Annotated in this window: 228 protein-coding genes and 13 pseudogenes (1 of these 241 cut by a window edge); 124 read left to right on the top strand and 117 right to left on the bottom strand. The window is 64.0% G+C overall.

Features of this window, described 5'->3' with window-relative positions:
* From WBP07_RS19995 to WBP07_RS19985, 3 genes are all read left to right on the top strand, one after another.
* Positions 1-46, top strand: the 3' end of a protein-coding gene (locus WBP07_RS19995) for a type III restriction-modification system endonuclease (protein WP_395395864.1). Its footprint begins 3,056 nt before the window's first position; 46 of the gene's 3,102 nt are visible here — the last part of the coding sequence; the start codon falls outside the window, past its left edge; it ends in the stop codon at positions 44-46.
* A gap of 314 nt (positions 47-360) precedes the next feature.
* Complete coding sequence (locus tag WBP07_RS19990; RefSeq protein ID WP_011950600.1) at positions 361-576, top strand: cold-shock protein; 216 nt, start codon at positions 361-363, stop codon at positions 574-576.
* A 59-nt stretch (positions 577-635) separates the two neighbouring features.
* On the top strand, positions 636-857 hold the full coding sequence (locus WBP07_RS19985; protein WP_395395863.1) for a hypothetical protein: 222 nt from the start codon (positions 636-638) through the stop codon (positions 855-857).
* 133 nt (positions 858-990) lie between these two features.
* Here WBP07_RS19985 and WBP07_RS19980 read toward each other — a convergent pair whose 3' ends face one another.
* The 3 genes from WBP07_RS19980 to WBP07_RS19970 form a co-directional block, all read right to left on the bottom strand.
* A complete protein-coding gene (locus tag WBP07_RS19980) occupies positions 991-1,191 on the bottom strand; it encodes a hypothetical protein (RefSeq protein ID WP_395395862.1) in 201 nt (66 codons plus the stop codon).
* A 510-nt stretch (positions 1,192-1,701) separates the two neighbouring features.
* Positions 1,702-2,589 (bottom strand): hypothetical protein, encoded by an 888-nt coding sequence (locus WBP07_RS19975; protein WP_395395861.1) that lies wholly within the window; start codon positions 2,587-2,589, stop codon positions 1,702-1,704.
* A gap of 100 nt (positions 2,590-2,689) precedes the next feature.
* On the bottom strand, positions 2,690-3,250 hold the full coding sequence (locus WBP07_RS19970; RefSeq protein WP_395395860.1) for a PRC-barrel domain-containing protein: 561 nt from the start codon (positions 3,248-3,250) through the stop codon (positions 2,690-2,692).
* A gap of 157 nt (positions 3,251-3,407) precedes the next feature.
* On the opposite strand from WBP07_RS19970, the gene WBP07_RS19965 reads away from it, so the two are divergent.
* Entirely contained in the window at positions 3,408-3,971 is a 564-nt protein-coding gene (locus WBP07_RS19965; RefSeq protein WP_395395859.1) for an SRPBCC family protein, read from the top strand.
* Positions 3,972-3,976: 5 nt separating this feature from the next.
* Positions 3,977-5,176 carry a zinc-dependent alcohol dehydrogenase gene (locus tag WBP07_RS19960; RefSeq protein ID WP_395395858.1) on the top strand — a complete coding sequence of 400 codons (1,200 nt, stop codon included), beginning with the start codon at positions 3,977-3,979 and terminating at the stop codon, positions 5,174-5,176.
* A 19-nt stretch (positions 5,177-5,195) separates the two neighbouring features.
* Here the strand turns inward: WBP07_RS19960 and WBP07_RS19955 are convergent, their stop codons facing one another.
* Both WBP07_RS19955 and WBP07_RS19950 read right to left on the bottom strand, forming a co-directional pair.
* Positions 5,196-5,552, bottom strand: coding sequence for a response regulator (locus WBP07_RS19955; RefSeq protein ID WP_048938206.1), 357 nt, complete (start codon positions 5,550-5,552; stop codon positions 5,196-5,198).
* 156 nt (positions 5,553-5,708) lie between these two features.
* Positions 5,709-6,131 (bottom strand): DUF3597 family protein, encoded by a 423-nt coding sequence (locus WBP07_RS19950; RefSeq protein ID WP_048938207.1) that lies wholly within the window; start codon positions 6,129-6,131, stop codon positions 5,709-5,711.
* Positions 6,132-6,269: 138 nt separating this feature from the next.
* Between WBP07_RS19950 and WBP07_RS19945 the strand changes: the two genes are divergently transcribed.
* Positions 6,270-6,824 carry a DUF4142 domain-containing protein gene (locus WBP07_RS19945; protein WP_048938208.1) on the top strand — a complete coding sequence of 185 codons (555 nt, stop codon included), beginning with the start codon at positions 6,270-6,272 and terminating at the stop codon, positions 6,822-6,824.
* Positions 6,825-6,916: 92 nt separating this feature from the next.
* On the opposite strand, the gene WBP07_RS19940 is transcribed toward WBP07_RS19945, so the two are convergent.
* Positions 6,917-7,333: a low affinity iron permease family protein gene (locus tag WBP07_RS19940; RefSeq protein WP_008832008.1), complete on the bottom strand. Its 417-nt coding sequence runs from the start codon at positions 7,331-7,333 to the stop codon at positions 6,917-6,919.
* Positions 7,334-7,538: 205 nt separating this feature from the next.
* Between WBP07_RS19940 and WBP07_RS19935 the strand changes: the two genes are divergently transcribed.
* Positions 7,539-7,724 (top strand): YdcH family protein, encoded by a 186-nt coding sequence (locus tag WBP07_RS19935; RefSeq protein ID WP_011950610.1) that lies wholly within the window; start codon positions 7,539-7,541, stop codon positions 7,722-7,724.
* 325 nt (positions 7,725-8,049) lie between these two features.
* On the opposite strand, the gene WBP07_RS19930 is transcribed toward WBP07_RS19935, so the two are convergent.
* Positions 8,050-8,316: a hypothetical protein gene (locus WBP07_RS19930; protein ID WP_395395857.1), complete on the bottom strand. Its 267-nt coding sequence runs from the start codon at positions 8,314-8,316 to the stop codon at positions 8,050-8,052.
* A gap of 23 nt (positions 8,317-8,339) precedes the next feature.
* Between WBP07_RS19930 and htpG the strand changes: the two genes are divergently transcribed.
* The 4 genes and pseudogenes from htpG to WBP07_RS19910 form a co-directional block, all read left to right on the top strand.
* Entirely contained in the window at positions 8,340-10,232 is a 1,893-nt protein-coding gene (htpG, locus tag WBP07_RS19925) for a molecular chaperone HtpG (RefSeq protein WP_395395856.1), read from the top strand.
* A gap of 290 nt (positions 10,233-10,522) precedes the next feature.
* Positions 10,523-10,678, top strand: coding sequence for a hypothetical protein (locus WBP07_RS19920; protein ID WP_395395855.1), 156 nt, complete (start codon positions 10,523-10,525; stop codon positions 10,676-10,678).
* Between the two features lie 167 nt (positions 10,679-10,845).
* Positions 10,846-11,052 carry a DUF167 domain-containing protein gene (locus WBP07_RS19915; RefSeq protein ID WP_395395854.1) on the top strand — a complete coding sequence of 69 codons (207 nt, stop codon included), beginning with the start codon at positions 10,846-10,848 and terminating at the stop codon, positions 11,050-11,052.
* A gap of 141 nt (positions 11,053-11,193) precedes the next feature.
* A pseudogene (locus WBP07_RS19910) lies at positions 11,194-11,457 on the top strand (hypothetical protein); the annotation flags it as partial.
* Here WBP07_RS19910 and WBP07_RS19905 read toward each other — a convergent pair.
* From WBP07_RS19905 to WBP07_RS19865, 9 genes are read right to left on the bottom strand one after another with little or no spacing between them, the layout of a single operon-like run.
* A complete protein-coding gene (locus WBP07_RS19905) occupies positions 11,449-11,553 on the bottom strand; it encodes a DUF2474 family protein (protein WP_080572849.1) in 105 nt (34 codons plus the stop codon). The pseudogene WBP07_RS19910 and the gene WBP07_RS19905 overlap by 9 nt on opposite strands.
* Positions 11,553-12,551: a cytochrome d ubiquinol oxidase subunit II gene (gene cydB, locus WBP07_RS19900; RefSeq protein ID WP_395395853.1), complete on the bottom strand. Its 999-nt coding sequence runs from the start codon at positions 12,549-12,551 to the stop codon at positions 11,553-11,555. The genes WBP07_RS19905 and cydB overlap by 1 nt, the downstream gene beginning before the upstream one ends.
* Positions 12,548-13,942 carry a cytochrome ubiquinol oxidase subunit I gene (locus WBP07_RS19895; protein ID WP_395395852.1) on the bottom strand — a complete coding sequence of 465 codons (1,395 nt, stop codon included), beginning with the start codon at positions 13,940-13,942 and terminating at the stop codon, positions 12,548-12,550. The genes cydB and WBP07_RS19895 overlap by 4 nt, the downstream gene beginning before the upstream one ends.
* A 12-nt stretch (positions 13,943-13,954) precedes the next feature.
* The gene (locus tag WBP07_RS19890; protein ID WP_395395851.1) at positions 13,955-14,740 is read right to left on the bottom strand and encodes a sulfite exporter TauE/SafE family protein; all 786 of its coding nucleotides are present in this window, start codon (positions 14,738-14,740) and stop codon (positions 13,955-13,957) included.
* Between the two features lie 3 nt (positions 14,741-14,743).
* Positions 14,744-16,327 carry a TIGR01244 family sulfur transferase gene (locus tag WBP07_RS19885; RefSeq protein WP_395395850.1) on the bottom strand — a complete coding sequence of 528 codons (1,584 nt, stop codon included), beginning with the start codon at positions 16,325-16,327 and terminating at the stop codon, positions 14,744-14,746.
* 37 nt (positions 16,328-16,364) lie between these two features.
* Positions 16,365-16,775: a DUF6691 family protein gene (locus WBP07_RS19880; protein WP_010338385.1), complete on the bottom strand. Its 411-nt coding sequence runs from the start codon at positions 16,773-16,775 to the stop codon at positions 16,365-16,367.
* On the bottom strand, positions 16,772-16,978 hold the full coding sequence (locus tag WBP07_RS19875; RefSeq protein ID WP_010338386.1) for a DUF2892 domain-containing protein: 207 nt from the start codon (positions 16,976-16,978) through the stop codon (positions 16,772-16,774). Before WBP07_RS19875 ends, WBP07_RS19880 begins: the two co-directional genes overlap by 4 nt.
* 16 nt (positions 16,979-16,994) lie before the next feature.
* Positions 16,995-17,444: a YeeE/YedE family protein gene (locus WBP07_RS19870; protein ID WP_048937951.1), complete on the bottom strand. Its 450-nt coding sequence runs from the start codon at positions 17,442-17,444 to the stop codon at positions 16,995-16,997.
* Positions 17,441-18,358, bottom strand: a complete 918-nt coding sequence (locus WBP07_RS19865) for an MBL fold metallo-hydrolase (protein ID WP_048937952.1) — start codon at positions 18,356-18,358, stop codon at positions 17,441-17,443. The genes WBP07_RS19870 and WBP07_RS19865 overlap by 4 nt, the downstream gene beginning before the upstream one ends.
* 87 nt (positions 18,359-18,445) lie before the next feature.
* Between WBP07_RS19865 and WBP07_RS19860 the strand changes: the two genes are divergently transcribed.
* Together WBP07_RS19860 and WBP07_RS19855 are read left to right on the top strand one after the other, a co-directional pair.
* The gene (locus tag WBP07_RS19860) at positions 18,446-19,069 is read left to right on the top strand and encodes a peroxiredoxin (protein ID WP_048937953.1); all 624 of its coding nucleotides are present in this window, start codon (positions 18,446-18,448) and stop codon (positions 19,067-19,069) included.
* Positions 19,066-19,458, top strand: coding sequence for a metalloregulator ArsR/SmtB family transcription factor (locus WBP07_RS19855; RefSeq protein ID WP_010338391.1), 393 nt, complete (start codon positions 19,066-19,068; stop codon positions 19,456-19,458). Before WBP07_RS19860 ends, WBP07_RS19855 begins: the two co-directional genes overlap by 4 nt.
* Before the next feature lie 120 nt (positions 19,459-19,578).
* Here the strand turns inward: WBP07_RS19855 and WBP07_RS19850 are convergent, their stop codons facing one another.
* A complete protein-coding gene (locus WBP07_RS19850; protein ID WP_048937954.1) occupies positions 19,579-20,271 on the bottom strand; it encodes a VIT family protein in 693 nt (230 codons plus the stop codon).
* A 205-nt stretch (positions 20,272-20,476) separates the two neighbouring features.
* Between WBP07_RS19850 and WBP07_RS19845 the strand changes: the two genes are divergently transcribed.
* From WBP07_RS19845 to WBP07_RS19815, 7 genes are all read left to right on the top strand, one after another.
* Complete coding sequence (locus tag WBP07_RS19845) at positions 20,477-21,157, top strand: response regulator transcription factor (RefSeq protein WP_048937955.1); 681 nt, start codon at positions 20,477-20,479, stop codon at positions 21,155-21,157.
* Positions 21,151-22,164, top strand: coding sequence for a sensor histidine kinase KdpD (locus WBP07_RS19840; protein ID WP_161731675.1), 1,014 nt, complete (start codon positions 21,151-21,153; stop codon positions 22,162-22,164). The genes WBP07_RS19845 and WBP07_RS19840 overlap by 7 nt, the downstream gene beginning before the upstream one ends.
* A gap of 48 nt (positions 22,165-22,212) precedes the next feature.
* Positions 22,213-23,322, top strand: coding sequence for an efflux RND transporter periplasmic adaptor subunit (locus tag WBP07_RS19835; protein ID WP_048937956.1), 1,110 nt, complete (start codon positions 22,213-22,215; stop codon positions 23,320-23,322).
* Positions 23,323-23,331: 9 nt separating this feature from the next.
* A complete protein-coding gene (locus tag WBP07_RS19830; RefSeq protein WP_048937957.1) occupies positions 23,332-26,421 on the top strand; it encodes an efflux RND transporter permease subunit in 3,090 nt (1,029 codons plus the stop codon).
* Positions 26,414-26,713: a DUF3240 family protein gene (locus WBP07_RS19825; protein WP_010338397.1), complete on the top strand. Its 300-nt coding sequence runs from the start codon at positions 26,414-26,416 to the stop codon at positions 26,711-26,713. The genes WBP07_RS19830 and WBP07_RS19825 overlap by 8 nt, the downstream gene beginning before the upstream one ends.
* On the top strand, positions 26,710-27,975 hold the full coding sequence (locus tag WBP07_RS19820) for a TolC family protein (RefSeq protein ID WP_048937958.1): 1,266 nt from the start codon (positions 26,710-26,712) through the stop codon (positions 27,973-27,975). Before WBP07_RS19825 ends, WBP07_RS19820 begins: the two co-directional genes overlap by 4 nt.
* A 65-nt stretch (positions 27,976-28,040) precedes the next feature.
* Positions 28,041-28,706: a cytochrome b/b6 domain-containing protein gene (locus tag WBP07_RS19815; RefSeq protein WP_395395849.1), complete on the top strand. Its 666-nt coding sequence runs from the start codon at positions 28,041-28,043 to the stop codon at positions 28,704-28,706.
* A gap of 70 nt (positions 28,707-28,776) precedes the next feature.
* On the opposite strand, the gene arsH (WBP07_RS19810) is transcribed toward WBP07_RS19815, so the two are convergent.
* Genes arsH (WBP07_RS19810) through WBP07_RS19790 form a run of 5 tightly spaced genes read right to left on the bottom strand, consistent with a single transcriptional unit; the run spans position 28,777 to position 31,775 of the window.
* Positions 28,777-29,517, bottom strand: coding sequence for an arsenical resistance protein ArsH (gene arsH / locus WBP07_RS19810; protein ID WP_395395848.1), 741 nt, complete (start codon positions 29,515-29,517; stop codon positions 28,777-28,779).
* Complete coding sequence (locus tag WBP07_RS19805) at positions 29,514-29,948, bottom strand: GNAT family N-acetyltransferase (protein ID WP_048937961.1); 435 nt, start codon at positions 29,946-29,948, stop codon at positions 29,514-29,516. The genes arsH (WBP07_RS19810) and WBP07_RS19805 overlap by 4 nt, the downstream gene beginning before the upstream one ends.
* Complete coding sequence (gene arsB / locus WBP07_RS19800; protein ID WP_048937962.1) at positions 29,945-31,006, bottom strand: ACR3 family arsenite efflux transporter; 1,062 nt, start codon at positions 31,004-31,006, stop codon at positions 29,945-29,947. Before arsB (WBP07_RS19800) ends, WBP07_RS19805 begins: the two co-directional genes overlap by 4 nt.
* A complete protein-coding gene (gene arsC, locus WBP07_RS19795) occupies positions 31,003-31,434 on the bottom strand; it encodes an arsenate reductase (glutaredoxin) (protein ID WP_066701701.1) in 432 nt (143 codons plus the stop codon). Before arsC (WBP07_RS19795) ends, arsB (WBP07_RS19800) begins: the two co-directional genes overlap by 4 nt.
* Positions 31,435-31,442: 8 nt before the next feature.
* On the bottom strand, positions 31,443-31,775 hold the full coding sequence (locus WBP07_RS19790; protein WP_048937964.1) for a helix-turn-helix transcriptional regulator: 333 nt from the start codon (positions 31,773-31,775) through the stop codon (positions 31,443-31,445).
* Between the two features lie 253 nt (positions 31,776-32,028).
* Here WBP07_RS19790 and WBP07_RS19785 point away from each other — a divergent pair.
* From WBP07_RS19785 to WBP07_RS19775, 3 genes and pseudogenes are all read left to right on the top strand, one after another.
* Positions 32,029-32,536: pseudogene (locus WBP07_RS19785) on the top strand (recombinase family protein).
* A gap of 4 nt (positions 32,537-32,540) precedes the next feature.
* Positions 32,541-32,795, top strand: a pseudogene (locus tag WBP07_RS19780) (DUF4158 domain-containing protein); the annotation flags it as partial.
* Between the two features lie 29 nt (positions 32,796-32,824).
* Complete coding sequence (locus WBP07_RS19775; protein WP_233423686.1) at positions 32,825-33,361, top strand: sensor histidine kinase KdpD; 537 nt, start codon at positions 32,825-32,827, stop codon at positions 33,359-33,361.
* Positions 33,362-33,376: 15 nt separating this feature from the next.
* On the opposite strand, the gene WBP07_RS19770 is transcribed toward WBP07_RS19775, so the two are convergent.
* Positions 33,377-33,880 (bottom strand): DUF983 domain-containing protein, encoded by a 504-nt coding sequence (locus tag WBP07_RS19770; RefSeq protein ID WP_232037468.1) that lies wholly within the window; start codon positions 33,878-33,880, stop codon positions 33,377-33,379.
* Between the two features lie 137 nt (positions 33,881-34,017).
* The gene (locus WBP07_RS19765; RefSeq protein WP_066701775.1) at positions 34,018-34,302 is read right to left on the bottom strand and encodes a hypothetical protein; all 285 of its coding nucleotides are present in this window, start codon (positions 34,300-34,302) and stop codon (positions 34,018-34,020) included.
* Between the two features lie 220 nt (positions 34,303-34,522).
* On the opposite strand from WBP07_RS19765, the gene WBP07_RS19760 reads away from it, so the two are divergent.
* On the top strand, positions 34,523-34,792 hold the full coding sequence (locus WBP07_RS19760; protein WP_066701706.1) for a hypothetical protein: 270 nt from the start codon (positions 34,523-34,525) through the stop codon (positions 34,790-34,792).
* A 48-nt stretch (positions 34,793-34,840) separates the two neighbouring features.
* Here WBP07_RS19760 and WBP07_RS19755 read toward each other — a convergent pair whose 3' ends face one another.
* On the bottom strand, positions 34,841-36,136 hold the full coding sequence (locus tag WBP07_RS19755; protein ID WP_066701708.1) for a hypothetical protein: 1,296 nt from the start codon (positions 36,134-36,136) through the stop codon (positions 34,841-34,843).
* A 110-nt stretch (positions 36,137-36,246) separates the two neighbouring features.
* On the opposite strand from WBP07_RS19755, the gene WBP07_RS19750 reads away from it, so the two are divergent.
* A complete protein-coding gene (locus tag WBP07_RS19750) occupies positions 36,247-37,242 on the top strand; it encodes a lytic transglycosylase domain-containing protein (protein ID WP_395395847.1) in 996 nt (331 codons plus the stop codon).
* A 54-nt stretch (positions 37,243-37,296) separates the two neighbouring features.
* Here the strand turns inward: WBP07_RS19750 and WBP07_RS19745 are convergent, their stop codons facing one another.
* On the bottom strand, positions 37,297-37,845 hold the full coding sequence (locus tag WBP07_RS19745) for a hypothetical protein (RefSeq protein ID WP_395395846.1): 549 nt from the start codon (positions 37,843-37,845) through the stop codon (positions 37,297-37,299).
* Between the two features lie 95 nt (positions 37,846-37,940).
* Complete coding sequence (locus tag WBP07_RS19740) at positions 37,941-38,453, bottom strand: hypothetical protein (RefSeq protein ID WP_395395845.1); 513 nt, start codon at positions 38,451-38,453, stop codon at positions 37,941-37,943.
* A 361-nt stretch (positions 38,454-38,814) separates the two neighbouring features.
* Here WBP07_RS19740 and WBP07_RS19735 point away from each other — a divergent pair, with 361 nt between their 5' ends.
* The 20 genes from WBP07_RS19735 (at position 38,815) to WBP07_RS19640 (ending at position 58,466) form a co-directional block, all read left to right on the top strand.
* A complete protein-coding gene (locus tag WBP07_RS19735) occupies positions 38,815-39,135 on the top strand; it encodes a TrbC/VirB2 family protein (RefSeq protein ID WP_008832026.1) in 321 nt (106 codons plus the stop codon).
* Positions 39,136-39,191: 56 nt separating this feature from the next.
* Positions 39,192-39,482 (top strand): type IV conjugative transfer system protein TraL, encoded by a 291-nt coding sequence (gene traL / locus WBP07_RS19730; RefSeq protein ID WP_008832027.1) that lies wholly within the window; start codon positions 39,192-39,194, stop codon positions 39,480-39,482.
* Between the two features lies 1 nt (position 39,483).
* A complete protein-coding gene (locus tag WBP07_RS19725) occupies positions 39,484-40,050 on the top strand; it encodes a type IV conjugative transfer system protein TraE (protein WP_395395844.1) in 567 nt (188 codons plus the stop codon).
* Positions 40,047-40,850 (top strand): type-F conjugative transfer system secretin TraK, encoded by an 804-nt coding sequence (locus WBP07_RS19720; protein WP_395395843.1) that lies wholly within the window; start codon positions 40,047-40,049, stop codon positions 40,848-40,850. Before WBP07_RS19725 ends, WBP07_RS19720 begins: the two co-directional genes overlap by 4 nt.
* A 4-nt stretch (positions 40,851-40,854) precedes the next feature.
* Positions 40,855-42,186: a TraB/VirB10 family protein gene (locus WBP07_RS19715; RefSeq protein ID WP_228223101.1), complete on the top strand. Its 1,332-nt coding sequence runs from the start codon at positions 40,855-40,857 to the stop codon at positions 42,184-42,186.
* On the top strand, positions 42,173-43,060 hold the full coding sequence (locus WBP07_RS19710; protein WP_395395842.1) for a DsbC family protein: 888 nt from the start codon (positions 42,173-42,175) through the stop codon (positions 43,058-43,060). Before WBP07_RS19715 ends, WBP07_RS19710 begins: the two co-directional genes overlap by 14 nt.
* Positions 43,036-44,049, top strand: coding sequence for a TraV family lipoprotein (locus tag WBP07_RS19705; RefSeq protein ID WP_395395841.1), 1,014 nt, complete (start codon positions 43,036-43,038; stop codon positions 44,047-44,049). Before WBP07_RS19710 ends, WBP07_RS19705 begins: the two co-directional genes overlap by 25 nt.
* A 1-nt stretch (position 44,050) precedes the next feature.
* Positions 44,051-46,645 (top strand): type IV secretion system protein TraC, encoded by a 2,595-nt coding sequence (traC, locus tag WBP07_RS19700; RefSeq protein WP_395395840.1) that lies wholly within the window; start codon positions 44,051-44,053, stop codon positions 46,643-46,645.
* 5 nt (positions 46,646-46,650) lie between these two features.
* Positions 46,651-47,025, top strand: a complete 375-nt coding sequence (locus WBP07_RS19695; RefSeq protein ID WP_313325866.1) for a hypothetical protein — start codon at positions 46,651-46,653, stop codon at positions 47,023-47,025.
* Positions 47,018-47,665 carry a TrbI F-type domain-containing protein gene (locus WBP07_RS19690; RefSeq protein ID WP_313325865.1) on the top strand — a complete coding sequence of 216 codons (648 nt, stop codon included), beginning with the start codon at positions 47,018-47,020 and terminating at the stop codon, positions 47,663-47,665. The genes WBP07_RS19695 and WBP07_RS19690 overlap by 8 nt, the downstream gene beginning before the upstream one ends.
* On the top strand, positions 47,646-48,209 hold the full coding sequence (locus tag WBP07_RS19685; RefSeq protein WP_313325864.1) for a S26 family signal peptidase: 564 nt from the start codon (positions 47,646-47,648) through the stop codon (positions 48,207-48,209). Before WBP07_RS19690 ends, WBP07_RS19685 begins: the two co-directional genes overlap by 20 nt.
* Complete coding sequence (traW, locus tag WBP07_RS19680; protein WP_313325863.1) at positions 48,206-48,859, top strand: type-F conjugative transfer system protein TraW; 654 nt, start codon at positions 48,206-48,208, stop codon at positions 48,857-48,859. Before WBP07_RS19685 ends, traW begins: the two co-directional genes overlap by 4 nt.
* Entirely contained in the window at positions 48,859-49,131 is a 273-nt protein-coding gene (locus WBP07_RS19675) for a hypothetical protein (RefSeq protein ID WP_313325862.1), read from the top strand. Before traW ends, WBP07_RS19675 begins: the two co-directional genes overlap by 1 nt.
* Positions 49,131-50,150 carry a conjugal transfer pilus assembly protein TraU gene (gene traU / locus WBP07_RS19670; RefSeq protein WP_376784540.1) on the top strand — a complete coding sequence of 340 codons (1,020 nt, stop codon included), beginning with the start codon at positions 49,131-49,133 and terminating at the stop codon, positions 50,148-50,150. The genes WBP07_RS19675 and traU overlap by 1 nt, the downstream gene beginning before the upstream one ends.
* A gap of 10 nt (positions 50,151-50,160) precedes the next feature.
* Positions 50,161-50,904 (top strand): type-F conjugative transfer system pilin assembly protein TrbC, encoded by a 744-nt coding sequence (trbC, locus tag WBP07_RS19665; protein ID WP_395395839.1) that lies wholly within the window; start codon positions 50,161-50,163, stop codon positions 50,902-50,904.
* A complete protein-coding gene (locus WBP07_RS19660) occupies positions 50,904-52,766 on the top strand; it encodes a conjugal transfer protein TraN (RefSeq protein WP_313325859.1) in 1,863 nt (620 codons plus the stop codon). Before trbC ends, WBP07_RS19660 begins: the two co-directional genes overlap by 1 nt.
* A gap of 37 nt (positions 52,767-52,803) precedes the next feature.
* Positions 52,804-53,139, top strand: a complete 336-nt coding sequence (locus WBP07_RS19655; protein WP_261937524.1) for a hypothetical protein — start codon at positions 52,804-52,806, stop codon at positions 53,137-53,139.
* A 215-nt stretch (positions 53,140-53,354) separates the two neighbouring features.
* On the top strand, positions 53,355-54,170 hold the full coding sequence (locus WBP07_RS19650; protein WP_261937545.1) for a conjugal transfer protein TraF: 816 nt from the start codon (positions 53,355-53,357) through the stop codon (positions 54,168-54,170).
* Positions 54,170-55,633 carry a conjugal transfer protein TraH gene (locus WBP07_RS19645; RefSeq protein ID WP_261937523.1) on the top strand — a complete coding sequence of 488 codons (1,464 nt, stop codon included), beginning with the start codon at positions 54,170-54,172 and terminating at the stop codon, positions 55,631-55,633. Before WBP07_RS19650 ends, WBP07_RS19645 begins: the two co-directional genes overlap by 1 nt.
* A 16-nt stretch (positions 55,634-55,649) precedes the next feature.
* Positions 55,650-58,466: a conjugal transfer protein TraG N-terminal domain-containing protein gene (locus tag WBP07_RS19640; protein ID WP_261937522.1), complete on the top strand. Its 2,817-nt coding sequence runs from the start codon at positions 55,650-55,652 to the stop codon at positions 58,464-58,466.
* Between the two features lie 8 nt (positions 58,467-58,474).
* Here WBP07_RS19640 and WBP07_RS19635 read toward each other — a convergent pair whose 3' ends face one another.
* Positions 58,475-58,675, bottom strand: a complete 201-nt coding sequence (locus WBP07_RS19635; protein ID WP_095687402.1) for a hypothetical protein — start codon at positions 58,673-58,675, stop codon at positions 58,475-58,477.
* Between the two features lie 73 nt (positions 58,676-58,748).
* Here WBP07_RS19635 and WBP07_RS19630 point away from each other — a divergent pair, with 73 nt between their 5' ends.
* From WBP07_RS19630 to WBP07_RS19620, 3 genes are all read left to right on the top strand, one after another.
* A complete protein-coding gene (locus tag WBP07_RS19630) occupies positions 58,749-59,066 on the top strand; it encodes a hypothetical protein (protein WP_244917346.1) in 318 nt (105 codons plus the stop codon).
* Between the two features lie 196 nt (positions 59,067-59,262).
* The gene (locus WBP07_RS19625) at positions 59,263-59,964 is read left to right on the top strand and encodes a Bax inhibitor-1/YccA family protein (protein WP_174703677.1); all 702 of its coding nucleotides are present in this window, start codon (positions 59,263-59,265) and stop codon (positions 59,962-59,964) included.
* 11 nt (positions 59,965-59,975) lie between these two features.
* Positions 59,976-60,599, top strand: coding sequence for an HdeD family acid-resistance protein (locus tag WBP07_RS19620; protein ID WP_095687404.1), 624 nt, complete (start codon positions 59,976-59,978; stop codon positions 60,597-60,599).
* Positions 60,600-60,672: 73 nt separating this feature from the next.
* On the opposite strand, the pseudogene acpP reads toward WBP07_RS19620, so the two are convergent.
* From acpP to WBP07_RS19605, 3 genes and pseudogenes are all read right to left on the bottom strand, one after another.
* Positions 60,673-60,908, bottom strand: a pseudogene (gene acpP / locus WBP07_RS19615) (acyl carrier protein).
* A gap of 286 nt (positions 60,909-61,194) precedes the next feature.
* The gene (locus WBP07_RS19610) at positions 61,195-62,463 is read right to left on the bottom strand and encodes an HD-GYP domain-containing protein (protein ID WP_244917347.1); all 1,269 of its coding nucleotides are present in this window, start codon (positions 62,461-62,463) and stop codon (positions 61,195-61,197) included.
* A gap of 159 nt (positions 62,464-62,622) precedes the next feature.
* Positions 62,623-63,042, bottom strand: a complete 420-nt coding sequence (locus WBP07_RS19605; protein WP_095687406.1) for a thioesterase family protein — start codon at positions 63,040-63,042, stop codon at positions 62,623-62,625.
* A gap of 191 nt (positions 63,043-63,233) precedes the next feature.
* Between WBP07_RS19605 and WBP07_RS19600 the strand changes: the two genes are divergently transcribed.
* The 5 genes from WBP07_RS19600 (at position 63,234) to WBP07_RS19580 (ending at position 66,449) form a co-directional block, all read left to right on the top strand.
* Positions 63,234-63,557 carry a helix-turn-helix transcriptional regulator gene (locus WBP07_RS19600; protein WP_095687407.1) on the top strand — a complete coding sequence of 108 codons (324 nt, stop codon included), beginning with the start codon at positions 63,234-63,236 and terminating at the stop codon, positions 63,555-63,557.
* 14 nt (positions 63,558-63,571) lie between these two features.
* Complete coding sequence (locus WBP07_RS19595) at positions 63,572-63,880, top strand: alkylphosphonate utilization protein (protein WP_095687496.1); 309 nt, start codon at positions 63,572-63,574, stop codon at positions 63,878-63,880.
* Positions 63,881-63,909: 29 nt separating this feature from the next.
* Positions 63,910-65,547 carry a Na+/H+ antiporter gene (locus tag WBP07_RS19590; RefSeq protein ID WP_095687408.1) on the top strand — a complete coding sequence of 546 codons (1,638 nt, stop codon included), beginning with the start codon at positions 63,910-63,912 and terminating at the stop codon, positions 65,545-65,547.
* Between the two features lie 52 nt (positions 65,548-65,599).
* Positions 65,600-65,935: a hypothetical protein gene (locus WBP07_RS19585; RefSeq protein WP_095687497.1), complete on the top strand. Its 336-nt coding sequence runs from the start codon at positions 65,600-65,602 to the stop codon at positions 65,933-65,935.
* Positions 65,936-66,080: 145 nt separating this feature from the next.
* Entirely contained in the window at positions 66,081-66,449 is a 369-nt protein-coding gene (locus tag WBP07_RS19580) for a response regulator (RefSeq protein ID WP_380823180.1), read from the top strand.
* A gap of 39 nt (positions 66,450-66,488) precedes the next feature.
* On the opposite strand, the gene WBP07_RS19575 is transcribed toward WBP07_RS19580, so the two are convergent.
* Entirely contained in the window at positions 66,489-67,994 is a 1,506-nt protein-coding gene (locus WBP07_RS19575; RefSeq protein ID WP_095687410.1) for an AarF/ABC1/UbiB kinase family protein, read from the bottom strand.
* A 152-nt stretch (positions 67,995-68,146) separates the two neighbouring features.
* On the opposite strand from WBP07_RS19575, the gene WBP07_RS19570 reads away from it, so the two are divergent.
* The 3 genes from WBP07_RS19570 to WBP07_RS19560 all read left to right on the top strand — a co-directional run bounded on the left by WBP07_RS19570 (position 68,147) and on the right by WBP07_RS19560 (position 69,860).
* Positions 68,147-68,926 (top strand): transglutaminase family protein, encoded by a 780-nt coding sequence (locus WBP07_RS19570; RefSeq protein WP_095687411.1) that lies wholly within the window; start codon positions 68,147-68,149, stop codon positions 68,924-68,926.
* Positions 68,927-69,126: 200 nt separating this feature from the next.
* On the top strand, positions 69,127-69,372 hold the full coding sequence (locus WBP07_RS19565) for a hypothetical protein (protein WP_095687412.1): 246 nt from the start codon (positions 69,127-69,129) through the stop codon (positions 69,370-69,372).
* Between the two features lie 248 nt (positions 69,373-69,620).
* Positions 69,621-69,860 carry a hypothetical protein gene (locus WBP07_RS19560; protein WP_395395838.1) on the top strand — a complete coding sequence of 80 codons (240 nt, stop codon included), beginning with the start codon at positions 69,621-69,623 and terminating at the stop codon, positions 69,858-69,860.
* Positions 69,861-69,882: 22 nt separating this feature from the next.
* On the opposite strand, the gene WBP07_RS19555 is transcribed toward WBP07_RS19560, so the two are convergent.
* The 6 genes from WBP07_RS19555 to WBP07_RS19530 all read right to left on the bottom strand — a co-directional run bounded on the left by WBP07_RS19555 (position 69,883) and on the right by WBP07_RS19530 (position 72,395).
* On the bottom strand, positions 69,883-70,842 hold the full coding sequence (locus WBP07_RS19555) for an NAD(P)/FAD-dependent oxidoreductase (RefSeq protein ID WP_261937521.1): 960 nt from the start codon (positions 70,840-70,842) through the stop codon (positions 69,883-69,885).
* Entirely contained in the window at positions 70,823-71,092 is a 270-nt protein-coding gene (locus WBP07_RS19550; RefSeq protein WP_095687414.1) for a DUF1971 domain-containing protein, read from the bottom strand. Before WBP07_RS19550 ends, WBP07_RS19555 begins: the two co-directional genes overlap by 20 nt.
* Before the next feature lie 129 nt (positions 71,093-71,221).
* A complete protein-coding gene (locus WBP07_RS19545) occupies positions 71,222-71,452 on the bottom strand; it encodes a hypothetical protein (RefSeq protein WP_095687415.1) in 231 nt (76 codons plus the stop codon).
* A gap of 45 nt (positions 71,453-71,497) precedes the next feature.
* On the bottom strand, positions 71,498-71,896 hold the full coding sequence (locus tag WBP07_RS19540; protein WP_095687416.1) for a hypothetical protein: 399 nt from the start codon (positions 71,894-71,896) through the stop codon (positions 71,498-71,500).
* Positions 71,893-72,162 carry an usg protein gene (locus WBP07_RS19535; RefSeq protein WP_095687417.1) on the bottom strand — a complete coding sequence of 90 codons (270 nt, stop codon included), beginning with the start codon at positions 72,160-72,162 and terminating at the stop codon, positions 71,893-71,895. The genes WBP07_RS19540 and WBP07_RS19535 overlap by 4 nt, the downstream gene beginning before the upstream one ends.
* Complete coding sequence (locus WBP07_RS19530) at positions 72,159-72,395, bottom strand: hypothetical protein (protein ID WP_095687418.1); 237 nt, start codon at positions 72,393-72,395, stop codon at positions 72,159-72,161. The genes WBP07_RS19535 and WBP07_RS19530 overlap by 4 nt, the downstream gene beginning before the upstream one ends.
* Before the next feature lie 271 nt (positions 72,396-72,666).
* Here WBP07_RS19530 and groES point away from each other — a divergent pair, with 271 nt between their 5' ends.
* From groES to WBP07_RS19485, 9 genes and pseudogenes are all read left to right on the top strand, one after another.
* Positions 72,667-72,981 (top strand): co-chaperone GroES, encoded by a 315-nt coding sequence (gene groES, locus WBP07_RS19525; protein ID WP_008829924.1) that lies wholly within the window; start codon positions 72,667-72,669, stop codon positions 72,979-72,981.
* Positions 72,982-73,036: 55 nt separating this feature from the next.
* Entirely contained in the window at positions 73,037-74,656 is a 1,620-nt protein-coding gene (groL, locus tag WBP07_RS19520; protein ID WP_048938217.1) for a chaperonin GroEL, read from the top strand.
* Between the two features lie 136 nt (positions 74,657-74,792).
* Positions 74,793-75,869 (top strand): mannose-1-phosphate guanylyltransferase/mannose-6-phosphate isomerase, encoded by a 1,077-nt coding sequence (locus tag WBP07_RS19515; RefSeq protein WP_261937520.1) that lies wholly within the window; start codon positions 74,793-74,795, stop codon positions 75,867-75,869.
* 34 nt (positions 75,870-75,903) lie between these two features.
* Complete coding sequence (locus tag WBP07_RS19510; protein ID WP_048938219.1) at positions 75,904-76,740, top strand: class I mannose-6-phosphate isomerase; 837 nt, start codon at positions 75,904-75,906, stop codon at positions 76,738-76,740.
* A complete protein-coding gene (locus tag WBP07_RS19505) occupies positions 76,737-79,043 on the top strand; it encodes a glycosyltransferase family 4 protein (RefSeq protein ID WP_048938220.1) in 2,307 nt (768 codons plus the stop codon). The genes WBP07_RS19510 and WBP07_RS19505 overlap by 4 nt, the downstream gene beginning before the upstream one ends.
* A complete protein-coding gene (locus WBP07_RS19500; RefSeq protein WP_048938221.1) occupies positions 79,034-80,383 on the top strand; it encodes a glycoside hydrolase family 130 protein in 1,350 nt (449 codons plus the stop codon). The genes WBP07_RS19505 and WBP07_RS19500 overlap by 10 nt, the downstream gene beginning before the upstream one ends.
* Positions 80,364-81,920, top strand: a complete 1,557-nt coding sequence (locus tag WBP07_RS19495) for a phosphomannomutase (RefSeq protein WP_080993618.1) — start codon at positions 80,364-80,366, stop codon at positions 81,918-81,920. The genes WBP07_RS19500 and WBP07_RS19495 overlap by 20 nt, the downstream gene beginning before the upstream one ends.
* A gap of 221 nt (positions 81,921-82,141) precedes the next feature.
* The gene (locus tag WBP07_RS19490) at positions 82,142-85,285 is read left to right on the top strand and encodes a response regulator (protein WP_395395927.1); all 3,144 of its coding nucleotides are present in this window, start codon (positions 82,142-82,144) and stop codon (positions 85,283-85,285) included.
* Positions 85,286-85,351: 66 nt separating this feature from the next.
* Positions 85,352-85,507, top strand: a pseudogene (locus WBP07_RS19485) (GGDEF domain-containing protein); the annotation flags it as partial.
* Positions 85,508-85,617: 110 nt separating this feature from the next.
* Here WBP07_RS19485 and WBP07_RS19480 read toward each other — a convergent pair.
* From WBP07_RS19480 to WBP07_RS19465, 4 genes are all read right to left on the bottom strand, one after another.
* Positions 85,618-86,379 carry a trypsin-like peptidase domain-containing protein gene (locus WBP07_RS19480; protein WP_235682171.1) on the bottom strand — a complete coding sequence of 254 codons (762 nt, stop codon included), beginning with the start codon at positions 86,377-86,379 and terminating at the stop codon, positions 85,618-85,620.
* Positions 86,380-86,417: 38 nt separating this feature from the next.
* On the bottom strand, positions 86,418-86,972 hold the full coding sequence (locus WBP07_RS19475; RefSeq protein ID WP_083952596.1) for an NADH dehydrogenase ubiquinone Fe-S protein 4: 555 nt from the start codon (positions 86,970-86,972) through the stop codon (positions 86,418-86,420).
* A 50-nt stretch (positions 86,973-87,022) separates the two neighbouring features.
* Positions 87,023-87,535, bottom strand: coding sequence for an Hsp20/alpha crystallin family protein (locus tag WBP07_RS19470; RefSeq protein ID WP_066702638.1), 513 nt, complete (start codon positions 87,533-87,535; stop codon positions 87,023-87,025).
* Positions 87,536-87,631: 96 nt separating this feature from the next.
* Positions 87,632-88,108 (bottom strand): Hsp20 family protein, encoded by a 477-nt coding sequence (locus tag WBP07_RS19465; protein WP_008829907.1) that lies wholly within the window; start codon positions 88,106-88,108, stop codon positions 87,632-87,634.
* A gap of 334 nt (positions 88,109-88,442) precedes the next feature.
* Between WBP07_RS19465 and WBP07_RS19460 the strand changes: the two genes are divergently transcribed.
* The 3 genes from WBP07_RS19460 (at position 88,443) to WBP07_RS19450 (ending at position 91,908) form a co-directional block, all read left to right on the top strand.
* On the top strand, positions 88,443-89,594 hold the full coding sequence (locus WBP07_RS19460; protein ID WP_232037455.1) for a diguanylate cyclase: 1,152 nt from the start codon (positions 88,443-88,445) through the stop codon (positions 89,592-89,594).
* A 180-nt stretch (positions 89,595-89,774) separates the two neighbouring features.
* Positions 89,775-91,694, top strand: coding sequence for a TonB-dependent receptor (locus tag WBP07_RS19455; RefSeq protein WP_232037456.1), 1,920 nt, complete (start codon positions 89,775-89,777; stop codon positions 91,692-91,694).
* 88 nt (positions 91,695-91,782) lie between these two features.
* Positions 91,783-91,908: a hypothetical protein gene (locus tag WBP07_RS19450; protein ID WP_267886522.1), complete on the top strand. Its 126-nt coding sequence runs from the start codon at positions 91,783-91,785 to the stop codon at positions 91,906-91,908.
* A 70-nt stretch (positions 91,909-91,978) separates the two neighbouring features.
* Here the strand turns inward: WBP07_RS19450 and rpoH are convergent, their stop codons facing one another.
* The 4 genes from rpoH to WBP07_RS19430 form a co-directional block, all read right to left on the bottom strand.
* The gene (rpoH, locus tag WBP07_RS19445; RefSeq protein ID WP_066702595.1) at positions 91,979-92,917 is read right to left on the bottom strand and encodes an RNA polymerase sigma factor RpoH; all 939 of its coding nucleotides are present in this window, start codon (positions 92,915-92,917) and stop codon (positions 91,979-91,981) included.
* A 350-nt stretch (positions 92,918-93,267) separates the two neighbouring features.
* Positions 93,268-94,104: a GIY-YIG nuclease family protein gene (locus WBP07_RS19440; protein ID WP_066702598.1), complete on the bottom strand. Its 837-nt coding sequence runs from the start codon at positions 94,102-94,104 to the stop codon at positions 93,268-93,270.
* Positions 94,105-95,106 carry a site-specific integrase gene (locus tag WBP07_RS19435; protein ID WP_066702604.1) on the bottom strand — a complete coding sequence of 334 codons (1,002 nt, stop codon included), beginning with the start codon at positions 95,104-95,106 and terminating at the stop codon, positions 94,105-94,107.
* A gap of 111 nt (positions 95,107-95,217) precedes the next feature.
* Positions 95,218-96,237, bottom strand: coding sequence for a 2-hydroxyacid dehydrogenase (locus tag WBP07_RS19430; RefSeq protein ID WP_066702607.1), 1,020 nt, complete (start codon positions 96,235-96,237; stop codon positions 95,218-95,220).
* Between the two features lie 177 nt (positions 96,238-96,414).
* Here WBP07_RS19430 and WBP07_RS19425 point away from each other — a divergent pair, with 177 nt between their 5' ends.
* The 3 genes and pseudogenes from WBP07_RS19425 to WBP07_RS19415 all read left to right on the top strand — a co-directional run.
* Positions 96,415-98,856, top strand: coding sequence for an EAL domain-containing protein (locus tag WBP07_RS19425; protein ID WP_169863556.1), 2,442 nt, complete (start codon positions 96,415-96,417; stop codon positions 98,854-98,856).
* A 371-nt stretch (positions 98,857-99,227) separates the two neighbouring features.
* Positions 99,228-100,937, top strand: coding sequence for a cation:proton antiporter (locus tag WBP07_RS19420; RefSeq protein ID WP_066702614.1), 1,710 nt, complete (start codon positions 99,228-99,230; stop codon positions 100,935-100,937).
* A gap of 122 nt (positions 100,938-101,059) precedes the next feature.
* Positions 101,060-101,329 (top strand): annotated as a pseudogene (locus tag WBP07_RS19415) (HU family DNA-binding protein); the annotation flags it as partial.
* A gap of 144 nt (positions 101,330-101,473) precedes the next feature.
* On the opposite strand, the gene WBP07_RS19410 reads toward WBP07_RS19415, so the two are convergent.
* From WBP07_RS19410 to WBP07_RS19395, 4 genes are all read right to left on the bottom strand, one after another.
* Positions 101,474-102,736 carry a type II toxin-antitoxin system HipA family toxin gene (locus WBP07_RS19410; protein WP_011950483.1) on the bottom strand — a complete coding sequence of 421 codons (1,263 nt, stop codon included), beginning with the start codon at positions 102,734-102,736 and terminating at the stop codon, positions 101,474-101,476.
* Positions 102,737-102,739: 3 nt separating this feature from the next.
* Positions 102,740-103,105, bottom strand: coding sequence for a helix-turn-helix domain-containing protein (locus tag WBP07_RS19405; RefSeq protein WP_011950484.1), 366 nt, complete (start codon positions 103,103-103,105; stop codon positions 102,740-102,742).
* A 67-nt stretch (positions 103,106-103,172) separates the two neighbouring features.
* Positions 103,173-103,718, bottom strand: a complete 546-nt coding sequence (locus tag WBP07_RS19400; RefSeq protein WP_008829885.1) for a hypothetical protein — start codon at positions 103,716-103,718, stop codon at positions 103,173-103,175.
* Positions 103,719-103,825: 107 nt separating this feature from the next.
* Complete coding sequence (locus WBP07_RS19395) at positions 103,826-105,289, bottom strand: sensor histidine kinase (RefSeq protein ID WP_395395837.1); 1,464 nt, start codon at positions 105,287-105,289, stop codon at positions 103,826-103,828.
* A 486-nt stretch (positions 105,290-105,775) separates the two neighbouring features.
* On the opposite strand from WBP07_RS19395, the gene WBP07_RS19390 reads away from it, so the two are divergent.
* The gene (locus WBP07_RS19390) at positions 105,776-106,702 is read left to right on the top strand and encodes a hypothetical protein (RefSeq protein WP_011950486.1); all 927 of its coding nucleotides are present in this window, start codon (positions 105,776-105,778) and stop codon (positions 106,700-106,702) included.
* Here WBP07_RS19390 and WBP07_RS19385 read toward each other — a convergent pair.
* The 6 genes from WBP07_RS19385 to WBP07_RS19360 are packed head-to-tail and all read right to left on the bottom strand — an operon-like array spanning position 106,699 to position 113,515.
* Positions 106,699-107,100: a DUF805 domain-containing protein gene (locus WBP07_RS19385; RefSeq protein WP_011950487.1), complete on the bottom strand. Its 402-nt coding sequence runs from the start codon at positions 107,098-107,100 to the stop codon at positions 106,699-106,701. The two genes, WBP07_RS19390 and WBP07_RS19385, sit on opposite strands and share 4 nt — an antisense overlap.
* A 13-nt stretch (positions 107,101-107,113) precedes the next feature.
* Positions 107,114-107,686 carry a hypothetical protein gene (locus WBP07_RS19380; protein ID WP_011950488.1) on the bottom strand — a complete coding sequence of 191 codons (573 nt, stop codon included), beginning with the start codon at positions 107,684-107,686 and terminating at the stop codon, positions 107,114-107,116.
* Between the two features lie 5 nt (positions 107,687-107,691).
* Entirely contained in the window at positions 107,692-107,895 is a 204-nt protein-coding gene (locus tag WBP07_RS19375) for a hypothetical protein (protein WP_041380143.1), read from the bottom strand.
* Positions 107,896-107,909: 14 nt separating this feature from the next.
* The gene (mobF, locus tag WBP07_RS19370) at positions 107,910-110,942 is read right to left on the bottom strand and encodes a MobF family relaxase (RefSeq protein ID WP_395395922.1); all 3,033 of its coding nucleotides are present in this window, start codon (positions 110,940-110,942) and stop codon (positions 107,910-107,912) included.
* Position 110,943: 1 nt separating this feature from the next.
* Positions 110,944-113,235, bottom strand: coding sequence for a type IV secretion system DNA-binding domain-containing protein (locus WBP07_RS19365; protein WP_395395921.1), 2,292 nt, complete (start codon positions 113,233-113,235; stop codon positions 110,944-110,946).
* Positions 113,225-113,515: a hypothetical protein gene (locus WBP07_RS19360; RefSeq protein ID WP_008829877.1), complete on the bottom strand. Its 291-nt coding sequence runs from the start codon at positions 113,513-113,515 to the stop codon at positions 113,225-113,227. The genes WBP07_RS19365 and WBP07_RS19360 overlap by 11 nt, the downstream gene beginning before the upstream one ends.
* An 804-nt stretch (positions 113,516-114,319) precedes the next feature.
* Between WBP07_RS19360 and WBP07_RS19355 the strand changes: the two genes are divergently transcribed.
* Complete coding sequence (locus tag WBP07_RS19355) at positions 114,320-114,538, top strand: hypothetical protein (protein ID WP_008829876.1); 219 nt, start codon at positions 114,320-114,322, stop codon at positions 114,536-114,538.
* Between the two features lie 114 nt (positions 114,539-114,652).
* Here WBP07_RS19355 and WBP07_RS19350 read toward each other — a convergent pair whose 3' ends face one another.
* The 4 genes from WBP07_RS19350 to WBP07_RS19335 all read right to left on the bottom strand — a co-directional run bounded on the left by WBP07_RS19350 (position 114,653) and on the right by WBP07_RS19335 (position 117,239).
* Positions 114,653-114,877, bottom strand: coding sequence for a hypothetical protein (locus tag WBP07_RS19350; RefSeq protein WP_011950492.1), 225 nt, complete (start codon positions 114,875-114,877; stop codon positions 114,653-114,655).
* A 543-nt stretch (positions 114,878-115,420) separates the two neighbouring features.
* Complete coding sequence (locus WBP07_RS19345; protein WP_048938241.1) at positions 115,421-115,657, bottom strand: hypothetical protein; 237 nt, start codon at positions 115,655-115,657, stop codon at positions 115,421-115,423.
* Complete coding sequence (locus tag WBP07_RS19340) at positions 115,654-116,061, bottom strand: hypothetical protein (protein WP_395395920.1); 408 nt, start codon at positions 116,059-116,061, stop codon at positions 115,654-115,656. Before WBP07_RS19340 ends, WBP07_RS19345 begins: the two co-directional genes overlap by 4 nt.
* A gap of 203 nt (positions 116,062-116,264) precedes the next feature.
* Positions 116,265-117,239: a DUF2493 domain-containing protein gene (locus WBP07_RS19335; protein ID WP_008829872.1), complete on the bottom strand. Its 975-nt coding sequence runs from the start codon at positions 117,237-117,239 to the stop codon at positions 116,265-116,267.
* A 523-nt stretch (positions 117,240-117,762) separates the two neighbouring features.
* On the opposite strand from WBP07_RS19335, the gene WBP07_RS19330 reads away from it, so the two are divergent.
* The gene (locus WBP07_RS19330; RefSeq protein ID WP_232037457.1) at positions 117,763-117,996 is read left to right on the top strand and encodes a hypothetical protein; all 234 of its coding nucleotides are present in this window, start codon (positions 117,763-117,765) and stop codon (positions 117,994-117,996) included.
* Positions 117,997-118,017: 21 nt separating this feature from the next.
* On the opposite strand, the gene WBP07_RS19325 is transcribed toward WBP07_RS19330, so the two are convergent.
* The 3 genes from WBP07_RS19325 to WBP07_RS19315 all read right to left on the bottom strand — a co-directional run bounded on the left by WBP07_RS19325 (position 118,018) and on the right by WBP07_RS19315 (position 120,733).
* Entirely contained in the window at positions 118,018-118,890 is an 873-nt protein-coding gene (locus WBP07_RS19325; protein WP_048938244.1) for an NYN domain-containing protein, read from the bottom strand.
* Between the two features lie 92 nt (positions 118,891-118,982).
* Positions 118,983-119,309, bottom strand: coding sequence for a single-stranded DNA-binding protein (locus tag WBP07_RS19320; protein ID WP_008829869.1), 327 nt, complete (start codon positions 119,307-119,309; stop codon positions 118,983-118,985).
* A 494-nt stretch (positions 119,310-119,803) separates the two neighbouring features.
* The gene (locus WBP07_RS19315; RefSeq protein WP_395395919.1) at positions 119,804-120,733 is read right to left on the bottom strand and encodes a hypothetical protein; all 930 of its coding nucleotides are present in this window, start codon (positions 120,731-120,733) and stop codon (positions 119,804-119,806) included.
* 102 nt (positions 120,734-120,835) lie between these two features.
* On the opposite strand from WBP07_RS19315, the gene WBP07_RS19310 reads away from it, so the two are divergent.
* Positions 120,836-122,143: an SLC13 family permease gene (locus tag WBP07_RS19310; protein WP_048938247.1), complete on the top strand. Its 1,308-nt coding sequence runs from the start codon at positions 120,836-120,838 to the stop codon at positions 122,141-122,143.
* Between the two features lie 128 nt (positions 122,144-122,271).
* Here the strand turns inward: WBP07_RS19310 and WBP07_RS19305 are convergent, their stop codons facing one another.
* Together WBP07_RS19305 and WBP07_RS19300 are read right to left on the bottom strand one after the other, a co-directional pair.
* A complete protein-coding gene (locus tag WBP07_RS19305; protein WP_048938248.1) occupies positions 122,272-122,796 on the bottom strand; it encodes a DUF736 domain-containing protein in 525 nt (174 codons plus the stop codon).
* Between the two features lie 141 nt (positions 122,797-122,937).
* Positions 122,938-123,633 carry a hypothetical protein gene (locus tag WBP07_RS19300; RefSeq protein ID WP_048938249.1) on the bottom strand — a complete coding sequence of 232 codons (696 nt, stop codon included), beginning with the start codon at positions 123,631-123,633 and terminating at the stop codon, positions 122,938-122,940.
* A gap of 95 nt (positions 123,634-123,728) precedes the next feature.
* On the opposite strand from WBP07_RS19300, the gene WBP07_RS19295 reads away from it, so the two are divergent.
* Positions 123,729-124,247 (top strand): hypothetical protein, encoded by a 519-nt coding sequence (locus WBP07_RS19295; protein ID WP_395395918.1) that lies wholly within the window; start codon positions 123,729-123,731, stop codon positions 124,245-124,247.
* Here WBP07_RS19295 and WBP07_RS19290 read toward each other — a convergent pair.
* The 6 genes from WBP07_RS19290 to WBP07_RS19265 form a co-directional block, all read right to left on the bottom strand.
* A complete protein-coding gene (locus tag WBP07_RS19290; protein ID WP_395395917.1) occupies positions 124,244-124,561 on the bottom strand; it encodes a hypothetical protein in 318 nt (105 codons plus the stop codon). The genes WBP07_RS19295 and WBP07_RS19290 overlap by 4 nt on opposite strands.
* Positions 124,558-125,061 carry a hypothetical protein gene (locus WBP07_RS19285; protein ID WP_048938252.1) on the bottom strand — a complete coding sequence of 168 codons (504 nt, stop codon included), beginning with the start codon at positions 125,059-125,061 and terminating at the stop codon, positions 124,558-124,560. The genes WBP07_RS19290 and WBP07_RS19285 overlap by 4 nt, the downstream gene beginning before the upstream one ends.
* A 41-nt stretch (positions 125,062-125,102) precedes the next feature.
* Entirely contained in the window at positions 125,103-125,609 is a 507-nt protein-coding gene (locus WBP07_RS19280; protein ID WP_048938253.1) for a hypothetical protein, read from the bottom strand.
* A gap of 61 nt (positions 125,610-125,670) precedes the next feature.
* Complete coding sequence (locus WBP07_RS19275) at positions 125,671-126,105, bottom strand: antirestriction protein (RefSeq protein WP_048938254.1); 435 nt, start codon at positions 126,103-126,105, stop codon at positions 125,671-125,673.
* A gap of 163 nt (positions 126,106-126,268) precedes the next feature.
* Positions 126,269-126,727 (bottom strand): DUF736 domain-containing protein, encoded by a 459-nt coding sequence (locus tag WBP07_RS19270; RefSeq protein ID WP_048938255.1) that lies wholly within the window; start codon positions 126,725-126,727, stop codon positions 126,269-126,271.
* 179 nt (positions 126,728-126,906) lie between these two features.
* Positions 126,907-127,374, bottom strand: coding sequence for a hypothetical protein (locus WBP07_RS19265; protein WP_395395916.1), 468 nt, complete (start codon positions 127,372-127,374; stop codon positions 126,907-126,909).
* Between WBP07_RS19265 and WBP07_RS19260 the strand changes: the two genes are divergently transcribed.
* The 3 genes from WBP07_RS19260 (at position 127,373) to WBP07_RS19250 (ending at position 130,807) form a co-directional block, all read left to right on the top strand.
* On the top strand, positions 127,373-127,864 hold the full coding sequence (locus WBP07_RS19260; RefSeq protein ID WP_048938256.1) for a Dps family protein: 492 nt from the start codon (positions 127,373-127,375) through the stop codon (positions 127,862-127,864). The two genes, WBP07_RS19265 and WBP07_RS19260, sit on opposite strands and share 2 nt — an antisense overlap.
* A 173-nt stretch (positions 127,865-128,037) precedes the next feature.
* Positions 128,038-130,245 carry a catalase gene (locus WBP07_RS19255; RefSeq protein ID WP_048938257.1) on the top strand — a complete coding sequence of 736 codons (2,208 nt, stop codon included), beginning with the start codon at positions 128,038-128,040 and terminating at the stop codon, positions 130,243-130,245.
* Positions 130,235-130,807, top strand: coding sequence for an ankyrin repeat domain-containing protein (locus tag WBP07_RS19250; RefSeq protein WP_048938258.1), 573 nt, complete (start codon positions 130,235-130,237; stop codon positions 130,805-130,807). Before WBP07_RS19255 ends, WBP07_RS19250 begins: the two co-directional genes overlap by 11 nt.
* Positions 130,808-131,350: 543 nt before the next feature.
* On the opposite strand, the gene WBP07_RS19245 is transcribed toward WBP07_RS19250, so the two are convergent.
* The 6 genes and pseudogenes from WBP07_RS19245 to WBP07_RS19220 all read right to left on the bottom strand — a co-directional run bounded on the left by WBP07_RS19245 (position 131,351) and on the right by WBP07_RS19220 (position 137,569).
* Positions 131,351-131,545, bottom strand: a complete 195-nt coding sequence (locus WBP07_RS19245; RefSeq protein WP_036529763.1) for a hypothetical protein — start codon at positions 131,543-131,545, stop codon at positions 131,351-131,353.
* 109 nt (positions 131,546-131,654) lie between these two features.
* Positions 131,655-132,260: pseudogene (locus WBP07_RS19240) on the bottom strand (hypothetical protein); the annotation flags it as partial.
* Between the two features lie 103 nt (positions 132,261-132,363).
* Positions 132,364-132,822 carry a hypothetical protein gene (locus WBP07_RS19235; RefSeq protein WP_139139368.1) on the bottom strand — a complete coding sequence of 153 codons (459 nt, stop codon included), beginning with the start codon at positions 132,820-132,822 and terminating at the stop codon, positions 132,364-132,366.
* Positions 132,812-134,611 carry an integrase gene (locus WBP07_RS19230; protein WP_070157523.1) on the bottom strand — a complete coding sequence of 600 codons (1,800 nt, stop codon included), beginning with the start codon at positions 134,609-134,611 and terminating at the stop codon, positions 132,812-132,814. The genes WBP07_RS19235 and WBP07_RS19230 overlap by 11 nt, the downstream gene beginning before the upstream one ends.
* A 5-nt stretch (positions 134,612-134,616) precedes the next feature.
* Positions 134,617-136,434: a site-specific integrase gene (locus tag WBP07_RS19225; RefSeq protein ID WP_070157524.1), complete on the bottom strand. Its 1,818-nt coding sequence runs from the start codon at positions 136,432-136,434 to the stop codon at positions 134,617-134,619.
* Entirely contained in the window at positions 136,427-137,569 is a 1,143-nt protein-coding gene (locus tag WBP07_RS19220) for a tyrosine-type recombinase/integrase (RefSeq protein WP_070157525.1), read from the bottom strand. The genes WBP07_RS19225 and WBP07_RS19220 overlap by 8 nt, the downstream gene beginning before the upstream one ends.
* A 140-nt stretch (positions 137,570-137,709) precedes the next feature.
* Between WBP07_RS19220 and WBP07_RS19215 the strand changes: the two genes are divergently transcribed.
* Genes WBP07_RS19215 through arsH (WBP07_RS19195) form a run of 5 tightly spaced genes read left to right on the top strand, consistent with a single transcriptional unit; the run spans position 137,710 to position 140,708 of the window.
* Positions 137,710-138,042 (top strand): ArsR/SmtB family transcription factor, encoded by a 333-nt coding sequence (locus WBP07_RS19215; RefSeq protein ID WP_395395915.1) that lies wholly within the window; start codon positions 137,710-137,712, stop codon positions 138,040-138,042.
* A gap of 8 nt (positions 138,043-138,050) precedes the next feature.
* Complete coding sequence (arsC, locus tag WBP07_RS19210; RefSeq protein WP_395395914.1) at positions 138,051-138,482, top strand: arsenate reductase (glutaredoxin); 432 nt, start codon at positions 138,051-138,053, stop codon at positions 138,480-138,482.
* Entirely contained in the window at positions 138,479-139,540 is a 1,062-nt protein-coding gene (gene arsB / locus WBP07_RS19205; RefSeq protein WP_030090581.1) for an ACR3 family arsenite efflux transporter, read from the top strand. The genes arsC (WBP07_RS19210) and arsB (WBP07_RS19205) overlap by 4 nt, the downstream gene beginning before the upstream one ends.
* Positions 139,537-139,971 carry a GNAT family N-acetyltransferase gene (locus WBP07_RS19200; protein ID WP_030090580.1) on the top strand — a complete coding sequence of 145 codons (435 nt, stop codon included), beginning with the start codon at positions 139,537-139,539 and terminating at the stop codon, positions 139,969-139,971. The genes arsB (WBP07_RS19205) and WBP07_RS19200 overlap by 4 nt, the downstream gene beginning before the upstream one ends.
* Positions 139,968-140,708, top strand: coding sequence for an arsenical resistance protein ArsH (arsH, locus tag WBP07_RS19195; RefSeq protein ID WP_030090579.1), 741 nt, complete (start codon positions 139,968-139,970; stop codon positions 140,706-140,708). Before WBP07_RS19200 ends, arsH (WBP07_RS19195) begins: the two co-directional genes overlap by 4 nt.
* 68 nt (positions 140,709-140,776) lie before the next feature.
* On the opposite strand, the pseudogene WBP07_RS19190 reads toward arsH (WBP07_RS19195), so the two are convergent.
* Positions 140,777-141,160: pseudogene (locus tag WBP07_RS19190) on the bottom strand (helix-turn-helix domain-containing protein); the annotation flags it as partial.
* Positions 141,161-141,241: 81 nt separating this feature from the next.
* Between WBP07_RS19190 and WBP07_RS19185 the strand changes: the two are divergent.
* The 4 genes from WBP07_RS19185 to WBP07_RS19170 are packed head-to-tail and all read left to right on the top strand — an operon-like array spanning position 141,242 to position 147,483.
* Positions 141,242-141,874 carry a cation transporter gene (locus WBP07_RS19185; protein ID WP_030090577.1) on the top strand — a complete coding sequence of 211 codons (633 nt, stop codon included), beginning with the start codon at positions 141,242-141,244 and terminating at the stop codon, positions 141,872-141,874.
* Between the two features lie 10 nt (positions 141,875-141,884).
* Positions 141,885-143,141, top strand: a complete 1,257-nt coding sequence (locus tag WBP07_RS19180; protein ID WP_051743735.1) for a TolC family protein — start codon at positions 141,885-141,887, stop codon at positions 143,139-143,141.
* A 4-nt stretch (positions 143,142-143,145) separates the two neighbouring features.
* A complete protein-coding gene (locus tag WBP07_RS19175; protein ID WP_395395913.1) occupies positions 143,146-144,300 on the top strand; it encodes an efflux RND transporter periplasmic adaptor subunit in 1,155 nt (384 codons plus the stop codon).
* Positions 144,301-144,303: 3 nt separating this feature from the next.
* Positions 144,304-147,483 (top strand): efflux RND transporter permease subunit, encoded by a 3,180-nt coding sequence (locus tag WBP07_RS19170; RefSeq protein WP_395395912.1) that lies wholly within the window; start codon positions 144,304-144,306, stop codon positions 147,481-147,483.
* A gap of 161 nt (positions 147,484-147,644) precedes the next feature.
* On the opposite strand, the pseudogene WBP07_RS19165 reads toward WBP07_RS19170, so the two are convergent.
* Positions 147,645-148,013: pseudogene (locus WBP07_RS19165) on the bottom strand (hypothetical protein); the annotation flags it as partial.
* A 104-nt stretch (positions 148,014-148,117) separates the two neighbouring features.
* Between WBP07_RS19165 and WBP07_RS19160 the strand changes: the two are divergent.
* Positions 148,118-148,297, top strand: coding sequence for a hypothetical protein (locus WBP07_RS19160; RefSeq protein ID WP_066704209.1), 180 nt, complete (start codon positions 148,118-148,120; stop codon positions 148,295-148,297).
* Positions 148,298-148,300: 3 nt separating this feature from the next.
* On the opposite strand, the gene WBP07_RS19155 is transcribed toward WBP07_RS19160, so the two are convergent.
* Positions 148,301-148,945 (bottom strand): hypothetical protein, encoded by a 645-nt coding sequence (locus WBP07_RS19155; protein ID WP_048939593.1) that lies wholly within the window; start codon positions 148,943-148,945, stop codon positions 148,301-148,303.
* A gap of 176 nt (positions 148,946-149,121) precedes the next feature.
* Between WBP07_RS19155 and WBP07_RS19150 the strand changes: the two genes are divergently transcribed.
* A complete protein-coding gene (locus tag WBP07_RS19150) occupies positions 149,122-149,835 on the top strand; it encodes a hypothetical protein (protein WP_395395911.1) in 714 nt (237 codons plus the stop codon).
* Positions 149,836-149,907: 72 nt separating this feature from the next.
* Positions 149,908-150,396, top strand: a complete 489-nt coding sequence (locus WBP07_RS19145) for a hypothetical protein (RefSeq protein WP_048939591.1) — start codon at positions 149,908-149,910, stop codon at positions 150,394-150,396.
* A gap of 45 nt (positions 150,397-150,441) precedes the next feature.
* Here the strand turns inward: WBP07_RS19145 and WBP07_RS19140 are convergent, their stop codons facing one another.
* From WBP07_RS19140 to WBP07_RS19110, 7 genes are all read right to left on the bottom strand, one after another.
* Positions 150,442-151,470 carry a hypothetical protein gene (locus WBP07_RS19140; RefSeq protein ID WP_048939590.1) on the bottom strand — a complete coding sequence of 343 codons (1,029 nt, stop codon included), beginning with the start codon at positions 151,468-151,470 and terminating at the stop codon, positions 150,442-150,444.
* Positions 151,471-151,586: 116 nt separating this feature from the next.
* On the bottom strand, positions 151,587-152,102 hold the full coding sequence (locus WBP07_RS19135; RefSeq protein WP_048939589.1) for a thermonuclease family protein: 516 nt from the start codon (positions 152,100-152,102) through the stop codon (positions 151,587-151,589).
* On the bottom strand, positions 152,099-152,299 hold the full coding sequence (locus WBP07_RS19130) for a hypothetical protein (protein WP_041380157.1): 201 nt from the start codon (positions 152,297-152,299) through the stop codon (positions 152,099-152,101). The genes WBP07_RS19135 and WBP07_RS19130 overlap by 4 nt, the downstream gene beginning before the upstream one ends.
* 44 nt (positions 152,300-152,343) lie before the next feature.
* Complete coding sequence (locus WBP07_RS19125; protein WP_048939588.1) at positions 152,344-152,955, bottom strand: DUF6927 domain-containing protein; 612 nt, start codon at positions 152,953-152,955, stop codon at positions 152,344-152,346.
* A 26-nt stretch (positions 152,956-152,981) separates the two neighbouring features.
* Positions 152,982-153,299, bottom strand: coding sequence for a hypothetical protein (locus WBP07_RS19120; RefSeq protein WP_048939587.1), 318 nt, complete (start codon positions 153,297-153,299; stop codon positions 152,982-152,984).
* 10 nt (positions 153,300-153,309) lie between these two features.
* Positions 153,310-154,245, bottom strand: a complete 936-nt coding sequence (locus WBP07_RS19115) for an ArdC family protein (protein WP_048939586.1) — start codon at positions 154,243-154,245, stop codon at positions 153,310-153,312.
* Positions 154,246-154,323: 78 nt separating this feature from the next.
* Positions 154,324-156,486, bottom strand: coding sequence for a ParB/RepB/Spo0J family partition protein (locus WBP07_RS19110; protein WP_107917700.1), 2,163 nt, complete (start codon positions 156,484-156,486; stop codon positions 154,324-154,326).
* 479 nt (positions 156,487-156,965) lie between these two features.
* Between WBP07_RS19110 and WBP07_RS19105 the strand changes: the two genes are divergently transcribed.
* From WBP07_RS19105 to WBP07_RS19095, 3 genes are all read left to right on the top strand, one after another.
* The gene (locus WBP07_RS19105; protein ID WP_395395910.1) at positions 156,966-157,172 is read left to right on the top strand and encodes a hypothetical protein; all 207 of its coding nucleotides are present in this window, start codon (positions 156,966-156,968) and stop codon (positions 157,170-157,172) included.
* A gap of 139 nt (positions 157,173-157,311) precedes the next feature.
* Positions 157,312-159,105 carry a UvrD-helicase domain-containing protein gene (locus WBP07_RS19100; protein ID WP_395395909.1) on the top strand — a complete coding sequence of 598 codons (1,794 nt, stop codon included), beginning with the start codon at positions 157,312-157,314 and terminating at the stop codon, positions 159,103-159,105.
* 74 nt (positions 159,106-159,179) lie between these two features.
* Positions 159,180-159,398, top strand: a complete 219-nt coding sequence (locus WBP07_RS19095) for a hypothetical protein (protein WP_395395908.1) — start codon at positions 159,180-159,182, stop codon at positions 159,396-159,398.
* Here WBP07_RS19095 and WBP07_RS19090 read toward each other — a convergent pair.
* Positions 159,373-163,611 carry a strawberry notch-like NTP hydrolase domain-containing protein gene (locus WBP07_RS19090; RefSeq protein ID WP_395395926.1) on the bottom strand — a complete coding sequence of 1,413 codons (4,239 nt, stop codon included), beginning with the start codon at positions 163,609-163,611 and terminating at the stop codon, positions 159,373-159,375. The genes WBP07_RS19095 and WBP07_RS19090 overlap by 26 nt on opposite strands.
* Positions 163,612-163,916: 305 nt before the next feature.
* Between WBP07_RS19090 and WBP07_RS19085 the strand changes: the two genes are divergently transcribed.
* Positions 163,917-164,396 carry a MucR family transcriptional regulator gene (locus tag WBP07_RS19085; protein WP_395395907.1) on the top strand — a complete coding sequence of 160 codons (480 nt, stop codon included), beginning with the start codon at positions 163,917-163,919 and terminating at the stop codon, positions 164,394-164,396.
* A gap of 72 nt (positions 164,397-164,468) precedes the next feature.
* Here WBP07_RS19085 and WBP07_RS19080 read toward each other — a convergent pair whose 3' ends face one another.
* The 8 genes from WBP07_RS19080 to WBP07_RS19045 form a co-directional block, all read right to left on the bottom strand.
* Positions 164,469-164,762 (bottom strand): hypothetical protein, encoded by a 294-nt coding sequence (locus tag WBP07_RS19080; protein ID WP_395395906.1) that lies wholly within the window; start codon positions 164,760-164,762, stop codon positions 164,469-164,471.
* A gap of 104 nt (positions 164,763-164,866) precedes the next feature.
* Positions 164,867-165,700 (bottom strand): glycosyltransferase family 2 protein, encoded by an 834-nt coding sequence (locus tag WBP07_RS19075; protein WP_395395905.1) that lies wholly within the window; start codon positions 165,698-165,700, stop codon positions 164,867-164,869.
* Positions 165,700-166,281 carry a class I SAM-dependent DNA methyltransferase gene (locus WBP07_RS19070; RefSeq protein ID WP_395395925.1) on the bottom strand — a complete coding sequence of 194 codons (582 nt, stop codon included), beginning with the start codon at positions 166,279-166,281 and terminating at the stop codon, positions 165,700-165,702. The genes WBP07_RS19075 and WBP07_RS19070 overlap by 1 nt, the downstream gene beginning before the upstream one ends.
* The gene (locus tag WBP07_RS19065) at positions 166,278-166,946 is read right to left on the bottom strand and encodes a PIG-L deacetylase family protein (RefSeq protein WP_095687470.1); all 669 of its coding nucleotides are present in this window, start codon (positions 166,944-166,946) and stop codon (positions 166,278-166,280) included. Before WBP07_RS19065 ends, WBP07_RS19070 begins: the two co-directional genes overlap by 4 nt.
* The gene (locus tag WBP07_RS19060) at positions 166,940-168,049 is read right to left on the bottom strand and encodes an acyl-CoA dehydrogenase family protein (RefSeq protein ID WP_036529389.1); all 1,110 of its coding nucleotides are present in this window, start codon (positions 168,047-168,049) and stop codon (positions 166,940-166,942) included. Before WBP07_RS19060 ends, WBP07_RS19065 begins: the two co-directional genes overlap by 7 nt.
* Positions 168,046-169,095, bottom strand: a complete 1,050-nt coding sequence (locus WBP07_RS19055) for a glycosyltransferase (protein WP_380823538.1) — start codon at positions 169,093-169,095, stop codon at positions 168,046-168,048. The genes WBP07_RS19060 and WBP07_RS19055 overlap by 4 nt, the downstream gene beginning before the upstream one ends.
* Entirely contained in the window at positions 169,092-170,012 is a 921-nt protein-coding gene (locus tag WBP07_RS19050) for a glycosyltransferase (RefSeq protein ID WP_395395904.1), read from the bottom strand. Before WBP07_RS19050 ends, WBP07_RS19055 begins: the two co-directional genes overlap by 4 nt.
* On the bottom strand, positions 170,009-171,109 hold the full coding sequence (locus WBP07_RS19045) for a glycosyltransferase family 4 protein (RefSeq protein WP_244917350.1): 1,101 nt from the start codon (positions 171,107-171,109) through the stop codon (positions 170,009-170,011). Before WBP07_RS19045 ends, WBP07_RS19050 begins: the two co-directional genes overlap by 4 nt.
* A gap of 398 nt (positions 171,110-171,507) precedes the next feature.
* Between WBP07_RS19045 and WBP07_RS19040 the strand changes: the two genes are divergently transcribed.
* Complete coding sequence (locus WBP07_RS19040; protein WP_036529417.1) at positions 171,508-171,690, top strand: hypothetical protein; 183 nt, start codon at positions 171,508-171,510, stop codon at positions 171,688-171,690.
* Between the two features lie 155 nt (positions 171,691-171,845).
* Here WBP07_RS19040 and WBP07_RS19035 read toward each other — a convergent pair whose 3' ends face one another.
* The 6 genes from WBP07_RS19035 to WBP07_RS19010 all read right to left on the bottom strand — a co-directional run bounded on the left by WBP07_RS19035 (position 171,846) and on the right by WBP07_RS19010 (position 178,215).
* Positions 171,846-172,709 (bottom strand): toprim domain-containing protein, encoded by an 864-nt coding sequence (locus tag WBP07_RS19035; protein ID WP_395395903.1) that lies wholly within the window; start codon positions 172,707-172,709, stop codon positions 171,846-171,848.
* A gap of 83 nt (positions 172,710-172,792) precedes the next feature.
* Positions 172,793-173,692 (bottom strand): fused MFS/spermidine synthase, encoded by a 900-nt coding sequence (locus tag WBP07_RS19030; protein WP_395395902.1) that lies wholly within the window; start codon positions 173,690-173,692, stop codon positions 172,793-172,795.
* Positions 173,689-174,354: a YoaK family protein gene (locus tag WBP07_RS19025; RefSeq protein ID WP_048938898.1), complete on the bottom strand. Its 666-nt coding sequence runs from the start codon at positions 174,352-174,354 to the stop codon at positions 173,689-173,691. Before WBP07_RS19025 ends, WBP07_RS19030 begins: the two co-directional genes overlap by 4 nt.
* 470 nt (positions 174,355-174,824) lie before the next feature.
* On the bottom strand, positions 174,825-176,330 hold the full coding sequence (locus WBP07_RS19020; protein ID WP_395395924.1) for a Do family serine endopeptidase: 1,506 nt from the start codon (positions 176,328-176,330) through the stop codon (positions 174,825-174,827).
* Positions 176,331-176,509: 179 nt separating this feature from the next.
* Positions 176,510-177,079: a hypothetical protein gene (locus tag WBP07_RS19015; RefSeq protein WP_048938897.1), complete on the bottom strand. Its 570-nt coding sequence runs from the start codon at positions 177,077-177,079 to the stop codon at positions 176,510-176,512.
* A 131-nt stretch (positions 177,080-177,210) separates the two neighbouring features.
* Positions 177,211-178,215, bottom strand: coding sequence for an amidohydrolase family protein (locus WBP07_RS19010; RefSeq protein WP_395395901.1), 1,005 nt, complete (start codon positions 178,213-178,215; stop codon positions 177,211-177,213).
* A gap of 1,009 nt (positions 178,216-179,224) precedes the next feature.
* Between WBP07_RS19010 and WBP07_RS19005 the strand changes: the two genes are divergently transcribed.
* The gene (locus tag WBP07_RS19005; RefSeq protein ID WP_048938895.1) at positions 179,225-180,340 is read left to right on the top strand and encodes a replication initiation protein; all 1,116 of its coding nucleotides are present in this window, start codon (positions 179,225-179,227) and stop codon (positions 180,338-180,340) included.
* 38 nt (positions 180,341-180,378) lie between these two features.
* Here the strand turns inward: WBP07_RS19005 and WBP07_RS19000 are convergent, their stop codons facing one another.
* The 3 genes from WBP07_RS19000 to WBP07_RS18990 form a co-directional block, all read right to left on the bottom strand.
* Positions 180,379-180,756: a hypothetical protein gene (locus WBP07_RS19000; protein WP_395395900.1), complete on the bottom strand. Its 378-nt coding sequence runs from the start codon at positions 180,754-180,756 to the stop codon at positions 180,379-180,381.
* Positions 180,749-181,483: a ParA family protein gene (locus WBP07_RS18995; RefSeq protein ID WP_232037482.1), complete on the bottom strand. Its 735-nt coding sequence runs from the start codon at positions 181,481-181,483 to the stop codon at positions 180,749-180,751. The genes WBP07_RS19000 and WBP07_RS18995 overlap by 8 nt, the downstream gene beginning before the upstream one ends.
* 384 nt (positions 181,484-181,867) lie before the next feature.
* Complete coding sequence (locus WBP07_RS18990) at positions 181,868-182,866, bottom strand: hypothetical protein (protein WP_048938893.1); 999 nt, start codon at positions 182,864-182,866, stop codon at positions 181,868-181,870.
* A 324-nt stretch (positions 182,867-183,190) separates the two neighbouring features.
* Here WBP07_RS18990 and WBP07_RS18985 point away from each other — a divergent pair, with 324 nt between their 5' ends.
* On the top strand, positions 183,191-184,081 hold the full coding sequence (locus tag WBP07_RS18985) for a recombinase family protein (RefSeq protein WP_395395899.1): 891 nt from the start codon (positions 183,191-183,193) through the stop codon (positions 184,079-184,081).
* 720 nt (positions 184,082-184,801) lie between these two features.
* Here WBP07_RS18985 and WBP07_RS18980 read toward each other — a convergent pair.
* Complete coding sequence (locus tag WBP07_RS18980) at positions 184,802-184,978, bottom strand: DUF3606 domain-containing protein (RefSeq protein WP_081435216.1); 177 nt, start codon at positions 184,976-184,978, stop codon at positions 184,802-184,804.
* Between the two features lie 49 nt (positions 184,979-185,027).
* On the opposite strand from WBP07_RS18980, the gene ligD reads away from it, so the two are divergent.
* The 4 genes and pseudogenes from ligD (at position 185,028) to WBP07_RS18960 (ending at position 189,520) form a co-directional block, all read left to right on the top strand.
* Positions 185,028-187,004 (top strand): DNA ligase D, encoded by a 1,977-nt coding sequence (gene ligD, locus WBP07_RS18975; protein WP_395395898.1) that lies wholly within the window; start codon positions 185,028-185,030, stop codon positions 187,002-187,004.
* On the top strand, positions 187,001-187,810 hold the full coding sequence (gene xth, locus WBP07_RS18970; protein ID WP_395395897.1) for an exodeoxyribonuclease III: 810 nt from the start codon (positions 187,001-187,003) through the stop codon (positions 187,808-187,810). The genes ligD and xth overlap by 4 nt, the downstream gene beginning before the upstream one ends.
* Positions 187,807-188,301, top strand: a pseudogene (locus WBP07_RS18965) (cupin). The gene xth and the pseudogene WBP07_RS18965 overlap by 4 nt, the downstream one beginning before the upstream one ends.
* Before the next feature lie 103 nt (positions 188,302-188,404).
* Positions 188,405-189,520 (top strand): annotated as a pseudogene (locus WBP07_RS18960) (DNA topoisomerase IB).
* Positions 189,521-189,896: 376 nt separating this feature from the next.
* Here the strand turns inward: WBP07_RS18960 and WBP07_RS18955 are convergent.
* Complete coding sequence (locus WBP07_RS18955) at positions 189,897-190,748, bottom strand: SDR family oxidoreductase (protein ID WP_395395896.1); 852 nt, start codon at positions 190,746-190,748, stop codon at positions 189,897-189,899.
* Between WBP07_RS18955 and WBP07_RS18950 the strand changes: the two genes are divergently transcribed.
* Complete coding sequence (locus WBP07_RS18950) at positions 190,747-191,817, top strand: alpha/beta hydrolase (protein WP_395395895.1); 1,071 nt, start codon at positions 190,747-190,749, stop codon at positions 191,815-191,817. The genes WBP07_RS18955 and WBP07_RS18950 overlap by 2 nt on opposite strands.
* A 110-nt stretch (positions 191,818-191,927) precedes the next feature.
* Here the strand turns inward: WBP07_RS18950 and fixJ are convergent, their stop codons facing one another.
* Together fixJ and WBP07_RS18940 are read right to left on the bottom strand one after the other, a co-directional pair.
* Complete coding sequence (gene fixJ / locus WBP07_RS18945; RefSeq protein ID WP_395395894.1) at positions 191,928-192,539, bottom strand: response regulator FixJ; 612 nt, start codon at positions 192,537-192,539, stop codon at positions 191,928-191,930.
* Positions 192,529-194,031: a sensor histidine kinase gene (locus WBP07_RS18940; protein WP_395395893.1), complete on the bottom strand. Its 1,503-nt coding sequence runs from the start codon at positions 194,029-194,031 to the stop codon at positions 192,529-192,531. Before WBP07_RS18940 ends, fixJ begins: the two co-directional genes overlap by 11 nt.
* A gap of 125 nt (positions 194,032-194,156) precedes the next feature.
* Here WBP07_RS18940 and WBP07_RS18935 point away from each other — a divergent pair, with 125 nt between their 5' ends.
* The 6 genes from WBP07_RS18935 to WBP07_RS18910 all read left to right on the top strand — a co-directional run bounded on the left by WBP07_RS18935 (position 194,157) and on the right by WBP07_RS18910 (position 198,627).
* Entirely contained in the window at positions 194,157-194,846 is a 690-nt protein-coding gene (locus WBP07_RS18935; RefSeq protein WP_395395892.1) for an alternative oxidase, read from the top strand.
* A gap of 29 nt (positions 194,847-194,875) precedes the next feature.
* Entirely contained in the window at positions 194,876-195,235 is a 360-nt protein-coding gene (locus WBP07_RS18930; protein WP_011950557.1) for a histidine kinase, read from the top strand.
* 1 nt (position 195,236) lies between these two features.
* Complete coding sequence (locus WBP07_RS18925; protein ID WP_395395891.1) at positions 195,237-195,620, top strand: group III truncated hemoglobin; 384 nt, start codon at positions 195,237-195,239, stop codon at positions 195,618-195,620.
* A 147-nt stretch (positions 195,621-195,767) separates the two neighbouring features.
* A complete protein-coding gene (locus WBP07_RS18920; RefSeq protein ID WP_395395890.1) occupies positions 195,768-195,911 on the top strand; it encodes a DUF1971 domain-containing protein in 144 nt (47 codons plus the stop codon).
* Between the two features lie 59 nt (positions 195,912-195,970).
* The gene (locus tag WBP07_RS18915; RefSeq protein WP_395395889.1) at positions 195,971-196,420 is read left to right on the top strand and encodes a globin domain-containing protein; all 450 of its coding nucleotides are present in this window, start codon (positions 195,971-195,973) and stop codon (positions 196,418-196,420) included.
* Positions 196,421-196,494: 74 nt separating this feature from the next.
* The gene (locus tag WBP07_RS18910) at positions 196,495-198,627 is read left to right on the top strand and encodes a putative bifunctional diguanylate cyclase/phosphodiesterase (RefSeq protein ID WP_395395888.1); all 2,133 of its coding nucleotides are present in this window, start codon (positions 196,495-196,497) and stop codon (positions 198,625-198,627) included.
* A 54-nt stretch (positions 198,628-198,681) separates the two neighbouring features.
* Here the strand turns inward: WBP07_RS18910 and WBP07_RS18905 are convergent, their stop codons facing one another.
* The 3 genes from WBP07_RS18905 to WBP07_RS18895 are packed head-to-tail and all read right to left on the bottom strand — an operon-like array spanning position 198,682 to position 200,271.
* Positions 198,682-199,062 carry a nuclear transport factor 2 family protein gene (locus WBP07_RS18905; protein WP_395395887.1) on the bottom strand — a complete coding sequence of 127 codons (381 nt, stop codon included), beginning with the start codon at positions 199,060-199,062 and terminating at the stop codon, positions 198,682-198,684.
* Positions 199,063-199,101: 39 nt separating this feature from the next.
* Complete coding sequence (locus WBP07_RS18900) at positions 199,102-199,803, bottom strand: DUF937 domain-containing protein (protein WP_395395886.1); 702 nt, start codon at positions 199,801-199,803, stop codon at positions 199,102-199,104.
* Between the two features lie 3 nt (positions 199,804-199,806).
* Complete coding sequence (locus tag WBP07_RS18895) at positions 199,807-200,271, bottom strand: hypothetical protein (RefSeq protein ID WP_395395885.1); 465 nt, start codon at positions 200,269-200,271, stop codon at positions 199,807-199,809.
* A 212-nt stretch (positions 200,272-200,483) separates the two neighbouring features.
* Between WBP07_RS18895 and WBP07_RS18890 the strand changes: the two genes are divergently transcribed.
* The 7 genes and pseudogenes from WBP07_RS18890 to WBP07_RS18860 form a co-directional block, all read left to right on the top strand.
* The gene (locus WBP07_RS18890) at positions 200,484-200,918 is read left to right on the top strand and encodes a transcriptional regulator (protein WP_395395884.1); all 435 of its coding nucleotides are present in this window, start codon (positions 200,484-200,486) and stop codon (positions 200,916-200,918) included.
* Positions 200,915-201,622 (top strand): hypothetical protein, encoded by a 708-nt coding sequence (locus WBP07_RS18885; RefSeq protein WP_395395883.1) that lies wholly within the window; start codon positions 200,915-200,917, stop codon positions 201,620-201,622. Before WBP07_RS18890 ends, WBP07_RS18885 begins: the two co-directional genes overlap by 4 nt.
* A 42-nt stretch (positions 201,623-201,664) precedes the next feature.
* Complete coding sequence (locus tag WBP07_RS18880) at positions 201,665-201,823, top strand: CrcB family protein (protein ID WP_395395923.1); 159 nt, start codon at positions 201,665-201,667, stop codon at positions 201,821-201,823.
* 185 nt (positions 201,824-202,008) lie between these two features.
* Positions 202,009-202,902 (top strand): DnaJ C-terminal domain-containing protein, encoded by an 894-nt coding sequence (locus WBP07_RS18875; protein WP_395395882.1) that lies wholly within the window; start codon positions 202,009-202,011, stop codon positions 202,900-202,902.
* Positions 202,899-203,237: a chaperone modulator CbpM gene (locus WBP07_RS18870; RefSeq protein ID WP_395395881.1), complete on the top strand. Its 339-nt coding sequence runs from the start codon at positions 202,899-202,901 to the stop codon at positions 203,235-203,237. Before WBP07_RS18875 ends, WBP07_RS18870 begins: the two co-directional genes overlap by 4 nt.
* 265 nt (positions 203,238-203,502) lie before the next feature.
* Complete coding sequence (locus WBP07_RS18865) at positions 203,503-203,814, top strand: hypothetical protein (protein ID WP_395395880.1); 312 nt, start codon at positions 203,503-203,505, stop codon at positions 203,812-203,814.
* 124 nt (positions 203,815-203,938) lie between these two features.
* Positions 203,939-204,733 (top strand): annotated as a pseudogene (locus WBP07_RS18860) (acetyl-CoA C-acyltransferase); the annotation flags it as partial.
* Between the two features lie 73 nt (positions 204,734-204,806).
* On the opposite strand, the gene WBP07_RS18855 reads toward WBP07_RS18860, so the two are convergent.
* The 3 genes from WBP07_RS18855 to WBP07_RS18845 all read right to left on the bottom strand — a co-directional run bounded on the left by WBP07_RS18855 (position 204,807) and on the right by WBP07_RS18845 (position 206,648).
* On the bottom strand, positions 204,807-204,962 hold the full coding sequence (locus WBP07_RS18855) for a hypothetical protein (protein ID WP_395395879.1): 156 nt from the start codon (positions 204,960-204,962) through the stop codon (positions 204,807-204,809).
* A 257-nt stretch (positions 204,963-205,219) separates the two neighbouring features.
* Complete coding sequence (locus WBP07_RS18850) at positions 205,220-205,975, bottom strand: RES family NAD+ phosphorylase (protein WP_395395878.1); 756 nt, start codon at positions 205,973-205,975, stop codon at positions 205,220-205,222.
* A complete protein-coding gene (locus WBP07_RS18845; RefSeq protein ID WP_395395877.1) occupies positions 205,968-206,648 on the bottom strand; it encodes a hypothetical protein in 681 nt (226 codons plus the stop codon). The genes WBP07_RS18850 and WBP07_RS18845 overlap by 8 nt, the downstream gene beginning before the upstream one ends.
* A 227-nt stretch (positions 206,649-206,875) precedes the next feature.
* On the opposite strand from WBP07_RS18845, the gene ctrA reads away from it, so the two are divergent.
* Positions 206,876-207,577 carry a response regulator transcription factor CtrA gene (gene ctrA / locus WBP07_RS18840; protein ID WP_395395876.1) on the top strand — a complete coding sequence of 234 codons (702 nt, stop codon included), beginning with the start codon at positions 206,876-206,878 and terminating at the stop codon, positions 207,575-207,577.
* Between the two features lie 137 nt (positions 207,578-207,714).
* On the opposite strand, the gene WBP07_RS18835 is transcribed toward ctrA, so the two are convergent.
* Entirely contained in the window at positions 207,715-208,716 is a 1,002-nt protein-coding gene (locus WBP07_RS18835) for a rod shape-determining protein (protein WP_395395875.1), read from the bottom strand.
* A gap of 253 nt (positions 208,717-208,969) precedes the next feature.
* Here WBP07_RS18835 and WBP07_RS18830 point away from each other — a divergent pair, with 253 nt between their 5' ends.
* Genes WBP07_RS18830 through WBP07_RS18820 form a run of 3 tightly spaced genes read left to right on the top strand, consistent with a single transcriptional unit; the run spans position 208,970 to position 211,629 of the window.
* Positions 208,970-209,263 carry a hypothetical protein gene (locus tag WBP07_RS18830; protein ID WP_395395874.1) on the top strand — a complete coding sequence of 98 codons (294 nt, stop codon included), beginning with the start codon at positions 208,970-208,972 and terminating at the stop codon, positions 209,261-209,263.
* A 9-nt stretch (positions 209,264-209,272) separates the two neighbouring features.
* Positions 209,273-210,718 (top strand): nucleotidyltransferase, encoded by a 1,446-nt coding sequence (locus tag WBP07_RS18825; RefSeq protein ID WP_395395873.1) that lies wholly within the window; start codon positions 209,273-209,275, stop codon positions 210,716-210,718.
* Positions 210,715-211,629 carry an S-4TM family putative pore-forming effector gene (locus WBP07_RS18820; protein WP_395395872.1) on the top strand — a complete coding sequence of 305 codons (915 nt, stop codon included), beginning with the start codon at positions 210,715-210,717 and terminating at the stop codon, positions 211,627-211,629. The genes WBP07_RS18825 and WBP07_RS18820 overlap by 4 nt, the downstream gene beginning before the upstream one ends.
* A gap of 96 nt (positions 211,630-211,725) precedes the next feature.
* Here WBP07_RS18820 and WBP07_RS18815 read toward each other — a convergent pair whose 3' ends face one another.
* The gene (locus tag WBP07_RS18815; RefSeq protein ID WP_395395871.1) at positions 211,726-212,709 is read right to left on the bottom strand and encodes a helix-turn-helix transcriptional regulator; all 984 of its coding nucleotides are present in this window, start codon (positions 212,707-212,709) and stop codon (positions 211,726-211,728) included.
* 103 nt (positions 212,710-212,812) lie between these two features.
* Between WBP07_RS18815 and WBP07_RS18810 the strand changes: the two genes are divergently transcribed.
* The 4 genes and pseudogenes from WBP07_RS18810 to WBP07_RS18795 all read left to right on the top strand — a co-directional run.
* Positions 212,813-216,130 (top strand): TM0106 family RecB-like putative nuclease, encoded by a 3,318-nt coding sequence (locus tag WBP07_RS18810; protein WP_395395870.1) that lies wholly within the window; start codon positions 212,813-212,815, stop codon positions 216,128-216,130.
* Complete coding sequence (locus tag WBP07_RS18805; protein ID WP_395395869.1) at positions 216,127-217,380, top strand: exonuclease SbcCD subunit D; 1,254 nt, start codon at positions 216,127-216,129, stop codon at positions 217,378-217,380. The genes WBP07_RS18810 and WBP07_RS18805 overlap by 4 nt, the downstream gene beginning before the upstream one ends.
* Positions 217,367-220,852: an AAA family ATPase gene (locus WBP07_RS18800; RefSeq protein WP_395395868.1), complete on the top strand. Its 3,486-nt coding sequence runs from the start codon at positions 217,367-217,369 to the stop codon at positions 220,850-220,852. The genes WBP07_RS18805 and WBP07_RS18800 overlap by 14 nt, the downstream gene beginning before the upstream one ends.
* 93 nt (positions 220,853-220,945) lie before the next feature.
* Positions 220,946-221,251: pseudogene (locus tag WBP07_RS18795) on the top strand (hypothetical protein); the annotation flags it as partial.

The following is a 221,251-nucleotide window of genomic DNA, read 5'->3' as shown; positions in this document are numbered from 1 at the left end:
GGTGGCTGACAGTTATCATAAGCTCCTGGAGATCGTTACGACCTAATCCTGCTTTTTGGGCCTGGGGACGAGTGGACGCGGCGAGGCCCGCAGAAACTCCCAACCCCCTTCTGAACCCGGTCTGCCGATCGCGAGGGCGACTTTGCGGCCGGCCTTCGCATCTCATCGATCTGCGCCCGCCTGTGCGCCGTCGGGAATGGCGGGCTTGTTTTTGCGTGATTAGGCCCCATATCTTGCCTGCTACAGTCGCAAATAGACGGTCTTTCGGTGCTTTGCGGCTCTGCTCTTCCTTCTTTCCCTGCCCCTCGCAGCACGAGGGTTCCCGATCTCCGGGAGCCCGATCCTAGAAGGATATCTCACATGAGCACCATCACCGGCACCGTCAAATTCTTCAACGCCGACAAGGGTTATGGCTTCATCGCCCCCGAAACCGGCGGACAGGATGCGTTCGTACACATCTCGGCTGTCGAGCGCGCGGGCTTTAACACGCTCAACCAGAACCAGCGGCTCAGCTATGAACTGGAAACCGACCGCCGCGGCAAGACCAGCGCGGTCAACCTGCAAACGCAAGACTGAGCTACAAGGAGGGCGGCATGAAATGCCGCCCTTTGGTTTTGTATTCGAAAGGATTGTTCATGGCGAATGACGCCGAGCATTATCGCGGGCTGGCGGCCCGCGCCCAGGCGGAAGCTGACGCGGCGACCCTCAGCAATGCCCGCGACCGCGCACTGAGGTCCGTCGCGGCCTTCGAGACCATGGCGCTTCAGCACGAACATACCGCCAAGCGTCGAGCGGAGCGCGAGACCTCCACTGCGGCGGACCGGTTGGTCGCATTCGGCCCCCCTGTGTTGCAATAGCGGGCAGACTGCCCGTGCGCGCCGTTATGGAAGCGCATCCGCCCTCTCTTTTTCGTTAGCGTGCAACGGACCTCGGCACGTCGGATACTCGTCCCGGCGGCAGTGCCGATGCGCTGCGCGCAGCCCGGCGCGCTTAGCTGTCGAGCGGCATGGCGGCGATAAGCGCCGCGCTTCTGGGATCGATGTCCTCAAGCCCGCCTTTGGCGAGCGCGGTATCGATGGCATGCTGAAGCCTGGCGATCACCATATCGTCGTCGATCTCGTCGAGGAAAGTCAGCGCCATGCGCATCAGGCCAACTGCCACCGCCGGGCCCCGTGTGTCACTCGCATTCATCGCCTGACCTTCCTGTCAAACTGTCGAAGCGAAAGCGTAAGGAGCGATCTCCCGAACTCCCGCGCACTAGACGCGGGAGCCGCCGGAGCTGCTAACATGCGAACACACATGCGCCGCCACCTTTAACCCTGAAGTCTGGACATGCGCAGCGGCACCCCGGGAACCGATGGTTCCGAGTTGCTCGCGTTCGCGGGATTAGCAGTCCTGGCGCCGCCCTTTTCGCAGCGCGTTGGCGGTCTACCAAAGCTGGCCGATAAGGCCAAGCCATGATGCCTGCCGGCGCCCTCGTGAACGATATCGCTATGTCATCTTTGGGCGTCTGGCGAACAAACGCGTCTGGGCAGAAAGGGAGCCTCCAGGAATGCTCCGCCTTTAGCTCATTGGTAACGGTGGTCCTCTGTGTATCGGGAAGACAGAGCGGGGGGCTCAAGCGGCTCGCGGCGCCGGCCAGCGCTGCGGGCCGCACTCACCGGCTCTCCTGTTCGTGTGATCCAGAAAGAGCCTTCCGCGTCATTCGCCGTTCGCCGCGCCATTTTTGCCGATTTCCCGCTCAAGCCAGGCGACGAAGCGCCCATCCTCGAAATTCGCCGGCGTCAGGGCGAAGGCACCGTCCTCGGCCATCGCAGCCCCCATCTCCCCATCCTCCGCGCTACCCGCGTCGCTCGGAAGCACGATCCGCAGCTGGCCAATTGTCGTCTCCTCGCGCCGCAGGCCAATTTGCCATTCACGAGCGAAACCATCCTCGCCAAGGTCGCGCATGATCGTGCAATCCACACCGTGACAGTCGAGTTTGTCGCGGAGCGCGATGAGCGCCTCGAGCGCGTCCCGCTCGAAGGCCGATCCCACCGGCATGAAGCAGCGCGCGTTCTTGATGGCCTGCGCATAACCGCGCCGCGCCACCGCCTTGCCTGTCGGATCGACGGTACAGACGAGCAGCACGAGATGTGGACTTGGGAGGTCCAAATCACCCTCAATGCCGAGTTCCACGACCAGCGGCGAGGCATGGCCGAAAAGGATGGCGCGCGGCGTGACCGCCTGGGCGAGTAGCAGAAGAAAGCCCTGCCGCGCCTGCTGCAGGATGAGCGTGCGGGCTAGTGCGCCGTTCCAGTAGGGGCCGCTGCGGGTCCAGAGGAGTTCGCTCAGGCGGTGGCCACTGGTGAGAACCACCTGGCCGGCAGCCTCCACGAGCGCATCAAGCTCGTCCGTGAGGCCAAGTTCGCTTCTGTGGGCGGGCCCCGGCAACACGTTGCGGCCGGCGCGCGCCATCAGCGACCACAGGCCGCGCCCAAGGTCCGAGGCGATTTGCTCAGGCTTCTCACCGGGCAGCGGCGGAAGCGCGTTGTCCAGGGATATGGAAAGAAATTCGGGCGCGGAGGTCCGCGCAAAGCCGTCCTGCATGATCGTCGCCCCCTCCTGCAAGTCTGCCGTCTCTCTCCTCGTTCAGCAAGGCATGGTGACTACCGAGAGTCGAACCACGAGGCTCTGACCACTCGACCGACTAGCTGCGCGCCGGCGTCGTGCCCGCCGCCTGGGGCGCCGCGGGCCAGTCGCCATCGGCGAGCTCAGGCAGCGCCTCGAACCATGTCCTATCATGATGCAGGGTGAAGCCCTTGCAGCCAAAGTCGAGATCGCTGCGTGCGACTGCGCGCAGCGTCTCGCCGATGCCGCCCACGCCGCCTGAGCGTATGACCACGTAGCTCACGGTGCCGTCCGCGCAGGTCACTAAGGCCTCGACCACGGTGCCGACCACAACGCCGTCTGCTGCCGTGACGGGGAGGCCCGTGATCCCGGTGGCCGTAAAGAGCGTGGGCAGCGCCGAGCGTCGGCTCGCTTCGCTGGCGGATTGGCCGCCATCTTCATAGGCGCGCTGCCGGCCGAGCCAGCGCCAGATGCCAATCAGGTTGACCAGCGTCAGGAAGCCGTTGGTCGCCAGCAGATTTGTCTGCCCGGTCGAGAACCCGACAAGTGACCAACAGATCGAGCCTAGCGTGAAGACGACGAAGCCCCAGCCAGTGACGCGAGCACCAAGATTGGCGGCTGTCATCATGGCGGCGATCATCGTCGCGATCGGGGCGATCCATCCGGCGGCGTCTTCCAGCTTGCACTCCTATCGCTTGGCCAGACGTCCGATCGGTCGTTTGGGAGGTCCGTGATCCTGGCATCGATCGGAACCCCCGCTCCGCGGTGACGTTCCCGAACGAAGGAGATCCGCATCCATGACAGATTCTGAAACGCGCAGCCGCACCGCCGGACAGGATGACGCCCCCGTCACCGCGTCGAAAACCGCCGATCCCGATCGCAAGCTGCTGGCCGAGGCGGTCACGATCAACCGACCGGCGCGCGAGCTCTATGATTTCTGGCGCGATCCCACGAACCTGGTTTCATTCATGGACAATATCGTCTCGATCGAGCCGATCGACCGCGATCGGTCGCGCTGGACCGTGAAGGCACCGGCGGGCCGCGAAGTGTCCTGGGAGTCGGTCATCACCAAGGACGTGCCGGGCGAGGAAATAACCTGGCAGTCTGTCGAGGGCGCCGACGTCGCCAATAGCGGCCGGATCGAGTTTAGAGATGCCGGGCGGCGCGGCACCGTCGTGCGCGCCGTGATCGCCTATGATCCGCCGGGCGGCGTGATCGGCGAATTGGTCGCCAAGCTCTTCCAGCGCGAGCCAAGGATCCAGACGCGGCGCGACCTGCGCCGGTTCAAGCAGCTTATGGAAACCGGCGAAATCGCTACCAACGCGCGTAATCCGCGCATCCTCGCAGAAGAAGGAAAGTAAGCGCGATGAAAGCGATCACCTGGCACGGCAAGCACGACGTGCGCTGCGATACCGTCGACGATCCCGCGATCGTCAATCCGCGCGATGCGATCATCCGCGTGACCTCCACCGCGATCTGCGGGTCGGACCTGCATCTTTACGACGGCTATATCCCCACGATGCAGAAGGGTGACATTCTCGGCCACGAGTTCATGGGCGAAGTGGTCGAGGCCGGGCCCAAGAGCAGCCTCAAGACCGGACAGCGCGTCGTCGTGCCGTTCACCATCTCGTGCGGCAGCTGCTACCACTGTTCGAAGACGCAATATTCGGCGTGCGAGAATGCGAACCCGGCCGACAACCAGGATATCGGGCGCGAGGGCTATGGCCATCCGATGCCCGGCCTGTTCGGCTACAGCCACATGACCGGGGGCTATGCCGGCGGGCAGGCAGAATATGTCCGCGTGCCCTTCTCTGATGTGGGCCCGCTCGTCATTCCCGACGAGAGCATCCCGGACGACAAGGTGCTGTTCCTCTCGGACATTCTCCCTACGGGCTGGATGGCAGCGGAGAATGCCGAGATCGAGCCGGGCGACACGGTCGCTGTCTGGGGTTGCGGTCCGGTCGGCCTCTTCGCGGTGCAGTCGGCTTTCCTGATGGGCGCAGAGCGGGTCATCGCGATCGATCATTTCCCCCGCCGCCTCGAACTTGCGCGCAAATTCGGTGCCGAGACCGTCAATTTCGAGGAGAGCAAGGTCTACGAGGCGCTGATGGAGATGACGGGCGGGATCGGCCCCGACGCGGCGATCGATTGCGTGGGTCTTGAGGCGCACGGCGCCTTTGCCGACAATATCATCGACCAGATCAAGGCTTCCACCTTCCTGGGGACTGATCGCATCCACGCCATCCGGCAGGTGATCCTGGCGACCCGCAAGGGCGGGCGTGTCTCAATGCCCGCCGTCTATGGCGGCTTCGTCGACAAGTTCCCCTTGGGCGCGCTGATGGAGAAGGGCCTGACCCTCAAGACCGGCCAGACGCATGTGCAGCGCTATCTGCAGCCGCTCTATGCCGCGATCGCGGAGGACAAGATCGATTCAACCTTCCTTATCAGCCACCGCATGCCGCTCGAGGACGGGCCACTCGGCTATCAGAAATTCCACGACGAGCAGGACAGCTACACGAAGATCGTTCTGAAGCCAGGGCAGGCGGCGGGCGCGACGGCGGCCTGACGCCGCACATACGCGTTTGTCAGACGCCCGCGAGCGCGTCGATGGAAGCCTGTACGTTTTCGTAAGTATAGGGCTTGGTCAGGGTCGGGGCACCGGCATGGCGCTCGGACGGCGCCTGGAAATTGCCACCTGTTGCGAGGACGAACGGGATGCCGCGATCCTGAAGCGTATCGGCGAGCGGCCAGGAGGTTTCCTTGCCCAGGTTGAGGTCGAGGATGGCGAGGTCAAAGCTCTGCGTTTCGATCTCGGCGAGCGCATCTGCGACGCTTCCTACGGCCGCGCCGATGCGATGGCCCATCATGTCGATGAAATCCTCGAGCATCATGGCGATAAGCGGTTCGTCCTCAACGACAAGAATGTTGCGTGTGTTTGTCATGGGTTCGGCAATATGCCTCCCTCGCAGGCGCGCAAAGCTTTATCCGGGACCTAGCCGGCCTGCCCGGCCTGCACGCCTCGCAGGCATCGTCCATGATCGGGATCGCCGTTGCGGCAATGCGGCTGCTCCGTTGGAACAGCCGTATCGCACGGCCGCCTAATTGCGCATGTCGTCGGGAACGATGCCGCCATTTTCGGCAAGCTTGTCCATGACGGCCCGGTGAAGCGCGATATTCTGTTCGGCTGAACCGGGTTCGCCGGCATTCACCCCGAGTTCCTCGGCCAGCTCCTTTCGGGCGGTGAGACTGGAATCGAGATCGAGGAGCTTCAGGAGATCGACGATCGAGCTTTTGTAGTTACCGCCATGATCGTCCTTCATTGCGGCCATAGCCTCCAGGACGGGCCCGACGTCGACCGATGTTTGCGCCGGTGCAGCGGCCGTGGCGGCCGGAGCGGGGGTCGTGGGGGCGGGGGCGGGGCTTGGCGCGGCAGGTGCGGCGGAGGGTGCAGGACTGGCGGGCGCGGCCTTGGCCGCGTTCGGGTGGAAGATCTTGCTCAGTATGTTGCCGAAGATGCTCATCGTCTCGTCTCCTTGGGTCTCATGCCGCGCTGCGGGCGGGCAGGGGTGAAACGTCCCGCGTTCGAAAAGGTCCGCCGCTGGAACGATGAAGCCTGGTCCGCGTTGAGCAGGCGTCCTGCTCGAAGGGGGGAGTTATTGATGAAACCGCTTCTTTTGGTGTCTCTTTCGGCCGCCGCGCTTTGCCTTTCCGCTTGCGGCAAGAAGGCCGAGCCTGTCGAGAACACCGCGGCGACCTCCGCGGCCGAACCTGCCGCGCCGGCACCTGCGGTCCTGAGCCCGGGACAGGCATTTGCAAACACGGCGGCAGCAAGCGACGCTTTCGAGATCGAGACGTCGAAACTCGCGGCGAGCAAGGCGCAGTCCGCAAAGATCAAGTCCTTCGCCGAGGAGATGATCAAGGCCCACACGGACTCGACTGCGAAGCTCAAAACGGCGGCCGCGGCCGCGACTCCAGCGATCACGCCTGATGCGGCGTTGACCCCGGCTCAGCAGCAGGAGCTCGCCGATCTGCAAACCAAGTCGGGCGCCGAATTTGATCGTGCCTATGCGCGCCTCCAGGCCGATGGCCACCAGAAGACATTGGATGCGCTCAAGGCCTACGCGGCAAGCGGCGACGTTGCATCCCTCAAGACCTTTGCCTCCGAGCTCGTGCCGATCGTCACTGCGCACCTCAATATGGCCAAGGGCCTCTAACGCGAGTCAGCTTCACCAACCGGGGAGTCTAGCGGACGCCCTGACCTAAGCATCATGAAGCGCCAGCGCTCCGAACGGGCGCTGCGCGCTCGTCAGTAGCGTTTGAGCAGAGTTTCCACGGTGCGGGTGACGGTCCGATCCTTGTCGTCGTCTGCTTCATTGCGGATATCGTTTTCCAGGGCTTCCCGAATTTTGGCGATCTGGGCGTCGGTCAGATGCTCGATGCCCACGAACTCGACGCGCGCCTTGTCGAGCGCGCGGATGATTTCGTCGAGCTTGGCCTGCATCGCGGCGCCATCGCGGTTCTGGCTGTTCTGGATGAGGAAAACAGCGAGAAAGGTCAGGACGGTCGTCGCGGTGTTTACGATGAGCTGCCAGGTGTCGGAATAATTCAGGAATGGTCCGCTGACGGCCCAGAGGATGATGAAAAGGGTCGAGAGAATGAAAGCCAGCGGCTGGCCCATGATCGTGGCGGAACGTGTGGCGATGGCGGTGAAGAAACGATCCATGGGAAGTTTTCCAAATCTTTGCTGAGACGATGGCACTGCATTTTGACGCCTAGGCGGCGTGTTGCTGTACGATTGCTGGCCAGACCAAGCCATGCTGATGTCGGCCAGACGTCTCTGGAATCACTGGAAAAGGGATAAGCGCGCACTTATTCTCACGCTGTGCGCGAGCATGCGCACATAGTCACAACCTGGCATGGAGAAGACGATGTCCGACCATTATCTGAACCATCTGCGCGAGGAGCACGCCCGTCTTGAGGCAGAGATCGAGCAGGAACTGCGGCGGCCTGTACCCGACCAGCTTCTGGTCGCCCGTCTCAAGAAGCTCAAGCTCGCCGCTAAGGATCGACTGACGGCCATGGATCGCGGTCGCGACCAGAGCTCGGCGGCCTGACGACAGGACGGCGGAGCCGAGAACGTCGGTTCCGCCATTCCGTTGAAGGGGGCATGACAAGTACATCAGTTAGTGCGTTGGGAATGGACTCGCGGGTGCTACTAATGTCCCGTCGATCGCGTTAGACGTGGACCATGTATGTGCGTTGTCTTCTGGGTCGGCATAAGCCGTCGTCCGCTTCCATAGCGCGCGACAAGCAGGGCCAGTACAAAGCGTTCTGCGAGCGATGCGATTTGCCGATTGAAATGGACCACAAAGGTGGCTGGCGCGTGCCGCCCCCCATTTACGACCGGCCCTCAGGGAAGGATAGCGTCGCGGCTGACGATTAGCTGTGGGCTGTGGGCAGGACTACTGCGCCCAGCGGCAGGTCCGCCTTGGCAGCTCCAAGCAGTACCCATCCCAGTGAATCGGCAACGCCGAGCGCCAGGGCCAACCATTGCAGGAACAAGCAACGCGCCGCCTGCCGGCCCCCCGCGACGGATTTGAGGCTCATCATCCCGCCGAACTGGTGCGTCACTTGGGTCCTGCCCGCCATCACGCCGGTTCCCCGGGTTGAAAAACCGGGCCGTGCCAACCAGATTTCGCCCGCCATTCCAAGGAGAGCGAAATATAGCGATGAGCACGATTACCGACGCTTCCCCCGACACGCGGTCCTTTGAAGCCGATGTCGCCAAGCTGCTGCACCTCATGGTGCACTCCGTCTATTCGGACAAGGATGTCTTCCTTCGCGAACTGGTGTCCAATGCCGCCGACGCCTGCGAAAAGCTGCGCTACGAAGCGATAGCGGCGCCGGCACTGCTGGGAGACGACCCTCAGCCGCGGATCACGATCACGCTCGATCCTGATGCGCGCCAGTTGACCATCGAGGACAATGGCATTGGCATGACCCAGGCCGAAATGGCCGAGGCGCTCGGCACGATCGCCCGTTCGGGCACCAAAGCCTTCATGGAACAGATCGCCGCCAAAAAGGATGGCGAGGGCGGCCAGCTCATCGGCCAGTTCGGCGTCGGCTTCTATTCCGCCTTCATGGTTGCGGACAAGGTCGATGTGCTATCGCGCCGTGCTGGTGAGGATGGTGCTGGCCTGTGGACGTCGGATGGTTTGGGCACCTACTCGATCGGGGATGCTGATCCGGCCGAGGCTCCGGCGCGCGGAACGCGCGTCATTCTTCATCTCAAGGAAGATGCGGCCGACTATACCCGGCGCTTCAGCGTGGAGCCCAAGATCAAGGCGCAGTCGGGCCATGTCCCGGTGCCGATCGTCCTCAAGGACAAGCCCGATGCGGAGCCGGCGCAGATTGCCGATGGCGCGGCGCTTTGGACGCGGCCCAAGTCCGAGATCAGCGAGGAAGACTATACCGACTTCTATAGGACCAACGCCGGACAGTTCGACACCCCCGCACTGACGCTGCACTACCGCGCCGAGGGTGTGCACGAATATAATGTGCTCGCTTTTGTGCCTGAGATGCGACCCTTCGACCTGTTCGACCCCGATCGGGCGGGGCGGATGAAGCTCTATGTCCGCCGGGTGTTTATCACGGGCGAGGCGCAGATCCTGCCCCGCTACCTGCGCTTTGTGCGCGGACTGGTGGACTCGCAGGACTTGCCGCTCAACGTCTCGCGCGAGATGATCCAGGAGAGCCCGGTTCTGGCCGCCATCCAGAAGGGTGTGTCCAACCGCGTGCTGAGCGAATTGGAAAAGCTCTCGAACAGCGATGGCGACAAGTATCTCAAGATCTGGGAGAATTTCGGGTCCGTCTTGAAGGAGGGTATCTACGAGGATTACGCCCGGCGCGAGACGCTGCTGGGGCTCGCCCGCTTCAAGACCAGCACGTCGAACAATGAATGGCGTTCGCTCAAGGACTATGCTGCCGATCTGAAAGAGAACCAGACCGCGATCTATTATGCAGTGGGTTCCGACATCGAGCGGCTCGCCTCCTCGCCGCAGCTCGAGGGCTTCCGCGCGCGCGGCATCGAAGTGCTCCTGCTGACCGATCAAATCGACGGTTTCTGGGTGACCGGAGCGCCGGATTTCGAAGGCAAGCCGTTCAAGTCGGTGACGCAGGGGATGTCGGATCTGGGGCTCATCCCCCTTGCCGATGGCGAACAACCGCCGGCGGAAACATCGGACGAGGTCGCCGGCTTCATCGACTTCGTCAAGGCGACGCTGGGCGATGTGGTATCCGATGTCCGCGCGTCGGAACGGCTGACCGACAGCCCTGTATGCCTGGTAGCGCCCGAACATGGCATGGACCGGCAGATGGAGCGGCTGCTGGCGGGCGCGGGGCAGCTTGCGCAGGTGAGCAAGCCGGTCCTCGAGATCAATCCCCGGCACGCCCTCGTCACCAGGCTCAGCGCGGTAGGTGCAGAGCAGGCCGACTTGCGCGAGGATGCAGCGCATCTACTGTTCGACGAGGCCCGCATCGCCGACGGCGAACTGCCGCTCGATCCGCGCGCCTTTTCTGAAAGGCTTGGCCGGGTTCTTCTGCGCGGCAGCGGCCCGATCTGAAGGCCCTGTTTGAGCGTGTCGCAGGCGGCCGCAACCGCCGAGACGAAATGGCCAAGGCGCGCTGCCGAGGCCAAGATGTACGGCCCGGGTCCGCTTCGTAGCGGGTCCGGGGCCGTACCGCTTTTCTTCGGCGCGCGCCGCCGCTGATGTATAGAACATCAAATCTCTATATTCACAGCCTCTATCGATAGATGGTACTTACATGAGCGAGGCGCCATGCCGCTGCGGGTCGTAAGCTTGTCTCCCGCCGGGAGCGGGCCCTACGGAATCCAAAAGGGCCGGCACGCATTATGATCATCGCAGCCATCGTCATCATTTCCCTCGTCCTGATGGTGCTGTTCTTCGCCGTGACCGTGGCCGGCGGCCGCGCCCATGATCGGCAGAACAGGGAAGCGGCGCGTCGGGCTGATCAGCAGCCCAGTGCGGCCGAGGACCGCCGGTCATGATTTGTCGCTCTCTGGCTGTCTCGCGCAGTGCGCCGGCGCGCTTAAGCGGGGCTGGCGTGACGCGGGGGCGGGCAGCCCGCAATGTCCTGGATCAAGCTGCCTTTGGGCCCATCCCCAAAAGCGAAACGGCTTTGCGCGGCCATGGCGCGGGTCGGCTTTCCATTCGCGTGACGCCCAATGCCTCCGCCGATGCCATCATCGTGCCGACCGGAGACGGCATCTTGCAGGTCCGGACGACAGCGACGCCTGAAGGTGGCAAGGCGAACGAGGCCGTGCTCAAGCTTTTGGCAGCAGCGCTCGGTCAACCGGTTTCTGCACTGGAACTGCTGCGCGGATCGGGGGTGTCACATAAAACGGGCACAGATATACGTTAAGGCTCGGAGGGGTCGAAAAACACCTGTTTGTCGTACACCACGTTGATTGACGTGGTCTGGGACATTCCCGACGTTCGCCTGTGACATGTTAAACGGCAGCCCTGATTACAAGCCGACGTTCCCGCACCTCCCGACGAACGGTCTCGGCAGTATGCTCGGCTTGTCGATGAATGGGTGACAGGAGTTGGCCTGATGCGGAGCGAATACGGCACCCGCTCACTCCGCCGAACGAAGGCATCGATCACATACAGGGCGCCCGGCAATCTACGGGTTGTCCAGATCCTGCTCGGCCATAGCAAGATCGAGAATATGGTTAGCTATCTCGGGATCGACGTGGAAGACGCCCGAAAATACCGAAATTTGAGTGTTGGCCCCTCACCTATGGCGAGGGGCCATTTAGCGTAGCCACCAGCGGAGCATTCCGCCCACAAGCGCCAACGCGAAAACGCTAGCAGCCCAAATGCCGAAAAACCATCCAAGGCGACTCAGCCAGAGCGGCATCAATGATACCCCTCAATGCCAACCTTGCCCCGGAAAACCCAATAGGACCAAGCCGTATATGCCAGGATCACGGGCACCATGATCGAGGCTCCAACCAGCATGAACAACTGACTGCGGACGGGCGCTGCAGCTTCCCAGATCGTCACCCGCGCCGGAACGACATCGGGCCAGATCGAGACACCAAGGCCGACCAAGCATAGCCCAAACAGGGCCAACGCCCAGAAGAAAGGCTGCGCATCGCGCTTCAATCGGAGGCTACGATAAAACAGGAATGTTACGACGAGCGTGGCGAGCGGCACCTGCGCTGTCGCGACCACGCCCGGGAAACTCAGCCAGCGCTGAAAGTATTGCGTTTCGAGCCGCAGCGTTGCGAGGCTGATCACGCCGATCATGATGAGCAGGCCGATGCCAAGCCGCCCGGCATAGGTCACCGTCTGCCGTTGCAACCCGCCTTCAGTCTTCCAGTTGAGCCAACAAGCCCCGAGCAGGGCATAGCCGACTAGCAGCCCGACGCCGGTCAGGAGGCTGAAGGGCGACAGCCACTCCCACCAGCCCCCGGCATAGCTGCGCCCGTCGACCGTGATGCCCTGCAGCAGCGCCCCGAGCGCAACGCCCTGCGCGAAGGTGGCGATTACCGAGCCTGTCGTGAACGCCCTGTCCCAGAAGGCGCGATGCGCCGGATCGCGCCAGCGGAACTCGAATGCCACGCCGCGAAACACGAGCCCCAGCAGCATGGCGATCATAGGCGCGTAAAGCGCGGGAAGGATGATGGCATAGGCCAACGGAAATGCGGCAAACAGGCCGCCTACGCCCATCACCAGCCAGGTTTCGTTGCCGTCCCAGACAGGCGCGATGCTATTCATCGCCGTGTCGCGGTCCTGCCCGACCTTGAAGAAGGGGAACAGGATACCGATGCCGAGGTCAAAGCCGTCCATCACGACATAGGCGATAATGGCGAAGCCGATGATACAGGCCCAGATGACGCTGAGATCGATCATGACGATGCTCCCTCGATTATGGCCGGCGCGGGCGTGATGCCCGCGCTGCGAATAGGCGCATCGCCTAACGGCGTTTCATGCGCCTCAGGTGGCTTCTTCATCAGATGAAGCAGATACAAAATGCCCATGCCGAAAACGGTGAAATAGACGACCACAAATGCCAGCAAAGAGGTAGCGACCGCAGGAGCATCCAGCGGTGAAGCGCTTTGGGCGGTCCTCAACAGACCATAGATTGTGAAGGGTTGCCGTCCGACTTCCGTCACGATCCAGCCGGACAGCACTGCGATCAGTCCCGACGGCCCCATCAGCACAGCAAAGCGATGCAGTAGAGGCCAGTCGTAGAGCGCCTTGCGCCAGCGCGCGATGAGGCTCAGCATTCCGATCCCGAGCATCGCGAAACCGATCCCGACCATTACGCGAAAGGCCCAGAAGACGATACCGACGGGCGGACGATCAGCTGGTGGCACGGTGTCGAGCCCCCTCAAGGGCGCATCGAGTTTGTGCTTGAGAATCAGCGATGACGCCTTCGGTATCTCGACGGCATAATCCACCCGCTGCTTCGCGCTGTCGGGAATACCGAACAGGATCAAAGGCGCACCGTGCGGGTGGCTCTGAAAATGGCCTTCCATCGCCATCACCTTCACCGGCTGGTGCTTGAGAGTATTGAGCCCGTGCATGTCGCCGGCGAAGATCTGGATCGGAGCGACGAGCGCCGCCATCCACATCGCCATAGAGAACATCTTGCGTGCGCCGGGATTGGTGCGGTCCTTTAGGAGATGCCATCCTCCGACGGCACCCACGATGAAAGCTGTCGTCAAATAGGCGGCAAGGACCGTGTGAAAGAGCCGATAGGGGAAGCTGGGATTGAAGATGATTGTCAGCCAGCTCGGTCCCGGCAGGAACTGGCCGTTTGCGCCGATCTCATACCCCACCGGCGTCTGCATCCAGCTGTTGACCGCCAGGATCCAGAATGCGGAGATGAAGGTGCCAAGCGCGACTGCAAGCGTCGCGACAAAGTGCAGCTTGCGCCCGACTTTGTTGATCCCGAACAGCATGACGCCAAGGAACCCGGCCTCGAGGAAGAAGGCGGTTAGCACCTCATAGGCCATCAGCGGGCCGATGACCGGACCTGCCTTGTCGGAGAATACCGACCAGTTGGTGCCGAACTGATAGGACATGACGATGCCCGAGACGACGCCCATCGCGAACACGACGGCGAAGATCTTCAACCAGTAGCGGAACAGGTTGGCATAAACACCCTTGCCGGTCTTCAGCCACAGGGCTTCGAGCACCGCCAGATAGCTCGCCAGCCCGATAGAAAAGGCCGGGAAGAGGAAGTGAAAGCTCACTGTAAACGCGAATTGCGCCCTTGCAAGAATGATGGCGTCCATGAATATCCCCGTTCAGCTGGCTAGTTCGGACCAGCTCTTGAATAGCATGTAGATGGCGACGACGAGCACGAAGACTGCGAATAGGCTGTTCAACCGACCCTTTTCAGCTGCCAGCACTTGCGACGCTTGCGTACCGATCACGCTACCGACAACCCCGCCGACCATGAACACGCCGGCCAGGCCCCACAGGACATAGCCCGAGAGCGCGTAGTTGAGCGCTGTCGTCAGGCCGAAGGCCGCGACCGCGACAAGCGACGTGCCGATCGCGCGTAGTATGGGCATGTGGGTCGAAGCGATCAGGCCCGGCACGATAAGGAAACCGCCACCGATCCCGAAGAAGCCGGAAAAGGCGCCAGTACCGAGACCGTAGCTGACGACCTTGCCGACATTCTCCCGATTGCACTGTGCGCCTTCGACCCCTTGGTCACCGCGTCCGCGGAACATCAGGACCGCCACCACGATCATTAGAATCGCAAACAAGAAGAGCAGCTTGTGCCCATCTATGCTCTTGCCGAGCGTCGAGCCGCCGAGCGCGCCGACGACGCCGGCGGCCGCATAGATGCCGCCGCATCGCCAGTTCACGGTGCGGGCGTGGGCATGGCTCCAGAGCCCGGCAAGTGCGTTAGCCGCGACGGCGAGCGCGCTGGTGCCGATGGCCTCATGTGGATTGCGTATCCCCACAAGATACAGAAGCAGGGGCACGGCAAGGATCGAGCCACCACCACCCACCAGTCCAAGCACAAACCCGACAAGTGCACCTGACAGGCCGCCCAGAGCATATTGCATTGGTTCCAGCATGGCTCAGTGCGCCGTCTTGATCGCGTGTGGCGTGACCATCCATTCTCGGCCCTTGAGCATGCCATGCCAGTAAATCGGCGGCAGGATCGTATCCTTCAGGAGCCAGGACAGGCGCGACGGCCTCGTTCCGTCGATCAGCCAGTTGGGAAAGCTGGGCAGCAATTTGCCGCCATAGCCGAACTCGGCGAGCACGATCTTGCCGGCCTCGACCGTTAGCGGACAGGAGCCATAGCCGTCATAGTCAGCGGTCGGCGGCTTGCCCTCGAGCGCGGCAAGTACATTGACCGCGACAACCGGCGCCTGCTTGCGCGCCGCAGCGGCGGTCTTGGCATTCGAGGCGGAGCAGGCGTCGCCCAATGCAAATACATTGGGATAGCGCACATGTTGAAGCGTCGCCTCGTTGACTTCGATGAAACCGGAGGCTGCTGCGAGGGAACTGGTGCGCACGAAATCCGGCGCGACCTGTGGCGGCACGACGTGAATCATGTCGAAGCGCTCTTCGACGCGTCGGGTGCCGTCGCTACCCTTGCGCTCGAAAGTCGCCACTTTTGCGGCGCCATCGATCGCGACGAGCTTCGATTCGAAATTGAGGTGCGCGCCATAGCGCTCGACATATTCCATCAGCGCCGGGACATAGGCGGCAACGCCGAACAGCACCGCGCCGGCGGTGTGGAACTGGACGTCGATGTCTTTCAGGACGTCTGCCTTCTCCCAGCGATGACAGGAAAGGTACATCGCTTTTTGCGGCGCGCCGGCACACTTGATAGGCATTGCGGGCTGGGTGAACAGCGCCCGTCCGCCCTTAAATTGCTTCACCAGTCTGTTGGTGTAGGGCGCAAGATCATAGCCATAGTTGGACGTCACGCCGTTCTTGCCGATCGTATCGGCCAAGCCCGGAATAGCGTTCCAATCCAATTTGATACCCGGACAGGCAACGAGAACACGGTAGCGGACTTCGCCGCCATCACTGAGGGTCACCTTGTTTTCGTCGGGGGCAAAATCCGAGGCTGCTGCGCGGATCCAGTTCACTCGGCTCGGCATGACCTGCGCTTCGGTGCGCCGTGTGAACTCTTTCTCGAAGACACCGGCGCCGACCATAGTCCAACCGGGCTGATAATAATGTTCCTCGGATGGCTCGATAACTGCAATATCGAGCTTCGGATTGCGCTTTAGAAGGCTTGCTGCCGTCGCAATCCCCGCTGCACCGCCGCCGACAATCACGACATCGTGAATATGGACTACAGGGGCCGATTGGCTCCGAGAGGAGGCGAGGTCATACAACTTCGTCGACCTCGCGCCGGAGCGGCAAAAGGCGAGAATCGGCCTAGGAAGGCGCGCTAGCGCACTTGCCATGGCCTCGACATTCGCATCGGTAATCGCCCCCGAGACTGCGGGCGCATGCGCGAACTCTAAGCCCAGTCGTTCGGCAGCTTCACGAAGCTCCGTAGCGGCAATCTGACCCTTCTCCTCGTTATCAGGTCGATTGCAGATGATCGCCTTGTAACCTTGGGCGGCGATTGCCGGAAGGTCGGCGAGATCAATCTGCGGGGAGATTGCAAAGTCCCGATTGAGCGGCTTGATGTCCATGGCTTCTCCTCGATCCCGCTCTGAAGCGGGCCTCTTTTCATTTTGTAATGATGCGGTGCGCGGTCATGCCGGCGAGCATGGCGGCGACGAAAATTCCGGCTTCAATTGGTGCGATGGCAAGGTCGGCAAGTGCGGGGCCGGGACATAGTCCCCCGATCGCCCAACCGATCCCGAATAATGACGCTCCGCCAAGCAACTTGGCATCCAGCAAGCTTGTACCGGGCAAGTCGAACGCCTCGCAGACGATCGGTCGCGGCATCCGCTTCTGGACCAACCAGGCGATCGCCATCGGCACCATCGCACCGACCATCACGAAGGCAAGCGTGGGATCCCAGGCCCCGAACAGATCGAGGAAGGCGCGCACCCGCGCGGGGTCAGCCATGCCGGATATGGTGAGCCCAGCTCCGAACAAGGTGCCCGCTAGCAACGAGATGGCAGGGACCTTCACTTCCCAGTGCCGCAGGTTGAAAGGCCGAGCGGGCGGTAGAGCGGACAGAAGCTGACCGCGCTTGTCAGAAGGAATATAACTGCGACGATCGCCAAGCCGACACCGAGGTCCCCGCTGATCGTTCCGGTCCACCAGAGATAACCGATCGCCAAGGCTGCGATGGTGCGCAGCATCCGATCGACCGTTCCCATATTCCTCTTCATGTCCGGTGTCCTCCGACTATCCGTTGATGAAACCGAAAGCGCGCATCAGCCCAACGGTGGCGAAGCCGCTGACCATGAAGGTCAGCGTTGCGACCATCGACCGGCGCGAAAGTCGGGAGAGACCGCAGACCCCGTGACCGCTCGTGCAACCTGAACCAAGGCGCGTGCCGAAACCTACGAGCAGTCCGGCAATGACCAGTTGCAGGACTGATCCTGTAAAAAGCGGTCTGATACTGCTGGAAGACAGTATGACGAGGAGCGCACCAAGCGGCAGTCCGGCGATGAACGCGAGCGCTATGGCGCGCGGTGCGCCCGTATCGGAAATTCCCGACGCGCGGGCCAACATACCGCTTACACCAGCGATGCGACCAAGTCCGAGCAGCATGATCGCTGCCGCAAGCCCGATCAGCAGGCCGCCAACCAACCCCGCGACGGGGGTGGCATTGGGGAAGCCGGGCAGCATCATACTGCGTTGACCGGAATCTTGAGGTACGTGACGCCATTGTCCTCGGCAGGCGGGAAATGACCGGCGCGCATGTTCACCTGGACAGAAGGCAGAATGAGGCGCGGCATCGCGAGCGTCTTGTCGCGGGCCTCGCGCATCGCGACAAATTCGTCTTCGCTTACCCCGTCATGGATATGGACGTTGGCTTGGCGCTCGGCCTCTACGGTCGTTTCCCAGACATAGTCCTTGCGCCCTTCCGGAAGATAATCGTGGCACATGAACAGCCGCGTTTCCGGCGGGAGCGACAGAAGCCGCATCGCAGATTGATAGAGGGTTCGGGCATCGCCACCGGGAAAATCAGCACGTGCCGTGCCGTAGTCGGGCATGAACATGGTATCGCCGACAAAGACGGCGTCGCCGATCACATAGGCGATACAGGCCGGCGTGTGCCCCGGCACATGCAGCACGGTTACATCAAGATTGCCGATCCGGAAGTGATCACCGTCTTTCCACAAATGATCGAAGTCGGAACCGTTGCGCTCGAAATCGGTGTCCGCATTGAAAAGCTTACCAAATGTCTGCTGCACCGTGATGATTTGCTCGCCAATGGCGATTTGCCCGCCCAACTTCTCCTTCAGATATGGCGCAGCTGACAGGTGATCCGCGTGAGCGTGCGTCTCCAGGTGCCAGTCGATAGCAAGCCCCTTCTCCTCGACAAAAGCGACGAGCGCGTTTGCCGAGGAGAAGGAGGTGCGACCCGAGGCGGGGTCATAGTCCAGCACGCTGTCGATGATCGCAGCGTGGCGGCTCTCGGGATCATGAACAACATAGGTCACCGTGAAGGTCGGCTCGTCGAAGAACGCCTTGATCTGGGGGGTGCCCGTTTGAGCGGCTGAGATCTGCGATGAGGCGGCTGCAAGAGCGGAGTCGGCCACGGAAAACCTCACAAATTCACATTTACATATATCGTGTAATCGAATAATCTTGTTGCGTCAAGAGGGAGGAGCGTCGAAGGAGACGTCATGGAAATGGCCCAAAGAATTGAATCTCGCTCACCGCGCATTGGAGAGCCCGCGCCAGACTTTCGCGCCCGTTCGACCGGGGGCGAAATTCAGCTTTCAAAGTTGCGTGGACGATGGGTGATCTTTTTTTCCCATCCCGCTGACTTCACGCCAGTTTGCAGCACCGAATTCGCTGAACTCGCCCGTCGGCAGTCGGAATTTGATGCCCTTGAAACGTCGCTGTTGGGACTGTCAGTCGACAGCCTTTACTCGCACATGGCGTGGGTCAGAGCGATCCGAGAGACGCTCGGAGCGGATGTCCGCTTCCCGATAATCGAGGATCCGAGCATGGCGATTGGGCATGCCTATGGCATGGTTGACGAGCAATCTGCTGACAGCATGGCTATGCGTTCGACATTCTTCATCGATCCCGAAGGGGTCATAAGGGCGATCACATGCTACCCCCATAATGTTGGGCGATCGGTCGATGAGATGCTGCGGTTGCTTAAAGCACTGCAAGTGGTGGGCAGTGCCCAGAAACTTGCGCCTGAAGGGTGGCGGGACGGACAGCCTTTGCTCTGTCCACCATCTGACATCGCAGAAGATCGCCAGGACTGGTTTTGCCGCTTCGCGGACGCGCTATGAACGAGGCCTTTTACGAGGACCGTGAAGCTGCGACCGTCGCGTCCGAGAAGCTCAAGGTTTTTGCGCAACCACAGCGCCTCATGATCCTCTCTTGCCTGTTGCGCGGGGAGCGCAACGTCTCGGAGATCGGCGAAGCGACAGACATTGTCCAACCAGCACTCAGCCAACAGCTAGGGGAGTTACGCCGGGCCAATCTCGTTCAAACGAGAAAGGAGGCCAAACTCGTTTGGTATGCGCTTGCTGACGAGGGGGTCGCTTTGTGCGTCCGAACAATGGAAGCGATTTTCGGAGGCCTGGGTAAGGTCGAAGAAATCCGGCCGTCTGCCAAACCGGAGCGTCGTCCATCATTACCTGAAGGCGTGGCCGGATTTGCTCAAGTGCTTGATTAAGATATTTACGCGCTGTTTGCCTCGTTTGGCTTTGTAGCGAGTGCTGCGGTGGTCGCTACAAGCGACACGCTCCTAACGTCGTAGAAGAAGTTTCATGTGCGCAGCTTTTGGGCCTTTGTCCTAAATTGCTTTCCCGACCAAGCTGCCAATGCCAGCGGTCAAACCCATGGCCAACGCCCCCCAGAACACCACACGACCGACAGGTTTGAGCGGGTTTGCACCGCCAGCGGCAGCTCCCACCCATCCCAGGAGCGCCAGGAACAGGAGCGATCCCAGCGCTTCGCCTGTTACGGTGAGCGACGCCGGAAGCAAAGCCGCAAGGATGAGAGGCAGCAGGGCTCCGGCCGTGAACGTCGAGGCAGACGTCAATGCCGCTGTGATCGGGCGTGCGGCAGTCATCTCGGTGATGTGGAGTTCTTCGCGAGCATGAGCACCCAGTGCGTCATGCTCCATGAGTTGTTTCGCAACCTCATGCGAGGTCTTTTCGTCGACGCCTCGCTGAACATAGAAGCCAGCCAGCTCTGCCAATTCCGCATCGGGATTGGCAGCGATTTCCTGCTGCTCCCGGCGCAAGTCCGCCGCCTCGGTGTCGGACTGAGAGCTTACCGACACGTATTCGCCCGCAGCCATCGACATCGCGCCAGCTACCAGCCCCGCTATACCCGATATCAACATAGAAGAACGGGAGGAACCGGACGCAGCGACCCCGATCATCAGGCTAGCCGTGGATACGATGCCGTCGTTGGCGCCTAGCACCGCGGCACGAAGCCATCCGATACGAGAGACGAGATGGGTTTCCCGGTGGCTGCGCATCGTAATCCCCTTTGAAGCCAAGCCATTTCTTTGACCCGAATTATAGCCTGTTCGCTATCTCGTGCCAGTCCGGCAAGCTCGATCCGCACAAATTTGGAGGCGCGACGCCCCATCGGATCACAAGCGTCAGAAGAAATTCATATGGTCAGGACGATGTCAGATCGGTTCGGTAATATGCCGGGTAAAACCATCGCCGGATGAGAGCATGCGCATTCTGATCATTGAAGACAATCGCCACCTGGCAGATCTGACGGCGGAGGGCCTTACGCGTCGGAAATTCGTATGCGATTGTGCCTATTCGGCAGCGGAGGCGGATCTGGTTCTTGGGTCGGCTCAGTATGATGCACTCATCCTCGATCTGGGCTTGCCCGATGGTGACGGCGTACATTGGATCAAGAAGAGGCGTGACGCGGGCCTTGCCGTACCGGTCCTGATGCTGACAGCCCGCAGTTCGCTCCAGCAGCGGGTCGATGGACTGGACGGCGGCGCTGACGACTATGTCGTCAAACCGGTAGAGGCGGATGAGCTGGCGGCGAGGATTCGGGCACTACTTCGCCGTCCGGGAGCCCGGGCAGCGCCCGTGCTGGAGGTGGGCAGCCTATCCTATGACACGAGCGCTCATCGCGCGCGGTATCAGGGTAAGGCCATCGATCTGTCACCTCGCGAGACCAGCCTGCTTGAGTTACTCATGCGGGAGGCTGGTGCAGTCGTTCGTCGATCTCGTATCGAAAATGCCCTGTATAGTTTTCGAGACGAGATATCCCCTAATGCAGTGGATGCCGCAATCTCGCGGCTGCGTCGTCGACTTGAGGAATGCGGAGCTCGCAACATGCTCCATACGATCAAGGGACTAGGCTACTTGCTGGAAGACCGGGAACCGTGCTGAAGCGTCTTTCGGTTGGCCATCGGCTCATCGGTGGCCTGCTGCTGGTTGGCGCCATCGGTACGGTGTCGCTGATCTACGCTGTCCTCTCGGAATATGGCATACCGTTTAGCGCCTTGCTCGATCCGACCATGCGCGACGCGGCATCGACGGAACTGTTCGATCATGTTCTCATCCCACTGGTGGTGCTGATCCTGCCAATGGGCCTTGCAACCACATGGGTCATCAGAACGGCATTCGAGCCCCTGAGCAAAGCGGCGCGTCATATCGAAACCGCACCGACCGAACGCGGGATGCAGATCGATGAAGCCGATATTCCTACTGAAGCGAAACCGTTCGTGCGGTCCATCAACAATCTGCTTCACCGACTCGACGCCTCAGCCCAGCAACAGGCGGATTTTGCGTCTGACGTCGCCCACGAATTGCGGACGCCGTTGGCCATTTTGTCTCTCGAGCTCGATCGACGCGAGGGTTCGGATGGAGATCCTCTGAAGGCGCAGGTCAGCGCCATGCGCCGTCTTGTGGATCAGCTCCTGCTACTCGCGCAGATCGACGCGGACGCCACCATGCCCATGACGCCTGAGCCACTCGATCTCGAGACTTTAGCTGAAGACAGTGTCTCGTCCCTGGCAGCGACCGTCATCGCGCAAGGGCGCGAGATCGCGATAGAGTCCGAAGGCCAGATGCCAATGATATACGGCCACAGGGAAGCGATCGGCGCAGGGATTCGAAACCTCATTGAAAATGCCGTCCGCGCGACGCCCATGGGCGGAACCGTGACGATCATATCCGGGCCCGGAGCGATCATCAGGGTGCGCGACCAAGGCGCCGGCCTCAGCGAAGAGAAATTGGCGCAACTCATCCGCCGCCATCAGCGTGCAGACCATGCTAGCCCCCATGGCGCGGGTCTCGGCCTCTCCATAACCCATCGGATTATGAGCGCACATAACGGTCATATTCGAACGAGCGAGACCTTGAGAGAACTCATCCTGGATTTCCGCCCGCAGTAATTATCCATCGTCAAGACGCCGTCAGGTTGAACCCGATATCGCGGCGAAATGGAAAACGGACGCAAATATCTGGTGGGCGGCGCCATTGTAGCCGTCGCAGTCGCGGGCCTGGGCTGGACTATGTTTCCTCGCTCGGAAACGGTCTCGGCGGGAACGCAGGTCAAGACCGAGAAGCCTGCCGGCATGCTTGCCGTGCTGCCGGACAGGGCGAGATTGCTCGGCATCAAGGCTTCTCCGGCATTGCCTGCATCAGAAGCGCCGATCGCCGATCTCCCCGCCACGATCAGTCCGCCCGCTAACGCGCGGGTGGCGGTGACCGCGACACTTCCGGGTGTGGTGATGCGCACCATGGTCGTGGAAGGCGACAGCGTACGGGCCGGGCAACCACTGGCCGTGGTTTCGAGCCGTGACATTCTTACGCTGGGTGCCGATCTTGCGCGTGCAAATGCACGGTTGGGCGTCGCGCAGACGAGTGCCGCCAGGCTGTCCCAGTTGGACAAGGAAGGGGTGATTGCCGGAGCGCGAGCCGACGAAGCCCGCGCAGTGGCCATGGAGGCGCGTGCGGACGTTCGCGAGAAAAGCCGCATTCTCAGCCTTGTCGGCGGGCATGGGAGCAGCGGCACCTACACGCTGACAGCTCCGATCGCGGGCAGAATCACGCGTGCCAAGATCCAGACAGGCGACCCGTTGGACGGGACGACTGCTCCCTATGTGATCGATGCGAATGGCCGTTACGAAGTCGTCGCCCAGGTTCCCGAGCGGCTTGTTGGACAGATCAGACCGGGCATGACGGTCAAACTCGGCGCGCTTTCTGGCACCGTCACATCTGTCGGCAGCACCATCGACGCGATGACGCGATCTGCCTCGCTGAAGGCGAGCCTTCCCGCTGCTCCAGGGGTCATTGCAGGCGCCACCGGCAATGTCACGATATTCGGGCCTGCACCGAGAGGCGCAGTCGTCCTGCCTGCCGCGGCCGTAGTAGATACAGACGGCAAGTCGGTGGTCTTCGTCGCGGTCCGGGGCGGTTATGTTCAGCGCGAGGTGACAAAGGGCGGCGCGGTGGATGGCCAAGTCCTCCTCCTGACCGGCGTCAGCGTCGGTGAGAACGTCGTCACTACGGGCACAAGCGCGCTCAAAGCGCTCGCCATCTCGAAATAGGTCGGGCCCATGCTTCAGTCACTCGTCGCGAAGGCTCTGTCCTATCGCCTGCTCGTCGTAGCGCTTGCTCTGGCTGTCGCCGGCCTCGGCGCATGGGCCTTCGTTCAGCTACCCGTGGATGCTTATCCCAATATAGCGCAGACGCAGGTCAAGATCATTCTCAAGGCTCCCGGCATGACGCCGGAAGAGGTCGAAAGCCGCGTCATTGCCCCGATCGAGATGGAGATGCTGGGCATTCCCCGGCAGTCTATCCTGCGTTCGTCCGCCAAATATGCGATCGCCGATATCACCATCGACTTCACCGATGGCACAGATATCTACTGGGCGCGTCAGCAGGTGGCGGAGCGCCTGTCCGGAGTGATGGCGGATTTGCCGGCGAGCGTGTCGGGTGGCCTGGCGCCGATTTCCACGCCTCTGTCCGATATCTTCATGTTCACGATCGAGGGGCCGCTCAGCCTCCAGCAAAAGCGAGAGCTTCTCGACTGGACCATCCGTCCGGCTCTGCGGACTGTGCCCGGTGTCGCCGACGTCAACGCGCTTGGTGGATATGTCCGCACCTTCGAGGTCCGGCCCGACCCTCTCGCCTTGGCCGGAGCCCGCCTATCCGTTGCCGATATCAAGACCGCTATCGACAGTGGCAATCGCAACGACGGAGCCGGCCGCCTCGTCACTGGCGAAGAATCCCTGATCGTTCGGGCTGTTGGCGCGATCCGATCCGTGGCCGATCTCCAGTCGCTGGTCATAACGAGCCGTGACGGGCGCATCGTCCGCCTGGGAGATGTGGCGAGTGTCGGGACCGGCAGCCTGACGCGCTATGGCGCGGTGTCCAAGAACGGCAAGGCAGAGGCGGTCGAGGGGCTTGTGATCGCTCTTCGGGGTGCCGATGCACGGCAGGTCGTGACCGGCGTCAAAGACCGTCTGGCCGAGGTCGAGCGTGGCCTTCCAGCCGGAACGCACATCGCGGTCTTCTACGATCGGTCCGATCTGATCGGCCGAGCGGTTGGAACGGTTGAGGAGGCGTTGCTGGAAGCGACCGTCCTGGTCGTGATCCTTCTGATCGTTTTCCTCGGTGACTGGCGAGCCGCTGCGATCGTGGCGGTCACACTGCCGATGGCCGCGCTGGTGACGTTCCTGTTCATGAGCATGGCCGGGTTGTCCGCGAATCTCATGAGCCTCGGTGGACTGGCCATTGCTATCGGCATGCTTGTGGATGGTGCGGTCGTTGTGGTGGAGAACGTCGTAGAGCGTCTGTCGCACCAACAGGATGACTCCCATCCGCGCCTTCACCAAGTCTTCCGCGCAACCAGCGACGTGACGGTGCCGGTATCGGCGGGCATCATCATCATCGCGCTTGTGTTCCTTCCTCTGCTCTCGCTGCAGGGGCTGGAAGGCAAGCTGTTCGCGCCGGTTGCCCTCACCATTGTCTTCGCCCTGGCAGGATCGCTCCTGCTCGCGCTGACGCTCGTTCCCGTTCTTGCCTCGTTCGGCTTGAAAAGCGGACATCATGGGGAACCATGGGTGATGCGCTGGCTAACGCCTCGCTACCGTGCGCTTCTGAATGGCGCTTTTGCGCGCAAGCGCCTGGTCTACGGCCTGTCGGCTCTTGGACTGGTCCTCGCCGGGTTGGCCTACGGAGCGGTAGGCAAAACCTTCATGCCGACGATGGATGAAGGGTCAGTCATCGTGCAGCTGACGAAGCTGCCCTCCATCAGCCTTGCCCAGTCCGTTGAGGGCGACAAGGCGGTCGAGCGCGCGTTGATGGGGGTTCCCGAGGTGCAGGAAGTCATCGCGCGGGTTGGTGCTGACGAAATCGGCCTTGATCCGATGGGACCTAATGAGACCGACACCTTCGTCCGTCTGAAGCCGCAGTCTGAGTGGCGTGGCAGCAAGGAGTTCGTCCTGGAGCAGATCCGCAAGGCCGTCGATGGCCTGCCTGGCATCCAGCCCAGTTTCACGCAGCCGATCGAAATGCGTGTCTCGGAAATGCTGACCGGCGCCCGGGGCGACCTGGCTGTCAAGATTTTCGGACCGGATTCGGCGGTCCTCGCGGATCTTGCAGGTCGCGTGCAGCATGAGTTGGGCCAGGTGCGCGGCGCGACGGAAGTGTTGACGGTCGCGAACGACAGCGTGGACTACCTGCAGCTCGACATCGACCGAGCAGCCGCAGGCCGGTTTGGCATGCCGATCGATCAGTTGCAGGACACCTTGCGCGCGCAGGTGGAAGGCGTTCGGTCCGGTATCGTCGCCGAAGGTCAGAAGCGGATCCCGATCGTCATCCGCGGTGACGAAAGCATCCGCAATGATGCGACCCGGTTTGAAGACCTGCAGATCATGACGCCGGGTGGAACGCTCGCCCGGGTCAGCGACATGGCGCAGGTGAAGCATACGCAGGGTCCGGTGAAGCTCGACCATGAGAATGGTTCCCGCTTCGCTCTGGTCCAGGCCTTCGTCTCTGGTCGTGATCTGGTGGGTTATGTGGACGAGGCGAAAGCCGCAGTCGCGAGCAAGGTGCCGCTCCCGGCCGGCTATCGCATCGTGTGGGGTGGCCAGTTCGAAAATCAGCAGCGTGCATCGGCTCGGCTCATGATGGTCATTCCCGTCGCGCTGCTCCTTATCTTCTTCGTCCTGCTCGCCACCTTGCGTTCGCTGCGGGCCGCCACGCTGATCCTGGTCAACATTCCCTTCGCCATGGTCGGAGGGCTGATCTCGCTCTGGGCATCGGGAGAGTATCTGTCAGTGCCTGCTTCCGTCGGCTTCATTGCTCTGCTTGGCATCGCGGTGCTGAACGGGTTGGTGCTGGTCTCCTATTTCCGCCAGCTCCGTCAGGAGGGGCAGAGCATGACGCAGACGGTGCGCCTGGGTGCCGAGCGGCGCCTCCGTCCCGTCCTAATGACCGCGAGTATTACCGCTTTCGGCCTGGTCCCCCTGCTGTTCGCGACGGGTCCAGGATCCGAGATTCAACGCCCGCTTGCCATTGTGGTCATCGGCGGGCTGGTCACGTCCACGCTGCTCACTCTGGTACTTCTCCCGATCCTTTTCGAAAGGTTCGGAGAAGGCCGCAGCGAGCAGGATTTCGAAGAGGTGCTGGCCAATGGCTGAGCTTCTGCTGGTCCTTCACTGTTCTCCTCCGGATGCGGGAACTCTGGTGGAGGCTATTCGAACCGTTGCGTCCGCGCCGATCCATCGCCGTGAGGAAGCCGTTCTCGGCCGCGACTTCAGCGATGCTGGAACGCATGAGCAGGTAAGAGGAGTCCTCCATCGGATCGCATTCGAACTCGTGGTCGAGGATTCCATGATCCCCGCCATAATCGCTGCGGTTGCCTCATCGCGCCGCAAACAACCTGTGCGCTGGCACTCCTTGCCGATCATCGAGCGCGGGAGGATTTCATGAAGAAGCTGACTGCCCTCTTGCCGCTATCCATCTCGATAGCGACTGCGCTCGCAACTGCCGCGCACGCGCAAGCGACGGGTCTTCAATGGTCCTTGCCGCCTGAGGAGCAGGTGGTGAAGGCGCTCGACGGGCATCCGACGGTCGAAGCAGCGGGCAAGCGCGTCGGCGCTGCATCGGCGGCGAGCGATATGCTCCGCGTTGGCCCTCACGAGGTCCAGCTCACCGGAAGCTACATCAATCGTGACGTGCGGCTGGAGCGGAATTATACGGAGTTCGACGGCACGGTCAGTCGATCCTTTCGCCTGCCCGGGAAGGCTGCCCTGGATCGCGAGGCAGGCCAGCTTGGTGTCGAAGTCGCGCAAAACCGGATGGAAGATACGCGCCATCAGGCGGCCTTGTATCTGTCGCAGCTCTGGTACGACTGGCTGACGGCAAGCGAGCTCAATCGTACGGATCAATCGAACGTCGCATTACTCGAACGTGGTCTCGCTGCCGTGAAGAGGCGAGTCCAGCTACGCGATGCATCGATGCTCGACACCGACCAGGCCCAGGCGGCGCTCGATCAGGCGAAGGGTGTCGCGGCAGCCAGCCTGGCTGATATGGAACAGGCGCGAGCGCTACTGCAATCGAACTTCCCCGATCTGGCCCTGCCGCCGGAGGCACCATCCTTGGCAGATCCAGTCCTGCCTTCTCAAGACCTGACCGCACTTCATGATCTGGTGATCCAACGCAGTCATGAAATTGGGGCTGCTGATCGCGAAGCTCTGCGTCTTGAAGTCGTCGCACGGCGGGCGAGGGCTGATCGGTTGCCGGACCCACAGCTGGGCGTCCGGGCCTTTAGCGAGCGTTCTGGCATTGAACGCGGTGTCGGTGTCGTCTTCTCGATCCCATTGGGAGGACGATACCGGAAATTCCAGCAGGATCAGGCGGAAGCGAATGCCTCCGCTGCCTCTATGGATCTCGCGCAAGCGCGCCGGATGGTGCTGGCGATGGCCGATACTGATATGGCGAACGCCTCTGGCCGCTACGTCGCTTGGCAGCGGCTCCAGGGTGCCGCCAGAAGTTCGCTCGACGCCGCCACACGGACGGAGCGCGGGTACGAAGGGGGCATCATCGACCTGTCCGATCTGCTCTATTCCAGGCGGCAAGCACATGATGCGGACCGGCTGGCCATAGACGCGCGCAGCTCTGCGACACGAGCTATCGTGAAATTACTCATCGATTCTCATACGATATGGCAAGGTAACGAGAAGGAGCCATGAGGGCGTAGGTTGGCAATCGCTGTAGAGAATGAAGTCATCTTCCCATTCACGCGGAGGAATCTGAAATGCAGAGTTCAAAGCCTGGAACCCCAGTCCGGCCCCTAAAAGACTCAGCCCGAGCAAAGGCGAAATGGGACCCCGTCGTTAAGGTGACCCATTGGTCAATCGTTCTTGCTGTCATCGGGAATGCTATTTTCACCGAAGAGGGTTCGGGGCCACACGTCTGGGTGGGATACGCCCTCGCAACCGTTTTGGCGCTTAGGCTGCTCTGGGGTTTCGTAGGGCCCAAAGAGGCACGGTTCACAGCATTCCCACCGAGCCCGCGTAAAGCGCTTGCCCATATCCGGGAGATTAGAGCCGGACACAATGAAATCCATCCATCGCACAATCCGTTAGGTGCATTGATGGTCTACGCTATTTGGGGAACGCTTAGTATCATCATAGCGACCGGCATTGGCATGGCTGGTCTGCCCTCCACGAAATGGATTAGCGAGGCTCCGTCCCACGCCGTTGGTCGAGGCACAGATGACAGGGACAGCGTCGTACTCAAAGGTTCTAAGCGGAAAGAGGCAGGCGACGACGCAGAGGACAAGCCCTTGAAGGAAGTGCACGAGACAGCGGTGAATTTGCTGTACGTTCTGATTGCCCTCCACCTTGCCGGTGTTGTTTTCGAAACGAGGAGGAGTGGGAAGTATATTCTTACAGCGATGCTTCCCGGCCGAGCACAATAGGATGGAGGTAATGCTGCAACGTGGCGATAGCGGCTTGGCTTTCCGAATAGTCGATGATTGATGCGCTGGCCTACAGAACGGCTTGGACCGCAAGATCGGTGGCAGCGTTACGCTTTGCCTGTACAGCCTTCCGTTCGGAATAGCGGTCGACGAGCTGGCCGGCGTGCGGGCGGGTCAGGATCGTGAACCGGACCAGTTCCTCCATCACGTCGACGATGCGGTCATAATAGCTCGACGGCTTCATGCGGCCGGCCTCGTCGAATTCCTTGAACGCCATCGCCACGCTTGACTGGTTAGGGATGGTGATCATCCGCATCCAGCGGCCGAGCAGGCGCAGCGTGTTGACCGCGTTGAACGACTGCGAGCCGCCCGACACCTGCATGACCGCGAGGGTGCGGCCCTGGGTCGGCCGCATGCCGCCGAACTCCAGCGGCAGATGGTCGATCTGCGCCTTCATGATGCCGGTGATCTGGCCGTGCCGCTCGGGGCTGCACCAAACCATGCCTTCGGACCAGAGCGCGTGCTGGCGCAGCTCATGGACCGCCGGATGATCGTCACCCTTCACCTGATCTGGGAGCGGCAGGTCGCTCGGATCGAATATCCGCACGTCCGCGCCGAAGAGGATAAGCAGTCGCGCCGCTTCTTCAGCCGCGAGCCGGCTAAACGACCGCTCGCGCAGCGACCCGTACAACAGCAGGATGCGCGGCGGCGGCTGATTGTCGCCCATGCCGGCGGCGGGCCGAGTGATGGCGATGCTACGATCGAGTGCGGGCAGATGGTCGGCGTCGGGCACTTCACGAAGGCGCGTCATCCAAGATCCTTGACGAGATAGGTCGCGCGCGGACCGCACAGCGACGTGAACTGCGCGGTCGCGGCGATGAACGCCGGCGCGGCATCGCGATCGGCATCGGCGTAACCGAGCCTGCGGAAGAACTCCCCGGTGCCGCTGGTCAGAAGATGCAGCCGCTCGACCGCGCCATCGGCAACGCCTTCAAGGCGCTCGACCAGCATCCGGCCATATCCTTTGCCGCGACGGGTCGGCAGGACAACGAGCGAGCGGAGCAGTCGGTCGGGACCGTTGCCCTCCAGACCGATGAACCCGATCAGACCCTCGTCGTCGGACAGGCTGAAGAACATCTGGTCGGGACCGCCGAGATCGTCGGTCGGAAGCTGCGCGGCGCCAAGCGCGAGCCGCAGAATATCATCAGCGTGCCGAGCCTCGGAGAAATAGATCTGGGTCATGCCGTCGCTCTCGCTTCGTACCAGGGCCGCGTCCGCTTCACGATCGAGACGACCGACAGCATCACCGGCACCTCGACCAGCACGCCGACGACGGTCGCCAGCGCCGCGCCCGAGTTGAGCCCGAACAGGCTGATCGCGGCGGCGACCGCCAACTCGAAGAAGTTGGAAGCACCGATCAGCGCGGCTGGCGCCGCCACGCACCATGCCACACCGAGCCGGCGGCTCAGCCAGTAGGCTAGCCCCGCGTTGAAATAGACCTGGATGAGGATCGGCACGGCGATCAGCGCGATGACCAGCGGATGGGCGATGATCGCCTCACCCTGAAACCCGAACAGCAGCACCAGCGTGGTCAGCAGCGCCAGCAGCGAGACCGGCCCGAGCCAGGCCAGCAGCCGGTCCAGTGCTGCCTGTCCGCCTGATCCGACCACCGCACTGCGGACGATCTGCGCGACGATGACCGGTACGACGATGTAGAGCATCACCGAGATCAGCAGCGTGTCCCACGGCACGGTGATCGACGCGACGCCGAGCAGCAGGCCGACCAGCGGCGCGAAGGTGAACACCATGATCACGTCATTCAGCGCGACCTGGCTCAACGTGTAGGTCGGCTCGCCCTCGCAGAGGTTGGACCAGACGAACACCATCGCCGTGCAAGGCGCGGCGGCGAGCAGGATCAGACCGGCAATATAGGAGCTGACCTCGCCCGCCGGCAGCAAGGGCCGAAACAGCCAGCCCAGGAACAGCGTGCCGAGCAGCGCCATCGAGAACGGCTTCACCGCCCAGTTGATGAACAGCGTGACGCCGACGCCCTTCCAATGCTGGCGGACCGAGCCGAGCGCCCGAAGATCGATCTTCAGCAGCATGGGGATGATCATCAGCCAGATGAGCACCGCCACCACGAGGTTGACCCGCGCCACCTCCGCTGTGGCGATCGCGCCGAACAGGCCCGGCAGCGCGTAGCCGAGCGCGATCCCGACCACGATGCACAGCGCTACCCAGACGCTGAGATAGCGCTCGAATGTGCTGATCGCCGGCTTCGCCGGCGCCGCAGTGGTCATGCGCCGATCCTGTTGCCCGCGTCGTCGATGACCTTCTCGCCGTCTTCCTTGGTGAAGGCGCCGCGCTGCCGGGAAGGTAGCAGGTCCAGCACCTCTTCCGACGGACGGCACAGCTTCACGCCGAGTGGCGAGACGACGATCGGCCGGTTGATGAGGATCGGATGCTCGATCATCGCGTCGATGAGCTGGTCATCGCTCAGCGCCGGATCGCCCAAGCCAAGTTCGGCATAGGGCGTGCCCTTCTCGCGCAGCAGCGCGCGGGGCGTGATCCCCATGCGACCGATCAGCGAAACGAGACGCGAGCGGTTGGGCGGGGTCTTCAGATACTCGATGACGTGCGGCTCGATGCCGGCGTTCTGGATCATCGCCAGCGTGTTGCGCAACGTCCCGCACTCGGGGTTGTGATAGATGATGATATCGACGGTCATGGCGGCCTTCAGCAGCAGGGGTTGAGCTCGGCGATCAGCGGCTCGCAAAGCTCCGCCTTCCCACCGCAGCAGTCCTTCACGAGAAACAGGGTCAGCGCCTTCAACTGGTCGAGATCGGCGCGGTAGTTGATGATGCGGCTGCGCCGCTCGGACCGGATCAGCCCGGCGCGGGCCAGCGTCGCGAGATGCACCGACATGGTGTTCTGCGGCACGTCGAGCGCCTTGGCGACCTCGCCAGCGGCCAGGCCGTCAGGCTCGTGGCGGACCAGCAGGCGGAATGCGTCGAGGCGCGTGCCCTGCGCGAGCGCGCCAAGGACCGAGATGGCTGAGTCGTTGTCCATATATCCACGTTATTGGATATATGGATTTAATCAAGGAGCGTCTGACTTTACCAGAAGCCGACCTTGGCCGCTCCGTCACGAAAGGCCGGGTCTGGTCGGCCCCTGCCGCGCTCGCCCCTGTCGCCAAACACATGTTTCCCGACAGGGGACGACGCAAACGGATTGCAGTTCCATGACGACGCCCGATTATGTACGACAAACCCTGTCGCCTTGATCTAATGCGCGACAACATCAATTCAGAGGTTTGTCGTACATGCTCATCGGGTACATGCGTGTCTCATCGGTCGACGATCGCCAGTCGGTCGACCTGCAGCGCGATGCTCTCATCGCCGCCGGCGTCGATGAGCGTCATCTCTATTCCGACAAAGCATCGGGCGCACGGGACGATCGCCCCGGGCTGAAGGCTTGCCTGGAGTACCTGAAGCATGGCGACACGCTGATCGTTTGGAAGCTCGACCGCCTCGGGCGATCCCTGGCCAACCTTCTGACGATCATCACCGACCTGAAAGACCGGCGCGCTTGCTCAATATGAACGCGCGCTCACGCGCGAACGGGTGATGGCGGGTTTGGCAGCAGCTCGGCGGCGCGGTCGGCACGGGGGGCGTCCACCTAGCATCAACGCGGAAACGATCGAGCAGATCACTGACGCACTCAATGCTGGTGCAAGCAAGGCGTCAGTGTGCCGGTCCTTCAAGGTGCCCCGATCGACCCTCATCGGCACGCTTGATCGGATTGGCTGGACGGGGCCAGCCAAGGCCTGAGCAGATGCCCCGCCGTTCTGTTCTGACCGAGGCGCAACATGCCGAGTTGTTCGCCTTGTCCGAAAACGAAGCCGACCTGGTGCGGTACTGGACGCTCGGTGTCGACGATCTGCGCGCCATCACGAGCCGAAGGCGTCCCCACAACCGACTCGGTTTTGCGCTACAGCTCTGTGCCTTGCGCTATCCCGGCCGGCTGCTGAAGCCCGGCGAATTCATCCCGGATGCTCCTCTCAGGTTCGTCGGGGATCAGCTCGGCATCCCGAGACAGCCACGATGGTGCGCGGGCAAATGAGCAAATATGTGCGGCATCTCGGCAGCCTGGTCGAGGACCTGCTCGACATCGCACGCATCGACCAAGGCAAGATCGCGCTCAAGAAGGAGCATCTGTTGCTCCAGGATCTGCTGACCTTTGCCGTCGAAGGATCACGCCATCATATCGATGCGGCCAGCCATGAGCTGATCCAGGATGTCGCGCCTGAGCCGATCTGGCTGGAGGCCGATCATGCCCGTCTTGCGCAGGTCGTCGGCAATCTCCTCACCAACGCCGCCAAATACACGCCTGCGGGCGGAGAAATTCACCTCTCCGCGAGGCGCGAAGAGGATCAGGTCCGCATCGAGGTCGCCGATACGGGCGTCGGCATCCCGGCGGAGATGCAGGCCCGGATCTTCGATCTGTTTGCCCAGATCGATGGGTCCAACCAGCGCACGCAGGAAGGACTTGGGATCGGACTCGCGCTCGTCAAACAGTTGGTCGAGCTCCACGGCGGGACGATCACGCTCAAGCGCAGCGCGCCGGGAGAGGGCAGCGTTTTCGAGGTCGTCTGAGGCGGGCCGCGACCTCTACGGTCCATCGTCCCCAGGCTCGGCCACTCCTGTTGTTCGCTCCTTTTCGAACCCGTGCATGCCCCACCACCACTGCAGCGCGATGATCGCGCCTTTGGCGGGCTGCAACAGGCCAAGAAGCAGAACAAGCGCCAGCGGTACGATGATCGCCATCATCGCGGTGACCGAGAGCGCGAAATCGCGGGCCAGCGCGATGATGAGGGGCGCCATGAGGTGACCGGTCACGATGATTGCCACATAGGCCGGGAAGTCGTCCGCGCGTTGATGGCTCCAGTCCTGGCCGCAGTGCGCGCAGATGGTCACAGGTTTGAGGAATCGGTAGAATAGGTGCGCTTCGCCGCACCTTGGACAGCGGCCGCGCACGCCGCGTAGCGCGGCGGTACCCAGCGTTTCGGGCAGAGCGCAGTCTCGACGTTTCGGCCCGATGAACTGGGCGGGCGGGGCGCCGGCCGGACGATCACGGCGATCGAATGGCGTTCGGGTGAAAGCAGGCAAGATCATCTCGCTGCTATCGAAAAGAGAGGCAAGGCTGGACGGCAGACAGCCCCAGGAATCATATGGCTTTTACACTCAAATATGAAGGCGCAGTTATGATGTATAAAACATCATTCCGACGTCCGAAATGTGCGGTCGTCTGATTAAAGCGGCGATCCGAGAGCCTGCGCTGCGTCGTCCAGATCCGCCTCCGCGATGACATAGCTGTCGCCCTCTCCGGCAAAGAAGAGGTTCAGTTGCGCCTCGCTTCGGGCTTCTGGCGCGGGACCATGGTGCGCCTCGTCCCAATGCGCCTCGACGAAGCTCCACAAGGCCGCGCTGGCCGCTGGCCGATCGTCATAGATGCCTACCTTCTCCGTCCCCTGGAAGACGATCACTAATACCGTAGCCAGCACAGCCTTCTTCGCCCTTGAACCGTTGCCTTTCATGGGATTCCGCACGAACCTGCGACGCTTCAGGCACCCCGTGCGGCTTTCATTCACCCTCCGGGCAAGATGGGCAAAGAATGAGCGGGTTCAACAGGCTGAATTAAGACCATTTTGGAGCTAAACCATTTGCCAATATGCTTGTGCTAGGAAGTGTCGAACGCGCGGGAACAGGTGTCGTCTCAAGCGCGTACTGGACATGGCAAGAAAGACATAGAGACTCATGGCGCAGTTGACGCAGATGGAAATTGCCAATTGGCTTGCGATTTACGTTGGCGTCGGCCTGTGCTGCGCGCTCGCAGTTTCGCTGTCGGTCGGGGTGCTTCTCGGACAGCTGGTTCAGGAGCGTGCCTGGCGCCAAATTCACGATGTGCGTGGAGCAGCATTGTTTCTGCCCCGGACCTGGTGGCGCTGGCAGAAACTCTATTTGCTGTCGACGCCGGTCACCTTGGGCATTGTGGCATGGTTCGCCGCGACGCTCCGCTGGTCCTGAGCAGAGGCGAGGGCGCTCGCCGTATCATTATTGCCTGATGCGCCGGGCTCACAGGCCTAAGGCGGTTCGCACGATATCCGGTACGGCACCGCGCTCAAGCGCGTCGGGCCCGAGGCTAATCAGCGGCGCGATCATCTCGAGGCGCGGATGGATGGCGGCCTTCACCGCCAGAAAGTTCTCGTCGAGGGCGCTCTGCGCCGCAACGACCAGCTGCCGGATCTCGCCGGTCTCTCTCGACTGCGCTTCAAGCAGGAAGTCGGGCCGACAGGCGCCTTGCGGGGTCAACTGGTCGAAGAGCGGCTTTTCGATCACGAGATCAATACCGAGGCGATCGAGCCCTCGTCGCGCGTCAAGCAGGCCGCGATAGAGAGATCGCTCGAATTCGGAGGCAACCGGCACGAAACGCTGGCCTGAGAGGATGGGCTGCGCATAGGCGCGCAGCGCCGCATAGCCGTCGGCCTCGGGATATTCGCCGACCACGACCAGCACCAGGTAAGGACCTTTGATCGGGTTGCCGCGGATCGATGGGGACTGCACCCGATTGGCGAGCACCACCGGCTCGGCGCCCGCGACATGGATGGTCGCACCCTGCACCGCTGTCGCGTAGAGCGCGAGGAACGCCTGCGGTGCGTGACCCGGTGGCCACTGATGGGATAACGCGCGCAGACCTGCGAACACGCGATTATTGTGAAAGGGGCGGGCATGTGTCCATAAGGCGCGGCCGAGCTCGATGCCGGGTGCAAGCTCGATCCGCGCGGCCGCCGCGCTCAGGGCCCTGAATTCTTGTGCAATGGAGCGTTCGGGCGGCTCCGCCCCAAGCGGCGGCGTGCGATGGACACCGGCCAGGGTCATAAGGCGCCAGAGAAGGCGGGCGAGACGCGGCACCGTCGCATTGCGTGTCCTGTCGTCGATACTGTCGGCCTGCGGCTTTTGCGCCAGCTTCTCAGGGGCTGGCCGCAGCACTTCGAAATAGCCTTCCGGGGGATCGGCCGGCGAATGGGGTGTACGGATCTCCGAAATGCGATTGGTCGCCTGCTCGCGAAAGAAGGGGCATTGGGGACGATGCTCGGGCCGGTCGGCGCCCGTCAGGCGCCGCAGATAATAGGTTTCAGCTTCCGACAGGAAGGCGGGGGTCAGGACCGGCGGCCGGGTGTCGGGACCCAGGCAGTCGCATGCGATCCACTTGGCGCCGATCCGTGCTTGCTGGACCAGCGCGATCCCCGCCTCTTCATCGCCGCGCGAGCCTTCGCCCGTATACCAGCGCACCAGTGCGGACCGCACGAGGTCGGGAAGGGGGATGCGACGACCTTTTTGTCCGTCGCCCTGCCGGTCGATCAGCCACATGGAGGAGCCCTTTTGGAGCGCAATGGGCAAAGTCTGACCAAGCGCCGCGGGATTGACAACGGGATTTGGGTTCACCTCCACTCGGGCCAGGACAGATTTCGGGAGGTTTTATGAAGACCGCGCTCCTTGTTGCACCGCTGCTCACCATCACCCTCGCGGCCCCGCTTGCCGCCGCCAGCCCGCAAGGTTCGCCGCGCACCGTTCAGCTCATTACGATGGGCGCGCCGGCTCCGCCACGCCTGCCGGCCGCTGCGGGCCCAGATGGCACAGACGGCCCCGACAAGCCGGCGGTGGACGAAGGAACCCTGCTCGCCGAGGCAAGTCCTGCCGCGCTTCCAGCGTCGTTCAGCGTCCATGATCTCAGCCGCAAATGGGTGCAGTTCCAGATGGCGCAGACCTACGGACAAGCGGTCCCCGGCGAGGCCTCGCCGGTCGACCGCGCGGCTCCCGGAGATGCGCCCCCGGTTGCGGCCGCGCCGGGCGTTTTTGCCGCGCCGACGCTGGAGGCGATACCCGTTCCGGCGTGGATGCGCGGCGGACTGGCCTTTGCCAGCGCCGCAACCGGCTACACGCCAGGATGCTATGCCCGTGCCTATCGGCCGGCCGGTTTCCTCAGCGCCCAAGCGGAGATCCGCCGGGCGGGCTATTACGGGATGATGAGCGCGATCGCGTGCCAATATGGCATCCCAGTCGGCCTTTTCGACGCCATGATCATCCGCGAAAGCCGCTATAATGACCGGGCCGTCTCGCCGAAAAATGCCTATGGTTTGACGCAGCTCATGCCCGGCACGGCTGCGGGTCTGGGCGTGGATCGCTACGATATCGAGCAGAATCTGCACGGCGGCGCGCGCTATCTGCGCAGCCAGCTCGATCGCTTCGGCCAGGTCCATCTGGCGTTGGCGGCCTATAATGCCGGGCCGGGACGGGTGCGGGACGGCCAGGTGCCGCGGATCGCCGAGACCCAGGCCTATGTCGACGATATCCTCCTCAACTGGCGGCGCTTGAGCGGTTTCACGCGGACGGCCAGTGTTACCGGCCCATCGTTGCCGCCGACTCCAACATCGCCGCGTTTCAATGGACGCAGCGCGATCGTTTCGCGCTTCTGAGGCGAGACCGAGCCGACGGACGCCGGTGCGAACCGCGCGGACGGCGTCCGTCGGTCAATCCAGGCGGAAGCTCTGCTCCATGCGGGCGCGACGCTCGATGATCGCGATGACCTCGCGTACCACCCGGTCAACGACGCCGTCGCGCAAGGGGCCTGCCCATTCGCGGCGGATCTCGGTGCCATCCATGCCTTCCACGTCGTTGAGCGCATGGACAAGCGAGAGCGGCAGGCTCGCGAACACCTCGGAAATCATCTGCATCATCGTAGAGAATCGGCCGTCGTGAAGGAGATCCAGATCGCGGAGAGTTTCGACACCCAGGACGGCCTGGATGAACCCGATTTGAAGAACATGAAGGATCGTCTGGAACTCGACGAGCGTCATGCTCTCGCGGGTGGAAGGATCAGCGGTGGGCCGCAGAAGATTAGACAGGCGGTTGCGTCTGATGCCGGTCTTGAGCGCAAGTTTCCGCACGCTCACATTTTGGTCCGACATCGCCTGAAGAATATAAGGAATATAGTCCCTGAAGGGGATCGCAGCGCTCTCTTCAGCGGACTTGCTTGTGTCCGTCGAGGAAGGTGCCCCGCTGCTGGCAAGGGATGTCATGAACCGGCCCCCTGATCCTGCTCCGAAAGGGCAACAAATCACAGCGAGCTACGCTTTGCAACAACCTCCGACCTGAATTTCTTTATAGGTATCGGCTAAGCTATTGGAACGGATGGACTTGTCTGTTGCGAATCGCTCGCAATTTTTCCAGCGGCCTTGGCAGGCGGTAAATCGAGCCCCTGTTCGCGCAGCTTCGCTACGACGGCTTTCGCCTTCTGCTCGACGATATAGTCGAACAGGAGAAGCGACAGCATGTCGCCGGGTGACATGCCCTGCCCGAGTTGCCTGGCCAGAATATGCTGGGCCTCACTGAGGTTCTCGGCGCTGCTCGCGGTGACGCGCAATTTGATACGAATGCCGCCTTCGGTGGGGATCTTGTCCAGATGCGAGCGAAGCACATCGGAATCATGATCCATGGCCGCGGCGGAGGCGGCGCGAGCATTCACCAGCGTCGCGAGCGTCTGGTAAGAATGGGTTTCGTTCGAGCGCAGCCGCACGCTTTCGGTGGTGAGGCGGAAGAAGTGCTCGGAAATATCGATGCTGACCTGCCGGGGGAAACCCACTCCCGCCGCGTCCTGTCCCTGTGACGTTTTGTAACCCTGCCCCACTCGACCCCCCTGGAGTGCCGGATCCCGCGTCCTTGCTACGCGGCACGAACCTCATGCCAGTTCCACGGTAGAACTTAACCGTTAACCAATCTTATCGCAAATTTTCGCGAGTCGCGCTGGTGGCTCGGATTTCGGGCCAGTGTGGCGCGCGCTGGTGGCCGTCCTGGGCTGCACGGCGCGCCACCCTGGCTCGCAGTGGGTACCGGAGCGGTTCGCGTGCGGCGCCAAGCGACTCGGGCGGGAAGAAAAATTCATGTCTCCCGCAACGCGCCGAGCCGGGGAAGGTTGCTCGGCCGGCGAGCGAGGGGACAGCCTTCGATTGGGCGCGGAACCGCCGCGTCTCAATCGGAAGGAAATGCTCATGCAACAGGTACTGAAGCATGGCGGGCGGGTAGAGCTTGCGATCCTCGTGATCGCGGCGCTGGCCTTCGCGCTGCTCATGTTCGCCGGACCGGCCTTCGCCGGCGCCGACACCACCTTCGACACCGCGCTGACCAAGTTCACCGACTTCCTCGAGGGATCGGGCGGCAAGATCATCACCGTGCTCAGCCTTGCCGGCGGCGTCGTGGCGCTCGCCTCGGGCCGCTTCTCGATGGGCCAGATCGCCATTCCGGTGGGCGTGGGCGTGGGCGCCGGCACCGGCGTGCCGATCGTCACCTCGACCGTCACCGCAACGATCTGACGTGGGTTCGGCCCGGCGGCGTAGCAGCGCCGACGGTCCAAATGGAGGGTGGTGCGATGTCTGCGGACAAATATGTCATTCCAACTCATCTGGATGATCCAGAACTGATCGGGCTGTGGACCCTGGATGAGTTCCTCGCGATGGTGATTCCGTTCACCTGGGGGATCCTGTCTCAGCATATCCTTATCGGCATTTTGCTCGCTGGAGCAGGCTGGTGGGGCTTGAAGCGCGCTAAGGCAGGACGGGCGGCATCCTGGCTGCTGCACATGGCCTATTGGCACCTTCCGGCCGGGTTCACCGGCATGAAGGCGACACCGCCCTCCTACCTTCGACTGATGGCCGGCTGACATGGAGATCGCTAACAGCCACGCGCAAAGCCAGCGCGTTCTCAAGCAGCGCAACCTCCTCGTTGCCATCGCCGGCGTGCTTGCAGCGCTTACCGCCATCCTCTTCCTGATGGTTGCGACCCGCGATCGGGAGATCGTCCTGCAGCCGATCCTGCGGTCGCCGCTCACAGTCAGCAGCGCCGGGGTCAGCCGCGAGTATCTGGAGATGGTCACGCGCGACGCCGCGGTGCTGACCCTCGATCGATCGCCGAGCAACCTGGAATACTGGATGAAGTCGGTGCTCGATATCACGGCGCCGAGCGCGCAGGGGCGCCTCAAGGCGGAACTCCTCAAGATCGTCAACGAACAGCGGGGATCCTCGATCGCGCAGTTCTTCGCGATGCAGTCGATGAAGCTCGATCCGGACAATCTCACCTCGGACGTGACGGGCGACCTGCACACGATCGTGGGCAGCAAGGTCATCTCCAAGGACCGCCGGACCTTCCGCTTCAAATGGAAATATTCGGGCGTCTCGCTGCAGCTCGTCGGCTTCGGGATGGTGTCCAAGGCCGAGGAAGGAGATCAATGATGAGTGCTATCGCCATCGGCAGCACGGCTGCCGGCGCCGCCTTGTGCTCCCGATATTATTGCCACGCGAGCCGTTTCCTGGGCGCGGGACTGGTCGCTATTGGCCTGCTCCTGATCGCCGAGCCCGCCTGGGCGGACCAGACGATCATGGCGTCTGACAGCAGCCAGGTCGATTGCCAGGCCTCGGCCAAGGATCTGACCCGCATCAGCCTCGTCGAGGATGAGTTCGCCAGCGTCTCGAAGATCTCCACCGGCAATCCGACCGACGATTTCAGCGTCGTCAACGAACCGGTGCGTGGCGACATTTATCTGTCGGTACCCGAGGGTTTCGGCCGGCCTGCGCTCTCCTTTTTCGGCACGACCAAGCGCGGCTATGTCTACAAGTTCGTCTGCCGCATCGGCGGCGAGCAGGCCGCACAGGTCTTCATTTCGAATCCGGCGATCGCGAAAGATCGCTCGGGTGAGGCGGTCGCCGCCACGATCAAGGCCGGCCCGCAGGATGCAGCCGTCGAACTCATACAGGCGATGTATTCCAACAGCATAGTCGATGGCTACGAGATGCGGCAGCGCACTTTGCGCCCGGTCTTCGTCGGCGGGCTCAAGGTCCAGATGATCGCGGAATATCGGGGGCAGGAGCTCACCGGCAAGGTTCTGTGCATCGAGAATATGAGCAACGCGCCGATCGCTCTCAACGAGGGCGCGGTCGCGCCGCGCAGCGCGCTCGCCGTCTCCATCGCCGAGCCGACGCTCGCGCCCGGCAAGGTCACCACGGCCTATCTCGTCTCGCAGATCGGGAGGTAGTCATATGGCACTCGCGGACATTTTCTCGCGCACCCGTCGCACCCTGGACGGTCCCGACGACGAAGCGGAGAACGTCTCGCCGGTCACCGGCGAAATCGGCAGCAACGAGGCGACCCGCAAGAAGCAGCGGTTGCTGCTCGCGGGCGTTGCCGGTGCGGGGCTGGTGCTCTCCTCCTTCTGGATCTTCGGGGGCAACGACAAGGACGCGGCCGAAGACGACGACGGCGAAAAGGTCGAGGTTTCGACCAAGGATCTGGTGAACCGCAACCTCTCCCAACAGGAGTGGATGGGGATGTCCGAGAACCAGTTCCAGTCGATGGAAAACCAGCTGAAGTCGGTGAATGCGCAGCAGAACCGCGTCGACGCGTTGGCAGCTCAGGTCGAGGCGCTCAAGGGGCAGAACCAGGCCCTTCAGGCAGACGGCCAGCGGGTCTTCTCCGCCTACCAGGCCGAGAACGAACGGCTCAAGCGCGAGGCGGCGCAGCAGCGGGCGGCACCGCCGCCCCAGCCAGGTCCAGCCGCGCTCTACGGACCGGGCGGGCCCCAGGCCTATCGGCGGCCCGATGGCACGCCGGGGGCGGCCGGGCCCGCTGGCCCGCCGATGGGCGGCGCGGAGGTCAAGATGGTGAACTTCCAGACCACCGAGACCGGCAATGCCTCGCGCGTCGCCAAGGGCAACACGGTCTATACCGACAGCGTCAATTACCTGCCGCCCAACAGCTTCGCGTCCGCCAAGGTGATCGTCGGCGTCGATGCCAGTGCCGGCGTCAACAGCCAGTCCGATCCGCTTCCGGTCGTGCTGCGCGTGACGGGCCCTGCACGCAGCGTCTTCCAAAACGGGCGCCTGCTCACCACGAAGATCGAAGGCTGCCTCATCAACGGGGCCGCGCGCGGCGACCTTTCGGCCGAGAAGGTCTACGTCAAACTGCAGAAGATGACCTGTCCGCAGCCCGGCGGCCGCTATGCGGTCTCGGAGGTCAAGGGCTTCATCGCCTTCGGCGGCAAGACCGGGGTGCGCGGCCGGGTGGTCTCGCGCGAAGGCGGGCTGGTGACGCAGGCCTTCATTGCCGGCCTCTTCGGTGGCTTTGGCCGCGGTTTCTCCGCAAACGCCAATTCGGTGTTCCAGGGCACCAACATCACCACAAACGGCAAGCGCGACAAACTCTCGGCGGGCGAGATCCTGGAGGGTGGCTTCGGGGAAGGCGTCGCCCAGACCGGCGACATGGTCTCGAAATATCTGATCGAGCGCGCCGAACAATATCAGCCGGTGATCGAGATGCCGACTGGCATCGATGTCGAAATCGTCTTTCTGGAGGGTGTCTATGTCCGTAACTGATCGCCTTCGCGCCGCTGTTGCGCGTACGCCCTGGAGCTATGGCCTCATCGCCCTGCCGGTGGTGGGACTGGGCGCCGCCGCCATCGCTGCCGCTGCCGCTGCCGTTCCGACCGAAGACAGCCAGGTCGCGGGCCTGCTCAAGGCCCGGCTGCCCAAGACCGAGATCAGCGCGGTTAACTGCGCCAAGGTCGCAGGGCTGTGCGAAGTGACAGCCGGCGCCAACCTCTTCTATGTCGATCGCGGCGCCCGCTATCTGGTCATCGGCCGGGTATACGACATGGAAACGCGGCAGGACGTGACCGCCGCACGCCTCCTGGAGATGAACCCCGACATGCTGGTCGGCGGCGCCGCCAAGGCCAATGCGACGGCCGCGCTCGGCGGCGAGGCGGACGTTTCTCCCGTCGCACCCACCGCCGGCGCGCGCCGTGTCTCCGTGCCGGTGCGGCCGGCCACGCTGTCGCTCGCGGGGCTGCCCCGCGACGGAGCGATCGTCTGGGGCAACAAGGCATCGAGCCAGTCGGTCACGGTCTTTACCGATTTTCGCTGCGGCTACTGCCGCGCGCTTACCAGCGTGCTGCGCAGCATGGACGTCAAGGTCATCGAAAGGCCCATTTCGGTCCTAGGCAGCCGGGATTTGGCCGACCGCGTCTATTGCGCCAAGAACCGGGAAGAGGCGCTTCACGCCGCCTATTCCGGTTCGCCCTTCGAGAGCGGCGGCAAATGCGACACGCGCGGTCTCGACGCCAACGAGCAGTTCGCCCGTAGCCATGGCCTGAGCGGGACCCCCGTGATCGTCCGCAGCGACGGCGCCATGCTTGAGGGCTACCGGCCCAAGGACGTGCTGGAAGCATGGCTGAAGGGAGCCAAGTCGTGAAGGGCCGCGCCACTCGCTGGCATGCTGGCCTGGCGCTCGCCGTCCTGCCACTCATGGGGGGCTGCGCATCGTTCGGCAGCAATATCGCGGGGAGTTTCTCCTGCCCTGCGCCGGACGGAATTTGCGCGCCGTCGTCCTCGATCGACGACCGGGCACTGGCCCTCATCACCGCTGAAGCCCCGGACGCCGTGTCGTCACCGGCGGGACCCTATCGTGATCCCGACATGGGAGCAGGGAAAGCCGCCCGGACGGCGGTGGCCAGCCCGCGCCGCGTGCCGGTGTCGATCGGAGAGGCGGGCCGCACGCGTGAGAAAGTGCTGCGGATCGTCTTCCAGCCGTATATCGATGAGCGCGGCCGGTTGCACGAGGCGAGTGCCGTCCATGCCGTGGTTGCGCAAGGCGAGTGGCAGCAGCAGGCTATCGCGGACGCGTCTGGCCTGTCCTCCCGCAATGACCGCGCCGCGGCCTATGCGGGTGAGACGCTCGCCGACGCGGTCGATCGCGCCGAGACGGAGCGCCTCTCCCCCGCCGAAGGCCTGCCTGACCCGGCGGCTGTCGCTGCCGCGCGGGCACGTGCGACGGCAGATCCGGTTGCCAGCATCAAGAGCGATGTTGCGGCCCGGCTTTCGCCAAGGCCCGATGCGCGGGCGCGGCGCAAGGTCGCGGCGACGCCCGCGCAACCCGTCAGCGCCGCGGCCCCGTCCGCCGAACCGGCCGCTCCTCCCTCGGCAGCGGCTGCGCCGCCGGCGCGCGCGGTCTCATCCGTCCCGCAGGCTGCGGCAGTCCCTGGCGCTCCTGCCAAGACGACCGCTGGCGCGGAAGCGGTGGCACGGGTGAAAGCCGATAGCCGGTACCAGGCGGTGGCGTCGCAGGCACAGGATGGTGCGCGGGCAGCGGCCACGGGCGCGCAGGCGCCCGACTTGCGGCCGGTGCTCAAGGCCACGGTGAATTCGGCACCATTCCCCGGCGCCGTCGCGGAGGAGAACTAACATGGCGAAAGGCGGCTTTTTCGACAGCATGCTTTCGGGGCTTTTCGGCGATGCCGCGCGCCCCGATGATGACCGTCCCGCGCTCGGCGTTCCCATGCTGGCGCACTGGCTGCCCTATCGCAGCTACGATCCCAAGACGGGGATCTTCTACAACAGCGCCTCTCGGGGTTTCGTGATCGAGGCGGCCCCGATGGTGGGCGCGGACGAGCGCACCGCAGAGATCATCACGCAGTTCCTGTCCGAAGGCATTCCCGCGCCGGGCTGCATCCAGTTCCATCAGTGGATGAGCCCGCGCGTGGGGGAGGCGCTGAGCAAATGGTATCTGCCGCGCTATGCCGCACGCGGCGTCTACGAACGGATGGCCAAGCACCGGGTCGATTTCCTGAGCGACGGCGTATGGCAGTCGCTCTCGAAGGACGCGCCCTTTTGCCTGCGCCATCACCGTGTGGCGATCTCCTATTCGACGCCCGAAAGCTCGTCGGTGTCCGATGACGACATCGTCTCGGTCATGGAGGGGCTCATCTCCGCGCTGGCTTCGGTGGGGGTCACGACCCGGCGCATGGATCCGGTCGCGCTGATCGCCTGGATCGACGACATCACCTCACCGACCACGGCTGCCGGCGAGGACGTCGTCAGCTACAATCCCTTCGATCCCATCGCCGACCAAGCCATTCGCCGCGACATTGAGCTCAGGGTCGAACCCGACCGGATGCTGCTGCGCACCGAGCGGTTCCGACCGACCGGAAAGGTCCACGAAGGCGCCCCGGAGATCGGCGAGATTTATCCCGATGTCTTCGACGTGCGCTCCTTCTCGGTGCGCAACTTGCCCAATCGCTGGGCGCCCTGGGACATGGCGAAGCTGGTGGGCGACATGTTCACCGACAAGCTGCGCATGCCGTGCCCGGTCGCGACGAACCTGTGCGTTGAATATCCGGACACCCAGGCTTCGTCGAACAAGGCGAGCTTCAAGTTCATGCGGACGACGAGTCTCGCCGACTCCAAGTCCGCGCGCTTCCTGCCGCAGCTGCGCGACCAGAGTCAGGAGTGGCGCTTCGTCAACGATGAGATCCGGCAGGGCCGAAAGCTCGTGCGGGTGTTCTTTTCGGTCACTTCCTTCTCGCCCAAGGGGCGCGGCGACGCCAACGAACGCGTGCTCAAATCCGTCTACCGCGCGGCGGGCTGGGACCTGCTCGACGACCGCTACCTCCAGGTGATGGGCCTGCTCTGCGCCATGCCCATGACGATGGCCAACGGCCTGTCGCGCGATCTCGAGCGGATGAAGCGCATGCGCACGCTCCTCACCACCACGGCGGCCAATCTCGCGCCGCTGCAGGGCGAATATCTGGGCGGCCATGTGCCGCATCTCCTGATGGTGGGACGGCGCGGCCAGCCCTTCTTCTGGTCACCCTTCGAAAACGCGGCGGGCAACCACAATGTCGCGGTCTTCGGCAAATCGGGCTCGGGCAAGTCGGTGGCCTTGCAGGAGCTGTGCGCCTCACTGTGCGGTGCCGGCGCGAAGGTGGTCGTGATCGACGATGGCCGATCCTTCGAGCATTCGGCCAAATTGCAGGGCGGCGCCTTCGTCGAATTCACCATGAGCTCGGGCTTCTGCCTCAATCCCTTCTCGATGATCGACGAGGCCCAGGCGGCGGAGGACGAGGACTATCTGCTCGACTGCATGGCGATGCTCAAGGCCATCGTGAACCAGATGTCGCGCCACATCGACCGTCTCAACGATACCGAGCGCGGCCTCATCGATGGCGCGGTCAACTCGGTGTGGGAGGCGCACGGCCGAAGAGGATCGATCGACCTTGTGATCGAGGCGCTCGATGCAACCGGCAACGCGCTCGCGCACGACCTCGGTATTGCGATGCGCCCCTTCTCGGCGGCGGGCACCTACGGCCGGTTCTTCCAGGGCGAGGTCAGCTTCGAACTGAAGGCGCAGCTCACCGTCTTCGAGCTCTCGGATCTCTCGGCGCGCGAGGAACTGCGCAGCGTGGTCCTCACCGCCATCATGTTCATGTCGCAGCAGGTGATGCGCAAGGTTGATCGCGCAATCCCCAAGGCCCTGCTGCTGGATGAAGCCTGGCAGCTGCTGCGCGGCGGGGCCATGGCCGACTTCATCGAGACCTATGCGCGCACCTGCCGTAAATATGGCGCCTCGCTCGTCACCGCCACGCAGTCGCTCAACGACTATTACAAGTCGGCGGGGTCGATTGCGGCGCTGGAGAACAGCGATTGGTTCGTCATCCTGCAGCAGAAGCCGGAAACGATAGCCGATTTCAAGAAGCATGATCGCTTCGAGATGGACGATTATACCGATGCGCTGCTGCGCTCCTTGAAGCGCAACGGCTTCGAATATTCGGACATCATGATCAAGGGACCCGAGACGCTGGCGGTAGGCCGCCTGGTCCTGGATCCCTATTCGGCCACATTGTTTTCCTCGAGCCCGCAGACCTTCGCCCGGATCGAGGCGCTGATCGGCGAAGGTCTCAGCATGGACGAGGCGATCGAGCGTATCGCCTTTCCTGACAATCCCGAGAAGTGGGCGGCGAACGCGGAGAGTGATCCCGACGTCGCAATCGCCGCGGAGTAGGCCCGGTGGCAACGATCCCGAGCGAAGAGACCCTGAAGCCTAGCCCATCGGCGGCGACTACCCCGTGCATCCGGCTCGACCTGTGCACGATCCTCTATTGGTATCTCCACCTTTTCGGTTTCACCCTGTCGTCGTTGCTGATCAGCTGGGGACTCTTCTTCCTCTTCTTCCTGGCGATCGGCGGCTTCTCGATCGACGGCATGATGCACCAGCTGGCCAATATGGCGAGCCGCTACGTCGCCGCGGACCCAGCGCGCATCGCATCCTTCAAGCAGGTGCTGGCCGGCGCGCAGCTTCTCCTGGCCGGAGCGATCATCGTGCTGCGCCGACATCTCATTATTCCGCGTCATGTGTCTGAAGGGAACCGTTCCCATGGCTGAGCAGGCTGAACTCGATCTTCCTCCCGTCCCCGCGCCGTCGGGCAAAGCCACGCGCTCGCGCCGCAGGGCCCTTTTCGCAGGATTAACCCGCTGGCAGATGCTGGGCGGGCTCCTGCTGCTCGCGTCGCTCGTCTGGGCGATGTGGGTGACCCGGCAGGTGAGTGCCCGGCCCGATCATATCGTCTCGGTCAAGCTCTCCGAGCTGGTCGGCGAATATGTCGAGGCGCAGCGCTACTCGGCATCGCCACCTGAGCGGGTCAAGGCCGAGATGCAGGCCTTCATGGCCTCGCTCGACAAGGAGCTTGCGCGCCGCAGTGCCCATGGCGACGTCATCCTCGTCGGCGAGGCTGTGCTCAGCAAGAATGTCGATGACATCACGGAAACGGTGAAAAAGGCAGTCTACGCCTCGGGCGTGCCGATACCCAAGCGGATAACGGCGGAAGAGCTGCAGCGCGTCCAGCAAATGAGCCTGCAGGCGGCGCCCGAGATGCCCGTGCCGCAGGATCCGCGGACGACAGCGCCAGCGAGCGCCGCACAAGCCACTGCCCAACCGGTTCCATCCGCCCTTCCCCCGGCCGTTGGTGCCCAGGGGGCCACCGTCTCGAGCTTTGGAGCGCCCGATGTCGGCCCTGCTCAGTGACAAGGGCGAAAGCCCGATGGTGACGGCGCGCGCCGCGCCGGCCTGGCGACCGCGCAAGCATCTCTGGGCAGCGCTGGGGCTCCTGTCGGTCGGCACAGTGGTTCTGGGCGCAATCGCGGATTGGCGCGATCGTCATGCCTTCCTCATCAACACGAGCGAATCCCTGCCCAACTGGGCGTTCCTCATCGATCGGGGCCGGCTGCCGGCCCGCGGTGACTATGTCTTCTTCGACCCGCCCGCGACCGCTCTCGTGCATCATCATTTCGGAGCGCGGCCCGCTATGTTCGGCAAGCTGGTCTATGGTCTCCCCGGCGATGTCGTTTCCCATAGCGGCAACGACGTCCTGATCGGCGGGCGCATGGTGGCGCGCATGAAGCGAGCCTCGCGCCTGGGCGAGCTGTTGACGCCCGGGGCGACCGGGCCGGTCCCGGCGGGCTGTTATTTTGTCGGGACGCCGCACAAGGATGGGTTCGACAGCCGCTACGCTGACATCGGTTTCGTCTGCGCGCGCCAGATTATCGGTACCGGGAAGCCGCTACTATGAGGCGCACCATCCTGCTGGCGGCGACGACCGCATGCCTTGGCGGCACGACCCTTCTTCTCGTCGGCTCCGCCAGCGAGGCGCGCGACTATGGAGCGGCAGGGCAGGCCTTTCCGATCATCGAGCCTGACCTGCTCGCGACGATCGAGGCGCGGCTGCGCCGTGCCGAAGCGAGCGGCGAACTGGCGCGAACCAACGCGCTTTTCGCCAAGCGGGTCGAGGCCAAGGTGCGGCGGCCAGATCCCGTCGCCGGTATCTCGCCGGCCCAGGAGACGCGCAGCTGGGATTTCGATCCCTCGGTTCGCATCGACCATGATGTCCGCGACCAGAAGGGGAATATGATCGCAAAGGCGGGTCAGAAGGTGAACCCGCTCGATTTCGTCGGCATTCATCAGGATCTTGTCTTCGTCGATGGGGACAATGCCGAGCAGCTGGCCTGGGCCTGCGGCAAATATAGCGACGTGAAGGCGAAGATCATCTTCGTGAAGGGATCGCCGATCGAGGCGATGTCGCAGCGCAAGCGGCGCTTCTATTTCGACCAGGAGGGTAAGCTCACCGGCCGCTTCGGCATCGAGCACACGCCCGCCGTCGTCAGCCAGGCGGGCCGCGTGATGCGGGTCACCGAACATGCGCTCAAGGGGAGGGCGGGCTGATGCCCTTGTGGCTTGACCTCCTGCGCACGCCGATGGCCGCGCCCGAGACAAGCGACCTGCGCCGCATGCGCCGGACCTGGCAGGCGTTGTGCATCCTTCTCGCGCTCGTGGTCGGTGGGTTCGGCCCGCTGCGCCAATGGGTCGGCCGCCCGACCGTGGCGGCGGTGGCCCTCGCGCTGCTCGTCGGCACGGCGCTCTACACAGCGCTGTATCTGGCTCGCAAGCAGCGCGCTGACACAGCCTATCTCGATCAATTGGGAGAGCGAGAATGATGCACGGTCTTCGATCCCTGCTCGGCGCTGTGTCGCTTCTCCTGACTCTGGTGCTTTTTGCGGCGCCAGCGCAAGCGGCCGGACCTGCCTGCAATGGCAAGTTCGTCAATCCGATCACCGACGTCTGCTGGTCGTGCCTCTTTCCCCTCTCGGTGGGCGGCCTCAAGATCTGGCCGAGCGGCCGGCCCGATACCAGCAATCCCGCCTCGCCGGTCTGCGCCTGCGCGGATCCGTTGCCGCGCATAGGCATTGCCGTCGGTTTCTGGGAGCCGGCTCGCCTGGCCGATGTGACGATGAAGCCGTGGTGCTTCCCCAACCTGGGCGGTATCCGCATCGCCCCCGGGTTCGATATCGGGCAGGGCTATCTCGCCGGTCCCTCGATGGTCGGCGGGCGATCGCAAAGCACGGCCAAGTGGCATGTGCACTGGTATGTCTATCCTCTGCTCTACTGGATGGAGATCCTGACCGACTTCGTCTGCTTCGAGCAGGCGAGCTTCGACATCGCCTATATGACCGAGATCGATCCGCTCTGGCAGGACGATGCTCTCACCACGCTGATTAACCCAGAAGCGATCATCTTCGCCAATCCGATCGCCCAGGCCGCCTGCGCGGGTGACTGCATTGCCGGAACGGTCAACCTACCGCTCGATCCGCTCTTCTGGTGCGCGGGCTGTCAGGGTTCGATGTACCCGCTCAACGGCAATGTCCCGGCCTCGATCGGCCATGTTCAGTCGTCGCGGCTGGCGGTCTCCCGCTTCGCCTACAAGATGCACCGCGAGGCGCTGGCCTGGGGGACGATGGGCTCGAAGGGCCTGTGCAAGAAGTACCTCATGCCGATCATGCGCAAGCAGCAATATCGCTTCCAGATGGTCAATCCGATCCCGACCGTGAGCGGGAGGTTCGCCTGCTCCGCAATCGGGGCTTCCACGATGCCGCCCGATGCGGGTCGCGCCTATCCCGCCGGCGGCGAGGACATGGGCTACCTCGTCTGGCGCAAGCGCAACTGTTGTGTCCTGTAGGGAGGGGTCGATGCGTTTCGCTGCCTGGGGCGTTACCGCCCTGCTTGCTACCGCCGGTGTATCGGCGCTGCTCGCTCAGACCGTCGATGGTCTCGACGTGCAGGCCATCAAGAAGCGCTCGGCCGATCTCGCCGCGGATGCCGAAGCCTTCGTGAACCACGTCAAGGATCGCGGCGACCAGTTCCGCGAGGAAGCCGTCGCGGTGCGTGAAGCCGGCACCGAAAACATGCGGCAGGTCGCGGCCAAGGATCTGCCCAAGGGGCCCGACGGCGCGATCGACTTCGATGAGATCGTGCAAGGCGCCGCCGGCAATGCCAGCGTCAAAAGTGGCGAGGCGCCGCAATTCATCGTCTTCGCCAGTCTCTCGATGCCGCCGCAGTCCCTGAAACCGCTTATCCGCGATACGGCGCGCGCTGGCGGCGTCGTGGTGTTCCGTGGCTTTCCGAACAACAGCATGAAGGAGTTTGCGACCCGGCTCGGGCAGATCGTCGAGCGCCAGGACGAGTTCGCCAATATCGGCATCGATCCGCGTTTATTCCGTGCTTTCAATGTGCAGGCGGTCCCGACCTATGTGGCCGTGTCGTCCGATTTCGACCTGTGCGCCGGCTTTTCCTGCCAGACCAAGGTGCCGCCCTATGACCGCCTGACGGGCAATGTCACCGTGGAATATGCGCTCAACAGCTTTGCCGACGGCAATGGTCCGGGCGCCCGGGTCGCCGCCGTTGGGCTCTCAAATATGCGGGCGCAGCGCTGATGCGTCTCGCGCTCGCAATCAGTTTCGTGGTCCTGGCCGGGGCCAGCTTCCCCGCGCAGGCGCAGACCACGCTGGAGGAAGCGCGCGAGCAGGGCAAGGCGATGGGAACCGCGGCAAAGGCCAATCCGGTCCTGGTGCCCAGCGACAACGCGCAGGCGCAAGCCGTGCCGGGGTTCTCGGGGACGACCCTCCCGCAGGGCAGCTATTTCGATGATCCGGACAAGCTGATCAACGATGCCCAGGCGCTCAAGTCGAGCAGCGAGCAGTACCAGATCACGACCGACAGCAGCCATGTGCGCCCGACCTTCAGCAATGCCGAGATTCTCTCGACCACCAATCGCGCGACCACCATCGAGGAGGATCCTTCCACTTATCTGGCGGGCGAGGCTTATGGCGGGACGAGCGGAAGCTGCACCGCGCTTCCGCCTGGATCGGGCACGAGCGGCTATTATGAAGCGAGTTGCAACGCGGGCGCCAAGGTAACGACCGACGCCCGCAGTTGCACCGTCAATCTGGATGTACGCACCGATAAGCGGACGATCTACACCTATTATACCGGACGCTTGAGTTTCCTGCTGAGCGATGGCGGCCCCTATCCGGCCCGTGCCGCGTTCGACGATGAAATCGCCTCGGGGGTCTGCTGGGAAAGCCGACCCATCGACTATTGCGACAATATGGCGGCCTATGGCTACACGGCGGCCGACACCTGCAGGAGCCTGGGCCATACGGCGGTCGAGGTCAAATGCAGCGCCGAAGCGCAAGGGATTACGCCGGGTGCCTATCACCCTGGCACGGTGATTTCGACCGGCAACTACTGGCTAACCAGGCAGGAGGAACCGGCGGTTCCCGTCATCACCCGCAATGAGGGTCTCTGCGCGGCCTATGCCGGCGACAGCAACTGCACGCTGGAATCGGAAATTTGCACGGCAAGCGATCCGGTTACCCGGATAGTCGACGGTGTGCCTGTCACGCAGCCGTGCTGGGCGTGGCAGCGCAGCTACCAATGCCACACCATTTCGTCGGCCAACGACTGCTCGGAACTCGAAGCCAATGGCAGTTGCACTTATCAGCGCACCGAATGCCTGGACGAGGATCCTGACGGCGGACCCTGTAAGGTCCAGGAGAAGATCTATCGCTGTCCGACGCCGTCGGGCACCTCGGCCGACGCCCCACAATATATCTGCGGCGACGACGTCTATTGCATCAACGGCGACTGCGAGCCGATCGAACGGCAGGCTTCGACCGAATTCAAGGACGCGCTGGTGGCGCTGCACTCGATCGACCAGGCCGGCAAGGAGTTCGACGAGACCAATTACCGGGTGTTTTCGGGCACACGCGAGACCTGTCACAAGCCGGTATTTGGCCTCATCAACTGCTGTGCCGGCAAGGTTTCGGGATTGGTGCCGGTAGCGGCGGGCGCCGCCGCTCTGGCCGGCGGGCCGGCTGCGATCGCGGCCTTCGCCACGCCGTTCCTTGTGTTGTTCGCCTGTTCTCAGGACGAGATGAGGCTCGATATCAAGGACCGGATGGGCTTCTGCCACAATCTGGGCACCTACTGCTCATCGAGTTTCCTGGGCATCTGCAAGACCAAGCGCACGGCCTATTGCTGCTTTGAAAGCAAGCTTTCGCGGATTCTCCAGGAGCAGGGCCGGGTGCAGTTGGGAAAGCCGTGGGGCGCGCCCAAAAAGGAGCAGTGCCAGGGTTTCACGATCGAGGAGTTCGCCTCGCTCGACCTTTCGGTGATGGATTTCACCGAAATCTATTCGGACTTCCTGGATGCAGCAAAGCTTCCCGACGAGGTCCAGACGATGACGGACATCCAGTCGAAGATACAGGATTACTATGATCTCCACGGCAAATGACCCGGGGCTACCCCGCGATGCCGGGGACGAAAGCGCGATGACGGTTCTCGAGCTGTCGATCTTCGTCTGCGCTTTCCGCGCCCGCACCCCCATCCGAGCAAGCGAGATTTTCGCGGTCATGCATAGCTGGTTCGGCGACATGCCCGCCGATCAGGTCGCGCTGCTGGTCCCCGGCATGGTGAGCCGTGGCTGGCTGACGCCGGTCGGCGAGGCCGTGAAGGCGAGCGAGCAGGGCCGCCGCGCTGCGCGGCCGCTCGTGGAGGGAATTATCCGGATGCTCGATCAAGGCACCCGGCTCATCGACGTAGCGCTGATGATGTCGGTGCTGCGCCTTACCAGGGGAGAATTGGACAATGGCCCTGCCGATAATTGATCCCGTCATCTTCGCCTTGGTGCTGACGCTGACGGGCCCAGGCGCACAGCCGCCGCCCGAGCCTGCGACGGCGAGAAGTTCGCCGTGCCGCGCAGCAAAGGACGCCGACCCGTCCGATTGCTGCGTCCACCCCCGGGCGCTCGACCTGTCCGCCGTCCGCCCTTCCGCGCCTCACTTTGCCGCTGCGCCACAGCCGCAGGAAAGGATGCCGAGCCATGTCGAAGTTTACTAGGATTTGCGCAGCGGTTCTGGCGTTGATGCCCATGGCCGTTAACGCGCAGGAGGCAGGGACAAGCCGCGACACGATCGACGGGCAATCGCCCGACGACTTCTATTGTGGCGAGCGCCGCCTGGGGCAATGGTTCTATTGCTCGAAACCCAAGCCGCGCGACACCCGCCCGGCGTCGCCGCAGGCGCCCGAGCCATCGGCTGCCGAACGCATGGCCGCGATCGCGAAGGAGCTCGATGAGCTCAAGGCCCGCGCGATCCTTGACCCCTCCGAAGAGAATGTCATCGCCTATGTGCGCTTCCAGCGCGAGCAACTCGACCGGGCCTCGACGTTTGCCGATACGTGGCAGCGCGCTCTCTGGCAGCATCCCGACATCGACTACACGCTGCAGCGCCCGGTTTCGACGGTCGGCAAACGAGCCTGGCTCGACAATCGCAAGGCGGATCGGGATGCCGTCCTGACGAGTCTCAGCCAGCGCTACGGGCTCTTCTATTTCTACGCGCAAAGCTGCGGCGCCTGCGAGCTTTTCGCGCCGATCCTGCGCTCGGTCGCCGACAGCCATCGGATGGCGGTCATGGCGGTCTCGATGGACGGCGGTCCAAACAAGGAATTTCCCAACTATGTCGTCGACACGGGCCAGCGTGCCCGCATGGGACTGACCGGCAACGAGACGCCGGCGCTGGTCCTGTTCGACACCCAGACGAAGCGGACGATCCCGGTCGGGTACGGCATCCTCAGCGCCGATGAGATCATGGACCGGATCTTCATGCTCACCAACACCAAGGTGGGGAGTGACTACTGATGGCACGCAAGAGTTCCGGACGGGCACGGGCGGCGATCCGGCGCCTCTCTCATGGCGCCGCCTTATTGGCGGCATCGCATTTCGCGCTGGTGGGCGTTGCCCATGCCGATGTCGCGGGCCAGATGAACAGCTTCTTCAACGACGCGGGCGGTGCGGCCAATGTGACGGGCCCAAGCGCCTTCCAGGGCCAGTCGGCCGGCTACTATTCGATGGGCAATGTCTGGACGCGGTTCCCGCAAAAGTCGGTGTCGCCGTTCAACCTGCAGTTGCCCAGCGCCCGAGCGGGCTGCGGCGGCATCGATCTCTTTTCGGGATCCTTTTCATTCATCAATGCCTCCGAGATCGTGGCGATGCTCAAGGCCACCGCCAACAATGCACTCGGCTTTGCCTTCAAGCTCGCGATTGACTCCGTCTCTCCGGAAATCGGCAAGGTGATGGACGAGTTCAGCCAGAAGGCGCAGCTCCTCAACCAGATGAACATCTCGAGCTGCGAGACCGCGCAGGCGCTGGTTGGCGGCATCTGGCCGCAGATGGACACCACCCGCTCGACCATCTGCGAAGCCATCGGCAACAGCCAGGGCATATTCTCGGACTGGGCCGCCTCACGGCAGGGCTGCAACAACGGCAACCAGCGCGATAACACGATCGCCGGAAATAGCGATGCGTCGATGAAGGACCAACTTGTCGGTGAGCCGCATAACTATACCTGGGAGGCCTTGAAGAAGGCAGGGAAGTTCGGCGCCTTCGACCAGAGCTTTTCCGAATTCATCATGACCCTGGTGGGCACGGTGATCACGAAGCCGTCAGACGATCCGAGTGTCGGGGGCAAAGTGGTGATGATCGGCCCGGCCGAAGACGCCGTGGTGACCGCGCTTCTGGATGGTACGGCTGATGCGCCGCCGGTGAAGCTCCTCAAATGCAATGACGAGAACTGCTACGAGGTCGGCGAGCAGACGCTGTCGGTGCCGGCGTCCTCCGCCTTACGCCCCCGGATCGAAGCGCTGATCCAGTCGATGAACGACAAGATCCGCAGCGATACGCCACTCGATGCCGCGGAAAAGCAGCTTCTGAACATCGCGACGGTGCCGATTTTCAAGATCCTGAGCGTCCAGGCTTATGCGCATTACTCGCTGTCGCCCGGCGAGATCCAGGCAATGTCGGAGATCGTCGCGGTCGACCTGCTCACCGCTATGCTCGACAACATGATGGACCGGGTCGAGCAAAGCCAGGTCCACTACCAGACCTTCGACCAGGCTACCGCGGCCCAGTGGAAGGCGCAGATCGCCGCTGCCCGCGCGAAATACGCGCAGCGCGACGTCAAGCTCAACAACAAGCTGCAGGTCACGATGCAGCTCATCAACCGCAGCATGATGCTCGAGTCCACCCTGCAGAATTCGATGACGCCGGGCATGGCTTCGGCGCTGACCTTCTCGCGCGGGCTGAGCTCGCAGGGGCTGAACTGAAGCCGGGGAACAGGCGATGCTAGAGGTCTTCACGGTCGGTGGCGGCGAATATCTGGTCAACACCTTCAATGCGGTAGCGGCCTGGTCAGGGGGCGGGGGCTATCGCGCGCTGCTCCGGGTCGTGATGGTCATGGGCCTCATCTACTCGCTTCTCGTTGTGGCCTTCACGCTCAACTACAAAGCGTGGATGAACTGGTTTCTCCAGGCCACGGCGATCTACCTGTGCCTCATGGTGCCGACCGTCGACATCAAGGTGACGGATCGGGTGAACCCGTCCCTCGCGCCGGCGACGATCGACAATGTGCCGCTAGGGCTGGGCGTGCTGGCGAGCTTCACGACGCAGATCGGCGACTGGATGACGCGGACGGCGGAAACCGTGTTCGTGATGCCCGGTGAGCTCAATTACACCACCAACGGCATGGTCTACGGTGCGCGGCTGTTCGATGCGACGCGCAACTTCGTGATCCGCGACGCCGAGTTTGCGACCAATCTCGAGAAGCATTTCAAGAACTGTGTGTTCGGCGACGTCATGCTCAACCAGAAATCGCTGACCGAACTGTCGAAGGCGCAGGACCTTTGGGCGGCAATTGGCCCGGGCTCGGAAGCGCGCTCGCAAGAATGGCTGGAGAAGGATGGAAGCGGGGCGGTGACCAGCTACATCGTGACATGCCGCCAGGCCTATGATGGTCTTTCCGGCCAGTGGGCCAATATGATCGAAGCCAACACGCCAATCTGGGCGAAGGAAGTCTACCCGAAGCTCAGCAATGCGCTTGCTGCTGACAAGCTGAAGCATGACGTCCCGATCGTAAACCAGGCGTTCACGGGGTCGGGAAGCAGCTACGCCGACTACATGCGGCAGAACACTGCGATCAACGCTTTCATGCAGGCACGCAATTCCATGGCGGGCGGCACCGGCGCGGCGGCGATCGACACATTCGCGCAGACCCGCGCCGACGTGCAGGCCCGAAACACCTACAATTCGATCGCACAGCAGGCGATGGCCTGGGTGCCGATCTTGAACATCGTGCTGACTGTCGTCTTCTTCGCGATGTTCCCGGTCATCTTCCCGCTCTTCCTCATGCCGCAAACCGGGCTGAGCGCGCTCAAGGGGTACGCTGTCGGCTTCTTCTACTTGGCTGCCTGGGGCCCGTTGTACGTCATCCTGCACATGATCTGCATGACGCGCGCCGAAACTGCAGCGGCCGGTATAGCGTCGGGCGGGGTCACGCTCGGCACATTCGCGGGCATCGGTGCGGTCAACGGCGAGACCGCGACGATCGCAGGGTTCATGCTGATGTCGGTCCCATTCCTCGCGGCCGGACTGGCGCGCGGCGCGATGTCTATTGCCGGTCAGTCCATGTCCATGCTCGCGCCGGCGCAGAATGCGGCCGAAGCGGCCGCCTTGGAGCAGACGACGGGCAACTATTCTTATGGGAATGTCAGCTGGGCGAACTCGACTTCCAACATGCAGCAGAGCGATCAGTGGACCAAGGCGCCGAGCTATATGGGGGGCGCGGCAATGTCGAGCTGGCGTCAGGACAATGGCGCTCTGATCAATGGCTTTGGCAACGGGCAAGAGGTCTTCGACACAGGCGGCGCTATCTCGCGCCTGGCCTTCACGCCTACAATGTCTTCAGGCGCCGTTGCCGAATGGCGCGAGATGGCGAACGAGGCGCACCGCCAGTCGCAGGCCTATGAAAACGCCGCAAACGACATTCTGACCTCGACCCATACCAATCGCAGCGCATTCGGAACCTCGACCGAGCGGTCGTCTGGATGGGACTCGAGCAGCGGTCGCCAGGCCAACACTTCCATCGAACAGTTCGACCGGAGAACAGGAAGCAGTTCTCAGGGGCTGGAAGATAGATCTTCGACGAGCCAGTCCGAACGGGTCTCGGATAGCCATGATCGAAGTGCAGTTACTGCGGACGTCGTAACCGGCAGACTCTCGGCAGGACTGGGAGGACCGCAAGCGGGAGGTTCGGGCACGAAGGGCGGCAATGGTGGCAGGTTTGGACGCCTCCCAGGAATCTCAGGAGACGTATCTAAGTCTGGAACGCAGCAAGAGCAGTTGCAAAGAAGCACCGGGCAGACCAATTCCACCGATAGCTCCAACACCGCTTCCAGCGGGGTACGCGACGAGCATTCGAACGGCACCGGCGCGAGTTCCTCGGACGGTACCTACAGCCGGAGCGGCGTGTTCAGTCGCGCCTCGCAGACTTCGTCGGCTTCGGTGAGCACTGAAGACGCTCTCTCCCGCGCGCGCTCATATCAGGAGTCTGCGCGCAAGCTGGAGGAATTGTCCCAGCAGCTGTCTCGCGACGCCAGTTGGGCCGAGAGCCATGGCATGCAACTCAGCACGAACCTCAGCCAGGACCTCGCGAACTGGTACCGTGCGCAACAGGCGGCAAATCCTGGTCTGGATGCTCCCGAAATTTGGGCGACGGACCTTTCCGAGCATCAGCGCAGTGTCCGGGATGAAATGGTCCAGCGGTGGATGTCGGAGAAGCGTGAAGCGATCTACGAGGAAATCCGTGGAAGCCTCAACGAGCCTGATCTCGTTGATGTGCACCGCACCGACGTGTCCTCCGCGGCCGATGTCAGGGCCACCTATCATCCGCATGGTGCTGGCGGCATTCCGGCAGGGCCTAGTGCAGGCGATCCCGGCGCAGCAGCTGCTGTGATTTCGTCAGGCAAAGCTGCGCTAGACGGGGATCGAGCAGCCGCACAAGCGGGCAGAGCTTCCAATATGCAGGGCGCCTCCCGCATTCAGTCCGAGGTGAATGCGGGCCACGATAAAGGTTTTTTCCTGAATCCTGAGCTTCGGAAATGAGTGATGAACTACATCAAAAACCAATAGCCGAGGGCGCCGGCTGCCACTGCGTAAGCAAGCAGATAGCCAATCTTGCCCCCGAGCGTAACTTTCCCCTCTTCGTCAGTAAATGGCTCGAGGCTCGGAATCGGTTCATCAACCTTACCCGTGATTATCGGGCCACCGGTCAAACCTTGGGTGCGGATGTAGGTATCGATGTCGAACGACATGGAAATCTCCTAAGCACAGAAAATATACCCGAAACGCCGCCACCTCTCAAGTCCCGGCGACGGACAACGAACCTTGCTTAGGCCAAATTCAACCCCGGTTGGCGACACGCTTGCTAAGGATCTCGACCTGTCGAGCAACCTGGCATTTATGTTCTCGTGGCTCCTCGTTTCAGCGTTAGGGCTGCTGCCGCTGTTCGACGAAACGCTCCCACGTGATCCCACACCTTCCGCGTCGGCGCTGATCGTGTTTTTCGTCGCTGTCGGTTCGGCCGCCGTGCTGAGGCGGTATTACAGCTGGGTTGGCCTCGTGATGCACGTCTTCAGCCAGATTTTCATGTGGCTGTCCGTGTTCTGCGTTTCGCTTGCGGGTGTCCTTTATACGGCCGGATAGAGGCAGGGCACAGGTCTTGAAACCACGGAAACCGAACACATTTTTCGGATCGTGGGCCGGGCTTATCGCGCTGAACGACAGGCCGGCGCACCGGGCGTGCTCGGTGTTGCGGTTCGCTATAAGCCTCTCGCTGCGCCAGCGCGATCTGTCGTCTTAATCGATGGAGAGAGCTATGGAATCATTGTTCAATCGGACGATGCCTTCGCAGCGCAGGGCAAGCCCCATCGACCGGGGCTTCGATGCCGGCCTGCGAAACCACATGATCGGCATCTATCGCAACATGGCGCTTGGTCTTGCCCTTACTGGTCTGGTCGCGTTTGGCGTCGCGTCCACGCCGGCCTTGTACGAGCCCATCTTCGGCACGCCGCTAAAGTGGGTGGCGATCTTCGCGCCTCTGGCCTTCGTACTTCTGCTATCGTTCGGCCTACATCAGATATCGGCCGCCATGGCCCGGACAGCCTATTTCGTCTTTGCCGGCGTCATGGGCGTCTCGATGGCCAGCATCTTCCTGATGTTCACGGGCGAGAGCATTGCGCTCGCCTTCTTTACGGCCGCGGCGGTGTTCGCAGCGATGAGTCTGTGGGGCTATACCACCGGCGCTGACCTGTCGCGTTGGGCCCCGATCCTGATGGTGGGTCTGCTCGCTGTCGTGGCGGCCAGCATCGTCAATTTGTTCCTGGGATCCTCGACGCTGCAGATGCTGTTCTCGATCGCGGGCATCGTGGTGTTCACCGGCCTGACGGCCTGGGATACGCAGCGTCTCAGGAACGAGTATTACGCCTATGCCGGGCAGGAAGAGGCGAGCAAACTCGCCATCGTTGGCGCACTCTCGCTCTATCTCAACCTGATCAACCTGTTCCAGTTGCTGCTGACCTTCATGGGCCAGCGGCGCGAGTAAAGGAGGACGGCATGCACGATACTTCGCTTTGGCGCGGCGTCCCGCTGGTGGCGCAAAACTGGAAATGGATGATGGTTCGCGGTGTCCTGACTCTGGCGCTGGGCATAGCGGCGCTGCTGTTCCCCGCGGGCGCACTCTTTGCCTTCACGATGCTGTTTGCCGCTTTTGCTGGCGTCGACGGCATCGCCTCGCTGATTGCCGGGATACAGGGTGCCGCGCACAAGGCGGACCGGTGGATCGCCTTGGTCCTGCGCGGCGTTCTCGGGCTCGTAGCAGCCGGCCTCTTTGTGGCCTTGCCGTTGGAGTTCACCGTCAGCTACGCGTTGGCGACACTGGTTCTGGTTGCTGCCTGGGCCATCGCGGTCGGCCTGCTCGAGATCGTCGCTGCGGTTCGGCTGCGCAAGGAAATCCGCGGGGAAGTGCTCCTCGCCCTTTCCGGCACGATCACCGTCGGGCTAGGCGTCGCGATATTGGTCCTGCTCTATCTGCAGCCGATCGCCTCGATCCTGTCCGTCGCATGGCTTATCGGCGCCTGGGCTCTGCTCGGGGGCGGGCTGTTGATCAGCCTTGCCTGGCGGCTGCGGGCTTCGCGAGAGGGCCACAAGGGACCTGGTCCAGAGGCGGTGGCGGCGTAAAAGGAAGCGTGCGGCGGCCCAAGTCGAAACTTGGGCTCGCCGCATCGATCCCGAGCGTGGCGCCGCAGGTGCCTCAGACCATCGCGGCTTCGATATAGAGAACGGCATCCCTCACCGTCGCGATCTTCTCAGCATCATCGTCGGGAATCTGGACGTCGAAGCCTTCCTCGATCGCCATGACAAGCTCGACGACATCCAGACTGTCCGCACCCAGATCCTCCATGAAGTGGGATTCCAGCGTCACCTTGTCGGGTCGACACCCAGTTGCTGGGCAATCAGGTTTGCAACGCGCGTAGCAGTATCGGTCATGTCTTTGCCCCCGAGCCATGCTGGCGGATGCCGCATGGCATTCTCTGGCTCTTCTCTAGACGCTAGAGCCCGCACCGTCACGCAAACTCGCCGCGAGCTGGGCGGCTCAAAGAGGACAGGCAATCCCGGAACTCTGACCTGTGCTTCAGACATTTGCATCAGGATTTGGCGATAAGGACGCCGTCGGCATCAGTGGTGGCAGTTGTCACCCAGAACGATCAGTTTCTCGCCGCTACGCGCAGTTGGTCCATTTCCCGCGAAGCGATGATGGCTCGGCCGGACCCGATCAGATCGGCCGTCGGCATGCGATTATCGAGCACGAACGCCTGGATGACCGGCCATCGCGGACCAAACCACGCCTCGCCGTTTCGATACCGATTGCGGCATCGCCTTTCAGGGTCGCCGAGCAGATGAAGCTTTCGAGCGGCACGAATTCTCGCTCCATCGTAGAAAAGAAGGCGCGCACCATCGGCATGGTCGGCTCGCGGTTGTTGCCGGCGATGACGATGCCGAGCCGGTTGGTGCGCAGGCGCACGAGCGTGCCCACCGGGTAAATTCCGATGCTGCGAATGAACGCATCCAGCACGCCCGGATCGAAATGTCCCTCCCAATCGAGCATTTTGGCCAGCGCGTCGGACGGCGTCCAGGGGTCCTTATAGGGTCGCCGGGACGTCACCGCGTCATAGACGTCACAGATCGCGCCCATCCGGGCATGCAGCGAGAGCTGGTCGGCGGTGAGACCAAACGGATAGCCCTTGCCGTCGACCCTCTCATGATGGTGGAGACACACGTCGAGGGCGATCGGGGAGATGCCCTCGGTCTTCTTGAGAAGATCGTGCCCCTTTTGCGGATGCGTTCGAATGATCTCGAATTCGTCGTCGCTGAGCGAACCGGGCTTGTCGAGGACGCTGCCTGGCACCGCCATCTTGCCGATATCGTGCATCAACCCAGCAGTGCCGAGGTCACGGGTCAGCGTCTCCGATAGGCCGAGTTGGCGGCCCAGATTGATCATGAGCGCGCAGACGGCCACCGAGTGCAGATAGGTATACTCGTTCTTGCGCTTGAGGCGCGTCACCTTGATCATGGCGGCCGCGTCCCGCATCACCGATGCTGCGATTTCATCGACCAGCGGCTCGACGTCGCGCAGGGCGACCGCCTTGCCCATGCGGGCCTCGCCGAACATGCGCATGATGACCCGCTTCGACCTCTGGATCGACTCCGTGGCGCGCTGAACCTCGTCCATTTCGATCGGCATCGATCGTCGCACCGGCGCGAGCGGGGCAATGGCCTGAGGGCGGCGGGGCGCCTCAGCTTCTCGGGCAGCGGGAAGAGGGCCTTTGGCTAAATTGGCCGACGGGACAGGAAGCGGCGGCGGCGAAGCTCCCATCGCATCATCGATATAGATCGCCTTGACGCCAGAGGCGCGGATCTCGTCCACGTCCGCGGGGGAGAGGAGGAATTTCGTGCGCCAGAAAGGGTGCTTGAACCAGAAGCCCTCGAAGCCGACGACGAACATTCCGGCACTAATCTGGTCGATCGCGATCTTGCGCTTCATGGCACCCCTTCGCCCCGTCTTCACCCCCCGCGCCCTAAATTCCGGTTAAGAACGGGCTAAAGGCGCGGTCGGCATGCGCGAAGAGTGCGGGGGAGCTGATTACCCCACGCAGACTGTATAACCCCGCCGGCAACCCCGGCGCGCGGCGTCTTTTGCCTGTCAGATTGGCTGAGCGGGAGAGTCGAGCGTGAAGAAATGCTGGATGACCTCCCGGGCGAGCCGTGCGGGCCGCCTGGTCACGGCGTCGACACAACACCAGCTCGACTTCACTTCCGCGAGCACCTCTTCACCGCGCCGGATAACCGTGTCGTAAAAGGCGCGGGCACCCTGAACCTTTTCCAGCAGCACCGTCGCGATGACGCGGTCGTCCAGGAAGGTCGGGCGGCGGTAGGTGATCTCATGCTTGAGCGCGACCCAAAGATGCCCTGCGACGGCCTCGCTGGGCGCGAGCGAACGCCAGTGGTCGAGAACGGCATCCTGCACCCATTTGAGGTAGCTGGCATTGTTGACATGGCCCATGAAGTCGATGTCGGACGGGTCGATGCCGATCTCATAAGCGTGGGGAATCGCGGTAGTCATGGGCCTTCTCATATCATGATGGAGCGCAAAGGGCTTGGGCCGTAAGCGGGGCGCGCGGAGATTACACGCCGCCACGTCCCGATCGATGCCCCGCCCGGCATTGCGGACGTCGGCATCGGTGGCAGGCCTTATCACACATGATCTATGATTGATAAGATTGCAGTTTGATGTTTTATACGTCATGAGAGCGCATGATCACTTCGCAGCAGATGCGTGCCGCTCGCGCCCTCCTTGGGATTGACCAGCGCCAACTCGCCCAACTCGCGCACCTTTCGCTACCGACGATCCAGCGCATGGAAGCCTCGGGAGGGCAGGTGCGCGGCGTGGTCGACACCCTGGTGAAAGTGATCGGGGCGCTCGAAAGCGCTGGCATTGAACTGCTTGGCGAGAACGCGCCGAGCAGCGGCGTGGGCCGCGGGGTTCGCCTGCGCGAGACGAAGGCTGGGCGCTCGGCCGGGACCGTGCCGTCGCTGCTTTATGATCAGGAAGATCTCGGCGCCGTACCGCCGCAGTGAGCCAGGGAACCATGATGAGCAGTTCGGACGACTATGTGTATGACGAAGCCTCCGGCGAGTGGATCAGCCCGCAGGATGTACAGGCCCAGGCACAAGGCCTGAGCGATGCGGTCGAAGTGCGCGATGCCGTGGGCAATATCCTTGCCGATGGCGACAGCGTCACTCTGATCAAGGATCTCACCGTCAAGGGCGCCAACCAGACGCTCAAGCGCGGCACTCTCATCAGGTCCATTCGCCTGACCGGCGATCCCCAGGAAATCGATTGCCGCTACGAGGGTATCAAGGGCCTCGTCTTGCGCGCCGAATTCGTCCGCAAGCGCTGAGCGACTGCACGCCAGATAGAGGAACCCTGTTGGAAGTCATCTCGATCGTTCTGCTTCTGCTGCTCGCGGTGATCCTGAGCGGCATCCTTTCGCGAATGGTCCCCCTGCCGTTCCCCCGGCCATTGTTTCAGATCGCGCTTGGCGCGCTCATCGGGCTTGCTGCGGACTGGCGGGTCACGCTCGATCCCGAAATCTTCTTCCTCCTCTTCTTGCCGCCGCTGCTCTTCCTGGATGGCTGGCGTATTCCGCGCGAGGAATTGTTCAAGGACGGCAAGACGATTGTCGAACTGGCCCTGGGCCTTGTAGTGGCGACGGTCGTCGGAATGGGCTTTTTCATCCACTGGATGATCCCGGCCATGCCGCTTGCCGTCGCCTTCGCGCTGGCGGCGGTCGTCTCGCCGACGGATCCGATCGCCGTTTCGGCGATCGCGCAGCGCGTGCCCATTCCCAAGCGGATGATGCATATCCTGGAAGGGGAGTCGCTGCTCAACGACGCCTCCGGCCTCGTCTGCCTGCGCTTTGCCATCGCAGCGACGCTGACCGGCGCCTTTTCGCTTCACCAGGCCGCCATCAACTTCGTGTGGGTCGCGCTGGGCGGGCTGGCGGTCGGTGCGGGCCTGACCTGGCTCGTCTCGCACGCCAAGAACTGGGTGTCGCGGCGCTATGGCGAGGAGGGCGGAGCGCAGATCCTCATTAGCCTTCTTTTGCCCTTCGGGTCCTATCTCGTTGCCGAACACTTGCACTGTTCGGGCATCCTGGCTGCGGTGGCCGCAGGCCTTACGATGGGTTTCGTTGAGGGGAGCGGCGAACTTGCCGCCTCGACGCGCATTCGCCGCAACACGGTGTGGGATGTCATCCAGTTCACCGCCAATGGCGTGATCTTCGTGCTGCTCGGTGAACAGCTGCCGGCCATCCTCGCGGGCGCGGCGGAGACGGTGCGCCTCACCGGTCATCATGAATCCTGGTGGCTCGGCGTTTATGTGCTTGCGATCAATCTTGGACTGGCCGCCTTGCGCTTTCTTTGGGTTTGGCTGTCGTTCCGCTTGAGTTTCTTCCGGCAGGGCGAGGGACAATCGACCCCGAACTGGCGCATAGTCGCAGCGATGTCCTTTGCCGGCGTGCGCGGCGCTATCACGCTTGCGGGCGTACTCACGCTACCGCTCGTGCTCAGCGATGGGTCGCCCTTCCCTGGGCGCGACCTCGCCATTTTCCTGGCGATGGGGGTCATCATAGTCTCGCTGCTGGTCGCGAGCCTTGGCCTTCCCGTCCTGCTGCGCGGCCTGCGCATGCCGCCCGAGCATGACCAGCAGAGCGTCGAAGATGCCGCGCGCATCAAAGCGGCCGAAGCGGCCATCGCCCGGATCGAGGAGGTCCAGCATGAACTGGCCGAGGGCCGGGCGGATGCCGATCTCTATGTGTCGGCTGCCGCGCGGATCATGGACGGCTACCGCGAGCGGATCGAAAGCAGGGTGGGGACGCGCGAGGAAAATGCCGAGATGCGGCGAGGTGAGGCGATCGAACGGCGCCTGCGCATCGCCGCGCTCAAAGCGGAACGGAGCCAGATCTTTCGCATGGTTCGCAAGCGAGAGCTTGGCAGCGAGCTTGCGCGCAAGCTCATACGGGAGCTTGATCTCGCGGAAGCCCGCCATGCGGCCCAGCTCGGCTGACGGGTCGACACAGGACAGTACGGAGCCAAGAACAGAAAAGGAGGAGCGGGCCATGGACGAGGCCGACCGGGAATGCAGGGTCGACGAAGCGCTGCGCCTGCTGGAGCGTGCGCTGACCCTGGTCGACGGCGTCAACGAGGATGCGGCGATGCACCTCCAGACCGCGATCGACCGCCTCATGCCGCCTGCGAGACGGTCCCAAATCGCACCCGAGGACTGGGACCTGATCAGCTTGCTCCCGCACCTCACCAGCCGCGTCTACTGCCTGCATCGCCATAATGGACTGGACGTCGTAACGGTGGCGACACGGCTTGGCTTGTCCCCGGACGAGGTCGTCAAACAGGTACGTTGCGCCGAAGCTTTCCTTATCGGCCACGCGATCCAGTAATCACGGCGCGGTCGCAACCGTCACAGTTCGTCGAAAATCAGAAAGAATTCTGCGCTTTTGCGGCCTTGTCCGTGAACCATGGCCCCCTGCCGCCGTTCATAGGGAAACGGGGCATATGTGTTGCTGTATTACCGAGGATTGCATGATGGCCGATAGGCAACATGTTCTGGTTGTCGATGACGAGCCGGTCCTCCGGATGATCCTTGTCGATCTCCTGGAGGGCGAGGGATATGCGGTCGAAGAGGCTTCTAACGCCGCCGAGGCTCTTGAGGTCCTGCAAGCGCTGCCCTCGATCCGGATCGTCGTCACCGATATCCAGATGCCGGGGTCGATGGATGGTTTGCGCCTGGCGCGCTATATTCGCGATGCCTATCCTCCCATTGCTCTGATCGTTTCCTCAGGCGCCGTTCGGCCCGAGCAAGACGCGTTGCCCGACGATGCTGTCTTTCTCTCGAAGCCGGTCGACCATCGCGAATTGCTCCGCGTGATCGAGGACCGCCTCTCCGCCGCCTGAGAACAGGGCGCGCGGAGCGGCGAGCCACATCAGGGGCGCCTAGAAAAGCGTGACAGCCGCCGCGAGGATGAGCGATCCTGCGACAATAGCGCCCGCGATCCACCGCCCGGCCGCAGCGATCTCCGTGCCCCAACGCCGCGGTGGGATGACCTGATCGCGCTCCAGCCGCTCGATGATCAACCTCAGCAGCCGCGGGCCATCCTGCCCGATCCTTGTGATCTCGAGCAGCAGACCTTGCAGCACCGGGGTCCAAGCAGCGGGATCTAGCCGCGAGGCAACGATGCGCACTGCAGCCTGCCGCAGAGCAAGGGTCAGGTCGAAGCCGGGGGCAATGTTGGCGAGGACGCCATCGATCGTCACCAGTGCCTTGAAGATAAGCAGCAGGTCGGGCGGGACGGTCAGCCGCTCCTGCCGCATGAGCGCGAAAAAATCATTGACCAGGGTGGCGAGCACCAGGCGCGTGCCGCCATGGCGGGCGACAAGCTGTTCGGCCGCCAGAAGGAGCCGCTCGCGAGGCGGGCTCTCACCGGCGGACCAAAGGGCGAGCGTCTCCGCCAGGGCCTGCGGATCTCCGATATTGATAGCCTGGACGAAGCGCAAAAGCTCTTCCCGGCGCCTGGGGCTGACATGGCCGATCAAGCCGAGGTCCAGCAGGGCGAGGCGGTTTCCGGGCAAGCACAGGAGATTGCCGGGGTGGGGATCGGCATGGAACCGGCCGGTGAGAAGGACCATGTCGAGCACGACCTGGGCGCCGAGCGATGCGATCGCGTGGGGATCGATGTCTGCCTCGACGAGGGCCTCTGCCGAGCGCGGCGCGACCCCTTCGATATAGTCCATGGCCAGCAGCGTTTCCGACGTCCATTCCCAGTGGATCTCGGGAATGACGACCTGCGCGTTGCCGGCGAGATCGCCGCGCAGGCGGTCGGCATTGCGGGCCTCGTTGGTGAAGTCGAGTTCCTCCAGGATTGCGGACGCGAGCTGTTGGACGAGCGCGGTGGGAGCAAAGCGCCGGATTTCCGTACTGGCCCGCTCGAGGACCGCCGCGAACTGGGCGATGAGGCGCAGATCCGCTTCCATGCGGGTCCGGATGCCGGGCCGCCGGATCTTGAGGACGATGGCGCGACCATCGTGCAGGCGGGCGCGGTGGACCTGCGCCATCGAGGCGGCGGCAAGCGGCTCGGGATCGAACGCGGCGAATGCCTTACTGACAGATTCTCCCAAGGCCTCCTCGATGGCGGGCCGCACCGTTTCGAAGGGGAGCGTCGCCGCCTGGCTGTGAAGCCGCTCCAATTCGGTAATCCAGTCGGGCGGAAGAAGATCGCTGCGTGTGGCGAGAATTTGCCCCAGCTTGACGAAGGTGGGACCCAATTCCTCCAGCGCCAGGCGCGTGCGTGCGGGCAGCGCCGCTGCCTCGCCCGCAGGAAAATCTTTGGCGCCCAGCCCGAGCCGGTCGATCGCCGTGTCGAGGCCATAACGCGCCAGGACCCCGGTGACCTCACCAAGACGCTCCCGGTCCCGGGCCGCTACCATCAAGCTTTTGAACATGGCGTGAGAGATAGGGGCTGTACACCGGAAACGAAGGGGCGGCGTTTTCGAGACCGCGCCGTGCGCGGCAGGAACGTAGGGAGCAAGGGCGGGTTTCGTGAGAGCCACCCCGCGCGTCGTGCAGGGCTGCGCCTTGCTAACGAAGGATCCTGATGAAGATCGCCATCCATGCCCAGCTCGACTATCGGTTCGACCGGCCGACCGACGTCCTCCTGCAGCTCGAAGCGGCGGCCATCCCGGAGCAGATAATCGATGACGCCCATATTGACCTGTCCGAGACCGAGCATTTTGCGCGCGTTTCGGCGCACGATCTGATTGGGGAAAGAATCTGGGTACGCGTCGGCAGCGAATTGCGCGTCGATTACCAGGCGACCGTCTCGATCAACCGGATCCTCAACGATTGCCAGGCATTGCCTGCCGTCCCGCCCCACCAGTTGCCGGGCGAGACGGTGCAGTATTTGATGCCGTCGCGCTATTGTCCCTCTGACCAGTTCCAGTCCTTCGTCCGCGCCGAATTCGATGCGCTGGAAGGCGGCCGGAAGGTGATCGCGATGCGCGACTGGGTGCATAGCCATCTCAGCTATGTGCCCGGCGTCAGCACATCGGACACGACGGCTGCCGATACCTTCATTCGACGGCAGGGTATCTGCCGGGATTATGCGCACGTCCTCATCACTCTCGTGCGCGCCGCAGGCATTCCGGCGCGCATAGCGAGCGTCTACGCGCTTGGCGTCGAACCGCAGGATTTTCACGCCGTGGCTGAGGTGTTCCTCGGCGGCGAATGGCATCTGGTCGACGCGACGGGCATGGCACGCGAAGCTGCGATGGCCAAGATAGGGATCGGCCGCGACGCGGCCGACATTGCCTTCCTTACCGCTTATGGCAGCGCTGTGCTCAACAGCCAGTCTGTCCAAGTCCAAGCCGTGCCCTGACAGTGCGAGGGGATGCGATCCCTGCCCCGATACCGGCTTTGCACAGTGCCTTCATGCATCGTTTAAGCGACACGTGCAGACTGCCCAACGGTGGCAAGACCCTTGAACCATTGCCCCTCTCTGGATCAATCACGGCTTGAAACCCGCATCTCGTTGGACGAAACTATCCTGCCCCTCCCAGCAGAAAAGGAAGAGGTTCCATGCAATGGTCGGGCCTCCAGCGCAGTAAGACGACGCAGCTGCCGGAAGAACGCGTGGGAGTGTTCCAGTCAGGCCGACAGATCGGCTCGGTCCCGGCGAACTTCGATCCACGAACCACCCCCTCGAAATCGGTTCTTTATGTTCTGCGCGACGGCGAGTTCGCCAGAGGCGCTGAAGGGTGGATTGCAACTGCCTCGCTAGGCCCTGGCGACCTGGAAGCGATCGCCGGGTTCAAGTGGCTCTAGAACGTGGTTCAGTTCAATTGGACGGCAGGTCGAGCTCAGAGGTCGAGGCGATAGGCAGGCATAGTTCGTCGTTCGATCGGATCGTGCCGGCTAAGGATAGGGGAGCGCAAACGGCATAGCCATGCGCAACCGGAAGGCACATTTCCGAAAAGCTTGGCTGTGGCCCCGCGTTGCCCCTAACAGGACGCGCTTTCGAGGCCATCCTTAAGGCGTTATACTGGCGTATGGCTCAAGAAGAACTCGATGCATTGGCCTCGGTCGTCCAAAGCCTGAAGAGCGATCTCATTCGGCTGCAGGGCGCGTTCGCCCGCGATGCCTTACTGTCGGGTCGCCATAGTCCCGCGAGCCTTGGCGACCTTATCGAGGAATGCGGCCGGCTCGTGCCGGGCTATGAAGGCTCCTGTACGCAAGGATTTGCCGAGGCAATCCGAAAGTGCGGCGCAGATGGGCCGCCTTTCACGGTAATTTCCGGGGGCAAGGACGGCTAAGAGCCGCCCGGTGTGCGAAGCGTTACCGCCGAAGCGGTGAGGCTTGCGCCAAATCATTCCGGATGGTTGTTGCCGCGACACCGCCTTCCCCCATAGCGTGGCTGATCTGGTCGAGCCCAAGCACGACGTCGCCGGCCGCATAGAGCCCCGGCACGCTGGTCCGTTGGTGGCTGTCCACCACTAAGCATCCATCACCCGAAGCTTCGGCGCCGAGATCGACCGCCAATTGCGAGTGGATCGTCGAGCCCAGCGCGGGGTAAAGGGTCGCAAAGCGGTGATGTCCTCCGGGCAGCGCGATCTCTAGTCCATCCTCGCCCAGCAGGAAGGCCGTGCATGGCCCCTCGAGAAGATTGATCCCGGCCGCGCGCAGGCCCGTCTCCTCATCCGCCGACAGGGCATGCCTGCCATCTGGCGCGATCAACGTAACGTCGCTCGTGTAACTGCGCAGGAATATCGATTCCTTGTACCCGTGCGCTCCCGTACCGAGCACCGCGACACGCTGGTCGGTCACCTCATAACCATCGCAGATCGGGCAGTAGCGCAAAAGCCCACGAGACAGCGCTTGGCCATGCGTCACCTCGTCCATATCGGGCCGGTGGTTCGACACGCCCGTGGCGAGCAGGACGGAGCGTGCTGCGAAGCGATGCGGCCCGCCGCGAGCCAGGAAGACATCTCCGTCCTTGTCCAATTTTTCGATCCGGACCTGCGAATAGACGGCGCCATGGAGCAGGGCCTGTTCGCGCATCCGCGACAGCAGCTCCGCGCCCGCGATCCCCTTGGGGAAGCCGGCATGATTGCGCGTCCTGGGAATGAGCGCGGCGCGGCTGTCGCCTGCGTCGGCGACGGTGACCGCGAGATGAAAGCGTGCCAGGTAGATCGCGGCCGTAAGCCCCGCCGGGCCTCCGCCGATGACCAGACAGTCGAGCGGCTGTGCTCCCGAAACGCCCGCCGCACGGACACGATCAGAGTTTGGGCGGTTCATGGTAAAAGTCGACCTGCATGCGGACATTGCCGAGCGGTGTAACGAAGTGGGGCTGGTCGGGTTTCACGACCCCGACAACCTCCTGGGTGAGAAGGATCTGACTGTGCGGCTCCACATAGGTGAGGTTCAGGGAGCCTTCCAGGACGCGGATGACGCCCCAGACCCCCACCTTGGTGCGATGATTGCCGCGCAGCCTAGCCGGTATCGTATTCTGGTCGAACACAGGCGTGGAGCGAAAGGGTTCGGGCATTCTCTTGTCCGCTTGCAGGTTTCGGTGCGCCCCCGTTGGTCCTGTGGCGCACCGGACGAAGCGTGGTGCACAGGAAGCCTAACGCACGGCGCTTGTCCATGCGAGAGGACAAGCGCCTGGACGAGCCGCCTATGCCGCAGCTTCCTCGGCAAGGGGCATCCCGTACCACTGGCCGGCGACCGTGCGCAGGAACAGCATAGGACGGCCGCCATCGATCTGCTGGAAGCGATAGCGATCGTGATCGCCCTGGGACTTCACCCACGCGCGTGCCCATTCGGTCGCCTTGTACTCGCTGTCGAATTCATCGCTTTGCGCGACAGGCTTGCTGTGGTCGTTGTCGCGAAACAGCTGATAACGCATGAAATGTCTCCTTTGGTCGGTTACTGAATGGAGCTGGCCACGCCATCAGGGTCGACCGGAAGTTCGTCCTTTACCGGCATCCTGACGCTGCGCAGCCTCGTTAAGCGCGCGGATCACCCGGTCGAGCATGGCGGCATTGCTGGCCGCCTTGGGCAGTTCGCGGACCGCAAATCGATGCAGGCGATCGAGATCCTTGCGGGGCACCACGATTTCGATGGATTTTTGCCCGAGATGCTCGGGAGCGACGCCCTGCGCGGCCCGACCGGACGCAAGAAAATGATCGAGGAAGCGCTTGCGATCTGCGAAGGTCCAGCCCAGCGCCTTCAGATCCTCGGGACCAACCGTCAGCAACGCAATCGCGAACTCCATGATATCGTCGAAGGGCAAGGTGAGGCGGGCACCCTTGCCCCGGCCTTTGAGCCTATGGATCAGCGCCTGTTTCATCGTATCGAGAGTATCCCGTCGACCGCGCTCCATTCGGTTGGACGGATCATCTGCTCATGGGCGATCCGCACGGAATGCAGGGCGGCGGTGATCTCGTGCCGCCAATGGTCCAGGAAGTCGAACAACACTGGAAAATCGGGCGCGAGATCATATTCCTGCCAGACAAAGAGCTGCAGGAGCGACGGCGCGTCAGGGCGGTAATAGTGTATTTCCGCCGTAGTCATGCCGTAGCCCTGCAGCTGCGCCAGAAAACCGCGGTCACTCATTGTAAGCGGGTTTGACCGGAATCCCCCTCGTCCAGCGTGCGCATGGCCGCGAGCACTTCGTCGATCGGCACGGCGCGTTTGGCGCCGCGCGGCTTGCGCAGCGCTGGCTTGTCGCGCACGGCCGATCTGTCCGATGCCCACGACGCCAGGATGGCGCGTTTGACCTCGGGCTCCAGATCCGGATGGTGCGCGACGTCGAAGGGATGAAGAAAACGGGAAAATGGTTGCGACATAGTCAGCCTCCTTTCCTGTCGCTCCTGTCTTTCGTGGCGGACATCCTCATCCGCACCCACCAGATTTTGGTACGATGCGGAGTCGCGTCAAGACGTTTTTTCATCTCCAAGCCATTGAGATCGACGGGATTGGCACTGCGTTCCATCGAGTGCCAAAAAATTTTCAGGAAGGTCTTGAAGGGGCAAATTGAGCTTCTTAGTTCCCGGGAACCTGTCGTTCGGATGAACAGCAGGGATCATCATTCTTGTTTTGCAACCGGAGGCTTTGCCCATGCATTTCCGCCCTTTGCACGACCGTGTGCTTGTTCGCCGCATCGAAGCCGAGGAGAAGACCTCGGGCGGCATCATCATCCCCGACACCGCCAAGGAAAAACCGCAGGAGGGTGAAGTCCTCGCGGTCGGCCCTGGCACTCGCGACGAAAACGGAAAGCTCACCGACACCACGGTGAAGACCGGCGACCGGGTGCTGTTCGGCAAATGGTCGGGCAGCGAGGTTCGCATCGATGGCGAGGATCTGCTCATCATGAAGGAGAGCGACATCCTCGGCATCATCGAGCCCGTCGCGGAGCTCAAGCAGGCCGCCTGACGGGTCGCCCCCATCCCTCGAACATCAGGAAGGACAAAGGAAAGGAGTTAGGCAGATGGCTGCCAAGGAAGTGAAGTTCGCCTCGGACGCGCGCGATCGCATGCTGCGCGGCGTCGATACGCTGGCCAACGCCGTCAAGGTGACGCTCGGTCCCAAGGGCCGCAATGTGGTCATCGAGAAGAGCTTCGGCGCGCCGCGTATCACCAAGGACGGCGTCACCGTCGCCAAGGAAATCGAACTGAAGGACAAGTTCGAGAATATGGGCGCACAGATGCTGCGCGAGGTCGCCAACAAGCAGAACGACAAGGCCGGTGACGGCACGACCACCGCCACCGTGCTGGCCCAGTCCATCGTGCGCGAAGGCTCGAAGGCGGTCGCGGCGGGGATGAACCCCATGGACCTGAAGCGCGGCATCGACCTCGCCGTGACGACGGTCGTCGAGGATCTCAAGGCGCATGCCAAGAAGGTCTCGGCCAACAGTGAGATCGCCCAGGTCGCGACCATCTCGGCCAATGGCGATGCCGAAGTCGGCACCATCCTCGCAGAAGCGATGGAAAAGGTCGGCAATGAGGGTGTCATCACCGTCGAAGAGGCCAAGAGCCTCGCGACCGAGCTTGAGACGGTCGAGGGCATGCAGTTCGACCGCGGCTATCTCTCGCCCTACTTCGTGACCAACGCCGAGAAGCTGAAGGTCGAGCTCGAGGATCCCTACATCCTCATCCACGAGAAGAAGCTTTCGAACCTCCAGGCGCTCATTCCGCTGCTCGAGCAGGTGGTGCAGTCGGGCCGGCCGCTGCTCATCATCGCCGAGGACGTGGAAGGCGAAGCGCTCGCCACCCTCGTCGTCAACAAGCTGCGCGGCGGCCTCAAGGTCGCGGCCGTCAAGGCGCCGGGCTTTGGCGATCGCCGCAAGGCCATGCTCGAGGACATCGCGGTTCTCACCGCCGGCAGCGTGGTCAGCGAGGAACTCGGCACCAAACTGGAGAATGTCACGCTCGGCATGCTCGGCCGCGCCAAGAAGGTCATCATCGACAAGGACAACACCACGGTCGTCGATGGCGCCGGCGCGCGCGACGAGATCGACGCCCGCGTGGCGCAGATCCGGGCGCAGATCGAGACGACCACCAGCGACTATGACCGCGAGAAGCTCCAGGAGCGCGTGGCCAAGCTTGCCGGCGGCGTCGCCGTGATCCGCGTGGGCGGCGCGACCGAGGTCGAGGTCAAGGAGAAGAAGGACCGGGTCGACGACGCGCTGCACGCGACCCGCGCCGCTGTCGAGGAAGGCATTCTGCCTGGCGGCGGCATCGCGCTGCTCCGCGCGTTGAAGGCGCTCGACGGCCTCAAGGCAGGCAATGACGACCAGCAGTCCGGTATCGACATCATTCGCCGCGCCCTGCGCGCGCCGGTGCGCCAGATCTGCGACAATGCCGGTGAAGACGGCGCGTTCATCGTCGGCAAGCTGCTCGAAAGCGACGACTATAACTGGGGCTTCAATGCCGCGAGCGGCCAGTATGAGGACCTGGTGAAGTCGGGGGTCATCGATCCCGCCAAGGTCGTGCGCACCGCGCTGCAGGATGCGGCCTCGGTCGCATCCCTGCTCATCACGACCGAAGCGCTGGTCGCCGAGCTACCCAAGGATGAGAAGGCCGCGCCCATGCCGGCCATGGACTACTGATCCTCCACCGACAGGGCCGGCGCGGCCGGCCCTGTCACCTCATCATCATTCAGCATAGCGAGAGGGATTTCCGGGCTTTCTGACAGGATTGCGCGCGGCCTCCTCGTGCGTGCTGCCCAGGCAAAGTGGCTCGGATATGCGCTCGATTATTCCTGTTATCCTGTCCGGCGGGTCCGGTACGCGCCTCTGGCCGATTTCGACCGCGGCCAGCCCCAAGCAATTCATCGCGCTCGCCGGCGAGGAGAGCCTGCTCCAGCAGACGGTCCGGCGGGCCCGCGCCGCGGGCCTTGTCCAGGCGCCGATCCTCATCGCCAATCGCGGTCACGACGCGCTGCTCGGCGAGCAATTGCGCTCCATCGACTGCACGCCCGCCCGGCTCATCTTCGAGCCCGTCGGTCGCAATACGGCGCCTGCTATCGCGATGGCGGCGCTCGAGGCGCCCAGTCCGGACGCGCTGCTCCTTGTCATGCCCAGCGATCATGTTATCGCCGATGTGCCAGCCTTCGCCGCCGCCATAGAACGCGCGGCACCGCAGGCGACCGCCGGATGGCTCGTCACCTTCGGCATCACGCCGGACCATCCCGAGACGGGCTATGGCTACATCCGCTGCGGCGAAGCGATCTGCCAAGGCGTTCATCAGGTCGATCGCTTCGTCGAGAAGCCCGATAGCGACCGCGCTGCCCGGATGATCGCTGAAGGCGGTCACTGCTGGAACGCCGGCATATTCCTCCTGCGCGCCGATGCCTTCCTCGAGGCCATGCGCCTGCATGCCCCGGCAATGCTGACTGCTGTCGAGGCCGCGCTGGCGTCGGCAACGCGGGAAGGCCATCGCATCGATCCCGACGCTGACGCCTTTGCCGCCATTCCCGCGGACTCGATTGACTATGCGGTTCTGGAAAAGGCCGCACGCGTCGCCGTCGTGCCGGCGGCGATGGGATGGTCGGATCTGGGCAGCTGGGACGCGCTTCACGCCATCGGCAGCCGCGACGAAGCCGACAATCTCTCGGAGGGCGAGGTAAAGGCGCTCGACAGCCGAAACTGCCTGTTCAAGAGCACCGGGCCACGCATCGCCGCGATCGGCGTTTCCGATCTCATCGTCGTAGCCACCGGCGACACCGTGCTGATCGCGCCGCGCGGGCGCTCGCAGGACGTTCGGCGCCTTGCCGGACAGGAGAGCCCTTCCGCCACCCGCGAGGCCGCCACGGCATCCTGACCCTCAAACGCATCATCCCTGGGAGAACCGACCGATGCTGACAGAAACCTGTCTGGAACGCGAAGAGCCGGCCGACCTCGCCCCCGAGGCTGCGGGCTTGGCGAGAATGCTGACACCGCGCTATGTCGCCAAGCCCTGGGGCCGGCGCGACGGCCTGCCGGCGCCAGAAGGGGCGCAGCCGCTGGGCGAAATGATCTTCGAAGCGCCGGACGCGGGCCTGACGATCAAATGGCTGCAGACGAGCGAGCCGCTGTCGGTCCAGGTCCATCCACAAGGGGCCGGCCGCAAGCATGAATGGTGGCATGTCACCGAAGCGCTCCCGGGCGCCTATCTCGATCTCGGGCTCGAGGCGCCCGCCTCGCGCCAGGCGATCGCCCAAGCGGCCCGCGACGGAACGCTACCCTCGCTGCTTCGGCGAATTCATCCGCGGGCAGGGGACAGCTTCTACATCAAAGCCGGGACGATCCATGCGCTCGGGCCCGGCCTCACCGTCCTCGAGGTCCAGGAGCACAGCGATGTGACCTATCGCCTTTTCGATTATGGGCGGCCGCGCGAGCTTCACCTCGCCCAGGCCCTGTTCGAAGCGCGCACCGAGGTCGAGCCGGTGGAAGCCTTGCCCGGCGCAGGCGCGCCCTTCGCGCTCTCGCAGTTCGCCCTCAACCCGGGCGGCCAGGTCGTCCTCGTTCCCGAGCGAGCCTGTCTGGCCGTCCTGTCGGGTGAGGGCACGATAGCCGGCCGGCCCTTCGCGGCCAACCAATGCTGGCTCACGCACGGACCGGTCGCGCTGCATGCCGACACGCAGGCCCGCCTCGTTCTTGCCGAGCCCCGCTCCGCTCGGTCCGCACTTGCTGAAGGAGATCTGTTGCCATGACTATCGATCTGACGCCGCCGCCGGTGCGCCATGTCGCGCTCATCGGCAATTTCCCCCCGCGCCGCTGCGGTATCGCAACCTTCACGGCGGATCTGCACGCCGCGCTGAAAGCTGGCGATCCGGATCTCACCATCTCGACGATCGCGCTCAACGACCCGGGCGTGCATCACGATTATCCCCGCGAAGTCGGCTATGAGATCGCGCAGGACAATCTCTCCGACTATGTTGCGGCGGCGGAGCATATCAACGCGCTCAACCCCGACATCGTATGCCTTCAGCACGAGTTCGGTATCTTCGGGGGCGAGGCGGGCGACCATCTCCTTGCCCTCGTCGACAGACTGCGTGCGCCGATCGTGACCACACTGCACACCGTGCTGACCGATCCCACGGCCGACCAGCGGCGCGTGATGAACGCGCTGGCGCAGGCCTCCTCGCGGATCATCGTCATGACCGAGATGGGGCGCACGATCCTTGCCCGCGACATGGGCGTCCCGGCGCACAAGATCGTGGTCATTCCCCACGGCATTCCCGATATGCCATTCCTCGATCCGGCATTCGAAAAGCACCGCTTCGGTCTCGACGGGCGGCGCGTGGCGCTCACCTTCGGCCTGCTCTCGCCCAACAAGGGCATCGAGGTGATGATCTCGGCGCTGCCGCAGCTGGTGCGCGATCATCCCGATCTCATCTATGTTGTGCTCGGCGCGACCCATCCGCATCTGGTGGCCCGCGAGGGCGAAGCCTATCGTGAGGACCTTGCCCGGCAGGTGAGCGCGCTGGGGCTCGAGCGCAACGTCCGTTTCGTCAACGAATATGTCGATACGCCCACGCTGCAGGCCTGGCTGTCGGCCTGCGACATCTATGTCACCCCCTATCTGACCGAAGCGCAGATTACGAGCGGCACGCTCTCCTACAGCGTGGGGCTCGGCAAGGCGGTCGTATCGACGCCCTACTGGCACGCACAGGAACTGTTGTCCGACGGATGCGGCGTGTTGGTTCCCTTCGCCTCGCCGGACGCCCTGGCGAAGGCGGTGAGCGACCTGCTGGGTGACGGCCGGCGCCGCGACGAATTGCGGCGCAGCGCCTACCAGGCGGGGCGCGCCATGACATGGCCGGTGGTCGGCGGCAGCTATCTGTCGCTCTTCGCCCAGGCCCGGCTGGGCTCTCCCCTGGCGACCACGCTCGTCGGTTTGCGCCCGTCCGTCACGCCGGCGTCAGAGCCTTCGCTCGATGCGATCGATCGCATGACGGATGGTTGCGGCATGCTGCAGCATAGCCGCTCCAAGGTGCCGGACCGCCGACACGGCTACTGCCTGGACGACAATGCACGGGCGCTGATGCTCGCAAGCGAATTTGCCCTGGAAGGGCTGGATACGCCCCGCGCCGCGCGCCTTGCCAACATCTACGCGTCCTTTGTCGATTTCGCCTGGGATGAGGATGCGGGCCGCTTCCGCAACTTCATGGGTTATGATCGGGACTGGCTCGAGACGGAAGGGTCGCAGGACAGCTTCGGCCGCGGGCTCTGGGCGCTGGGTCGGACCGCGCAGGCAACTGATGACCATGGTCTCAAGCTCTGGGCCACGGCGCTCGCCGACAAGGTTATTCCGGCGAGCAGCTTTCTGCAGAGCCCGCGCGCCCAGGCTTTCGCGACTTCCGGACTTGCCGCTTTCCTGGCGGTCTATCCCGGCCATCGTCCCGCCCGTCTGCTGATGGAGACTTTCTCGGTCCGCCTGCTGGAACTGCTGCGCGCCAATCGCCGGGACGACTGGATCTGGTTCGAGCCGGTGCTGGCCTATGACAATGCGCGCCTGCCCGAAGCGCTGCTGCGCGCGGGCCGTGCGCTCTCGCGCCCGGATATGGTCGATGAAGCGATCGAGGCGCTTGCGTGGCTGGCCGAGCGCCAAACCGCGAAGGAAGGCCATTTCCGTCCGATCGGGACAGAGAGCTTCGGGCTCCCCCATGAAACGCCGCAGGCGTTCGACCAGCAGCCGCTTGAAGCCTGGGCCACGATCGAGGCCTGCGCCCTAGCGTTCGAGACGACCGGCGACGCCCAATGGCTCACCCATGTCGAGACCGCCTATGCCTGGTATCTGGGCGCCAACGATCTGGGCCTGCGGCTGGCCTTGCCCGATGGCGGCTGTTTCGACGGCCTGCAGGTTGACCGGGTCAACCTCAACCAGGGCGCCGAATCCATTCTCGCCTGGCAGTTTGCAGCGCTCGCTGTGCGCCGACTAAGGGCCAGGAGCGACGGGTCGCAGAACCAGGAAGAGGGAGAGGAAGAGGGGAGCGTCGCTGCATGTCGCTGATCCAGTCGATTCCCTTGCGGCTGCGGCCCAACCCGGCGCGGGTGGTCGTCCGGCCCTTGCAGATTGCGCCTGAACCGCGCGATCTCAATCCCGTCCAGAATGAGCGCATGCATCGCATCATCAATGGTGTGCGGGCCATGGAGGGCGCGACGGTGGACCGCGAACTGGCTGTCATCCTCGCCGATTTCGGGAACCGCCACCGCGAAATCCGCACGGTGTTCGAAGAGCGCTTCGAGCAGGTCGCGCGCGAGGTGGGGCTGGCAGACAGTCTATCGCCCCCGGTTCGCCAGTTGATCGGTGCCTATTTCTGCCATGAATATTCGTTTGGCGCGGCGGCGCTGATGAACCCCAGCATCGTGCCACATCCCGACCAGAATGGCGTGCCGGAGGGCGGCTTGCGTTTCGTTCTGTCGCTGCGGGCGGTGGGCGAGGGGCATATCTCCTCGATCACCTTCCGCGAGGGACTCATCCGGCCATGCGGCACGATCGAGATGGCGCCGGAACCCGATTTCGCGATTGCCGCGCGGCCCGAGACCGGGCCCGGCGGTGAAGTCCGCTTCACACGCCATGTTGAGGGGATGCGGCTCGATGAAACCGTGCTCTTTCCCGCAACGCCCGCCCAGCGCAACGGGCTCGAGGATCTTCGCCTCGTCCGCTTCACCGATGACGACGCTTCGACCTGCTATTATGGTACCTATACCGCCTATAGCGGTGCGGCGATCGCCTCGGAGCTTTTCGTCACCCGCGATTTCGAGACCTTCGCGTTGCAGACGTTGACGGGTCCGGCGGCGCGGAACAAGGGCATGGCCCTGTTCCCCCGCCGGTTCGGCGGCGATTATCTGATGATCGGCCGGCAGGACAATGAAAGCCTGTTCCTGTTGCGCTCGCCCGATCTGCATCACTGGGAGGAAGGCGAGCGGATTGTGGGACCGCATTATCCCTGGGAACTGGTTCAGATGGGCAATTGCGGCGCGCCCATCGAGCTTGATGAAGGCTGGCTCGTGCTCACCCATGGCGTGGGCGCGATGCGCAAATATACCATCGGCGCGGTCCTGTTGGACCGGGATAACCCCGCGCGGGTCATCGGCCGCTCTGCGGTGCCGCTCCTCTCGCCTTCCGATGAGGACCGGGAAGGCTATGTTCCCAATGTCGTCTATACCTGCGGGGCGATCGCGCATGGCGGAAGGCTGTTCATGCCCTATGGCGTTGCCGATACGTCGGTGAGCTTTGCCAGGATCGAGATAGCCGATCTGCTCGCCGCGCTACGCGCGCCCGACGCCATGGGGTCGCTCAATGACAATGAACGGGAGTGGCAGGGCCATGAACGCATTGCCGAATGAACTGGAGGCGGCGGAGAGCCGGCCAAGCGAGGGTGCCGCTCTCAAAAGCGTGCGTACCCTGATGACGCAAAGCGGTGTTCCTTTCGGCACGAGCGGCGTGAGGGGGCCCGTCTCGGCCATGACTGACGTACTCTGTTTTACCTATACCCGCGCCTTCCTTCAGTATCTGAGATCGATTGGTGAGTTCGCTCCCGGCCAGCCCGTCGCGCTGGCCGGCGATCTGCGCCCCAGTACGCCGCGGATCGTGCGCGCCTGTGCGGCGGCGGTCCGCGTCGCCGGCGGCGTGGTGGTGAACTGCGGGCTCGTGCCGACACCGGCGCTGGCCTATTACGCGCTGGGCCGCAACATGCCCTCGATCATGGTGACGGGAAGCCATATTCCTGCTGATCGTAACGGGATCAAATTCTATCGGCCGACCGGCGAAGTCCTCAAGTCGGACGAGGCCGGCATACTCGAGCAGCGGGTCTCACCCGACGACAGCCTTTTCGACGCTTCGGGCGCGCTCCTAAGCGCCGAACCGCTGCCTCCGACCGTCGAGATCACAAGCGCCTATCGCGATCGGTATGTCGGCTTCTTCGGCGCGGACGCGCTCAAGGGCATGACAGTCGGGGTCTACCAACATTCCGCGGTGGGACGGGACGTCCTGGTGAGCGTGCTCGAGGCTCTCGGCGCCGTCGTACTGCCATTCGGCCGATCCGAAACCTTTGTGCCGGTCGACACCGAAGCCATTCGCGATGAGGACATCCTTCTGGCGCAGGCGTGGGCGAGCGAGCACAGGGTCGATGCGATCGTGTCGACAGACGGGGACTCGGACCGGCCGCTCGTCGCCGACGCGCAAGGGACCTGGCTTCGCGGCGATATTACCGCCCTTTTGTGCGCTCGCGCGCTTGGCGCGGACCGTATCGTGACCCCGGTGAGCAGCAACACTGCGGCCGAACTGTCAGGCGCCTTTGTCGGGGTTCGGCGGACACGGATCGGTTCACCCTATGTGATCGCCGCGATGCAGGAGGAGATCGCGGCCGACCCGGCCGCGATTGTCTGCGGTTATGAGGCCAATGGCGGCGTCCTGCTCGGCTCGACGGTGCTCGACGGTGACCATCCGCTGGATGCCCTTCCCACGCGCGACGCTGTCTTGCCGATCGTTTCGGTGCTTGCCGCCGCCAGGCGAAGCAGCGTCGCGGAACTGGTCGCGAGCCTGCCGCAACGCGCCACCCATAGCGACCGCCTCCCGAACGTGGCGCCGGCGCAAAGCGCGGCGCTTCTGGGTTGGCTCCGGGAGGGATCGGCCGAGGAGCAAAGGGCGCGCATCGAAACCTATTTCGGCACGATTGGCGGCCACGTGGTGGAGATCGACACCACCGATGGTCTGCGCGTGACGTTCGATCGCGGCGTGGTGATCCATTTGCGCGCGTCCGGCAATGCTCCGGAACTGCGCTGCTACACCGAGGCAGCAACAGCTGCTGCCGCAGAGGATCTGAGCCGGTGCGCGCTGATCATCCTTCGCGACGACTTGTTGCCGATCTCGACCCCGGATTGAAACCAAATCCGGCGTCATCCGTTTGCCTTCCATCGCGATGGCCATGGAACGCGAGGTGGGCGTGTGCCTGTAAACCAGCGACCGTGCGATGAGGGGGTAAAGATGCTACTGGCTACCAGAACTTTCTCGGCGTAACTCCTATGCATAGTCTGGAGCCGCGCTTGACCGAACATTCAAAAATACCACAACCCTATGAAGACATATTCGTGGGCGACAGTGAGATGGCCCGCCTGCTGCGGGTCCATGACTGGGCCGCAACGCCGCTCGGCCCGCCGGAAAACTGGCCAAATGGGCTTAAGGTCGCACTTCGACTGCTGTTGACATCGAAATTTGAGATGTGGCTCGGTTGGGGGCCGGACATCCATTTCTTCTACAACGACGCCTACCGGCCGACACTGGGCAACAAGCACCCGCGCTCCATTGCCATGCCGACGCGCGAGCTGTGGGCCGAGATCTGGGACGACATCAAGGGACGTCTCGAAACGGTCTATCAGAAGGGCGAGGCGACCTGGGACCGCGCTCTTTTGCTCATCCTGGAGCGCGCGGGATACCCCGAGGAGACCTATCACACCTTTTCCTACAGCCCCCTGCTGGGCGACCAGGGGACGGTCGAGGGCGTGTTTTGCGCGGTCAGTGAGGAGACCGACCGGGTTATCAGCGAACGGCGGCTGGAATCGCTGCGCCAGCTCGCATTGGCCCTTGCGGGGGCCCAAGGGCATGACGCCGTGCTGGACGCTGTCGAGGCGGAACTCGCGCGCAACGATCGCGACATGCCCTTTGCGCTTATCTACCTGTTCGACGAAACCGGCGCCCCTGTCCTGGCGCGAAACTTCGCGGGGATGGACCCTGATCATCCCTGCGCGCATGCAGTAGGCTCGGCGGAAGATCCTTGGGGAGTCAAGCGGGTTCAGCTCGATTGGACCGCTCCCCTGATCGACGAGTGCACGCACTCCGATCTCCCAACCGGATCCTGGGACCGTCCGCCCACGAAGATCGCCGTCGTTCCCCTGGTCGATCGCGGAAACGACCGGCCGTTGGGCGCCCTCGTGGTTGGCCTCAATCCTTATCGTCCCGCCGGCGAGCAGTATCTGAGTTTCCTCGGTTTGCTTGCCGGCCAGATTACCGCAGGCCTGACCAGCAGCTATGCCTTCGAGGCGGAACGGGAGCGCGCCGCCGCGCTGGCAGAAGTCGCCACGATGCGCGAGGAAGCCTCACGCGTCCTCGAACAGGCGAACCGCCAGCTGATCTCGGAGGTGGAACTGCGAACGCAGGAGCGTGACCGCATTCGCCGGCTCTTCCGCCAGGCCCCGAGCTTCATGTGCATCCTCAGTGGTCCCGATCATGTCTTCGACATGGTCAACGACGCCTATCTGCAGCTCGTCGGTCATCGCGACGTGGTCGGCATGCCCCTGCGCGACGGACTTCCCGAGATTGCCGGCCAAGGCTTCATCGAGCTTCTGGACGGGGTGTATCAGACCGGCGAGCCCTTTGTGGGCCGCAATCTCGAAGCCCATCTGCAGCGCACGCCGGACGGACCGCTCGAGATCCGCTTCGTGAACCTCATTTATCAACCCATTGTCGAGCCCGATGGCAGCGTCTCGGGTATATTCGTCGACGGCTATGATGTGACGCATCAGAAGCGGGCGGAAGATCAGCTTCACGATCTTAACGAGACGCTCGAGCACCGGGTCGAGCAGCGCACCGAAGAGCTGGGCACGGCGCTGGGCCGGCTACAGCAGGAAACGCTGGACCGGGAGGCCGCCGAAGCGGCGCTACGCCAGTCGCAGAAGCTCGAAGCGCTCGGCAAGCTGACGGGCGGCGTGGCGCATGATTTCAACAATCTGCTGCAGGTGGTGAGCGGAAACCTCCAGCTGCTGTCGCGCGACATTGCAGGAAATGAGCGCGCCGAGCAGCGTGTGCAGAATGCGTTGGCAGGCGTCTCGCGCGGCGCGAAGCTCGCCTCGCAGCTCCTCGCCTTCGGCCGCAGACAACCGCTCGAGCCCAAGGTGGTCAATTTGGGCCGCCTCATCAACAATATGGACGATCTCCTGCGCCGGGTCATCGGCGAGGATGTCGAGATCGAGACCATCGTGAGCGGCGGATTGTGGAACTGCCTCGTGGATCCGGGTCAGATCGAAAACGCCATCCTCAATCTGGCGATCAATGCGCGAGATGCCATGCCGGATGGCGGCCGCCTGACGATCGAGGCGGCCAACGCCTGGCTCGATGATGACTATGCCCGCCAGCACGACGAAGTCACCGCCGGGCAATATGTGATGGTGGCCGTTACTGATACCGGCACAGGCATGGCGCCGGAAATCATCGACCAGGTCTTCGAACCATTTTTCAGTACCAAGCCGGAAGGCAAGGGGACGGGGCTTGGTCTTTCAATGGTCCATGGCCTCGTCAAGCAGTCGGGTGGCCATATCAAGATCTACAGCGAGGTGGGTGAGGGCACGACAATCAAGCTCTACCTGCGCCGCGAGACTGCCCGGGAAGACATACTCACCGATACGAGCACGGGACCGGTGCGGGGCGGCTCCGAGACGGTCCTCGTGGTGGAGGACGACGATGCCGTCCGCGAGACCGCCGTCTGCCTGCTGTCCGAACTTGGATACCGGGTGCTGAAGGCGCGCGACGCGCAAAGCGCGCTCACCGTCATCGAGAGTGGCGTGCCGATGGATCTTCTCTTCACTGACGTCGTCATGCCCGGCCCGCTGCGTAGTCCCGAACTTGCGCGCCGAGCGAAGGAACGGCTGCCGAACCTCGCGGTGCTCTTCACCTCGGGCTATACTGAGAACGCGATCGTGCATCATGGCCGGCTCGATCCGGGGGTCGAGCTTCTTTCCAAGCCCTACACGCGCGAAGCGCTTGCCCGCAAAGTCCGCCACGTGCTGGCCAACGAAGCACAGCACCGATTGATCGCGAAGGGCGGCGGAAACGCACCGGAGCCATCGCCCTCGCCGGCGTCCCAGCCCGTGCGGGAGGCCCGCACCCTCCGTATCCTCCTTGTCGAAGACGACGGACTGATCCGCTTCAACACCGCGGACATGCTCGCCGATCTTGGCCATGCCGTCCTGGAAGCCGAGGACGCCGAAGCTGCCGAAGCGCTGCTGGGGCAAAACGAGGTCGACCTTGTCCTGACCGATGTCGGCTTGCCCAAGGCGTCCGGCATCGACCTTGCCAGGACCGTCAAGGCGCGTGTCCCCGCGCCAGCGATCATTTTCGCCAGCGGCGATGGCAGCGGCATTTCATCCACCGAATTTCCCGATGCCGCAATCCTGCTCAAGCCTTACAGTCAGGAGGATCTGCGCCGTGTGGTGTCGGCGATCTCCCTCGACCCAGCGAAGAGTGATCCCGCATAGCGGGATAGCGGGGAGTCATCGGACGACAAATGCCACATCTCACGCCATGGCGGCGAGGAATTTGTGATGCTCTTCAGGGGATGCACCCTTACCGGAGCCAAGGAGCGCCTTGACCGGCTGCGCGAGAGCCTCGCCGAGCGGCGTCTGGTCAACCGGCACAATGACGAGCCCTTCGGCCAGATTACCTTCTCGGCGGGCGTGGCTGACGTCTTCGATCATCCCGACCCGCGCACTGCGCTCAAGGCCGCCGACGAGGCGCTTTATGCGGCCAATGACCGGGGGCCGCAATCAGATCCGCGTCGCGCCCAAGCCGGGCACCGCTCGCTAAAAGGTCAGGAGCGCGCTTGCCGCAGGACGTCCCGGACCACCGACGCGGGAACCGCGAAACCGATGCCGACATTGCCTTCGAACGGCGCCAGGATCGCCGTGTTGATTCCGATAACCTCACCGCGCATGTTGATGAGCGGCCCTCCGGAATTGCCTGGATTGATCGGTGCATCGGTCTGGATGAGGCCGACCGGGCTTTGCGGCGTCAGGCCGCGGCCCAGCGCACTGACGATCCCTGCCGTGACGGTTTGCCCGAGGCCGAAGGGATTGCCGACTGCGACGACATAGTCGCCGACCTCGGCGGTATCGGCACTGGCAAGCGGCGCGGCTTTCAGGTTCCGAGCCGGAATCTGCAAAACCGCGATGTCCGCGTCGGGACTGACGCCGACCAGCCGGGCTTCCAGCTTGCGCTGGTCCTGGAGCATGACAACGATCATGAGGCCGTCCTTGACGACATGAGCGTTGGTCAGAACCAGCCCGCGTGCGGCATCGACGATGACCCCCGAGCCGGCGGACAGGCGCGGCTCGAGCGCCACGTCCGGGACCCCGAAATGACGGCGAAAATAGGGATCGCGAAGCAGGGGATTTTGCGCATAGGGGGAGGGATAGGCCACCGCGATGTTCACCACTGCCGGCGAGATGCGCTTGACCAGCGGAGCGACGGTGAGTCGGCTGATCGGCACCGGCTCTGCTGCGGGAACGGGAGGGATATCCCGCGCTGCGCCGCCCCATGAGAACCCCCAGCCGAACAAGAGGTCAGCCAGCAAGGCACAGCCGAGGGCGCCGATAAAAAGCCCCCCACGCTTCATGACAGGCCCGCGTGGTGATGCGGATCGGCTGCGGTGCCTCTGCCTTGAATGGGGCCGGGGTCTGCAAGCACTGGATAGTTTCCACAACAGCGGGCATGGGGCCCCGTGGGCCAGCAGCAAAGCGGCGCCATGGCACTAAGCTGGAAGGCCTGAAGGGCGGGCTGGACGGGGCGCCGGCGGGGCTTGTCATGGGTGATGAAGCTTAGCCCGCGCCCACGGCAATAGGCCTCCGCAGCCTCGCGCGTGGCAAATTCGAGCATCAGGGAAGAGAGTGGATCTCCTGCCCCGGTCCATCCCGTCAGCGGATCGGGCAAGGGCGCGAACCGCTCCCTAAAGCGCATCCGCCAGCGGCCCCGCCGCGCGCGCCCGGGGTGGTCGGCATAGGGATCGGGCTCGATGATCGCCTGCGCATCAGGCGGCAGCGCGCTGGTATAGCGCTGCCATGTCGGCTGCATGGCGATCGCATCTTCATTGTCGTTGGCCCCTTTGGGAGTCGGCCGCACCCCGGGGGCGGCGGGTAGCGGACTGGTCAGACTTGGTTGCGTTGCCATCCTATCCTCCAAGATGAGGGCGGCCCGATCAGGCCGCCCTCTCTTCCTGGTCAGTTCTTGTTGATCGGAATGCGCCGGACGCTGTCGACGTCTCCCTCCTTGCGCGGGATGGTGACGGTCAACACGCCGTTGCTGAAGCTGGCCTGCGCCTTGTCGGGTTCCACGCCCTTGGGCAGGTGAATCCGCCGTTCGAACCGGCCATAGCTCCGTTCCGAATAGCCGCGATCCTTGTCCTCGAGCTCGGACTTCTTCTCGCCCTTCAAGGCGAGGACGCCGTCCGCGATCGAGAGATCGACCTGCGACTCGTCCATGCCGGGCAGTTCGGCCGTGACGCGGATGTCCTCGTCGGTTTCGCTGAGTTCGATACGCGGATAGTCGATGACATGGCCCAAGGCCGTGAGCGACGACGGCAGGCCCCGCCACAGATCGTCGAACAGGCGATTCACATCGCGGTGAAGCGACATGAGCGGATGGGTGGTCCGATCCCGCTCCGGCTCAGCGCCTACGACCGCGGGTAGCCGGTTTTCCTGCCGGCTCCAGGGAATGAGATCACGAAGAGACATGATGATCATCTCCTTTTGAGGCTGGATTGTGGGGTATGGCCTGCCGGCCGCCGTTTCCGAAGGAACGACGCCGGCAGAACCACTTGGAGCGCGAGATCAGGCCGCCTTGGCTTCCTGGTGCTGCGTCTCGATCTGCGCGGGCTCGGGGGACGACCCGCCGATCGCGATACGCCGGGGCTTCATCGCCTCGGGCACGACGCGCTTGAGGGCAATGGTCAGAAGACCATTGTCGAAGGAAGCCTCGCCGACTTCGATATGATCGGCGAGCTGGAAGCGGCGTTCGAAGGCCCGCGCGGCAATGCCGCGGTGCAGATACTCGCTCTTGCCGTCGTCATCGGCGCGCTTGCCCGTGACGGTGAGCTGGTTCTGCTGCGCCACGACCTCGACGTCCTCGGGACGGAAACCCGCCAGGGCGAGCGTGATCTGATAGCTGTCCTCGCCGTTCCGCAGAATGTCGAACGGTGGATAGCCATCGGAGCCATCGCCCCGCATGCCCGTCTCGAGCAGATCGAAGAGTCGGTCGAAGCCGACGGTGGAGCGCCGATAGGGCGCAAAGTCAAAATTGGTTCTCATTTCCAAATCCTCCGGTTGAGCAATTTGGGCATGAGAAGCGCCGGTACAGTAGAGCCGACGCTCTCTATGTCCAACCGGACCCGAACGGCGTCCGGCACCCCAGACGTAATTTCGGCAAACGCAGATTCAAGAGATAAAAAAGGAAAGGAAACAGAGGTCTGAAGAAATTTGGGCTCACTGAACCTGCGGATTTAGTCTCTGGCGATCACCCATCGGGATCCCGCGAAAACGGGAGCTGCGCACGTAGGCCGAACACTGCGGGATCAGGATAATGTTAACCAGACTCGCTTACCCTTGCCGCAAGGCAAAGGGTTCGTGTGCGTATGAATGGGCAGTGGTTCTGCTGATCGTCAATGCGGTGGTGGCAGGCCTCTTTGCGCTCAGCTATTTCCTGATCGCCCGCATCAGTCGGGGACAACGTCCGGTCATCGCGTTCGGGGTCAGCTACCTTTTGGGCATGGTGACGCCGATCAGCGAGATTGCGATCCGGCTGACCGATTATCCCGCGCCCTTCATGCTGGCGAGCTACATGGCGCTGTTGGGCGGTTTCCTCGCCATGGCGGCCGCGCTCAGCATCTTTCATCGCAAGCGCCCACCCTGGACAGCGATCGCCACTCTTGCCGTGCTGGGCCTGATCACGCGCATTGCGATCTGGGGCGGGACGCGAGACGATCTCATTTATGAGCTGGCCTTCCAGCTGCCCTTGGCCCTCGGCATTCTCCTGTGCAGCCATACGGCCTTTCGCACCGGCAAGGGCCAGCTCAACCACACCCTGGCCGGGCTGTTTCTCCTGAGCGGTCTCAACTTTTTCATCAAACCCTTCGTTGCTGCCGCCCTGGGGTCGGGACAAACCGCAAGAGACTATGCCGGGAGCGCCTATGCGCTTTATTCCCAAGCCAGCACGGCCATCCTACTGACGGCTGCCGGGCTCACCGTTCTGCTGATCGTCATCCAGACGACCATTCAGGAATATGTGCGCACGGCGGAGACCGATCATCTCTCAGGCCTCCTCAATCGCTGCGGTTTCGACCGTCAGGCGCAGGCGCTGCTGGCATCGGCTCCAATCGGCAAGCGCCAGCTCTGTGCCGTGATGATCGACCTCGACCATTTCAAACGGATCAACGACTGCTTTGGGCATGATATGGGCGACCGGGTTATCCAGGCCTTTGCCGATATCCTGCGCAGTACGGCGCCCAAGTCCGCCCATCTTGCGCGCACCGGCGGCGAGGAATTCGTGATCCTGCTCAATCGGGTCTCCGCGCCCGCGGCTGGCCTTATCGTCGAGGCCATGCGCGCCCATACGCGCGAACATGGCCAGGCCGACCTGCCCACTTTCAGCTTCAGCGCGGGAATTGCGCAATACCAGGCGGGAGACAGCCTAGCCGACCTCATGCGCCGCGCCGATCAGGCATGCTACCGACCCAAGACCTTGGGACGTGATCGTATCGAGACCGACGACGGGATAGCGAAGGCAGTGAATGCCTGAAGGCCAGCACCCGGCCCTGGAACCACTTCGATTTTTGAAAGACAGCATGCGCCGCCTTCTCGCCCTTACAATCGCCCTCGTCTCGTCGAGCTTTCCGGCCCTTGCGCGGGCCGCCGAGCAGACCGCCGCGGCTGCCCCTATCATCGTCACCGCGCAGAAGATCGAGCAGCGCGACCTAGAGTGCCGATCACCCTTTCGGTCGCGACCGCGCCGCGCCTCCACGAGCTCGGGGTGACGGACATCGGCGAACTCTCGGCCTATGTGCCGGGCCTCAATATCCAGATCCAAAGCCCGCATAGCCCCGGTGTCGTGATCCGCGGCATCACGTCGGACAATGGCGCCGCGCAGCAGCCGCCGCGCGTCAGTGTCTACTATAACGGGGTCGACATCTCCCGCGCGCGCGGCGCCTATCAAGGCCTCTTCGACCTTGCACGGATCGAGGTTGCCAAGGGACCGCAGGCGACGTTGTTCGGCACGGCCGCCACGATCGGAGCGGTCAGCCTGGTCCCCAATCTTGCGCGGCCGGGTTTCTCGGCCGGCCTCACGAGCGCCATCGGCAATCTCGGCGCCCCGCGCGAGGAAGGCTTCATCAACATCGGTTCCGAGCGGATCTCCGCTCGCGTCGCGGGGCAGTGGAAGAAGCGCGATGGCTACGTCCCAAATCTCGCGCCGGGCCAGGATGATCTCTATGCGCAGGACCAGCTCGGGCTGCGCGGCGCTCTCCATTTTCAGCCGACGGAGAGTCTTTCCGCGAATCTCGTTCTTACCTACGACCGGCAGCGCAATTCCGGAACGCCCTTCCTGTCGCGGCGGCTTGGCTCGACGGCGGCGCAAGGTATCTTCGGGGCAGCCTATCTCGGTGGCTCGCCAGCGTCCGGGGCAGTGCTCGGGGGCGATAAGCTCGGGATCGACCGCCACGTCTATGATGTGAACCTCTCGGTGACCGCGAACATCGCCGATGGCTGGTCCTGCACGACGACCAATGGCTATCGCCGGTTCAATTCGCGCGAGGTGCTCGACGCCGACGGGTCGGCAGCATGGTATCTGGAATTCGCCGAGCAGGCCAAAGGCTGGCAGGCAAGCCATGAAGGCCGTTTCACATATCGTGACGCTCAATGGCGGGCGATCTTCGGCTGGAACGCTTTCATCGAAAACGGATCGCAGACAGTCCCCTTCTCCACCGAGGTCGGCACCTATCTGCAGTGCACCGCCAATCTGGTCCCGGGGCTTGGCTGTGTCGATGCGAACAACCAGGTCACTGCATCGCGGGCAACCGCGCTTCTGTCGCGAGGGCTGGCGACCGTCATTCCCTATTCGAGCTGGTACCGCAACTCGGGCCGCAATACGACCTGGTCGCTGTTCGGCGATGTGAGTTGGAAGGCAGCGCCGCGTCTGGAGTTTCTAGCCGGCGCTCGGCTGCTGATCGAGGACCGGCGCTCGGGCTATACCGCGCAGCAGCCCAATGCGCCGCTCTACGGCCGCCCGCTGCTGCCACTTGTCGACACGGCCGGGGCCACCTATACCGCCAAGCGCAGCTTTACCGCTCTCCTTCCGCGCTTCAGCCTGGTCTATCATCTGTCGCCCGCGAGCACGCTGTTCGCCACCATCTCGCAAGGCCGTCGCTCACCCGCTGTGCAGCTTTCGGCTGCGACGGGGCCTGTACCCGACCTGTCGATCGTCCCGGCCGAGACGGTCTGGAACTACGAGGCGGGTCTGAAGATCGCGCGCGGCGCCATCAGTGGCGCGGTTTCGGTCTATTATGACCGCTATCGCAACTTCCAGGTCACTGTCATCGATGTCTCGAGCGGCGCGGTCCGCATCGACAATGCCGGGTCGGCGGGCAATGCGGGCGTCGAGGCGGAACTGGACGTGCGTCCGGTCCGGGGCGTTCGCTTCTTTGGCAACATGGCTTACACGGGCGCGCGGATCGACGATCGGCCTGCCAACGGTATCTATGCTGGCGATCGCTTTCGGCTCCAGCCCCGCTGGCAGGCGTCGGCAGGGATAGATGATCGAACACCCCGTATCAGATGTCGTCAGCCTCTTTGCCGCGCCGAACGTCACCTACCGCTCCAAGCTCTATTTCGAACTGCCCAATAGCGAGGCCATCAGCCAGTCCGCAGTGACCCTGATCAACGCTCGGGCGGGAGCGCGCCTGTGGAGCGACCGCCTCTAGATTGCCGGGTTCGTGCGCAACCTTACCGACAGGCGCTACCTGCTCGACGCCGGGAATGTCGGCGGCTCGTTCGGCTACCCGACGTTCATTCCGGCCGAGCCCCGCACCTGGGGCATCGAGATATCGGCCCGCTACTAGCGGCGGAGGCAGGCAAAGCGCCCGAGAGGGGAGGTGAGGCGGGTGGCACCCTCTGTGCATCCGCCCGCGGTCAATGGCCTTTGCGTGCCTGGTTCTCCCTGCGTCCGCCCAGTTTCGCGATGCGCTGCTCATCATCGATCCGGTGCATGGCGCGGCTGAGCTTTTCGAAGGCCCGAACCTCGATCTGGCGGACGCGCTCACGGCTCACTTTATAGACGAGGCTCAGATCCTCGAGCGTTTTGGGTTCATCGATCAGACGACGCTGGACCAGGATATCCCGCTCGCGGTCGGAAAGCGTGCCGAGCGCCTCGAACAGCATGTTCTGGCGGCGCTGGCGCTCCTGCGCGCCGGCAAGCGCCTCGTCCTGGAGCGGACTGTCGTCGGTCAGCAGGTCCTGCCACTGATCCTCGCCCGTTTCCCCGAGCGGCACGTTGAGCGAGGCGTCGCCGCCCTGCATCATCCGCCGGTTCATGCTGGTGACTTCGGTTTCCGAGACCCCGAGCGTGTCGGCGATCTGGCGGACCTGATCAGGTTTCAGATCGGTGTCGTCATAGGCCTGGAGGGAGTTCTTGATCCGGCGGAGATTGAAGAACAGGCGCTTTTGCGCGGCCGTCGTGCCGAGCTTGACCATGCTCCAGCTGCGCAGGATGAATTCTTGGATCGAGGCCTTGATCCACCACAGCGCATAGGTCGCAAGACGAAAACCGCGATCAGGGTCGAATCGCCGGACCCCCTGAATCAGGCCGACATTGCCTTCCGCAATGAGGTCGGCAACAGGCAGGCCGTAGCCCCGGTAGCGCATTGCCGCCTTCGCAACCAGGCGAAGGTGGCTGGTCACGAGCTTGGCGGCCGCTTCCGGATCGCCATGCTCCTTGAAGCGCTTGGCAAGCATATATTCGTCTTCGGGCGAGAGGATCGGGAATTTCCTGATCTCCGCCAGATACCGGTTCAGTCCATCCTCACTGGCCGGCGCCGGAATAACGGCGTTCTTGAGTGCAATGTCTGTCATGGCTCTTCACGCAATTACCTGTTTGGCGGGCGAACCTTGCCGCCGGCCAGTCTGCGTGGGTCCTGTGTCCAGGGCCCGCAGCTGTCGCGACGCGGCCAGGCTCTGCCTCGGCTTAACCAGTATAAAATCACTTCAAAGCGTTTTGAATATCCTAATGACGTAAAACCAGCGCCGCAGGTTCCCATCCGGATGCGGCAGACCCGCTGGTGGGGTTCAGCGCTCGCCATGCTCAACGATATCGGCTTGCCGTTGCCTTGCGCCCTTTGTCGATCACGCCACCGATTAGCGTGCAGACGAACGGGGTGATTCAGAACGGCCATGGCTTGCAGCACAATGGCCGGGCAGCAACTTCAATTTCGATTGAGTCCCATTTCGCGGCTTTGGAGCTTGCGTTTCCAGAGTTGCTCGATGCTCCGAATCTCGTCGACAGTCGCCGCCGATCCACTGACTTCCAAGATGCTGACCTGATAGTCGCCTGGCTCGCTGCTCTTCAGGCAAAGATTGCCACCATGACCGTCCTGAGCGTAATTCATCCAGCGGCCGAAAAACCCGCCTTCACCTGTCGCCGAGCCTACATATTGCTCTTTCGTTTTGGCTGAGGTGAGAAGGTAAATTCCGCGTGCGGCCCGCAGCGCTGACACCCATGTCGCCGGCAGGCTCTGCACCTGCGATACGTTCGTCACGAAGTGCGTGTACCCGGGAAAGGCGTCTTCACGAAATGCGCGCGTGAGCTCGATGATCGGCTTGTTCTGACGGTCGGGACGCTGCACCCCTTTGCGCGCGCCCGCGCCCCATTCAATCCAGAGCCGACCGATATAGGGCTCCAGATGCGAGGTGAGCGCCGTGCGGTATTGGTCGAGCGTATCGGCGGTCAAGGTGACGCCGGCGACTTGGTGGAGCGGGTCCAGCCAGCCTGGAGGCGCGGCGCCGATATGCTCCGCCGTGTAGATTCCGGCAAACAACGAGCCTCCTGTCGGCGGCGCGACAAAGCTCGCCCAGATCGGCGCGGCCAGGCTGGCCCGATTTCCGGCGGTCTGGACGCTCTGATAATCCTCGAAGGCCGGTCGGTCGTCGCGCCACAGGCCATAAGGCGTGCGCCCCGTCGACGCCTTGGTCTGGTGCCGCAGGAGGCGAACATCGGCCGGGTCAAGCCCGGCCTTTTCGAGAAGATCGGTGAACAGCAGCATTTACAGAAACTTGTCGCCCGCGTGGTCATCGAACATCGCAGCGTCGCGCACATAATCCGCGACCGTATCGAGCGACTTGTGCCGGCTGTGGTCCTTCATCTTGAAGAGATTGGCGCGCTGGGATGCTGCCTCTGTGAGAAACCCCGCGCGAAGTGAATGGCCTGAGTAGAGGGCAGGATCGAGGCTTGCCGCAGTCGCGCAGGCCTTGACGAGCCGCGCGACCGTCTTGTCGGTCATCGGTTGATCGGTAAGCCCGTCCAACCGGGTCAGCCGCCGAAAAAGAGGCGCCTGCTGTGCCTCGCCGGCCTTCCTATCAGCGCCGTCGAGGGCGGCGACGGACATCCAGGCCTTCAAGAGCCGGATCGGCTGTATCACCCGGCCCTCGGGGATGGCCACAACTTGTCCGAGTGCTTCCTGATCGCGCTTCGATTTCGGGATGGTAATGCGAACGCCCTTGGCGGTGAAGACGAGATCGCCCAGCTGCATCGCGGCCAGCTCAGAACGCCGGAACGCTCCGGCCATGCCGATCGCCAGGATCGCGCGGTCCCGAACGGCTCGCAAACCATTGCCCTTTATCGTGGCGAGCATGGCCTTGAGGACATCAGCCTCCGCCGGCGCCTTCTGGACCTTCTTGCGCGCATAGCGTCGGCGAACGCCCGCCATCATCTGGGCAATGATGCCGGCCGCGTCGCGCGCCGTGGGTGAAGCGAAGTCAGCCTCTTTATGGTGATGATTGATCGCCGCAACGCGGCGTCCGATCGTGACGGGCGCAATACCAGCTTCGGCCTCGACATGGGCAAAAAGCGCGACGATGTCGGGGTGGGCGGGCAATGCCTCGACGTTGCGCGCATCGCAGAATGCGCAGAAGCGTTCCCAGTCGCTGGCATACGCTTTTTGGGTCGAGCTGGCCTTTGCAGCAGCCAGCGTTTCGCGCGCACCCCCAATTTCCGCGAGAAGATCGGCGGGAAGATTGATCGATAATGGAAGCAGGTCGCGTGCCATCGCGATCAGCCTAGCAGAGCCCACTCCCGGCGTAAATCCTATGTCCGAGAATCATATTTATCGGACATAGGTGGACGGGGTGGATCCCGGACACAATGAGCCGTCGCACGCTTATCCAGCCCCCGGCCGAGTGGCTTGATGGCGCAACTGGTGGCACAGCGGCTCGCCGGCGGAATAAGCGCGGATGCTTTCCAAGGTGGTCTCAGCGATAGCTGTCAGCGCTTCTTCGGTGAGGAAGGCCTGGTGGCCCGTCATCAGGACATTGGGAAATGTCAGCAGGCGCTGGAGGATGTCGTCGTCGATGATCTCACTGGAAAGATCGTCGAAGAAGATGCCCGCCTCCTGCTCATAGACATCGAGCGCAACACCGCCCAGCCGGCGCGCCTTGAGCGCCTCGATCAGCGCGGCACTGTCGATAGGCGCACCGCGACTGGTATTGACCAGAACCAGATCGGGCCGCGCTGTCGCCAGGACGCTGCCATCGATCAGATGGCGGGTCTCGGGCGTGAGCGGGCAGTGCAAGGTGATAATATCCGCTTCGCGAAGCAGGTCCTCGCGCTCGACATAGCGCACGCCGATTGCGACGAGCGCTTCGTCAACGACAGGATCGCTGGCCAGGACCTCACAGCCGAAGCCAGCCCGCAAGGATCGAGCGACAAGCCCGCCAATCTGTCCCGTTCCCACGACGCCGGCGACACGTCCGTGCAGGTTACGGCCGACAAGGCCATCGAGCGCGAAATTGTTCTCACGAACTCGGGACCATGCGCGGTGGATCTTGCGATCGAGCGCCAGCAGGAGACCGATCGTGAATTCGGAAACCGCGTGCGGCGAGTAGCCCGGCATCCGCACTACGGCGAGACCGAGCGTCTCGGCCGCCACGAGATCGACATTGTTATAGCCTGCGCAGCGCAACGCGACGAGACCCACCCCGCCTTCGGCCAACATCTCGAGCACCTGCCGGTTGGCGATATCGTTCACAAAGATGCAGGCGACGTCAAAACCGCGCGCGAGCTGCGCCGACGTGGGCGACAAGGCAACGTCAAGGAAATCGAGATCGAACCCATAGGCCGCGTTCGCCTGGGTCAGGAACTGCCGGTCGTATTTCCGCGTGCCAAAGATCGCGATGCGCATGTCCGCCTCCGAGCGCGGACCTGTCCGCGAGAGCAAAGAGGATGGGCGACCGCACTGCCGGCGGAAAGCCTTTCGCGCGTATCGTTCGAATTTTACGCATTTTGTCGCAAAAGGCGGAACTCCGTTAATCACTTTCTGAAATGGGGACGGTTCAAATTCCTCCAGTTTCGATTGGCGATGTTCCCCTTTCTCTTTTGCCTGCGCGATCAACATGACGCGCCCTTGGTCATCCTCGCGGCTATAGTCTGTCTCCTGACGGCGGCAGCAACCGTTCGCCTGTGTCGCCAGGCGGCCTGGACAGACACGGGTTCGCGCAGCTTGTGGCTGACGATGGCGGGGTTGACTGCCGGTCTTGGGATCTGGGCCACGCACTTCATCGCGATGCTGGGCTACGATCCCGGCATCGTCATGGGCTATCATGTCCAACAGACCGTGGTCTCGCTCTTGGTCGTGCTGGCAGGCGCGACAGCGGGCCTCTTCATTGCGACACGCGCGCCGCACTGGCTCGGCTCGCTTCTTGCCGCTTCGGTTATGGGCGGCGGCGTCACGGCCATGCACTACCTTGGCATGGCGGCGCTCGAAATGCCTGCGCTCATTCGCTGGAAGGCCGATTATGTCGCGGCCTCGGCCGTGTTCGCAATCGTCCCGCTAGTCTTGGCGCTGCCCCTTGCGCTGCGCGGCAGATCGCTCGCCAAAGGCGCAGCGGCCGCTGGTCTGATCACCGCCGCCGTCGTCCTGCTTCACTTTACCGGCATGACCGCGATCACGCTGATCCCGTCGCGTGGCGAATTCTCCCCCCTCAGCATGATGTCTCCCCGCGCCATGTCGCTCTGGATATTTCTCGCGGTCTCCTGCACGATCGCTCTGACCGCGGCGGCGGCGATCACGAGCCGGCGGACGGGCATCAAATTGCGCCGACAGGAACGCGAGAATCAGCTTCGCGTCCAAGGCATGAAGGCCCAACTCGACCTAGCCCTTGAGAATATGCACCAGGGCCTGTGCCTATACGACGGCGACGGTCGGCTTTTGCTCTGGAACCAGCGTTTCCTGGATCTATACGGGCTTGGAAGCGATGCGCTCCAATGCGGAATGACGGTGGGACAAGTGATCCGCACCGGCATTGCCAACCATCTTCCCGTTACCGAGGTCGAGCAGCGCGCAGCAGAAATCGAGCGTAACCTCAACCAGGCCCTGAGCGCTTCAGGAGACGCACCCGCAATCTCGGAATATCCCGGCGTGGTGGTGAGCGTACGTTCGCGCGCGCTTCCCGACGGCGGATGGGTGAGCACCTTTGACGATATTACCCAGCAGCGCCGTTCGGAAGAACGAATCCGGCACCTGGCGCTGCATGATGGCCTGACCGGCCTGCCCAACCGGCGTAGGTTCAACGATGTCGTCGACCGCGATCTGGACGTTACGGCGCGAGCCGGTTCGCGCCTGGGACTGGTCGTTGTCGACCTCGACAATTTCAAGGATATCAACGACAGCCGCGGCCATTCAGCCGGAGACCAAGCATTGAAGATGGTCGCCGCAGCGCTCAAGGACGCGGTTCGCGAGAATGAACATGTCGCCCGGCTGGGTGGCGACGAATTCGCCGCCGCAATTCTGTACCGGGAAGATTATGAGCTTGCCGACTTTGTGACGCGCCTGAGCACCGGGCTGGCGGCGATCAATGCCGGCAATGCGCACGATCTGAGCGTCCATGCGAGCCTTGGCATCGCAACCTATCCGGCTGACAGCCAGGATCGCGAACAGCTGTGCAATCATGCCGATCTGGCCATGTACCGGGCAAAAGGGACGGTAGGCGAGCGGATCTGCTATTACGAAAAAGGCATGGACGAGCAGGCGCGCGAACGCCGGCAACTCGCGGCCGATCTTCGGGGCGCCGCCGCGCGCGGTGAGATGACGATCCTCTACCAGCCGCAGCGTTCGCTCAAGGACGACAGGGTAAACGGCTATGAAGCTCTGCTGCGCTGGACCCACCCAAAGCGCGGCCTGGTCCCCCCTGACATCTTCATTCCCGTTGCTGAAGAAACCGGCGAGATCTTGGCGCTTGGCGAGTGGGTGCTGCGGCAAGCCTGTGAGGAGGCGGCCCGCTGGGGTGACGGACTGACCGTGGCCATCAACCTCTCCGCCGTGCAGTTGAGCCAGGCGAGCCTGCCCGAGAGCGTGGCCCAGACCCTTCTGGAGACCGGACTCGCACCAAGGCGTCTCGAACTGGAGATCACTGAAACCGCGATCATCGCCGACAAGCCGCGCGCCTTGCATATTTTGCGTAGACTCAAGGCGATGGGGATCGCCATTGCCATCGACGATTTCGGCACCGGCTATTCCTCGCTCGATACGCTCAACTCGTTCCCCTTCGACAAGATCAAGATCGACAAATCATTCGTCATCGGGTCCGAAGAGCGGCCGCAGGCCAGAGCAATCATCAGGGCGGTGCTCGCGCTGGGCCACAGCCTTGGCGTCCCTGTGCTCGCCGAAGGGGTTGAGACCAGTGGGCACGTCGATCTGCTGGTGGCTGAGGGATGCGACCAGGTCCAAGGCTATCTCTTCGGACGCCCCGGCCATGCACCAAGCCTTCTTGCGAGGGAGCAGGCCCGACTGGCCGCCGGTTGATCCGCAGGTACGTCGCGCAACGACGCGGTAGCGTCGCGAGCGTCCTGAGAGCGCGATGTCGGAAGCGCGGGCGAACCGTCCCCTTAGCTGCCAAGCTATCGGTCGAGAAAGGACTGCGAGCCGAAGCGGCAGCCCCTTTTGCGAAGCTGCCGTACCTTAGCGCGACCCGATGCTACTCCGAATTTGCATCCTTTTGCCCATATATCACATCATTTCCCACCCTCAAAAGCTAGTTTTGATGTATAAATCATCACAATGATTGACGGGTGCCGTCTTTAGGTCGGGTGGCTGGCATCAACCGATGACATCTCCCTCTTTCATCCTACATCACGCCCAAATCCAACTAGCGACTGGATAAGGCTCTTGAATTCATGGAAGAACAGCTTGCTCAGACATTCCTTCTGATCGCGGCTGCATTTGTGGCAGTTGCCATCCTGGCGAGGCTCCGCCTGTCGCCGGTGTTGGGCTATCTCGCCGCCGGCCTGCTCCTGGGCCCCCATGGCATAGGCGCAGTAACCGACAGCGAAGGCACCCATTTTTTCGGCGAGCTCGGCATCGCTCTCCTCATGTTCGTGATTGGCCTTGAATTTTCCGTGCCTCGGCTGCTGTCCAGCGGGGGCGCCATGATCGGGCTCGGGTTCGGAACCGTGGCAGGCGCAACACTGCTGGCGGGAGCTGCGAGCCATTTCCTCGTAGGATTGCCGCTTCTGCCAGCGGCCCTCCTGGGCGGCGCCATCGCCATGTCATCGACCGCCATCATCCAAAAGCATCTCGTCGACACCGACGCGGTATCGAGCCGCCACGGCGTGGCTGCGACCGGCATAGTCCTGTTTGAGGACCTGGTCGCTTTGATCCTGCTGTCGCTCATTGCTGCCCTTCCAGACGCGGCCAACGAGGTCGAGATGGAAAAGGTACTGCTGCGCATGGGTGTCAGCTTCGTGGCATTGGCGGGCGTGGCGCTTCTCGCACGGCGCACGCTTGGCCGTTTGCTCGGGTGGGTCGCGAGATCCGGCCCGGACGAAACCTTCCTGCTGGGCGTGCTGACGCTTGTTGTGGGCGCGTCGCTTGCAGCGGAAAAGATCGGACTGTCGCTTCCTATCGGCGCCTTCGTAGTCGGGATGATGGTCGGCGAAAGTGACTTCAGGCACCAGCTCGAAGAGGAAATCCGGCCATTTCGCGATCTGCTGCTGGGCGTCTTCTTCGTGACGATCGGCATGTCGGTCGACTGGTCGCAGATCCTGGCCCAGCCGGCTGTCACCTTTCTCGTTCTGGCCGCGATCCTTGTCGTCAAGTTCCTGGTCGTCTTTGGCGTCACCCGTCTCTCAGGCCTCCCGGCAAGCAGCGCGGTCAAGACCGGCTTGCTTCTGGCGCATTCGGGTGAGCTTGGGCTACTCATCGTGGGTCGGTCGCTCGATAGCGCCCTTCTGTCGCCCGCGATCGGCCAGCCCGTCCTGGGCGCGATCGCCGCGAGCATGCTCGTCGGACCGATCCTGGCGCAGTGGAGCGACCGGGCCGGAGATCTCATCCTGCGGAGCCGGGATCCGCTCGGCGCGGAGATCGAAACTGCGGTTCGCACAACATCTCAGGAGCTCAAGGGTCACGTCGTGCTTGCCGGCTGCGGCCCCGTGGGCCGTCTGGTCGCGCTCACACTCGAGGCGAGCGAAATTCCATACCTGGCGATCGAGCGAAACGTGGAGCGCCTTCGCCGCGCCCAACAGGACGGTCATAAAGCGGTTTTCGGCGACGCCAGCCGAGCGGGAATACTCAAGGCAGCCGGCGTCGATCGCGCCGCAGCCATCATCGTGCTTGTCAACAATTGGCATCGGTCGGTGCGCATCATTCGCGAAGCCAAGCGCCTGAACCCCGCGATCCATGTGATCGCCAGCCTCCGCGACGATGCGCATCTGGGTGAGCTGGCGCAGGCGGGCGCGGCACATGTCTTTCCCGAAAACTATGCTGCGGGGCTTGGGCTCGGCGCTCAGGCCCTGATGACGCTCGGCATGTCTGCGGACGATGCGACCGATAGGATCCGGGCTATGCGGGCGCAGCTCAGTCCGGACCTTCAGATCGTGCCGCGGTGAGTTGCCAGCCCGACCAACCACACTCAAACTAAATCATTACGACACCAACATAAAATGTGGAGATAGGCGAGCGGATGACTTACCTTGGATGCAGTGACAAACCAGTGAAGCAGGCTCCAGCCATGGTGCGATCTGAACTCGTGGCCCTCCTGGGCAAGGAAAACCCGGAACTCTCCGCGCAGGAGATTGAAAAGATCGTCGATCTCTTCTTCGAGGCGGTCGTCGACCAGCTAGCCGCTGGCGGGCGTGTCGAGCTGCGCGGGTTCGGTGCCTTTTTGACGCGGCTGCACGAGGCTCGCACCGGGCGAAATCCACGCAGCGGCTTGGCCGTGCCGGTCCCGGCCAAGCGATCGGTGCATTTCAAGCCAGGCAAGGCGATGCGGGAGCGGCTGATCGCCGCGGCGGCTGGCATGACCAAGGCAGCGCCCTCTTCCGCCGCTGCTTTCTCTACCGCGTCGGCCGAAGCGCGCGCTGCCTGAAATCCCTCTGGAGCGCCGGGGCCCTGTGACGCCCTTCGGCGTGAAATCGCTGGCCTGTCAGCCGATTGCGCGATGTTCGGGGTCCGCCAGGCGAAAGCAGGTAGCAAAACGGCCCTGGTCGGCGACGTTGACCCCTGCCTCTTCGAAACAGGCACGCCACCGCGCATGAACCCTATCGGCCATAGCGATAACGATCGCGCGCGCATCCTCCTCCCCCAGGTCGAACTGCGCGACCTGCGAGAGCGCGTTGGCAAGGCTGGCCTGGCGACCCTCGGCCCCCACGCCCAGCACGAGCCGGCGATCCAGGCCCACCTGCGGCTTGGGAACGACGTCATAGAGCGGCGACAGCCGCCACCCCTTCCCGTCCCACAGGAAACCATGATTGCGCAGGTGATCGTCGTCATTGGTGACGAGGATATTGAAGACCATGCGCCTGAACAGTTCCTCGAGATCCCGCCGGACCGCAGTGCCGTGCTGGCGTAGCGTCGCGCCCAGATCGGCATAGGCATAGCGGCTGACCTCGCTTTCATGCGCGCCCAGCATCGTAAGCCCCGATGCGAAGGAGGTGCGCAGCATCCGGTTGCCGTCCAGCCTGCGATCGAAACGTTCGATCAGATAGATGTCGCGGCCGAGCAGTTGCTCGAAGCGAAGCGACGGAACGTCGAGCCCGCATTCAGCGGCGAGCCGCATGGTGGCTAGCTCGACCCGGCACTCGGGAAAGGTGTCGTTGCGTGCTGGAAACTTGGCGATCCAGGATTGGCCCTCGATCGTCGTCGCCGCCTTGGGACGCGCACCGCCCAGCGACGAGCCGGCGGTCAAGAGGGGGCGCAGATTTTCGCTGAGCTGGTCGACCTCCTGCGCTTCTTCGGCGGCGGCGGCCAGTTCTGCCAGGGTGAACTGTTCGCCGGGCGCGTCGGCTTCGCCCCAGGGCGCGAGGCGCCTTGGCGCCTCTAGCGTGGGACCGAACGCCAGTGCGCCGACGCGGTGGTCACCGGACGCGAGCAGGAGATCCGCCTCGCTTGGCGTTCGCTCGCCCATCGCCTTGTACATGAGATACTGACCCCACCCGTCGGGCGCGGCGTCGCGGATCCCATTGAAGACGGCAAAGCCTTCCTCGGTCCGGAATTCCTGGCGCGTGCCGGCCGGCGGCAGCGGCAGGGTCACAGGATCGATCGCGACACGGTCGGGCCGCTCGAGATAGCGATTGCCGTATGCGAAGGTCGCGTAGCTGGCACGCGGCTCGCTGTGGAGGCGCAAAAGGCCCGCAGGGACGGCAACGCCGTCCAGATAGACGAAAACGAAGGTTTCGATGTCGGCCATGGCTTAGAAATCCAGCGGATCGTCGCGCCGCGGCGTGTGGATGCTGTGCGGCAGGCGGCCGATTTCCTCGCTGGTCCCGACCCTGTCGGTTTCAGGGGCGACGAGCGATTCCAGGCGAGCCGTCATACCCAGCACGAAGAGAGCGCTCGCCAGCGCGGCGAGGCCTACGGTCGGATCGCCGGCTTCGAGACGCTGCAGCGTCTGCACCGACACCAGCATACGCTCGGCCATCAGTTTCTGCGGGATGCGTCGCCGCTTGCGTGCGGTGCGCAAGTCTTCGCCCAACTGGCGAATGGCACGCTGGCTTTGTGGCGGCAGACCGCTGGAGGCTCGAGAGGCGCGGGGCATGGAAAGTGCATGACATATCATGTGCAAATGAGCAATTAAAATGATATGTCATGCCGAACAGAACGGTTTTCCTGCCCTGCCGTCCTGCTCAGGCGCGCAACGCGCGCGCAGCCGCATCGGTGATCGTGTAAACCGCTTCGCGCTGCGCACCGCGATTATGATGATCGACGCGAAAGCCCTGATAATGCCTGCGCACAAGGCCGGCTCTTACGAGGTCCGAGACAGCGCGGCTGACATTGCAACGGCCCGAACGGCGGATGCGCACTTTCACCTCCTCCTGGACCACACGGGCCGCCTCCTGCGGATCGTCAGGCAGTGCCTTCTGCGCCTCAAGGCCCGACCGCACCTGGTCGACGATGGCGAGGCGGCGCGCATCGCGCTGCGCAATGGGGACGAGAGAGTCGCAGAGCCAATCGCGCAAAGGAATGCGCTCGCCATCCACCTGGACGTAAGGACCTGCACTGCCGCTGTTCCGCCCCGCCGCCTTGGCGATCAGGTTGAGCACCATGAAGGCATAGCGCGGCCGCCGCGAAACATCGGCGATGCGCTCGATGAGGGCAGGCAAATTCAGGTCGTCGGACGGCGGCTGCCTGACCGGATCGACGGAGGCGAAGAGGTCGGGTTGCTGGAACATAAGATGAATCTATCACGCGCGCGCGCAATGTGAATCCCCAGCGGACAGCACATCCAAGTTTTTCCACCCGTGACATTTTACCGAGCCGGAACCGCCGTGGGTTCCACTCAAGCGGGTTCGGTGATCCGTGCCAGATCAGCCCGATGCCGCCAGACGACACCGGTCGGCTGATAGTCGATGACTCCCTTGCCGCCGAGATCGCTGGCAAGGCTGGCCATCAAGCGGGTGCCGAACCCGCCTCGCTCGGGCGCGCATACGGTTGGTCCGCCTCGCTCCTCCCAGCAGATCGTGAGGAATGACTTTCCCTCTTCCGCATCGATGGTCCAGGTAAGGTCGACCTGCCCGCCCGGCACCGACAGGGCGCCATATTTCACCGCATTGGTGGACAGCTCGTGGAGGGACATGGACAGAGCCAGCGAGGCCCGTGCCGATAGAAGAAGGTCAGGCCCCGCAATCCGGATCGCGCCTGTGCGAGCGCCATGAAGCGCCGTTGTTCCTTCGGCGACAGCGCCGATCGGCGCCACCGTCCAGTCGGTGCGGGTTAGCAACTCGTAAGCGGCGCCCAGGGTCTGGGGGCGCTGCCCGATCGCGGTACTCGCCTCCTCCATCGAGGGCGCGCTGCGGAGCGACTGGTGGACGATGGCATTTACCACGGCGAGCGTATTCTTGACCCGGTGCTGGAGCTCGCCAGTCAGCAGCCGCCGATGCATCTCGGCATCCTTTTCCGCGGTGATGTCCCGCACCGTGCCGACGAACTTCTGTTCGCCGCCCAGACCTACGGCAAGCGCGCCCTTGGCGTGGATCCAGCGCTCACGGCCATCACGAGGATTGACCGTGCGATATTCGACGCTGACCGTGCCTGCGCCCCCAGGGGCCAGCGCCTCGGCGATAAGGGCAGCGACCCGCTCGCGATCCTCGGCATGAACCCGCGCGAGAAACGAGGTTTCATAGTCGAGCGCTTCGTCAGGTTCGTGGCCAAGCAACTCCCGGGTGCGCGCGTCCCATTTGAGCGAACGCAGCGCCGGGGTCGATTCCCAGGCGCCGAGTTCGCCTGCGTCAAGGGCAAGGCGGGTCCGCTCCTCGCTCGCAGCGAGCTGCGCGAGCGTTTCTTGCTGCTGGCTGAGCGACCTGCGCAATTCCAGCTGCGTCATGACCTGGCGCGCCAGCACTTCGAGGGTGAGCCGCTGGAAGGGCGTGATGCCCTCCGGGCGAGGCTGCCGATCAAGAACGCACAGCGTGCCGATGGGCAGACCGTCGGGTGTCTTGAGAAGCGCCCCGGCATAGAAGCGAAGACCACCTTCGGCCGTAACCAGGGGATTGCAATCGACCCGCGGATCGAGCCGTGTGTCGGGGATCACCATCATGTCCTCCTCGAGCAGCGCATGCGCGCAGATCGAGACTTCCAGAGGGAGTTCGCGCGCGCCGATGCTGATTTCGGCTTTGAACCACTGCCGCGCGGTCGCGATAAGGTTGACCACGGCGATCGGCGCCCCAAGCGCCTCGGAGGCCAGACGGGCGATGTCGTCAAAGATCGGCTCGGTTGGCGTATCAAGAATGTCATAGCGGTCCAACGCGGCAACGCGCTCGTCCTCGCTCCAATTTCGGCCGGACGTGCTAGGGACCCTGGAGATGTTCGTTTGTACCATCCCGACTGAGTAGCAGCTTTAGGCGGTAAAGTGCGGCAATTCGCCGCAGCCAGTGCATTTCAGAGAAAGCCATAAAGCTTAATAGCCAACATCCGCGCACAACTCCCGTGCGTTGAGGCTTCTAGGGGATATTGCCTCGCTCGCTCCGCCTCACATCTGATACCATCCGTGACACTTTACCCCGACCTCTGGGTAAAGTGTCACACGCGACATCAGGATTGCAGGAAGACAGCACGCAGGCCCGCAGCCGACTGACCCCGAGACGTGGCCCAGTGAACCGCCTCAGGCCGTCGATCGACCTGGTCTTCGGGATGCCCAAGGTCACGCAGCTTCTTTCTGATGGAATCGCTTGATCCTTGCGACCGAACCGTCACGATGCAGGAACCTTTGTAGCGGTGCGGGGAACGGCATATGGGCAGATGGACAGGCATCGGCGCGCTCGCGGCAGTTGTATGGGCGCCGCCGCTCGTGGCCCAATCGGCAGGCATGACCCGCGAACAGGCGAAAGCCCTCTATGGCGCGGGCGGCTTTCCTGTCGTCACCGACGCCGTCGGGCCGACGAACCGCTGCGGCAAACCGGCAAGGCCGCGCCTTACCTTCGTCGATATGAACGGTGATGGACGCAAGGAAGCCCTCTTTATCGACAGCGGAGATTGCTACCAGCAGGAGAAGCGCTGGTATGCCGTCGCCACCCAGGGCCCGGATGGCCGCTGGCGCCGCATTCTTGAAGGGGAAGGCTCCGTCGCGGCGTCGGGTACAGCAGTCAACGGCTGGTTCGTGCTCAACGCAACGCGCGGCGGCGTGACGACGCGGCTCACTTATGATGGCAATGTCTACGCGGACGCACGTATGGCTTCACAGGCGGCGCGGGCCGCCCCATCGGCGGCTCGAAATGCGACCTCGGGTCCAGCCGCCGCCGCGCCCGCTGGAGACGCCGCGATCTTTCTTGCCGCCGGCTTCCACCTCAAGAAGGGTCGCTGGGAAAGCGGCTGCAACGATGGCGACGAGGACAATGGGCCAGGGTCTTATGGACCCGGCACGATCGAGGAGCGGCGCGACTTGAACGGCGACGGCAGACCCGAGGCCATCATCACCGAAGGCGGCACCTATTGTTATGGCAATACGGGCGCCGCCTTCTGGGTGATGAGCCAGCAGGCCGACGGCCGCTGGAAGCGCATGTATAATTCGGTCGGGATCGCCGATATTCGTCCCACCAAAGGCGCAGACGGTTGGCCCGATATCGGCATCGGCGGCCCCGGCCTTTGCATGCCGGTCGTGCGATGGAACGGCCGGGCCTATGTCGACTTGCGGGTCGAGGGCAAGGGATGTGCCCGTTAAGCCGACACGGGATTGCCGAAGCGATTGGCGCTCCGCGAGCCCGGCTCTATGCAAAGCCATAGCTGGGTGATGATCCCAAAGGCCGCGATGGCCATGGCCAAAGGCGCGTCGATCGCCAGCGGGTCGCCGCGCAGCGTCGCCCAGACCAATCCGACCGTATTGAACCCCGATAATCCAACGTCGTGGAAACGCTTGACCGTAATGGCGATCCCCACCCAGACCGCCAGCGCGCTAATGACGACGACCGCGACATTGATGGTGGCGGCATAGCGTAGCGCGAGCAGCGGGTTGAAAGGCAGGAGATCGAACGCGATCGCCCAACCTGTGGCCACAACCGCCAGGAACGGGGCGCGGCCCACTCGACCTTTCGGAGACAGCAGGATTTCGCCAATGTCCATGCTTTGTCCTTTCTCAGTCGAGCGCCGGTGGATCGGTGAGGTTCACGCGCGTGTGAAGCTTTCCGCCCGGACGCCGATGCAGATCGATCCCGTTTGAGGTGGTGGCGGTGAAGGTCATGGGTTTGACGACGGTCTCGTAGGTGGTCGAAGGTCCGAAGAATCTTCCACGCCCATGCCATTTGTCGCCCTCAATGATCCCCATGCGGTAGGTGCCAGGCGGCACCGGGACCTCCGCATGATCCTCACGACGGACATAGACCGAGATCACATGACGATCGCTCGCACGCTCGAAGAGCTGCACCACGGCGTTGGCATCAGCCGTGCTCACCCGTAGCTTTGAGGTCGCGTCCTTGCGCTCGATGCCTCGAGCCACGGTTACGCTTCCCGTCGCGGGAAACAGCAGGGACGGTCCTGCATCGGAAAGCCAGCCGGAGCGTTTCGCCTCCCGGTAGGCGGGATAAAGAAACGTCACGGCCGACAGCAGCATGATCCACTTCTGCATGGGATGGACGACGACGCGCGGTTCGGGCGTGAGTTGGCCACGCCGCCTGCGCGCGCGCATATAATCGCGATCCGCGAGACCCATAGCCGTCAATTCCAGCCGTCGCGGCGGCCTTCGCCGCCATCGCGCAGCGTGCGCCCATCGAGCGCGGAACGCCGGATTTCGAGCTCGACGCTCTCGCCGTTGCGCCGGGTACGGAAGTCGCTGGGGTCGATATTATTGGCCTTCGCGAAATCCTCGGCCGCCTTTTCGCTGCCGAACTTGCCGGCATCGTCATAATCCCATCCAGACATATCCTCGTCTCGTCTTACAAATCGAGGCCCAGACTGCGTTCGGGCAGCGGGGGCAGCAGATCGGCTTGTTCGGGCTTGAGGCGCGGCGCGCTCAGATCATCAGACTTCGCCCTGGCGGCCACCTGCCCTTCGGCCGGGGGCACCGGCGGAAAGCCATCGAGTCCTTCGGCCGCTTTGGGACCAGGTCCGCCTTCGACAGGTCCCGGATCGAATGGGCCGGATGCCTGCGCCCTTCCCGGACCGTCGATTTCGAGCCGGCCCAGGGTCTCGAGCGCAGAGGTCTTGTTCCCGGGGTTGTGGTCGAGTTGCCGCTCGAGCTTCGCCTTGTCGTCGACCACCATGGTGAGGTCGTCGCGCACGCGGGTGACGCCGACGTTGAAGAGGCGCTGGTTCGACAGGTTGCGCTCATGGCTATCCATGACCGTGATCGCCTTGTCGGTGGTGATCCCCTGCGCCATGTGCATGTTGAGCGCATAGGCCAGGTCCACCCGGCTCAGCATGGGATCGCCAAACGCGAGCACGAGCCGGTCCCTCCCCGCCGTCTCGACCGTCACGCTGTCGCGATCGACGGCGACAACCCGGGCGAGCGAGGCGTTGGTCAGGCCGCGCGGCTTGTCGTTGGCCGTCCAGCGAATGCGGTCACCGGCCCGCAAGTGGAGATCCTTCTTCTCGGTCAGCTGGAGGCGATCGCGTGTCTCGGTCGGCGACAATTTCAGCGGATCGAAACGTATACGGCGGCGGCCTTCGCCCAGCTCGACCTTGCCATTGGCGTGGACAGCCAGGACGTCGCAGCGCCCGGCGCGGAGCCCTATGTCCTGGCCGCCGCCCCGACCGACCTCGAGCGTCATGCCGGCGCGGTAGGTGGCCGCGTAGCGCAGTTCCTCGCGCGTCGTGTTGACCCGCTCATAGACCGTGAGATGGATGCCCTCCCCTTCCAGCGATCCTTCGGCGGCAAGACCCGCCTGGATCCTCTCGTTGATCGCCGCACGTGCCTCGCGTCCCGAGGCAAAGACCGCGGTCGCCTGGCGCTCCGCGGGATCGAGCGCCAGCCAGAGATCGGCGGCATGTTCTGCGGGCTGGGAGGCTTCGATGACCTTGTCGCCCAGCACCCGCATCGCCTCGCTTGCCTTGCCGATATTGGCAAGCGCGGCGACGGTGCGCAGGACGTCGGTCCGCTGGCGGATATTCTCGTCCATGCGCGCCAGCGTGCCGCCCGCCGCCTGGATCATGGCGAAGGATTTGCCCGCATCGATCGAGGAGAGCTGCTGCCGGTCACCAACCAGCACGAGCTTGTCGACGCCAAGCGTCTCGACGATGGCGTGCAGCTTGAGCATATCGTTCGACGACACCATCGAGGTCTCGTCGACGACCAGCATCGATCCGGCATGTGCCGCCCGCGCCGCATCATAGCCCGGGCCCTGCGGTTCGGCGACATACCGTTCATGGGCAAGCACGAAAGAGGCGATGGTTTGCGCAGGGACGCCTGCGCCTTCGGCCAGGTCGGCGACCATCTTGTTCTGGAAGGCAAGGCCGGTGATGGCGCGTCCTTCCGCCTCCGCCACGCGGGCGACGGCCTGAAGCATCGTCGACTTGCCGGCGCCGGCGATGCCCTGGATCGAGACCGTGCGGTCGGCCGAGCCGAGGATCAAGGTAGCGGCGGCGAGCTGGCCTGTATTGAGGGGCTGCGTCGCTGCGGCCTGCAGGCGGCCCGGCGCCTCGGACGCGTCGATGATTGGGTTCGCCTGTCCGCGGCCCGCCTCTACCTGGGTCAGGATCTGGGTTTCCGTGGCTAGTGCCTGCCGGGTGGTGACGAAGTCAGCTGCGCGCTCCTGTCCCCTGAGCAGCGTGCCGCGCGCGACGAGTTGCTGGATCCGCTGTTCGATCCGATCGATCGTCACGTCCTTGAGGCCAAGGTCGAGCGCGGTCTTGGCAAGGCGATGGATGGGAAAGGCCGCCTCGCGTTCGCTATGAATACGGACTGCCGAGGCGACCGCGAGCTGGGCCCGCGCGATGGCGGGCGACTGGGTGACGCGGGCAAGGCCGCGATCGACCAAAGGATCCGCGGGCCGGACAAGGTCGCCGAGCTTTTCGCGCCCGGCGGCGATCGCCTCGGTCACCGCCTTGTAGCCGCGTTCGAGCGGTCCGAGCGCCCCATGGCGATCGGACCGCGCCAGGGCGCCCTCGACGAGGGCCTTTCCGTCGAATCCGAGCGACGCCGCCTTGTCGATCCATTCCTGCTTGAGGGCGTCGCGATCCTTGACATTGAGCTTGGGATCGCGGGTATTGGTGGTGATCTGGTCGCGGCCCTTGTGCGAGACGATGCCAAGCGCCGCCGCCTTTTCGAGGATCGCTTCGCGGCGCTGGCTGTAGGCATCAATCACCTTGCGCGGTACGCCGGCGATCTCGAAGGTGCCGTGCTTGCCGAGCGCCTCGATCCTGAAACCGAGCTGCTCGATGCCTTCGCGCAGATAGGCGTGGTAGATCGAGCCGATGACGGTGTTGTGGCTCCAGATCTTGTCCGCGTGGAGCGCTTGCCATTTGCCGTCGGGCAGACGGGTCAGGTTGGCGATCACTGCATGGATATGCCCCTGGGGATCGAGGGCACGGCTCGTGTCGTGCTGGAAGAGGGCATAGACGAGGTTGCCGGTCGCGACAGGGACGGTTCGCCCGCCGATATCCTTGCGACCTTCGGCGAGGTTTTTCTCGACCCAGGCCATCGTCTTCTGGACCGCCGCCATGTTGGCGGCGAGAATGCGCTTGTCGCCCGCCACATAGGCCAGGATCGAGGCTGACTTGGGCATGGAGAAGGTGAGGTCGAGGCCGGCCCGGCGGTTCTCTACTTGAGCCACCCCTTCTCCCGAAGGCAGGATGCCGTTGAGCATGCCCTCGAACGCATCCTTACCCACTTCTCCCGACAGCCCGAGCGCCCCCGCGCCCTCCCCGCCCCAGGCGCTGATCTCGGAGGATCCTTCGACGGTGTAATAGTCGTCCTTCGCGAAATAATTCGCGGCGCCTGAAGCCGAGCGGACCGAGGCGACCGACAGCATGTCAGATCCCCATGTCCATGCCGTCGTCCTCGCGCCCGAACGCCTGCCTTAGCTCGACCAGCGTCTGATCCTCGACCTGGGGCACTGGCGCAGGTTGACCCCGCCCGTCGCGATCGCGCGGCACGGTCTGAGGATCCCCGGTCGCAGCGCGCGCCGCCTGTGCCCTGTCCGCGGCGTGCGTGGGGGTTGCTGGCCGCTCGTCGCTCTCGGCCGCACGCTGCGCCCGGCGGGCCGCTTCATCATGCTCATCCTCGACCTCGGCCGACAGGATATTGGCGGCAAGTTCCTTGGCCAGATTGACGGGATCGGCAACCTCCCCGATCACCTGCGCGGCGCCATCGCGCCCGCCCGCTTCGCCCCCATCGCTCCCCTCGAACGCCTCCTCTCCGCGCCTTGATCGCACCGGCTGGAGATTGGGACGGGCGATGAAGCCCTGGGCGACCTGGGGGTAGTCTTTCCACTGGAGCTGGATGCGCGCCGCGGGGAAGCCATCAGGGAATTTCACGAAACCATGCATCGAGGGCAGGTTGGTGATGTCGTCCGCGATGACGAGCGGCTCGACCTGCTTGCGCGGCGTCAGCGTCGAGGCGTCGCGCGTGTTGTTGTAGCCGTAGCTATAGGCTTCATCCATCTGCCGTACTTCGCGGTTGCCGATGTAGCGCGCGCATTGCTCGGCGGTGTCGAGATCGGCGGTTGCGAGCATCAGCTTGGAGCGCGCGAGCGAGGCGAGATTGCGGGCACCCTGCTCGCCATAGACCTCGATCAGTTTTTCGAAGCTGTGGATCCCCAGGATCATCGCGCCGCCGAACGCGCGGGCGGTCTGGAGACCATTCTCGATCGCGGGCAGACGATGGAGTGCGCCGAGTTCGTCGAACATGAACCAGGTGCGCAGATCGCGGGTGCGCGGCATGGTCATGAGACGGTTGATGGCGATGTCCATCCACAGCGTCAGCAGCGCCCGGTTCATCGCCAGATCGACATAGTTGGAGGTGATGAACAGGATCGCGCCGGGCTTCTTCTCGGTCGTGGTCCAGTCGCGGATCGAGAAGCGTGGCCCCTCGTCGGGAAGGAAGCGCAGCACCTGCGCATTGGTATTGAAGACCGCGCGGATCGATTCCGCCATGCGTGCGGCTTCCGGCGCGGTGAGCGGGTCCGCGATCGTGTTGGCAAGGAAACGGTGAACCCGCTTCAGGTCGGCCGTCATCAGGTTCTCGGAGAGCGCGAGATTGGTCGTCGCGCCGCGCTCCTGGAGCCGGATGCACATCTCGATGAAGAGGGTGCGCGCCGCGAGCGCCCAGAAGGGTTCGGCAGAGCCGCCGTCCGAGGGAATGAGCGCCGCCGCTGCGGCAGTGAATTCGCTATGCGTGGTGCAGTCGTTGAAGATCGACCAGGCCGGGCAGCGCGCGTCCATCGGGTTGAGGATCGTATCGCGCGCGGAATCGTAGAAGGCTTCGACATAGGCGCCGGTGAGATCGAAGATGACGGCCGTGTCCTCGCGGGCTCGCACCTGCGAAACCAGGCTCCTGAGTTCGGTCGTCTTGCCCGATCCGGTCGTACCGATGAGCATGGTATGCGACTGCTCGGTGCGATGCGGATAAGGGATGCCCGCAAGCGTATAGGGGTGATGGATGCCCGCCGCCTTGCGTGCACGAAACGGCATGTCGAGAATCTTGGCCGGGGCGAGGCCGGGCAGGCGATCCTGCGCCTCCTCTTCGAACTTCGCGTAATTGTGCTGGCTGATCTCGTTGAGAAGCACGTGGCGGGCGACCAGCATGGCTCCGCGCTCGTGGCGTTCCTGAAGGATCGTCTTGCCCCGCCGGCGCGAAAGATCGACGAACCAGAGTGCGACCGGGATGGTGATGAAGATGGATACGAAGAAGGCCGCCAGAAGGCCTTTCATCGCGATCTTCCAGGCCTGGATGACCTCGGCGATATAAGGCACCGCGGGCATCACCGTACGCATGACCTCGCCGCTCGGCAGGGTGACGTTGACGCGCTTGTTGGGGTTGAGGTCGACCCAGTTCCAGAGCGCGGCATAAATCTTCATGCAGATGAGCTGGAAGCCGTGCTCGTCGAGCTTGATCGACATGATCACGAACCAGGCGGCCGCGAAGAGGAAGAACCACATCAGGATGGGCAGTTTCGCACCCGAGAACCACATCAGAAGTTCGTGGGTGAGAAGCTGCGAGCCGCGGGTAAAATTGCCCGAATTGCGCTGCACCCGTCCGCGCGCGCTGTGATGGGTCAAGGGGATGGCCCGGCCGTCTGTGCGGATATCGTTTTTACGCGCCATGATACTGCTCCAGGCGCTTGTCGGTTTCCGCGACGATGCGGTCGCGGAATTCGGGAAATTGCTCACGGATGATGATGTCGAGGGCGAGCTGCTGGAACTCGCCGATGCGCGCGAGACGAAGCTGGCTGGCAGTCAGGACCGAAGCCCCGCCAAGATAGGCATCGATGGCGCTGCGGATGACGTCGGACGGCCGACAGTGACGCGCATCGGCGACCGCGACGAGACGGTCGAACCGGTCTCGCGCCATGCGCAGCGAGACGATCTTTGAACTGTGGGACAAGCCAGCCTCCTAGCAGAGAGGCTGGTGGAGCTTGAGAGCGCGATGACGCTTATAGAGGAGAGTGCACCCCTTCGCAAGAATAGGCGCAGGCGGGAAGGCCGCTGTAAACAGCGATGACAGCTAAGATATTGAATTAGAGCCCATTATTACTTCGGCCGCGCGCGTCATACAGTGTAAACATCCGCCCCTCTGCCGTAACCCGTTGGATTTCGGGCTTATTTCCTGCAGCTTGCTGCGTAGGGTGTGCTAAAATCCTGAGAGCTCGCCCCGTTGCCCTGGGACGTTCGGGTCGTCGTCTATGAGGGGATGGAACCGGCCTCCGGCGGGTACTGCTCCGCCCTTTGTGGCGGAACTAGCTTGGGTCAGGCCGGCAGGTGCGGCGCTTTGAGGCGCCAGTGCGGCATAAAGCGGCGCGGTGGTACGAGCGGTGACACGTCGTCGATCCCGATCGGCCCTTTGGGCGTCCGCCTCAAATCCGCAGGCGAGGTTCTTTTGCTCCGACGCAAGAGGAACCCGCAGGCCCGCCTGCGTGAGGTCTCCGTCGCTTTGGCAGCGGGGGCGAAACGCCCCCGCCCCAGGCGAGGATCGTCACCCGAATGGGCGGAGACGAGGCGTTCGCATCGGCTCCGTGAGCTTGGCCGGGGACAGGCCCCGCAGGGGTCGGCGGCGGCCTAGTGAATAGAGCCGTCATCGGGCTCGTCCCGATGCGCCCAGCAACCCCTTTCCTGTCTTCCGCCGGGCCTCTCCATCGCTTATAGGAGAGGCGCGTTCACAGCCCGATCAGCTTGAACGAAAGGCCTTCCTATGGCGAAATCCCTGGACGATGAACGCGCGGCCATTGCCGCAGACGAAGAGCGGCTGGCCGATCGCCGCAAGCGGCTCGCGGAACGCGAGCGCGATGCGGCGCTGGCGGCCCTCGACAAGGCGGGGCTGTTCAAGCTCCCGCTCGATAGGATCGAGGCCTTCGCCGCGCAGGTGAAGAAGCTCGGTTTCGAGGAAGTCACCAAGCGCCTCGCCGCCTGAAACGACCCTGCCGCGCCGACCGGCGCGGTACGGACGCGGGGGGCTCGATGCCCCCCGCGTCCGTCTGTCCCGAGCAGCAAAAAAGGAGAGGCCTTGCGGCCCCTCCCCTCGGTTTCAATATTCGTCCGATAGACCGCCCGGCACTGTGTGCACCACCCGGTCGACGAGCGTCATCGGCAGCGCGTCATAGTCGCCTTCGTCGATGCTGATGTAGCGGCCCTCGCTCTCCTGGATGACATGCTGGTCGAAGAAGCTGTGGAGCGCGCGGCGCTGTGCGCAGGCGACGGCGGCGAAGAAGGCGGCGTTGTCGGCGGCGGCGCTGGTCATCTGGGTCTGCATCGTCTTTCTCCTCTTGTCTTGAAGGACAGGGGAGTGGCCGTCGGCCGTCCGGGATCGGGTCAAGGACCGCCGGCATCGCCGGCGGCCGCGAAGCGGGCGACGGGGGTACCGATTTTGTCCTGGTTGCCGTGGAGCGAAGCGGAGCGGTGGCCAGGGCAAAATTGGGGGGACCGTCGATCCTTGAGGCGGTCCCGGACGGCTGACATCATGGGAGGTCTGTGAGAGATATTTTCCTCTCGTGGGGGCGCCCCGGCCGAGGCGAGCGGCCCGCGGACCGAAGGGTCCGCTTGGGGGTCGCGAGCGAGCCGGGCGAAACAGCGCGGAAATGGCCGGTGAAGCGGGAATCCGCAGCAACGGGCGGCGGTTCAGAGCGGGTTCATGGGCATCCCGCCAAGAAAAAGGCGACCCCTGATGATGCAGGGATCGCCTCAAGTTTGGGTTGCTCGCAACAAAAGCCGCGAGTCCCTCGGGTCGCACCGTGTTTGTAGCATCAAATGATGCAAGAATAGTTGGCGAATTGCGTCGGCTTTGGCAGCTATTTGCCTAAAGCATCAGGCGGGCGGGATCGCGACTTGCCGCCGCCGCGTCGAAGCCCCGCTGCCAGGCTTGATCTCTCGCGCTGCCCCGCCGGTAGCCGCTCCCGCCATGACCCATGACGAAGGCGCGCCAGCCGGCCTTTTCCGCTTCCCACAAGACTTCGACCGGCGCGGGACCGAGCAGCGTCAGAAGATCGAGCCGCGGCGCGCGTTCGGGTCCAAAAGGACGTGCCCGGCGTGTCATCGCGCCCCGCCCTGCTCTGCCGATTCCAGCGCGCTCATACCGGCGCCGTCGACCGCGCCCTGCCCGCCGATTTCGAGCACAATGTCGCCGCTCATCGGCAGGCGGCGGGTGCGGATCTGGGCCCGCGTGAACTGCGCTTCGTCGAGGACCGCGATCACATCGGCGTCATAGTCGAAGAGCTTGGCGAGGGCGGCCACAGCCAGCGTGTCGACGCGGGCGCTCAGCGCATAGTCCAGCGCGTGCTCGTCGCCCTCCTTTTGCCGCAGGAGGTCGAGACCCTGCCGGAGCGCTTCGGCCTCAAGATAGGTACGCAGGCGGGCATAGTGTCGCGCGGTGATGCGGGCCACGAGCGGGCGATATTGGACGGTGGACGCGGCGGCAGCTTTGCGAAACGGGATCGACATGGGAGCTCTCCTTGTCTGTTGGCTCGCGCCTTTCCACCCCTCTTTTCTTTGGGCTTTGCGGGCCGGTCCCCAGAGCCCGCCGATAGAGGTTTCAGGGCCGCCATCGGCGCGGCGCGACGGGGTTCGATGCCCCGGCGCGCCGCCCTGCCAGACGAAAAGAAGGAGGAGAGGCCCCGGCCTGAGCCGGAGCCTCTCCGATGGGCTCATGCCCGCTTGGCCGTCCGCTGGTGGGCGAGATTGACGACGTGGAGCGGAACCCCGGCCTGGCGCAGCTTCTGGGCGAGGTTCATCTGGATGCCGGAGCCCTCGCAGATGACCGCTTCGACGGGCTTGAGGTTCACCAGCCGGTCGTTGCGGACGAAGGCGGCGCGGTTGCCCTGGCTGCGGTCCAGGCGGAACTGGATGACCTTGACGCCGCGAGCGGCGGCCCAGGCGTGGGCGATGGCATCGCAGCCCTTGGCCTGCGCGGTCGTGGCCAGGATCATCTCGGGGATGCGCGTCTTGATGCGGTCGAGACCCTTGTAGAGCAGGTCATGATCTTCCCACACCTGGCCGCCCGAGAAGATGACCACCGGACCATCGGGCGCGAACTGTTCGCGGCGCGTCCGGGCGCGTCCTGCCAGATAGTCGCGCGCGTCGATCATCGAGGCGCTGAGCGCGGAGGATACCCGGCTGCCCTTGACGGGCGAGAAGGGCTTGCCGGTTTCGACCCGGTAGACTTCGGCGGCATGGTCGCGCATGCATTCCATCGCTTCGCGGCATCCCTGCAGCGTCTGGCAGAGCAGCTGCGTGTCCTCGAGTTCCGTCGCGTAGATTTCCGAGGGGTCGTAGTGGCGCGCGAGCTCCCCGAGCGCCTTGGCGGCGTCATCCTCGCGGCCCTCGATGCGCTTGGCCACGACATGGAAGCTGTTGGCAAAGCCCCAGGCGAGATCGGCGGCATAGGCCTCCATCCTGGTGTCGCGCAGGACGTCGAACATCGTCTGCATCATCATGTCGACCGCAGCGCGGACCTGCTCCGGGTCGGGCATGTCGAGCGCTTCGGGCGCCTCGACGATGGAGAGCTTGGCCATCTCGCTATGCTCGATGAAGGCGGCTCCATAATTGCGGCTGGCGTCATCATTGTCGCGGCTTGCGGCGATGAAGCTGGCGAGATCGGCGAAGTTGGTGAAGTTGGTCATGAGTGCCTCCGTGTGAGTGTCTCATCCGTTCGATGAGGCCCTCCTCCGGGCGTGCGGCGGTCCAGCTGGTCAGGGACGGCGGCCGGTCTCCGGTCGACGCCGCTTTGCGGGGAGTGGGGGAACCGATTTTGTCGGGGTCGGCGCGGCACGCGGCGGCGCCGTCAAAATTGGGGGGACCGCTCATCCTTGACGAGCGCCGATCCCCGCACGCCACACTTGGACGACTAGAGAGAGATAAATAGAAAACGGGGGGATCCGGTTGGCACCCCGCAAGGTGATCGTCACCCGGCAGGGCGGAGACGCGGCGCAGGCGCGGCTCCGGGAGCGCCAGCGACTAGAGCGCCGGTCCCGGCCGACGGCCGGGATGCGCCGCCCCATTCCTTTTTACCGCGCCCCGCCGCGTCGGCGACGGGATATCCAACCCGGCTCGGACTATCGAGGATCGCCCTGCCCGCGAGATCGCTGGCGCGGACCAGGCGCGAGGGCTATTTTCGAGACCGGACGCCAGGGACTCGGGCGTCAAATGCGGGACACGAAGATCATGGTCAAAGGCAAGGGCAGCGAGCGCGCCGCGCGGGCGCTGTGCGAGGCGGAGGGCCTGGCTTGCGACATCCGTTTCGAGGGCGCGCCGATGTGGCAAAGCTTCCTGCCGCAGGTCCGGACCGTCCTCGCCGCGATCGCGGACCCGGGCGTGGCCCATGGCGAGGAATGGACGCGGATCATCGCCCATCTGCGGGCGCAGGCCGGGCCGCGCTGAGGGCCCGGCCCGGTATCCGACCTAGCCGCCGGGCTTGGCGGCGCGGTCGGTGTTGCGCTTGTCCGCGACATAGGTCTGGCCGTTGTCGCCCTTCATGATGACGAACAGGCCGGTCGCCTCGAACAGCCGGGGGAAATTCTTGACCCCATAGTTGCGCGGATCGATTGGTGCCTGGCGCTTTACCGCGCTGCCGGCCGCCGCCATGTGCGCCCAGCCATCGTCGCGGGCGGCGGCCTCGACCGCGCCGCGCAGGGTGGTGATGAGCTTGCTGTCCTGCGCGAGCGACTTGGCGCCGGGCGTCGTTGGCGCTTCTGGCGGAGCGGCAGGCGCGGCGGCAGCCGCCGGCGCAGTGGCAGGCGCCGCCTTGCGGCGACCGCGCCCCTTCGGCTGCGCAGCAGCCGGAGCCTCGACCTCCGCTTCGGCAGGCGGGGCGCTGTCCTCGAGGCCGTCAAGGAAGAGGAAAGTGGTGCAGGCGTTGACGAAAGGCGTCGGCGTCTTGCGCTCGCCGAACCCGTAGACCTCATGGCCATTGGCCTTGAGCTGCATGATCAGCGGCGTGAAGTCGGCATCGCTCGACGCGATCGCAAAGGCGTCCAGGTCCTGGGTATAGAGCAGTTCCATCGCATCGATGACGAGCGCGATATCGGTGGCGTTCTTGCCGGTGGAATAGCTGAACTGCTGGATGGGCCGAATCGCGAAATCGTGGAGCTTTCCGGTCCAGCCCTTGAGCGTCGTCGCCGCCCAGTTGCCATAGGCGCGGCGGATATTGGCAGTGCCATATTTGCTGAGCTCGGCGAGGATGGCGCCAATCTTGGCATGGCTCACATTGTCGGCATCGATGAGCAGCGCGATGCGGCGGCTGGGTGTGGCGGCGAGGGGCGTGTCGGGTTCCAAGAGCGGTCCTTTGTGCAAGAGTGCCGCAGGCGCGCGGGGGATGCGCACCTGCGGCCAGCGAAGGGCGGCGCATGGGCGCCGCCCGGCGCCTGTCAGAAGAAATGGAGCCGGTCGGCGATGACCTCGGCGCCGTAGCGGGCGTTGCCGTCGCGATCTTCCCAGCTCGAATAGTGCAGATAGCCCGAAATGGCGACGACGTCGCCCTTCTTGCGCGTGGCCGCCGCCTTGCCCTGGCCGTTGAAGCAGGTAACCTTGTGGAACTCGGTGGTCTTGGCCGTGTAGCCGGTCGCCTCGTCGATATAGGTCTTGCCGTCCTTGAGCTTGACCCGGTCGGTCGCGACGATGAGGGTGACGGGACCATTGCCCGAGGGGGTCTGCGGATCCTTGGCGACGCGGCCGGTGAGATTGACTTCGTTCATGATGAGCCTCCTTGGGTTGCCGGCGTTCCTTCCCGCCGGTGACACCGATTGGCGGCGTGGGGCCGGGACCTGCACCGACGCGCGCAGCGCGGGAGGGGAACCCCTGGAAGGCGCTGGCGCGGGCCGCCGCGCAGCGGCAACACGGGCGCCTGGAACGGGGTTGCCGGGCCCATCCCCTCGCCGCAGGTGTCACGTCAACGGCGCGGAAGGGACGCTGGCAGCCCAGGCCGGCGGTGAACGGACAATTGTCAGGCCGCCCCCAGGATCGGCTCCCCTTGCGGCAATGGCCCTGGCACCCGGCGCGGCGGGCGAGGCTCATGCGCCGGCAGACCGGCCGGACGCGGGCGCAGGGCGAGCGACCAATGGCGCGCCGACGGGTTCCCCTGGGATACCATGCGGTCCGGGCGGCCCGGCGATCTTGCGCGAAGCAGGCGGCCCTCGCCCGCCCGGGCTATCGGCTTGAGCGAGAGCACCGCATCAGCGCGCGCGCGCCGTCAGGGCTGGACGATGGCCTCCGACCAGGTGCCGAGCACCGCCCCATCGGCGGGGTTCTCGATGCGCACCTCGTCGAGCGCGATGGCAAGGAGGCAGACCGGGCGCTGGTCCGGCCCGGCGGCCTGGGTGCAGCGCAGGCTGCCGCCATCCGGAAGGCGGGCGACCCGGCCGATGAGCCGGATACGGAGCCCCTTCGGCCCGGGCGCTGCGTCCGGCGCCAAGCGCTTGACCAGGGCATAGGCCCGCCCGGCCCGCGCTGTATCGGTCCGTCCTGCCTCGCTGCGCCATTGCGCAAAGGCCAGCGTCTGCTCAGGCGGGAGCAGGGGCGCAGATGCACCCTCGCTTGCAGCCGGTCCGGGAGGAACGGGCGGACAGGTCTCGGCGCTAGACCAGGGCCGCTCGATCCAGAAGCCCTCAAGCCGGGCCTGCCCGGCCGCTTCCCCCGCCCTGGCGTCGACGCCCGTATCCCCTTCGCCGCTCGTCCCGTCCCCGCCCTTATCCGGAGCAAGCCCCCAGTCGGCCAGCGACCAGCGGGCGGGCGCGACATGAACGCGCAGGGTCTGCTGCGCGGCATCATAGCGCCAGCGCAAGGGCGCGGCGCTGTCGGCAGCGGCAGGCCCGGCGCAGCCGAAGGGGAGAACGAGCTCGAACCGCTTGCCCTGCAGGCCGGTCGGCAGCACCTGCCCCGATGCGGCGGCATCGGCCGCCTTGGCGGCGAGCGCGAGGAGGTCCGCGCGGCCCAGAATATGCGGCGGTTCAGGCTGAGCCGCCGGCGACGGCGGCGCGGACTGGATCGCGGGCGGCGGCGCGCTGTCTGGCCTGGGCGACGTGCCGCGCCCGAGCAGGAATCCCCCGCCCGCCAGCGCGAGCGCGGCCACGAGGCCGCCGGCAATGGCAAGACGGCTGATCCTGAGATTGGGCTCGCGCATGTCCGGGTGATACCAAATTGCAAGGCCGGCTCCACCCCGCCCGGCCTGTTTCTTTTGGCCGGACGTTGACAGGGGCGGACCTGGGTTCGAGGCAGGGACGCGATGACGATCGATCAAATTCTCACCTTGCTCGTGCTGGTCGGCGTGGTCGGCGTGATGATCTGGGACCGGCTGCGTGCCGACGTCGTGGCGCTTGCGGGCGCGGCGATCCTCCTCATGACCGGGGTCGTGCGGCCGGTGGACGTGCAGGGCGCTTTCGCCAGTCCCGCCATCATCGCCCTCGCCTCGCTATTCGTCATTGCCTATGCGCTGGAGCTCTCAGGCCTGCTCGATCGCGCGATCGAACTCGGCGTCGGTCTCTGCCGGCGCCTGGGCGCCAAGGGGGTGTGGCTGCTCCTCTCGATGATCGGCGGCCTCTCCTGTTTTCTCAATTCGACTCCGATCGTGGTGCTGGGCGCGCCGGTGATCCGCGATATCGCTCGCACCCTGGGACAGTCGCCCAAGCGCTATCTGATGCCGCTCTCGTACATCACCGTCCTCACCGGCTGCTGCACGCTGGTGGGCACTTCGACGAACCTTCTCGTCGACGACATGGCGAGCATTGCCGGACAGGCGCGCTTCGGCATTTTCGAGATCACGCCCGTGGGCCTGCCGATCGCCCTGGCCGGCGGGCTCTATCTCTATTTCGTCAGCGGTCGGCTGCTGCGGGCGCATGAGAGCGACGAGCGGGACCGCGAGCCCGGACCGCTCGAACCCATCCATATCGGCAATGCCCAGGTCGGCGACGCGACGCTGTTCGCGCAAAAGCGCCCCTTCCAACCGCTCAAGGCCGCGATGGCCTTTGCCATCTTTGCCGGCGCGATCGCGCTGGCGGCGTTCGGGGTCGCACCGATCGCGGCGACGGCGCTCAGCGGCGCGGTCCTTCTGATCCTGCTGCGCGTGATCAGCGCCGACGAGGCCTATGGCGGACTGCGTCCGGAAATCCTGATCCTCATAGCGGGCATGGTGGTGATTGGCATCGCTATGGAATCGAGCGGGCTGGCGGGCGAGGCCTCGGAGTTCCTGATTTCCAGCGTCCACGGGCTGAGCCCGCTCGTCGCGCTGATCGTCCTCTACTTCGCCACGATGGTGCTGACCGAGCTTCTGTCCAACGCGACCGTGGCGGTGCTCGTGACGCCTGTCGCCGTGGCGCTGGCCGACAGTCTCGGCGTCAGCCCACGGCCCTTTCTGGTCGGGGTCATGATGGCCGCGAGCGCCGCCTTCGCGACCCCCTTCGGCTACCAGACCAATGTCATCGTCTACCAGATGGCGGGCTATCGCTATACGGACTTCGTCCGGGTCGGCCTGCCGCTCAACCTCCTGACCGCGACCGTGGCGATCCTCGCGATCCAGGCCTTTTTTCCGTTCTGAGCCGGACTGGATCGGCTCTTTCCAGCCGAAACAAAGACAGGACCCGCTGCGCGGGGGAGCGCGGCGGATCCTGCCAGGGGCTTTCCGCGCCGGAGGCGCGGCGCGGAAAGGGAAGAGGATGGTTGCGGTCAGTCGGCGGTTTCGACCGCGCGCTGACGGCGGCCGCGGCGGCCCTGGGCGGGTGCCTGCGCGTCATCGCCGCCAAAATCGTCACCGGCGGTCGAGGCGCCCAGCCCCTCGGGCTCGCTGTGTCCGGCCTGGGCGGCGTCGTCGCCCGGCAGCGGCGGCAGGCCGTCGTCGGCGGGCATCGCCATTTCGGCGGGGAGTTCGCGGCGGCGCGAGGGGCGCGACCAGACGACATTGTAGGAGCCGTCCTGCTGCTGGAACAGCGAGACGTAGAGCGGCTGGGCGAAGCTCGGATCCTCGATCTTGCCGTTGTAGAAGATGAGGCCGCTCTCGCGCGAGGCGAGCTCGAACAGCGCGCCGACGCGGACCCAGGCGCGCGCAGCCGACAGCGCCATCACTTCGAACTTGGGCGCATTGGGATTGGCCGAGTGGACCGGGCGGAGCGCGATGGTGAGCTCGACGGTCAGGGTGGAGACACGGCCGACGAGGTGGCCGGCGGCGTTCTTGGCGATGGAACCGATGTTCATGGGACTTCTCCTTGGAAAGCGTCCTCGAACCCCTTGTCCGGGACGCCAGTCCTCTCTCCCCCTCCTCTCCTCGGCCGCTGGGCCGAGCAGGCGCCGCCAGGCGCCCATCATCGCCAGCCCCTTTGGCGGGCGATGGCCCGATCAGATGAGCGGCGCGGGCATGGCCAGCCATTCGGGCTGGTCGTCGGTGATTGGGATGTCCAGGCGTGACGCCTCGGCCTCCGAGAAGATGCTTGCATCGGCGAGCCGCCCGAACCCGGCCTCGCGGTTCCAGAAGCTGAGCCCATGGGTCGCATGACGCGTGACCAGCACATAGCCGTCCGCGCCTTCCTCGATCGCGCGCCCGATCGCCCGGTCCAGGAGCGCGCTGCTATGGCCGAAGCTGACGCCCTGCTCGGTAATCGCAACATAGCCACCGCCAAATTGGCCGGGCACGAGGCGATCGCAATCGAGCGAGAATTCGAAACCGAACGGCAGGGCGGATTTGGCGGCGGCGAAGAGAAGGTGTCCGACGGCGTCGATGGCGAACTGCTCCCCGGCAAAGTGCAGGTGGACACGGCCCTCGCTGCGGGGCTCGCATCGGGACAGATCGCAGTCGAACGTCGGATAGGTGGGATCGACAAACAGAGCCGGGAACGTCTCGAACGGATCGTCGCCGCCCGGGGGGAAAGCCGCGGCAAAGGCCGAGCCCAGGCCCGAATAGGCCGCAAGGCGCGCCGCCGGCTCGTCCCCGAGATCGCCCAGCAGATCGCTCGCTGCAAAGGCGCAGTCGATGAGCGCAGCCTCGACGGGCGTGACTTCGATGAGGAAGCTCGCCTTGAGATAGTTGTTCGCCATGATCGTCTCCTTATGGTGAGAAAAGTGCAGGCCCGCTGGCCGCACGCGCAGTGCCGGGCTCGTCGCCCGGCTGAACAAAATGGGAGGAAGATCCTATGCAGGCGTGGATAGCCGCGCTCTCGACCTATTCCGCGACGCGCGAGACGATCCTCCAGCATCGATTTCTCGCCGATGTCGGCGGCGAGCTATGGCGCCGCGGCGAGTTCGATTTTTCGGTCTCGCACAGCGAGGTCGACAATAGCGGCTATGACCTCATCATCGAGGCGCGCGGCATAATGCGGCATGTCCAGCTCAAGGCGATGCATGGACAGGCCAGACGGCGCAGCTTCGACATTCAGACCCGGTTGGGCGCCAAGCCCAATGGCTGCGCCGTGCTGATCCGGCATGATGCGCGCAGCCTCGCGGTCGAGGCCTATCGCTGGTTCGGCGGACCGCCCGGCCAAGGCCTGCCGCCGTTAGGGGAGAAGGTCACCCGCCATGCCAAGGGCAATGCGCTCGGCCATAAGGCGGACCGGCCGGCGCTGCGCGAGGTGCCACTCGCGCGCTTTGCGCCCGTCAGCGATATCGCGGCGCTGGTGGTTCTGATGTTTGGGCCCTGGCCCGAGGCGGGTTAGGCCGCGTTCGCGGCCTGGGGCGCGTGCCAGCGCGCGATGATCGCCTGCATCTCGTCGCCATAGCCGAGCGCATCGATATAGAGGGCGCCCGGATGCTGGGCGACAAAGCCCACGATCGCCGCGATGTCGCGCGCCACGGCCGTGTCCAGCGCGAACAGGTCGGCGACCGGGAAGTCGCCCAGCTCGGGTCCGTTCCACCAGGCCATGAGAAAGCGGGCGACCCGCCGCGCCTGCCCGGTATCGGACAGGGCGAGGGGAACGAGCCGGTCGAGCGCGGCCAGCGCGCTGCTGCGGTCGGTGGGAATCGTTGTCATGATGATACTGTCTCATCAAAGCCCGGCCGGGCCAAGGGCTCTTGGGGGAAAGGAGCGGCATCCCCCACGACGAGCGGCGGCACAACGAAGTCGGCCGCATCGAAATAGGCGAGCACGGCGTCGAAGCTTGCCAGGCGTTCGAGCGCCGCGCGGCCGATCACGACATAATCGTCTTCGTCGACCGGGTAGGAGATGGGTTCGCCTGCGCCCGTGAACACCACGCGCTCTGCGCCCCATTGCGAAGGATAGGCGCCCGACCAGCGCGCAAAGGCGATGCCGTGCTCGGCGCACCAGGCTTCGAGGGCCTCGAACCGGCCGTTGGCGACTTCGTGGGCGAAGAGGCTGAGAGCAGTGCCAGGAATATGGTGGTCGGCCTCGAACGGCTCGCCGTCCCATTCGGTCGACAAGGCCTCGGCGGTGATGAGCGCTGTGAGCGCCTCATAGGCGTAGGGTGAGAGGGTGCCGCCGAGCGTGATCGACGCGGAAACGCGGTTTGCCATGGGTGAGCTCCTGAAAAGAAGGTGGTCGGCCTCGCGCGAGATCATGCGCAGAGGGCCGCGAGGGCTTGGGCCGCGCAAGCGGGATAGGCGGCTGCGATATTGGCATGGAGATGCGCGAAGTCCGGGATCGGAAATTGCCCTCCGCTGGTCGGCCGGGTCGTCATGAGCGCGCCGATGACGATCTCCTCGAGCCCGGCGCGCCGCTCCAGCACGTCGCCGCCCTGCGCATAGCGGATCGGCGCGGTGAAGCCCGCTTCGATCCAGGTCGTCAGGCCGTTTTCGGCGGCCTCGACATAGGCGGCGACCTCGGCCCGGTCCTGCGCGAAGCGCCAGACCTTGAGACCGAGGGTCAGGTAGCGCCCGAAATCATGGGCGTTGCCGATAGCGACGAGCGCACAGCCCTCGGGCGGAGGACCGAAGCGGGCCTGGATGGCGGCGCGATAGCTCTCCACTTCGAGGCGGTTGCACGCATCGAAGTCGGGCGTGTGGCCGATCTGGGCGCAGTCTTCATTCGCCGGCGCCGCGCCGATATCAAAGATGCTGAACATGAAATCCTCCGGGGGATTGGGGGGCCTGGCGTCTGACGGCAGACCCGCGCTGGGAGCGGATCTAGTCGATCGCGCCGAAGATTTTCGCGGCCTCGGGATGGTCGCCGGCATAGTCGCGCAGGCGGTGGTAGGCCTCGGCGAGATGATCGTCTTCGACCTCGAAGGAGAGGTGCGAAAAGGCGAAGAGCGTGGCGATGATGCCCGCAGCGTCGGCGGAGACGGTGCCCTCATAGCCGTTGCTGTTGCAGCAGATGCGATAGGCCGGTCGTCCGGCGGGGACGAGATAGAGCGGGTGCCCCGCCCGTTCCATGAACTGCCAATAGCCGCCGCCATAATCGGCCGAGAGCCACTGCAGGAAGGAATAGACCAGCGTCTCGCCCTGGAAGAAATGACGGCGGCCAAAAAGTGCAGGGAGAAATGCGCCGCGCCGCGCGTCGGGTACGAGGGTTGCGGCGTTGCAGGGGGCATCGGCGATAGCGGGGAGAGTGTCTGTCATGGGGAACTCCGACAAAGGGACCGGCCCGGACGCTCCTTTTTGCGGCAGGACCATCATCACCGCTCCCCCTCCCCTCACAGCGCCGCGCGAGCGGCGGCAGGACGACAGGGCCCGCTTCGCAGGCGTGCGAGGCGAACCCTGTCGGGGGCAGAGGCGATGGCGATCAGTCCGCGAAGGCAGGCGGGGCCGAGCTGGCGCCCAGCACGTCGGGTTCGCTCTGTCCGGCCTGGGAGGCGTCGTTGCCCGGCAGCGGCGGCAGGCCATCATCGGCGGGCATCGCCATTTCGGCGGGAAGTTCCCGGCGGCGCGAGGGGCGCGACCAGACCACATTGTAGGAGCCGTCCTGCTGCTGGAACAGCGAGACATAGAGCGGCTGGGCGAAGCTCGGGTCCTCGATCTTGCCGTTGTAGAAGATGAGGCCGCTCTCGCGCGAGGCGAGCTCGAACAGCGCGCCGACGCGGACCCAGGCGCGCGCAGCCGACAGCGCCATCACCTCGAACTTGGGTGCGTTGGGATTGGCCGAGTGGACCGGGCGGAGCGCGATGGTGAGCTCGACGGTCAGGGTGGAGACACGGCCGACGAGGTGGCCGGCGGCGTTCTTGGCGATGGAACCGATGTTCATGGGACTTCTCCTTGGAAAGCGTCCTCGAACCCCTTGTCCGGGACGCCAGTCCCTCACCCCCTCCTCTCCTCGGCCGTTCGGCCGAGCAGGCGCCGCCAGGCGCCCATCATCGCACGCGCCTTCCCGTGGGCGATGGCCTGAAACTGGCCCGTCTTGTCCGCGCAGTCCGGTCTTGAAGCCTAATGCTGCGAACCGAACAGGATTCGCTTGACCTCAATCTGGTGCTCGCCGTCGCGCTGCCCGGCGGCTGCGTCCATGTCTGCGCGCAGACGTCTGGCCAGATCATCCGGTATAAGCGCATAGGGCGCGACAAGCGCGATGGCGGCCTCGGGATCGAGCAGTTCGCCCGGTTCGGTGCCGACCCACAGCAGGATTTCGCCATCCTCATCCCCCTCCTCAATATCGTCCCGCACGCTCTCGGCCTCGGGATCGTCGGCCTCGGGGGTATGCGAGAAGACCTGCGCGAAGAGGGTCTGGAGCGGGCGGTCGAAACCGACGACGGCGCGCAACACCTCTGGGCACTCGGGGCGGGGCGCAAGCCTATGACGGCTCATGATTTTGTCCTCCTCGCAAATTGCTTGAATGGTTGGCGCTGCGACATCGCCGCCATATCTTCCCAGGTTCAATCCCAAGAAGGAGACAGCCATGGGCAAAGCCACCGAAGGGCATATCGATATCGGCATCGACGAGAAGGACCGCGCGGCCATCGCCGAAGGTCTCTCCCGTCTCTTGGCCGACACCTATACGCTCTACCTCACCACCCACAATTTCCATTGGAACGTGACCGGCCCGATGTTCAACACGCTCCATGACATGTTCATGGTGCAATATACCGAGCTGTGGAACTCGGTCGATCTCATCGCCGAGCGCATTCGTTCGCTGGGACACAAGGCGCCGGGCTCCTACGCGCAGTTCAGCGAACTGGCATCGATCGACGATGCGCCCGCCGATCCGCCCAAGGCGCTCGACATGGTCGCCATCCTGGTGACGGGCCATGAGGCGGTGGCGCGCACCGCGCGCTCGATCTTCCCCCTGGCTGACAAGGCGAGCGACGAGCCCACCGCCGATCTTTTGACCCAGCGGCTGACCGTGCACGAAAAGACGGCCTGGATGCTACGCTCGCTGCTGCAGAACTAAGCGACTGACCGTTATCCGACAGGGTGCCCGGCCTCTGTGCGCCCTGTCGGACGAGGCGGCTCCTAATTTGCTCGGCCTGGGAAACTCAAACTGTCCCCGGGGGTTTGTCCGTCATACCTGCCCAGCGTCCGGCGTGGGCGGGTTCACCGACATGACCAGTGACAGGAGCTCCCATGCCCAGGAAACCCGCGACCGATACCGCTGTGATCGTTCCGGCCGACATCGCTCCGGGGAAGCCGGTGTCCGGGGAATCCCGGCAGAAGGCCTCGCCCGTGCCTCCCGACGCACAGCTGTCCGAAAGCTATGCTGAAAAACAGGGCGACGGCGGCGAGACCCATCAGGTCGCGGCCGACGGCGCGCCGGCGCTCACCACGAGCCAAGGGGTTCCGGTCGCCGACGATCAGAACAGCCTGAAGCAAGGCGCGCGCGGTCCGACGCTGCTCGAGGATTTTCATTTTCGCGAGAAGATCTTTCACTTCGACCATGAGCGGATCCCCGAGCGCGTGGTCCATGCCCGCGGCTATGGCGCGCACGGCTTTTTCGAGCTGACCGACAGCCTCGCCGACATCAGCCGGGCGGACATCTTCCAGCGCGTGGGCGAGCGCACGCCCGCCTTCGTTCGCTTCTCGACCGTGGCGGGCTCGAAGGGTTCGTTCGACCTGGCGCGTGACGTGCGCGGCTTCGCGGTCAAGCTCTATACCAAGGAAGGCAACTGGGATCTGGTCGGCAACAACATCCCGGTCTTCTTCATCCAGGATGCGATCAAGTTTCCCGACCTCGTCCATGCGGCAAAGCCCGAACCCGACCGCGCCTTCCCGCAGGCGCAGACCGCACATGACAATTTCTGGGATTTCATCAGCCTGACCCCCGAATCCATGCACATGATCATGTGGGCCATGTCGGACCGGGCGATCCCGCGTTCATTCCGCACGATGGAGGGCTTTGGCGTCCATACCTTCCGGCTTGTCAGCGCCGAGGGCAAGTCGACCTTCGTCAAGTTCCACTGGAAGCCCAAGCAGGGCCTGCAGTCGGTGCTGTGGAACGAGGCGGTCAAGATCAACGGCGCCGACCCGGACTTTCATCGCCGCGATCTGTGGGAAGCGATCAATGGCGGTGACTTTCCCGAATGGGAGCTCGGCGTCCAGCTGTTCGACCAGGCGTTCGCCGACCAGTTCGATTTCGACGTGCTCGACGCGACCAAGATCATTCCCGAAGAGATACTGCCCGTCCGGGTCGTGGGCCGTCTGGTGCTCGACCGGGTGGTCGACAATTTCTTCGCCGAGACCGAACAGGTTGCTTTCTGCACGCAGAATGTCGTGCCGGGTATCGACTTCACCAACGACCCGCTGCTCCAGGGGCGTAATTTCTCCTACCTCGATACACAGCTCAAGCGCCTGGGCTCGCCCAATTTCACGCATATCCCGATCAACGCGCCCAAATGCCCCGTCGCCCATTTCCAGCAGGACGGTCATATGGCGATGACCAACCCCCGGGGGCGGGTCAATTATGAGCCCAACAGCTGGGGTGCGACGCTCGGCGGACCGCGCGAGGATCCGGTCCGGGGGTTCCGAAGCTTCGCCGAGGAAGCGGATGGCGCCAAGCTGCGCATCCGCCCGGAAAGCTTCGCCGATCACTACAGCCAGGCTCGGCAATTCTATGTGAGCCAGGAGCCGATCGAGCAGAAGCATATCGCTGATGCCCTGGTTTTCGAGCTCAGCAAGGTCGAACGCCCGGACATTCGCGCCCGTGTCGTCTCGCACCTCATCAACATCGACGACGGCCTGGCCGGCACCGTCGCGGACGGCCTGGGCCTTCCCGAATTGCCCGCGCCCGCGCAGGCTGCGCAGCCGACCCGGAGCGATTTGCCGCCGTCGGACGCGCTGTCGATCGTGAAGAACGGACCGCCGAGCTTCAAGGGCCGCAAGCTTGGCATTCTCCTGAGCGACGGCGCCGATGCCGCGCTGTTTGGCGGCCTCGTCAAGGCGCTCGACAAGGTGGGCGCGGTCTATGACGTGATCGCCCCCAAGATCGGCGGCGTGACGCTTGATGATGGCACCAAGGTTGCGGCCAAGCAGAAGATCGACGGCGGAGCTTCGGTGCTGTTCGACGCGGTGGCCATCGTCGTCTCGGCCGACGGCGCTGCGCTGCTTGCCGATGACGCGGCCACGCAGGACTTCGTGCGCGATGCCTTTGGCCATTGCAAATATATCGGCCTCACGCTCGATGCGCAGCCGATCTTTGCCAATGCCGGCATCCTCGAGAAGCTCGACGATGCCTGTATCGAGCTTGGCGCCGCCAAGGATGCGGCGGCCTTCGTCGACACGATCGCGGCGCTGCGCTTCTGGCCCCGCGAACTCAAGGTCGACATGGATGCCAAATGAGCCCGGCGATCTGCCGCCCCTGCCCTCGCCCGAGCGGCTGCGCGAACTGATGTTCGATGCGGCGCAGCTGGGACGGACCGACGTGCTGCCGGCCCTGCTGCATGCGGGCTGCGCGGTCGAGGCAAAGGATGAGCGGGGCTATACCCCGCTCATCCTGGCGGCCTATCATGGGCATGACGAGGCCGTGGCGCTGCTGCTCGATCACGGCGCCGATCCCGAGGCGGGTGATGCCGCGCGCGGCAATACCGCGCTGATGGGCGCGGCGTTCAAGGGCTTCACATCGGTCGCCCGGCTGCTTCTCGAGCGCGGGGCAGACGCCGAGACGACCAACAAGGCCGGCCAGACTGCCCTCATGCTCGCCGCGCTGTTCGACCGGCGAGAGATTGCCGATCTCCTGGTCGCGCAGGGCGCGGACCCCGAGCGGTGCGACGCCGCGGGCAACTCGGCGCTGTCGGTTGCGCGAGACCAGAACAACGCCGCCATGGGCGAGCATTTGCGCGGCGCTTGTCCTGCATCTCGGCCTGGGAGTTGGCGGGCAGAAAGCGCCATTCTCACATCGTAGGAGGGCGTGGGAGCGTGCAGGGGCGACCATGTCCGATGGTATTGGGCGCTGCATCGCCGTCATTGGCCGCCCTTATCGCGGTCTGCCCAACGCGGTCTGCCCAACGCGGTCTGCTCAAGGAAGCGCTGGCTGATCTGGGGATGCGATGCGCGGTCGGCGACAGGGGGCAGTAGGACGCGGAGAAAAGGGCGGCTGCTCTTGTCGGGCGGTGCCCGGGAGACGCCGCAGGCGATAGGCGCGTTCGATGGCTGCGACGGCGTGGCCGGCCAGCAGACACTGGGCTTCGAGCGAAAGGGGCGCAGCGCCCACGAACGCGAGGGTGACACCGGCGTCGCCGCGGCGCTCGAAACGAAGAGTACCCTGGGCGCAGACCGCAAGTCCTGCTTCAAAGTCGAGCGACCAGAGCCCGGGTGTTGTGTGCGAATCCATGCACACTTGTACCGCAAAATGACGAAAGGCTGGTTATGGCGACGGCGTTCAAAACCCTAGACATTGGTCGCATGGCGCTTGACCCCGCCAAGGCGTCGCGCGAGAGCGCGGGCGTCACGTGCTCGTGCGCCGGATCCGGTGCGCGACATGCCGGGCCGCGCCTTCGGCGCTGCTGATCGCTTTGCCGGCGGCGGCCGCCGCCTGGCGCGCGCCGGCCTGGCGCAAGAGGGTGCGCGCTTCGCGCAGGCGCTCGACAGCGTTGGCGATGGCCTGGCCCTGCTCGGGCGAGGCAGGCGTGATGGGACGCATGGTTGACCTCCTTGGTGGATAAGCTTGTGGTCAGAGCCGGCATAACGGGTGGGTATGCTGTGGGCGCGCGGTGCACATGTCGCGGGATGGCGCAGCGCAGCGCGGCTGCCTAGAGACGGCTGGTGGCCTGCCCCGCGGTGAAGTCGGCGAGCCATTGCTCCATGGTCGGCCGTTCGCTCACCGGCACGAGCGCGGCCGCGTCCTGGAAGCGCAGCAGCTCGGTGGGAGCGGTCCGCAGGATCTCGCCGATCTCGGCCTCGGGCAGCAGCTGCTCGGCACGGATAAAGTCGGTGATCCGCCCCGGACGGGTTCGGGTAGAGCGCCGCCAGAGCCCCTCGACCGTATGGAGACGGGGGGCCGCACGCGCCTCGATGAGCACGATGAGGCGCAGGCACCAGGCCGGCAGGGCGCGGACCTCGTCGGGCTTGATGGCGCCGCAGAAGAAGCAGGACGACTTGGGCGGGACCGGCAGGCCGGCTTGCGCAATCCGGGCCTCGCAGCGTGCGCGCGTCCAGCCCCAGTCGCGCAGCGGATAGCGGCACTCGAACAGCGGGTCGTCGATCCCGGCGGCATGGCGGTAACGGCGTGCGTCGGCGGGCGAGGCATCGTAGCCGATCAGGCGCACGACCTTCCGGCCCGCCCCCCAGGCGGCCTTGGCCGGCGGCCATTGCTTGAGGAAGGCGTCCTGGGGCGCGACCTTCCATTTGAGGGAGCATTACGTCCGGATCAATCTGCCCCATTAGCCCCGCAGAGCCTGCATTTCCGCCATTCTCGCTCCCCCTCTCCTTTCAAGACGCCCGATTGGCGCTGGACTGTCCTCAGGCAGCACACGGATCGGATGCTTCGATGCTGGCGCGGATCGGTGCGGGCCGGCGGATTCGATCGAGTTCCTGCACGAGTTGCGCATTACGGCGCTCGAGCCGCTCCGCCCGCTGCTCGGCCTCGACCGCACGTTTCAGAAGGCTCGCATTATGTGTCGCGAGAGCGATATTCCTGTCCTCGGCCTCACGAAGAGCAGATCGTGCGCGGTCGGCCTCAGTGGCAGCCGTCTCGGCCGTGCCCTCTCGCCGCGATTGGAGCTCTCGTAAGGCGTCAAGAACGGAGGCATGATGCGAATAGATGATGTTGCGGCCTACCCCGGCTGCTCGTGCGAGCGCCGCGACCGTTGGCGCGGCAGATGGGTTGTTCTCAAGGGCGCCAAGAGCTTCGCGGAGGCGGGCATCGGTATTGGCCCGTCGGCGCCCCTGCGGGGTGGATAGGTCACATTCAGGGTTCACCGGCGTTCCCCTCATCGAGTTGTTTCAGGATCTGGCGAGATTCCTTTATCCGGGCTTCGGCAAGGGCACGGCTCTCGCCGTCGAGATCGTCGCGCCGGAGCAATGTGGTGTTGCGCTCAAGGCGCGCTTCCCAGACCGGCCTATGCCGATCGGTCACGGCGAAGTTGGCGCATGTCGAGCATGTGCTTTGCGTGCGAAGCTCTGGGTTCGGCTCGCGCTCGCCGCCGAGGCAGGCGGAGGTTTCGCGGCGATAGAGGCAGTAGCCCCAGTCGCAGACGCCAAGGCGCATATCCGTTTCGGCGAGGATCTCGGTGATATAGACGTCGACGTCGCCGGGACGCGTGCGACCACGGAACGGTGACCGCTCGGACAGCATGACCCCGGCCTTTCCGGCAACGTGCGGCGCCAGGAGCAGATCTTCGAGCGCCTTGCGGGTTTCTTCGGCGGTGTGGTCGTCGATCAGTTCGGCGAGTTCGAAGTCGGTGCCGACATACGCGCGATCGGTCATTGCGCGGTGGACGTGGCCGAGGTGGCGTTGAAGCGCCGTGAGGCCGGTGCGATCGCGCCGACCGATGAACCGCGAGAACGTCTTGCGCCCTTGATAGGTCGTCAGGCGCCAGGTGCCGCCTTGATGATCCGGCAAGGAGAGGAACGGCGCAAGGCGCTCGTTCAAGCGAACATTGACCATGGGCGGCCGCAGTCGAGAGATGGGCATCATTGTCGGAAGTGGTGATCGTCCCCTGCCGAGCTGGTGAAGCCAGAGATTCTTCTTCCCGCTGAGTTCGCGAAGTGGAGCGGAGAGACGCTCGAGGATCTCGACTGCCCGTTGAACCGGCTCAGGTGCGAGCCAGCGGTGGATGTCGCCGTGCTCCGTCCGCGACGTCTTCGTGATCGTGCCGACCAGATAGACGTGGTCCTCTCCGCCGCCATCGGCCGGGCGACGCTCCAGGCAGCCCTCTTCAAGCCTGAGTATCTCGGAGGCTCTTGCGCCAACGAGATAGGCGATGACGACGAAGCAGGCGTCGCCAAGGCGGTCGAGCATGAACGCCAGGCGGCGCAGCGGCCATTTTGGGTTCGCGTACCGGTCGGCGCAGGGACAGGGTTCGTCCAGCATGGCGCGTCTGATGTGCCAGTGTAGCATTCGTCCCTCGTGGTGCGGACGGAACCGGGCATAGAGAGCTTCGAGATGGTCGCGCAGCGCGAGTATCTGGTCCGCCGGCTCGCCTAGGAACGCGATTGCCCCGCTGACGAGCGGCACGGCGATCTCGTCAGGCGTGTGAGGATGGCCGCCATAAGGCTTCCAGTGTCCTCTCCCGACCGATGCAGCGCGAGGCGGCGCGTTCGGCGGCGCGTCGTCGAGCTTGTCGCGTTGCATATGGAAGGTGCGGATCGTGCCAAGATAGCTTTCGGCGGTACTGATCGAGAGCGACGCACCGTTCCTGCCAGGGCGAGCCCGCAACATCGCGACGAACCGACTGATCGCTTCCTGATCGAGATTCCGGAAGCAGCGAACGTTCTCGGCAGCCATCCACCGAACGAGGAAGCGGATGCCGCCGAAGTGACCGCGGATCGTGTCTTTTCGGAGCGTCGTTCGGCCTTCCGGCGGATCGCTTCGCAGCGAGAGGAGGAACAGCTCCGCCGCTTCGCGGAGCGGTGTCCACTCGTTGTCGCTGAACCGGCTGCCGTCCGGCATGGTGAAGCCCCAGTTGAACTCCTTCGGGGCTGGCGCGGCATCGCTTCCGATCAAGGCTGCCGGGATGGTCCGCGTGGGTTTCAGGACGGCGGCCATGAGGACTATTCCAGGTCCGGCAGCGGCGGCAGAGCGGACATGAGCCGTTCGGCATCCGGTATCATCTCGGGCGGGAACGCCGGGAGCAGATCTTTGGTCAGTACCTGAAGGCTGGGCGCGTAGAAGAGGCCGAACCGGATCGGGTCGATCCCCTCGCGCGCCGCTTCAAGGTGTCTGGTCGCCTGGACGATCCGGGCGAGATGATCCGGATCGATCGGGACGATCAGGCCCGGGCAGGCGAGGCAGCCTCCGAGTTTCGGGCAGACGCGACCGGGGCGCGCGTGGCCATTGTCGGTCGGGCGAAGGCAGTCGTGACCGAACAACACCGTTACGGGGGCGCCGGCGTCCGATGTCGGATGTGGCTGGCGGTCCGCACTTGTCTCCCCCCGGACCCATGTGATCATCAGCGACTGGAGCCGGGCGATTGTTTCGCGTTCGAGGCGGCGGACGGCCTCACCGTCGACATAGATGTCGGTTGTGACGACACTCGCGTGATTGAGGACCGCCTTGGCCTCCATGATGTCGCCCTGAGACGCGGTATAGTGGGCGCTGGCCATGCTGCTGCGGAACAGCTTGGGCGAGAAGTCCGGAAGCGGCGAACGGGGCTTTTCGGGATGCGCTTCGTTCCACGACGTGATCGCGGCGTTATGACGCTCATAGAAGCGCAACATCGCCGACCGCAGTGTCGCCTGTACGATATGGCCGGCGTGATGCTGGCGCGCGAGACGGCCAGTCGTCATAAGGAAGCGGTGCAGGAACAATCGGTCGCGGCGGGCAGGCTCGACATGCGGCAGCAACGGCGCCGTCATCGCAAGGAGCTTCCCGATCAGACGGGGTGCCGCATACGGCCGGCGATTGTCGAACGAGCGTCGTTGCATTCGCTTCACCTTGCCGCCAGCGCGGGGTTTCACCCACTCGACCATGACCCGGTTTCGGTCGAGTGGATGGGGCACCAGGCAGTCGCGCTTGATCTGGCGCAGAGGGCCGGCATTAGCCGCTGTCTGGATCAGCAGGACGATATAGAACGCAGCGAGCGTGTCTGTGGTGAGGTGAAGATAGCCTTCGAGCTCCCGGAACCCGCCAACGTCGGCGATCCGTTGCCTATCCGGCTTGCCAAAGTCCGACCGTCGGGCGGGCGGCATGATCCCGTGACCGAGGCGATGGAGCTTCCAGATCCAGCGATCCCGCTCGGCGCTCCGGCCGCCATGGAGCGGCACGTTCGGAAGGGCAACGACGGCTTGCCCATGCTGGAACTTGTCCCAGGCCGTGTCGATGTCGGCGTAGCAGACGGCCAGCAACGCGCGCATTGCAGCCGGTGTTAGCCTCTCTTGCGGTGTCCGCTGGATGCCGGCGAGTGGGATGGGATTGTTGGGAAGGGTGAAGTCGGGCGCGAACATGCCTGGATTGTCCGCTATCGCGCGCTGGAGGACCGGTCGGATCATCCCAAGCTGCGCCGATTGCGAACGGACACCGCGCTCGCGTCCATTCATAGGCTTGGCCAGCCACGTGATGAACCGGCGGATCGTCGCTGTATCCAGGTCGGCCGCACGCTGAACACGGGCGTCTTCGCGTAGGAACCTGCCGAACACGCGCAGGGCGAACCAACGCGCGATGCGGGTGGCGGCGCTTGAAGCCACGTCATGATCGCGGAAGGCGCGGGCGATAGCTATGCTCAGGTCATCCGGCATTCCGAACAGCGCAGGGTCGAAGCGCTGGACGACCTTGCCCCATTCGTCGCGGAACTGGATTTCAGCGACGTCAGCGCGGTGATCCGGCGGCACCGGGTCGAGCCGTAGTGTCCGATCGAGGCGGCCCCTAGTCATCGTTCGGGATCAGCTCGCCGTAGAGATAGGCGAGGCTTTCGCTCAGGTCGCGTTCGTGCAGTTCGACGCAGCGCAGATAGATCGCCGTCGTTGTGATCGAGGCATGGCCGAGGAGCACCTGCACGACCTTGAGCGGATTGAGATCGGGGTTCGCGCGCGCCTGGACCTGGAGACGAGCGAGCATCGCCATCGCGAAGGTGTGGCGCAGCCAATGTAATGTCCCATGGAGCCTTGCGGCCTTGAACGCTTCTGCGAGCTGCGCCGTCAGGAGCTTGCGGGTCATGGCGCGGCCATGCTCGTTCAACAGGAGATTGGGAGGCACGCGGTAGTGCTGATCGGATCGACGGATACGGCGGACGATCCGTGCGCGCTCCTCACCGACATACCAATGCGTATGATCGAGCAACCGCAGCGGCGGATAGACCGTCCTCGGCCGATCGCCCTTGGTGATATGCAGCGGCACACCGACCAGCGGGTCGCTGCCGAGGTCGAGCGGCCAGCTATCGGGGAGCTGTTCGACTGTGAGTGCGCAAAGCTCTTTACGGCGCAAGCCCGCCCCGAGCGCCCATTGTGCCGCCAGACGCGCTGTGGGCTTGAGATGCGCGAAGAGCCGCGCCAGCTCGTCGGCGCGTAGTGGCCGCGGCAGCTTCTCGGGGCGCGAGACGATCAGCGCATTGACCTGCCGCCGCTGCAAGCCCGGACGATAGGCGCCATCGAGCATCAGCGTCATCTTCTCGGTCAGCCGGAAGGGGCAATGATCGATCAGCCCCTGATCGAGCGCCCAAGCGTAGAAGCGGCAGACCGTCGAGACGCGGGCGTTGATCGTCGTCCGGGCGTAAGGCCTTCCGGTGTGCGTGCTGGGATTCTCCAGCATTCGGTTCCGATAGGCGGCGATGACGCGCTCGTCGGCCTCGCGCCATTCGATCCTCGATTGCTCCAGCGAGTCGAACCAGTCGTACAGATGCTCACCGTAGGTCCGCACGGTTTCAGACGCCTGGGCGCGGCCACTGAGTTCCGCATGCTCCATCAGCCAGACGAAGGCAGGCTCGATTATCGCCATGTCGGCGTCGAACAGGATCGGCAGGCCAGCGGGGATACCTAGTTCGCCGGAACCCGCCCGAACAATGGTGACCATGAGATTGCCTCCCCTCGCGCATGCGGGGCAATGTCGATGACCATAGCTGTTCTCGGGGGGCTTCGGTCGCTTGGTGCGACAAGGCGACGGCGGAACAAGCCAGGCTTGCTGGTGATCTATATATCCACTACCGTAGATATATGGACAACGACTCAGCCATCTCGGCGCTCGGCGCGCTCGCGCAGGGCACGCGCCTCGACGCATTTCGCCTGCTTGTTCGCCACGAGCCCGAAGGTCTCCCTGCGGGCGAGGTCGCCAAGGCGCTCGATGTGCCGCAGAACACCATGTCGGTGCACCTCGCGACCCTCGCGCGCGCCGGCCTGATCCGGTCTGAGCGGCGCAGCCGCATCATCAACTATCGCGCCGATCTCGACCAGTTGAAGGCGCTGACCCTGTTCCTTGTGAAGGATTGCTGCGGCGGCAAGGCGGAGCTTTGCGAGCCGCTGATCGCCGAGCTTAACCCCTGCTGCTGAAGGCTGCCATGACCGTCGATATCATCATCTATCACAACCCCGAGTGTGGGACGTCGCGCAACACGCTGGCGATGATCCAGAACGCCGGCATCGAGCCGCACGTCATCGAGTATCTGAAGACGCCGCCGAACCGCTCGCGCCTCGTCTCGCTGATCAGTCGCATGGGCATCACGCCTCGCGCGCTGTTGCGCGAGAAGGGCACGCCCTATGCCGAGCTTGGCCTCGGCGACCCGGCGCTCAGCGACGACCGGCTTATCGACGCGATGATCGAGCATCCGATCCTCATAAACCGCCCGATCGTCGTCTCGCCGCTAGGCGTGAAGCTCTGCCGCCCGTCCGAAGAAGTGCTCGACCTGCTGCCGACCGGGCAGCGTGGCGCCTTCACCAAGGAAGATGGCGAGAAGGTCATCGACGAGGCGGGCAACAGGATCGGCGCATGACCACGGCCGCGCCGCCCAAGTCGGTGATCAGCACCTTTGAACGTTATCTCAGCGTCTGGGTGGCACTGTGCATTATGGTCGGGATCGCCCTTGGCTACGCCCTCCCGAGCCTGTTCGGGGCGATCGCGTCGGCCGAGGTCGCACGGGTCAACCTCGTCGTCGCGGTGCTCATCTGGCTAATGATCATACCGATGCTGCTCAAGATCGACCTGCGGGCGCTCGGCTCGGCGCGTCAGCACTGGAAGGGCGTCGGCGTCACGTTGTTCATCAACTGGGCGGTGAAGCCGTTTTCGATGGCGTTGCTCGGCACGCTATTCCTGGGCTGGCTGTTCAGACCCTTGCTGCCGGCGGCCGAGGTCAGTTCCTACATCGCCGGCCTGATCCTGCTCGCGGCTGCGCCCTGCACGGCGATGGTGTTCGTGTGGTCCAACCTCTGCGAGGGTGAGCCGACCTACACGCTGAGCCAGGTCGCGCTCAACGACGTGATCATGGTGTTCGCCTTCGCCCCGCTGGTCGGCCTGCTGCTCGGGGTCGCCTCCATCACAGTGCCATGGGACACGCTGCTGATCTCGGTCATGCTCTACATCGTAGTGCCGGTGATCGTCGCGCAGATCGTCCGCGGTGCGGTGATCGGCTCGGGTGGACAGGCCGCCCTCGATCGTCTGCTGGCCCGACTTGGACCGATCTCGCTGCTGGCGCTGCTCACCACGCTGGTTCTGCTGTTCGGGTTTCAGGGTGAGGCGATCATCGCCCATCCGCTCGTCATCGCGCTGATTGCGGTACCGATCCTGATTCAGGTCTATTTCAACGCGGGGCTCGCTTATTGGCTGAGCCGCCGGTTCGGGGTGGCATGGTGCGTGGCGGCCCCGGCCGCCCTGATCGGCGCGTCTAACTTCTTCGAGCTGGCGGTTGCCGCAGCGATCAGCCTGTTTGGGCTTAACTCGGGTGCGGCGTTGGCCACCGTCGTCGGCGTGCTTGTCGAGGTGCCGGTGATGCTGTCGGTCGTTGCGATCGTGAAGCGGACGCGGCCGTGGTACGAAGCGGGCGCGACGGCGTGACGCAGGTCTATTTCTCGGAGGCGCGGCAGGCCGACGACGTTCTCCGGCTCGCGCTCGAAGCCGCCCAGCTCCCGACAGACGATCTGGGTGGCCGCAACCAGATGTTCTTCAGCCTGTCCGACGATGACGGGCTGATCGGGTTCGTTGGCCTTGAGGGCGACGGCGCCGACCGGCTGCTCCGCTCGCTGGTCGTGCTGCCGACCCGTCGTGGCCAGGGCTATGGGCGCATGCTGGTCGAACGCCTCGAACGGGTAGCAGACGGCACGGTCGAGCGGCTGCACCTCCTCACCAATGGTAGCGCCGAGTTCTTCCGAGGGCTTGGTTATGTCGACGCCGACCGCGACGCGGCACCCGCCTTCATCGCCGCGACCGCGCAGTTCACGTCGCTGTGCGGTCCTCGTGCGACCTATCTCGTCAAGGATCTTGGATGACCCGTCTCCGCACGCTGACCGACCCCGACCATCTGCCCGCGCTTGATCGGAGCATCGTGATCACCCGGCCGGGTGCGGGCCTCGGCGACGATCAGCCTCCGCCGCGCATCCTGCTGCTCTACGGGTCGCTGCGCGAACGGTCATTCAGCCGGCTCGCCGCCGAAGAAGCGGCGCGGCTGCTGATCCTGTTCGGCGCCGAGGTGCGGATATTCGACCCCAGCGACCTGCCATTGCCCGATCAGGTGAAGGGCGACGATCATCCCGCCGTGCATGAGCTTCGCGAGCACGCGCTCTGGTCTGAAGGCATGGTCTGGTGTAGCCCGGAGCGGCATGGCCAGATCACCGGCATCATGAAGGCGCAGATCGACCATCTGCCGCTGGAGTTCGGCGGCATGCGGCCAACCCAGGGCCGCACGCTCGCCGTCATGCAGGTGTCGGGCGGCTCGCAGTCGTTCAACGCGGTGAACACCCTGCGCCTGCTCGGCCGCTGGATGCGGATGATCACCATCCCCAACCAGTCGAGCGTGGCAATGGCGTTCAAGGAGTTCGACGAGAATGGCCGCATGCGCCCGTCGAGCTATTATGACCGCATTGTTGACGTGATGGAGGAGTTGGTTCGGTTCACGGTTCTGACCCGCCCGCACACCGTGCAACTCGTTGATCGCTATTCAGAACGAAAGGCTGAACGACGGAGGCGCGACGATGCGGCGGAACTGGCTTCGCGCGCCGTAGCGTGACCTTCGCAGCTCATTGCGCGGCCAGCCCCGGCCGGCGACAAACCGATCGATATCGGCGACCCGACGGGCCTTGCGATCGTATGGATCACGCGACAATCGGCAATGCGCTGTCGGTCGCAGTCGCGGCTCATCACGGCCAGCTCGTCCCGAAGTGCAGTGAGCTGCTCCAATCGTTCCTCAACCGCAGCAAGGTGGCACGATGCTATCGTCATTGCCTCTCCGCAATCACGGTTTGGTTCGCTGGCGAGTGCGATCAGCGAGCGGATCTCCTCGATTGAGAATCCCAGCCTGCGGCCGTTCCGGACGAAATTGAGCCGCTCGACATCGCCGGTCGTGTAAGTGCGCCGGCCTGACGCCGTCCGCGCAGGTCGGTTCAGGAGGCCGATCTCCTCGTAGAAGCGGATCGTCGTCACCTTGGTGTCCGTCGAACGCGACAATTCGCCGATCTTCATTCCATGACCGCCCCAGGCTGCCGCGACCCTTTTCGCAAATCCGCTTGCTTCTACAGTGACTGGAGATTGTAGGGAAGGCTGATGGCCGATTCCTCATCTGATTCCTGCGCCTGCCACGGCGATCAAAAGCGCGCGCAGCACGACCCGGCTTACCGGCGCTCGCTGGTGATCGTCGTCGCCCTCAACCTCGGCTTCGGTCTCGTGGAGCTGGGCGGCGGCTTCTTGGCCGATAGCCAGGCGCTCAAGGCGGACTCGCTCGACTTCCTCGGCGACGGCTCGATCAGCCTGATCGGTCTCCTGGCACTGGCGTGGTCGTCCCGCGCGCGAGGGCAAGTGGCGCTTGCACAGGGGCTGTTTCTCGGCGCGCTGGGTATCGGGGTAATCGGCTTCGCAACCTGGCGCGCGTTCAATGCCACGGCGCCGGAGGCGGAACTGATGGGCGGCATCGGCATCGTCGCGTTGGCGGTCAACGTCTCCGCCGCGCTGGTGCTCGCCCGGTTCCGCGAGGGTGACGCCAACGTCCGTGCGATCTGGCTGTTCAGCCGCAACGACGCACTCGCCAATATCGCCGTCATTGTTGCCGCTGCCCTCGTCGCCTGGACTGGCAGCGCCTGGCCCGATCTGGCCGTCGCAGGCGTCATTGCGTTGCTGTTTCTTCACTCCGCCTACGAGATCGTCCGCAACGCGCGGGCAGAACTCCAGCCTTCCCGTTGATCCAAGGTCCATGCTGCTGCGCTCTCCCAGCCTTGCTCGCACGCTCGTCGTCGCTGCTCTCGGCGCGGCCTTCGCGCCTCTGGGGCACGCGCAGACGACGGCGCCTGCCACCGGCCCTGCCCTGACTCTCGACCAGGCATTGGAATTGGCCGGCGCGGCCTCACCCAACATGCAGGCGGCCGAGGCGGGTATTCGCGCCGTCAGCGCCGGCCGCGACGTCGCCGGTCTGCGACCCAATCCCACGCTCAACGGCGACATCGAGAATGTCGGCGGTTCGCGCGCCTATAACGACATCGAGGCGCCGAAGCAGACCATATCGGTAGGGGTGCCGATCGAGCTTGGCGGGAAGCGTTCGGCGCGGATTGGCGTTGCTGATGCCCAGGGCGCGCGCGCGCAGATCGACCGGGCGATCGCGCAAGCGGATCTCCGGCTCGCCGTGACCCTGGCTTACGTGGAAGCGGTCGCAGCCGACCGCCGCCTGGTCGCAGCGCGCGAACAGGCGGACATCGCCGGGCAAACGGTTCGGGCCGCCAATGTTCGCGTGCGCGCCGGCCGTGCCTCCCCGCTCGAGGAGCAGCGGGCCGAAGTGCTGCGGAGCAATGCCGTCGCCGCCCTCGATCGGGCCACGAGGCTCGCCAACCTCGCGCGGGCCAATCTCGCGCGCCGGGTGGGACGGCCGGTGACCGGCCCGCTCGATGAAGCCTGGTTCGATCATGTCGGCGGCTACGGCCCGGCGCTGTCGCGCGACAGCCTCGCGGTCGCCGCGGCGCGAGCCGACCAGAAGACGGCGGAGGCGCAGGTTCGCCTCGCACGCTCGCAGCGTATTCCCGACGTGACGGCCAGTGTCGGTCTGCGCCGCCTGCCCATCAACAACGATGTGGCGGCGGTGTTCGGCGTGTCGGTGCCGCTTCCCTTGTTCAACAATGGCTCGGCGGCAGTCGCGCAGGCGAGTGCCGAACGCGATCGCGCCGAGGCGCTGCGACGCGCCGCCGAACTCGACAATTCGCAGGCGATCGAGCAGGCCGACGCCGAGCTTGCCAATGCCGCCGACGCCGCCCGCACCGCCGCTGGACCTTCGTTGGCGGCGGCGCAGGAGGCAGCCCGTATCGCCCGTATCGGCTATCGCGAAGGCAAGTTCGGACAGCTCGATCTGCTCGAAGCCGAGCGCACGCTCGCCGAAACGCGTGCCGCCGCCGTCGACGCGCTGGCCGCCTTCCACGTCGCCCAGGCCCAGCTCGACCGGCTGACCGCCTCTGCCAAGGACTGATCCGATGAGCTTTCCCTTTCACCGGGCGGTAGCGCCGCTCCTCCTGGCGGCGCTGCTTGGCGGATGCGGAGGGCATGCCGCCAAGGAGGAAGCCGGAGAAAAATCGGAAGCGGCGGAAAAGGGCGAAGCCGGCGAGAAGGCCGACACGGTCAAGCTCACGCTCGACCAGATCAGGACGGCCGGTATCGAGATCGTGCGCCCGACGGTTGGTGCCAATGGCGGCGCGATCGAGCTTCCCGCCACCGTCGAGGGCAGCCCCGAGGGCACGCAGGTCGTATCGGCATCGATCGCCGGGCGCGTCGTGGCGCTCAACCGCAATCTCGGCCAGCCCGTTCGGCGCGGCGAAACGCTGGCGGTGATCGAGAGCCGCGAGGCGGCCTCGCTCAAGGGTGAGGTTGAAGCAGCGCGGGCACGGCTCGCACTGGCGCAATCCAACTATGCGCGCGAGCAGCGGCTGTTTGCCGAGCGCGTGTCGCCCGAACAGGATCTGATCGCGGCACGCACCGCCGCGGCCGAGGCGAGCATCGCGCTGCGGCTCGCCCGCCAGCAGCTCGCCGCGACCGGCGGTGCCGGCGGATCGCTCAACCGCGTGGGCATCGTCTCCCCACTTTCTGGTCAGGTCATCAGCAGGACCGCGGTGCTCGGACAGACCGTCGCGGCGGACGCGGAACTCATCCGTGTCGCCAATCTCTCGACGGTTTCCCTGTCGTTGTCGCTCTCGCCAGCGGATGCCGGGCGCGTGCGCCCCGGCGCGACTGTAACGGTGACAGCACCTGGGCGAGCCGGGCAAGCCCGCGTCACCTTCGTCTCTCCTGCTCTCGATCCGCAGACGCGCCAAGTGCCGGTGATTGCCGCCATCGACAATCGCGCCGGCCAGTGGCGGGTCGGCGAAGCCGTCACGGCCGCGATCCAGCTTGCGGGCACGGGCGACCCCACGATCCGCGTACCGCTGACCGCGATCCAGACGGTGAACGGCAAGTCGGTCGTGTTCGTGCGGACGCAGGACGGGTTCAGGGCGACCGCAGTGGCGCTCGGTGCCCAGGCCGGCGACACGATCGTGGTGGCCTCCGGGCTCACGGGCCGCGAACAGGTCGCTGCTGCCAACAGTTTCACGCTCAAGTCCGAACTTGGCAAAGGCGCAGGCGGGGACGACGACTGAGCCATGATCGATCGCATCGTCACCGTCGCGGTCGAGCGCCGCTGGCTCGTCCTGGTGCTGACGGTCATTGCGGCCCTCATCGGCGCGATGTCGCTTCGGCACCTCCCGATCGACGCCGTCCCCGATGTTACCAACAATCAGGTGCAGATCAATGTTCGCGCACCCAATCTCTCGCCCGAGCTGATCGAGAAGCAGGTCACCTTTCCGATCGAGACTGCGCTGGCCGGCATCAAAGGACTGGAAAGCACGCGCTCGCTGAGCCGCAATGGGTTCGCGCAGGTCACGGCCGTCTTCTCCGACGCGACCGACATCTATTTCGCGCGCCAGCAGGTCGGCGAGCGGCTCGTCGACGCCAAGGACTCGCTTCCCGAGGGCATCACCCCCGAGATGGGGGCGATTGCGACGGGCCTGGGCGACATCTACATGTGGACGCTCCACTATCAGGAGCGCGGCCACGACCGGCACAAGCCCGGCGAGCCCGGCATCCAGCCCGACGGCAGCTACATCACGCCCGAGGGCGATCGGCTGGTGAGCGAGGCCGACAAGGCGACCTATCTGCACAGCGTGCAGGAATGGATCGTCGCCCCGCAGGTCAAGTCGGTTGCCGGCGTCGCCGGCGTGGATTCACTGGGCGGTTACGACAAGGAATTCCTCGTCGTGCCCGACGTCCAGAAGCTCGCCGCCTTAAAGCTGTCGCTGAGCGACCTGGCCGCGGCGCTCGAGGCGAACAACAGCGCGATCGGCGGGGGCGTGGTCGATCGCAACGGCGAGGGTCTCGCGGTCCGGTCGGACGCGCGCATCCGCAGCATCGCCCAGCTTCGCAATACGGTGATCGCGACGCGCGAAGGCACGCCGATCCTGCTCGGGCAGGTGGCGGACGTGCGGCTCGGCCAGGGAATCCGGCTTGGCTCGGCATCGGAAGATGGCCGCGAGGTTGTGACCGGGACCGCGGTGATGCGGATCGGCGAGAACAGCCGCACCGTCTCGACCGGGGTCGGCGCACGGCTCCAGCGGATCGGCCCGTCGCTGCCGCCCGACATCTTGATCGAGCCGGTGCTGGACCGCACCGTGCTGGTCAATTCGACGATATCGACCGTCGCCCGCAACCTCGGCGAAGGCGCCGTGCTGGTCATCATCGTACTGTTCGTGCTGCTCGGCAATTTCCGCGCGGCGTTGATCGCAGCCGCCGTCATCCCGATCACGATGCTGTTGACCGGGTTCGGGATGCTGCAGGTCGGCGTGTCGGCGAACCTGATGAGCCTTGGCGCGCTCGATTTCGGCCTCATCGTCGATGGCGCGGTCATCATCGTTGAAAACGCACTGCGACGTATCGCGGAGCGACAGCATCATCATGGACGCGCATTGGAATTGGGCGAGCGCATGTCGGTGGTCGCCCATGCCGCGCGCGAGATGGTGCGCCCTTCGGTCTATGGGCAGGCGATCATCATCCTCGTCTACGTGCCGCTGCTCACCCTCTCGGGCGTCGAGGGCAAGACATTCGAGCCGATGGCGCTCACCGTCATCATGGCGCTGGTCTTCGCCTTCATCCTCTCGCTTACCTTCGTGCCGGCGACGATCGCGATCTGGCTGAGCAGGCCGGTCGAGGAGAAGGAGAACCGGATCGTCGGCTGGCTGCGCCGACGCTACGAGCCGGGGCTCGACCGGGCCATGCGTCGGCCGTCGCTCACCGTCGGGATCGCGCTGGGTGCTCTGGCGCTCGCGGTTGGTGGCTATGCGGCGCTCGGCCAGGAATTCCTGCCGCAACTCGATGAGGGCAATGTGCTGGTGTCGGCTTACCGGGTGCCTGGCACATCGGTCGAGCAGAGCCAGAAGATGCAGTTCCAGATCGAGAAGGCACTCTCCGGAATGCCGGAGATCAAGGTCGTATTCTCGCGCACCGGCACCGCAGAGCTGGCCTCGGACCCAATGCCGCCCAACGCGACCGACACATTCATCATGCTCAAGCCGCGCGATCAGTGGCCCGACCCCGGTGAGGCCAAGGCCGAGGTCGTCGAGCGCATCGAGAAGCGGTTGGCCCGCGTGCCCGGCCATTCCTACGAGATCACCCAACCGATCCAGATGCGCTTCAATGAGCTGATCGCCGGCGTCCGCAGCGATATTGCGGTCAAGGTCTTCGGCGACGACTTCGGGCAGATGAACGATACAGCCGACAGGGTCGCCGCGATCCTGCGCAAGACTGCCGGAGCGCAGGACGTCAAGGTCGAGCAGACCGAGGGCCTGCCCATGCTCGACATCGCGTTCAACCGCGATGCGGCGGCGGCATTGGGTGTCACCGCGAAGAATGTCCAGGATGTGGTCGCCGCGGCGGTCGGCGGCCGCGAAGCCGGCGTGATCTTCGAGGGCGATCGGCATTTCCCGATCGTCATCCGCCTGTCCGATGCCGATCGCGCCAATTTCGAGACTCTGGGACAGGTTCCGGTGCCGACGCCGTCGGGCGCGTCGGTGCCGCTCGCCAGTGTTGCCGACATCCGCATCGACGACGGCCCCAACCAGATCAGCCGTGAAAATGGCAAGCGGCGGGTGGTCGTGCAGGCCAATGTGCGCGGTCGTGACGTAGCGAGCGTCGTGGCGGAGGCGCAGGCGGCGATCGCGAACGATGTGCGGCTTCCCGCCGGCATCTATCTCGAATGGGGCGGCCAGTTTGAGAATCTGGCTTCGGCGCGAGCCCGGCTGATGCTGGTCGTGCCGGCCTGCTTCACCCTCATCCTGCTGCTGCTCTATGGCGCGCTCGGCACCGTCCGCGAAGCCGCGATCGTGTTCACCGGCGTCCCGCTGGCGCTGATCGGTGGTGTCCTCGCGCTCGTCGTCCGCGGCATGCCGTTTTCTATCTCTGCCGCAGTCGGGTTCATCGCGCTTTCCGGCATCGCGGTCCTCAACGGCCTCGTCATGGTTGCATCGATCCAGGACCTCATGCGCGTTGGTCGGCACCGCGAGGATGCCGCTCGGGAGGGCGCGCTGGCGCGCCTGCGACCCGTCGTCATGACCGCGCTGGTCGCCTCGTTGGGGTTCTTACCAATGGCGCTGGGAGACGGCGCTGGCGCGGAAGTCCAGAAGCCGCTCGCGACCGTGGTGATCGGCGGGCTGATCTCAGCAACGCTGCTCACACTGTTCGTTCTGCCGACGCTATATATTCGGTTCGGACGAAAAGAGATCGAAGCTTGACGATAGTTTTCAATGCATTCGCCCGGCGACATTTTCCACAGCGTCGTCGTTCCGCCGCGATAGCGGTCAGGCCGACCACCGCCAGCTCTTTGGGTTAGCGCGGCGGTCGGCCTGACCCTATCTCCGTCCGGTGCTAAGCGGACAGGATGGGGAACAGGACCTAACGAGCAGCTGTGACGGCCCAGGCTAATGCTCGGCAGCGTCGCGTTCGCCAGCAGGTTGGTGAGGATCGTCGCATAGGGCGGATAGTGCTTGAAGCGCTTGGGCCGGTAAGCAACCACTTCATAGGGAATGCCCCGGGCCGCCATCCAGGCGGCCATCATCGCCTGATATTCATAGGTATCGGGCTTTTCGGCCCCAGGGTCAGCGGTGAGGACGAGATCGGGCGTTTCGCCGCGCGCGTGAAGCTCGATGAGAAGCGCGGTGGAATCGACCCCGATGCCATAGGCGAGGATGATGGGCGCCTGCGGATCGAGGGCGATCCTGTCGGGCACGCGGCAAGGTGCCGCGTCATTAGGCAAGCGGTGCATGAGGTCTCCTTTCAGGGAGTCTGCCCGCAGGCGGGCGCTACGGACAAAAATGTGGACAGCCGCCCCGCGCGCGCGCAGCATCGCGCCGCGGGGGGAAACGAAAGATGCCGCTCAGGGCGCATATGATCGTCTACGCAGCGCCGCCCCATGACGCGGTGCGCACCGTTCAGTGCCAATGCGGATGGAAAGCGACGGCCGAACCCGACAGTCCCGCTGACTATCGCGCCACCATGGCGCGCTTGCTGGCCCGGTGGCTGGGCCATGTCGAGCCGCCGCCGGCCTGAGGGTCAGGCGAACAGCCGGCCGTCCGATCGGGTGGCGGGTGCCAGATTGAGATCCCGGCAGATCTTCCGGGCGAAGCGATCGGGCGCCATGAGGTCGCGGATCGAGGCATAATGGTTGCGCTCGCCGATATGGTCCTTTCGGCCGTGGACGCGCCGGTAGAGGATCTCGCGGTCCGGTCCCATGAGGCCCAGGCTGAGCTGGACCCAGATGTCCTCGCCGTGGAGCGTGATTTCGCCGGAGACGGCAACGCCGCCCTTGTTGGACCGGACATCGAAGCTGCCCTCGGCCAGATCCAGGGCCTCGGCGAGCCGCCGCATCGCGATCCGTCCCTCGCTGTGGAAGAGGCGCTTGGCGGGCTCGTCATAGGCAACGCCGCGATAGGCGAGCGTCTTGAGCACAGGATGCCGCCGGATCTCAGCGATCGCGTCCAGGCATTCGCGGCGCAGCAGGGTGCTGGGCGGCCGGGCTTCGCACACTTGCGACAGGTGACGGATAAGGAGGATGACCGCAGGGTCGATCTCGGCGTCCTTGCCAGCGTTGCGGCAGTCGGTGATCGCGGCGCCGATCGCGTGCAATGTGGTGGTGACACTCGAGAGCGCGCTCGGGTCGAGGGCCTGCTGGTGGCGAAACGCAACATCGTAGCTCATGGGGAAAGTCTCCGAGGGGCCAAGCGATCCACGTCGCTCGTCCTCTCGGCCCCCCTCCCCTTTTTCCGGCGCCTGGCGCTGGGAGGTCCTTGCAGACTGCGGACCTTTCCGATGCGGCCACGGGAAAGAACCGCCGGATAGTCAGACGCCTCGGCAAGGTATAAAATTCCTCCGAAATGGAGAGGACTCAGGCGATGGGCATCGACATGATGGAATGCCTGCGTGGCGGCGTGTCGGACCTGCGCATCCCTGGACATCCTGAGCTTGGTGAGCGCGCGAACGAGATGGCCGGGCCGGATGCGACCGGTATCTTCAGCGTCATAGGACCGTTTCAGGTCGATCTTTTCGCGCGGGCCGTCTGCGCCACCGCCTTTTCCCGTGGCATTGTCGCGCCGCCCGAGGCGGCCGCAATCGAACTGCGCTACGTGCTAGCCCAGCCGGTCCGGTTCGACCGGCTGGTCGGAGCCGTACGCGACCGCCGGGACGCGCAGAACAGCCTGCCCGTGAAGGTGCAACGCCTGACGATGGCTGGACTTCCCGCTCTCTATCAGGTCATCGAGGGGCGTCACCGGGCCTTCGTCGCGCGCGACGCGGGCGACAACACGATCGCGGCCCGGATCGACATGGACTATCGCTGCGATCCGTCCGCCTTCTGCCTGCATGGCGATACACTAATGCGCGAGGCCGAGGGCGTGCGATGGCCGGTCTCGCCGCTTCGGCCTTGGGACCTGCCGATCGAAGCGGCGGGCGCGGCGGTGACGCCCGACCTCAACTATACGCTCCAGGCCCTGGGCGTGCGTAGCCTCCCGGTCAGCAGCGCGCTCAGCTACGACCTCAATCTCGCCAGGGCCGTTCATCGCGAACTCGCCAACGCGGCCGACAAGGCCTGATCCAGGTCGATGCCGACCAGTTGACCACGCCAGATGTTCACGGTACGTTCCCACGCGAAGGGAGTTTCCGCCATGAGCATGTCCAATTTTCTCGACCGGTTCGATCTCGATATCACGCTACGGGATGCCGCGCTTGATCCCGACAATCGGCCGACGCGCCGGATGATCGCCAATGCGGCCATCGGCATGGATGCGCTCGATGCCTATTATGCCGTGCGCGAGATCCGCGAGGCGGCCCAGTGGATCCACGAGGGGCTGGCGCAAGGCAAACGGAAGCTCGCAAGCCTCCTGTCCAATCCGCAGGCCGACGACTTTCAGCGGACGATCTATTTCTGCCTGGCTGGTCGCGGCGTGGTCGAGATGCTCGACGACCTCGCCTGGTTGGAGGATCTGCTCGAGCGGCGCGGCCGGGTCGCCGGCCAGATCCACCGTGAAAAGCGAACGATCCTCCCGCTGACCAACCCCTATGTCGCGGCGGAGCCCGATGGCCCCCTCGTCGAGAGTCGTGCCGATTTTGTCCAAGGTGCGTCCTGGTGGGCGGAGCCGGTCGTCAAATCCTGAGCTGCAGGGCTGTGCCGCGTCCGGCGCCGTGCTTGGTGATCGCCATCAAGCCTCAACGTGCATCAGGTCTGCGGCCCATTGCTCGACCCATCCGGTCACAGGCGCATCATGATCGAGGTCGCCGCTTTCGATGAGCGCGCGCAGATCCTCCCGCGCTTGGGCGATCGCCTCTTCCCAAGGATCGAACCGCAGCGGCGGCGCTATCGCTGGCGCCGCGATCGGCAGGGCGCGGGCAGGCTGGCGTAGCCGCGCCCGCTGCTGCTCGACCCACCGCTCCATCTCGTCGGCGACGAGGTCATCGGACTTTCGACAACCATGCGCCCGCGCCTTGCTGCGCGCTGCGATGCCATAGGCCTGGCTGTCGATCGAGGCGACGCGGCGCGCGAAGGGTTTGAGGAAGGGAATGGCCGCGCCCTTCACGCCGAAGAGATGCAACCGCACCGCTGGCGGCAGGACGCGGTCGAGATGATCCACCACCGCGATGAGACCGGCGTCGCCATGGATGGGTCTTCGGCACATCGATCCGACACCGATGAGGGTATGACGCTCGACAAGGCCTGCGAGCGCAGTGGCGCAGCGTTCGTAATCTTGCGGCAGGCGGCCCTGGATGACCGGCAGGAACGTGCTGGCGATATTCCGATCGACAGCGCGCGCATGACATTCGATATTGGCCCGGACGGTGCGCGCGATCCGGTCGAGAACCTCCTCGCGGTCTCGGGCAACCTCCTGCTCCACGCAATAGTCGAGGCTCGCCCACCAGCGAAAGGGAAAGGCAGATGCGAGCGCGACATAGTCGTCGATGGTCCAGGGAAAGCCGCCATAGCGAGCCATGGCGCTGAACCCGGCACTGTCCAGGCAAAGACTGTGGAGACGGGTCGCATTCTTCAGGCCCTGGAGTTTCCAGCCGGCCCATTCACGTCCCTGCGCTGCGTCCACCCAGCGGGAGAAGGCGTTGGCGGAGACGAGGACCGGCAGCGCAAGGCTGCGCGCGCGGGCGAGCAGCGGGCCGGAGCGAAGATGCGGCAGCCCGACCATCAGCGTGATCGCGCGCGATTGGGATGAGGACGTAACCATGCGACATGTCCTTGGAGACCAGCCTCATCGGCAAAGCCCGCCGCCAGCCTCGGCGCGCCCAGGTGCCTGCGGGGTGTGCCGCGCGCTTCAAGCGCCGAGGTCTTGCGGAAAAGGGATTATTGTCGGCGCTCGCAGGCGAGGCGTTCGCCCTTGCGCCATCGTGCGGGGGGCAGCCAGGTGCCGGCAAAGGCCCCTGCCTTGCGGCCTTGGGCCTCGGCGAAGGCCGCCTCATAGCGCGCGCGGCGCGCGGGATCGCGGCGAAGATACTGCGATTGCGGGATTGCAAGCCCGGCGCGGAGCAGCGTCTCGCCGAGGTCAGCGCCGCGAACGGTCACGGTGGCGACCGGACGGCCATAGGTGGATGAGGGCGTCAACGTGATGACCGCCTCGGCGTCGCGCAGAGCCCGTGCTGCGAGATCCTGCGCGGCCTTGCCGCACGACCAGCAGCCGTTCCGGCGCTCGCACATCTGCCTTGTCTCGAAGGCATCGATCCCGAGCAGGCGGATATCAACAGCGACTGTATCGCCGTCGAGCGCGCGGCCGCGCGCATGGAAGCTCTGGGCGTCCGACAGGCTGGAGCCCATAAGCAGGGCTGCAAAGACGCTTGAGAGCATGACCTTGCGACCCATCATGATACCATGACCGTCTCGACCTGCTCATAGCGGGCCGGGACCAGGGCCACGCGGTAGGGCTGGAGAAGATCGCCGGTGCGCACGACGCTGATCGGCCCGCCGCCGGCGGCGAACAGACGTGCAGCGACGCGCTCGGCATTCTGTCGGCTGCACAGGAGGTCGCGCTTGGCGGACCGGGGAAAGGGAAAAGGGAACATGATCAGATCCTTGTCTTCGCAGGAGGGACGGGAGGCAAGAGCGCTCAGGCGAAGAGGGTCTTGTGGACCTTGGTCTCCGGGACGATCGTCCAGGCCTGGTCCATGAAGCGGCCAATCCGGTAGGGCATGCGCGTCTCGGGATCGCGCAGGATGACCCGGCGGCCGATCCGGTCAACGATGAATTCTTCGCCCACATGCCCGTCGGAGAACCGGACCGGCGCGGGCAGCTTGATGCGAGCGCCGGTCTCGATCTTTCGGGAACGGCGGGCGAGCGCCTCGCGGCAGCGACGTCGCCAGTCGAGCGCATGCTCGTTTGTGGTCGGTGTCAGAAGATCGAGGATCGCGGCGGGACAGGCAGCCTCGCAGGGGCCCATATTTTCCGTCATATCCTTGTAGCCAAAATTTTCGCCGCTCGCGCTGCGCGGGTTCCACAGGACGAGGCAGACGATGGCGAAGACCTCGCCGCCAATGCCGTCGCGTGTCACCTGAGCGGCCGCATAATAGACGCGGTTTGCAGGGCAGGACGAGGCGAGCACCTTGAGGCCGCGCGTGCCGCCCTTGGGATGGTCGCGCTCATAGGTGAACTGGTCGTCGAGATAGGCTTTCGCGGTTGCGTGCCCCCCCATCGAATGGCGAGACATGGTGAGCCAACCCATGAGGGTTCTCCTTGGATGAGAGGGGATTACCAGTCGTAGACCGGCAGTTCGGCGATCGGTGCGCAGTCGCGGTCGAACTGCAGCCAGGCGGCGCCGGACGCTTCGGCGAGGTCGAGGCAGGCCTTGAGCGAGCCGGGCATATGCGCGCGGGCAGGAGATGCGACCCAGATGAACCAGCCATAATCCAGCCAGCGGTCCATGAGGATATGCGCCTGCCACAGCGCGGGGTTGAGGCGGGCCGCAAGCGGCGGCGGATAGGCGAGGATGGCGTCCAGTTCCGCCGCGACCTCGGCTGAGAGATGGGCCGTCGACAGGCAGGCCAGGATCTTGGTTTCAGGGGTCATGGCGGCCGCCTCATGCAGCCGCGGCAAGTGCGGGCGGCGGGGCGCTGCCCGCTTGCCCGGCCTCGCCGAACGCCGTCAGATAGGCGAAGGCCTGTTCGGCCTTGGACGCAGCGTGGATGATGGCGGTCTTGTCGGCCTTGAGGATGCCGAGCCAGTGGCCAACATAGCTCGCGTGGCTGTCGTGCAACTCGTTGGGGAGGCCAAGCTCGGCGCAGACCAGCCCGGCGGTGATCTCGGCGACAAGTTCCTCGAATGCGTAGGCCTTGTCGCCGAAGCGTTTGCCGAAGGTGCGCGCGAGCCGGTCGCCATGGCCGGTCCAATGCCCCGTTTCATGGACCCTAACGCTCGCATAATGGTCCATCGAGATGAAGCTCGAGCGCTTGGGCATCTGGATATAGTCGAAGGTGGGCGAGTAGAAGGCGCCGTTGCCGCCATGACGGACATCGGCGGGGATCGCCGCGAAGAAGCTGTCGATCGCCGCTTGCCGCAGAGAGGGGGACAGCGGCGTGGCCGGCACCTCGGGCGGGTAATAATAGCCGGGCAGGCCATCGATCTGGTCGGCGTTGAAGACGATGTAATGGCGCAGGAAGCGGATGCTGCGTTCCACGGCCTCACCGCTCACGGCGTCTGTCTCGGTCTTCTTGAACGAGGAATAATAGAGGGACAGGGCACCCTGCTCTCCGCGGCGGACCTGCGCGCCGAGCTCGCTCGCCTGCCGATAGGTCATCCAGTAGCGCGACCGGTAGCCGTGCATGTCGCCGAGCGCCCAAAGCAGGAGATTGTTGATCCCCGTATAGGGCGTGCCGCAGTGCCGGAGCGGCCGGCCGCCGCTGCCACTCGTGCGCCAGGGCCGGGTCCAGGGCGGTACGCCCTTTTCAAGGCGATCGATGATGATGGCGCTGATTTCGGCCGCGGCATCCCGGCCGGTTCGTGCAGGCTTGGACATGATGGAAAACTCCTCACAGACGAGACGACCACCGGCGCGAGAACACGCCGGTGGTCGCTTGCGGACAGGATTTGAGGCTCAGGCCTCGGCGGCGGCGAGTTCGTCTTCGTCGGCCTCGGCCGGCGCGGAAGCCGTCGGCCCGGCGGTCACCGCGTCACCGTCGTCGGTCTCGCTGTCATCAGCCCCGTCGCTTTCGGCCACGTCGGGGTCGCCAAACGCATCAAGGGATTCCTCTGCCTGTTCCGGCACGCGATCCAGGAAGCGCATGGCATTGGGGACCCAGGCGAGCGCCGCCTCCTTGACGTCAGGCTCGACGATCGACTCCCCGGCAAAGAGCTTTTCGCAGCTCGCGGCGATCTCGCCCTTCTTGAGCGTGGCATGGCGCGCGGTCAGGGAGCCCCCGCCGACATCGTTGAGCAGGGTGAGGATCGTGCCCTTGTTGACCCGGTCGAAGAAGTTCTCCGCGGTGGGCCGCCACCAGGCGGCGACATCGATCTCGAGGATCGAGGCGAGGCGGTTCTGCAGCGGGATTTGTTCCGCCTTGAAACCGCCCTTGGCCTCGAGCGAGACGGCGACGATATAGGCGAGCCAGGCTGCCTTGGCGTCGTCGCCGAGCGCGCGGAAGGCCTCGAACCGCTCCACGATATCGGCCGGTTCCGTCCAGGCCGCGTCGAGCCCGTCATGGGCCTCGGCGAGATACTGCCGCGCGCGGGTCACCGGCATATCACCCGAGACCGGGTCTTGCGGTGCTCCGGCCCGCAGCGTCGAGCCATAGTGGACGCTGTGGTAGCCGGTATGACGCGTGGACTGGCTGCGCGCGTCGATCATCGTGAAGAGGGCATAGTCGAGCGCGAGCGCGGGTTCGGCGAGGAGCGAAGCCGCCAGGATGTCACGGCGCTGCATGGCGAGTTCGTCGTAGAGCCGGGCGCTGAGCGGCTTGCCGCCCGGACCCACGGCTTCCTCGGGCAGGCTGGGCGCCTCCTTGTCGGCCCCGCCGATGCGGAAACCGCCTGCCAGGCGCTCGCCCTCTTCGCCGCCCTCGCCGTCGTCCTCCTCACCCTCGCCCTGCGCCTCGTCATCGATGCGCTGGATGGGCTGTTCGCTGAAGAACTGCGTGTCGAGGCGCATTTCGCCCTGCGGGGTCAGGAGGAGGAACGCGCCGACATGCGGCTTGAGCTCGTCGGGCAGCACCGGCAGCCGGTTCTCGATGGCTTCGGCCTCGGCCATCAGCGCGTCGTCCTCGCTGTCGAGTGCCTTGAACTGATCCTCGTCGAGCGCCTCGTCCTGCATCAGCTCTTCGAGCTCGCTGCGCCGCGCCTCGATCGCTTCCAGGCGCGCGGCCTGCTCGTCGGTCAGTTCGGGCGGATCGAGCATGACGCGGTAGAGATCCTGCGCGTGGTTATAGGCATAGCTGCTTGCGATCGGCCGGATCCAGGCGAGCCCGGATTCCTCGCCGATGCGCTTGGCCTCGGCTTCCATCATCTCGGCAGCGACGCCCTTGGCGATCTCGGGATCGATCCAGCGGTCGCCGCCCTCGCTGAAGAGGTCGCGATCGACCCGGCCGCCGGCGGCCGCATAGCGGTCCTCGCCGATCAGGAGCGCGATCGGTTCGTTGGATTTAAGGGCGTCGTTGGCGATGACGCGGCGGATGGAATCGGCGTTGACGTAGCTGTTCTGGCCGTAGGTGCTCCAGACATCGAGCTGCTTGTCGTGGCTTTCCGTCGAGGCATAGGCCTTGGCGATGTCGAGCGTAATCGCGCCCGAGGCCAGCGCGTCGAAGATCGGCTCGGCCAGCGAGGCCAGGCGCAGGCGGCCTTCGACGAAGCGGCGGGTCTTGCCGAAGCGTTTGGCGACCCCGTCGATGTCGGCGCCCTTGCCGATGAAATGCTCATAGGCGCGGCATTCTTCGGCGGGGGTGAGCGGCAGCTGGTGATAGGTGGCGGCGAAGGACGTTTCGCTCAGATGCGCGATGTCGCCTGTGATGACGCGCACCGGCACGTCATAGTCGGCCGCGACGATCGAACCCGCCTCGACCAGGCGCATCAGTGCGCGCCAGCGCCGTCCCCCGTCGAGCACTTCGAACGTGCCCTTGGGCTTGGCCGGGGTCACCAGCATGTTCTGCAGGATGCCGCGGGCCTCGACGTCGGGGGTGAGTTCGTCGAGACGCAGCCGGTCTTCCGAAACCTTGCGCACATTGATCGGCGAGAGGCGGAGCTTGTTGAGTTTGACGCTGTCGATCACTGGAAGTCTCCTTGATGCCCGGACCATCCCGGGACACCCTACCGACCCCCCTTCTCTTTGCAGCGGCCCCGCCGCTGGCCGTTTCGGGCGCCCGGGCTGTCCGACCGGGGGCTGCGGCCTGCGGGTGCGACAGCGATCGCCTAGGCACGCGGAACGGGGCGCCGACACCTGCCAACGACGCTGGGAACCCGGTCAAAAAAAGGAACCGGTTGGCCGCTCCCGGCCCCTCTGTTAGGGCGGGGCTGCGCTGCGCAAAGGGCAGCGCCGGACCTCGCAAGTCCGTGAACACAAGCAACTCGAAAACCATCGGTTTCCGGGCTGCCGTCGCGCATGTCCAGACCTTCGGGTTAAAGGTGACGGCGCATGTGTGTTCACATGTTGCGAGGTCCGGCGGCTCCCGCGTCCAGTGCGCGGGAGTTCGGACGACAGGCCAATCGCCCCCTCTCCCACGGTTTAATCGGGAGCTCGAGGATATGGGCATGGCAGAGACGAACAGCCGCGGCATCGCGATAGGCCTCATGCGGCAGGCGATGGTGTTTCTGGAAAAGGCCCAGGACTGGGATACGGCGGCGCGGCTGCAACATGCGCTCGATGTGGCGCTCGCGGCGCGGCCCCTCCAGCCCGGCGAAGAGCTCGATCCGCAAAGCGCCGCGCTCATCGCGGGTATTCCGCTCAGCAGCGATTAGGCCATTCGTCGGGCCTCGAGGGATTGGAAACCCTCCACCTCTTCCCTAGGAGGATCGCGGGAATTGGCGGGGCATCGCGTTGAGAAGAAACCGGATCATTTCTCCTCCACGGGAGGATCTCGACCGACTGCGCCAGCCCTTGACGCCCGGCGAGCGCGTAGTCCTCGAGTTTTTCGACGCGCATCTCGACCCGGAATGGGAGATTTATTGCCAGCCGCATCTCAACGGCCTGCGCCCCGACTTCGTTTTATTAAACCCCTCGGTGGGAATCGCCGTCTTCGAGCTAAAGGACTGGAACCTCGATGCGATGCACTATTTCGTGCCCGCCGGCGGCCGGGACCTGCACGGGCGCAAGGACGGAAAGAGCTTTTCCCTTGCGGCGCAGAACCCCGTCACCAAGGTCAATCATTACCGAGATGCGGTCTACAAGCTCTACTGCCCTCGCCTGAAGCAGAATGCCGGCTTTGCCGCAGTGACGGCTGGCGTGATTTTCCCCTTCGCCGACAGCCGGCGCGTGCGCGACCTCTTCGCCGGCTTCCTGACGCGCGATGAGAATGATCCTCTGGCGCGCTATCAACCGGTCAGCGGTCGGGTGGAGCTCGCCGCCGGCCGGATCGATTTGATCATGCCGGAATCGCAGCGCCGGCACTCGATGCTCATGCGCGAGGACATCGCGGCCGATCTGCGTGGATGGCTGGTGGAACCTGATTTCTCGGTCACGCAGCGCCAACCGCTGGAGATGGACGCAAACCAGCGGCAGCTAGCCGAGACCCGAACCGCGAGCGGCTATCGCCGGATCAAGGGGTCCGCCGGGTCCGGCAAGTCGCTCGTCCTCGCAGCGCGGGCCGCGCGCCTTGCCGATGAGGGAAAGTCGGTGCTGGTCGCGACCTTCAACATCACCCTCTGGCACTATCTGCGCGATCTCGTCGTGCGCGCGCTCAAGGTGCGCGGGGGCCACCGCAATGTCGTGTTCGTCAACTTCCACAGCTGGTGCAAGCAGGTCTGCATGGAGGTGGGGTGGAGCGAGGCCTATGACGAGCTGTGGAAGAGCGGAGACGGCGCATCGGTGATGGAAGCTGCCCTTCCCAGCCTTGTCGCTTCGGCCGCGGCCGAGGAGGACAGCCCGCGCTACGACGCGATCCTGGTCGATGAAGGGCAGGACTATCGCCCACTCTGGTGGAATACGCTGCGACGGTTTCTGCAGCCTGGCGGGGAGATGATCCTGGCGGCAGATGCCACGCAGGATGTCTATGGGACGGCCCAGGCCTGGACCAACGAGGCAATGGCGGGCGCGGGGTTTCGTGGCGCCTGGGCGCAGCTCGACGTCAGCTATCGCCTGCCGCCCGCCACCCTGCCGCTGATCCAGAGCTTCGTGACCAGCTTTCTGCCGGAAGAGGGCGTTGAGCTGCCCAGTCCGCCACAAGCATCGCTCGATCTGTTCCCAGTGTCACTGCGCTGGGTGCAGTGCACGTCGCAGCACAGAATCGAGACCTGCGTCACAGAGATCGTCGGAATGATGCGGCGGACGGGGAAGGCCCTGGCCAATGCCGATATCACCTTCCTTGCCGCCGACGCCTCGGTAGGCGCGATGGTCGTCTCTGCGCTCGCCGACCGCGACATTGCCAGCGTCGCCACCTTCGCGCCCGACATGCAGGAGCGCCGGCGCGAAAAGATGGCCTTCTACATGGGCGACGCTCGCGTGAAGGCCACGACCCTACACAGCTTCAAGGGCTGGGAATCGCCGCTCCTGGTGATCTATGTGGACGAGAATGCGGGCGAGCGGTCGCTCGCACTGGTCTATGCAGGTCTCACCCGCCTCAAGCGCCAGCAGGCGGGAAGCGCCATGACGGTGATCTGCTCGTCCGCGCTGCTGCGCGACTATGGCAGCACATGGCCGGATTTTATCGAGACAGGGCCACTCGCGACGCTTTGATCGGACGGACGGCCACATCATCCGGTAGCGGACGGCGGGGCTTATGCTATCCTAGGCCCATGGCACCAGCACGAGTGGATGCGATGGAAGCGATGCATGACAAGAGGGCGCTTGCGGTCGGCCTGATCCGCAAGGCAGTTCAGTTGCTCGAACAGGCGGGCGACAAGGCTGGCGCGGCAACGACCCAAGCGGCGCTCGCGGCCATGCTGCTGACCCAGCCCCTGGCGGGATTGGAAATCGAGCCGGATGCCGCGAGCCTGATCGTGGCTATGCCGCTCGGGCCTCTGGCCTGAGCAGCCTGCCAAAGATGTCGGCAGCGCCCTCCACCGGCACGAACACGCGCGTGCGGTAGCTGATGATCTCGGTGAAGCAGCCGAGCGATTTGAGATAGGCAAGCTGCGCGGGCGGCGCGCCCACCAGTTCGATGCGGGGCAGACCGTTCACCACGGCGCGCTTGATCGCCATCGGGAACGGCTGCGTCAGTTCGACGCTGCGACCGCCGAGCGCGGACTTGACGATATCGCCGGGCGGCAGGTTCTCGGCGCGATCGAGGCCGAGTTTGGTGTAGAGTTGCACGACATGATCGTCGAAGACGATGCGGCCGAGCCAGGACTGGCCGCTCTGGTCGGCGATGCGGTTGACGACGAGATGATCGCTCGGCAGCGCCGACCAGATCGGCAGCAGGAGCCCGGTCGCGAGCCGGATCGTCTCGGTATCGACCTGGGCCGCCGCCGCTTCGGCCTCGGCGGCCCAGAGTGCGCGGAAAGCCTCCTCGTCGATCGGTGACCAGGCGGTTTCGGCGAAATCGGCAAGGCGCATATAGTCGTTGCGGATCGGGCGCATGAGTTCGATGCGAGGGATAGGCGTGCCGTCCTTCTCTTCCATATGGGCGCGGGCCTTCACTTGCAGTGCGACCAGGCCGGACTTGGCATTGCGCAGGAAGGCGTGGCGGGGATCACTTTCGGCGATGCGCAGGATGCGCTCGAGCGAGACAGGCGTCTTGCGGCGCGCCACCTCGATGGTGAGGAGGTGGGAGGTCGCGCCGCTGACCGGATCGGTGCGCAGGATCGTGTCGTCGATGATCGTCGCGGTATCGACGAGCATGGTCTCCACGCCGACGTCGAGCCGCCCCGCTTCGCGCGCGGCCTGTACCCGGGTTTCGACGAGGGCGAGAAACTCCTCGAAGATCCGGTTCTGCAGCCCGATCGGGAGCGCAAGCAACCGGTTGAGCCAGCGCTGGATCGGCGGCAGCTCGTCCTTCAGCACGCCGTCCTTGTCGGTGAGCTCGAGGCCGGTGCGCTCCTCGAACTCGGCGAGCGTGGTGCTCTTGAGCTTGCCCAGGTGCAGGAGGTGGAACCAGCTCGTCAGCGCCGCGCAGGCGTAGCTGCTTTCCAGATTGTCGGCGGGGTCGAAGAGATTCTGTCCTCCGGTCTGGCGTTGCCCCCGGGTCAGCGCGCCCAACGTGTCCAGGCGCCGAGCGATGGTGCTGGTGAAGCGCAGCTCGCCCTTGCAGTCGGTGGTTACCGGCCGGAACAGGGGCGTGCAGGCCTGATGCGTGCGATGGGTGCGCCCCAGACCCTGGATCGCCCGGTCGGCCCGCCAGCCGGGTTCGAGCAGGAGATGGGCCCGCTGCTCCTGGTTCACCGCATCGAGGCTCGCATGATAGGAGCGGCCAGTCCCGCCCGCGTCGCTGAAGATGAGGATGCGCTTGAGGCCGCCCATGAAGGCGGCGGCCTCGGCCTGGCTGGTTCGGGTCGAGCGGGTCTCGAGCTTCTGGCGCCCGTCGCTCGCCTGGATCAGCCGCTTTGTGCGTCCCGTGATCTCGGCGACATTGTCATGGCCGAAATGATTGAGCAGCCCGTCGAGCGCGGAGGTAATCGGCGGCAGCGCGCAAAGCTGCTCGATGAGATTGACGCGCGCCGCGAGCGCCTGCGGATTATAGACCGGATTGCCGTTCTCGTCGTCCATCGGCACCGAGCGCTCGGCACCGGTGTCGTCGGTGAAGACGCGCATTTGCCGGGTCGGAAAGGCGCGTTCGAGATAGTCGATGACATATTCGCGCGGGCTCAGGTCGATATCGAGTTCGGCGCGCTCATCCGGGGCGAGCTGGCCCAGGCGGCGGTCGAGGATGGACTCGGCCGTGGTGACAAGCTGCATGACCACCGACTTGCCTTCGGCGAGATGCTGCTCGGCGGCCGCGATCACGGTCGGCAATTTCATCGACAGGAGCACCTGTCCGAAGAAGCGCTGCTTGGTCGACTCGAAGCGCGAGCGCGCCGAGGCCTTGGCGCCGCTGTTGAGCGTATTGCCTTCGAGGCCGTCAACGACGCCGGTCAGCTCGAGGGCGGCCTCCATGTTGCGATGGATGATCGCCCAGGCATCGGCATAGATGTCGTAGATCTCGATCTGCGCCGGGGTCAGCTCGTGCTTCAATATGTCATATTCGACCCCGGCAAAGCTCAGGGCGCGGGCGAGATAAAGGCCGCTGGCCTTGAGATCGCGGGCGACCAGTTCCATCGCGGCAATGCCGCCCTGCCGGATCGAGGAGATGAACTGCTCGCGATCGGGGAAGGAGGTTTCCGGGCCCCAGAGCCCGAGCCGGACCGCATAGGCAAGATTGTTGATGTCCGAGGCGCCCGTGGCCGAAGCGTAGCCGACGCGCGCACCGGGCAGATGGTTCTGGAGGAGCACGCCGCAGATGCCCTGCTGCGAGCCGGCTTTGGCGCCAAGAGCCCCCTCCCCGCCGGCGACGCCGCCCATCTCGTGCGCTTCGTCGAAGAAGATGACGCCCTCGAAATCCTCGCCCGCCCAGTCGAGGATCTGCTTGAGCCGGCTATGATCGCCGCGCGCCGAGCGCAGGGTCGGATAGGTGACAAACAGGACGCCCTGCTCGAGCGTGATGGGCTCGTCGATCTTCCAGTTGCCGACCGGCTGGACATCGGCCGAGACGCCGCCGAGCGCGGTCCAGTCGCGCCGCGCATCTTCGAGCAGCGGCTCGTTCTTGGTGACCCAGATGTTGCGCCGCTGGCCCTGCAGCCAGTTGTCGAGGATGCAGGCGGCGACCTGCCGGCCCTTGCCGGCCCCGGTGCCGTCGCCCAGGAAAAAGCCCTTGCGATAGGTCCGCCCGTCCTCGGCGAGGACGAGCCCGGCGCCCTCCTTGTCCGGCTTGAAGCGGCCCGGGAGGGTCTGCGACCAGGCATGGCCTGCATAGACGACCGTTTCGAGCTGGGAGGCGGAGAGCAGGCGTTCTGACACAGTGCGCTCGGGCAGTCGGGGCACATAGTGTGGGATAGGAGCGGCGATCGATCCCATCGCGACGGATTCGACGAGTGCGGTCGGGTGCTCGCCCGCTTTGTCGAATACGATGCGGCTCGGCCGATAGGGCAGATAGACACCGGTCTGCTCCAGCAGCGGTGCCGGGGCTTCGAGGCGCTCATAATCGACCGGGAGAACGTCGTTGCGCGCCGGTGCGAAATAGGCGCGCGGCTTGACCGAAGCGCTCTTGACCGCGCGGAAGAGCGAGATGCCTTTGGCGGGCACCGGTGCCGCGCGGACGGGTGCTGTAATGACAGGCGGCGCGGCACGCGGCGGCACGGTGAGGACCGCGGCCAGTTCTTCGACCGACGCGCGCTGGATGACGGCGGGCGGCGCGTTCCCCGCGACCTTATCGATGACGAAGACCCGCACGGCGATGCTCGTACCATGCTTGGTGTAGCATTTCTCGAGCCGCAGCGACGTTCGCACGCTCGCCTCGCGCAGCACGGTTTCGAAATGGTCGCGCATGCGCGCATTGGGGCCAAACCAGTCGGGCATGATCGCCACCAGGCGTCCACCCGGGGCAAGGTGGCGCAGTGCCGCCTGGAGGTGCCGCACAGCGGCCAGGTCGTCGGCGCCGCGGCCCAGCGAGCGCGAGAAGGGCGGGTTCATCAGGATGATGCTCGGCCGCTCTTGCCGGACCATGAGCGACCCGATCGCGGCGCCGTCATACCCGGTGATCAGGGCTTCGGGGAACAGGGCCGCCAGCCGCGATCGCCGCGTGGGATCGAGTTCGTTGAGTTGGAGCGACCGATGATCTCCGAGCTGTGCGACGAGAAGGCCATTGCCTGCGCTGGGTTCGAGCACCACGTCCTGCGGCCCGACGTCGGCGAGCAGCACCGCGAGCGCCGCGATATCGGCGGGCGTTGAGAATTGCTGCCAGGCGATCTGCGCTTCGCTGCGCACGGTCTGGGTCGGCAGGCGCTGAACGAGCGCATGGGCCTGCGTCACGTCGGCGAAGCTCTCGAGAGCATAGGGCTTCTCGCGCAGATAGAGGGCCGTTGCGTGCTCCAGGAGTTCGAAGCTGTCGCGCTGTGTCCAGCGGCCATCGGCGTCGTTGCCGCCAAAGGCGCTCGTCATCGCTTCGTTGAGCTGGCGGCGGGTGATGGGCGCCCCCCTGCGCAGCAGGAGAAGCAGGGCCTGGGCAGCAAGGCGGTCGGATGCGCCGGCGGCGGCGAAGAGATCGGACATGAGGGTATGCTCCTGTGAAAGCTGCCCCTTCGGCAGCATCACAATTCCGATCCCCCTTCCCTTTTCCGGGCCGCGCCGCGCCGGGATGGTGATGGTCATCCGGCGCCCTCCGGGACGTCGCTCGGCCTCGCTATGGCCCCCTGCGCGAGACCATTCGCTCTCAGAGCTAGACTGCGCGCCGAACGCGCATTTCCCCTGCATGTTGAACGGCGCATGTCGCTCTTGCAGGTAGCGTGATCCGCAATATGAAGGCCGGGCCGGTCGATGGCCGCTGCTGCTTTAGGGCCCTAACAACGGAGAACAGATTGGCCGACGATCTTCTTGTCAGACTGACCGCCGATATCGTGTCGGCCCATGTGTCGAACAATTCCGTGTCTCCCTCCGACCTGCCGGTACTCATCGAGGCGGTCTATGGAGCGCTGGATCAGGCCGGGACAACGCCTTCCGTGTCCGAAACTGCCAAGTTGCAACCGGCCGTTCCGATCCGCCGGTCGATCATGCCGGACTATCTGGTGTGTCTGGAAGATGGCAAGAAGCTGACGCTGCTCAAGCGCCATCTGGCGACCCATTATCAGCTGAAGCCCGAAGCCTATCGTGTAAAATGGGGCCTTCCGAAGGACTACCCGATGGTCGCGCCGAACTATCGGGAACGGCGGAGCACATTGGCCAAGGCGTTAGGGCTGGGGAGAAAGGCTGGCGAACAGGCTCCGGCGACGAACGCCACTGGCAAGGGCCGTAAGAAGCTCGGCATCGCGATCCCCAAGCCGATCGACGATCGCCCATAGCCTGCAAGTGCAGGTTTATCGGTCGGCAACGCGACAGGCTAGCACGATCCGATGGCGTTCCGCGAAGATCGCTTATCGCGACCGGCGTAATCTCCTGTCATTTGCCGCCACCTTTTGGCGATAATGCTTCAGGGTGCCGCGTGTTTTGCTCAATGGCGTCGTATCAAGGGCACGGGTCATCATCTTGGTCTGCAGTCCGATCATGGCGCGGACTTTTTCTGAGACCATCAATTCCGCTTCGACGCTTCCATCGTCTTCGCCTGCGGCGATCTTGGCAAGCCTCATCGTCATGACTGTCCCGGCTTCGGTGCCCAGCATCCAGAAATCGAATCCGGCTTTCATCCACGCGGTGTACATGGCGGTCATCGACTGGCTCCTGCCTCATGTGTGGTATCATTGTCGGCTGTCTGCATCTTCCTTCCAGACTGTGTCGTTCGACTGAACATTCTCATCGGCCCGCATCAAGATGCCTATTCAACGCGCAAAGCACAGATTTCGCTTGCAGTAGGCAGGCGCACAAGCTCCAGGGTGCTGCCGCGCCACCGCACAAGTCCAAGCCGTTCGAAATCGCGCAGCCAGCCTTCCATCGGCCATCGTTTCCAGTGTGCGTGAAATGTCTTTGCATTGCGAACAATATCGGACACGTGCTGCACGGGCGGTTCATAGCTTTCATGATATTGGTGGCAGGCGATGGCCTGTCCGACGAACAGCAGCCTGAAGCCGGCAGCGACAGCCCTGAAACCAAAGTCGGTGTCCTCCGCGCCATAGCCCGTGAACGCCTCATCGAAGCCGCCCAACGCCGCAAAGCTTGATCGGCGCAGCGCAAAGGCCAGCGACCAGAACAGCCCGGCATTGCTCTCCTCGCGCACGCCGCGGGCAGGAAATGAGCGCACAGGGTGCGCCCGCCCGCGTTCAAGCAGGTCCCACTCCTGCCAGCTTCCGCGCGCATCGTCGGGGCCAAGATAACGAACATCGGCGCACAGCAGGCTATCGTGCTCGCTGAGGGTATCGGCCAGCAGGCCGACGCACGCGCGCAGAGGAATGCAATCGACATCAAGGAAGATCAGCATCTCATGCCGGGCCAGGGATGCGGCCCGGTTGCGGGCGGCCGCCAGGGGGAGCCCTTGGGTCTCGAACCGATCGATGCGAACGGGAAAGCTTGCTGCGCCGACCTCGACCGGCTCGTCACTCATATCCACGATGATCAGTTCATCGGGTTGTCGATCGCTTCTGCGCAGGCCCTCGACAAGCTGCGCCAGATGCGCGCTGCGGTTACGAACGATGGTAAGGACCGATATGCCCATCAGCGACGCGTCCACAGGTCGAGCCGGTAGGTATCTCGGCGCTCGGCCAGTTCCACATCGAATTTCTGGGCCATGTCGAACCACAAGGTCTCGACCGCCGCATCCCCGCTTTGCGGATAATCGGTTTGCGCGGTGTAATGGACCAGGATGATCCTGCCGCCGCGCACAACATGATCGCGCAGCCATTTGCCAGCACGATCCAGATCGGCCAGATCCCAATAATAGGTCACCTCAGACAGCACCACCAGATCGAAGTCCTTGGCTTCGGGGGCCTCCTGCGGGAACGCCATGCGTGCCAGCCTGACGCCGGGCTGATCGCCCAGGCGCGCCCTCGCCTGCGCCAACGCCTTCGCGCTGATGTCCACGGCAAGAAGGCTGTCGCACAGGGGTGCGAGATAGCCCGTCAGAACGCCATGCGCGCAGCCGATCTCGAGGGCGCGCGCATACCGTCGGTCGGCCAGCACATCATGGGTGTGGGCAAATTTGGCGGCTTCATACGCGCTCGACGCCAGATCCCATGGGTCGTCATCCGATCCGAAAATGTCGTCGAAATATTGTGCGTCCAGGCTCGAGCGGGTCATCGGCAATCCCTTCTCAATGTCAGCACGTCTCGCGCGGCCATGCGGCGCTTTTCGCGCGGAAGCCGAAATCCATCGCCCATCACCGGCGAAATCTGGCTTCGATGGGCGAGCAGGGCCTGACGCCGCTGTCCGACGGGCATGGCCGGCGTGGCGATATGTCGCGCCAGGCGCGGCGCCTCACCCCAGACATGATAGGCGAACAGAGCGACCGGGCGCTTCGCCCTGTGCACAGCGGCCTCGGCCAGTCTGAAGGCCGCGACATGGTCGCAATGCGCCTCGCTATGGTCGGAAACGGCGATCGCATCGATCCGGCGCCAGCGCAGCAGCGCCGCGAGCCGACCGGCCTCCCGCATGAACGGATTGCTGTCAATCGGATGGGGATGCGCGTCGCGCCACCCCATCCAGATCGTCGGGACCGCTTGGGCGCCCAGCCTGCCGAGTGCGTGGCGGGCTTCTTTGCGTCTGGTCACAGCGACGCGCGGCGTAGTTTCGAGATGCGAGCCCGTGCCATCGGTCAGAAATGCGATCATACCGAGCCGGTCTTGCGCGGCGCAATGCGCGATCAGCGCGCCCGCCCCCAATGTCTCGTCGTCGGGGTGGGGAGCTAGGACGAGCCAGCGCGCCGATGCCCATCGGCTTTGTACCAGAGGCTCGACCTTCACCATAATCGGTCACTCTCGTCCCAGATGTCGTGATCCAGAAGCATTTGGGCGGCCTCGTCCCGCGCATGATCGGGTCCCGCTTGGCGCAGATAGAGGGAGAGATCGCGAATGATCTTGTCCGCCCGTTCCCCATCGAAGGCACTGCGCGTCCCCAATATCCGGGCTGCGGCCTCCATCACGGCAAAGCCTGCATTTTCGACGACCCCGCGGGTCAGGCGCGCAACGGCAACGGCATCGTCATGACCTGACGCAAAGCGCCGTGCCGCTTCATCGACCCAGAAACCTGCGGTGCGCACCGCAACGACCGCATCGGCAAACCGTGCCCGCTGCTGCGGCTCGTTGCGACCCGCATCGCCCATGGTCGATCGGATTTCCGCGACCAGGGCCTCGATGCCACCCAGTTGCGCCGCGCAGAAGCGCCAGGCTCCGGCCGTAAAACGAGGATCACGGTCATAGTCGCCCGGTTGGCCCAGCAGCATGCGCGGTTCGACGGCTATTGCGTCGAGCAGATAGCGACCGCTCACGCTCGCGCGCATCCCCCGGACCCGCCATCCCGACAGGTCTGTTCGGGCCTGCTCGTTGGCGGGGACGATCACCAGGCGCCGGTCGGTGCCTTCGCCGGCGGCAGTGACCAGCGTATAGTCGAGCCCGCCCGCCCCGCTTGCGAACATCTTCTGGCCGACAAGAGACATGGCCGCTCCGCCGACTATCCGTACGCCGGGGGAAGGCTCGGTGGCCCACACCCCGAACCATGCGCCGCGATCCAGAACCTGGGTCAACCAGTCTTGCTGATCGCGCGTGCCGTACCAGTCGAACAGCGACATCGCATTGACATGCCCTTCGTAGAGCCGTCCGATACTAAGGTCGCCCCGTCCCACCTCGCGCAAGGTCTTCGCCATAGCGCATGCGCGCGCCGCTTCATTTTCAAAGCGAACCCCTCCGCATGCTTCGGGGGCGAACCTGCGATGATGACCGCTCTCCACCAGAACCGCTAGGCTATCACACGGGAAATTGGGGGCCGCGTCGTAGCCCGCGCCCAGCGTTGCAAGGCGATCGACGATGTCCGCCGTCGTCTCCATGACCCGCTCGTGTTGGTCCAGGATCATGCGATACCACCTTTATGTTCCATGGCAGCGACAGAAAGGCTGTTCAACCACTCCGCCACCCGTTGCGGCCCGCTCTCCCCGGTCAGGCAAGTGGGCCACTGCTGATTTTGCGCGATCGCCCGATCGATGAGGTTGGACCACTCCCGCGGATGAGGTGGCTCGCGGCACAGGATCGCACCGCCCACGGCAGCCAGGCTGTTGGCCTTGGACATCTGCTCGTCGAAGGGCCGTGGTTCGGGTAGACAGATGTAAGGCCGGCGCGCCGATAGTACGGCGCTGACGACGCCATCGCCGGCGCCGCCGATGACCACCCCGGCAGTCGCAATCTGCGCGTCCGCGTCATCGACCCACCCCCGCAATTCGAGATTATCGGGCATGTCGCAGGGCATGGTGCAGGGCCCTATGACGCGCCATCGCCATGCGGGCGTGGCTCTGGCTGCGGCGGCCCATCGCTCTCCGTCGGAGATGCCGCCCCCGCGGCCCACAACGACCAGCACGGTGCTATCCCCGCCGGGCGCATAGTGTCGATCCGACTGGATGATGCCCGGCGCATGGAAAGTTTTCTCGCGGATCCAGATCGGTATGTCGTCATCGTCCATGGCTTCGTGGAACGGCGCAAGCAGCCCCGTAGCCCCACGAAATGCGTCCAGATGGGCTGGATCCAGCCGTTTCCCGCTCAACCGAACATAAACCGTCGGCACCGAGGCAAGTCGTGCCAGCATCGCCACTTCGGCCGACACATCCACCACCATCAGGCGCGGACGTGCCTCGGCGATCCAGCCTGCCATCCGTCTGATACGCTGACGGATGCCTTCATGATCCAGCGGCGCATAATGCAAGGAGGCCGGACGATCGGCGTGGTCGATACCCGCGAAACTCGCGTCCAGACGATCGTCGGGCAGGTCCAGGAAGGGAAGGTTTCCGGTCCGGCCGGCAAGACCGGTCCCCATCAGCATGACATCGTCGAGCGATTGCCCGATCGCGATCGCGCGCTGGCGATGGCCGTGGCCATGATGATGGATATAATATCCGATCGGGCGGCTCAACCGATGTCTTCCAGGGTGGGCAGCGGCATGTCGCAGGGCATAGGCGCAAGCGCGCGTTCTGCGATCAGGCAATCGGCGGCGCTCATCTCTCCCTTGGCCCATAGCCGCCAGCGGGCGCGCTCCTCCCAGTGCGATAGAGCGGGAACCATGGGATTCTTCTCTTTTGCGACGTAGTCCATCCATTGCTGCATGTCCGCTGCCATGCCGCCACTGGCGCGGCCGGCGGTTCGGGCGGATGCGCGGGTCCATACGGCGTAGGGGTGGATCAGTTTGCCGCCTGCACCACATGCGGCTTCGACCAGGGCGCGATCCTCGCCGGAGGACAGGAGCGGTACGCCGCCGGCTTGGCGATAAAGCTCGACCGATAGGGCAAGGCTTGCCCCTGTATGATCGCCGTGCCGGGGCGGCCTATCCCAGGGGACCGGATCGATGGCGTCCTCGATCGCACGCACCGCCCGCCAATAGGCATCGAACCGGCGGCGTAGCAAGAAAATGCCCGCCGCCGTTTCCGCCTCAAGCTCGTCAAGCTCGATGCGGCCGCCAATGATCCGATCGGCGGAAAAGTGCCTTAAATTGGTCTCCACCCAGTCCAGAGGCGGTCGACAGTCGGCGTCTGTGGAAAGCAGCATGCCTTCGGACGAGATAAGATCAGCGCCCATGTCCATCGCGGCGCGGCGGGCGGATCCGGCATGGGCCCGCGCGGGCTCGAACACGCGCTGGACGATGTGAAGATCGAACGCCGCGTGGGATCGAAGCATGGCGTCTACCGCTGTTGCGTGCGTGGCATCGCTACTATTGTTCACGCAGATAGCGACAGCGAAGGTTTGAACAGTTTGCTGCGCCAAGGCGTCAATCAAGCGGCCGATATGCTCAGCCTCATTTCGGGCCGGTATGCAGACGCAGACAGCGGGGGTCATGCAACGCTGGCAATGAGCGGTGCGGTCTCTGGCTCGGCGGCGAGAGCCGGGAGGGCAACGAGCCTTCGATATACAGCTTCATACTCGTCGACCATGCGCTGCGCGTCGCAATATCGCTCCGCATGTGCCCTGCACGCGCTGCGGCTCAGCCCCGACGCTGCGAGCGCCGCAGAGGCGAGCGACGCGACATCGTCGGGCTTTGCAAGAACGCCGCACTCTTCGGTCAACAGCGCAGGCACGCCGCCGCGCCGGAACGCGGCCACGGGGGTGCCGCATGCCAACGCCTCCGCCACGACCAGGCCATAAGGCTCTTCCCAGCGCGGCGTGCACAGCGCGGCGATCGCCCCGCCCACGAGTTGGGCGAGTTCGCGATGATAAAGATGGCCGACATATTCGACATTCGCTCCCAGTCGAGGCGCGACGGCCTCGTCGAAATAGCTCTGGTTCGAGATGGGGCCAGCGATACGCAACGGCAGTCCGGCAAGGCGGGCCGCATCGATCGCATAGTCCAGCCCCTTTTCCGGGACGATCCGGCCATACCAGACGAGATAAGGTGTCTCGCTCGCGACCGGTTGATAGGGAAAATGCGTCAGGTCGATGCCGTTGGGAATGATATGATCCGTTTTCGCCACGTGGCTCCACATGTGAGCCGTTGCCTTCGACACAGCGACATAGGTCATCGGCCCGCGGTTGAGCCGTACCCCGCTTTCCAGCCAGCAAAAGGGCGGCGTGTGGAGCGTCGTCAGGACGGGACTGGCAAGCGTTTCCGCCATGCTGACGGGAAGATAGTGCAAGGAATTGTTATGGATCACATCGAAGGATCGCGACCGTAGTTCGGTCATCAATCCAAGATAGGCATGATGTTCGCGGAAGAAGGCGACATCATTGGCTTCGGCGATGCCCGTTTCAAGAAGCGAGGTTTCATCGCAGATCGCTTCGACACCCAATGCGGGATCGGAGCGCGTCGATGCAAAGAGAGTAACCTCGTGTCCACGTTCGCGCAGCGACCGTGCGAGCATGTGAGTGTGCATCTCCAGCCCGCCCGCGAAGGGCTCACCGATCGGGAACTTTAAATGAGCTATTATCGCAACGCGCATCAACGACTCCCCGCGACGATCCAGATGGTTCGCCATCGCTGGAAAACTAACGCACATGAGAAGGATTATTTCCCGGCTCCGGGGCATTTTCTGGGTGCGCGATCGGCGTGATTCACAGGACTATAGTTACCATTACGCTTTGGGTTGCTCGAAGACACTTCTGTTCTAACTTTAACTGACCTAATTAACGATACCATTGCGCTTTTATGAGCGAGATCCCTGCATTTGCGATCATGCATACCCATTTATTGAGGTTACCTTTTGTGCACTTTGCTTCGTCATCTGTCCAGGGAGATGAAAGCCGGCCGCTGAAGGCCTGTTTGCGTATCCAGAAACCAGCTTGGGAACAGGTTTTTCCAATTTGTGTTTTACAGATGTATCTTGAGAAGGAGAGTGTGATGAGCATCGAAGGTAAAGCCAAAGAAGCCGCTGGTTTCGTGAAGGAAGAGCTGAACGAACACGGTGACACACCCGAAGCAAAGAAGAAGGCGCAGGAAGGCCGCGATCTGCGTAACGAAGGTCGTGTCGAAGATGGCAAGGCTCCCAAGACGACCGAACCGGGAACCGGCGCCAAGGAATAAGGCTCGTTGCGAGCTTCAGGGCGCCGCGCCGAAAGGTGCGGCGTCCTTTTGTTTAGTCGTCCCGCATCCGGGTGTCAGGACGTCGACCCGTCTCTCATCACGGCCGTTCGTCTCGGGCATTTGCTCAAGTGGCCGCCGGGAAAATCATCGCTGAGCTATATTGGGCAAAGCTCTTGATGGCTCTCGACCCTGGCTTCGAGCACGCGGGCCCAATCCTTCGCGCAACCGGGGGGAGGCATGTGGACAATGTCGAGGTCATCGCGGGCGTAGTAATCCTTCGCCTGGGCCGCCGCGCGCCGTCCTTCCAGATCATTGTCACTGGCAAGGAATAGCCGCTTCACGCGAGGCGGTATGGTCATCTGATGAAGCCTGCGTGCGCCCAAGCTTGCCCAGCAGGGAATGCCGGTCAGCAAGATAAAGGCCCAAGCCGTCTCGAAGCCCTCGGCAATCGCCAGGGTCTCTCCTGGGTGTCCGCCCTGCCATGCGCCCCGCCCCGGCGTGCCCAGCATGACCTTGCGCGTATAGCGGCCTTCAGGGTCCAGGAAGATGCGCTGGATGGCGGTCAGGCTCTGACCTTCCTGGACGGGCACCAGCAAGGCGGGAAGAAACTGCGTTCGCGGCTTGGGAAGATAGGGACAACGTGGATGGAACCGCAGGCCCTGGACGAGCGGTACGAGGTGGCGCCCGCGCAGGTAGGTTTCCCCAAGCGTACCGATGATCTCGGTGCCCTGGTCCCAGACGCGCTGTGGATCGCCCCTTCCCCGCCCTTCAGTGCTGCTGGGCGCAGGGAAATGTCGGCCCGGTCGCACGCGCCGAAGCTCACGCAGCACGTCTTCGCGCGCGCAGCCGGCAAAGCAGGTCACGAGGATACCGCGGTCGCCCTGGCGGATTGAAAGGCTGGGGTCGCTGTCGGCGTGGGCGGGGCATCGGCACATGGCGACATTACCGCTCCACGTGCCCCCGAGGGCGCCGACGAGATCGATGAGTTCCTGGGACGGTCTAAGGGCTGTAAGCGGCATGATATCCTCCTTGCTTACCGTCCTGTTCCCCCCTTTCCTCCTCCTTGGGGTGGACGTTGGCTGCTGAGCCCGTTCAAACCAAGTCAATGCTCGGTCCGGGGCACCTTGAGCGAAGCGCGCGCAAGGGCTCGGACGACCCTGCGAGCCTTGGCATCGTAATCGACGACATCCGTATCGGGCAGATGGCCGCGAACGGTCTGACGCGCGGGCGGAAACCCGGGGTCGATGCTCGCGAAGACGACACGGTTCCCGCCATTTTCGGCCGGAACGACGATCGTGCGGTTCTCGAAGCTGGCCCCGATACGGCGTTCGAGCGTGGCAAAGGCCATGGCATTGTCGCACAGATTGGCCACCAGCAGTCCGTTTCTGCCGAGGCGATCTCGGCAGCTGTCGTAGAAGGACCGCTCGCTCAGCGCGGGGGGAAGGCCCCGGCTGTCAAAGCCGTCGAGAATGAGGATGTCGGGCGCGCCGGGGGCGCTGAGGATATAGTCCAGGCCATCGGCGCAGATGACGCGGAACCGGTCGTTGTCGGGCGGGATGTGGAACTGCTCGCGCAGGGCGATGACTGCGGGATCGATCTCGACAACGGTAATGTCGCACTGGGGCAGGCAGCGATAGCAGGCCTTGGCGAGCGATCCGCCACCCAGGCCAATCATTTCGATCTTTCGGGGCGCGGGACGGAACAGGCGGAAGCCCATCATCATGCGCGTATAGTCGAACAGGAGATGGTCGGGATCGCTGATCCGCATGCCGCTCTGGACCGTGGTCCAGTCGAAGAGGAGCGACAACATGTCACCAAACCGGAACAGCATCGGCCCCGTCTCGCCAAAAGGCGCGTCGAGCGCGATCGGGATGTTCCCTGCTCCCTGGAAGCGGCCCTCAAGATTGCTGCCTGGCGCGGGCTGATCGAACCGCAGATCGAAGACCATGTCGTGAAACAGCTCGAGATCGATCGACGGCCCTACCCCGCCCCCGTCGGTCATTGGCGCGGCGCCTTCGCGGAGGGGGTCAGGCTCACGTCGCGGCGATGGAGAGCGATGCCGAGCAGCAAGGCCGAGGCGGCGGCAACCCAGATGGCCTGGTGGCCGATGACGCCGAACAGGATGGCGCCCAGCACCGCGCCCGCCAGGAGGCCGAGCCATAGCAGGAGATAGGGAACCCATCCGAACCGGTCGCCGCCCATGAGCGCGGACAACAGGCGCTGGCCCAGCTTCACCAGCGTGCCGGTCATATAGGTGAGGCCGATCTGTACCTCGCCATCATGTTCGAACAGGGCATTTTCTGCGCCCATCGCCATGGCGAGCGCCGCGGCCGCAGCCCAGGTCGCGTCGGCCGCCGCAAGCAACGAGGCGGCAGTCAGCATGGCCGCGATGAGGTACATGAGCGCACCATGGCGGGCGCGCCTGATGGTTCGTCCGCACAGCGAGCCGAGCATGACGCCCACGACAAAGGATGCGATCAGCCCGCCGGCGGTCAGGGCGTCTGCGACATGCTCGCTCAAGCCGACGGCAAGCCGCGTGGAGTTGCCGCTCATGAACGAGACGAAGAAGCCGCCGAGATAGAGGAAGCCGAGCGCGTCGACAAAGCCGGCGAGCGCGGAAAAGCAGGCAGCGAGACCCCAGACGCTTCGCGCATAGCGGTTCATCGCACCACGTCCCTAAGTGGCGCTGGCCGTGAGGCCGCACGACAGATCACGATCCCACCGCGCAATCTCGCGGCGGTTCGCCAGATGGATTGCGGAAAGCCGAGCCAGGTCCTGCGTGCAAAGCGACCGGTCTGCGAGACCCTTGCGGAGAAAATCGTACAATCGCTGGTTGTGAAGGAGAAGGAATTCTCGAATTGTCCGCGCCGTCATCATGTCTCCCGCTTATGTCTCAGCGCAAATCGCTTTGCTGACGCGCCTCTCGATCGATGCCTGATCATTCCGCCCGTTTTCTGACACCGCGAACCTTAGCACATTCGCTCTCATTTCGTAAGATTGAATTGTGATGTATGAAACATCATTGGACCAGTCGGGCGCTGGACATGCACAGCCGCCGCCGGCCCCGGCCCGCCTCCTCCCCTACCAGGACGGCAGCGCCCTCGGCCGAGGACGCTGCCTTGGCTACCGGTGCGCTATCGCAGCCGCACCGGCACATAGGCCGGCGCTTCGCCGCGCCCTTTGACCCGTAGCAGGATCGCCGATCGTCCCGCCGCCCTGGCCTGCCGGATCGCGGCTTCCAGATCAGCGGCGCTCGCGACCGGCCGGTTGTTGGCCGAGAGGATGATGTCGCCGCGGCTGAGGCCCTTGCGCGCCGCATCGGAATTGCTCTCGACGCTGCTGATGACGAGGCCCTGGGAGACGTCGCTCGCGCCGAGTTGACGCGCGATGCCTGGGGTCAGCGGTTCCACGGCAAGCCCGAGCGTCTTTTCGCTGGGGGATGCGCGATCCTCGTCGAAATCGTCGAAACGGCGGTCATCGCGGCCAAAACCCTGCCGGGCGAGCTTGTCCTCGCTGGGACGAAGCACTGGCGTGGCAGTCACGGTCACGCGCTGGTTGCCGCGCATGAGTTCGACTGCGACCTTGCGGCCAGGATCGATGCTCGCGACCAGGAACGACAGGCTTTGGCTTGGGGTGACGTCCTTGCCGTCGACCCGCAGGATGACGTCGCCGGCGCGTATGCCGGCCTGTGCCGCGGGCCCACCGGGCTCCACGCTCTGGACGAACTCGCCGCGGTCTCGCGGAACGCCGAGCGATGACGCGAGGTCTTCGGACATCGGCTGTATGGTCACGCCCAGATAGCCGCGTTCGATAGCCTTGCCGGCCTTGAGCTTCTCCACGATCGGCGCGGCGATCTCCGCGGGGATGGCAAAGCCGATCCCGACATTTCCGCCCGTGGGCGAGAAGATCGCATTGTTGATGCCGATGACCCGCCCGCTGCTGTCGAACATCGGTCCGCCCGAATTGCCGCGGTTGATCGAGGCATCGGTCTGCAGATAGCGGTCATAGGCGCGCCCTGTACCGGTATTGCGGTAGACCGCCGAGACGATACCGGCCGTGACCGTGCCGCCCAGGCCGAAAGGATTGCCGATCGCGAGGACCCAGTCGCCGACCCTGACGCGCGTGGAATCGCCGAAGGTCACGAACGGCAGCGGTTTGCGCGACGTGATCTTGAGGACCGCCAGGTCCGAGGCGGGATCGCTGCCGACGAGGGTCGCCGGATATTCCTCGCCATTGTGCAGGGTGACCGTGATCGTCTCGACCTTGCTCTGCCCATCAGCGGTGATGACGTGGTTGTTGGTGACGATGTAGCCGTCGGCAGAAAGGATGAAGCCTGAGCCGAGCGACTGCGCTTCGCGGGTGCGCGGTCCCGTGGGACTTCCGAAGAAGCGCTCGAAGGGCGTGCCGGCAAAGGGGCTGAAGCTCGGCATCTGCACGCGCTGGCGGGTCGAGATGTTGACGACGGCGGGCGCCAGCCGTTCGGTGAGATCGGCAAAGCTTTGCGGCGCGCCCGGGCGCGGCACGACTGGCGATGCGGCGGGCGGCGATTGCGCTGCAGCGGACGATGGCTGGCCGATGACAAGGCCCAGGGCGGCAGCGGTGGTTAATAGGGAGGCAAAGATCCTGTCAGGATTTCGCACGAAATTCTCCTCTTCCTTCCTTTCTCGAGATGGGAACGGGCGGCGCGGCACTGGCTACGCCGGTGGTCGATGTCGGCAAAGCGGCAGGGTCCGCAAAGGAATGCGATGAGATGTCCTCACGCCAATGGCCGCGCGCTCACGCACGCGGCCAAAGCGTCACCGGACCCGGGCGGCCCGCATCAGGTCGTGTGGGATGGACTCGCCTGAGCCTGCGCCGACCCGCTGGTCGTCTGCAACTGCGGCTTGGCCGCAGCGCTGCAGTCGCCGGTGCTTGTCTTCGTCATCTTCGGCTGCGCGCTCGCCGTGCCGTCCGAGGTCCAGGTCACGCTCTGTGCGCAACCATTGGGACCGATGGTGGTCGAGCTATAGCTGTAGTGGACCTGCGCGCCCTTCGGCAGGCCCGAGAAGGACACGAAATGCGGTGCCTCGCTCGCCGTCACGTCAGCGTTTTGGGCATGGATATCCGCGACGCGCCGCATCATGGCGTTCATCTGCGCATCCATCAGCGCAGAGATCCGATCCATCTGCGCGAAGGGCTGGAACGCCGCATCGACGAAGTCGATCTGGTCTGGCTGGGCTTGGGAAATTTTGACCTGCGGAGGCGTATCGCCGAAATAGGTGATGTGGGCGATCTCACCGCCCGGCAGGTTGACGGTCATTTTGTGCTCGTGGGACGCGGCATAGGCCACACCGCCCACCAGCGAGGCGGCAAGGCAGCCGCCGAGCAGAAGTTTGTGCGTGGTTCGCATGGGGATCTCCCTTACAATTCAAGCACAGGGCAAATTGCCATTCGAAGGCTGAACGCGCGATGACTGCGGCTCAGCGAGAGTGTCGCGGGACGGCGCTCCGCGTACAAGAGCTTTGTCCAGCCGTACCGCCCCTATCCCTCGATGCGAAGGAAGGAGGCGGCGTTGTCGTGGAGGATCAGACGCTTTTGCCTCTCTGTGAGAAAGGGCGCGCGTCTGATCCGCTCGATCGCGATTCCGATAGCGTCGGGCCATACCATGTTGTCGGACCCAAACATGATCCGCCGTTCGAAACCGGCGTCGATCAGCCGACGCAGATAGGGGTAGAATTGCTGGTCGGGATAGGCCCAGTCGAGAACAGCCACATCGACATAGAGTTGCGGATGGGCGAACATCATCGCGATCATCGCGTCTCCGAAAGGCCAGCCGGCGTGGGCAACATAGACCCGCAGCTTGGGATGACGGATGAGCACGGGTTCTAGGCGGAGCGGATCACCAGCCGAGACGAGATAATGCGGCGTGGCGAAGTAAGCTGTGCCAGGTGGCCCGGGCCCCATGTGGATGCCGATCGGGATGTCGTTGGCCTCTGCGAAAGCGAAATAGGGCTCGATGCGTGGGTCGTCGGGGGCGATGCCGGCATATTGCGTGGTAATCTCGCTCAGCGCCTGCATTTTGCCTTCGGCGTGGAGCCGGCGCAGATCTTCAATCGGCGGGAGAGCGCCGCTGCTGCCGAAGCCGATGCCAGGAAGTATGTGGCCATCCCCATGACGGCGATAGTCATCCACCACCTCCGCTGAGCCGCCGGCAAGGGCCAGCACATTGTAGCGTTTCAGCTGGGCGATGCCACGATCGCGCAGAGTATCCGCATCGGCCGGCGATGACAGCACGGTCGGGCAATCGGGGTGGCCGGTAAACCAGTCGAGATACCCGTCCAACGGTTGCCCGGGATCGCGCGGAGCCCATTCAGGATAGGGAGCGCAGGCCTTGCCCCCGGGAGGTCCCTGATCGTCAGGACGATCGGCGTGGAAATGCATGTCGATCACGTCGAACTTTGGCCGAGCGGGAGCTGGTGTTCCGGTACAGGCGATAGCAACGATACAACCAAGCGCCACTGTGTAATAAAGCGCTCGCCGGCTCATTGTACATTCCGCCCCATTGCGCATGATCTTGCCCGTCAAAACAGTATCCCCTGGTGCCGCTGAACACGCCTGATTCTCAGCACGATCACCTTGATACGGTCGCGTCGTTAGTCAAGCGGCGTTCAAGATCGATGAGAGGCGGTAATCGATTGCACGGAAGTTTGGCTTGAAGGATGTGTTGCTCCGGCGAGGATGATATGGGGTTGGGGGGGCAGCCGACCAGGGCATGGTGCACAACTTCGGCGGCACCGCGGAAGGGTGCTTCTTCCTCAAAAATCCATCTTTAAAAACGCCCAAGCGGAGCGCGGGAGCTTCTATATTTCAATGATTCTAAGATTCAGGGGCAATTTCGCCCATGGAACCAATGGGTTAGACCCCGTTCATGTGAGCGGCTGGGGGCTTTATCGTGAGGACTCGGGGGCCTTTATGCGAGCGGCCGGGGGCCTTTGCCTGAGTGGCCGGGGGATTATGTGAGGGATCGGGGGAATCGTCCCAGTATCTTGCAAAACAACACGGGAATGGCTTGAAAGGCCAGCCTTTTTGGTACGACGCCCACCCTAAACCTCGACCGACCTTCTTTATGTGAGCGATCGGGGGTGATCCCCCTGCCCTTCCCCGCCCGTTTATATGAGCTTCCGGGGGGGCCTCAGATACCGACAAATTCGCTATTTCGAACCGAGTCGCTTTATATGAGTGATCGGGGTGCTGGCGAAAAGGCTAGTAAAATCAGGTAGATGTGGTGGCGTTAATGTGAGTGCGCGGGGGATGCTGCCATGCGGCTGGTAAAAGCGGCGCGGGTCCGAATACCGCGGCGAGATCTTTATATGAGCGATCGGGGGATATCGCGAGACTCGCAGCGAATCCGCGAGTCGGGCAATTTCTTTATATGAGTGGTCGGGGGCCGCCGGTTTGCGCCCCTGTCAGCCTTTATGTGAGGGCTCGGGGGCACGTCTATGTGAGTGAACGGGGGGATGTTCTCTTTATGACAAGGTGATGATATGCAACTCACATGAAGCCCGATTCGGACATCGTTGAGATCGAGGTTTCCCCGGAAGCGGATGGCCTTAGCCGGACGCTCCGGGTCGCCGATGTGATTCGCCGCCGCGATCTCGATTTTGTAAGCAAACCGGGCGAACTCGTCGAATCCGAGTTTGAAACTGGCTCCTTGAGCGCTGCCGGGCGCAAGGCCTTCGCCCTCATGCTGCGCAAGGCTGGGCCGGACGCTGGCGAGGACAGAAACTTCACGATTACCAAGAAGGAGCTGCGCGGATCGCACAAGGGCAATGAACGCATCCAGCCCGTGATGGACGAGCTTTTGCGCGTGATCGTGCGCATTCGCACGACGACCAAAAAGGGCAAGCCCGCGATTATGTCGCAGTCCCTGCTCTCAAGCTGCGTCGAGGAAATCTCCGAAGACGGCATGAGCGTCGTTGAGTACGAGTTTTCGGAAGCCTTCAAGCGCGTGATGCAGCGCTCGGACTATTATGCGCGGGTCAACCTGGGCGTCATGCTGGCGCTGCAGTCACGCTATTCGCTGACGCTCTATGACCTGGGCTGCCTGATCATCAACCGGCAGAACCGCGTCGTGAAGATGGAGGTTGAGGAACTGCGCCGGCGTCTGGGCGTGCCGGAGGGTAGCTTCAAGAATTTCGCGGAATTCCGCCGCGATGTCCTGGCAAAATCGAAGCTGGAGATTGACCAGCTTGCGGATTTCACCGTGGAATGGGACGAGATCCGCGGGTCGGGGCGCGGACGGCCTGTCGAGGCTGTGAAGCTCACATTCAGTCCCAAGGATCCCGTCGATCAGGAGGAAACCGCCAAGGAGCTCGATCGGCCGAAGGTGGGTCGGCGTGCCAGGCGGGACGGAACGGTCGAGACGGTCGCAACGCCGCCCGTTCCCCTGCCCCCGGCGCGCCCTTTCCCCTCGGGATCGCTCAGTTTCTGCCCTGACCAACGCATTATCACGATCTTTCGCGATTTTGGCGGAGGCTGGGACAAGGACATGATTGCCGATGCCTACAGGCAAAAAATGGGCGCAAAGCTGGAGACCCTGACGGGCGCCGCTCTCTACAAATCGTGGGAAGGCTTCTGCAAAAGCTGGGTCGCGATGCGCGGGACGCCCTGAAGTCCCCTCCCCCCATTCCTCACATAAAGAGCCGGGCCCTACTCCCCGCTACCCCCCTGCCCTTCCGCGAGATCGATCAGCGCCATGATGCCGTCGGGCAGGCTGAGGTTGCGATCGTCGCACCAGCGAACGAGCCGGTCGCGCTCGGGCGGCGACAGGCGCATGCTGATATGGAGCGAGCGCGCGGGACCACGCTGCGGCTTGCGCTTCGGGATGATGCCCACTTCGCTCGCGACTTGCGGGAAATAGCCGGACGGAAGCGTGGTTGGCGCCGGTGCGGCGGCCGGAGCGGGCTTCGGCGTCGCAGCGATCAGGTTCTTGAGGCGGTCGGCCGGGTCTTCGCTATGCTCGATGCGCTGCCGGGTGGAGCCGATGATGTCCCCCATCGCGCCGGCAGCAGACTTGGGCTCAGGCATTGACGGCCTCCTTGTTCTGAATTTCGCTGAGTATGTCGGCCAGGATGCCTTGCGCGATGCGCCGCGCCTTCTCGGTCTTGGCCAGGCCCGCGGCCTCCACCTCGGCCAGCGTCATGCGATAGTTGGACATGGCGCGGAACGCGTCGAGCGTATGCATCTGCTCATTGAACGTCGGCAGAGCATTGCTGATCTGGCTGTCGATCTCCCATTCGGCCTTGGAGCGGGCGACCTGCCCTGTCTGCGTGATCAGGACCCTGTAAGGTACGCCGCCGCACATCTTGCCCAGCATGTCGCTGGTTTCCACGGTGCGCTCGAGATCGAGGCGGGATGAGCGCGTCGGAATGACGACGAAATCAGAATCCATCGCGGCGTAGGCGGTCTTGAAGTTCGAAGTGCCCTCGGAATCGACAATGACGAGCTGTGCGGCATCGCGCGCGCGCGCGATAGCGGGTCCAATGTCCGCGTCCCGGAGCTGCGAGGCGTCTTCCACCGTGATGCGCCCCTCCCCTCCCCTGTCGGCATTCATCCGATCCCGATACCAGTTGAGCAAGCTGTTCTGACGGTCGGCATCGAGCATGAAGACCGAACCGCCGAGCGCCTCGAATTCGGAAGCGAGCGCGAGCGCGAGCGTGGTCTTGCCGGCGCCGCCTTTGCTTTGCGCGATCGTGATGACGGGCATGCGAACTCCTGTAATGCGATAGCGCTGCACACTGCGCGGCACAAACATGGCCCGCCCCGCACCGCGCCGCACACAATGACAGCGCTACTGATAGCGTCACCGCCCGCGCCACGCAAGGCGCGTATACACGCGACAGCGCGTGCAAGTGCGCGGCAGTATGCATAAGCGCTGGGAATGGTGCCAGCGCGACGAGCAGCGAGTGCGCGTGTGCGTTACAGGGCGAACATGCCAGCGAGCGCGTATGCGCACACGCTGGCGGAATGTGCCGCGCGGGGGCAAGCGTCATCGCTGCATAGCGTGCAGCGGAATGTGATGCTGAGGCGCGTTACAGTGTGCGGCACATTATGCGGCACAACATTAAGTGCCTAAATTCTAAGCCTTATATCGCATACAAGGCGACGAGGGCCGGAGGTGATCCAAGCTGGATTTGCCTTATCGGGCGTTGAGAAGCTCATCGATCGCAGCCATCTCCGCGTCGAATTGATCGAAGACAGCCGCCAGATTTCGCGATGGCGAGGGGAGGAACCTCTCCACGCGGGGGCGCCCAAGCGGTGCCTTGGCGAAGCCAAACTCGACAGCGAGGTCGACGCTCATGAAAATGCGCCACGTCCGTCTTGTCGTGATTTCAGTCAAAAGCCCGGTACCGGCGGCGCGCTCCAGCAACTTGCTTGCGCCAGTCACGGTCAGATCAAGAAGTCGCGCCACAGCCTGTGGCGACAGGACCGGTTGGTGAAGCGTAAGCGCGAGGAGGGAGGGCAGGGCACCGGGACGATAAGACTCCGCGATTGCCGTTCGGGCTTTGCGATGGAGGCGCTCCAGATGCTCAAGGCGTTCAAGGCCACGCTCGGCGCGCGCGGCAAGGGCCCGCAGGAGCGCGAGCCAATCGGCTTCATTCAGCGTCTTCTTCAAGCGGAAGGCCTTTGCGCCGCCGACGAGGCAGGGGAGGGGGCTCGCTGTCAGATCCTGGTCCCGTAAGGCGAACGGCAGACCGAGCCAGGGGTCGAGTCCGCCTCGTACTTGTGCATAGCGCCGGATCTGTTCGAGCGCGCGGACGAGGGGAGGGTGGTCCGCGGCCTCGGCCGGCAATTCGACAGCCTTGGGAAGCGCATCGCGCCAGGCAAAGGGGTCAGATGACCCCAGCATGTCCTGCCAGGGCGCGAACGCCTCATATTCGCCGCGGTTCGTGGCCCGCAGCGGACGGCCGGGGATCGTGACACGGCAGCCCCAGGAAAATAGGTCGATTTCCTCGACCTCGTGCCCTTCCAACTGAAGAGCACGCGCATAGCCGGCCCACGCTGCGCGGGTCTGCCACGCCGACTGCACCAAACTCCTGGAAATTCGGCTGTTTAGCGTCGCTATCACTGCGGCTGCGTGTGCAACTTCGGTGACGACCCTCGGCGTATAGCTTGGTCCGAAGCCAGCGATATCCATGGGACGAGGCTAGCAAATACTGAGCTTAAGAGCAATCTCGGTTCACTTTGCTGATACACTTATGGCGGCCCCGTGCCGACGCGAGGGGCGACCTCTCGATAGAGGCGCCGGTAGGCCCCACTGTCATTCGTTCGAGCCGCAGATTTCATCCGCGCAAATTGGCCCGCGGCGCTGTCCAAAGGCCCGAAAGGCGCCCGCACGGCCCATGGGGCGCGGGAGAGGATCGCGGGTCGAATCCCGGGGGAGGGGGCTGGCCAAAAGAAGTGCTGGCGTTTATCGAACGGGAGCAACCCCTCGATTGCTCCCGTTTAATGGAATGTGACAGTGGCTCTGATCGGCTATGCCCGCGTATCAACCGAAGATCAGGACACGGCCGCCCAGCGAAGTGCGCTGGAGCAGCTGGGCTGCGCCCTCATCTTCGAGGATAAGGCCAGCGGGGGTAGCCGGGACCGCCCAAACCTCAGCAGGGCATTGGCAAGGGTAGGGGAGGGCGACACCCTCATTGTTGTGCGGATCGATCGATTGGCGCGCTCTCTCGTCCATCTGCTGGAGATCGTCGAGCAGCTGCGGTCGAAGGGCGCATACTTTCGCTCGATCAACGACCCGATCGACACCTCGAGCGCGCAAGGCATGCTGATGACCCAGATGCTGGGAGCCTTTGCCGAATTCGAACGCGCCCTTATCCGAGAACGCACACGGGCAGGGCTTGCCGCGGCGATGGCGAGGGGCGCCAAGCCCGGCAATCCTAAGATGCGCGCGCGCGATCCGGCGGCAATCGCGGATATCGGCTACGCGCAGAAAGAGCGCTATTTGCACGCCTTGATTGACGATCGCCACCGCTGGCTGCCGACCGTAGAGCGCCTGCGACCACATCTTCCCTGGTCGATAGTCTTGCGCCAGATTCGCGCGATAAAGCCCCCCGTCCGCTCATTTAGTGAGCGCACGCTGGTGAAGGCCTGCAAGGCCCTGGTTAAAGCTGGTTATGCCGATGCGGTTATCCTCCGGGCTGCGTCGCGCCTGCCACCGGATACCCGCGTCGCACGCATGGTAGCCGACAGGTTGAAGACCTACCCGACCTCCTCGCTGCGCGAGATTGCGACATGGTTGAGCCGGGATCTGCGCGAGCCGACGCCGCGGGGCGGATTGCAATGGTCCGCGGAGGGGGTGCGTCGAGCAGTGGAGCAGGCGAGGGGGCTCGGTCTCCTCGAGCGTTAGCGAAGGCGGCTCACCGCCAGAATGTGCCGCATGGTGTGCAGCGCGGCACAAAATGCGGCACACCTTTTCGACGGAAATTATCCGGGGGCGGGGGCGCCAGTTGCTTGCCGCAACGGGGCTCCTGCACCACTGGGCCCCGCCGCAGGTATGGAGATCCACAAGAACAACTGTGGATCGGAAGAAGCAATTGGGCTCGGCGGATCAAAGGATTTCCCTACTGGCGCTTGGCCCACGAAGTGGACCAATCAGTCTCTTGAAAGAAGGGGACAATCGGTGACACTCTTCTGCCTTCCTCCGGAAATAAGGAGCGGGATCGACATGCAATGTGCAGGCGACCGGCATGAGATGGGGCCGGAACGACGACTGCCGGTGTTCCAATCGGGGCGGGAAATCGGAACGGTACCGGATAGCTTCGATCCGCGGAAGAACTCATCCACCTCGGTTCTATATGAGGCGCGTGAAGGAGATTTTTCACGCGGAACGGAGGGATGGATTGCCGATGTTTCGCTCGGACCGGGTGACTTGGAGGCTGTAGCCGGGTTCAAATGGCTCTAGCGATTGCCAGAGGCTGTCCTCACTATTGAGGGCTGGGCCAAAGATCTGCTCCGTGAACCTAGCCCGATCGCGCGGGGCACAGATCGTTCGACAATAGCTAAGACCGGCGGGAAAGATTGCCTTCGAGAAATATAGGCAATCTCGTCCCGCGACGGTGGGTCGACCTCAGCCCTTCAGGTGCTGCTCGACAGCGTCCGCGCTGTTTCCGACAGCCTTCACCGCCGCTTCCAGCCTTTCCCGGCTGACACCGAACTTGCCCGTCCAGTAATCGACCTCATAATCCTCTCCGAGCGCGATACGCGCCCGGTCTTGGGGCCCGCGAGCGGTCTTGTCGTCTGCCATTTGCTCATCTCCTTCGTCGGTGGCCTAGGTCCGCAACGTCGGGGGGACGATGCGGTTGCCGCGATCGGCGACGCGTGGGGCGTCGGTCGGCGAGCCGAGTCCGGGACGCGCTGGAACGAGTCCGGCGCTCGCGCACTTTGGTCTCCATGAAGAACAACGGCCATCCATCATGGCGCGCATGACCGCAGCGCCAAGGAAAGCGGCTTCCACCAGCCGCGCGCCGCCCTTCCGCGCAGTGCAACTCGCAACGCTGGTCGACACGGTTCCTACCGGCAACCGCTGGCTGCACGAGATGAAGTATGACGGCTACCGCGTGCTGCTGAGCGTCGGCGGGGGCGAGGCCGTTGCCTATACGCGCTCGGGTCTCGACTGGTCGGAGAAGTTTAGCGGACTGGTTGCCGACGCCCTGAAGCTGAAGGTCTCCTCCGCGCTCATCGACGGCGAGGCGGTCGTGCTCGATGCCGACGGCCGCTCGAGTTTCCAGGCCCTGCAAAACGCGCTCAAGGGGGCGCCGGCTTCGATCGATTATTTCGCGTTCGACCTGCTGGAGCTCGACGGCGAGGATCTAACCCAGCTGCCGCTCACCGAGCGCAAGGCGAAGCTCGCGAAGATCCTGCCCAAGGGCAAGTCGCGGTTGCGCTATTCGGATCACATTGCCGGCAATGGCGAGAAGTTGCTCAACCAGTTCTGCGCGGCGGGCCTCGAAGGGGTGATCTCGAAGCGGGCCGACGGCCGCTATGCCGGCTCGCGATCGGGCGGCTGGCTGAAGACCAAATGCATCAAGCGGCAGGAGTTTGTCGTGGTTGGCTGGACCCCTTCGGACAAGTCGCGGCTATTCCGATCGCTGATCCTGGGTGTCCACGACGACGGCGTCCTGCGCTATGCCGGCAAGGTCGGCACCGGCTTCGACACCCAGGAGATCATCGACCTGATGGCGGTCATGGCGCCGCTCGAGCAGGAGGCGCCAACCGTCAACGCGCCGCGCGCAGAGGTGCGCGGGGCGCACTGGCTGCGGCCCAAGCTGGTCGCAGAAATCGCATTTACCGAAATGACAAACGAAGGGACCCTTCGGCATCCGTCCTTTCTGGGTCTACGCGAAGACAAAAAGCCCGAGGCTGTGGTCGTCGAGACCGAGGCGCCTGTTGAGGCGGTGACGGCCGAGACCTCGTCGATCAAGATCACCAACCGCGACCGTGTCATTTTTCCCGAGGGGAAGCTCACCAAGGGTCAGCTGGCCGATTATTATGCGCAGGTCGCCCCGATCATGCTGCCCTGGATCGGTTCGCGGCCGATCAGCCTCGTGCGCTGCCCGCAAGGCCGGGCCAAGAAATGCTTCTTCCAGAAGCATGACGCGGGCAGTTTTGGCAACGCTGTCCGGCATGTCGCCATTCGCGAGAAGGACGGGCACGACGAGCCCTATCTCTATGTCGATACCGCGGACGGCCTGCTCACATGCGTACAGATGGGCACGATCGAGTTCCATGGTTGGGGCGCCAGGATCGAGGATGTCGAGAAGGCCGACCGGCTGGTCTTCGATCTTGATCCCGACGAGGGCCTGGATTTCGAGAATGTGCGCAGCGCTGCCTTCCACTTTCGCGAGATCCTGCAGTCGATCGGGCTCGAGACCTTCCCGATGGTGACCGGCGGCAAGGGCGTCCATGTGATCGCGCCGCTTGTTCCGGACGCTGAGTGGCCGGAGGTGAAAGACTTTGCGCATCGGCTGGCCCAGGCGGTTGCCCAGAGTGACCCTGAGCATTTCACGGCCGCCCTGCCGAAAGCGCAGCGCAAGGGCCGCATCTTTGTCGACTATCTCCGCAACCAGCGCGGTGCGACGGCGGTCATGCCCTATGGGGTCCGCGCGCGAGAAGGCGCACCGGTCGCCGTACCCATCACATGGAAGGAAATGGAGACGATCGACAAGCCCTCGCACTGGACCATTCGCGATGGCACCGAACTGGTGAAGCGGGCCGGCTCCAAGGCGCTCAGCGGTTGGGGCCGCGCCGACCAGACCCTGCCTGACCTGTGAAGATCGCCACCTATAATGTGAACGGCGTCAATGGCCGGCTGCCGGTGCTGCTGCGCTGGCTTGAGGAAGCGCAGCCTGATGTGGTTGTGCTCCAGGAATTGAAGGCGCCGCAGGAGAAGTTTCCGGAAAGTGCGATCCGCGACCTTGGCTATGATGTCATCTGGCACGGCCAGAAGTCGTGGAACGGCGTCGCGCTGCTCAGCCGCGTCGGCGAAATCCACGAGACGCGGCGGGGGCTTCCGGGCGACCCCAACCCGAGCCAAAGCCGCTATATCGAGGCGGCGGTCAACGGCATCCTGATCGGCGGGCTTTATTTGCCCAACGGCAATCCGCGGCCTGGCCCCAAGTTCGACTATAAGCTGCGCTGGTTCGACCGGCTGATCGAGCATGCGGCTGGGTTGCTGGAGAGCGGACTGCCGGTGATGCTGGCGGGCGACTTCAATGTCATGCCGACCGATCTCGACGTCTACAAGCCGGAGCGCTGGCTCGACGACGCGCTATTCGCACCCGAAGTAAGGGCGGCCTATGTCCGGCTGCTGGATCAGGGCTGGACCGACGCGCTGCGCACGCTGCACCCGGGCGAGGTCATCTACACCTTCTGGGACTATTTCCGGAACGCCTATGGCCGCAATGCCGGCCTGCGCATCGATCATCTGCTGCTCAGCCCCGCGCTTGCCGACCGGCTGCTCGATGCCCAGGTCGACCGGCATGTTCGGGGCTGGGAAAAGACCAGCGACCATGCACCAGTCTGGATCGAGCTGGCGGACAAGCCAAAGCGCAAGCGAGCCCCGAAAGCGAAAATATGATGGAGATCGAAAGCTTCCTGCTCGGCGAGAATGACTGGGTGCCGAACAATGCGCGGTTGCCGGTCGTCATCTATCACGCCGCGCTGGACGGCGAGGGCGAAGACCTGGCCGGCCGCTTCGAGGCTCTGTTCGAGGACCATGGTTGGCCGCCGGATTGGCGCGACGGCATATTCGACTATCACCACTATCATTCGACCGCGCACGAGGTTTTGGGTGTGTTCGCGGGCGAAGCGACGCTCGAGCTTGGCGGGCCAGACGGGCGCAAGGTGTCCGTCGCAGCCCGCGATGCGCTCATGCTGCCGACCGGCACCGGCCACCGCGCGATTCATGCGAGCCAGGATTTCTAGGTTGTCGGTGCCTATCCGCGGGGCCAAAGTTGGGACATCTGCCGCGAAGCGCCCGACGATGCGGCACGCTCGCGGATGGAGGCGCTTCCCGATCCGAAGCACGACCCCATCACCGGCGCGACGGGGGCACGGACGGGCACCTGATCATGACCGACACTTAGGAGGTTCGGGCCTTGCTCTCGATCAGTGCGAACCAGGGTCCGGCATGGGCGGGGAACGCGAACCCGTGCTGGACGCTTCAGCGGTTATGAAAACACAAGAGGATGGGCCGGCTGACACCGGCGAGGCAGGAACGATCGTCGATGCGAAGGAAGCCGCGGAAAATGCGGGTCTCGTCTACGTAACCGACGACGGCCCGGGGATCGTGCGCCAGCCCTACCGTGGCAAGTTTCGATATCGCGATGCCCGGGGCAACGTCGTGACGGACGAAAAAACCGTGAAGCGGATCGCGTCGCTCGCCATCCCCCCGGCCTATACCGATGTCTGAATCTGCCCCAAGGCAAACGGGCACATCCAGGCGACCGGCCGTGACGCAAAGGGCCGCAAGCAGTATCGTTACCATCCGCGTTTCCGCGAGGTGCGCGACAGCACCAAGTACGAGCACATGCTGGACTTCGCAAAGGCCCTTCCTGGCGTGCGCGAGCGCATCGATGCCGATCTCAAGAAGCGCGGGCTACCGCGTGAGAAGGTCCTGGCCGCCGTTGTGCATCTGCTCGAGACCACGATGATCCGCATCGGCAACGCGGATTATGCCAAGCAGAACAAGAGTTATGGCCTCACGACCCTCCAGGACCGCCATGTCGCGATTGACGGCGCTGAGCTCCGATTCAATTTCAAGGGCAAGAGCGGAAAGCAGTGGCGGCTGAAGCTGAAGGATCGGCGCATCGCGAAGATCGTCAAGGCCAGCCAGGATCTGCCCGGACAGCATCTGTTCCAATATGTGGGCGAAGACGGCGCGCAGTACGAAGTCACCTCGAACGATATCAACGCTTATCTTCGGGAGATTTCCGGGACGGACATCACCGCCAAGGATTTCCGTACCTGGAATGGCACGGTGCTCGCCGCTCTGGCGCTTTCCGAATATGAAAAGGTCGACAGCCAGGCTGCGGCGAAACGAAATGTCCGGACCGCAATCGAAGCCGTCGCTTCGCGGCTGGGCAACACGCCCACTGTGTGCCGCAAGTGCTACATTCATCCCGAAGTCTTCGAGAGCTACCTGAGCGACGAATTGGTCCTGGAGGCGCGGGACGCCGTCGAGAAGGAGCTGCGCGAAGACTTGTCCCGCCTCCGTCCGGAAGAAGCGGTCGTGCTGGCCTTCCTCCAGCGGCGGCTCGCCGAAAAGGCAAAGGTTCCGGCCTTGTAGCCATGCAATGAATTGCGGGACGCTGGCCCGTCTCTCCCGTTATTCGGGCGAACCCTCGGGGACCCTAGCAGGCTCATGGCGTAAAAGGACTGTGCCTATGCAAGGGGACACGGCGATCTGTCCGTGCCAATATTAGCTGCGGCCGACGACCGAGGCGCGCGCCGTAGCGCTGGGGTGTGTCAGGTGGGGCCGCCCGGCTGCGGGCGGCCCGCCTTCAACGAAAAATTCGCCTTCAGCCGTGTGCCGGCGCCCCGCCGCTGACTACCGGAAGGAAGATAACCGGTGCGCACGGCGCGTACCGGCTTTCTTCCAGACCTTCGATCTTTCTGTAAGGTCTAAAGGTCCCTTGCGCAGATGCCGAATGCCGGTCCTTGCTTCAGCCGTTCACGACCGTGCCGCCATTGGGATGCAGGACTTGCCCCGACATGTAGCTCGAGTCCTCGCAGGCGAGGAAAAGGAAGGCGGGGGCGACCTCGTTGGGCTGTCCGGGCCGACCCATCGGGGTGTTCTCGCCAAAATGCTCGAGCTTCTCCGGGCTGGCGCCTCCGCAGGGGTTGAGCGGGGTCCAGATCGGTCCCGGCGCCACCGCGTTGACGCGTATGCCGTCGCCGACGAGGTTCTCGGACAGCGAGCGGGTAAAGGCGGTGATGGCGCCTTTGGTCGAGCTGTAATCGAGCAATTCCTTTGAACCCTGGTACATGGTGACCGAGGTGCAGTTGATGATGGCAGCGCCTTCCTTGAGATGCGGCCGCGCCGCCTGGACGAGGAAAAACATCCCGAAGATGTTGGTCTGGAACGTGCGCCGCAGCTGTTCCTCGGTAATGTCGGTGATGTCCTTGTCGGGATGCTGCTCGCCGGCATTGTTGACCAGGATGTCGATCTTTCCGAACGCGCTGAGCGTCTCGGCGACGATCCGCTCCGAAGTTTCCTTTTCTCCGATATCGCCTCGGATGGTGATCGCCTTGCGCCCTTCGGCCTCAACGATGCGCTTCGTCTCGGCCGCGTCGTCATCTTCGCACAGATAGGCGATCGCGATGTCGGCGCCCTCCCGGGCATAGAGCGCCGCTACCGCCCGGCCGATCCCGCTGTCGGCACCGGTGATGATCGCGACCTTGCCAGCGAGGCGATCGGAACCCTTGTAGCGCGGTTGCCACTCTGGCCGCGGATCGAGACCGCTCTCGTGACCCGGAAGCGCATCTTCGTGAATCATCCCCTGGGTATCGCTCATGGACATCTCCTTCTCACAAGAGAACTCGCCCACCGCGGATCGGTTCTTCGCCTCGGCGACGGAGCGAAACATTAGGAGCCCAGGCGCCGGCACAGGATGGAGGAAGCGACCGGGACCACAACGCGGCGAGGAGCCGTCATCGCGAGAAGTCATCCCGGGCAACGCCATTCATGGTCGCGCGTTCTCGTCCCTGTGCCTCGAAGCATTCGAGGAACCCATCCTGAACGGTCGCGCACCGGGAAGGCGCAGATCAGCAGGAGATTATCGCATGACCGACATCGTCTTCGTCCACGGCATGTTCCAGAACCCCAAAAGCTGGGAAAACTGGATCCGTATGTTCAGCGACAAGGGATACAACTGCCACGCCCCGGCCTGGCCGCTGCATGAAGGTGATCCGCGCTCGCTGCGCGATAATCCGCCGCCGGGTCTGGGCGAACTTCGCCTCAAGGATGTCATCGCATCTATCGAGGCTACGGTGCGTGGCCTCGGCCGCCCGGTGATGATCGGCCATTCGGTGGGCGGTCTCATTACCCAGATCCTGTTAAGCCGGGGATTGCTGTCGGCCGGGGTGGCGATCGATTCCGTCGCGCCCAATGCCATGGTCGACTTTGACTGGGGCTTTCTCAAGAACAGCGCGATCATCGCCAATCCGCTGAAGGGTGACGAACCGATCTACATGGATGCCAAGACCTTCCACGGCGCTTTCGCCAACAGTTTGAGCGAAGAGGAGGCAGCGCGCGCGTTCGAAGCGACGGCGACGCATGACAGCCGCAATATCCTGCGCGACTGCATGGGTGAGGATGGCCGGATCGATCTCGACGCGCCGCACGCGCCCTTGCTGCTGATCGGCGGTGAGGAGGACGAGATCATCCCGGCGCATCTGACCGAGAAGAACCACAGGGCCTATAAGGATGAGGGGAGCGTTGCGGAGTTCGTGTCCTTTCCTGGCCGGAGCCACTTCATCTGCAACGAGCCCGACTGGGAAGAGGTCGCGCAGACGGCGCTCCAGTTCATCGAGCGCAACGGCGTCCGTGCCGGATCTGGCGCCCGCAGCATTGAACCGATGTGATTTGACGGGTGAGGGGCTGTCTCGTTGAGATCGGCCCTTCTCTTGTCCGACGGTCGCGGAGGGCCGGGCGAGGCCTTCCGCCGATTATCAAAGACGCCCCTTTGTGCCTGTCAGGATAGCCGCGCGATCGTGACCATCCGGACGAGGTCGGACAAGGTCTTTGCCTGCATTTTCATCATGACATTGGCGCGGTAAACCTCGACCGTCCTCGCGCTGATCTCCAGGTCATAGGCGATCGCCTTGTTCGCCTGGCCCGCGACGAGGCCGTCCATGACCTCGCGCTCGCGCGGGCTGAGCGTGGCGATGCGGTCGAGGATGGCCTGCCTTTCTGCGGTGGAGGCGGCACCTCCCGCGTTGCGGGCCAGCGCGTTGCGGATCGCGCTCAGCATGACCTCGTCATCGAACGGCTTTTCGATGAAGTCCGCCACGCCGGCTTTCATGGCCTGGATCGCCAGCGGGACGTCGGCATGGCCGGTCACGACGATGACAGGGACTCCTGCGCCTGCGTGCTGCAGTTTTTCGGCCAGCTCGATGCCGGTCATCCCTGGCATGCGCACGTCGGTCACGAGGCAGGCGCCGGCGAGGGGCGGCGATGATTTGAGGAAAGCGTCGGCGGAAGCATAGGAGCGCACCCGTATCCCGGCCACATCGAGGAGAAATTCCAGTGAATGCCGGACGCTATCGTCGTCATCAATCACATAAACGATCGGGTCACTCGCCATCGCCTGGCCCTTCCTTGTCCGCCTTGGGCAGCGTGAAGCCGAACACGGCCCCGCCCCCTTCATGAGATTCCGCCCAGATGCGCCCGCCATGGGCCTCGACGATCGTGCGCGAGATCGACAGGCCTACACCCATGCCGGTGCGTTTCGTGGTGATGAATGGTTGAAACAGCCGGTCGGCCACGTCGGCCGCGATGCCCGGGCCGGTATCGGCGACCGTCACCCGCGCCATATCGGTGTCGGCCGGCGCGATGGCGATGGTCAACGCGCGTGGCCCCAATTCAGTCCCAGCCATGGCGTCAATGGCATTGCGAACGAGGTTGAGCACCACCTGCTGGATTTGCACCTTGTCCGCGAGCACGAGGTCGATCTCAGGGCTGAAGTCATGCTGGACGCGTATGCCATGCTCCTTGGCGCCGACGAGCGCCAGCGCGCTCGCCTCCTCGACAAGCTTCGGCAGGCTTTCGACCGTTCGTTCGGTTTCGCCGCGCGCGACGAAATCGCGCAGCCGGCGGATGATTTCCCCGGCGCGCAGCGCCTCGGCGGCAGCGCGGCCGACCGCATCGATAACCCGGTCGTTGCGATCCTCCTCGCGTTCGAGCAGCATCTTGCTGCCCTTGAGATAGTTGGCGATGGCGGAGAGGGGCTGGTTCAGTTCATGGGCGAGGGCCGAGGCCATTTCACCCAGGGCGGTTAGCCGCGAGACGTGAACGAGTTCGCTCTGCAGTTCCTGCAGCCTCGCCTCGGCATGTTGGCGTTCGGTGAGATCGCGGATGAAGCCGGTGAAGAACCGCTGCCCGTTGGCCTGCACTTCGCCGACGGCGAGTTCGAGCGGAAAGGTCGATCCGTCGCGACGTTCGCCTACGACGACGCGGCCCTTGCCGATGATGCGGCGCTCTCCCGTCTGGTAGTAGCGATCCAGATAGCCATCATGGGCTCCGCGGTAGGGCTCAGGCATCAGGAGCCGCACGTTGCGGCCCGCGATCTCCTGCGCCTTCCAGCCGAACATCCGTTCCGCCGCGGGGCTGAAGTCACGAATGAGTCCCGCAGCGTCGATCACCACCATGGCGTCGGGGACGGTGTCGAGGATCGAGCGCAGATGCGCCTCTCGGCTGGCGAGGCCGGCAGCGGCCTCGTCCGAAGCAAGTCGGGCTCGCTGAAACCACTCGCCCCCCAGCGCGATGGCGAGCCCGATCGCCACGAAGGCCACCGCGGCAATCACGCTGCCTTCCTCGATCGGGCCTGTCAGGTGGTCGCACCACAGGCCGGCGGCTGCGCCGGCCAGCGAAGCCATCGCGCCGACGCGAAGGCCTGACAGGGCGCTTGCAGCAACCACGCCGGGGACGAAGAAGATGAAGGTCGCGCGCGCGCCGAGCTGATCGGCAAACAGGAGCCGTATGGCGAGGCCGCCGGCGATCGCGAGCAGCGCGACGCCGAGGGCAGCGGGCAGGGCGAGCCGCGGCAGGAGCCGGCTTGCACCATTGGCGCGAGCCACCTCCGGTAAGTCCCTTAGGAGCACTGCGGTAGGGACATCATCCAAATTTTCGTCCTTCCTTTCCCCGTCTACATACGGCCCATCAGCGGCGCCCCGTCAATCGCGTCGCCATCGGAGACACGACAATGACTGCACCGTTCATCGATCTGGGCGTTCACCACAAGGCCAGCGGACTTTCCGACAAGGTCGCGCTCGGCTTCACCAAGGTCCTGCGCTGGTGCGCGGACACCTTTTTCGCCCAGCGCTATGGTCACCGGGCTGTCGTGCTCGAGACCGTCGCTGCGGTCCCCGGAATGGTCGGTGCGACGATCAACCACCTCGCCTGCCTGCGCCGCATGTGTGACGACAAGGGCTGGATCAAGACGCTCATGGACGAGGCCGAAAATGAGCGCATGCACCTCATGACCTTCATCGAGATTTCCAAGCCGACCTGGTTCGAGCGGGCCGTGATCATCGGCGTGCAATGGGTGTTCTATGTCTTCTTCTTTGCTCTCTATCTCTTGAGCGCCAAGACGGCCCACCGCGTCGTCGGCTATTTCGAGGAAGAGGCGGTGATCAGCTACACGCACTATCTCGCGGAAATCGACGAGGGCCGCAGCGCCAATGTGCCGGCGCCCGAGATTGCCAAGCGGTACTGGGGGCTGCCCGAGGACGCCACCTTGCGCGACGTGGTGTTGGTCGTCCGTGCGGACGAGGCGCACCACCGCGACGTCAACCACGGCTTCGCCAATGAACTGGGCGGGTTGCCGGTTGGAGCCGTCGGGCAGTGCCCGCCCCACGCCGAGCTCGTCCCGAACTGGAAGAAGGCCGCCTGAGCCTCGGCCTGACTGCGGGAGGACACGACATGGTCTTGGATCGCCCGGTCCTGCTGTTCGAAAGCGATCAGCCCGTCCTGTCCTCCCTGCAGTTCGCCCTGAGCCTCGAGGGGTTCCTGCCCGCGGATGGCAATGCGCGGGAGGCTGATCCCGCGGCGGCCGATTGCCTTGTCATCGACCAGCGATATCGCGCCGACGGGATCGGCTTTCTGCAGGAGCTGCGGGACAAGGGCGTCGCCGTACCGGCAATCCTGCTGGCGACCAATCCCTCGCGGGAACTCCGGCGACGGATGAAGCCGCTCGGAGCGGTCCTGATCGAAAAGCCGCTGCTCGGCAACGAGCTCACTGATGCCCTCCTGACCATCATCGCTTCCTCCAAGGCCGCCTGACATGTCTGCTTGCTCTATCGACGAAACCGCCATCGACCTGCTCGTGCCTGCCTTCTATGCCCGCGTCCGGGCGGATGCCTTGCTCGGGCCGATCTTCGAGAGTGCCATCGACGACTGGCCCCATCATCTGGCGAAGCTGAAGGATTTCTGGTCGTCGGTGATGCTGGCAAGCGGGCGCTACAAAGGCCAGCCGATGCCCGCCCATATCCGTCACGAAAGGGCGTTGAGTGAGGAGGCCTTTGCCCGCTGGCTCGCGATCTGGCGAGAGACCACGGACGAACTTCTCGCGCCGGCCGTCGCCAGGGCGTTTCAGGACAAGGCGGGCCGCATCGCCGAAAGCCTTCAGCTGGGAATGCAGTTTCATCGCCAACGGAGCGCCGCATGACTGTCGCGATCCCAGCGAACGCCAAACCGTACAAGCGCACCGCGACCTTTACCGAAACCACCATCCCGGCAGGCCTGCTGGGCGACCATTTCGACCAAGGAGGGCACCTGGGGCCTCATCCGGGTAGAAAACGGCGCGCTTCGCTATGTGGTGACGGACGAGCGTCGGCCGCCTTCGGAGCAGGTCCTCACCGTCGCCGGCGAGCCGGGCGTGGTCGAACCGACCATCCTGCACCATGTGGCGCCGGTGGGGCCGGTTCGCTTCCACGTCGAATTTCTAAGGGTGGATTGATCGCCTGACCGGCACCTCCCCTCGTTCCCAACCTCAATAGCCTATCAAGGAGTTCCCTTATGCGTACAGCCTCACCCGCCGCCATGGAGATCGTCAAGGCCACGGCCCCCGCTCTTGAGAAGCATGGCGTCGAGATCACCACGGCCATGTATGCCCGGCTGCTGCAGGACCCCGAGATCGCCGCCATGTTCGATCGCGCGGCGCAGGAAAGCGGCGAGCAGCCGCGCCGGCTGGCCGGCGCGATCCTGGCCTATGCCAAAAATATCGACAAGCTCCAGAACCTTGGGAGCGCCGTGCAGCGCATGGTCGCCCGGCACGTCGAGACCGGCGTCAGGCCCGAGCATTATCCCCATGTCGCGGCCGCTCTCCTCCCGGCGATCCGTGAGGTGCTGGGCGCCGAAGTCGCCACGGACGATGTGCTAGCCGCCTGGGGCGAGGCCTATTGGATGCTTGCCGACATTCTCATCGCTGCCGAAACGCAGGCCTATGACGAGGCCAGCGCGGCCTGATCGGTCGCGGGGGAGCATCCGTTCCCGAGGCAGCCGACAGGAGAGCTTTAACCTAGTTGCGATATCGCGAATCCATGGCCGCAGCTGTCCGTCTTCTCCGCGTTTCTGTGCCGAGGCAGTATCTTTGGCCGCTCCTGTCGCTGCTCGGCGTATGCTTCGGTTTCATCTTCCTGCTCATCTTCCTCAGTACCCGCGCGCAGGATGCCCAGCAGCTCGAGCGGGAGCGCCAGGCGCTCGGGGGCGTGTTCGCCACCGCGTCCGCGATGGTGCAGCACGATCTGCAGGATTACGCCAAATGGGACGATGCCGTGCGTCACATCGGTTCGCGTTTCGATGCGGCCTGGATGGACGACAATGTCGTGGCCTATCTGGGCCGCACCCAGGGATATTCCGACATCTTCGTGCTCGGCGCGGACGATCGGACCCTTTACAGTTTTAAAGACCGGAAGATCGCCCCGAACACCGCTCAACTGCGTCTTGGCGCCGACTTCGTTCGATCTATCGCCGAAGTGCGGCGCTTGCCGCCCGAGGGCAGTCCGATCGTCAGCGGCTTCACGCGCTCGGGCAACCAGGTCCTGGTCTATGCTACGGCCGCCGTAGTGCCCTTGACGGGTAAGATCGCGGCGCCCCGAGGGCCGACCCGCCTTCTGGTCATCGCCCGGCAGGTCGACGAGGCGTTTTTGGCGGACCTCACGCGCGAACTCAATGTACACGATGTGCGGCTGACGCTGGGGAACCGGACAGCCGGAATGGACGCCATCGCCATCAAGGGCCGGTCGGGCGAACGGATCGCCTGGCTGGAATGGCGGTCGCATCATCCGGGTGCATCGCTGAGGCAGCATCTGGTGCCGGCGATCCTGGCGGTGGCCTTCGTCGCCTTTGTGGCGGCCGGGCTTATTCTTCGCCGGGGCAGCCAGTCGATCGAGGCGCTGCGCGCAAGCGAACTGCTCGCCCGGCATCTGTCGGATCACGATCCCTTGACCGAACTGCCCAATCGCCGCGCGTTGGGGGAACGACTGGGCGAGCTTGTCGCGGCAAGGCAAGGACTGGCCCTGCTGTTCCTCGATCTCGACGGGTTCAAGGACGCCAATGATGTCTACGGCCATAGTGCCGGCGATCTTCTGCTCAAGGAAGCTGCTGGTCGCCTGAAGGCCGCGGCGGGCGAGGCCTTTATCGCGCGCGCGGGCGGCGACGAGTTTGCCGTTCTCTTGAGATCGCCATCGTCTGGCGTGGCGGCCGCGACATGCGAGGCCATTCTCGAAGCGTTCTCGACGCCCTTCAAGGTTGGCGCCTACAGCATCACGATCGGGACCAGCATCGGCTATTTCGAGAGCGCCACATCCTGCGACAGCGCGGAAGAGCTTATTCGCAAAGCGGACGTCGCCATGTATGCCGCCAAGGATGCGGGCCGGAACTGCGCGCAGGTTTACCACCCCTCGCTCGACGAAGGCCATGAACGGCGCCAGCGGCTCGAGCAGGATCTCAAGCGCGCGGTCGAGAACGAAGAGATCTACGTCCGCTATCAGCCGATCGTCGATGCCCAGTTGGGCGAGGTCGTGGCCGTCGAGGCGCTGGCGCGCTGGTCTCATCCCGTACATGGCGATGTCCCGCCGGATGTCTTCATTCCCATCGCCGAGATCAGCGGGCTGATCAATGCGATCGGCCGCCAGGTGCTGCTCAATGCCTGCCGGGAAATGCGCGAGACCGGGCTCGATCTGGCCGTCAACCTGTCGCCGGCGCAATTCTGGGATGGCAATCTCTACGACGAGGTTCAGCAGGTCCTGGAACGGACCGGGTTTCCCCCCGAGCGGCTGGAGCTGGAAATCACCGAAAGCTTGCTGCTGCGCCGTCCCCAGGTCGCGGCGGCTGTGATCGACCGTCTGCGCTCACTCGGTATCCGCATGGCCCTCGACGACTTCGGCACCGGGTTTGCGAGCATCGCCTATCTCCAGCAACTCACGATCGACCGGCTCAAGATCGACAGGTCGTTCCTCGCTCCGCTGGAATCGGAGCCTGACATGCGAGAGGTGCTGGTCTCCATCGTCGGCCTGGCGAAGGCCTATCATCTTGAAGTCTGCGCCGAAGGGATCGAGACACCGGGACAGGCACAGCTTGCGCGCCTGGCCGGCTGCGGCCGCTTGCAGGGCTGGCTGTTCGGGCGTCCGCAAGCGGCGAGCGCCTTCCAGGCTGTGGCCTTGCGAGCTTAGGAGCGCGAGGGAAGCGGTCGGCCGGTCAACGGCCGCGCCGATCCTGCGGAACGATCATGGCCGAACGACGGGCGAGCAATGGGCCGCCTCGATGCGCCATTGATCGCCCGGCAGCCGGTGCCAGCAGCGCGTATAGGCGAAGGTGCCGCTGAACGGTTGCGCGTCGTAAGATCCCGACAAATGGACTGTGAGGCAGACCACCGCGCTGTCGCCCAGGAGGCGAACGAGGGGTGGCTCGACGGGGTCCAGTTGTTCGATGCGAAGCAGGCCGGACTGGTGAGCGCCGAGATCATCGCCCTTGTTGAGCCGCGCGCCGACCTGGTTGGTAAAAGTCACGTCCGGGCTGAGCAGGGCATCAAGGGTCGCCACATCGCTGGTGAGCATCGCCGCGCGAAGCCGGCCTTCGGCATGCTCGATCTGCGCGCGGTCGTCCATAAGCAGGCCTGCCCCAAAGTCGGTTGAAAGGGAGGGCGGTCAACGGCCGCCCAGGATCGATCCCAATATGCCGCCGAGTCCGCCGGCTGGTGTGGCGGTCCCGGAGGACCCGCCGCTACCGGCGAGCGCACCGGTGATGCTGCCCAGAATGGATTCCAGTCCGCCCTGCTGCCCCCCGGAGCGCTTGGCGAGGTGCCCCGCGATGAGCATCGCGAGGATAGGGAGCATCTTCTTGAGGATCGCGGGATCGAGGCCAGTGGCCTGCGATGCTTGCCCGGCGACCTCGCGGCTTACGTCCTTCGAGCCGAACAGGCTCCCCAGCAGTTGATTGCCAAGGCCGGTGTCAGTGGGGTTGGAGCCGACGACATTATCGATGAGCGCCGAGCCACCCAGCGCCTGGACCTGCGCCGCGAGACCTGCCGGTTCAACCGGGGCCGCCGTCTTGCCGTTGATACCGCCGATGAGCGAGGGAAGAAGAGCCTGCGCCCCGCGCTCGGCATCTTCGCGCGTAATGCCAAGTTGCTGGGTCAAGGCGTCGAGGCTTCCTTCGGGAAGCAGATCGGCAAGGTTCATGTCACGTCTCCAGTTCGCATCGGGGCCGGGGCAGCGTTGCACCAAGGGGTGGGCATCATCGGTCAGAGCGTCAACAGGCTTTAAGCCGCGCCGATACTTGCGCAGCGATAAGGCGGACAGATCGCTCAGCCCAGCGGCGCCAAAAGCGAGCGCGGCTACTTGGATCAAGGGCTACCGCGACGATGTCGCCGCGCCCTCGGCCCTCGAAGCGGCCAGCCAATAGAGGACCGCGGCGATAAGCCAGAGGCCTGCGAACAGGGCGCTGAATGTCCCGCCGCGCGCGTCAATCTGTGCGCCCATTGCCGCGATGCCTGCCTGGGCAGCGGCAGCCGCGCCATGGGAGATCGCCATGCCGCGCGGCTTGAAGCGCGCCATCGCCGAGCCGATGAGGGCGATGACAGGCACGCCCGCGAAGAGGAGGTTGAAGGGATTGTCTTCCGATCCGATCATGCCGACCGCGAGATTTGCCCAGATCGTCAGGAAAACGGTGAGGACCGATACCACGCTGGCCGCGCGGGACCCGAGATTGGGCGAGCGCCGGATCAGCCATTCGGCGGCGAGCCCCATTCCGCCGAGCATGAGGCCCATGACGAGAAAGTCGGTTTCGTCCCAGCGCACCTGCGGGGTGTAGCGCATTGCGATGGCGGGGAGCGCGAGGAGGAGCAACGCGAGCCCCCAGGCCGAGATCCTCCACGGGTTGAGTCTACGCTTGAGCCTGCCATTGTCTGGCGCTGCGTCACTATCGTTCCGATGATTATTCATGATATCGCCTCCATTCAAGATGAGGTCATCAGGGTTCCGGAAAGACCGATGAGCGTCATGAGAAACAGATGAGGTTTTGCTGAAAAGTGCCGCCGCGGGGATATCATTTCGGCCAGTTTGTCCTCGACCCCGATGATCGGCGCCTCCTGCGTGACGGTGTTCCGGTCGAGCTCAACGCTCGCTATCTCGACGCACTGGGACTTCTCGTGCGCAATGCCGGGTCGCTTATCAGCAAGGACCGTTTTCTAAGTGAAGTCTGGAAGGACGTGCCTGTCACCGACGAGGCGCTGACCCAGTGCATCCGGCTCCTTCGCCAGCGCCTGGTTGACGATGCGAGCCGTCCGCGTTTCATCGAGACGGTACCCAAGCATGGCTACCGCTTCATTGCGGAGGTCCGCTGGTGCGAGGGCTCTGCCCCGGTCGACAACGCGGCCCCCCACACGCTTCCCCCGTCGGCCGCGCCCTCGGCGCTCCGCCGCATGGCGATGATGGCGGGAGCCGGGACGCTGGGCGCCGATTGATCGGCGGGCTCGCATACGGCTTTATCGCCGCGACGCCGCCGCTCCCAAACGGAGGCGGCGCCGCGTCCTCCGTCTTCGTGTTGCTCTGGCTCACCCTGGCGGTGGCTCTCGTGGGCGGCGCGGGCGTCAGCCTGGGGATCGCCATAGCCGAGACCGCGGGCAAACGCCCGTGGCTCACTCTTGGCGGCGCTGCGGGCGGAATGATCGTCGGCGCCGTCGTGAAGTTGCTCGGGATCGACGCGTTCAATCTCCTGTTCGGCCAGTCGCCGGCTGCGATTACGGGCGGGCTCGAAGGGCTTTTCCTGGGTGCCGGGGTGGGTCTTGGCGCGACCCTGTCGAGCATGGGCGGCTCTGATCGTTCCCTTCGCTCTGTCACAGCGCGGGCGGCGCTTTGCGGCGGTGCGGCCGGGAGCGTTGTCGTTCTTCTTGGCGGCCACCTTCTGGCGGGGAGCTTCGAGCAACTCGTCCAAACATTCCCGCAGTCGCGGATCGGCCTTGCGCAGATCGGCGGCCTGTTCGGCGAGCAAGGTCTTGGTCCGGTGGCCGAGGCGGCCTCTGCGTTCGTCGAGGGCGCGCTGTTCGCGGCGGGCGTGGTCGTTGCCATGACGCTGGCGCGCCGTGAGTTGGACAGGCCTGAAGGCCGCTTGGCGTCGTCGTCCGGCCTGGTTGCGAGCCGCAGAGGCGGCGCGCCTCGGTTGGGTTAGAACCCGCCAGCCGGGGCATGGGCAGCGAGCGCCGCCGGCCTCATCGGCGGCTTCACCACCTGGTCGACGTTCAGCCTTGACGCGTACAGCCTGTGGGAACGCGGCGAACAGGCCGCGGCGATAGGCTACGTCCTTGGCAGTCTCGTCCTATCGTTCACGGTTTTTGCGGTTGTCGTGGTGGCGGCTCGCCGCTTCGGTTGATGCAGATTAGAGGTTGGATTGAGTGTCAGCGATCATTTGCCGGCGGCCCCGACGGTGGCACGGAGCCAGAAGAAAATCGTGCTGCCAGCCCTAACCGAAATCTTGTTTTTGTCCCGACCGCAACAAAATTGGATGAGCGCGGCTATGCCGCGCTGGGCCAATGATACAGGAGCGAGGGCACCACGTTGAGCAGTCCTTATGAGGTCTTGGGGGTATCGCCGACAGCCTCGGCGGATGAAATTCAGAAGGCCTATCGAAAGCTCGCCAAGACCCTCCATCCCGATCTCAATCCTGGCGACCGGACGGCTGAAGACAAGTTCAAGGCCGTCGCGGGAGCCTATGATCTCCTTCGCGATCCCGAAAAGCGGCGTCGCTTCGACGCCGGCGAGATCGACGAGACCGGCGCCGAGCGACCGCCGCAGGGCTATTACCGGGACTATGCCAGCAATGATTACGGCCGATATGCCAACAGCGGCGGCTTTGCGGATTTCGACGAGGACCTGTTCGCCGACTTGTTCCGGCAACGTGGGAGAGCGCGGCCCAATCGGCGCGGCGAGGATCTCCAGTTCCGCCTGGGTCTGACCTTGGCGCAGGCGATCACGGGCGGCGAACAGCGATTGACCCTGCCGGGTGGTGGTACGCTCGACGTCAAGATTCCCGCCGGGGTCGCCGATGGCCAGACATTGCGCCTCAAGGGCAAGGGCGGGATGGGCTTTGGCAGCGGCGGCCCCGGTGACGCCTACATCATGCTCGAGGTTCTGCCCGATCCGCGATTTGCGCAAGAAGGCGACGATCTCGTTCTCGAGGTTCCGATCTCGCTGAGCGAAGCGGTGCTCGGCGGCAAGATCCAGGTCGCGACACCGACGGGCCAGGTGTCGATGACGGTGCCGGCCGGTTCGAACAGCGGCAGCACATTGCGGCTGAAGGGGCAGGGGGCCCCGCGTGCAGGCGGCGGCCGCGGCGACGAACTGGTCAGGCTCAAGATCGTACTGCCCAAGCCGACCGATCCGGAGCTCGAAGCCTTCGTGAAAAGCTGGGAGGCGGGCAGGGCACACAATCCGCGGGAGACAAGCCGATGATCGACCTGGACGACTTCGTGCAGCGCACGGGTATCGCACGGAAGGTTCTGACGACCTGGATCGAGCGCGAATGGCTGGTCGCCGAGCACTCCGGCACGTTGCAGCTCTCGGAAATGGATGCCGCCAGAGCACGGCTCATTCATCAGCTGGAAGGCGATTTCGGGATTAACGACGAAGGCATCGAGATCGTTCTCCACCTGCTCGACCAGATCCATGGCCTACGCCGCGCGCTCGAGACCATGCAGCGAGCAGGACCTGCCGGGCAGGGCAGGGTGACCCGGCGTGGGAGCCGCCTCCGCCAGCGCTACTATCGCCTGGGCAAGCGCCGGCCCTAGTTGGCCAGTCGCCGCCCGCCCATAGGCGCGAGCAAGATGGGGATTATCGCCAAAGGCACACCAGGGACGCGCCTGGTTCGCGCGCAGTGGGAAAGTCGGCGGAAAGAGCGGGGAAGACTGTGGAACGCCGGTGAAAAAGAACAAGCCTCACCGCGATACAATTCGGCGTGTCGTGGAGCATCGGCGACAAATCGCGTGGTCACAAAATCGAAGTTAACGACGAGAGTGGCGCAAATCTGTAAGGGTTCGCTTCTGGAGTAGACAGATGCCTTACAGCTTTTCCCCCGTGTGCGTCGACACGGGCTGCGAGGATGTTCAGGGTCTGCAGGTCTTTCGGGACGATCGCCTGATTGCCCTGTTCGTTCGCCTGGAGTCGGATTGTCACAGTGACCACCAAGGTTGCTGGTTTCTGGAGGCAGGCCTTGGCCGCTGCGCGGCGATGTCCGCCGGACCCTTAGGCAGCGCGTTCGATGCCTTTCGATGGACCGCGGAACAATATGAAGGCCGTCGCATCGGGGACGGGCCCTTGCACAAGCTTGGTATCCTGGCCGAGCAAGTGGCACACTGCATCCATTAGCGCTCCGAAGCGATCGCAACACCGATCCTGGTTCCAAGGAGACGTGACCAAGCACATCTTCGGCCAGCGTCGGCGGCGCGAGCCTCTAACCCTCGGCACCCCGCCACAGCGACCCGCGCCACCTCTGGGCGACGAGGTGATGGTCGATGCACTGAGCGCGGTTCTGACCGATCCGTTTGGCGCGGGGCATATGGGGGTCACCGCCGAGAATGTCGCCGCGCGCCACGGGATCAGCCGCGAGGCGCAGGATGCGCTAGCCGCGCAAAGCCATGCCCGAGCGGCCCGTGCGATCGCGGAAGGTCGCTTCAAGTCGCAGATCGTGGCGGTCGAAGTAAGGGAGCGGGGGAAAGTCAGGTCGTTCGAAGTCGATGAGCATGTCCGTCAGGACGTGTCCTCCGAAAGTCTGATATCGCTCAAGCCGATATTCAAACCCGAGGGCGGTACCGTCACGGCCGGCAATGCGAGCGGCATCAACGACGGCGGCGCGGCGGTGATCCTTGCGTCGGAGCGGACGGCACAGGCCCGTGGTTTGCAGCCCATGGGGCGGGTCGTCGCCTGGGGCCATGCCGGCGTCGCGCCGGAAGTCATGGGACTGGGCCCGGTCGAAGCCGTACCGATCGCTCTGGCCCGCGCCGGGCTGACTCTGGCCGACATGGATGTCATCGAGGCGAATGAAGCTTTTGCCGCCCAGGCCTGCGCCGTGAGCAAATTGCTGGGTTTCGACCCGGAGAAGGTCAATCCCAACGGGAGCGGGATAGGTCTTGGCCATCCCGTGGGCGCGACCGGAGCCATTTTGACGGTAAAGGCGCTCTACGAGTTGACCCGCACCGGCGGCCGCTACGCCCTCGTGACCATGTGCATCGGCGGCGGGCAAGGGATCGCGATGGTCATCGAGCGGCTCGGCCCAAGGCTTTCGTGAATTCACCGCTTAGCAGCATTCTGTTCGGTATCGGCGGGCTGGGCTCGAATGGAAAGCGCCCAAGCGCTTTCCCCTAGGCGGAAGCGCCCTGCTGGGCGGAGCCAGCCGCTCCGGCGTCAGCGTCCGCAGCGCCTGCCTTTGCGCCTTCTTCGGCGGCTTCGGCCACCGACCTTTCGAACATCTTCTTGAGCACCCAGCCCACCGCGAAAGTGACGGTTGCGGTGACCACTGCCCGTGCCGCGGTTTCCTCGAGCGACCGGATGAATTTCCGACGCCGGCTCGGGGCCGTGGCGCGTTCGATGATTCTGTCAGCTGCTTTCATGTCCTGCCTCGCATGATCCTTCGGTCGTGGAACGCGCTAGGCCTGGCTGCGCTCCCGGCGCCTATGGATCATACGCAATAAAATGACGTGCAGCAGGCCCAAGTAGCTCGCGTTCGCAGGAGGAGTGTGCCTGGCTGCCAGGGTTGTCGTGCCAGTTGCCGACGCTACTTGCCGGTGATCTTGACGCCGATTGTGTCAGCGAGGTCGATGAGCGCTGCAAAGGTATCGGCATCCGCGACGATGTCGACCGGCGCTTCGATATGGCTGAACGGCGCGGCGGGCAGACGGTCCTCGAAAAGAATAAGGGCGCGTGCGCTATCGTCCTGGCGTGATACCCATCCCAGCCCCTGAACGTCCGGACATTGGGCGTGGATGGGCTCTGCCCAGGCGCGGGTCTGCGGATAGATGTCCTTGTCGCTGTCGATGAGGTCGACGCGCGGAATGCCGATCTTGCGCAGCGCGGTACTGCTCAGGTCCGCCAGTGTCAGGTCGGCTGCTGGCTGCAAGCGGGAATAGTGGTGCTTCCTGAGTTTCCTTTTTGCGACGCTCTTCAGGCCAGGCGCGTGCGGTACATCGTGGAATACCGTCTCCATGGCAGCGCATTCGAGCGTGGTGCCGCCATAGATGGTCGGGATCGCGTCACCCGCGGCATCGCGGATCGGGCTGAAGCGGGCATTGCCGCCGGGCCCGGGATTGAATGCGTCCGGGGCATATTCATCGGGGTGAATGCGATGGATGGTCTGGCTCGCTGACCAGCTTGTTCGTTTGACGAGCGCATCGAGGTTGTCGGGCGGCGAGGCGATCGTGCGCGAAGGGATCGCTCCGGCAGGGGCGGGAGCCGGAGCGACAGGCGCCTTCTTGCGCGTTCGCGGCTTGGCTGGATCGGCACCCGCGTCGCGGGGTTTGGCTCGTTTAGCCATGACGCACGCCGGCGACCTCGTCGTGCGCAGCCGCGAGTACGCGCTCGGGATCGCTGACGAGGAGATCCTGTGGCAGAGCGCCGCCCAGGAACCCGTTGGCGGACGCGAACCAGATCGCGATGTCCCAGGCATCGAGCTCATCCCCGAAAACCTGGAGAATGGGAGCGAGACCCTTTACCGGCCGATATTGCGCCTCCGGGTCGAGCGCATAAGCTGGGTAGAGATCATTGCCATCATGGCGCAGCGCGAAGATCCTACCTTCGCGCTTCCATTTATTTGGCTGGGCGCTCGAGTTCAGCCCAGTAAACCCTGCGATTTCGGACAATTTGGCCGCAGTGAGCCATTCCGCGCCTTCCAGCACAGCCTTGCGGGCTTCGGCGTTCATACGAGCCTGGGTGAGCAGATGTTCGGGTGGCGAAACGGCGGGGACGAGCGCGTCGACCAGCTTTTCGAGAGTTGCGGTCTCACGGTCCGCGAGGTTGCGAAGGATCATCGGCGCGATCAGGCGCACCGCCTCCGCGAAGGCCGTGGCTGCCGCGTCTCCAGCATGTTCCAGCTGAAAGGCGATGATGGGGCCGCCATTGTCCTTCAGACGCGCGCGCACATCCCGCGCGGAGCCGGTAAGGGGTTTGATACGGACGTCTGAAAAATCCGGCGCTGTTGCGGTGGTCATGATCGCCTCACTGGATATGATGGATATCCATATAGCATGATATCCTAAATAATCAATGAGAGGTCGAATTCAATCAACATGTGCCGCGCTTAGTGCCGCGCGGCACATTCTCGCTTCGACAAGTGAGTTGATCGCTAGCATGCCCGCCTCAGAAGAAGGGCGGAGCGAGGCTTTTTAACCAAGCCGTGTCATAGCGCTTTAACCAGGCTATCAACGTAGGACATTGCATGCGGGTTTTGTTGATCGAAGACGACGCTGCGGTCGCGAGTGCCCTCGAGCTGATGCTGAGTGCCGAGGGGTTCAATGTCTACTCGACCGACTTGGGCGAGGAGGGCCTCGATCTCGGCAAATCCTATGATTACGATCTCATCTGTCTCGACCTCAACCTGCCGGACATGCACGGTTTCGACGTCCTCAAGAAGCTGCGGATGGGCCGAGTCGACACTCCGGTGCTGATCCTCTCGGGGATTGCGGAACTGGATTCCAAGGTCCGTGCCTTCGCCATGGGCGCGGACGAGTATCTGACCAAACCCTTCCATAAGATCGAGCTGGTCGTGCAGATCAACGCTGTCGTCCGCCGGTCGAAGGGTCATGCCGAGTCCGTCATACGTATCGGCAAGATTGCCGTGAACCTTGATGGGAAGGTCGCCGAAGTCGACGGGGCCCGCATACATCTGACAGGCAAGGAATATGCGATGCTCGAGCTGCTGGCCCTGCGCCAAGGCTCAACGCTCACCAAGGAAATGTTCCTGAACCATCTTTATGGCGGCATTGACGAACCGGAGCTCAAGATCATCGATGTTTTCATCTGCAAGCTACGAAAGAAACTGACCCTCGCATGCGGCGGCGAAAACTATATCGAAACGGTGTGGGGCCGCGGCTACATGCTCCGGGCGCCAGGCGAGGAGGCCTTTGAGCAAGCGGCCTAAAGCTTTGGTGTTCCACACGCCTCGTATCTTTCGGCAGGGTGGATGTGCTGATGCCGTCCCTTTGAGCGCGGCAGTCCGCGCTTTCCCCTTGGGTGCACCGCTCGGCTCTGACTAGATCGGCTTCAGGCTTCGTCCCATCAAGCTTCGAGCAGTCGCTCGAGGCCCTTGGCGACGCATTGCGCGGGCTCATTGGCCGTCATGACCTCAAGACCCGTTGCGTCTGCGATCATGGTGCACATCAAGGGCACCAACGCGCTGCCGCCGGTCAACAGGATGCCCTTGTCGTGGATGTCCTGGCTGAGGTCTGGCGCGGTCTGCCCGAGCACGTCGCGCACGACCTTTACGATCTGGGCCACATGTTTTTCGACGACCCGGTCGAGATCGGCCATCTTGATCGCAATCGTCTTGGGCAGGCCGGTGCGCAGGCAGCGTCCGCTGACGGGTATCGCATCGCCTTGCGCGCTGCGTGAGCTCTTATGCGCGACATAGTCGAGCTTGAGCTGTTCGGCCGAGCGATCGCCGATGAGGAATTTGTGCTGGAGATGGACCTGGTCGGCGAGCGCGCGATTGAGCGTGTCGCCGCCGATCCGCACCGATCCGGTGCCGCAAATCCCGCCAAGCGAGAAGACTGCAACCTCGGTCGTTCCCGCGCCGCATTCCACGATCATCGATCCGGCGGGCTCATCGACGGCAAGCCCGGCCCCGATGGCCGCGGCGAGCGGCTCGGTCAAAAGCGTGATCGGGCCGAGCCCGGCGTCGGCGGCGGCGGTGAGCATGGCTCCGCGCTCCGCCTGGGTCGCATCGGCGGGCACGCCAATGATGGCGGCGGGCGTGCGCCAGCGGCTCCGGCCCCTGGCCTTCGACAGGGCATAGCGCAACACCCGTTTCGCGGCATCGATATCCTGTAGCACCCCGCGACATAGCGGCCGCGCAATGCGCAGGGCCGCTGGCGTGCGGTCGATCATCGCATAGGCCTCGCGGCCGGCGGCAAACAGGCTGGTCGTGTTATGCTTGCCCGCGACACAGCAAAGCGATGGCTCGTCGAAAACGAGACCGTCGCCGCGACGCAGAACGCGGATGTTCGCGGTTCCGAAATCGATCGCGATCTCAGGTCGCCGCTGGAGCAGGAAGGACGTCATAGGATCGTCCTACCCGTCCCTGGCCGCATTGTCTTGCAACTACTGCGGTGCCTAGCGCTACAGTGTCATCGAGATCGCTTCAAGTTGCTGTCTCAGCTTCGCCCGAGGGCAAGCGGTCGTCAATCAAGCAGATTCCGCGCCGTTAGCTAGGTGGTGCCGCGAATTGAGGATAAAGCACCGCAAGTCTGGGTGTCCATTTTTGTCACCCTCATCGCCGATTGTAGTGTTGTACAACCGAATCGGAGACGACAGGATGAAATGCGAAAATAGTACCGCGATCGGCCGCCACATCATCGACATCGACGGCTGCTTGCGGGCAACCAATCAACCGTCTGTGTCCACTGAGGACATTCTCGCGCTCGGTGGATTGCCGACACAAAACTCGGATGTTTGGCTGGAAATCTATGGTGAGAGCTGGCTACTGAGCCCTCTTGACCGTGTTTATCTCCACGCCGATACGGTCGCGTTTTTCCGGACGCGTGCCAGCGCACCGGCAGGTTTCGCTTTCAATCGTGCGCAGCGCACGACCATCGCTCTGGCGGCCTGAGGCGATATCATGAAGCTGGTTTCTCAATTCACGTCGCTTCTCAAAGACACGGTCAACCTCAATCAGACCCGCATCGACCTGCTTGAATCCAATGTCGAAGCGATCAGGAATTTCATCCGTCAATGCGAATGGTCTCCCCGTGTCCGTGGATTTGAAGAGCAGGGCTCGTGGGCGCATGACACGATTATTAAGCCGGTTGATGGCGGCGAATTCGATGCCGACGTGCTGGTTGTGGTGGACCCTGTCGATGGCTGGAGCGCGAAGGACTATGTTGCGAAGCTGGGAAAGGCATTCGCTGACAGCTCCGTTTATGGCTCTAAGGCCAAAACCTGGGATTATTGTGTCACCGTCACCTATCCCGGCGAACGCAAGGTGGATATCGCCCCGCTGGTTCGATCGCGGAAATATGACGGAAGCATGGAAGTCTGCAATCGTGCGGCCGACCGCTTCGATGCGAGCGAACCGGTCGAATTTACGGCATGGCTTCGTGAGCGCAACACGCTGTCGGGATCAAACAGCTTCCGCAAAGTGACGCGGTTGATGAAGTATCTCCGGGACATCAAGACCACGTTCACCTGCCCTTCGGTTTTGCTCACGACTCTTCTGGGCATGCAGATTCACTGGTATGATAAGGATTCCGACGCATTTTCTGATGTACCCACCACCTTGCGGACGGTCATCGGACGGCTTGATGATTGGCTGCAGGATAGGCCGACCAAGCCGCGCGTGGAGAACCCGAAGCTTTCGAGCGAGGATTTTGCCGCTAGCTGGACCGATACCCAGTACCTGAACTTCAGGTCCTTCATTCACAAATATCGTGGATGGATTGACGAGGCCTATGTCGCGGAAGATCGCGCTTCCAGCATCACCGCGTGGCGCCGTGTTTTCGGGGACGCCTTTGCCAAGGGAGAAGTGGTAGAAGCTTCCAAGACCAATGTGGAGGGCGTGTCGCGAGTGCGAGCTTTGCTGACCAGTACAGCTGCTCATCTCGACAGCTTGGTAGAGGTCGTTCGTGATTATGGCGTGTCGATCCTCCCGGACTTCTTTTACCGGCCCCCGCATATGCTCGAGCCCAGCTGGCTCAAGGCGGCGCACGTATCGCGCGACGTCCATGTCACGGCGACCTGGCATCAATCCCGCAATTCCACGCCAATTCGGGTGGTGACGCCAGGAGAGGTGCTGCCTCGTCGGGGAGGCCTGTGGTTCGAAGCAAGGATCGGCGGAGGACAGCTGTTGCCCGCCGGGTTTCGGGTACAGTGGCGCATCACCAACACCGGCGCTGCGGCGCTGTCACTGCGGCAGGGGCGCGGCGACTTCTATACGCCCCAGCAAAATGGACGGCGGTGGGAGGAGCTTCATTATCGTGGCGTGCATCTCGCAGAGGCCTTCATCATCAGGATGGCTGACGATGTCCTTGTCGGGCAAAGTCAGCCGTTCCATGTGGTGATTGAATGAATATGAACGACATAGCTGAGCGTCAGAACGCACCGCATTTCTTGCGTCTGCTGCGCGCCCGGTCAGAAATCTATCGGCGTGCCACCCATCTGCAGTTGATGCAGGTCACATTGACTGTCGTTGTCCCGGTTGTGATGGCGATTGTCGCGCTATTCATGCCAGCGATACGCCCGATCGCCGCCGCGGTATCGGTCAGCCTCACGCTTATCGACATCGGATTTCTCGACAGAGCCTTGAAGCGCCGCTTGAAGACTGCGGCTCTGATCTGCGAGCAGTTCGACTGCGACCTTCTAAAACTGCCATGGAGCAAGTTCGCCGCCGGCAAGCCGCTTGAGCCGGAGATTATCGCCGAGGCTGATCGGCGATGGCCCAAGGGCGATGCAAAGCTCATCGATTGGTATCCGGCCGCTGTTGGACGGGCGCCATTGCATTTGGCGCGGATAATCTGCCAGCGAACAAATCTGTGGTATGACGCAAGGCTGCGCGAAAACTACAGTTTCTTGTTGGTCGCTGGGGCGGTGGCAATTGTGCTTGCACTGGTAGTCGCTGGGCTAGCCCTCAATCTGCCCTTCACCGATTTCGTTGTTACAGTCTTGGTTCCAGCAACCCCAGTACTGTCCTGGGCGGTGCGCGATGCTTTCCGGCAGCGTGACGCTGCCGATGCTCAGAAATTGGCCCGCGCGGAGGCGGAAGCATTATGGGAACTGGCGCTCGCGGGAGGTTGCGACGACAGTGAGTGCGAAAGACGGTCACGCGAATTTCAGAACAGCATATTCCAGCGCAGAACCAGCAATCCGCTGCTCCTGCCTTTCGTCTATCATTGGCTCAGATCCGGAATGGAGATCGACATGAACCTAGGGGCCGCTGATTTTCTGCGTCAGGCGGGGATATCAGAGATCAATCAACCCTGAAGGTGATCTTCCGTAAGCGTTCCCACGGGGCGGCGGCAGCTTCTTCGCTGAGTTCAATTGAAAACCGTCATCACTGAGGACGGTACAGTTGAGCCCCTAGGGCAGAGCCGGGAAGTCGGAACGCGCATGGCCTTCGACCAGCGCCCGCAATCCAGGTGGTTCCAAAACCTCTACCTTGTCGCCCCATTGATAGAGATGCCATGCCATTTCCAGCCAACCCGCCGCCTGAAATCGCACGATCAAACTGCCATCATCTTGATAGTCGGCCGACTGGTTGGGGTGGAATTGGAACTCCGCCGCGCGCGAGGCTGCTTCGGGAAGAAACCGCCAGACGATCTCGCCATATTGGGCGGGGTCCTGATAAGCGCCGAAGGCCTGCGCCGCATGATCGTTTAAGGAAAAACCGGATTGGATAGGAAAACTCTCATCGAGGCATTCAGCGCTATGAATGCGGTCGAGACGAAAATGGCGCAGATTCTCGCCTCGATCCGCTTGGCGCGCGACGAGATAACTGCGCAATCCCAGCAACAGCCCATGCGGCTCGACCGTCCGGGTTTCGGCGTCAGTCTCGCCATAGACAATACGCATTTTGAACGGTCCGCGCAGAGCTTCGATCAAAACGTCGGTGACCTCGGGTTTCATCCCGACCTTTGGACCTGGCCGCGCCACTTGGCCCAAAGCCGATAGCACCGCCTCCGCATCGGCTTCGGAGCGCAGCGCATCTCGCGGCGAGAGGCGCGTGATCAGGCTGTCTCTGAGATCTTCCAGGGCGCGGGCATGGCGGAGCCTGTTCTCATCGCGGGCCGCGCGGGCGGCGATTTCCAAAGCCTCGATGGTGTTTTCCTGGCGCGGTTGCAGCCGCTCGGGGATGGGACTTTGGATGCGCCAGCGCCGGCGGCGATCATCATCTTCCACAACAACGACATTCGCGAAATTATCCTCCAGCGCGCTCGTCATGCGCTGCGCCGTTCGGTGCGAAATGCCGAATTCCTGAGAGATTTCCTCAAGACTGATGCCCAAACGCCGCGAGGCGGCGAGCTGGGCGAGGCGCAGAAGATCGTTGGCCTTGGCGAAAGTCATTACACGTCCATGTCAGAGATTGACACCCTCGCATGCTAAGGATCAGGGTAGCGTCTGTCGAGGTGATTCCCTCGCGGGGCGCAGGGCAAATCGAGGGGGCCAAGTGAGGACGATCGGGAGTACCATCCTGTTTTCAGCGACCGACCTGATGCGGTTCGTCGGCTGCGCGCATGCGACGGCGCTCGATCTTGCCTATATGCGCGGCGAGCCGCTCACCCCCCGGGAAGATACTGAGGATGCCGCGCTGCTTCAGAAACAGGGCGATGCCCATGAGGCCGCCCATTTGGCGACGCTTAAGGACGCGGGCAGCGGGGTAATTGAAATCGCGCGCGGCGGTCTTGCTCAGAATGCGGACGAGACGCGAGCTGCCCTGGCGCAAGGCTCGCAGATCATCTTTCAAGGGGCTTTTCTGGCTGAGCGGTGGGGTGGCTGGTCCGATTTTCTCGAGCGGGTCGAGCGACCATCGTTGCTGGGACCATTCAGCTACGAAGTGACAGACACCAAGCTCAAGCGCAAAGCCCATCCCAAGCATGTGCTGCAGCTCGTGCTCTATTCCGACCTTTTGGCGGAGATCCAGGGCGTGATGCCGGAGCATGCCCATGTGCAGCTCGGCGATGGGACGCGCGCGACACTGCGCTTGGCCGACTATGCCCATTATGCGCGCGGCGCACGGGCGAAGCTCGAGGCGTTTGTTGCGTCGCCCGGGCCGACGCGGCCGATCCCCTGCGCGGATTGTTCACTGTGTCGATGGGCCGATCATTGCGACGCCGTCCTCACCAGCCAGGACAGCTTGTTCCAAGTCGCCAATATTACCCGCGGCCAAGTGAAGAAGCTCGAGGCGTCCGGCATCGAAACCATGGCCGCGCTGGCTCGGCATGACGGCCCGGTGCGCGGCGTTGCGAATGCGACGACGGAGAAACTTGTCGGCCAGGCAAGATTACAGCACGCACGCAAAACCGGCGAACCCGCCTTCGAGTTGCGTCCGGCACAGCCCGGCAAAGGCTTTGACCTGCTCCCTCGGCCGCAGGCGGGCGATCTCTTCTACGACATCGAGGGCGACCCCCATTATGAGGGGGGCCTTGAGTATCTGCACGGCGTGTGGGCCGATGGTGGTTTCCACGCCTTCTGGGCCCATGACCATGCCGCCGAAGCGCAAGCGCTCGAACGGCTGCTGGCCTTTTTTCGCGATCGCCTCACGACTTATCCGGAGGCCCGCATCTACCATTATGCGCCCTATGAGATCACCGCGCTGCGGCGCCTCACCACGCGCTATGGTATCGGCGAGGCCTTTCTCGACCGGCTCATGCGTGAACGCCGCTTTGTCGACCTCTATGCGGTCGTGCGCGGCGCGCTCATCGCTTCCGAACCGAGCTACTCCATCAAGGCGCTGGAGGCCTTTTACGGCTTGAAGCGCGAGGGCGAGGTCAAGACCGCGGGCGGGTCGGTCGTTGCTTATGAAAATTGGCGCGAGACGGGCGGCCAGCAAATCCTCGACGAGATCGAGGACTATAACCGGATCGACTGCCAATCGACCGAGCTTCTGCGCGATTGGCTGGTCAGCATCCGACCCGATGGTCCGTGGCCCGTACTTGCGCAAGACGCGGCCGAGCAGGAGTCCGTCGAGGACGAGGAAACGGCAGCGCTGCGCGATCGCCTGGCCGCATCCACTCTGGCCCCAGAGCGTCAGGAATTGCTGTTCAATCTGGGGCTGTTCCACAAGCGTGAAGCCAAGCCCGCTCAGTGGACGGTTTTCGACAGCGCGGCGCGCGATGAGGAAGAGCTTGTCGACGATCTCGATGCCCTGGCGGGACTCGAGGCGATATCCGGGATCGAACCCATCAAGCGCTCGGTGATGCGCACCTATCGTTTCCCCCCTCAGGAAACCAAATTGCGCGAAGGCGGTAAGGCTACTGTGCCCGGGATTGATGGGCCGCCGTCAACCGTTGCGATTGAGGCGCTGGATCGTGATGCGTGCACGATCACCTTGAAGGTCGGCGTGGCAAGGGCTGAACTCCTCGCCGATCGGCTGACCCTGCATCCGGATTGGCCGCTCGATACCAAGGTGCTGGCCGCAGCGGTGCGCGACGTCATCGAGGATCAATGCGGGCCGCGGCGCTATCATGCCGTCGATGATCTGCTGTCGGGCGCCACCCCGCGCCTGAACGGCATAGCCGGCGATATTCTCGGTGGTGGGGAACCGGTGGCGGGCGCCATCGCCGCGGTGCAAGCCATGGATCAAACATTGCTCCCGATCCAGGGGCCGCCGGGAACGGGAAAGACGCATGTCACGGCCCGGGTGATCCTGGCGCTGGTAAAAGCAGGACATCGGGTCGCCGTCGCCTCGAACAGCCATGAAGCGATCCGCAATGTCCTGCTCGGCTGTCTGCGCGCGCGTGAGGAAGAAGGCGGCACCTTTCCCGTATCGTTCGCCCACAAGGTCTCGGGCGGCGATGATGGCTATGCCAGCGATTGTCCCGTTCACCGCGCCACGGCCAATGACGACTTGATCCTCGCCCGCGCCAATGTGGTCGGTGGCACGGCCTTCTTCTTCGCGCGCGATGAGAATGTGCAGGGCTTCGATTGGTTGTTTGTCGATGAGGCGGGGCAAGTGGGCCTCGCCAACATGGTCGCGATGGGTCGTGCCGCGCGCAATATCGTGCTGGTCGGCGATCCGCGTCAGCTGCCTCAGGTAATCCAGGGCGCGCATCCTGCGCCCGCCAACATGTCATGCCTGGAATGGATGCTGGGCGAGCATGCCACCGTCCCTCCCGATCGGGGCATATTCCTTGCCGAGACCCGCCGGATGCATCCGGCGGTTTGCGACTTCATCTCCGACCAGGTCTACGAGGGGCGGCTAGCCAGCCATAGCGATACCGAGCGCCAGAGCGTTACCGGAACGGCCTGGCCCCGGGCCGGCGCGTTCTGGGTGCCGGTCGTCCATGACGGTAATGCCCAGATCGCCGCCGAGGAGGTTGCCGCGATCGGTGCTGCGGTCGAAGAGTTGCTGAAGGGTAGCTGGACCGACAAGAACGGCGCCACGCGCCCTATCGGCCCCGGCGACATCATCGTCGTCGCCCCCTATAATGCACAGGTCAACGCGCTGCGGGCAGGGCTGCCGAGCAGCATCCGCGTCGGCACGGTCGACAAGTTCCAAGGCCAGGAAGCCCCTATATGTCTGGTCTCCATGACGGCCTCCTCGGCCGACGAGACCGCCCGCGGCATGGAGTTTCTCTTCTCGCTCAACCGCATCAATGTCGCGGTTTCACGGGCCAAAGCGCTCGCCCTCGTGTTTGGCAACGATAGGCTGCGCGAGGCGAACTGCAGCAACATCGAGCAGATGAGACTCGTCAACACGCTCTGCGCCCTTCCGCCGGTTTACCGTTCGTGCCATGCTGTACAGGGCAGGGGGGTAATAGATTGACCGAGTTCACTTTTCTACATGCCGCCGACCTTCACCTTGACAGCCCGTTACTTGGGCTAGCGGGTAAATCTGCAGAATATGCCGCACGCGTCGAGGCGGCGTCTCGCGAAGCTTTCGATAATCTGGTTGCCCTCGCGATCGAGGAAGGCTGCCGGTTCATGCTGCTGGCCGGTGACATTTTCGATGGCGATCTGCGTAATTTCCAGACCGGGCTCTACTTCATGGAGGGCATGCGCCGATTGGACGATGCGGGGATCTCTGTTTTCATGGTGCTGGGGAACCATGATTCCGCCAACCGCTTCGCTGACAAGCTCGCCCTGTCGGGCAATGTCTATGTCTTTCCCAAGGCCCGCGCCGCAACGCACGTCCTCGACGATGTGAGGGTCGCGATTCACGGTCGCAGCTTTCCGCGCCCGGATGTTTCGGAAGATCTGGCACGCGAATACCCGGCAGCGACCCGGGCGCTGTTCAATATCGGTGTTCTCCACACGGCATGTGCGGGCAGTGAAGGACATCATGCCCGTTATGCCCCCTGTACACCCGAACAGCTCACCAATCATGGGTATGACTATTGGGCGCTGGGCCACGTCCACGCCCACGCCGTGCTCGGCGAGCACCCGCACATCGTTTATCCCGGCAATCTTCAGGGGCGACATCCGCGTGAGACAGGCCCCAAGGGGGCAGTCCTAGTCAAAGTCAATGACGGCAGGGTTACCAGTCTCGAGCATCGCGCGCTGGATGTGGTGCGCTGGGCATCGATCACAGTTGATGTGTCGGGAACGAGCGAATACCCGGAATTGCTGGATTTCATTCGCGGCCATATCGCCCAAGGCGCTGAGCAGGCCGATGGACGACCCATTGCCCTGCGCTTGACGGTGACTGGAACGACACCGCTTCATTCCAGATTGATTCTCGAACGTGCCTCCTTCCGGGAAGACGTGGAAACATTGCTGGCAACGCTTTCGGATGATGTGTGGCTGGAAAAGCTGAAGCTGGAAACTGAACATCCGGCAGTTCCTGACACAGTCGACCCTACGGTTGCTGGAAAGCTGGATCAGGAGGTGACCCGCCTCAGCCAGGACAGCGCGATTGCACAAGTGCTAGAAGCGCGACTTGCCGAGATCCGGACGAAACTGCCCGCTGGCGCGCATGCCGAAGCCTTCATCGAGCAGATGCGCGCCGAAATACCCGAACGCGCGGCAGCCCTTGCCCGCAGTCTAGTCAGCGAGGCTGGCTATGCGCCTGACTGAACTTAGCCTCGAGAAATATGGCGGCTGCGCCAGTCGCGAGCTCGCCATCCCGGACGCGGCAGGACTGACGGTCGTGTTTGGTGCCAATGAGGCTGGCAAAAGCACTTGCCTCGAGGCGATCAGCGACTTTCTGTTCTCGATCCCCAAGAATACGCAGCGCGGCAGCTTGTTCGGATATGATGGCATGCGCCTCGGGGCGTCGATGCTGATGGCTGATGGCAGCACGCTGACGCTCAAACGCCGCAAGGGCAACGGCAAGACACTGGCTGACCTGTCTGGCACGGCACTCGATGACACTGTCCTTGCGCCGGTGCTGGGGGCCATCACACGAGAGCGGTTCGAAACGCTCTTCGGTCTGAACCACGAGACCTTGCGCAACGGCGGGGAACGATTGCTTCACGCAGATGGCGACATCGGGCGTCTGATCGTCGAAGCAGGCGGCGGCTTGCGCACGCTGGTATCTCGCCTCGAAGGCATTGACGCCGAAGCGGACAAGCTCTTCGATACGAGGCGGTCGGTGAACCGTGTCTTTTACCAGCAGCTGACGGTATTCGAGGCAGCTGAAAAAACTGCACGCGGCGCGCAACTGACCCGGGAAATCTATGAGCAGACGCGCAAGGCATTGCTCGCAGCCGAGGAAAAGCTCGAGGCCCTACGCACCGAGAGGCGCAGCCTTGGTGCATCGACGTCCCGGCTGGAGCGCGTCCTCCGCGTCGCGCCACACTTGCGTCAGCTAGCCAACTTTACACTGGATCTGGTCGGCTACGACGATGTTGCGTCCTTCCCGGATGATTTCGCGGCGAATATGCGGACTGCTCTGGACCAGCGCAACGGGGCTGAAAAACGGCTCGAGGACACGACAGAGCGGCGGAACCGCCTGAAGGCACGGCTTGATGCGCTGGTGGTCAACCCGGGTCTCAAAGTCTCCGAACAGCGGGTGCGTGACCTGGCCGAACGCGCCATTCACGTCAGCAAGGCCCGGTCAGATCGTGCCAATCGGCAGCGCGAGATTGACGACGGCGAGGCTCAGCTGGCGGCGCTGCGCCGGATGCTTGGCCTGCCAGCCGATGCGGATCTTGCGCCACTGATCCCGGACCAGTCTGCCCTCAATCTTGTGCGCTCGCTTGCGGATGAGATGGTGGAGCGCCGTCCAAGTCTTGCCTCTGCCAGAACGCGCCTTGGCGAACTGGCGGCTTCACTTGCGGCGATTAACGATCGTTTGGAGGCGGCGCGCCTGGCAGGGCATGATGCTCCTCCCGAGGCGTCGTCATCGGCCTTTGCCAGCCTTGCGGCGCAGAAGTCGGCGCACCAGGCACGTCAGCAGGCACTGGATACTGACAGCGCAACATTGACCGGACGGCTCAAGGCGCTTGGCTTCGATACTATCGATGCGCTTGCCACTCTGCCATGCCCCAGCATCGACGATATTCGCAGTGAGCAGGCCGCGCGCGAGACATTGACCTCGCAGATCGAGGATCAGGCCAAGCTGAAGCGACAGGCCGAGCGCGAGATTTCAGCCGGTGAGGCTGATATTGGCGCGCTTCAGGCATCCGGGACCATTGCGAGTGATGCGTCACTTGCCGAAGCGCGCACCCAGCGCGCCGATGCCTGGAGGCCGATAAAGACGGCCTATGTCGCGGGACAGCTACCCGATGACGGCGCTGCTCGCCTTGCCGTTGCTGACGGTCTGGAAACGGCAATCATGTCTGCAGACGAACTTGCCGATCGCCGCGCCGCAGAGGCAGAACGGGCTGCATCGCTCGCACTCGCGTTGCGGCGCGTCGCAGAGGCAAGGGACGCGATCAAGGCGGCAGAAGCGGATACGACTGCGCTTGTCGCGCAGTCGGAAGTGAAAATCGCGCAATGGGAGAACAGTTTTCCGCGAGTGTTGGCCCAACATCCTGAACTCGCATCGCTCCTCCAATTTGGCCAAGCTCGACAGCTGGTGCTGGACGAATCCGAACGGCTGCGCGCTTCATCGAATGCACTGGCTTTGGAGGAGGCCCAGCTTGCGCCGGCCGTTGAGTTGCTCGAACGGATCGAACAAAGCCGCAACCTCGATTCCAAACTGTCGTTCGCGGCCCGGGTCAGCGCGGTGCAAAATGCCATCTCCCGGCACGAACAAGCACATGCCGAATATACAAGGGACACGCGCGACCGCCTGGACATCGAACGGCAACACAAGCTGGTCGAGGCGGAAGTGCAACAATTGTCGGACACACAGGGTGCCTGGGACGCGGCATGGCCTGCTGCAACAGGTGCGCTGGGGCTCAAACCCGACATTTCGCCGACAGATGCCAACAGTGCAGTGACCGAATGGGTCGGCGCACGCGGTGTGCTTTCGGCAATAGGGCAGTCCCGCCAGCGGCTAAAGCGCATGGACGAAGACGAAGCGAGCCTTACGACGGATGTCCGCAGCCTCGCGGCCGTACTCACCATCGAGATTGGCGAAGACGTTGTGGTTGCAGCGCAGATGCTGCTGGCCCGGTTCAGCGACAACGCCACGACGCAGACCCAATATGATGGGGTACTGCCCGACTTTGAGGAGGCGAAGGTCGAGGCCGACCAGGCGCAAGAGGCCCTCGGCACGGCGCGGGAGGAGCTGGCTACACTCGCGGCTTCGGCAAAACTCGATGTCGGCGATGATGGGGCACTTATGGACGCAGCATCACGGTGTGAAACACGCATGCGTTTGTGCGATGAGATCGCTCTGGCGGAACGCACCGCAACGGACGTGGGCGACAAGCTTGATCTCACTGTATTGCGGGCGGAATGGGATGAACGCGACCTTGACGAGGTGCGCGCGGAACTGAACGAGCAGAAATCGCGTGACGCCGAGATCGAGACGAAAATCGAGGCAGCCATTCTCGCCGAGAAGGCGGCAAAGGACGACCTTGTTGCCTATCTGAGCCAGAGCGAGGTCAATCACGCCGTTGCCGAACGCGAAGCGGCGGCCGCGCAAATGCAACTCGCCCTCGAACGCTATCTCGAGCTATCAGTTGCGCGCGAATTGGTGACGTCGGCAATGGCAACGATCCGCGCAGAACAGCAAGATCCGCTCATTGCGCGGGCAGGCGAACTGTTCACGGCAACGACACTCGGTGAATTCGCCGGAATCGAGACTGATATCGATGACAAAGGCCATCCGGTCGTGGTTGGACGGCGAGCCAATGGCGGTGTTGCTGCGGTCGCTACCATGAGCGACGGCACACGCGACCAGCTTTTCCTCGCCTTCCGGCTGGCTAGCCTTGAGAATTACGCCGGTGCGACGGAGCCGCTGCCCTTCATCGCGGACGATATTCTGGTGCATTTCGATGATGAGCGCAGCCGTTCCACGCTCGACCTGCTCGCCGAGTTTGGCAAGACCAATCAGGTCCTGCTTTTCACTCACCATCGCAGCGTCCGGACGCTTGCTGAACCATTGGCGAAACAAGGCCTTGCCAACATCATCGATCTGGATCGTGCGGCATGAGGTCTGTGCGAACGGAGGCATGGGTGGTTGCGCATTTCGCCAAACCATTGGTCGCATTACGGCCTTCTTCAGTCTTTGCGAATCTGGTGACCTTTGCAGATAATCGATAACATCAATGTCCTCCTCGGGGATGAGCTGAAGAAGGACCTCAAGCGAGGGCAACGCCTTCGAATTGCTGCGTCCAGCTTTTCAATCTTCGCGTTCGAGGCTCTCCGCAAGGAGTTGCAGCTGATCGACGAATTGCAATTCCTGTTTACCGAGCAGACGTTCACTGCCGAACGCGTAACCGACGGAAAAGCCCGGGAGCGTCGCGAATTTTTTATACCGAAAGCCAAGCGCGTCGCCGGGCTGACAGGGTCTGAGTTTGAAATCCAGTTGCGCAATCAACTGACGCAGCGC

This window comes from Novosphingobium oxfordense (assembly GCF_044029435.1).
Classification (GTDB): Bacteria; Pseudomonadota; Alphaproteobacteria; order Sphingomonadales; family Sphingomonadaceae; genus Novosphingobium.
The sequence above is the reverse complement of the archived record's forward strand: the minus strand, read 5'-3'. Positions and strand labels throughout refer to the sequence as shown.

Coding starts and splice junctions, on each gene's coding strand:
- WBP07_RS19990 (WP_011950600.1), top strand. CDS start 361: ATGAGCACCATCACCGGCACCGTCAAATTCTTCAACGCCGACAAGGGT.
- WBP07_RS19985 (WP_395395863.1), top strand. CDS start 636: ATGGCGAATGACGCCGAGCATTATCGCGGGCTGGCGGCCCGCGCCCAG.
- WBP07_RS19980 (WP_395395862.1), bottom strand. CDS start 1,191: ATGAATGCGAGTGACACACGGGGCCCGGCGGTGGCAGTTGGCCTGATG.
- WBP07_RS19975 (WP_395395861.1), bottom strand. CDS start 2,589: ATGCAGGACGGCTTTGCGCGGACCTCCGCGCCCGAATTTCTTTCCATA.
- WBP07_RS19970 (WP_395395860.1), bottom strand. CDS start 3,250: ATGATCGCCGCCATGATGACAGCCGCCAATCTTGGTGCTCGCGTCACT.
- WBP07_RS19965 (WP_395395859.1), top strand. CDS start 3,408: ATGACAGATTCTGAAACGCGCAGCCGCACCGCCGGACAGGATGACGCC.
- WBP07_RS19960 (WP_395395858.1), top strand. CDS start 3,977: ATGAAAGCGATCACCTGGCACGGCAAGCACGACGTGCGCTGCGATACC.
- WBP07_RS19955 (WP_048938206.1), bottom strand. CDS start 5,552: ATGACAAACACACGCAACATTCTTGTCGTTGAGGACGAACCGCTTATC.
- WBP07_RS19950 (WP_048938207.1), bottom strand. CDS start 6,131: ATGAGCATCTTCGGCAACATACTGAGCAAGATCTTCCACCCGAACGCG.
- WBP07_RS19945 (WP_048938208.1), top strand. CDS start 6,270: ATGAAACCGCTTCTTTTGGTGTCTCTTTCGGCCGCCGCGCTTTGCCTT.
- WBP07_RS19940 (WP_008832008.1), bottom strand. CDS start 7,333: ATGGATCGTTTCTTCACCGCCATCGCCACACGTTCCGCCACGATCATG.
- WBP07_RS19935 (WP_011950610.1), top strand. CDS start 7,539: ATGTCCGACCATTATCTGAACCATCTGCGCGAGGAGCACGCCCGTCTT.
- WBP07_RS19930 (WP_395395857.1), bottom strand. CDS start 8,316: ATGGCGGGCGAAATCTGGTTGGCACGGCCCGGTTTTTCAACCCGGGGA.
- htpG (WP_395395856.1), top strand. CDS start 8,340: ATGAGCACGATTACCGACGCTTCCCCCGACACGCGGTCCTTTGAAGCC.
- WBP07_RS19920 (WP_395395855.1), top strand. CDS start 10,523: ATGATCATCGCAGCCATCGTCATCATTTCCCTCGTCCTGATGGTGCTG.
- WBP07_RS19905 (WP_080572849.1), bottom strand. CDS start 11,553: ATGCCGCTCTGGCTGAGTCGCCTTGGATGGTTTTTCGGCATTTGGGCT.
- cydB (WP_395395853.1), bottom strand. CDS start 12,551: ATGATCGATCTCAGCGTCATCTGGGCCTGTATCATCGGCTTCGCCATT.
- WBP07_RS19895 (WP_395395852.1), bottom strand. CDS start 13,942: ATGGACGCCATCATTCTTGCAAGGGCGCAATTCGCGTTTACAGTGAGC.
- WBP07_RS19890 (WP_395395851.1), bottom strand. CDS start 14,740: ATGCTGGAACCAATGCAATATGCTCTGGGCGGCCTGTCAGGTGCACTT.
- WBP07_RS19885 (WP_395395850.1), bottom strand. CDS start 16,327: ATGGACATCAAGCCGCTCAATCGGGACTTTGCAATCTCCCCGCAGATT.
- WBP07_RS19875 (WP_010338386.1), bottom strand. CDS start 16,978: ATGAAGAGGAATATGGGAACGGTCGATCGGATGCTGCGCACCATCGCA.
- WBP07_RS19870 (WP_048937951.1), bottom strand. CDS start 17,444: ATGATGCTGCCCGGCTTCCCCAATGCCACCCCCGTCGCGGGGTTGGTT.
- WBP07_RS19860 (WP_048937953.1), top strand. CDS start 18,446: ATGGAAATGGCCCAAAGAATTGAATCTCGCTCACCGCGCATTGGAGAG.
- WBP07_RS19855 (WP_010338391.1), top strand. CDS start 19,066: ATGAACGAGGCCTTTTACGAGGACCGTGAAGCTGCGACCGTCGCGTCC.
- WBP07_RS19850 (WP_048937954.1), bottom strand. CDS start 20,271: ATGCGCAGCCACCGGGAAACCCATCTCGTCTCTCGTATCGGATGGCTT.
- WBP07_RS19845 (WP_048937955.1), top strand. CDS start 20,477: ATGCGCATTCTGATCATTGAAGACAATCGCCACCTGGCAGATCTGACG.
- WBP07_RS19835 (WP_048937956.1), top strand. CDS start 22,213: ATGGAAAACGGACGCAAATATCTGGTGGGCGGCGCCATTGTAGCCGTC.
- WBP07_RS19830 (WP_048937957.1), top strand. CDS start 23,332: ATGCTTCAGTCACTCGTCGCGAAGGCTCTGTCCTATCGCCTGCTCGTC.
- WBP07_RS19825 (WP_010338397.1), top strand. CDS start 26,414: ATGGCTGAGCTTCTGCTGGTCCTTCACTGTTCTCCTCCGGATGCGGGA.
- WBP07_RS19820 (WP_048937958.1), top strand. CDS start 26,710: ATGAAGAAGCTGACTGCCCTCTTGCCGCTATCCATCTCGATAGCGACT.
- WBP07_RS19815 (WP_395395849.1), top strand. CDS start 28,041: ATGCAGAGTTCAAAGCCTGGAACCCCAGTCCGGCCCCTAAAAGACTCA.
- arsH (WP_395395848.1), bottom strand. CDS start 29,517: ATGACGCGCCTTCGTGAAGTGCCCGACGCCGACCATCTGCCCGCACTC.
- WBP07_RS19805 (WP_048937961.1), bottom strand. CDS start 29,948: ATGACCCAGATCTATTTCTCCGAGGCTCGGCACGCTGATGATATTCTG.
- arsB (WP_048937962.1), bottom strand. CDS start 31,006: ATGACCACTGCGGCGCCGGCGAAGCCGGCGATCAGCACATTCGAGCGC.
- arsC (WP_066701701.1), bottom strand. CDS start 31,434: ATGACCGTCGATATCATCATCTATCACAACCCCGAGTGCGGGACGTTG.
- WBP07_RS19790 (WP_048937964.1), bottom strand. CDS start 31,775: ATGGACAACGACTCAGCCATCTCGGTCCTTGGCGCGCTCGCGCAGGGC.
- WBP07_RS19775 (WP_233423686.1), top strand. CDS start 32,825: ATGAGCAAATATGTGCGGCATCTCGGCAGCCTGGTCGAGGACCTGCTC.
- WBP07_RS19770 (WP_232037468.1), bottom strand. CDS start 33,880: ATGATCTTGCCTGCTTTCACCCGAACGCCATTCGATCGCCGTGATCGT.
- WBP07_RS19765 (WP_066701775.1), bottom strand. CDS start 34,302: ATGAAAGGCAACGGTTCAAGGGCGAAGAAGGCTGTGCTGGCTACGGTA.
- WBP07_RS19760 (WP_066701706.1), top strand. CDS start 34,523: ATGGCGCAGTTGACGCAGATGGAAATTGCCAATTGGCTTGCGATTTAC.
- WBP07_RS19755 (WP_066701708.1), bottom strand. CDS start 36,136: ATGTGGCTGATCGACCGGCAGGGCGACGGACAAAAAGGTCGTCGCATC.
- WBP07_RS19750 (WP_395395847.1), top strand. CDS start 36,247: ATGAAGACCGCGCTCCTTGTTGCACCGCTGCTCACCATCACCCTCGCG.
- WBP07_RS19745 (WP_395395846.1), bottom strand. CDS start 37,845: ATGACATCCCTTGCCAGCAGCGGGGCACCTTCCTCGACGGACACAAGC.
- WBP07_RS19735 (WP_008832026.1), top strand. CDS start 38,815: ATGCAACAGGTACTGAAGCATGGCGGGCGGGTAGAGCTTGCGATCCTC.
- traL (WP_008832027.1), top strand. CDS start 39,192: ATGTCTGCGGACAAATATGTCATTCCAACTCATCTGGATGATCCAGAA.
- WBP07_RS19725 (WP_395395844.1), top strand. CDS start 39,484: ATGGAGATCGCTAACAGCCACGCGCAAAGCCAGCGCGTTCTCAAGCAG.
- WBP07_RS19720 (WP_395395843.1), top strand. CDS start 40,047: ATGATGAGTGCTATCGCCATCGGCAGCACGGCTGCCGGCGCCGCCTTG.
- WBP07_RS19715 (WP_228223101.1), top strand. CDS start 40,855: ATGGCACTCGCGGACATTTTCTCGCGCACCCGTCGCACCCTGGACGGT.
- WBP07_RS19710 (WP_395395842.1), top strand. CDS start 42,173: ATGTCCGTAACTGATCGCCTTCGCGCCGCTGTTGCGCGTACGCCCTGG.
- WBP07_RS19705 (WP_395395841.1), top strand. CDS start 43,036: ATGGCTGAAGGGAGCCAAGTCGTGAAGGGCCGCGCCACTCGCTGGCAT.
- traC (WP_395395840.1), top strand. CDS start 44,051: ATGGCGAAAGGCGGCTTTTTCGACAGCATGCTTTCGGGGCTTTTCGGC.
- WBP07_RS19690 (WP_313325865.1), top strand. CDS start 47,018: ATGGCTGAGCAGGCTGAACTCGATCTTCCTCCCGTCCCCGCGCCGTCG.
- WBP07_RS19685 (WP_313325864.1), top strand. CDS start 47,646: ATGTCGGCCCTGCTCAGTGACAAGGGCGAAAGCCCGATGGTGACGGCG.
- traW (WP_313325863.1), top strand. CDS start 48,206: ATGAGGCGCACCATCCTGCTGGCGGCGACGACCGCATGCCTTGGCGGC.
- WBP07_RS19675 (WP_313325862.1), top strand. CDS start 48,859: ATGCCCTTGTGGCTTGACCTCCTGCGCACGCCGATGGCCGCGCCCGAG.
- traU (WP_376784540.1), top strand. CDS start 49,131: ATGCACGGTCTTCGATCCCTGCTCGGCGCTGTGTCGCTTCTCCTGACT.
- trbC (WP_395395839.1), top strand. CDS start 50,161: ATGCGTTTCGCTGCCTGGGGCGTTACCGCCCTGCTTGCTACCGCCGGT.
- WBP07_RS19660 (WP_313325859.1), top strand. CDS start 50,904: ATGCGTCTCGCGCTCGCAATCAGTTTCGTGGTCCTGGCCGGGGCCAGC.
- WBP07_RS19655 (WP_261937524.1), top strand. CDS start 52,804: ATGACGGTTCTCGAGCTGTCGATCTTCGTCTGCGCTTTCCGCGCCCGC.
- WBP07_RS19650 (WP_261937545.1), top strand. CDS start 53,355: ATGTCGAAGTTTACTAGGATTTGCGCAGCGGTTCTGGCGTTGATGCCC.
- WBP07_RS19645 (WP_261937523.1), top strand. CDS start 54,170: ATGGCACGCAAGAGTTCCGGACGGGCACGGGCGGCGATCCGGCGCCTC.
- WBP07_RS19640 (WP_261937522.1), top strand. CDS start 55,650: ATGCTAGAGGTCTTCACGGTCGGTGGCGGCGAATATCTGGTCAACACC.
- WBP07_RS19635 (WP_095687402.1), bottom strand. CDS start 58,675: ATGTCGTTCGACATCGATACCTACATCCGCACCCAAGGTTTGACCGGT.
- WBP07_RS19625 (WP_174703677.1), top strand. CDS start 59,263: ATGCCTTCGCAGCGCAGGGCAAGCCCCATCGACCGGGGCTTCGATGCC.
- WBP07_RS19620 (WP_095687404.1), top strand. CDS start 59,976: ATGCACGATACTTCGCTTTGGCGCGGCGTCCCGCTGGTGGCGCAAAAC.
- WBP07_RS19610 (WP_244917347.1), bottom strand. CDS start 62,463: ATGAAGCGCAAGATCGCGATCGACCAGATTAGTGCCGGAATGTTCGTC.
- WBP07_RS19605 (WP_095687406.1), bottom strand. CDS start 63,042: ATGACTACCGCGATTCCCCACGCTTATGAGATCGGCATCGACCCGTCC.
- WBP07_RS19600 (WP_095687407.1), top strand. CDS start 63,234: ATGATCACTTCGCAGCAGATGCGTGCCGCTCGCGCCCTCCTTGGGATT.
- WBP07_RS19595 (WP_095687496.1), top strand. CDS start 63,572: ATGAGCAGTTCGGACGACTATGTGTATGACGAAGCCTCCGGCGAGTGG.
- WBP07_RS19585 (WP_095687497.1), top strand. CDS start 65,600: ATGGACGAGGCCGACCGGGAATGCAGGGTCGACGAAGCGCTGCGCCTG.
- WBP07_RS19580 (WP_380823180.1), top strand. CDS start 66,081: ATGGCCGATAGGCAACATGTTCTGGTTGTCGATGACGAGCCGGTCCTC.
- WBP07_RS19575 (WP_095687410.1), bottom strand. CDS start 67,994: ATGTTCAAAAGCTTGATGGTAGCGGCCCGGGACCGGGAGCGTCTTGGT.
- WBP07_RS19570 (WP_095687411.1), top strand. CDS start 68,147: ATGAAGATCGCCATCCATGCCCAGCTCGACTATCGGTTCGACCGGCCG.
- WBP07_RS19565 (WP_095687412.1), top strand. CDS start 69,127: ATGCAATGGTCGGGCCTCCAGCGCAGTAAGACGACGCAGCTGCCGGAA.
- WBP07_RS19555 (WP_261937521.1), bottom strand. CDS start 70,842: ATGAACCGCCCAAACTCTGATCGTGTCCGTGCGGCGGGCGTTTCGGGA.
- WBP07_RS19550 (WP_095687414.1), bottom strand. CDS start 71,092: ATGCCCGAACCCTTTCGCTCCACGCCTGTGTTCGACCAGAATACGATA.
- WBP07_RS19545 (WP_095687415.1), bottom strand. CDS start 71,452: ATGCGTTATCAGCTGTTTCGCGACAACGACCACAGCAAGCCTGTCGCG.
- WBP07_RS19540 (WP_095687416.1), bottom strand. CDS start 71,896: ATGAAACAGGCGCTGATCCATAGGCTCAAAGGCCGGGGCAAGGGTGCC.
- WBP07_RS19535 (WP_095687417.1), bottom strand. CDS start 72,162: ATGAGTGACCGCGGTTTTCTGGCGCAGCTGCAGGGCTACGGCATGACT.
- WBP07_RS19530 (WP_095687418.1), bottom strand. CDS start 72,395: ATGTCGCAACCATTTTCCCGTTTTCTTCATCCCTTCGACGTCGCGCAC.
- groES (WP_008829924.1), top strand. CDS start 72,667: ATGCATTTCCGCCCTTTGCACGACCGTGTGCTTGTTCGCCGCATCGAA.
- groL (WP_048938217.1), top strand. CDS start 73,037: ATGGCTGCCAAGGAAGTGAAGTTCGCCTCGGACGCGCGCGATCGCATG.
- WBP07_RS19515 (WP_261937520.1), top strand. CDS start 74,793: ATGCGCTCGATTATTCCTGTTATCCTGTCCGGCGGGTCCGGTACGCGC.
- WBP07_RS19510 (WP_048938219.1), top strand. CDS start 75,904: ATGCTGACAGAAACCTGTCTGGAACGCGAAGAGCCGGCCGACCTCGCC.
- WBP07_RS19505 (WP_048938220.1), top strand. CDS start 76,737: ATGACTATCGATCTGACGCCGCCGCCGGTGCGCCATGTCGCGCTCATC.
- WBP07_RS19500 (WP_048938221.1), top strand. CDS start 79,034: ATGTCGCTGATCCAGTCGATTCCCTTGCGGCTGCGGCCCAACCCGGCG.
- WBP07_RS19495 (WP_080993618.1), top strand. CDS start 80,364: ATGAACGCATTGCCGAATGAACTGGAGGCGGCGGAGAGCCGGCCAAGC.
- WBP07_RS19490 (WP_395395927.1), top strand. CDS start 82,142: ATGGCCCGCCTGCTGCGGGTCCATGACTGGGCCGCAACGCCGCTCGGC.
- WBP07_RS19475 (WP_083952596.1), bottom strand. CDS start 86,972: ATGGCAACGCAACCAAGTCTGACCAGTCCGCTACCCGCCGCCCCCGGG.
- WBP07_RS19470 (WP_066702638.1), bottom strand. CDS start 87,535: ATGTCTCTTCGTGATCTCATTCCCTGGAGCCGGCAGGAAAACCGGCTA.
- WBP07_RS19465 (WP_008829907.1), bottom strand. CDS start 88,108: ATGAGAACCAATTTTGACTTTGCGCCCTATCGGCGCTCCACCGTCGGC.
- rpoH (WP_066702595.1), bottom strand. CDS start 92,917: ATGACAGACATTGCACTCAAGAACGCCGTTATTCCGGCGCCGGCCAGT.
- WBP07_RS19440 (WP_066702598.1), bottom strand. CDS start 94,104: ATGCTGCTGTTCACCGATCTTCTCGAAAAGGCCGGGCTTGACCCGGCC.
- WBP07_RS19435 (WP_066702604.1), bottom strand. CDS start 95,106: ATGGCACGCGACCTGCTTCCATTATCGATCAATCTTCCCGCCGATCTT.
- WBP07_RS19430 (WP_066702607.1), bottom strand. CDS start 96,237: ATGCGCATCGCGATCTTTGGCACGCGGAAATACGACCGGCAGTTCCTG.
- WBP07_RS19425 (WP_169863556.1), top strand. CDS start 96,415: ATGTTCCCCTTTCTCTTTTGCCTGCGCGATCAACATGACGCGCCCTTG.
- WBP07_RS19420 (WP_066702614.1), top strand. CDS start 99,228: ATGGAAGAACAGCTTGCTCAGACATTCCTTCTGATCGCGGCTGCATTT.
- WBP07_RS19410 (WP_011950483.1), bottom strand. CDS start 102,736: ATGGCCGACATCGAAACCTTCGTTTTCGTCTATCTGGACGGCGTTGCC.
- WBP07_RS19405 (WP_011950484.1), bottom strand. CDS start 103,105: ATGATATGTCATGCACTTTCCATGCCCCGCGCCTCTCGAGCCTCCAGC.
- WBP07_RS19400 (WP_008829885.1), bottom strand. CDS start 103,718: ATGTTCCAGCAACCCGACCTCTTCGCCTCCGTCGATCCGGTCAGGCAG.
- WBP07_RS19390 (WP_011950486.1), top strand. CDS start 105,776: ATGGGCAGATGGACAGGCATCGGCGCGCTCGCGGCAGTTGTATGGGCG.
- WBP07_RS19385 (WP_011950487.1), bottom strand. CDS start 107,100: ATGGACATTGGCGAAATCCTGCTGTCTCCGAAAGGTCGAGTGGGCCGC.
- WBP07_RS19380 (WP_011950488.1), bottom strand. CDS start 107,686: ATGGGTCTCGCGGATCGCGATTATATGCGCGCGCGCAGGCGGCGTGGC.
- WBP07_RS19375 (WP_041380143.1), bottom strand. CDS start 107,895: ATGTCTGGATGGGATTATGACGATGCCGGCAAGTTCGGCAGCGAAAAG.
- mobF (WP_395395922.1), bottom strand. CDS start 110,942: ATGCTGTCGGTCGCCTCGGTCCGCTCGGCTTCAGGCGCCGCGAATTAT.
- WBP07_RS19365 (WP_395395921.1), bottom strand. CDS start 113,235: ATGGCGCGTAAAAACGATATCCGCACAGACGGCCGGGCCATCCCCTTG.
- WBP07_RS19355 (WP_008829876.1), top strand. CDS start 114,320: ATGGCGAAATCCCTGGACGATGAACGCGCGGCCATTGCCGCAGACGAA.
- WBP07_RS19350 (WP_011950492.1), bottom strand. CDS start 114,877: ATGCAGACCCAGATGACCAGCGCCGCCGCCGACAACGCCGCCTTCTTC.
- WBP07_RS19345 (WP_048938241.1), bottom strand. CDS start 115,657: ATGACACGCCGGGCACGTCCTTTTGGACCCGAACGCGCGCCGCGGCTC.
- WBP07_RS19340 (WP_395395920.1), bottom strand. CDS start 116,061: ATGTCGATCCCGTTTCGCAAAGCTGCCGCCGCGTCCACCGTCCAATAT.
- WBP07_RS19335 (WP_008829872.1), bottom strand. CDS start 117,239: ATGACCAACTTCACCAACTTCGCCGATCTCGCCAGCTTCATCGCCGCA.
- WBP07_RS19330 (WP_232037457.1), top strand. CDS start 117,763: ATGCGGGACACGAAGATCATGGTCAAAGGCAAGGGCAGCGAGCGCGCC.
- WBP07_RS19320 (WP_008829869.1), bottom strand. CDS start 119,309: ATGAACGAAGTCAATCTCACCGGCCGCGTCGCCAAGGATCCGCAGACC.
- WBP07_RS19315 (WP_395395919.1), bottom strand. CDS start 120,733: ATGCGCGAGCCCAATCTCAGGATCAGCCGTCTTGCCATTGCCGGCGGC.
- WBP07_RS19310 (WP_048938247.1), top strand. CDS start 120,836: ATGACGATCGATCAAATTCTCACCTTGCTCGTGCTGGTCGGCGTGGTC.
- WBP07_RS19305 (WP_048938248.1), bottom strand. CDS start 122,796: ATGAACATCGGTTCCATCGCCAAGAACGCCGCCGGCCACCTCGTCGGC.
- WBP07_RS19300 (WP_048938249.1), bottom strand. CDS start 123,633: ATGGCGAACAACTATCTCAAGGCGAGCTTCCTCATCGAAGTCACGCCC.
- WBP07_RS19295 (WP_395395918.1), top strand. CDS start 123,729: ATGCAGGCGTGGATAGCCGCGCTCTCGACCTATTCCGCGACGCGCGAG.
- WBP07_RS19290 (WP_395395917.1), bottom strand. CDS start 124,561: ATGACAACGATTCCCACCGACCGCAGCAGCGCGCTGGCCGCGCTCGAC.
- WBP07_RS19285 (WP_048938252.1), bottom strand. CDS start 125,061: ATGGCAAACCGCGTTTCCGCGTCGATCACGCTCGGCGGCACCCTCTCA.
- WBP07_RS19280 (WP_048938253.1), bottom strand. CDS start 125,609: ATGTTCAGCATCTTTGATATCGGCGCGGCGCCGGCGAATGAAGACTGC.
- WBP07_RS19275 (WP_048938254.1), bottom strand. CDS start 126,105: ATGACAGACACTCTCCCCGCTATCGCCGATGCCCCCTGCAACGCCGCA.
- WBP07_RS19270 (WP_048938255.1), bottom strand. CDS start 126,727: ATGAACATCGGTTCCATCGCCAAGAACGCCGCCGGCCACCTCGTCGGC.
- WBP07_RS19260 (WP_048938256.1), top strand. CDS start 127,373: ATGGGCAAAGCCACCGAAGGGCATATCGATATCGGCATCGACGAGAAG.
- WBP07_RS19265 (WP_395395916.1), bottom strand. CDS start 127,374: ATGGCTGTCTCCTTCTTGGGATTGAACCTGGGAAGATATGGCGGCGAT.
- WBP07_RS19255 (WP_048938257.1), top strand. CDS start 128,038: ATGCCCAGGAAACCCGCGACCGATACCGCTGTGATCGTTCCGGCCGAC.
- WBP07_RS19250 (WP_048938258.1), top strand. CDS start 130,235: ATGCCAAATGAGCCCGGCGATCTGCCGCCCCTGCCCTCGCCCGAGCGG.
- WBP07_RS19245 (WP_036529763.1), bottom strand. CDS start 131,545: ATGCGTCCCATCACGCCTGCCTCGCCCGAGCAGGGCCAGGCCATCGCC.
- WBP07_RS19230 (WP_070157523.1), bottom strand. CDS start 134,611: ATGGCCGCCGTCCTGAAACCCACGCGGACCATCCCGGCAGCCTTGATC.
- WBP07_RS19225 (WP_070157524.1), bottom strand. CDS start 136,434: ATGACTAGGGGCCGCCTCGATCGGACACTACGGCTCGACCCGGTGCCG.
- WBP07_RS19220 (WP_070157525.1), bottom strand. CDS start 137,569: ATGGTCACCATTGTTCGGGCGGGTTCCGGCGAACTAGGTATCCCCGCT.
- WBP07_RS19215 (WP_395395915.1), top strand. CDS start 137,710: ATGGACAACGACTCAGCCATCTCGGCGCTCGGCGCGCTCGCGCAGGGC.
- arsC (WP_395395914.1), top strand. CDS start 138,051: ATGACCGTCGATATCATCATCTATCACAACCCCGAGTGTGGGACGTCG.
- arsB (WP_030090581.1), top strand. CDS start 138,479: ATGACCACGGCCGCGCCGCCCAAGTCGGTGATCAGCACCTTTGAACGT.
- arsH (WP_030090579.1), top strand. CDS start 139,968: ATGACCCGTCTCCGCACGCTGACCGACCCCGACCATCTGCCCGCGCTT.
- WBP07_RS19185 (WP_030090577.1), top strand. CDS start 141,242: ATGGCCGATTCCTCATCTGATTCCTGCGCCTGCCACGGCGATCAAAAG.
- WBP07_RS19180 (WP_051743735.1), top strand. CDS start 141,885: ATGCTGCTGCGCTCTCCCAGCCTTGCTCGCACGCTCGTCGTCGCTGCT.
- WBP07_RS19175 (WP_395395913.1), top strand. CDS start 143,146: ATGAGCTTTCCCTTTCACCGGGCGGTAGCGCCGCTCCTCCTGGCGGCG.
- WBP07_RS19170 (WP_395395912.1), top strand. CDS start 144,304: ATGATCGATCGCATCGTCACCGTCGCGGTCGAGCGCCGCTGGCTCGTC.
- WBP07_RS19160 (WP_066704209.1), top strand. CDS start 148,118: ATGCCGCTCAGGGCGCATATGATCGTCTACGCAGCGCCGCCCCATGAC.
- WBP07_RS19155 (WP_048939593.1), bottom strand. CDS start 148,945: ATGAGCTACGATGTTGCGTTTCGCCACCAGCAGGCCCTCGACCCGAGC.
- WBP07_RS19150 (WP_395395911.1), top strand. CDS start 149,122: ATGGAGAGGACTCAGGCGATGGGCATCGACATGATGGAATGCCTGCGT.
- WBP07_RS19145 (WP_048939591.1), top strand. CDS start 149,908: ATGAGCATGTCCAATTTTCTCGACCGGTTCGATCTCGATATCACGCTA.
- WBP07_RS19140 (WP_048939590.1), bottom strand. CDS start 151,470: ATGGTTACGTCCTCATCCCAATCGCGCGCGATCACGCTGATGGTCGGG.
- WBP07_RS19135 (WP_048939589.1), bottom strand. CDS start 152,102: ATGATGGGTCGCAAGGTCATGCTCTCAAGCGTCTTTGCAGCCCTGCTT.
- WBP07_RS19130 (WP_041380157.1), bottom strand. CDS start 152,299: ATGTTCCCTTTTCCCTTTCCCCGGTCCGCCAAGCGCGACCTCCTGTGC.
- WBP07_RS19125 (WP_048939588.1), bottom strand. CDS start 152,955: ATGGGTTGGCTCACCATGTCTCGCCATTCGATGGGGGGGCACGCAACC.
- WBP07_RS19120 (WP_048939587.1), bottom strand. CDS start 153,299: ATGACCCCTGAAACCAAGATCCTGGCCTGCCTGTCGACGGCCCATCTC.
- WBP07_RS19115 (WP_048939586.1), bottom strand. CDS start 154,245: ATGTCCAAGCCTGCACGAACCGGCCGGGATGCCGCGGCCGAAATCAGC.
- WBP07_RS19105 (WP_395395910.1), top strand. CDS start 156,966: ATGGCAGAGACGAACAGCCGCGGCATCGCGATAGGCCTCATGCGGCAG.
- WBP07_RS19090 (WP_395395926.1), bottom strand. CDS start 163,611: ATGTCCGATCTCTTCGCCGCCGCCGGCGCATCCGACCGCCTTGCTGCC.
- WBP07_RS19080 (WP_395395906.1), bottom strand. CDS start 164,762: ATGACCGCCATGTACACCGCGTGGATGAAAGCCGGATTCGATTTCTGG.
- WBP07_RS19075 (WP_395395905.1), bottom strand. CDS start 165,700: ATGGGCATATCGGTCCTTACCATCGTTCGTAACCGCAGCGCGCATCTG.
- WBP07_RS19070 (WP_395395925.1), bottom strand. CDS start 166,281: ATGACCCGCTCGAGCCTGGACGCACAATATTTCGACGACATTTTCGGA.
- WBP07_RS19065 (WP_095687470.1), bottom strand. CDS start 166,946: ATGGTGAAGGTCGAGCCTCTGGTACAAAGCCGATGGGCATCGGCGCGC.
- WBP07_RS19060 (WP_036529389.1), bottom strand. CDS start 168,049: ATGATCCTGGACCAACACGAGCGGGTCATGGAGACGACGGCGGACATC.
- WBP07_RS19050 (WP_395395904.1), bottom strand. CDS start 170,012: ATGACCCCCGCTGTCTGCGTCTGCATACCGGCCCGAAATGAGGCTGAG.
- WBP07_RS19045 (WP_244917350.1), bottom strand. CDS start 171,109: ATGCGCGTTGCGATAATAGCTCATTTAAAGTTCCCGATCGGTGAGCCC.
- WBP07_RS19040 (WP_036529417.1), top strand. CDS start 171,508: ATGAGCATCGAAGGTAAAGCCAAAGAAGCCGCTGGTTTCGTGAAGGAA.
- WBP07_RS19035 (WP_395395903.1), bottom strand. CDS start 172,709: ATGCCGCTTACAGCCCTTAGACCGTCCCAGGAACTCATCGATCTCGTC.
- WBP07_RS19030 (WP_395395902.1), bottom strand. CDS start 173,692: ATGACCGACGGGGGCGGGGTAGGGCCGTCGATCGATCTCGAGCTGTTT.
- WBP07_RS19025 (WP_048938898.1), bottom strand. CDS start 174,354: ATGAACCGCTATGCGCGAAGCGTCTGGGGTCTCGCTGCCTGCTTTTCC.
- WBP07_RS19015 (WP_048938897.1), bottom strand. CDS start 177,079: ATGCGAACCACGCACAAACTTCTGCTCGGCGGCTGCCTTGCCGCCTCG.
- WBP07_RS19010 (WP_395395901.1), bottom strand. CDS start 178,215: ATGAGCCGGCGAGCGCTTTATTACACAGTGGCGCTTGGTTGTATCGTT.
- WBP07_RS19005 (WP_048938895.1), top strand. CDS start 179,225: ATGAAGCCCGATTCGGACATCGTTGAGATCGAGGTTTCCCCGGAAGCG.
- WBP07_RS19000 (WP_395395900.1), bottom strand. CDS start 180,756: ATGCCTGAGCCCAAGTCTGCTGCCGGCGCGATGGGGGACATCATCGGC.
- WBP07_RS18995 (WP_232037482.1), bottom strand. CDS start 181,483: ATGTTTGTGCCGCGCAGTGTGCAGCGCTATCGCATTACAGGAGTTCGC.
- WBP07_RS18990 (WP_048938893.1), bottom strand. CDS start 182,866: ATGGATATCGCTGGCTTCGGACCAAGCTATACGCCGAGGGTCGTCACC.
- WBP07_RS18980 (WP_081435216.1), bottom strand. CDS start 184,978: ATGGCAGACGACAAGACCGCTCGCGGGCCCCAAGACCGGGCGCGTATC.
- ligD (WP_395395898.1), top strand. CDS start 185,028: ATGCGGTTGCCGCGATCGGCGACGCGTGGGGCGTCGGTCGGCGAGCCG.
- WBP07_RS18950 (WP_395395895.1), top strand. CDS start 190,747: ATGGACATCTCCTTCTCACAAGAGAACTCGCCCACCGCGGATCGGTTC.
- WBP07_RS18955 (WP_395395896.1), bottom strand. CDS start 190,748: ATGAGCGATACCCAGGGGATGATTCACGAAGATGCGCTTCCGGGTCAC.
- fixJ (WP_395395894.1), bottom strand. CDS start 192,539: ATGGCGAGTGACCCGATCGTTTATGTGATTGATGACGACGATAGCGTC.
- WBP07_RS18935 (WP_395395892.1), top strand. CDS start 194,157: ATGACTGCACCGTTCATCGATCTGGGCGTTCACCACAAGGCCAGCGGA.
- WBP07_RS18930 (WP_011950557.1), top strand. CDS start 194,876: ATGGTCTTGGATCGCCCGGTCCTGCTGTTCGAAAGCGATCAGCCCGTC.
- WBP07_RS18925 (WP_395395891.1), top strand. CDS start 195,237: ATGTCTGCTTGCTCTATCGACGAAACCGCCATCGACCTGCTCGTGCCT.
- WBP07_RS18915 (WP_395395889.1), top strand. CDS start 195,971: ATGCGTACAGCCTCACCCGCCGCCATGGAGATCGTCAAGGCCACGGCC.
- WBP07_RS18910 (WP_395395888.1), top strand. CDS start 196,495: ATGGCCGCAGCTGTCCGTCTTCTCCGCGTTTCTGTGCCGAGGCAGTAT.
- WBP07_RS18905 (WP_395395887.1), bottom strand. CDS start 199,062: ATGGACGACCGCGCGCAGATCGAGCATGCCGAAGGCCGGCTTCGCGCG.
- WBP07_RS18895 (WP_395395885.1), bottom strand. CDS start 200,271: ATGCGCTACACCCCGCAGGTGCGCTGGGACGAAACCGACTTTCTCGTC.
- WBP07_RS18870 (WP_395395881.1), top strand. CDS start 202,899: ATGATCGACCTGGACGACTTCGTGCAGCGCACGGGTATCGCACGGAAG.
- WBP07_RS18865 (WP_395395880.1), top strand. CDS start 203,503: ATGCCTTACAGCTTTTCCCCCGTGTGCGTCGACACGGGCTGCGAGGAT.
- WBP07_RS18850 (WP_395395878.1), bottom strand. CDS start 205,975: ATGGCTAAACGAGCCAAACCCCGCGACGCGGGTGCCGATCCAGCCAAG.
- WBP07_RS18845 (WP_395395877.1), bottom strand. CDS start 206,648: ATGACCACCGCAACAGCGCCGGATTTTTCAGACGTCCGTATCAAACCC.
- ctrA (WP_395395876.1), top strand. CDS start 206,876: ATGCGGGTTTTGTTGATCGAAGACGACGCTGCGGTCGCGAGTGCCCTC.
- WBP07_RS18835 (WP_395395875.1), bottom strand. CDS start 208,716: ATGACGTCCTTCCTGCTCCAGCGGCGACCTGAGATCGCGATCGATTTC.
- WBP07_RS18830 (WP_395395874.1), top strand. CDS start 208,970: ATGAAATGCGAAAATAGTACCGCGATCGGCCGCCACATCATCGACATC.
- WBP07_RS18825 (WP_395395873.1), top strand. CDS start 209,273: ATGAAGCTGGTTTCTCAATTCACGTCGCTTCTCAAAGACACGGTCAAC.
- WBP07_RS18820 (WP_395395872.1), top strand. CDS start 210,715: ATGAATATGAACGACATAGCTGAGCGTCAGAACGCACCGCATTTCTTG.
- WBP07_RS18815 (WP_395395871.1), bottom strand. CDS start 212,709: ATGACTTTCGCCAAGGCCAACGATCTTCTGCGCCTCGCCCAGCTCGCC.
- WBP07_RS18800 (WP_395395868.1), top strand. CDS start 217,367: ATGCGCCTGACTGAACTTAGCCTCGAGAAATATGGCGGCTGCGCCAGT.